This is a genomic window from Janthinobacterium saanense (genome assembly GCF_014200675.1).
Classification (GTDB): Bacteria; Pseudomonadota; Gammaproteobacteria; order Burkholderiales; family Burkholderiaceae_D; genus Janthinobacterium.
Genome location: NZ_JACHCI010000002.1, coordinates 229,895 through 456,070, shown reverse-complemented (window position 1 = coordinate 456,070; position 226,176 = coordinate 229,895). Strand labels below are relative to the sequence as shown.

General features: G+C 61.2%; 213 protein-coding genes and 4 pseudogenes (2 of these 217 only partly in view). 94 read left to right on the top strand and 123 right to left on the bottom strand.

Annotation, left to right across the window (positions count from 1 at the left end; genetic code table 11):
• The 12 genes in view from HDE72_RS04905 to HDE72_RS04850 are tightly spaced (at most 21 nt apart) and all read right to left on the bottom strand, a layout consistent with a single transcriptional unit that may run on beyond the window.
• Window positions 1-331, bottom strand: partial view of a glycosyltransferase gene (locus tag HDE72_RS04905; protein ID WP_183737593.1) — the 5' portion only. The gene continues 2,099 nt to the left of window position 1, outside the view; the window shows 331 of its 2,430 coding nt (coding positions 1-331); its start codon is at window positions 329-331; the stop codon falls past the left edge of the window.
• Window positions 328-1,542, bottom strand: a complete 1,215-nt coding sequence (locus tag HDE72_RS04900; RefSeq protein ID WP_183737592.1) for a TIGR04063 family PEP-CTERM/XrtA system glycosyltransferase — start codon at window positions 1,540-1,542, stop codon at window positions 328-330. Before HDE72_RS04900 ends, HDE72_RS04905 begins: the two co-directional genes overlap by 4 nt.
• Window positions 1,543-1,545: 3 nt before the next feature.
• Window positions 1,546-3,498, bottom strand: coding sequence for an XrtA/PEP-CTERM system amidotransferase (locus tag HDE72_RS04895; protein ID WP_183737591.1), 1,953 nt, complete (start codon window positions 3,496-3,498; stop codon window positions 1,546-1,548).
• A gap of 10 nt (window positions 3,499-3,508) precedes the next feature.
• Window positions 3,509-4,693 carry a TIGR03088 family PEP-CTERM/XrtA system glycosyltransferase gene (locus HDE72_RS04890; RefSeq protein ID WP_183737590.1) on the bottom strand — a complete coding sequence of 395 codons (1,185 nt, stop codon included), beginning with the start codon at window positions 4,691-4,693 and terminating at the stop codon, window positions 3,509-3,511.
• Entirely contained in the window at window positions 4,683-6,233 is a 1,551-nt protein-coding gene (gene xrtA, locus HDE72_RS04885) for an exosortase A (protein ID WP_311735187.1), read from the bottom strand. Before xrtA ends, HDE72_RS04890 begins: the two co-directional genes overlap by 11 nt.
• A complete protein-coding gene (locus HDE72_RS04880) occupies window positions 6,230-7,501 on the bottom strand; it encodes a TIGR03087 family PEP-CTERM/XrtA system glycosyltransferase (RefSeq protein ID WP_183737589.1) in 1,272 nt (423 codons plus the stop codon). Before HDE72_RS04880 ends, xrtA begins: the two co-directional genes overlap by 4 nt.
• Before the next feature lie 2 nt (window positions 7,502-7,503).
• Window positions 7,504-8,595, bottom strand: coding sequence for a FemAB family XrtA/PEP-CTERM system-associated protein (locus HDE72_RS04875; RefSeq protein WP_183737588.1), 1,092 nt, complete (start codon window positions 8,593-8,595; stop codon window positions 7,504-7,506).
• A gap of 4 nt (window positions 8,596-8,599) precedes the next feature.
• On the bottom strand, window positions 8,600-9,457 hold the full coding sequence (locus tag HDE72_RS04870) for an XrtA system polysaccharide deacetylase (protein ID WP_183737587.1): 858 nt from the start codon (window positions 9,455-9,457) through the stop codon (window positions 8,600-8,602).
• Entirely contained in the window at window positions 9,454-10,608 is a 1,155-nt protein-coding gene (gene wecB, locus HDE72_RS04865; RefSeq protein WP_183737586.1) for a non-hydrolyzing UDP-N-acetylglucosamine 2-epimerase, read from the bottom strand. The genes HDE72_RS04870 and wecB overlap by 4 nt, the downstream gene beginning before the upstream one ends.
• Window positions 10,609-10,620: 12 nt before the next feature.
• Window positions 10,621-12,168, bottom strand: a complete 1,548-nt coding sequence (locus tag HDE72_RS04860; protein WP_183737585.1) for a TIGR03016 family PEP-CTERM system-associated outer membrane protein — start codon at window positions 12,166-12,168, stop codon at window positions 10,621-10,623.
• The gene (locus HDE72_RS04855; protein ID WP_260176495.1) at window positions 12,152-12,961 is read right to left on the bottom strand and encodes an XrtA-associated tyrosine autokinase; all 810 of its coding nucleotides are present in this window, start codon (window positions 12,959-12,961) and stop codon (window positions 12,152-12,154) included. Before HDE72_RS04855 ends, HDE72_RS04860 begins: the two co-directional genes overlap by 17 nt.
• A gap of 21 nt (window positions 12,962-12,982) precedes the next feature.
• A complete protein-coding gene (locus tag HDE72_RS04850; RefSeq protein ID WP_183737584.1) occupies window positions 12,983-14,512 on the bottom strand; it encodes an XrtA system polysaccharide chain length determinant in 1,530 nt (509 codons plus the stop codon).
• A 243-nt stretch (window positions 14,513-14,755) separates the two neighbouring features.
• On the opposite strand from HDE72_RS04850, the gene HDE72_RS04845 reads away from it, so the two are divergent.
• Together HDE72_RS04845 and HDE72_RS04840 are read left to right on the top strand one after the other, a co-directional pair.
• Window positions 14,756-15,376: an XrtA/PEP-CTERM system exopolysaccharide export protein gene (locus tag HDE72_RS04845; RefSeq protein ID WP_183737583.1), complete on the top strand. Its 621-nt coding sequence runs from the start codon at window positions 14,756-14,758 to the stop codon at window positions 15,374-15,376.
• A gap of 205 nt (window positions 15,377-15,581) precedes the next feature.
• Entirely contained in the window at window positions 15,582-16,328 is a 747-nt protein-coding gene (locus HDE72_RS04840; protein WP_183737582.1) for an N-acyl amino acid synthase FeeM domain-containing protein, read from the top strand.
• A 3-nt stretch (window positions 16,329-16,331) separates the two neighbouring features.
• Here the strand turns inward: HDE72_RS04840 and HDE72_RS04835 are convergent, their stop codons facing one another.
• From HDE72_RS04835 to prsT, 3 genes are read right to left on the bottom strand one after another with little or no spacing between them, the layout of a single operon-like run.
• Window positions 16,332-17,087, bottom strand: a complete 756-nt coding sequence (locus HDE72_RS04835) for a S1 family peptidase (RefSeq protein ID WP_183737581.1) — start codon at window positions 17,085-17,087, stop codon at window positions 16,332-16,334.
• Window positions 17,084-19,495 carry a hypothetical protein gene (locus tag HDE72_RS04830; protein WP_183737580.1) on the bottom strand — a complete coding sequence of 804 codons (2,412 nt, stop codon included), beginning with the start codon at window positions 19,493-19,495 and terminating at the stop codon, window positions 17,084-17,086. Before HDE72_RS04830 ends, HDE72_RS04835 begins: the two co-directional genes overlap by 4 nt.
• Window positions 19,496-19,504: 9 nt before the next feature.
• Window positions 19,505-22,285, bottom strand: a complete 2,781-nt coding sequence (gene prsT, locus HDE72_RS04825; RefSeq protein ID WP_183737579.1) for an XrtA/PEP-CTERM system TPR-repeat protein PrsT — start codon at window positions 22,283-22,285, stop codon at window positions 19,505-19,507.
• Window positions 22,286-22,494: 209 nt separating this feature from the next.
• On the opposite strand from prsT, the gene HDE72_RS04820 reads away from it, so the two are divergent.
• Together HDE72_RS04820 and HDE72_RS04815 are read left to right on the top strand one after the other, a co-directional pair.
• On the top strand, window positions 22,495-23,787 hold the full coding sequence (locus HDE72_RS04820; RefSeq protein WP_183737578.1) for a nucleotide sugar dehydrogenase: 1,293 nt from the start codon (window positions 22,495-22,497) through the stop codon (window positions 23,785-23,787).
• Window positions 23,787-24,890 (top strand): SDR family oxidoreductase, encoded by a 1,104-nt coding sequence (locus HDE72_RS04815; RefSeq protein ID WP_183737577.1) that lies wholly within the window; start codon window positions 23,787-23,789, stop codon window positions 24,888-24,890. The genes HDE72_RS04820 and HDE72_RS04815 overlap by 1 nt, the downstream gene beginning before the upstream one ends.
• On the opposite strand, the gene HDE72_RS04810 is transcribed toward HDE72_RS04815, so the two are convergent.
• The 3 genes from HDE72_RS04810 to HDE72_RS04800 are packed head-to-tail and all read right to left on the bottom strand — an operon-like array spanning window position 24,865 to window position 29,539.
• Complete coding sequence (locus HDE72_RS04810) at window positions 24,865-26,262, bottom strand: SpoVR family protein (RefSeq protein ID WP_183737576.1); 1,398 nt, start codon at window positions 26,260-26,262, stop codon at window positions 24,865-24,867. The two genes, HDE72_RS04815 and HDE72_RS04810, sit on opposite strands and share 26 nt — an antisense overlap.
• Window positions 26,259-27,500, bottom strand: coding sequence for a DUF444 family protein (locus tag HDE72_RS04805; RefSeq protein WP_183737575.1), 1,242 nt, complete (start codon window positions 27,498-27,500; stop codon window positions 26,259-26,261). Before HDE72_RS04805 ends, HDE72_RS04810 begins: the two co-directional genes overlap by 4 nt.
• A gap of 2 nt (window positions 27,501-27,502) precedes the next feature.
• On the bottom strand, window positions 27,503-29,539 hold the full coding sequence (locus HDE72_RS04800; RefSeq protein WP_260176494.1) for a serine protein kinase: 2,037 nt from the start codon (window positions 29,537-29,539) through the stop codon (window positions 27,503-27,505).
• Window positions 29,540-29,783: 244 nt separating this feature from the next.
• On the opposite strand from HDE72_RS04800, the gene HDE72_RS04795 reads away from it, so the two are divergent.
• Together HDE72_RS04795 and HDE72_RS04790 are read left to right on the top strand one after the other, a co-directional pair.
• Entirely contained in the window at window positions 29,784-30,965 is a 1,182-nt protein-coding gene (locus HDE72_RS04795; protein ID WP_183737574.1) for a chymotrypsin family serine protease, read from the top strand.
• Between the two features lie 117 nt (window positions 30,966-31,082).
• On the top strand, window positions 31,083-31,400 hold the full coding sequence (locus HDE72_RS04790; protein WP_183737573.1) for a hypothetical protein: 318 nt from the start codon (window positions 31,083-31,085) through the stop codon (window positions 31,398-31,400).
• Between the two features lie 77 nt (window positions 31,401-31,477).
• Here HDE72_RS04790 and HDE72_RS04785 read toward each other — a convergent pair whose 3' ends face one another.
• A complete protein-coding gene (locus HDE72_RS04785) occupies window positions 31,478-32,914 on the bottom strand; it encodes a catalase (RefSeq protein ID WP_183737572.1) in 1,437 nt (478 codons plus the stop codon).
• 295 nt (window positions 32,915-33,209) lie between these two features.
• A pseudogene (locus tag HDE72_RS04780) lies at window positions 33,210-33,911 on the bottom strand (GNAT family N-acetyltransferase); the annotation flags it as partial.
• A gap of 130 nt (window positions 33,912-34,041) precedes the next feature.
• On the opposite strand from HDE72_RS04780, the gene pdxR reads away from it, so the two are divergent.
• Window positions 34,042-35,484, top strand: coding sequence for a MocR-like pyridoxine biosynthesis transcription factor PdxR (pdxR, locus tag HDE72_RS04775; RefSeq protein ID WP_183737570.1), 1,443 nt, complete (start codon window positions 34,042-34,044; stop codon window positions 35,482-35,484).
• Here the strand turns inward: pdxR and HDE72_RS04770 are convergent.
• Window positions 35,481-36,113, bottom strand: coding sequence for a TetR/AcrR family transcriptional regulator (locus HDE72_RS04770; protein ID WP_183737569.1), 633 nt, complete (start codon window positions 36,111-36,113; stop codon window positions 35,481-35,483). The two genes, pdxR and HDE72_RS04770, sit on opposite strands and share 4 nt — an antisense overlap.
• 69 nt (window positions 36,114-36,182) lie before the next feature.
• On the opposite strand from HDE72_RS04770, the gene HDE72_RS04765 reads away from it, so the two are divergent.
• Entirely contained in the window at window positions 36,183-36,914 is a 732-nt protein-coding gene (locus tag HDE72_RS04765) for an SDR family oxidoreductase (protein ID WP_183737568.1), read from the top strand.
• 22 nt (window positions 36,915-36,936) lie between these two features.
• On the opposite strand, the gene HDE72_RS04760 is transcribed toward HDE72_RS04765, so the two are convergent.
• The 8 genes from HDE72_RS04760 to HDE72_RS04730 form a co-directional block, all read right to left on the bottom strand.
• Window positions 36,937-37,629, bottom strand: a complete 693-nt coding sequence (locus HDE72_RS04760) for a tetratricopeptide repeat protein (RefSeq protein WP_183737567.1) — start codon at window positions 37,627-37,629, stop codon at window positions 36,937-36,939.
• A gap of 57 nt (window positions 37,630-37,686) precedes the next feature.
• The gene (locus HDE72_RS04755; protein WP_183737566.1) at window positions 37,687-39,789 is read right to left on the bottom strand and encodes a bifunctional 2',3'-cyclic-nucleotide 2'-phosphodiesterase/3'-nucleotidase; all 2,103 of its coding nucleotides are present in this window, start codon (window positions 39,787-39,789) and stop codon (window positions 37,687-37,689) included.
• A gap of 90 nt (window positions 39,790-39,879) precedes the next feature.
• Complete coding sequence (locus HDE72_RS27690; RefSeq protein WP_260176493.1) at window positions 39,880-40,197, bottom strand: GGDEF domain-containing protein; 318 nt, start codon at window positions 40,195-40,197, stop codon at window positions 39,880-39,882.
• Window positions 40,182-40,829, bottom strand: a complete 648-nt coding sequence (locus HDE72_RS04750) for a hypothetical protein (protein WP_260176492.1) — start codon at window positions 40,827-40,829, stop codon at window positions 40,182-40,184. Before HDE72_RS04750 ends, HDE72_RS27690 begins: the two co-directional genes overlap by 16 nt.
• 131 nt (window positions 40,830-40,960) lie before the next feature.
• The gene (locus HDE72_RS04745) at window positions 40,961-41,419 is read right to left on the bottom strand and encodes a TlpA family protein disulfide reductase (protein ID WP_183737565.1); all 459 of its coding nucleotides are present in this window, start codon (window positions 41,417-41,419) and stop codon (window positions 40,961-40,963) included.
• On the bottom strand, window positions 41,416-41,895 hold the full coding sequence (locus HDE72_RS04740; RefSeq protein WP_183737564.1) for a DUF3299 domain-containing protein: 480 nt from the start codon (window positions 41,893-41,895) through the stop codon (window positions 41,416-41,418). Before HDE72_RS04740 ends, HDE72_RS04745 begins: the two co-directional genes overlap by 4 nt.
• Window positions 41,896-41,905: 10 nt before the next feature.
• Entirely contained in the window at window positions 41,906-43,099 is a 1,194-nt protein-coding gene (locus tag HDE72_RS04735) for an ABC transporter permease (protein ID WP_183737563.1), read from the bottom strand.
• Window positions 43,096-43,752 (bottom strand): ABC transporter ATP-binding protein, encoded by a 657-nt coding sequence (locus HDE72_RS04730; RefSeq protein WP_183737562.1) that lies wholly within the window; start codon window positions 43,750-43,752, stop codon window positions 43,096-43,098. The genes HDE72_RS04735 and HDE72_RS04730 overlap by 4 nt, the downstream gene beginning before the upstream one ends.
• A 160-nt stretch (window positions 43,753-43,912) precedes the next feature.
• Between HDE72_RS04730 and zigA the strand changes: the two genes are divergently transcribed.
• The 3 genes from zigA to HDE72_RS04715 are packed head-to-tail and all read left to right on the top strand — an operon-like array spanning window position 43,913 to window position 46,966.
• Window positions 43,913-45,151 carry a zinc metallochaperone GTPase ZigA gene (gene zigA, locus HDE72_RS04725; protein WP_183737561.1) on the top strand — a complete coding sequence of 413 codons (1,239 nt, stop codon included), beginning with the start codon at window positions 43,913-43,915 and terminating at the stop codon, window positions 45,149-45,151.
• A 19-nt stretch (window positions 45,152-45,170) separates the two neighbouring features.
• Window positions 45,171-46,175, top strand: a complete 1,005-nt coding sequence (locus HDE72_RS04720) for a CobW family GTP-binding protein (RefSeq protein ID WP_183737560.1) — start codon at window positions 45,171-45,173, stop codon at window positions 46,173-46,175.
• Complete coding sequence (locus tag HDE72_RS04715) at window positions 46,172-46,966, top strand: HoxN/HupN/NixA family nickel/cobalt transporter (protein ID WP_183737559.1); 795 nt, start codon at window positions 46,172-46,174, stop codon at window positions 46,964-46,966. The genes HDE72_RS04720 and HDE72_RS04715 overlap by 4 nt, the downstream gene beginning before the upstream one ends.
• 19 nt (window positions 46,967-46,985) lie before the next feature.
• On the opposite strand, the gene HDE72_RS04710 is transcribed toward HDE72_RS04715, so the two are convergent.
• The 8 genes from HDE72_RS04710 to HDE72_RS04675 all read right to left on the bottom strand — a co-directional run bounded on the left by HDE72_RS04710 (window position 46,986) and on the right by HDE72_RS04675 (window position 56,715).
• Window positions 46,986-47,411, bottom strand: coding sequence for a Fur family transcriptional regulator (locus HDE72_RS04710; protein ID WP_183737558.1), 426 nt, complete (start codon window positions 47,409-47,411; stop codon window positions 46,986-46,988).
• An 85-nt stretch (window positions 47,412-47,496) separates the two neighbouring features.
• Entirely contained in the window at window positions 47,497-48,831 is a 1,335-nt protein-coding gene (locus HDE72_RS04705) for an alpha/beta hydrolase (RefSeq protein WP_183737557.1), read from the bottom strand.
• Between the two features lie 102 nt (window positions 48,832-48,933).
• Window positions 48,934-49,812: a proteasome-type protease gene (locus tag HDE72_RS04700; protein ID WP_183737556.1), complete on the bottom strand. Its 879-nt coding sequence runs from the start codon at window positions 49,810-49,812 to the stop codon at window positions 48,934-48,936.
• Window positions 49,813-49,868: 56 nt separating this feature from the next.
• Window positions 49,869-50,678, bottom strand: coding sequence for a transglutaminase family protein (locus HDE72_RS04695; protein WP_183737555.1), 810 nt, complete (start codon window positions 50,676-50,678; stop codon window positions 49,869-49,871).
• A complete protein-coding gene (locus tag HDE72_RS04690; RefSeq protein WP_183737554.1) occupies window positions 50,678-51,634 on the bottom strand; it encodes an alpha-E domain-containing protein in 957 nt (318 codons plus the stop codon). The genes HDE72_RS04695 and HDE72_RS04690 overlap by 1 nt, the downstream gene beginning before the upstream one ends.
• Complete coding sequence (locus HDE72_RS04685; RefSeq protein WP_183737553.1) at window positions 51,634-53,082, bottom strand: circularly permuted type 2 ATP-grasp protein; 1,449 nt, start codon at window positions 53,080-53,082, stop codon at window positions 51,634-51,636. The genes HDE72_RS04690 and HDE72_RS04685 overlap by 1 nt, the downstream gene beginning before the upstream one ends.
• A gap of 142 nt (window positions 53,083-53,224) precedes the next feature.
• Window positions 53,225-54,364 (bottom strand): sensor histidine kinase, encoded by a 1,140-nt coding sequence (locus HDE72_RS27950; RefSeq protein WP_183737552.1) that lies wholly within the window; start codon window positions 54,362-54,364, stop codon window positions 53,225-53,227.
• 149 nt (window positions 54,365-54,513) lie between these two features.
• Window positions 54,514-56,715 carry a TonB-dependent receptor gene (locus tag HDE72_RS04675; RefSeq protein WP_183737551.1) on the bottom strand — a complete coding sequence of 734 codons (2,202 nt, stop codon included), beginning with the start codon at window positions 56,713-56,715 and terminating at the stop codon, window positions 54,514-54,516.
• Window positions 56,716-57,027: 312 nt separating this feature from the next.
• On the opposite strand from HDE72_RS04675, the gene HDE72_RS04670 reads away from it, so the two are divergent.
• The 3 genes from HDE72_RS04670 (at window position 57,028) to HDE72_RS04660 (ending at window position 59,972) form a co-directional block, all read left to right on the top strand.
• The gene (locus HDE72_RS04670; protein ID WP_183737550.1) at window positions 57,028-57,636 is read left to right on the top strand and encodes a hypothetical protein; all 609 of its coding nucleotides are present in this window, start codon (window positions 57,028-57,030) and stop codon (window positions 57,634-57,636) included.
• Between the two features lie 78 nt (window positions 57,637-57,714).
• Window positions 57,715-58,665: a 2-hydroxyacid dehydrogenase gene (locus tag HDE72_RS04665; RefSeq protein ID WP_183737549.1), complete on the top strand. Its 951-nt coding sequence runs from the start codon at window positions 57,715-57,717 to the stop codon at window positions 58,663-58,665.
• A gap of 122 nt (window positions 58,666-58,787) precedes the next feature.
• The gene (locus HDE72_RS04660) at window positions 58,788-59,972 is read left to right on the top strand and encodes a low temperature requirement protein A (RefSeq protein WP_409254949.1); all 1,185 of its coding nucleotides are present in this window, start codon (window positions 58,788-58,790) and stop codon (window positions 59,970-59,972) included.
• Here HDE72_RS04660 and HDE72_RS04655 read toward each other — a convergent pair.
• The 8 genes from HDE72_RS04655 to HDE72_RS04620 all read right to left on the bottom strand — a co-directional run bounded on the left by HDE72_RS04655 (window position 59,893) and on the right by HDE72_RS04620 (window position 69,156).
• Window positions 59,893-60,615, bottom strand: a complete 723-nt coding sequence (locus HDE72_RS04655; RefSeq protein WP_183737547.1) for a glycoside hydrolase family 25 protein — start codon at window positions 60,613-60,615, stop codon at window positions 59,893-59,895. The genes HDE72_RS04660 and HDE72_RS04655 overlap by 80 nt on opposite strands.
• Window positions 60,616-61,032: 417 nt before the next feature.
• Complete coding sequence (locus HDE72_RS04650) at window positions 61,033-62,472, bottom strand: hypothetical protein (protein WP_183737546.1); 1,440 nt, start codon at window positions 62,470-62,472, stop codon at window positions 61,033-61,035.
• Window positions 62,469-63,122 carry a tail fiber protein gene (locus tag HDE72_RS04645; protein ID WP_183737545.1) on the bottom strand — a complete coding sequence of 218 codons (654 nt, stop codon included), beginning with the start codon at window positions 63,120-63,122 and terminating at the stop codon, window positions 62,469-62,471. Before HDE72_RS04645 ends, HDE72_RS04650 begins: the two co-directional genes overlap by 4 nt.
• Window positions 63,119-65,959, bottom strand: coding sequence for a hypothetical protein (locus HDE72_RS04640; RefSeq protein ID WP_183737544.1), 2,841 nt, complete (start codon window positions 65,957-65,959; stop codon window positions 63,119-63,121). Before HDE72_RS04640 ends, HDE72_RS04645 begins: the two co-directional genes overlap by 4 nt.
• Window positions 65,960-66,103: 144 nt before the next feature.
• Window positions 66,104-66,721 (bottom strand): hypothetical protein, encoded by a 618-nt coding sequence (locus HDE72_RS04635; RefSeq protein WP_183737543.1) that lies wholly within the window; start codon window positions 66,719-66,721, stop codon window positions 66,104-66,106.
• 75 nt (window positions 66,722-66,796) lie between these two features.
• Window positions 66,797-67,414 carry a hypothetical protein gene (locus tag HDE72_RS04630; RefSeq protein ID WP_183737542.1) on the bottom strand — a complete coding sequence of 206 codons (618 nt, stop codon included), beginning with the start codon at window positions 67,412-67,414 and terminating at the stop codon, window positions 66,797-66,799.
• Window positions 67,415-67,512: 98 nt separating this feature from the next.
• Entirely contained in the window at window positions 67,513-67,992 is a 480-nt protein-coding gene (locus HDE72_RS04625; protein WP_183737541.1) for a hypothetical protein, read from the bottom strand.
• A 252-nt stretch (window positions 67,993-68,244) separates the two neighbouring features.
• The gene (locus HDE72_RS04620; RefSeq protein ID WP_260176491.1) at window positions 68,245-69,156 is read right to left on the bottom strand and encodes a LysR family transcriptional regulator; all 912 of its coding nucleotides are present in this window, start codon (window positions 69,154-69,156) and stop codon (window positions 68,245-68,247) included.
• Window positions 69,157-69,219: 63 nt separating this feature from the next.
• On the opposite strand from HDE72_RS04620, the gene HDE72_RS04615 reads away from it, so the two are divergent.
• The 3 genes from HDE72_RS04615 (at window position 69,220) to HDE72_RS04605 (ending at window position 73,743) form a co-directional block, all read left to right on the top strand.
• A complete protein-coding gene (locus tag HDE72_RS04615) occupies window positions 69,220-70,728 on the top strand; it encodes an MFS transporter (protein ID WP_183737540.1) in 1,509 nt (502 codons plus the stop codon).
• 104 nt (window positions 70,729-70,832) lie between these two features.
• Window positions 70,833-72,392 carry an EAL domain-containing protein gene (locus tag HDE72_RS04610; RefSeq protein ID WP_183737539.1) on the top strand — a complete coding sequence of 520 codons (1,560 nt, stop codon included), beginning with the start codon at window positions 70,833-70,835 and terminating at the stop codon, window positions 72,390-72,392.
• A 187-nt stretch (window positions 72,393-72,579) separates the two neighbouring features.
• Entirely contained in the window at window positions 72,580-73,743 is a 1,164-nt protein-coding gene (locus HDE72_RS04605) for a zinc-dependent alcohol dehydrogenase (protein WP_183737538.1), read from the top strand.
• Between the two features lie 28 nt (window positions 73,744-73,771).
• Here HDE72_RS04605 and HDE72_RS04600 read toward each other — a convergent pair whose 3' ends face one another.
• Together HDE72_RS04600 and HDE72_RS04595 are read right to left on the bottom strand one after the other, a co-directional pair.
• Window positions 73,772-75,169 carry a serine hydrolase gene (locus HDE72_RS04600; RefSeq protein WP_183737537.1) on the bottom strand — a complete coding sequence of 466 codons (1,398 nt, stop codon included), beginning with the start codon at window positions 75,167-75,169 and terminating at the stop codon, window positions 73,772-73,774.
• 31 nt (window positions 75,170-75,200) lie between these two features.
• Window positions 75,201-76,133: a VirK/YbjX family protein gene (locus HDE72_RS04595; RefSeq protein ID WP_183737536.1), complete on the bottom strand. Its 933-nt coding sequence runs from the start codon at window positions 76,131-76,133 to the stop codon at window positions 75,201-75,203.
• 182 nt (window positions 76,134-76,315) lie between these two features.
• Here HDE72_RS04595 and HDE72_RS04590 point away from each other — a divergent pair, with 182 nt between their 5' ends.
• Window positions 76,316-76,975 carry a hypothetical protein gene (locus tag HDE72_RS04590; RefSeq protein ID WP_183737535.1) on the top strand — a complete coding sequence of 220 codons (660 nt, stop codon included), beginning with the start codon at window positions 76,316-76,318 and terminating at the stop codon, window positions 76,973-76,975.
• Between the two features lie 25 nt (window positions 76,976-77,000).
• Here the strand turns inward: HDE72_RS04590 and HDE72_RS04585 are convergent, their stop codons facing one another.
• Window positions 77,001-78,017, bottom strand: coding sequence for a DNA-binding protein (locus HDE72_RS04585; RefSeq protein ID WP_260176490.1), 1,017 nt, complete (start codon window positions 78,015-78,017; stop codon window positions 77,001-77,003).
• A 242-nt stretch (window positions 78,018-78,259) separates the two neighbouring features.
• On the opposite strand from HDE72_RS04585, the gene HDE72_RS04580 reads away from it, so the two are divergent.
• Together HDE72_RS04580 and HDE72_RS04575 are read left to right on the top strand one after the other, a co-directional pair.
• Window positions 78,260-79,276 (top strand): site-specific integrase, encoded by a 1,017-nt coding sequence (locus tag HDE72_RS04580; protein ID WP_183737533.1) that lies wholly within the window; start codon window positions 78,260-78,262, stop codon window positions 79,274-79,276.
• 85 nt (window positions 79,277-79,361) lie between these two features.
• On the top strand, window positions 79,362-80,522 hold the full coding sequence (locus HDE72_RS04575) for an acyltransferase family protein (RefSeq protein ID WP_260176489.1): 1,161 nt from the start codon (window positions 79,362-79,364) through the stop codon (window positions 80,520-80,522).
• Here the strand turns inward: HDE72_RS04575 and HDE72_RS04570 are convergent.
• From HDE72_RS04570 to HDE72_RS04560, 3 genes are all read right to left on the bottom strand, one after another.
• The gene (locus HDE72_RS04570; RefSeq protein ID WP_183737532.1) at window positions 80,497-80,943 is read right to left on the bottom strand and encodes a PaaI family thioesterase; all 447 of its coding nucleotides are present in this window, start codon (window positions 80,941-80,943) and stop codon (window positions 80,497-80,499) included. The genes HDE72_RS04575 and HDE72_RS04570 overlap by 26 nt on opposite strands.
• Window positions 80,944-81,026: 83 nt before the next feature.
• Complete coding sequence (locus tag HDE72_RS04565; protein WP_183737531.1) at window positions 81,027-81,545, bottom strand: MarR family winged helix-turn-helix transcriptional regulator; 519 nt, start codon at window positions 81,543-81,545, stop codon at window positions 81,027-81,029.
• A 44-nt stretch (window positions 81,546-81,589) separates the two neighbouring features.
• Entirely contained in the window at window positions 81,590-82,483 is an 894-nt protein-coding gene (locus HDE72_RS04560; protein ID WP_183737530.1) for a LysR family transcriptional regulator, read from the bottom strand.
• 97 nt (window positions 82,484-82,580) lie between these two features.
• Between HDE72_RS04560 and HDE72_RS04555 the strand changes: the two genes are divergently transcribed.
• Window positions 82,581-83,120: a GNAT family N-acetyltransferase gene (locus tag HDE72_RS04555; RefSeq protein ID WP_183737529.1), complete on the top strand. Its 540-nt coding sequence runs from the start codon at window positions 82,581-82,583 to the stop codon at window positions 83,118-83,120.
• 119 nt (window positions 83,121-83,239) lie between these two features.
• Complete coding sequence (locus HDE72_RS04550) at window positions 83,240-84,730, top strand: MFS transporter (protein ID WP_183737528.1); 1,491 nt, start codon at window positions 83,240-83,242, stop codon at window positions 84,728-84,730.
• Here the strand turns inward: HDE72_RS04550 and HDE72_RS04545 are convergent.
• Entirely contained in the window at window positions 84,711-85,769 is a 1,059-nt protein-coding gene (locus tag HDE72_RS04545) for an alpha/beta fold hydrolase (RefSeq protein ID WP_183737684.1), read from the bottom strand. The genes HDE72_RS04550 and HDE72_RS04545 overlap by 20 nt on opposite strands.
• A gap of 75 nt (window positions 85,770-85,844) precedes the next feature.
• Window positions 85,845-86,777: a LysR family transcriptional regulator gene (locus HDE72_RS04540; protein WP_183737527.1), complete on the bottom strand. Its 933-nt coding sequence runs from the start codon at window positions 86,775-86,777 to the stop codon at window positions 85,845-85,847.
• A gap of 131 nt (window positions 86,778-86,908) precedes the next feature.
• Here HDE72_RS04540 and HDE72_RS04535 point away from each other — a divergent pair, with 131 nt between their 5' ends.
• A complete protein-coding gene (locus tag HDE72_RS04535; protein WP_183737526.1) occupies window positions 86,909-87,697 on the top strand; it encodes an SDR family NAD(P)-dependent oxidoreductase in 789 nt (262 codons plus the stop codon).
• 20 nt (window positions 87,698-87,717) lie between these two features.
• Here HDE72_RS04535 and HDE72_RS04530 read toward each other — a convergent pair whose 3' ends face one another.
• On the bottom strand, window positions 87,718-88,734 hold the full coding sequence (locus tag HDE72_RS04530; RefSeq protein WP_183737525.1) for a GlxA family transcriptional regulator: 1,017 nt from the start codon (window positions 88,732-88,734) through the stop codon (window positions 87,718-87,720).
• Window positions 88,735-88,903: 169 nt separating this feature from the next.
• Here HDE72_RS04530 and HDE72_RS04525 point away from each other — a divergent pair, with 169 nt between their 5' ends.
• The 3 genes and pseudogenes from HDE72_RS04525 to HDE72_RS04515 all read left to right on the top strand — a co-directional run bounded on the left by HDE72_RS04525 (window position 88,904) and on the right by HDE72_RS04515 (window position 94,763).
• Window positions 88,904-90,091 (top strand): efflux RND transporter periplasmic adaptor subunit, encoded by a 1,188-nt coding sequence (locus tag HDE72_RS04525; RefSeq protein WP_183737524.1) that lies wholly within the window; start codon window positions 88,904-88,906, stop codon window positions 90,089-90,091.
• The gene (locus HDE72_RS04520) at window positions 90,088-93,270 is read left to right on the top strand and encodes an efflux RND transporter permease subunit (protein WP_183737523.1); all 3,183 of its coding nucleotides are present in this window, start codon (window positions 90,088-90,090) and stop codon (window positions 93,268-93,270) included. Before HDE72_RS04525 ends, HDE72_RS04520 begins: the two co-directional genes overlap by 4 nt.
• A pseudogene (locus tag HDE72_RS04515) lies at window positions 93,270-94,763 on the top strand (efflux transporter outer membrane subunit). The gene HDE72_RS04520 and the pseudogene HDE72_RS04515 overlap by 1 nt, the downstream one beginning before the upstream one ends.
• 24 nt (window positions 94,764-94,787) lie before the next feature.
• Here HDE72_RS04515 and cyoE read toward each other — a convergent pair.
• Window positions 94,788-95,639, bottom strand: coding sequence for a heme o synthase (gene cyoE / locus HDE72_RS04510; protein WP_183737522.1), 852 nt, complete (start codon window positions 95,637-95,639; stop codon window positions 94,788-94,790).
• Between the two features lie 306 nt (window positions 95,640-95,945).
• Here cyoE and HDE72_RS04505 point away from each other — a divergent pair, with 306 nt between their 5' ends.
• Window positions 95,946-96,287 (top strand): DUF3817 domain-containing protein, encoded by a 342-nt coding sequence (locus HDE72_RS04505; protein WP_221291154.1) that lies wholly within the window; start codon window positions 95,946-95,948, stop codon window positions 96,285-96,287.
• Between the two features lie 5 nt (window positions 96,288-96,292).
• Entirely contained in the window at window positions 96,293-96,703 is a 411-nt protein-coding gene (locus HDE72_RS04500) for a CopD family protein (RefSeq protein ID WP_183737521.1), read from the top strand.
• 11 nt (window positions 96,704-96,714) lie between these two features.
• Here the strand turns inward: HDE72_RS04500 and HDE72_RS04495 are convergent, their stop codons facing one another.
• The 4 genes from HDE72_RS04495 to HDE72_RS04480 form a co-directional block, all read right to left on the bottom strand.
• Entirely contained in the window at window positions 96,715-97,950 is a 1,236-nt protein-coding gene (locus HDE72_RS04495) for an alpha/beta fold hydrolase (protein WP_183737520.1), read from the bottom strand.
• A gap of 3 nt (window positions 97,951-97,953) precedes the next feature.
• A complete protein-coding gene (locus HDE72_RS04490; protein ID WP_183737519.1) occupies window positions 97,954-98,205 on the bottom strand; it encodes a hypothetical protein in 252 nt (83 codons plus the stop codon).
• Between the two features lie 89 nt (window positions 98,206-98,294).
• A complete protein-coding gene (locus tag HDE72_RS04485) occupies window positions 98,295-100,052 on the bottom strand; it encodes a cholesterol oxidase substrate-binding domain-containing protein (RefSeq protein ID WP_183737518.1) in 1,758 nt (585 codons plus the stop codon).
• Window positions 100,053-100,228: 176 nt separating this feature from the next.
• On the bottom strand, window positions 100,229-102,445 hold the full coding sequence (locus tag HDE72_RS04480) for a heavy metal translocating P-type ATPase (protein ID WP_183737517.1): 2,217 nt from the start codon (window positions 102,443-102,445) through the stop codon (window positions 100,229-100,231).
• Between the two features lie 100 nt (window positions 102,446-102,545).
• On the opposite strand from HDE72_RS04480, the gene cadR reads away from it, so the two are divergent.
• Window positions 102,546-102,989 carry a Cd(II)/Pb(II)-responsive transcriptional regulator gene (gene cadR / locus HDE72_RS04475; protein ID WP_183737516.1) on the top strand — a complete coding sequence of 148 codons (444 nt, stop codon included), beginning with the start codon at window positions 102,546-102,548 and terminating at the stop codon, window positions 102,987-102,989.
• 61 nt (window positions 102,990-103,050) lie between these two features.
• Here cadR and HDE72_RS04470 read toward each other — a convergent pair whose 3' ends face one another.
• The 5 genes from HDE72_RS04470 to HDE72_RS04450 all read right to left on the bottom strand — a co-directional run bounded on the left by HDE72_RS04470 (window position 103,051) and on the right by HDE72_RS04450 (window position 107,379).
• On the bottom strand, window positions 103,051-103,431 hold the full coding sequence (locus HDE72_RS04470) for a hypothetical protein (RefSeq protein ID WP_183737515.1): 381 nt from the start codon (window positions 103,429-103,431) through the stop codon (window positions 103,051-103,053).
• Window positions 103,432-103,543: 112 nt separating this feature from the next.
• On the bottom strand, window positions 103,544-104,101 hold the full coding sequence (locus HDE72_RS04465; RefSeq protein ID WP_183737514.1) for a DUF4142 domain-containing protein: 558 nt from the start codon (window positions 104,099-104,101) through the stop codon (window positions 103,544-103,546).
• Window positions 104,102-104,201: 100 nt separating this feature from the next.
• A complete protein-coding gene (locus tag HDE72_RS04460) occupies window positions 104,202-104,891 on the bottom strand; it encodes an SMI1/KNR4 family protein (protein ID WP_183737513.1) in 690 nt (229 codons plus the stop codon).
• A 49-nt stretch (window positions 104,892-104,940) separates the two neighbouring features.
• Window positions 104,941-106,245 (bottom strand): NRAMP family divalent metal transporter, encoded by a 1,305-nt coding sequence (locus HDE72_RS04455; RefSeq protein WP_183737512.1) that lies wholly within the window; start codon window positions 106,243-106,245, stop codon window positions 104,941-104,943.
• Window positions 106,246-106,248: 3 nt separating this feature from the next.
• Window positions 106,249-107,379 (bottom strand): catalase family protein, encoded by a 1,131-nt coding sequence (locus tag HDE72_RS04450; protein ID WP_183737511.1) that lies wholly within the window; start codon window positions 107,377-107,379, stop codon window positions 106,249-106,251.
• 187 nt (window positions 107,380-107,566) lie between these two features.
• Between HDE72_RS04450 and HDE72_RS04445 the strand changes: the two genes are divergently transcribed.
• Complete coding sequence (locus HDE72_RS04445) at window positions 107,567-108,127, top strand: TetR/AcrR family transcriptional regulator (protein ID WP_183737510.1); 561 nt, start codon at window positions 107,567-107,569, stop codon at window positions 108,125-108,127.
• A gap of 6 nt (window positions 108,128-108,133) precedes the next feature.
• On the opposite strand, the gene HDE72_RS04440 is transcribed toward HDE72_RS04445, so the two are convergent.
• Together HDE72_RS04440 and HDE72_RS04435 are read right to left on the bottom strand one after the other, a co-directional pair.
• Complete coding sequence (locus HDE72_RS04440) at window positions 108,134-108,919, bottom strand: class I SAM-dependent methyltransferase (RefSeq protein ID WP_183737509.1); 786 nt, start codon at window positions 108,917-108,919, stop codon at window positions 108,134-108,136.
• Between the two features lie 33 nt (window positions 108,920-108,952).
• Entirely contained in the window at window positions 108,953-109,849 is an 897-nt protein-coding gene (locus HDE72_RS04435; RefSeq protein ID WP_183737508.1) for a LysR substrate-binding domain-containing protein, read from the bottom strand.
• A gap of 100 nt (window positions 109,850-109,949) precedes the next feature.
• Between HDE72_RS04435 and HDE72_RS04430 the strand changes: the two genes are divergently transcribed.
• Window positions 109,950-111,386, top strand: coding sequence for an amidase (locus tag HDE72_RS04430; RefSeq protein WP_183737507.1), 1,437 nt, complete (start codon window positions 109,950-109,952; stop codon window positions 111,384-111,386).
• Between the two features lie 6 nt (window positions 111,387-111,392).
• Here HDE72_RS04430 and HDE72_RS04425 read toward each other — a convergent pair whose 3' ends face one another.
• The 3 genes from HDE72_RS04425 to HDE72_RS04415 all read right to left on the bottom strand — a co-directional run bounded on the left by HDE72_RS04425 (window position 111,393) and on the right by HDE72_RS04415 (window position 114,681).
• Entirely contained in the window at window positions 111,393-111,809 is a 417-nt protein-coding gene (locus HDE72_RS04425; RefSeq protein WP_183737506.1) for a DUF2061 domain-containing protein, read from the bottom strand.
• A 203-nt stretch (window positions 111,810-112,012) separates the two neighbouring features.
• On the bottom strand, window positions 112,013-113,395 hold the full coding sequence (locus HDE72_RS04420) for a chitinase (protein WP_260176487.1): 1,383 nt from the start codon (window positions 113,393-113,395) through the stop codon (window positions 112,013-112,015).
• A 359-nt stretch (window positions 113,396-113,754) separates the two neighbouring features.
• Complete coding sequence (locus HDE72_RS04415) at window positions 113,755-114,681, bottom strand: LysR substrate-binding domain-containing protein (protein WP_183737505.1); 927 nt, start codon at window positions 114,679-114,681, stop codon at window positions 113,755-113,757.
• Between the two features lie 123 nt (window positions 114,682-114,804).
• Between HDE72_RS04415 and HDE72_RS04410 the strand changes: the two genes are divergently transcribed.
• Window positions 114,805-115,962 (top strand): epoxide hydrolase family protein, encoded by a 1,158-nt coding sequence (locus HDE72_RS04410; protein ID WP_183737504.1) that lies wholly within the window; start codon window positions 114,805-114,807, stop codon window positions 115,960-115,962.
• 829 nt (window positions 115,963-116,791) lie between these two features.
• On the opposite strand, the gene HDE72_RS04405 is transcribed toward HDE72_RS04410, so the two are convergent.
• From HDE72_RS04405 to HDE72_RS04390, 4 genes are read right to left on the bottom strand one after another with little or no spacing between them, the layout of a single operon-like run.
• Complete coding sequence (locus HDE72_RS04405) at window positions 116,792-117,802, bottom strand: Gfo/Idh/MocA family protein (RefSeq protein WP_183737503.1); 1,011 nt, start codon at window positions 117,800-117,802, stop codon at window positions 116,792-116,794.
• A 5-nt stretch (window positions 117,803-117,807) separates the two neighbouring features.
• A complete protein-coding gene (locus HDE72_RS04400) occupies window positions 117,808-118,800 on the bottom strand; it encodes a fatty acid desaturase (RefSeq protein WP_183759308.1) in 993 nt (330 codons plus the stop codon).
• Entirely contained in the window at window positions 118,772-119,593 is an 822-nt protein-coding gene (locus tag HDE72_RS04395; protein WP_183737501.1) for a CDP-alcohol phosphatidyltransferase family protein, read from the bottom strand. Before HDE72_RS04395 ends, HDE72_RS04400 begins: the two co-directional genes overlap by 29 nt.
• Window positions 119,551-120,456, bottom strand: a complete 906-nt coding sequence (locus HDE72_RS04390; RefSeq protein WP_183737500.1) for a hypothetical protein — start codon at window positions 120,454-120,456, stop codon at window positions 119,551-119,553. The genes HDE72_RS04395 and HDE72_RS04390 overlap by 43 nt, the downstream gene beginning before the upstream one ends.
• A gap of 652 nt (window positions 120,457-121,108) precedes the next feature.
• Between HDE72_RS04390 and HDE72_RS04385 the strand changes: the two genes are divergently transcribed.
• Window positions 121,109-121,990, top strand: coding sequence for a lectin OAA family protein (locus tag HDE72_RS04385; protein ID WP_260176486.1), 882 nt, complete (start codon window positions 121,109-121,111; stop codon window positions 121,988-121,990).
• Between the two features lie 149 nt (window positions 121,991-122,139).
• On the opposite strand, the gene HDE72_RS04380 is transcribed toward HDE72_RS04385, so the two are convergent.
• From HDE72_RS04380 to HDE72_RS04360, 5 genes are all read right to left on the bottom strand, one after another.
• On the bottom strand, window positions 122,140-123,333 hold the full coding sequence (locus HDE72_RS04380) for an MFS transporter (RefSeq protein WP_221291153.1): 1,194 nt from the start codon (window positions 123,331-123,333) through the stop codon (window positions 122,140-122,142).
• The gene (locus HDE72_RS04375; protein WP_183737499.1) at window positions 123,330-124,367 is read right to left on the bottom strand and encodes a zinc-dependent alcohol dehydrogenase family protein; all 1,038 of its coding nucleotides are present in this window, start codon (window positions 124,365-124,367) and stop codon (window positions 123,330-123,332) included. Before HDE72_RS04375 ends, HDE72_RS04380 begins: the two co-directional genes overlap by 4 nt.
• A gap of 177 nt (window positions 124,368-124,544) precedes the next feature.
• Window positions 124,545-125,645, bottom strand: a complete 1,101-nt coding sequence (locus HDE72_RS04370) for a porin (RefSeq protein WP_183737498.1) — start codon at window positions 125,643-125,645, stop codon at window positions 124,545-124,547.
• Between the two features lie 9 nt (window positions 125,646-125,654).
• A complete protein-coding gene (locus tag HDE72_RS04365; RefSeq protein WP_183737497.1) occupies window positions 125,655-127,106 on the bottom strand; it encodes an amidohydrolase family protein in 1,452 nt (483 codons plus the stop codon).
• A gap of 158 nt (window positions 127,107-127,264) precedes the next feature.
• Window positions 127,265-128,161, bottom strand: coding sequence for a LysR family transcriptional regulator (locus HDE72_RS04360; protein ID WP_183737496.1), 897 nt, complete (start codon window positions 128,159-128,161; stop codon window positions 127,265-127,267).
• A gap of 142 nt (window positions 128,162-128,303) precedes the next feature.
• On the opposite strand from HDE72_RS04360, the gene HDE72_RS04355 reads away from it, so the two are divergent.
• From HDE72_RS04355 to HDE72_RS27570, 6 genes are all read left to right on the top strand, one after another.
• The gene (locus tag HDE72_RS04355; RefSeq protein ID WP_183737495.1) at window positions 128,304-129,713 is read left to right on the top strand and encodes an amidohydrolase family protein; all 1,410 of its coding nucleotides are present in this window, start codon (window positions 128,304-128,306) and stop codon (window positions 129,711-129,713) included.
• Window positions 129,714-129,756: 43 nt separating this feature from the next.
• Window positions 129,757-130,236, top strand: a complete 480-nt coding sequence (locus tag HDE72_RS04350) for a DMT family transporter (protein WP_183737494.1) — start codon at window positions 129,757-129,759, stop codon at window positions 130,234-130,236.
• A 59-nt stretch (window positions 130,237-130,295) separates the two neighbouring features.
• The gene (locus tag HDE72_RS04345) at window positions 130,296-130,706 is read left to right on the top strand and encodes a carboxymuconolactone decarboxylase family protein (RefSeq protein WP_183737493.1); all 411 of its coding nucleotides are present in this window, start codon (window positions 130,296-130,298) and stop codon (window positions 130,704-130,706) included.
• Window positions 130,707-130,720: 14 nt separating this feature from the next.
• The gene (locus tag HDE72_RS04340; RefSeq protein ID WP_183737679.1) at window positions 130,721-131,497 is read left to right on the top strand and encodes an EAL domain-containing protein; all 777 of its coding nucleotides are present in this window, start codon (window positions 130,721-130,723) and stop codon (window positions 131,495-131,497) included.
• Between the two features lies 1 nt (window position 131,498).
• Entirely contained in the window at window positions 131,499-131,813 is a 315-nt protein-coding gene (locus HDE72_RS27575; RefSeq protein ID WP_221291152.1) for a helix-turn-helix domain-containing protein, read from the top strand.
• Between the two features lie 237 nt (window positions 131,814-132,050).
• Entirely contained in the window at window positions 132,051-132,674 is a 624-nt protein-coding gene (locus HDE72_RS27570) for a fimbrial protein (protein ID WP_221291151.1), read from the top strand.
• Window positions 132,675-132,811: 137 nt separating this feature from the next.
• Here the strand turns inward: HDE72_RS27570 and HDE72_RS04330 are convergent, their stop codons facing one another.
• Window positions 132,812-135,142 (bottom strand): TonB-dependent receptor, encoded by a 2,331-nt coding sequence (locus HDE72_RS04330; protein ID WP_183737492.1) that lies wholly within the window; start codon window positions 135,140-135,142, stop codon window positions 132,812-132,814.
• 274 nt (window positions 135,143-135,416) lie between these two features.
• Here HDE72_RS04330 and HDE72_RS28060 point away from each other — a divergent pair.
• Window positions 135,417-135,599: pseudogene (locus HDE72_RS28060) on the top strand (hypothetical protein); the annotation flags it as partial.
• On the opposite strand, the gene HDE72_RS28125 reads toward HDE72_RS28060, so the two are convergent.
• Window positions 135,554-138,805, bottom strand: coding sequence for a S41 family peptidase (locus tag HDE72_RS28125; RefSeq protein WP_183737491.1), 3,252 nt, complete (start codon window positions 138,803-138,805; stop codon window positions 135,554-135,556). The pseudogene HDE72_RS28060 and the gene HDE72_RS28125 sit on opposite strands and share 46 nt — an antisense overlap.
• A gap of 270 nt (window positions 138,806-139,075) precedes the next feature.
• On the opposite strand from HDE72_RS28125, the gene HDE72_RS04320 reads away from it, so the two are divergent.
• The 3 genes from HDE72_RS04320 to HDE72_RS04310 all read left to right on the top strand — a co-directional run bounded on the left by HDE72_RS04320 (window position 139,076) and on the right by HDE72_RS04310 (window position 142,736).
• Window positions 139,076-140,023: a LysR family transcriptional regulator gene (locus tag HDE72_RS04320; protein WP_183737490.1), complete on the top strand. Its 948-nt coding sequence runs from the start codon at window positions 139,076-139,078 to the stop codon at window positions 140,021-140,023.
• Window positions 140,024-140,130: 107 nt separating this feature from the next.
• The gene (locus HDE72_RS04315) at window positions 140,131-142,074 is read left to right on the top strand and encodes a cytochrome c/FTR1 family iron permease (RefSeq protein WP_183737489.1); all 1,944 of its coding nucleotides are present in this window, start codon (window positions 140,131-140,133) and stop codon (window positions 142,072-142,074) included.
• 89 nt (window positions 142,075-142,163) lie between these two features.
• Window positions 142,164-142,736, top strand: coding sequence for a hypothetical protein (locus HDE72_RS04310; RefSeq protein WP_183737488.1), 573 nt, complete (start codon window positions 142,164-142,166; stop codon window positions 142,734-142,736).
• Between the two features lie 156 nt (window positions 142,737-142,892).
• Here the strand turns inward: HDE72_RS04310 and HDE72_RS04305 are convergent, their stop codons facing one another.
• The 5 genes from HDE72_RS04305 to HDE72_RS04285 form a co-directional block, all read right to left on the bottom strand.
• On the bottom strand, window positions 142,893-143,555 hold the full coding sequence (locus HDE72_RS04305) for a CCXG family PEP-CTERM protein (RefSeq protein WP_183737487.1): 663 nt from the start codon (window positions 143,553-143,555) through the stop codon (window positions 142,893-142,895).
• Between the two features lie 605 nt (window positions 143,556-144,160).
• Window positions 144,161-145,120 (bottom strand): response regulator, encoded by a 960-nt coding sequence (locus tag HDE72_RS04300; protein ID WP_183737486.1) that lies wholly within the window; start codon window positions 145,118-145,120, stop codon window positions 144,161-144,163.
• Between the two features lie 7 nt (window positions 145,121-145,127).
• The gene (locus HDE72_RS28050) at window positions 145,128-145,409 is read right to left on the bottom strand and encodes a BLUF domain-containing protein (protein ID WP_183737485.1); all 282 of its coding nucleotides are present in this window, start codon (window positions 145,407-145,409) and stop codon (window positions 145,128-145,130) included.
• Complete coding sequence (locus HDE72_RS04290; RefSeq protein WP_183737697.1) at window positions 145,321-145,548, bottom strand: hypothetical protein; 228 nt, start codon at window positions 145,546-145,548, stop codon at window positions 145,321-145,323. The genes HDE72_RS28050 and HDE72_RS04290 overlap by 89 nt, the downstream gene beginning before the upstream one ends.
• 589 nt (window positions 145,549-146,137) lie before the next feature.
• Window positions 146,138-147,271, bottom strand: coding sequence for a sensor histidine kinase (locus HDE72_RS04285; protein WP_183737484.1), 1,134 nt, complete (start codon window positions 147,269-147,271; stop codon window positions 146,138-146,140).
• 434 nt (window positions 147,272-147,705) lie between these two features.
• Here HDE72_RS04285 and HDE72_RS04280 point away from each other — a divergent pair, with 434 nt between their 5' ends.
• From HDE72_RS04280 to HDE72_RS04260, 5 genes are all read left to right on the top strand, one after another.
• Window positions 147,706-148,104, top strand: coding sequence for a DUF2946 domain-containing protein (locus HDE72_RS04280; protein WP_260176485.1), 399 nt, complete (start codon window positions 147,706-147,708; stop codon window positions 148,102-148,104).
• 157 nt (window positions 148,105-148,261) lie between these two features.
• Entirely contained in the window at window positions 148,262-150,589 is a 2,328-nt protein-coding gene (locus HDE72_RS04275) for a TonB-dependent receptor (RefSeq protein ID WP_260176484.1), read from the top strand.
• A gap of 188 nt (window positions 150,590-150,777) precedes the next feature.
• Complete coding sequence (locus HDE72_RS04270; RefSeq protein WP_183737482.1) at window positions 150,778-151,119, top strand: hypothetical protein; 342 nt, start codon at window positions 150,778-150,780, stop codon at window positions 151,117-151,119.
• A 215-nt stretch (window positions 151,120-151,334) separates the two neighbouring features.
• Entirely contained in the window at window positions 151,335-151,766 is a 432-nt protein-coding gene (locus HDE72_RS04265; protein WP_183737481.1) for an EamA family transporter, read from the top strand.
• Between the two features lie 91 nt (window positions 151,767-151,857).
• A complete protein-coding gene (locus tag HDE72_RS04260) occupies window positions 151,858-152,490 on the top strand; it encodes an alanyl-tRNA editing protein (protein WP_183737480.1) in 633 nt (210 codons plus the stop codon).
• A 34-nt stretch (window positions 152,491-152,524) separates the two neighbouring features.
• Here HDE72_RS04260 and HDE72_RS04255 read toward each other — a convergent pair whose 3' ends face one another.
• The gene (locus HDE72_RS04255; RefSeq protein ID WP_183737479.1) at window positions 152,525-153,328 is read right to left on the bottom strand and encodes an AraC family transcriptional regulator; all 804 of its coding nucleotides are present in this window, start codon (window positions 153,326-153,328) and stop codon (window positions 152,525-152,527) included.
• A 127-nt stretch (window positions 153,329-153,455) separates the two neighbouring features.
• Here HDE72_RS04255 and HDE72_RS04250 point away from each other — a divergent pair, with 127 nt between their 5' ends.
• From HDE72_RS04250 to HDE72_RS04240, 3 genes are all read left to right on the top strand, one after another.
• Window positions 153,456-153,953 (top strand): GNAT family N-acetyltransferase, encoded by a 498-nt coding sequence (locus HDE72_RS04250; RefSeq protein ID WP_183759309.1) that lies wholly within the window; start codon window positions 153,456-153,458, stop codon window positions 153,951-153,953.
• Window positions 153,954-154,010: 57 nt separating this feature from the next.
• A complete protein-coding gene (locus HDE72_RS04245; RefSeq protein WP_183737477.1) occupies window positions 154,011-154,577 on the top strand; it encodes a TetR/AcrR family transcriptional regulator in 567 nt (188 codons plus the stop codon).
• 90 nt (window positions 154,578-154,667) lie between these two features.
• Window positions 154,668-155,495 carry an oxidoreductase gene (locus HDE72_RS04240; RefSeq protein WP_183737476.1) on the top strand — a complete coding sequence of 276 codons (828 nt, stop codon included), beginning with the start codon at window positions 154,668-154,670 and terminating at the stop codon, window positions 155,493-155,495.
• Window positions 155,496-155,515: 20 nt separating this feature from the next.
• Here HDE72_RS04240 and mdcH read toward each other — a convergent pair whose 3' ends face one another.
• From mdcH to mdcA, 9 genes are all read right to left on the bottom strand, one after another.
• Entirely contained in the window at window positions 155,516-156,448 is a 933-nt protein-coding gene (gene mdcH, locus HDE72_RS04235; RefSeq protein ID WP_183737475.1) for a malonate decarboxylase subunit epsilon, read from the bottom strand.
• A complete protein-coding gene (locus HDE72_RS04230) occupies window positions 156,445-157,053 on the bottom strand; it encodes a malonate decarboxylase holo-ACP synthase (protein WP_183737474.1) in 609 nt (202 codons plus the stop codon). Before HDE72_RS04230 ends, mdcH begins: the two co-directional genes overlap by 4 nt.
• Window positions 157,053-157,817, bottom strand: a complete 765-nt coding sequence (madM, locus tag HDE72_RS04225) for a malonate transporter subunit MadM (protein ID WP_183737473.1) — start codon at window positions 157,815-157,817, stop codon at window positions 157,053-157,055. Before madM ends, HDE72_RS04230 begins: the two co-directional genes overlap by 1 nt.
• Entirely contained in the window at window positions 157,810-158,223 is a 414-nt protein-coding gene (madL, locus tag HDE72_RS04220) for a malonate transporter subunit MadL (protein ID WP_183737472.1), read from the bottom strand. The genes madM and madL overlap by 8 nt, the downstream gene beginning before the upstream one ends.
• A gap of 74 nt (window positions 158,224-158,297) precedes the next feature.
• Complete coding sequence (gene mdcE, locus HDE72_RS04215; RefSeq protein WP_183737471.1) at window positions 158,298-159,134, bottom strand: biotin-independent malonate decarboxylase subunit gamma; 837 nt, start codon at window positions 159,132-159,134, stop codon at window positions 158,298-158,300.
• Window positions 159,131-159,985 (bottom strand): biotin-independent malonate decarboxylase subunit beta, encoded by an 855-nt coding sequence (locus tag HDE72_RS04210; protein ID WP_183737470.1) that lies wholly within the window; start codon window positions 159,983-159,985, stop codon window positions 159,131-159,133. The genes mdcE and HDE72_RS04210 overlap by 4 nt, the downstream gene beginning before the upstream one ends.
• Complete coding sequence (locus HDE72_RS04205; RefSeq protein ID WP_183737469.1) at window positions 159,982-160,290, bottom strand: malonate decarboxylase subunit delta; 309 nt, start codon at window positions 160,288-160,290, stop codon at window positions 159,982-159,984. Before HDE72_RS04205 ends, HDE72_RS04210 begins: the two co-directional genes overlap by 4 nt.
• Complete coding sequence (locus HDE72_RS04200; protein WP_183737468.1) at window positions 160,277-161,176, bottom strand: triphosphoribosyl-dephospho-CoA synthase; 900 nt, start codon at window positions 161,174-161,176, stop codon at window positions 160,277-160,279. Before HDE72_RS04200 ends, HDE72_RS04205 begins: the two co-directional genes overlap by 14 nt.
• Window positions 161,176-162,840 carry a malonate decarboxylase subunit alpha gene (mdcA, locus tag HDE72_RS04195; protein WP_183737467.1) on the bottom strand — a complete coding sequence of 555 codons (1,665 nt, stop codon included), beginning with the start codon at window positions 162,838-162,840 and terminating at the stop codon, window positions 161,176-161,178. The genes HDE72_RS04200 and mdcA overlap by 1 nt, the downstream gene beginning before the upstream one ends.
• 120 nt (window positions 162,841-162,960) lie before the next feature.
• On the opposite strand from mdcA, the gene HDE72_RS04190 reads away from it, so the two are divergent.
• On the top strand, window positions 162,961-163,866 hold the full coding sequence (locus HDE72_RS04190) for a LysR family transcriptional regulator (RefSeq protein ID WP_183737466.1): 906 nt from the start codon (window positions 162,961-162,963) through the stop codon (window positions 163,864-163,866).
• A gap of 109 nt (window positions 163,867-163,975) precedes the next feature.
• Here HDE72_RS04190 and HDE72_RS04185 read toward each other — a convergent pair whose 3' ends face one another.
• The 4 genes from HDE72_RS04185 to HDE72_RS04170 form a co-directional block, all read right to left on the bottom strand.
• Window positions 163,976-164,278, bottom strand: coding sequence for an HNH endonuclease (locus HDE72_RS04185; protein ID WP_183737465.1), 303 nt, complete (start codon window positions 164,276-164,278; stop codon window positions 163,976-163,978).
• A gap of 69 nt (window positions 164,279-164,347) precedes the next feature.
• Window positions 164,348-165,268, bottom strand: coding sequence for a catalase family peroxidase (locus HDE72_RS04180; protein WP_183737464.1), 921 nt, complete (start codon window positions 165,266-165,268; stop codon window positions 164,348-164,350).
• Window positions 165,269-165,299: 31 nt separating this feature from the next.
• Window positions 165,300-165,506, bottom strand: a complete 207-nt coding sequence (locus HDE72_RS04175; RefSeq protein WP_183737463.1) for an anti-sigma factor — start codon at window positions 165,504-165,506, stop codon at window positions 165,300-165,302.
• Window positions 165,503-166,087: a sigma-70 family RNA polymerase sigma factor gene (locus HDE72_RS04170; RefSeq protein WP_183737462.1), complete on the bottom strand. Its 585-nt coding sequence runs from the start codon at window positions 166,085-166,087 to the stop codon at window positions 165,503-165,505. The genes HDE72_RS04175 and HDE72_RS04170 overlap by 4 nt, the downstream gene beginning before the upstream one ends.
• Window positions 166,088-166,312: 225 nt before the next feature.
• Here HDE72_RS04170 and HDE72_RS04165 point away from each other — a divergent pair, with 225 nt between their 5' ends.
• The 3 genes from HDE72_RS04165 (at window position 166,313) to HDE72_RS04155 (ending at window position 168,278) form a co-directional block, all read left to right on the top strand.
• On the top strand, window positions 166,313-166,765 hold the full coding sequence (locus HDE72_RS04165) for an Rrf2 family transcriptional regulator (RefSeq protein WP_183737461.1): 453 nt from the start codon (window positions 166,313-166,315) through the stop codon (window positions 166,763-166,765).
• Window positions 166,766-166,785: 20 nt separating this feature from the next.
• On the top strand, window positions 166,786-167,394 hold the full coding sequence (locus tag HDE72_RS04160) for a class I SAM-dependent methyltransferase (RefSeq protein ID WP_183737460.1): 609 nt from the start codon (window positions 166,786-166,788) through the stop codon (window positions 167,392-167,394).
• 116 nt (window positions 167,395-167,510) lie between these two features.
• Window positions 167,511-168,278: a phosphodiester glycosidase family protein gene (locus HDE72_RS04155; protein WP_260176482.1), complete on the top strand. Its 768-nt coding sequence runs from the start codon at window positions 167,511-167,513 to the stop codon at window positions 168,276-168,278.
• 3 nt (window positions 168,279-168,281) lie between these two features.
• On the opposite strand, the gene HDE72_RS04150 is transcribed toward HDE72_RS04155, so the two are convergent.
• Window positions 168,282-169,562, bottom strand: a complete 1,281-nt coding sequence (locus HDE72_RS04150; RefSeq protein WP_183737458.1) for an arsenic transporter — start codon at window positions 169,560-169,562, stop codon at window positions 168,282-168,284.
• Window positions 169,563-169,737: 175 nt separating this feature from the next.
• On the opposite strand from HDE72_RS04150, the gene HDE72_RS04145 reads away from it, so the two are divergent.
• The 3 genes from HDE72_RS04145 (at window position 169,738) to HDE72_RS04135 (ending at window position 171,623) form a co-directional block, all read left to right on the top strand.
• Window positions 169,738-170,664: a ketopantoate reductase family protein gene (locus HDE72_RS04145; RefSeq protein WP_183737457.1), complete on the top strand. Its 927-nt coding sequence runs from the start codon at window positions 169,738-169,740 to the stop codon at window positions 170,662-170,664.
• Between the two features lie 85 nt (window positions 170,665-170,749).
• Complete coding sequence (locus HDE72_RS04140; protein ID WP_183737456.1) at window positions 170,750-171,226, top strand: helix-turn-helix domain-containing protein; 477 nt, start codon at window positions 170,750-170,752, stop codon at window positions 171,224-171,226.
• 25 nt (window positions 171,227-171,251) lie between these two features.
• Complete coding sequence (locus HDE72_RS04135; RefSeq protein WP_183737455.1) at window positions 171,252-171,623, top strand: nucleotidyl transferase AbiEii/AbiGii toxin family protein; 372 nt, start codon at window positions 171,252-171,254, stop codon at window positions 171,621-171,623.
• Here the strand turns inward: HDE72_RS04135 and HDE72_RS04130 are convergent.
• The gene (locus tag HDE72_RS04130) at window positions 171,620-172,018 is read right to left on the bottom strand and encodes a MerR family transcriptional regulator (RefSeq protein ID WP_183737454.1); all 399 of its coding nucleotides are present in this window, start codon (window positions 172,016-172,018) and stop codon (window positions 171,620-171,622) included. The genes HDE72_RS04135 and HDE72_RS04130 overlap by 4 nt on opposite strands.
• A 140-nt stretch (window positions 172,019-172,158) precedes the next feature.
• On the opposite strand from HDE72_RS04130, the gene HDE72_RS04125 reads away from it, so the two are divergent.
• Window positions 172,159-173,397 carry an NADH:flavin oxidoreductase/NADH oxidase family protein gene (locus HDE72_RS04125; protein ID WP_183737453.1) on the top strand — a complete coding sequence of 413 codons (1,239 nt, stop codon included), beginning with the start codon at window positions 172,159-172,161 and terminating at the stop codon, window positions 173,395-173,397.
• Here HDE72_RS04125 and HDE72_RS04120 read toward each other — a convergent pair whose 3' ends face one another.
• Together HDE72_RS04120 and HDE72_RS04115 are read right to left on the bottom strand one after the other, a co-directional pair.
• Entirely contained in the window at window positions 173,398-174,162 is a 765-nt protein-coding gene (locus tag HDE72_RS04120; RefSeq protein ID WP_183737452.1) for a LytR/AlgR family response regulator transcription factor, read from the bottom strand.
• Window positions 174,159-175,235 carry a sensor histidine kinase gene (locus HDE72_RS04115; RefSeq protein WP_221291150.1) on the bottom strand — a complete coding sequence of 359 codons (1,077 nt, stop codon included), beginning with the start codon at window positions 175,233-175,235 and terminating at the stop codon, window positions 174,159-174,161. The genes HDE72_RS04120 and HDE72_RS04115 overlap by 4 nt, the downstream gene beginning before the upstream one ends.
• Window positions 175,236-175,381: 146 nt before the next feature.
• On the opposite strand from HDE72_RS04115, the gene HDE72_RS04110 reads away from it, so the two are divergent.
• Both HDE72_RS04110 and HDE72_RS04105 read left to right on the top strand, forming a co-directional pair.
• The gene (locus HDE72_RS04110) at window positions 175,382-176,218 is read left to right on the top strand and encodes a DUF2306 domain-containing protein (RefSeq protein ID WP_183737451.1); all 837 of its coding nucleotides are present in this window, start codon (window positions 175,382-175,384) and stop codon (window positions 176,216-176,218) included.
• Between the two features lie 35 nt (window positions 176,219-176,253).
• Entirely contained in the window at window positions 176,254-177,681 is a 1,428-nt protein-coding gene (locus HDE72_RS04105) for a serine hydrolase domain-containing protein (RefSeq protein WP_221291149.1), read from the top strand.
• Here the strand turns inward: HDE72_RS04105 and HDE72_RS04100 are convergent.
• The gene (locus HDE72_RS04100; RefSeq protein ID WP_260176481.1) at window positions 177,666-178,466 is read right to left on the bottom strand and encodes an AraC family transcriptional regulator; all 801 of its coding nucleotides are present in this window, start codon (window positions 178,464-178,466) and stop codon (window positions 177,666-177,668) included. The genes HDE72_RS04105 and HDE72_RS04100 overlap by 16 nt on opposite strands.
• A 95-nt stretch (window positions 178,467-178,561) precedes the next feature.
• Here HDE72_RS04100 and HDE72_RS04095 point away from each other — a divergent pair, with 95 nt between their 5' ends.
• A complete protein-coding gene (locus HDE72_RS04095) occupies window positions 178,562-179,731 on the top strand; it encodes an FAD-dependent oxidoreductase (protein WP_183737450.1) in 1,170 nt (389 codons plus the stop codon).
• A gap of 17 nt (window positions 179,732-179,748) precedes the next feature.
• Here the strand turns inward: HDE72_RS04095 and HDE72_RS04090 are convergent, their stop codons facing one another.
• Entirely contained in the window at window positions 179,749-181,827 is a 2,079-nt protein-coding gene (locus HDE72_RS04090; protein WP_183737449.1) for an ATP-binding protein, read from the bottom strand.
• 49 nt (window positions 181,828-181,876) lie between these two features.
• On the opposite strand from HDE72_RS04090, the gene HDE72_RS04085 reads away from it, so the two are divergent.
• The gene (locus HDE72_RS04085) at window positions 181,877-182,608 is read left to right on the top strand and encodes a response regulator (protein ID WP_183737448.1); all 732 of its coding nucleotides are present in this window, start codon (window positions 181,877-181,879) and stop codon (window positions 182,606-182,608) included.
• A gap of 14 nt (window positions 182,609-182,622) precedes the next feature.
• Here the strand turns inward: HDE72_RS04085 and HDE72_RS04080 are convergent, their stop codons facing one another.
• The 7 genes from HDE72_RS04080 to HDE72_RS04050 all read right to left on the bottom strand — a co-directional run bounded on the left by HDE72_RS04080 (window position 182,623) and on the right by HDE72_RS04050 (window position 193,298).
• Window positions 182,623-183,075 carry a hypothetical protein gene (locus HDE72_RS04080; protein ID WP_183737447.1) on the bottom strand — a complete coding sequence of 151 codons (453 nt, stop codon included), beginning with the start codon at window positions 183,073-183,075 and terminating at the stop codon, window positions 182,623-182,625.
• Window positions 183,076-183,197: 122 nt separating this feature from the next.
• Window positions 183,198-183,404 carry a hypothetical protein gene (locus HDE72_RS04075; protein ID WP_183737446.1) on the bottom strand — a complete coding sequence of 69 codons (207 nt, stop codon included), beginning with the start codon at window positions 183,402-183,404 and terminating at the stop codon, window positions 183,198-183,200.
• Between the two features lie 122 nt (window positions 183,405-183,526).
• Window positions 183,527-184,978 (bottom strand): efflux transporter outer membrane subunit, encoded by a 1,452-nt coding sequence (locus HDE72_RS04070; RefSeq protein WP_183737445.1) that lies wholly within the window; start codon window positions 184,976-184,978, stop codon window positions 183,527-183,529.
• A 4-nt stretch (window positions 184,979-184,982) separates the two neighbouring features.
• A complete protein-coding gene (locus tag HDE72_RS04065) occupies window positions 184,983-188,090 on the bottom strand; it encodes a multidrug efflux RND transporter permease subunit (RefSeq protein WP_183737444.1) in 3,108 nt (1,035 codons plus the stop codon).
• A complete protein-coding gene (locus HDE72_RS04060) occupies window positions 188,087-191,233 on the bottom strand; it encodes an MdtB/MuxB family multidrug efflux RND transporter permease subunit (protein ID WP_183737443.1) in 3,147 nt (1,048 codons plus the stop codon). Before HDE72_RS04060 ends, HDE72_RS04065 begins: the two co-directional genes overlap by 4 nt.
• Window positions 191,234-191,249: 16 nt before the next feature.
• Window positions 191,250-192,497: an MdtA/MuxA family multidrug efflux RND transporter periplasmic adaptor subunit gene (locus HDE72_RS04055; RefSeq protein WP_183737442.1), complete on the bottom strand. Its 1,248-nt coding sequence runs from the start codon at window positions 192,495-192,497 to the stop codon at window positions 191,250-191,252.
• Between the two features lie 120 nt (window positions 192,498-192,617).
• On the bottom strand, window positions 192,618-193,298 hold the full coding sequence (locus tag HDE72_RS04050) for a glycine zipper 2TM domain-containing protein (RefSeq protein ID WP_183737441.1): 681 nt from the start codon (window positions 193,296-193,298) through the stop codon (window positions 192,618-192,620).
• A gap of 173 nt (window positions 193,299-193,471) precedes the next feature.
• Here HDE72_RS04050 and HDE72_RS04045 point away from each other — a divergent pair, with 173 nt between their 5' ends.
• The 12 genes from HDE72_RS04045 (at window position 193,472) to HDE72_RS03990 (ending at window position 198,164) form a co-directional block, all read left to right on the top strand.
• Window positions 193,472-193,762, top strand: coding sequence for a hypothetical protein (locus HDE72_RS04045; protein ID WP_183737440.1), 291 nt, complete (start codon window positions 193,472-193,474; stop codon window positions 193,760-193,762).
• A gap of 544 nt (window positions 193,763-194,306) precedes the next feature.
• The gene (locus HDE72_RS04040) at window positions 194,307-194,609 is read left to right on the top strand and encodes a hypothetical protein (RefSeq protein ID WP_183737439.1); all 303 of its coding nucleotides are present in this window, start codon (window positions 194,307-194,309) and stop codon (window positions 194,607-194,609) included.
• A 20-nt stretch (window positions 194,610-194,629) separates the two neighbouring features.
• A complete protein-coding gene (locus HDE72_RS04035; protein ID WP_183737438.1) occupies window positions 194,630-194,833 on the top strand; it encodes a hypothetical protein in 204 nt (67 codons plus the stop codon).
• 11 nt (window positions 194,834-194,844) lie between these two features.
• Complete coding sequence (locus HDE72_RS04030; RefSeq protein WP_183737437.1) at window positions 194,845-195,009, top strand: hypothetical protein; 165 nt, start codon at window positions 194,845-194,847, stop codon at window positions 195,007-195,009.
• 14 nt (window positions 195,010-195,023) lie between these two features.
• On the top strand, window positions 195,024-195,359 hold the full coding sequence (locus HDE72_RS04025; protein WP_183737436.1) for a helix-turn-helix transcriptional regulator: 336 nt from the start codon (window positions 195,024-195,026) through the stop codon (window positions 195,357-195,359).
• Between the two features lie 8 nt (window positions 195,360-195,367).
• Window positions 195,368-195,760, top strand: coding sequence for a hypothetical protein (locus tag HDE72_RS04020; RefSeq protein ID WP_183737435.1), 393 nt, complete (start codon window positions 195,368-195,370; stop codon window positions 195,758-195,760).
• 90 nt (window positions 195,761-195,850) lie between these two features.
• Window positions 195,851-196,222, top strand: a complete 372-nt coding sequence (locus HDE72_RS04015; protein WP_183737434.1) for a hypothetical protein — start codon at window positions 195,851-195,853, stop codon at window positions 196,220-196,222.
• A gap of 103 nt (window positions 196,223-196,325) precedes the next feature.
• Window positions 196,326-196,547 carry a hypothetical protein gene (locus HDE72_RS04010; protein WP_183737433.1) on the top strand — a complete coding sequence of 74 codons (222 nt, stop codon included), beginning with the start codon at window positions 196,326-196,328 and terminating at the stop codon, window positions 196,545-196,547.
• A 296-nt stretch (window positions 196,548-196,843) separates the two neighbouring features.
• Complete coding sequence (locus tag HDE72_RS04005) at window positions 196,844-197,185, top strand: hypothetical protein (RefSeq protein ID WP_183737432.1); 342 nt, start codon at window positions 196,844-196,846, stop codon at window positions 197,183-197,185.
• A gap of 13 nt (window positions 197,186-197,198) precedes the next feature.
• Complete coding sequence (locus HDE72_RS04000; protein WP_183737431.1) at window positions 197,199-197,372, top strand: hypothetical protein; 174 nt, start codon at window positions 197,199-197,201, stop codon at window positions 197,370-197,372.
• 268 nt (window positions 197,373-197,640) lie between these two features.
• A complete protein-coding gene (locus HDE72_RS03995; protein ID WP_183737430.1) occupies window positions 197,641-197,865 on the top strand; it encodes a hypothetical protein in 225 nt (74 codons plus the stop codon).
• A 56-nt stretch (window positions 197,866-197,921) separates the two neighbouring features.
• Window positions 197,922-198,164, top strand: coding sequence for a hypothetical protein (locus HDE72_RS03990; protein ID WP_183737429.1), 243 nt, complete (start codon window positions 197,922-197,924; stop codon window positions 198,162-198,164).
• A 40-nt stretch (window positions 198,165-198,204) separates the two neighbouring features.
• On the opposite strand, the pseudogene HDE72_RS03985 reads toward HDE72_RS03990, so the two are convergent.
• The 4 genes and pseudogenes from HDE72_RS03985 to HDE72_RS03970 form a co-directional block, all read right to left on the bottom strand.
• A pseudogene (locus HDE72_RS03985) lies at window positions 198,205-198,494 on the bottom strand (response regulator); the annotation flags it as partial.
• A 68-nt stretch (window positions 198,495-198,562) separates the two neighbouring features.
• Window positions 198,563-199,048 (bottom strand): hypothetical protein, encoded by a 486-nt coding sequence (locus HDE72_RS03980; RefSeq protein WP_183737428.1) that lies wholly within the window; start codon window positions 199,046-199,048, stop codon window positions 198,563-198,565.
• A gap of 284 nt (window positions 199,049-199,332) precedes the next feature.
• Window positions 199,333-200,820 (bottom strand): sensor histidine kinase, encoded by a 1,488-nt coding sequence (locus HDE72_RS03975; protein ID WP_183737427.1) that lies wholly within the window; start codon window positions 200,818-200,820, stop codon window positions 199,333-199,335.
• The gene (locus HDE72_RS03970; protein WP_183737426.1) at window positions 200,817-201,536 is read right to left on the bottom strand and encodes a response regulator transcription factor; all 720 of its coding nucleotides are present in this window, start codon (window positions 201,534-201,536) and stop codon (window positions 200,817-200,819) included. The genes HDE72_RS03975 and HDE72_RS03970 overlap by 4 nt, the downstream gene beginning before the upstream one ends.
• Before the next feature lie 178 nt (window positions 201,537-201,714).
• On the opposite strand from HDE72_RS03970, the gene msrB reads away from it, so the two are divergent.
• The 8 genes from msrB to HDE72_RS03930 all read left to right on the top strand — a co-directional run bounded on the left by msrB (window position 201,715) and on the right by HDE72_RS03930 (window position 211,093).
• Window positions 201,715-202,227 (top strand): peptide-methionine (R)-S-oxide reductase MsrB, encoded by a 513-nt coding sequence (gene msrB, locus HDE72_RS03965; RefSeq protein WP_183737425.1) that lies wholly within the window; start codon window positions 201,715-201,717, stop codon window positions 202,225-202,227.
• Between the two features lie 38 nt (window positions 202,228-202,265).
• The gene (locus HDE72_RS03960) at window positions 202,266-204,041 is read left to right on the top strand and encodes a cytochrome c biogenesis protein DipZ (RefSeq protein ID WP_183737424.1); all 1,776 of its coding nucleotides are present in this window, start codon (window positions 202,266-202,268) and stop codon (window positions 204,039-204,041) included.
• A gap of 30 nt (window positions 204,042-204,071) precedes the next feature.
• On the top strand, window positions 204,072-204,794 hold the full coding sequence (msrA, locus tag HDE72_RS03955; RefSeq protein ID WP_183737423.1) for a peptide-methionine (S)-S-oxide reductase MsrA: 723 nt from the start codon (window positions 204,072-204,074) through the stop codon (window positions 204,792-204,794).
• Window positions 204,795-204,910: 116 nt separating this feature from the next.
• The gene (locus HDE72_RS03950; protein WP_183737422.1) at window positions 204,911-205,483 is read left to right on the top strand and encodes a DJ-1/PfpI family protein; all 573 of its coding nucleotides are present in this window, start codon (window positions 204,911-204,913) and stop codon (window positions 205,481-205,483) included.
• Between the two features lie 183 nt (window positions 205,484-205,666).
• On the top strand, window positions 205,667-206,440 hold the full coding sequence (locus HDE72_RS03945) for a ferredoxin--NADP reductase (RefSeq protein ID WP_183677958.1): 774 nt from the start codon (window positions 205,667-205,669) through the stop codon (window positions 206,438-206,440).
• A 424-nt stretch (window positions 206,441-206,864) separates the two neighbouring features.
• The gene (locus tag HDE72_RS03940; RefSeq protein WP_260176480.1) at window positions 206,865-210,047 is read left to right on the top strand and encodes a di-heme oxidoredictase family protein; all 3,183 of its coding nucleotides are present in this window, start codon (window positions 206,865-206,867) and stop codon (window positions 210,045-210,047) included.
• 122 nt (window positions 210,048-210,169) lie between these two features.
• A complete protein-coding gene (locus tag HDE72_RS03935) occupies window positions 210,170-210,577 on the top strand; it encodes a GFA family protein (RefSeq protein ID WP_221291147.1) in 408 nt (135 codons plus the stop codon).
• Between the two features lie 150 nt (window positions 210,578-210,727).
• Window positions 210,728-211,093, top strand: a complete 366-nt coding sequence (locus tag HDE72_RS03930; protein ID WP_260176479.1) for a stress-induced protein — start codon at window positions 210,728-210,730, stop codon at window positions 211,091-211,093.
• A gap of 78 nt (window positions 211,094-211,171) precedes the next feature.
• Here HDE72_RS03930 and HDE72_RS03925 read toward each other — a convergent pair whose 3' ends face one another.
• Window positions 211,172-211,525: a CzcE family metal-binding protein gene (locus HDE72_RS03925; RefSeq protein WP_183737420.1), complete on the bottom strand. Its 354-nt coding sequence runs from the start codon at window positions 211,523-211,525 to the stop codon at window positions 211,172-211,174.
• A 176-nt stretch (window positions 211,526-211,701) separates the two neighbouring features.
• Between HDE72_RS03925 and HDE72_RS03920 the strand changes: the two genes are divergently transcribed.
• A complete protein-coding gene (locus tag HDE72_RS03920; protein ID WP_183737419.1) occupies window positions 211,702-211,950 on the top strand; it encodes a DUF3297 family protein in 249 nt (82 codons plus the stop codon).
• Window positions 211,951-212,016: 66 nt separating this feature from the next.
• Here HDE72_RS03920 and HDE72_RS03915 read toward each other — a convergent pair whose 3' ends face one another.
• The 4 genes from HDE72_RS03915 to HDE72_RS03900 form a co-directional block, all read right to left on the bottom strand.
• Window positions 212,017-212,649 (bottom strand): hypothetical protein, encoded by a 633-nt coding sequence (locus HDE72_RS03915; protein WP_183737418.1) that lies wholly within the window; start codon window positions 212,647-212,649, stop codon window positions 212,017-212,019.
• On the bottom strand, window positions 212,646-213,485 hold the full coding sequence (locus HDE72_RS03910) for a hypothetical protein (RefSeq protein ID WP_221291146.1): 840 nt from the start codon (window positions 213,483-213,485) through the stop codon (window positions 212,646-212,648). Before HDE72_RS03910 ends, HDE72_RS03915 begins: the two co-directional genes overlap by 4 nt.
• A 90-nt stretch (window positions 213,486-213,575) precedes the next feature.
• Entirely contained in the window at window positions 213,576-214,394 is an 819-nt protein-coding gene (locus HDE72_RS03905; RefSeq protein ID WP_183737417.1) for a glutaminyl-peptide cyclotransferase, read from the bottom strand.
• Between the two features lie 27 nt (window positions 214,395-214,421).
• On the bottom strand, window positions 214,422-215,330 hold the full coding sequence (locus tag HDE72_RS03900; RefSeq protein WP_183737416.1) for a LysR family transcriptional regulator: 909 nt from the start codon (window positions 215,328-215,330) through the stop codon (window positions 214,422-214,424).
• A 99-nt stretch (window positions 215,331-215,429) separates the two neighbouring features.
• Between HDE72_RS03900 and HDE72_RS03895 the strand changes: the two genes are divergently transcribed.
• Window positions 215,430-215,888 (top strand): CidA/LrgA family protein, encoded by a 459-nt coding sequence (locus tag HDE72_RS03895; RefSeq protein ID WP_260176478.1) that lies wholly within the window; start codon window positions 215,430-215,432, stop codon window positions 215,886-215,888.
• Window positions 215,885-216,583: an LrgB family protein gene (locus HDE72_RS03890; RefSeq protein ID WP_183737415.1), complete on the top strand. Its 699-nt coding sequence runs from the start codon at window positions 215,885-215,887 to the stop codon at window positions 216,581-216,583. Before HDE72_RS03895 ends, HDE72_RS03890 begins: the two co-directional genes overlap by 4 nt.
• Here HDE72_RS03890 and HDE72_RS03885 read toward each other — a convergent pair.
• Window positions 216,572-217,261: a TetR/AcrR family transcriptional regulator gene (locus tag HDE72_RS03885; RefSeq protein ID WP_183737414.1), complete on the bottom strand. Its 690-nt coding sequence runs from the start codon at window positions 217,259-217,261 to the stop codon at window positions 216,572-216,574. The two genes, HDE72_RS03890 and HDE72_RS03885, sit on opposite strands and share 12 nt — an antisense overlap.
• 91 nt (window positions 217,262-217,352) lie before the next feature.
• Between HDE72_RS03885 and HDE72_RS03880 the strand changes: the two genes are divergently transcribed.
• The 8 genes from HDE72_RS03880 to HDE72_RS03845 all read left to right on the top strand — a co-directional run bounded on the left by HDE72_RS03880 (window position 217,353) and on the right by HDE72_RS03845 (window position 224,907).
• Entirely contained in the window at window positions 217,353-218,483 is a 1,131-nt protein-coding gene (locus HDE72_RS03880) for an FAD-dependent oxidoreductase (protein WP_183737413.1), read from the top strand.
• A 64-nt stretch (window positions 218,484-218,547) separates the two neighbouring features.
• Complete coding sequence (mnmH, locus tag HDE72_RS03875; RefSeq protein WP_183737412.1) at window positions 218,548-219,624, top strand: tRNA 2-selenouridine(34) synthase MnmH; 1,077 nt, start codon at window positions 218,548-218,550, stop codon at window positions 219,622-219,624.
• 108 nt (window positions 219,625-219,732) lie between these two features.
• A complete protein-coding gene (gene selD, locus HDE72_RS03870) occupies window positions 219,733-220,797 on the top strand; it encodes a selenide, water dikinase SelD (RefSeq protein ID WP_183737411.1) in 1,065 nt (354 codons plus the stop codon).
• A 24-nt stretch (window positions 220,798-220,821) separates the two neighbouring features.
• Entirely contained in the window at window positions 220,822-221,688 is an 867-nt protein-coding gene (locus tag HDE72_RS03865; protein ID WP_183737410.1) for a putative selenate ABC transporter substrate-binding protein, read from the top strand.
• Window positions 221,689-221,784: 96 nt separating this feature from the next.
• Complete coding sequence (locus HDE72_RS03860) at window positions 221,785-222,597, top strand: phosphonate ABC transporter ATP-binding protein (RefSeq protein WP_183737409.1); 813 nt, start codon at window positions 221,785-221,787, stop codon at window positions 222,595-222,597.
• Window positions 222,598-222,608: 11 nt separating this feature from the next.
• Window positions 222,609-223,421, top strand: a complete 813-nt coding sequence (locus HDE72_RS03855; RefSeq protein WP_183737408.1) for a PhnE/PtxC family ABC transporter permease — start codon at window positions 222,609-222,611, stop codon at window positions 223,419-223,421.
• Window positions 223,418-224,209: a phosphonate ABC transporter, permease protein PhnE gene (gene phnE, locus HDE72_RS03850; protein ID WP_183737407.1), complete on the top strand. Its 792-nt coding sequence runs from the start codon at window positions 223,418-223,420 to the stop codon at window positions 224,207-224,209. Before HDE72_RS03855 ends, phnE begins: the two co-directional genes overlap by 4 nt.
• Window positions 224,210-224,274: 65 nt before the next feature.
• Window positions 224,275-224,907 carry a carbonic anhydrase gene (locus HDE72_RS03845; protein WP_183737406.1) on the top strand — a complete coding sequence of 211 codons (633 nt, stop codon included), beginning with the start codon at window positions 224,275-224,277 and terminating at the stop codon, window positions 224,905-224,907.
• A gap of 43 nt (window positions 224,908-224,950) precedes the next feature.
• Here the strand turns inward: HDE72_RS03845 and HDE72_RS27945 are convergent, their stop codons facing one another.
• Window positions 224,951-226,176, bottom strand: partial view of a methyl-accepting chemotaxis protein gene (locus HDE72_RS27945; RefSeq protein ID WP_183737405.1) — the 3' portion only. 337 nt of this gene lie beyond the right edge of the window; 1,226 of the gene's 1,563 nt are visible here — the last part of the coding sequence; the start codon falls outside the window, past its right edge; the stop codon is at window positions 224,951-224,953.

The following is a 226,176-nucleotide window of genomic DNA, read 5'->3' as shown; positions in this document are numbered from 1 at the left end:
GGGCAGGTTTGCCCTTGATGCTGGCGATCCACAGGGCGGGCGCCGCCTGCAAATGCCAGGACCAGCCCGAGTTGGCCATGATGTGAAACAGGTCGACCGTATCGGCCGCCCGCCACAGCCGCCACAGGTGCAGCGGCAGGCGCAGTGCGGCGCGCAGATAGCGTATGCGCGCCAGCCACGGTGGCAAGACGGGACCGTTGACGGCCATCAGCGTCACCCTGGCGCCATCGGCCCGCAGCAGGGCGGCCAGTTGCTGCGTTTGATTGGCCATGCCGCCGGCCGGTGGCGGCAGCGGGCCCACCAGCGCGATGCGCAAGCCGCACAGCTTCATGGCGGGCCGCCCGCCGCCAACGCCAGGCGCGCATACACGGCGGAGTAGCGGCGCACGCTGCCGGCCCAGTTGCGTTCCTGTTCCACCCAGGCGCGGGCGTTGCGGCGCAAGGCGGGCCAGCTGTTCGGTGTCAGCAGCAAGCTCAGTACAGTCTGCGCCAGCGCATTGGCGTCGCCGGCGCGAAACAGCATGCCCGTCTGGCCATGCGTGATCAGTTCTCGGTGGCCGCCCACGTCGGAAGCGGCCACCAGGCAGCCTTGCGCCATCGCTTCGAGCGGTTTTAATGGCGTGACCAGTTCCGTCAAGCGCATCGGCAGGCGCGGATACACGAGCACGTCGATCATTTGATAATAGTCGGCCACCTGGCTGTGCGGCACGCGGCCGGCGAAGATCACCTGCCGGGCGATGCCGAGTTCACGCGCCAGCGTGATCAGCGCCTGTTCCTGTGGGCCGCCGCCGGCCAGCAGCAGGCGCAGCGTGGGCTGTGCGGCCAGCATGCGCGGCATGGCGCGCAGCAGCAGGGCCAGGCCTTCATAGGCATAGAAGGAGCCGATGAAACCGATCACGGGATGGCCATCCAGGCCTAGCGCGCGGGTCAGCGTGGAGTCCGCGCTGCCTTGAAAGCTGGCGGCATCGACGGCGTTGGGTATCACGGTGATTTTTTGTGGCGGCACGCCGCGCTGGCACAGGTCGCGCCGCAAGCCTTCGCAAATGGTGGTGATGGCGTCGGCGCGCCGCAGCGCATGGTCTTCCAGCGCCCGCGTCAGCCGGTAGCGCAAGCCGCCTGGCCGGCTGCTGCCATGGTCGGCGGCCGCATCTTCCCAGAAGGCGCGCACTTCATACACCACCGGGATGCCCAGCGCGCGGCCCACGCTCAAGGCGGCGATGGCGTTCAGGGCCGGCGAATGGGCGTGCAGTATGTCGGGCTTGAGCTGCTGCGCCAGCTGGCGCAATCGCTGCGCCAGCCCCAGGATCACGCCGTACTGGCGCAGCACCGGCAGGCGCGTCCACCAGCACCGGCTGGGCGCGGTGCGGTAAAAATGCCAGCCATCGACGTCTTGTTCGTCCGCTTCCGTGCAACCCTGTTTTGCGCTGGTCAGCTGCGCCGTTTCCCAGCCCAGGCGGCGCTGCTGGCCCAGGATGGCGATGGTGCGGAAGGTGTAGCCGCTGTGCAGCGGCAGGGAATGGTCGAGGATGTGCAGGATGCGCATGGCTTAATCCAGTGCCATGGCCGGCGCGACGACGATAGCGGGCGTGGCCGCCGCCGGCAGTACCTGCCGCAAAAACGCCTCGAACATCAGCAGCGACCATAATGGCGCGCTGTAGTCGCGCCGGCTTGAAGCGTGCTGTTCGATCAGATGGCGCACGTAATCCATCTCGAACAGGCCGCATTGCGCCAGGGTGGGACTGAGCAAACGGTCTTGCAGGCGCTGGCGCAGCGGGCCGCGCAGCCAGCTGGCCAGCGGCACGGAAAAGCCCATCTTCTGGCGGTATAGCAGGCTGTCGGGCAGCATTGGGCGCAGGGCCTTCTTGAACAGGTATTTGCCTTCGCCGCAGTGCAGCTTGAAATGCGCCGGCAGGCCGGACATCCAGGCCACCAGTTCATGGTCCAGCAGCGGCGAGCGCACTTCCAGCGCATGCGCCATGCTGGCCCGGTCCACCTTGGTGAGGATGTCGCCGGGCAGATAGGTTTTCAGGTCCAGGTACTGCACTTGCGACAGCGCGTCCGGCGCCGGGCTGGCGGCGGCGTGGCGGCGCAGCACTTCCACCGCACGGTAGCCTTGCAGCTGGTGCCGCAGTGCGGAGCTGAACAAGCGCGCCCGCATGGCGTCGCCCAGGATGCTGACGCTATGAAAATAGGCATCGGTGGTGTCGCGCGCCAGGCCTTCGAAGGTGGTCTTGGCGCGCAGGAAGCGGGGCGCCCAGTCGGCCTTGGGATACAGCCGGCCCAGGGTGCCGAACAGCGACTGGCGCAGGCTGGCCGGCAGCAAGGGGTCCATCACCCGGCGTACTTTTTCTTCGCGCGTGTGCAGCCGGTAGCGCCGGTAGCCGGCCAGGCTTTCATCGCCGCCATCGCCCGACAGCGCCACCGTCACCCGCTGGCGGGCCAGTTGGCAGACGCGGTAGGTGGGCATGGCCGAACTGTCGGCGAACGGTTCGTCATACAGATTGGCCAGCAAGTCGATCAGCTGGAAATCGTCTTGCCCGGCCTGCAGGGTGTGGTGCTGGGTGCCGTAGCGGCGCGCCACCAGCTCTGCATGGCGCGTTTCGTCAAAGGCCGGGTCGCCGAACGCGATCGAGCAGGTGTTCACCGCAGACGCACTGGCGCCCGCCATCATGGCGACGACGGCGCTGGAATCGACGCCGCCCGACAGGAATGCGCCCAGCGGCACTTCGGCTACCATGCGGATGCGCACCGCTTCGCGCAAGCGCGCCAGCAATTCGTCGCCCGCCTGCGCTTCGCTGGCATGGGCGTGCGGCGTGAACGGCACGTCCCAGTACTGGCGCGGCGCGGGCAGCGGCTGGCCGGCGCGTATGCTCAGGGTGTGGCCGGGCGGCAGTTTCAAGGCATGCTGGAAGATGCTGCGCGGCTCGGGCACGTAGCCATACGCAAAATAGTCTTCCACCGCCAGCGGGTCCAGCGTGCGCGGCATGGCCGGGTGGGCCAGCAAGGCTTTCAGCTCGGAGCCGAACAGCAAGGTGCCGTCGCTGGCCTGGCCGTAATACAGGGGCTTGACGCCAAGGCGGTCGCGCGCCAGGAACAGCTGATGGCGGCGCCGGTCCCACAGGGCGAAGGCAAACATGCCGCGCAGGCGCTGCACGCATTGTTCGCCCCATTGCTCCCAGGCGTGGACGATGACTTCCGTGTCGCTATTGGTGCGGAACACGTGGCCGAACTGGCGCAGCTCGGCCATCAGCAGCCGGTAATTATAGATTTCGCCATTGAAGACGATGGCCACGCTGCGGTCGGCGTTGAACAGCGGCTGCTGCCCGCTGGCCAGGTCGATCACGGACAGGCGGCGGTGGCCCAGCCCCAGCCCCGGTTCGCGGTGCAAACCATCTTCGTCCGGCCCCCGGTGGCGCAGGCTGTGGTTCATGCGCAGCAGCAGTAGCGCATCGATGTCGCGCTGGCCCTGCAAATCAAAGATGCCGACGATACCGCACATGGAATGCCTTTCAGGGGAAGGTGGAAAGCGGATCGGGGGCGGGTGCGCCCGTCAGGCGGTCATACACGGCCAGGTAGGCGCCGGCCATGGCCAGCAGGCTGTGCTCGGCCAGCACCCGGCGCCGGCCGCGTGCGCCCTGGCGCGGCCCCAGTTCGGGCATGCTGTAGTAGTCAAGCATGGCGTCGGCCAGCATTTCGGGCGAGCGGGGCGGCACCAGGGTGCCGTTCCAGCCGGACTGCACCAGTTCGGCGTTGCCGCCCACGGCGGTTGCCACCACGGGCAGCCCGCTGGCCATCGCTTCGAGGATGGTGTTGGAACTGCCTTCGGCCAGCGAGGGCAGCACGAACAGGTCCATGGCGCGCATCAGTTGCGCCACGTCGTCGCGCGCGCCGGGCAGCCAGGCCAGTTGCTGCGCGCCTGAGCGCTGCAGCAAGTCCAGGCAGGCCTGGCGGCTGGGGCCATCGCCGATCACCATCAGCCGCAGGCGCGCGCGCGCGCCCGGTTGCGCCAGCAGCAGCAAGAAGGCGCGCACCAGATTGTCGAAATCCTTGACGGCGGCCATGCGGCCCACGCTGCCGATCACGTACGCGCCATTGCACATGAAACCCGGTGGCCCGACGGCGGCGGGCGGGCCCAGGCGTGGGTGGAATTGCACGCTGTCGACGCCATTGCCGATCTGCGTGACGGTGGACGGCGCAGCGCCGATGGTGTCCACCAGCCACGTGCCCAGGTCGGCGCTGACGGCGATGAATTGCTGCACCAGTGGCCGCATCAGCTTGCGCAGCAGCCGGTATTTGTGGCTGGTGCCGTGCAAGTCGTCGATATCGCGCCCGTGTTCGCCATGCACGCGCAGGCGCACGCCGGCCAGGCAGGCCAGCAGTTGCGCTTCAATGCAGCCCAGGTTGCGCGTGTGAACCAAGCTGGGCCGCAGTTGCCGCAAGGTGCGGTACAAACGCAGATAATGGGCCGGGTCCTTGCCTTCGCGCTTGTCCAGGCTGATGATGTCGACGCCGTCGGCCGTCAGGCGCTGGCGAAAAGCGGTGGCGCTTTTCAGGCAGACGATGGCATGCCGGTAGCGCCCCGGCGGCATGTGGTTGATCAGGTTGACCAGGCCGTTTTCGAGTCCGCCCACGTCCAGCTGGTGGATTACGTGCACGATGAGGGGGGCCGCAGGGTCCGGCAGGTCAGTTTCCATGCGGCAACTCCTGCAAGCGCTGTTCGATCAGGGGCAGGGCGGCCTGCAGGAAGGCCTGCAGCTGCGCGCGCGGTGGCGGCGCCAGTTCGTCGTAAGTAGCGGAAATGATCAGGTCGGCGCCATCCTGGCGCGTGCCCAGCAGCTTGCCCCTGGCCAGCAGCAGCTTGACCAGCACCGGGTCGGCCGTGGCGACGCCGCCCTGGCGGTACAGCCGCCATGCCAGCAACCGCTCGCCGCCGTGAGCCAGCAGCGCTTCGCGCACGGCCAGGCTGCGCCCGTTCACCTGGACCTCGCGTTTCTGGTGTTTCAGTAAAGTCCAGAGCTCGCCGTAAGGGTGGGCCTGGTGCGTCAGCAGTTCCGCATCGGGCGCCTGCCGGGCAAACCAGGACAATTGCAGGCTGACCTGCGCCTGGCCTGGCTCCTGGCGATAGCTGGCCAGCCATGACATGGGATGGCCAGCGACGGGGACGCGCCAGGCCGGCGGCGCCGCCAGCTGCTGCCATCCGGGTGGCGCGGGCAAGGTCAGGGTAGCGGCTGGCGTGGCGGCAGCCGCGTCATCCTGATGCAGCAAGGCCAGTCCTGGCCACAGGGCGGCGATGGCCAGGCTGGCCAGCACGGCCTTGATGCTGGCTGCTGGCCGGGATGTGGCAGCTGGTGTTGCGGCCGTCGTGGCAGCAAGAGGCCGCTCGCGCCAGCGCGCGGCTAACCAGAACAGTAGCAGCGCCACCAGGCCGAAAAACAGCCAGCCATAGATCAGGTGGTCGAGACCCACGGCCAGGCGCATATTGCTCAAATGGCCCAGCATGACGATCAGATAGGCGCGCACGCCGTTGGCAACGATGGGCACCACCAGCGCGGCGGCCAAAACGGCCAGGCGGCGGCCCGTGCTGTGGCAGTTGAGGTGGGCAAACAGGGCGCCCAGGGCCAGCGAGGCGATCAGGTAGCGCAAGCCGCTGCATGCTTCGACGACGGACCAGTTACCCGTGGGTAAAAAGAAATTGCTGCCATCACGAAACACGGGTACGCCCGTCAGTTGCAGTGCGGCCACGGTAAAGCTGGCCGTGAAATCGATCAGCGGTTCGATAAAGACTTCGCCAAACGGCACGGCCAGGAACAGATAGCCTAGTGGAAAGGCCAGCAGGCGCACGGCGGGCCAGCCCAGGATCGCCAGCACGCAGGCCGGCAGCATGGCGGTGGCCGCATATTGCTCCACCACTTGCACGTTGGCGGCATTGGCCAGCAGCCAGGCCAGGCCGAGTCCGGCCAGCAGCAGCGGTCCTGCCAGGTTCGGCTGTGGCGGCAGGGCCGCCAGGCGGCGACGCTGGCGCCAGGCCAGCCAGATGCTGATGGGAACGATGAGGTAGCCATGCGCAAAAGTCTGCGAACGCGACCATAGTTCCAGCATGGACCAGAAGGTGCTCTGATACAGCAGTACGATGGCCAGCAGTGCCGGTGCCAGCAAGGCCAGCGGAGCCAGTGTCGTGCCTGCCGCCTTGGCCAGCCTTGCCGGCGCGGTGACACTGCCCGGTTCCACACTCACGATGGTTCCCGCGTGGGATGCAATTGCTCGGCCGGCACAATGTGGCCGGGGTTCGCCTGTGCCTGCAAGCCCAGCATGGCGCCCAGGCCTTGCAGATTGCGTTCCCAATCGTAGTCTTGCAGCACCAGTTGCCGCGCCGCCGCGCCCATGGCGCTTTCCGGCGCCTGCTGCTGCAGCACGCGCGTGGCATGGTGGATGAACTCGATCTCGTCGCGGGCCAGCAGCAGTTCCAGCCCCGGCTGGGCGGCGATGCCTTCCAGCGCCTGCGGTGTAGCCAGCACGATCTTGCCCATCGCCATGGCTTCAAGCACCTTGTTTTGCACGCCGCGCGCGATGCGCAAGGGCGCCACGGCCAGGGTAGCGCCGGCGAGGTAGGGCCGGATATCGGGCACCGTACCCGTGACCACCACGCCGGGCACCCTGGCCAGCTCGCGCACTTGTGCCGCCGGGTGGCTGCCGACGATATAAAACAGCAGTGCCGGGTAGCGGTAGCGCAGGGCGGGCCATATCTGCTGCACGAACCAGCGCGCGGCGTCGATATTGGGCCAGTAATCCATGGCGCCCGTAAATACCAGCACTTGCGCGCCGGCCGGGTACGGTGCCGGGGTCAAGGCAAGGCCGGGCGCAAAATAGGCGGCGTCGACGCCGTTATTGAAATGCCCCGTCTTGCGGCGCGCCAGTGGTGCGCACTGGCGGAACAGGGTGGCTTCCGCTTGCGAGACAAAGCTGGCGGCCGAGAACTGCTGCGCGATATGGCGTTCGTACTGCAACAGCATCTGCGATTCGCGCCGGTACAGCAGCGACACAGGCCAGGGCTTGCTGTCCGCGTACTGGCGCCATTTGTCGGAATCGACATCGACAAAATCGATCAGGCGGTACAAGGCACTGCCGGCGCCACCGTCGAGATACTGGGCCATGGGTCCGGAATAGGCCAGCGCATGGCGCACGCGCCCGCCCGCCAGCAGATCATGGACCCATGCCAGCAGCTGCGGGTCGCGATAATAATGCACGCTCATCGATTGGCGCGCCAGCAGCGCTTGCATGGCGCGCCAGCGGGCCGCATGGCGCCGCAAATCGATGAAGCGGGTACTGGCGCACAGTTCGGCCACCCGGCGCGTATGCTCCCAGTCTTCTTCGTTGTCGATGAAACAACCCAGGTGCACGCGGAAATGCCGGCTCAGGTATTGCAGCATATGCCAGGAACGTATCTTGTCGCCCTTGTTGGGCGGATACGGCAGGCGGTGGGTCAGATAGAGCAGTTCGCGCATGGCTAGCCCAGTTGCCGCACGATATGCGGCCCCAGCAGATTGGCCAGCGGCAGCGGCAGGCACCGCCAGGCACGGATGAACCAGCGGTATTTGGGATTGAGGGGATTGGTGTCCGGCAAGGACTCGGCGGCCACCAGCTTGTAGGCGTAAGGCAAGGGCTGCGCCGTAAAGCCCCAGTTTTTCTTGAAGTCGTAAGCGCCCGTGCCCAGCTTGCTGCGGCCGAAATCGAACAAACGATAGCCGCGCTCGCTGGCGCGCCGCATCAATTCCCAGTACATGAAGTCATTGGCGCCCGTGTCGCGCGCCAGCACGCTGCCGCCGCCATAATAGGGCAGCACTTCATCGCGGAAATAGAAAGTCATCACGCTCGCTTGCGCCTGTGCGCCCTGGCACACGGTCAGTATCTGGCAGTCATCGCCGAACACCGTGCGCAGCAGCGCGAAATGGCGGCGCGCGAAGACCGGCGTGCCCAGCCTGTGCACGCTGGCCGCGTAGAGGGGAAAGAAACGTTTGAGGTCGTCGTCGATCAAGCTATGCAAGCCGGCCGCGATGCCCTTGCGCACCACGGCGCGCTGTTTGCGCGGTATCGCCAGCAGATTATCCTGTTCGTCCGCCAGCAAGGGCCGGCGAAAGGTCGCGTACAGCGGCTTGCTGAGCCAGCCATGCTGGCCGCTATCGTCATGCCGCTCAGGTTGGCTGCGCTGGCGGTATTCCAGGTGGCCCACCTGCAATTGCTGCGCCAGCGCTTGTGCAGCGGCATCGAGTGCCTGGTGGGCGGCGGCATGGCTGCTGGCGATGCCGCCGTAGACGCAAAACGGCAGCGAAATCAGCGTGTTGCCGAACACGCGGCTGCGGATATGGGCTAGCGGCAACACGCCGCAGATGCGTCCATCTTGTTCGGCATACAGGAAGTGCCCGCTGTGGCCGAAGCTTTGTTCCATGATGGTGTGCCAGCCGGCGCGGTGAAAAAAGCTCGCTTCCGGGCAAGCTTGTACGAAGGCATCCCAGCGCGCATGGTCATGCGGCTGCAGCCGGCGTATTTCGATCGCGCTGGCAGGGTGGAGTGGAGCGATAGTGGATGCTGCTTGGTGCATGATGTTAGCCTGTACTGTCAAGAAAAATGCGGTCCATGCGGCCCCAGCGGAAGTCCTTGGCCAGCCGCGCCAGCCGTGGCTCCATCCGCTGCAGATTCACATAATGGCGAAATCGTGTTTTCCAGCCCAGGCCGGCGGGGCGTGGCTGCCCCGGATCCAGTTCCCAGGGATGAAAATAGAATATGCCAGCTTGCCCGTCGAGCGAGTTGATCCTTCGCAAGCACCAGTGCGTGACGCCATAAGGCAGCAGCCGGAAGTAGCCGCCGCCACCGGCCGGGAAGTTGCGCCGGCCCACACGCACGGTACTGATGGGCAGTTCCAGCACCCCGTGCAGGCCGCGTGGGCGCCAGGCGAAACGGGGCGCATCGGGCATGCCGTAATGATCGTGGCGGATCGGGTAGATGCTGGAACTGTAGCGGTAGCCCGCTTCTTGCAAGACTTCGAAAGCCCACAGATTGGCCGGCCCGATGGAAAAACTGGGCGCCCGGTAGCCTTGCACGGCCAGGCCCGTCAATTGTTCGAGGATGCTTTTGCTTAAGCTGATGTCGTGCGCGAAATCGGCCCGCGACTGCTCCGTGGCCCGCAAGTGGGCATAACCGTGGCTGGCCACTTCATGCCCGGCGGCAGCGATGCTGCGCAGCATGGCCGGGTAGCGCTCGGCGATCCAGCCCAGGGTGAAAAACGTGGCGTGGATGTGTTGTGCTTCCAGCAAGAGCAGGATGCGCTCGATATTGGCTTCGACGCGGCAAGGCATGTTGGGCCAGTCGGCGCGGGCGATATGCGGTGCAAACGCGGAAACCTGGAAATAATCCTCGACATCGATGGTCAAGGCATTGGTGATCTGGGCGTTCACGGCGATCATCGCGCACCCCGGCGCAGACGCAGCCATTGCAAGCTGATGGCGGCGATGCGCTCGGCCGCATGGCCATCCCAGTATTCCGGTATGCGGCCCCGCTTGCCGCCCCGCTTGCCATCCGATTGCAGGATGCCGCGCGCCAGCGCCAATATGGTGGCGGGCACCGTGCCGGCCACGGTATTGGTGCCTTCGTCCACCGTCACGGGGCGTTCCGTATTGTCGCGCAGGGTCAGACAGGGCACGCCCAGCGCCGTGGTTTCTTCCTGGATGCCGCCCGAATCGGTCAGCACCAGGCGCGCGCCTTGCATCAGGCCCAGCATTTCCAGGTAGCCCAGCGGCGGCAGCGGCACGATGGCGTGCTGCTCGAACAGCGCTTCCAGGCCGGTTTTCCGCAGCATGGCCAGGGTGCGCGGGTGGATGGGAAACAGCAGCGGCAGTTCCCTGGACAATTCCGCCATGGCCAGCAGCAGCGCGCCCAGGCGCCCGCCGTCATCCACGTTCGAGGGCCGGTGCAAGGTCAGCAGGCCGTAGGCGGGCGGGCAGGCGTGACCGTAATCGAGCAAGGTGGCGCTGGGCGAGGCGGCACGCGGCAATTGCTGCCGCAAGCTGTCTATCATGACATTGCCCACGAAATGGATGCGTTCGGGCGCGATGCCTTCGCGCAGCAGATTGGCGCGCGCGCCCGTTTCGCTGCTGAACAATAGCTCGGATAACTGATCCGTCAGCAGCCGGTTGATTTCTTCAGGCATGCTGCGGTCGCCACTGCGCAGGCCCGCTTCAACGTGGATGACCGGCGTGCCCAGCTTGGCCGCCACCAGTGCGCAGGCCAGGGTGGAATTGACGTCGCCCACCACCATCACGGCGTCCAGTTTCGGTTGCAAGGCCAGGTGCACCGGTTCGTAGCGGCGCATGATCTCGGCCGTTTGCTGCGCATGGCTGGCGGAACCCACGTCCAGGCTGATGTCGGGCGCGCGCATGCCCAGCGCGGTAAACACTAGCCCGCTCATCGCCGGGTCGTAGTGCTGGCCGGTGTGCAACAAGGTGATTCTCAAGCTGGGGGCCTGGCGCTCCAGAGCGGCCAGGATGGGCGCCATCTTCATCAGGTTGGGGCGCGCGGCGACCACGCACAGCAGGTGGAGCGGAGCTTGTGTGGACATGGCGGTCTCTCTTCAGAATTGCATGGTGAGCGTGGCGCTGACGCCGTTTTCGCGGAAAGCGGCACCGCGCGTGCTGGTGTGCGCCGTGTGCCTTAGCTCGATGGAAGCCGTCATTTTTGGCTTGATGATGCGGCTGGCGGCGGCCGTCAGCGTGAAATTGCCGTCGCGCCGCGGCACGCTCAGCGAACGGATGGTGGTGTAGCCCGCATTGGCGCGGAGGCTGTTGCGCGCCGACGCCTGCCAGGTCCAGCCCAGATTGCCAGCCACCTGGCGCGTGCGGTCTTCGCTGCCGAAATCGACGCCCGGCAGCAGCTCGCTGTCGATGCCGCTGGCCGTCAGCGCCGTGCGGTCCACGGCGGTCAGGCTGGCCAGCAAGCTGCCTTTCGGCGTGGCGCGGGCCACGTTCAGGCTCAGCTGCTTTTGCAGGAAATAGCGGTGGCTGAAGTAATTGATGGCGCCTTGCGAGCCCAGGCCGTTGGCATAACGCAAAAAGGCATCGATGCGCAAGCGCCGTTCGCGCGCATCGGGCACCAGGCCAGTCCACAGCTGATCGAGCAGGCTGGCCGCATCCTGGTTGCCCAGGCGCAAAAATTGCGCGGGCATGGTGGTGATGTCTTCGCTGTATTGTGCCGACCAGCTCGTTTGGCGCTGCCGGAACGCGGCGTCCAGGCTGTAGGTCTGGCCAAAGAAGCGCCTGCCGATGCTGACGGCCACGCTGGTGCGCGGCGAGGGCGTCCACACGCCGCCCACCGTCCAGAAGCGGCCTTGCGTGTCCTGGCCGGTGCTCGATGCATAGCCTTCCTGTTCCTGGCCCGCGCTGGCGGTGGCGGACCAGCGGCTGTTGAGCGGGTAGCGCAGGCCGACGCTGGCCCGCTCCATGCGCTGCGGCGCCAGCTTGCTGTCTTGCGTACGGCGCACATCGTAGCTGGCATTCCAGCTCCAGCCCGCGCCACGCGGCGCGCCATTGAACAGCATCTGGACTTCATCGCTGTGCATCGATAACAGGTCGCCGCCGCTGGACACGGTGTTACGCGTGTAGCGCAGCTCGGCCGTGCCCAGGCTGCTGAAACGGTGGCGCAAATAGGGGCTGATGGTGACGGTGCGCACCGTGCTGGCGTTTTGCGTGTTGGGCAGATCGCTGATGACTTGCGGGCCGAACGGCGATACGCTGCGCTGGCTGATGCTGGCCGCGCTGTCGAGGTGTAGCCAGTCCTTCAGCAGTTCGGCGCTGGCCGAGGCCTGCAGCTCCTGGTTCTCGCTGCCGGGCCGGTGCTGGTAGCGAAATTGCCGCCAGGTGGCGTCCAGGTGCACTTGCAGGCGGGGACCGGTGCCGATCAGGCCGATCGAGGGCGCGATTTCGGTGATGAAGTCTGGCTGCGCATGGCCTTGCGGCGCCAGCAGCGCATTGTCGGTATAGCTTTCGCGCAGCCGCAGCGAGGGCACGGCCAGCCAGTCTATTGCGCTGGCCGGCAAGGGCAATGCCATGAACAGCGCCAGCGCCAGGCCAGGCACGCCGGCCGCAGCAGGACAACGCAGGCCATGGCTAGTCGTAATAGCCATAATAATCGTTGCCGGGGAATCCCTTGGTCTTGTTGTAGATCAGGTGGATGTGTTCGCACGATTCGATCTGGCGCAGCGCTTCCTTGACGGCGTGCTGGGTGGTCGTTTCCGCTTCCACCACCATCACCACTTGCCCCATCTGCCCCACCAGCGCGTGGGCTTCGCTGGTAATCAATAGCGGTGGCGAGTCGAACACCACGATGCGGTCCGCATAGCGGCTGGCGATCTCGGCCAGCAGCCGGCTCATGGCGCGGCTGGCCAGCAATTCTGTGGCGTGCTTGTTGCTGCGCCCGGCCGGCAAGATGCTCAGGGTGCTGACATTGGTTTTCAGGATCACGTCGGCCATTTCCAGCTGCTCGTCGAGCAGCACGTCCATCAGGCCCGGTTCTGGCGGCAGGCCCAGTACTTTCAGCACGGACGGGCGCGCCACGTCGGCGTCCACCAGCAGCACCGTGATATCCATTTCCATGGCGATGCTCATCGCCAGGTTGACGGCGCAATAGGTCTTGCCTTCGCCGGGCATGGCGCTGGTGACGACGATCAGGTTGCCATGGCGTATCGCTTCGGCGCCGCTGGCGCGTGCCTTGCGCAAGAGCGGGCGCTTGATGATGCGGAAATCTTCGGCCACCGAGGTGCGCCCGCCATCGTGCGTGACCATGCCCTGCGCCTGCAGGGTGGCCAGGTTCAGCTCGCGGTAATGGGGCGAAGCGGTGTGGTCCGCCCCATAAGCTTGCGGTGCTTCAGCCACCTGGTGCACGGGCTGCTGTTGATCTTGCACGTCCTTGCTGTCCATCGCGTCTCCCGGTGCCGGTCTCTAGAATTTGAACAGCGCGGCCGCCATCACGCCGCCGTACAGCAGGAACAGGCCGCCCAGGCAGGCGCCAAAACCGTAGCGTGCGCGCTGGCGCCGCACCTGCTGCAAGGTGGTCCAGTTCATCGATACGGTACCGAGCACGCTCAAGCCGGTGGCGTCGCGCAATTCGGCCGGGCTGAGGAAGGTGGGGCGAATCTGGCTGATCAGCAATGCCGCCGCCACGCCGGCGCCCAGGGCGGCGCCCAAGGCCGCGCTGAACAGCAGCGGCCGGTTCGGCCCCATCGGCGAAAACGGCACGGTGGGCGGATCGATGATCTTGAAAGCCATCATGTCGGTGGTCGAACTGAGCTCGCCCGACAGTTTGGCCGCTTCGCGCCGGCCGATCAGCTTTTCATAGTTATCCTTGTTGATGATGTAGTCGCGGTTCAGCTGCGCCAGTTGCGATTCCACCTCGGGCACGGCATTACTTTGCGCCAGCAGGCGCTCGTTGCGGGCATTGAATTCCTGCACGCGCGCCTTGATGGCGGCCACCTTGGCGTCGGCTTCGGTCAGGGCCACCTTCATTTGCTGCAGCATGGGGCTGTAATTCTTGCCGGGATCGCCAGCGGCGGCGCGCAGCTTGCTTTCTTCGACCTTGCGTTCTTCCAGCTGCGTCACCAGCCGCCGCGAGGCGATGATGTCAGGGTGCAGCTCCGTATATTGCAGCGCCAGGCTGTCGAGATTCTTGTTGATGGCGGCGATGCGCTCGTCGAGTTCGGGATTGCTGATCGCGGACGCGCTCGGTTCCAGGTCCAGCACCGGTTCGTCGCCTTCGATCTGGCTATGGATGGCCTTGCGCGCCTGTTCCGCTTCCAGCAGTTCCAGCTTGGCATTATTCAGGCTATCGGACGCTATCAGCAGCTGGCTGCCATAATCGATACCCTGGCGCGGCAGCAGCAGGTTGTTGCGGATCTTGAATTCCTTGAGCAGGTTTTCCGCCGAACTCAGTTTCTCTTCATAATTCTTGATCTGCTCATCGATGAATTGCACGGCTTTTTGCGAGTCGCCTTTCTTGCCCTGGAAACTGCCTTCGACAAAAATCGTCAGCAGGCTTTGCACCACGTCGCGCACCACCTTGGGCTGCCTGCCGCTATAGCTGATGGTGTAAATGTCGAAGGCGTTGGTGCCGGTGATCTTGATGCGGCTCATCAAGTCGTCGAGCTGGGCCTCATGTTCGCGCACGGTCTTGGTATCGATATCGAGATCGATCATGCGTATCACGCGTTCCACGTTGGGACGGCTGAGCAGGGTGCGGCTCATGATGGCCACCTGCTGTTCCGTGTTGGGCACGCTGGTCATGCCGGCCATCAGCGGTTTCAGGATGGTTTGCGTATCGACAAACACGCGCGCCGAGGTTTGAAAGTCGTCGGGCAGGCTGATCACCTTGATGAAACCGGCAATCGCCACCAGCCAGGCGACCAGCAGCGCATGCCAGCGGTACTTCCAGATCCCCTTGAGACTGGAAAGTAATTGCTGTATTAATTCCTCCATCTCAATTCCTTCAGGTCAGGGCGATCGGTGCAATGAACGGGTGTCATGGGATGGCGGGGAACTTTTCTCTTGTCGAGTAAGCAAAGTATAGGGCTGCTCCTTAGAAAAATTTCCCCAGATGAAGGCTTCTTGATGCGCCTCAAGGATCACTTGCTGCGATCTCATAATCATAGGAAGTTCGCGGCACAGCCCGGCTAATCTGGGCGACCTCATGGCCGCATCATCGACTTTAAGAGGTCCAGCATGAATCTGTTTCGCCGTGCAGTGATGGAAAGGGGACTGGCCCTGGCGGCGCTGGCTCTGCTGGCGGCTTGCCGCACGCGCTACCCGCTGGCGCCGGCCGAGGACAACGCGCCCTTGCACGACTATCTGATCGGGCCGGGCGACTCCGTCAACATCCTCGTCTGGCGCAATCCGGAAGTGTCGCTGACGGTAGCGGTGCGGCCCGACGGCAAGATCAGCACGCCGCTGGTGGAAGATTTGCCGGCCAGCGGCAAGACTTCGACCCAGCTGGCGCGCGATATCGAACAGGCGCTGGGCAAGTTCATCCAGCAACCGGTGGTGACGGTGATCGTCACCAATTTTTCCGGCCCCTACGCGGAACAGATCAGGGTGATCGGCGAAGCGGCCAAGCCGCAGGCTCTGCCATACCGGCTGGGCATGTCGCTGATGGACGTGCTGATCGCCGTGGGCGGCATTACCGATTTTGCGGCCGGCAACAAGGCCAGCATCATCCGCGTGCGCGAAGGACAGCAACAGCAGTTGCGCGTGCGCATCGATGACCTGTTGAAAGACGGCGATATTTCCGCCAATATCATGATGCGGCCCGGCGACGTCTTATTAATCCCGGAAAGCTTTTTTTAGCCGCGCCTGAACTTGCTGTCAAAAGATACACTTTATTTGTCTTTTTATACTCGCGGGAAAATTTAAGCATGTTTCTTTGATCATTTCCTGCTAATTTCTTTGGTTTTTTTCGCGTATTGCGGGAACTTCTCTACTTTTCCTCTTGTCACAAGGCATTGGCTTCAGTCCGTCTCAAACATGGACAGCCATTGATAGCGAGGACAAGATGAGCTTTGAAGACGAACCTATTATTTCTTTCGATACGCCTGGCGGTTTCAGCGACCTGGTGGTGGGCGAGGGCAGGATCGATCCCGCCATGGAACACGAAATTGATTTGCAGCGCTTTCATATCCGCATGGCCAATTCGCGCGGGCGCCGCGAAGCAGCCAGCCTGTTGATACGCAAGATGTATGGCTGGCGCGGTTATGCCGTCGATCCCGGCATTGCCCATGCACTCAATAAAATCACCCTGTTTGCAGAAACGGCCGGCTCCACCGTCGGCACCATGACCCTTTGCCTGGATAATGACGAGACCGGCTTGCCGGCCGATGAAAATTTCCGCGACAAGCTCGACGAATTGCGTGCGCAGGGACGGCTGCTGTGCGAACCGTCGCGCCTGGCCATCGACAAGGGCGTCAGCAAGCGCGTGTTTGCCGCCTTGATCCATATTTCCTATATCTATGCCCACAACATCCATGGCTTTACGGATTACGTGATTGAAGTCAATCCGCGTCACGTGGTGTTTTACAAGCGCATGCTGGGATTCAGGGACTTCGGCGGCGAGCGCGAATGCACGCGCGTGGGCGCGCCCGCCGTGCTGCTACGGCTAGACCTGGGTTATATGGGAGAGCAGATACGCAAATACGGCGGTTTGATGGAACAACATGGGGGTGAACGATCGTTTTACCCCTTTTTTTTTCCTACATGGGATGAGCCTGGCATTACCGACCGTTTGCGCCAGGGACGTAACTGAACGCTACGGTTTTTTTAATAGTAGCGCCTGCATGTGCACGCCTGGAATGGCATACGTAATGCCGCTTGGTGTGCTGATGGCGCTTTCCTTCAAGCCTTTGACATACACCATGTTGACGATACCGTAGACGAGACCGGTTTCCGGATCATATAAAGGGCTGCCGCTGCTGCCCGGATACGCCGTCGCGTCGAGCTGGAACACGGTGTAGGGGGACTTTTGCAGTTGCGCCAGGCGTTTGACGTCCAGCCGCAGCGCATTTTCGCTGGGCATGACGACGGGCGTCAGCGCAGACACGGTGGCGCGGTGGGTCACGTGATGCAGGCCCAGCAGCATGCCCAGCGGAAAACCCGTGAAGGCCATTGCCTGGCCTTCGCGCACGCTGCCGGCGTCGCCCAGCTGCAAGGCGGGCAGCGGCTCGCCGGCGAGGCGCAGCAAGGCCAGGTCGTGCTCGGCGTCGATGGCGACCACGGTGGCCGAGCGGAATTGCGCCGTGTCGCCGTGCCCCGTGAGGATGCCGACCAGTTCGCTTGGGTTGCTGTCCAGCAGTTTTTGTATGACATGGGAGCAGGTCAGCACGCTCAAGCCGTCGCCCGTGACGAAACCGGTGCCGATAAAACTCAGGGCCGGCGTGCGCGTCTTTTGAAAGCTGCCCACGCCGACGACGGAGGGTTTGACCCTGGCGATCACTTGCTCCAGCGAATCCGCGCAGGCGGGTGGCAGGCAGAAGCAGAGGCACAAGCATGTCAGCATGGTTTTCATGGCGGCGGGCTTTCCTGGGGCAATGTGTGGGAGGATCTGGCCGGCTGCAACAGCGCGCCCAGCAGCAATAGATAAAACAGCAGGGCGATGCGCGGCACGTCGAGCAGGCTGTCGAACAGGCCCACCACCAGGAAGGCCAGGATGGCGGCCAGGGCCGCTATGCTGGCATGGCCCAGGCTGTGCTGCCGCAGCAAACGGGAACTGGCCAGCATCAGCAGGCCGAGCATGGCCAGCACGCTGCACAGGCCGCCCTCGACATAAAGTTGCAGCAACAGGTTCTTGAGATGCCAGGGTAAATGATGGTGGTCGCTGCTGAAAAACCAGTCATCGCTGGCTTGCGTGAATTGCCCGTTGGCGATCTGTTCCAGGCCATCGGCCGCGCGCAGGCTGAGATTGTCGATATCGATCACGGACGAGACAGCCGTGCCGCTGGCCGCCAGCTCCAGTTGCACCGGCAGGCGCTGCAGCCAATGGCCTGAACCCAGCCAGGCGCTGTTGATGGGCAAGGCATAGTGTTGCCACAGACCGTCAGCCGCCCGCAAACGCAGGGGGGCCGAGATGCAATTTTGCGCGTACAGCAGTTGCCGCTGGCACAACCGTACTTGCAGCACGGGCATGGCGGCCGCACGGCGTACATCGAGTGCGAGCACATAAGCGGTGTTGGGCAGCACGGTAAGCCTTTGCAGCAGCCGCAGCAGTTCGCCATATCCCGCGCTATAGCCAGGGCTGGCCAGGCGCACATAGCGCTCGCCTGCTTCATCCAGGTAAGCAATGCGGGCCGGCACCTCGCGCAGCGGGTTGTACCAGTAATAGCTGGCGGGAAACGTGCCCAGGCCCATGCCGAACGCGGCGCTGGCCGCGTCCGCCGGCATCATGTCCAGCGCAGCTTGCCAGTGGCGCAGCCGGCCCTGCAAATCGCCGGCGCTGGTGGCGAAGCGTTCCGTGGCGTAATAGCTGGCCGAGACGGGCACCGCCAGCGCCAGCAGCACGGCCGCCGCACCCGCCAGGCTCAGGCTGGCGCGCTGCAAACGCCACAGCGGCGGACTCAGGCGCCGATTGCACAGCATGCAGGCGGCCAGCAGCACGGCCAGGATAGCGCCAGGCAAGGCCGGCTTGCCGCCCCAATGCCAGCTGATCCAGGCAAGATTGCAGGCCAGCATGGTCCACGCCATCATGGCCACGCACAGCCGGACAGGGCCAGGCGGACGCCTCCCTGGCCATAAGGCGCCAGTCAGCAGCAAGGCCGACAGCAAGAACAGAAAATACGGTGCTTTCAGCCAGCCGGCCACGTCGGCGGGCCACAGCATGGCCAGTACAGCTTCGATGGCCAGCGCGCACAGCACGCCGCCTGGCGCCAGACGCCAGGGTAGCGCCTGCGTCGCCAGCACGAAGGATGCGCTGAACAAGACCACGGCGGCCAGCAAGCCACGGTAGCCGGCGCTGCCGAACATGGCGATGAGGGCAATCGCTGCTGCCGCCGCCAGCAGCAAGCACAGTGCAAGGCGGCCTTTCGGGCTGCCCTGCGTCGCTGGCATGCCAGCCAGCATTTTTTTCACTGCATACACCATGCCCAGCGCTGCGGCAGCCAGCATGGCCGCATACAGTCCGCGCGAAAAAGTGGCCAGCGCAGCATGCAGGACCATGGCCAGCAGCAGCAGGGCGGCCGCGCTGTGCCAGCGCGTGCGTGCGCGCAGCAGCCACAGCACGGCAAATGGCAGGCCCAGCGCCAGATAGCCGTCGAGCGCGGCGCCACCCGTGTGCATGGCGGAAAACGGCGCCGTGATGCGATAGTCGCTGGACAGATTGAGCAAGCCGGGAAACGCCGCGCGTTCCCACAAGGCGCAGCCAGCCACCAGCGCCAGGCCCGTGAGCAGGCCCGGCAAGGCGTAGCGGCGCCAGCCGCCATGGCCCGCGTCGTGCAGCAGCAAGGGCAGCAACAGCATGGCCCAGGCCCAGGCTTTGCCCAGGCGCAGGCTATTGTAGGAACTCAGGTAGTTATTGTAGGCGTTGGCGTCCCAGGGCGGCAGCGGCAGCAAGCCCCGCAGCAGCGCGGCCAGCCAGGCCAGGCAGCACAGCAGCAGCCACAGGCGCGCGGCTGGCGAGAGGCTCAGGGTAGCGGGTCTCTTGTGCAACTGCCAGTAACAGCAAGCCACGGTGAGCAAGAGCAGCAGGTCGATTTCTTCCAGGAAAAACCAACCGGTCCATGGCGCCAGGTCCAGCACGGGCAGCAGCGCAGGGAGACAAAACAGCCAGAGCGCAGGGCGCCAGCACAGCAGCAGGAAATAGACGGGCAGCAAGCCGGCAAATAGCCAGCTGGGCCAGCCGTGGCCCAGCGGATACCAGTGCAGCGCCTGGACGAAGGCCGCGCCGGCCAGCACGGCGAGCAGGCGCGCCGCGAGCTTGGCCATGGTCATGCCCTAGAGTTGGGCCAGCAGGGCTTGCGCGTCGGCCCGTTGCGGAAATTCCTTGTTGGCGGCAAGCAATTGTTCAAGTTGCTTGCGCGCCTCCAGCTTGTCGCCCGATTTCACCAGCGCGGCGCCCAGGTGATACTGGATTTCCGCCGACTTGGGTGCCAGGGTGGCCGCCTTGCGCAGCAGGGTCGTGGCCCGCTTGACGTCGCCTTGTTCCAGGCAGATCCAGCCCAGGGTGTCGAGCACGGCCGGATTTTCGGGCGCCAGCTTGTGCGCCTGTTCGGCCGTGGCCAGCGCGCGGCCATCCTTGTCTTGCTGATAGGCCCAGGCCAGGTCGTTCAGCGCCACCAGGTTGCCGGCGTCGCGGGCAACGATCTGCTGATACTGTTCGATGGCGGCCCGGTATTGCTTGCTGGCCAGCTTGCTGCCGGCCAGGTAGATGCGGGTGGCCGTGTCGTCCGGGTGCGCCGCCAGCCAGGCTGCCATGCGCCGGTCGGCTTCCTTGTCCTGTCCCGCCTGGTGCAGGGCGCGGTATATCTGCACTTGCAAGGGGCCGATACTGCTGATCTGGTAGGCTTGCTCGTACAGCTTGAACGCCTGCTGCGGCTGGTTTTGCGCCATCAGCACATCGCCTTCGAGTTTATAGCCGGCCGCCAGTTTGGGCCGCTGCTGCTGCACCTTGCGGGCCACGGCCAGCGCTTCGCGCGGGCGGTTCAAGGCCAGCTGCATGGTCACTTCGACCACCTGGGCGTCGAGCAGCTCAGGGTCCAGCACCTGTGCCCGCTTCACGGCATGCAGTGCGCTGGCATGGTCGTTCAAGGCCAGGTGCAGGCTGGCAATACGCATTTGCAGGGGCGCGGACGTGGTTTGCACCTTGGCCAGTTGCAGATAACTGTCCAGCGCCGCCTGCGGCTGGCCCGCGCTGTATTCCACCTGGGCGCGCAAGGCCAGCGCATCGGTGTCGCCAGGGTGGCCGCTTTGCAGGGTGCGCGCCAGGTCCAGCGCTTTTTGCGGCGCACCCGTCTGCAGGTAGAAATTACTCAGCAACAGGGCCGGCGGCACGGCGTCCGGGTGGTCTGCATGGGCTTTTTCCAGCCAGCGCTGCGCTTCGGCCAATTTACCTTGCGCTGCCGCCAGCTTGGCCAGGGCGGCGCTGAGATCGGCATTTTTCGGATCTTTCGCCAGCGCCGTCTCGAAACGCTGCCTGGCCCGTCCCGGCTGTTTCTCGGCCAGGTCGATCTGCGCCAGGTTGCTCAATGCCGGCAGGTAAGTGGGAGACAAACGCAGCGCCTGTTCGAAGGCGGCGCGCGCGGCCGGCAAATCGTGCTGGGCGAGATACACGCCGCCTTTCAGGTTCAGCAGCAAAGGGTTGCTGCCTTGCTGCTTTTCCATGGCTTGCACGGCAGCCAGCGCCTTGGCATTTTCTTTGTTGCGCAGCAAGGTCATCACCAGCATGGTGCCCGCTTGCGGGGCTTTGCCATCGAGCATGGTGGCGCGTTCCAGTTCATTGATGGCGCGCCCGTTTTCGCCCATGCCCAGGCGGCTCACGCCCAGCGCCGCATGCAGCCTGGCCGTATCGGGCGCCAGCAGGGCGGCCTTTTCGAAGTAGGCGCTGGCCTTGTCGTAGCGGCGGGCCCGCAAATGCGCCTCGCCGGCCAGCGACAGCAGTTCCACATCGTCGGGATTGCTTTGCAATAGCGGCATCAGCAAGTCGATGGCCCCATCGCTATTGCCGCGCATCAGCTGGATCGAGGCCATCATCTTGTTGGCATACAGATGTTTGGGGTAGACGGCCAGAAATCGTTGCAAATAGCTCTCCGCCAGTTGTGGCGATCCCAGCGCCAATTGCACGGCGCCCGCCAGCAGCAGCGCCGGCATATGCTCGGGCGCCGCCTTGAGCACCAGCTGCAAGGCTTCCAGCGCCGCCTTGTTCTTGCCCTGGCGAAAATCGAGCAGCGCCTGCGCCTGCAGCACGCCCACGCTGTTGGGCGCCGTTTTGCGGGCCGCCGCCAGCTGCGCGCCCGCTTCGCTGTAGCGCGCTTGCTCGATGTCGAGATTGGCCAGGTCGATATGGGCTTGCGTATCGGCAGGCTTGAGCGTGGTGATGTGTGCGTAGGCCTTGCGGGCCTCGTCAGGTTTGCCTTGCAGGCGCAGCAGGTCGCCCGACAGACGCAAGGCTTCCAGATTGGCCGGACTGTGTTTCAAGGCTTGCGCGATCAGCAACTCGGCTTGCGGCAATTGCTGGTCCAGCGCGGCGATGCGCGCCAGGCCCAGCAGGGCATCGGCTTGTGCGGGCTGCGCTTGCAGCATGCGCTGATACAGTGCGCGCGCTTCATCCTGACGCCCCAGCGCCAGCAGGGCGTCGCCGCGCAGGGCCAGGATAGGCTGCGGCTGCGCGGGGTCGTCCGGCAAGTCGCTCAGGACTTTCTCGAATTGCCCCTGCATCAGCCAGGTCTTGCCCAGCAAGGGCATGACTTGCGTGGCCGGCACGCCCAGCGATTTTGCCTTGCGCAGCTCTTTTTCGGCCGACAGCACTTCGCCCGTTTCGATATAGATATCGCCCAGCAACAGGCGCGCCTGGCTGTTTTCCGGGTCTTTCTGTAAAACGTTTTTGAGCTGGATGATGGCGGCCCGCGCCTCGCCTTTCTGGCGGTATTGCTGCGCGTCGGCCAGCAGGCTGTCGCTATTTTGCGTGCCGTGGCAGGCCGTCAACATGCCCGGCAGCAAAATGGCGCACAGGGCCACGGCAGGCAAGACACGGTGCTTGGACGAAAATGCCAGGGCCATGGGAATCTCCGGTGGGGACGGGCGCAGAAAAAGATAGGGGAAACTCTAGAGTAAAAAAGATGGCCGCCCATCTCATTGATTGCGCTCAAGGGCCCGCCAATTGCCAGCCACCATCGCTGCTGGCTCCCGGTGTTCCTTGTGCCCGCTCAAGAATGGCTGGGCCTGCAATCGTAGAATTTCCGAATCAGCAACCATTCGGAGTAAACACTATGGACAGGCAAGCGGGCGTGGTGGGCGTAGTGGGGCTGGGCTACGTGGGCTTGTCGCTGGCGGCGGCCTTCGGCACGCGGCAGCGCACGATAGGTTTCGACTTGTCTGAACGCAAGGTGGAAAGCTACCGGCGCTACATCGATCCGACCGGGGAAATCAGTGAAACCCGGCTGCGCGCCGCGCAATGGCTTAGCGTGAGCTGCGATCCGGCCGAATTGCAGCAGGCCGACTTCATCATCGTGGCCGTGCCCACGCCCGTCGACAGCGCCCATAATCCCGATTTCACGGCACTGGCAGGCGCCAGCGCCGCCGTCGGGCGCCATATGAAACGGGGCGCCATCGTCATCTTCGAATCCACCGTCTACCCGGGCGCCACCGAGGAAATCTGCATTCCCTTGCTGGAAAGCCATTCCGGCCTGCGCTGGCGCGAGGATTTCCACGTGGGTTTTTCGCCTGAACGCATCAATCCGGGCGACAGCGAACACACTTTGTGCAGTATCCGCAAGGTAGTGTCCGGCGACGACGCGGCCACCCTGGAATTGGTGGCGCGGCTGTACGAAGGCGTGGTCGAGGCCGGCGTGCACCGGGCCTCGAGCATCCGCGTGGCCGAGGCGGCCAAGGTGATCGAAAACACGCAGCGCGATTTGAATATTGCGCTGATGAATGAGCTGGCCATCATTTTCGACCGTATCGGCATCGATACGCTGGAAGTGCTGCAGGCGGCGGGAACCAAATGGAATTTTTTACCATTCCGGCCCGGCCTGGTAGGTGGCCACTGCATCGGCGTCGACCCTTATTATCTGACCCACAAGGCGGAAATGCTCGGTTATCACCCGCATGTGATTTTGGCCGGGCGCCGCATCAATGACGGCATGGCCAAGTTCGTGGCGGAAAAAACCATCAAGGAAATGGTGCGCGCCGGCTTCAAGCTGAAAGGCTCGCACGTGAATGTGCTGGGCCTGACCTTCAAGGAAAACTGTCCCGATCTGCGCAACTCCAAGGTGGTCGACATGATCCATGAATTGCAATCGTATGGCGTGCAAGTACATGTGCACGACCCGGTGGCCGATAGCCGCGAGGCGCTGGAAGAATATGGCCTGGTGCTGAAAAGCTGGGAGCAGCTGCCGCAGGCGGAAGCGCTGATCAGCGCCGTGTCGCACCAGGGGCTGCTGGCCCGCCCGCTCAGCGACTACCAGGCCAAGGTGGTGGAAAGCGGTTGCTTCATCGACATCAAGTCGCATTTCGATGTCCGCGTACTCGAGCAGGGTGGCCTGCATGTGTGGCGGCTGTGATGGCGGCCGAGCTCAAACCTGATGTGAAGCTTCACCCTGGCGCGCACGCTTATGGCCGGGCGTGCGCCCAGCTGGCCGACAGGCCACGGCGCTGGCTGGTGACGGGCGTGGCCGGTTTCATCGGCTCGCATCTGCTGGAAACCTTGCTGTCGCTGGGCCAGCAGGTGCGGGGACTCGATAATTTCATGACGGGGCACCGGCACAACCTGGAACAGGTGCGGGCCAGCGTGGGCGAGAACGCGTGGAAACGTTTCGTTTTCCTGGAGGGCGATATCCGCGATGGCGACACTTGCGCCGCCGCCTGCACCGGCATTGATTTCGTGCTGCACCAGGCCGCGCTGGGTTCCGTTTCGCGCTCGCTCGAAGACCCGCTGCTATGCCATGCCGTCAATGTCAGCGGCTTTTTGAATATGCTGGCGGCGTCCCGCGCGGCGCAGGTACAGCGGTTTGTGTATGCAGCCTCGAGCGCCACCTATGGCGACCATCCGGCCTTGCCGAAAGTGGAAGCGCAGATCGGTGCGCCTCTTTCTCCGTATGCCTTGAGCAAATATGTCAACGAGCTGTATGCGCAAATCTATGCGCGCTGTTATGGTGTTGAAACAGTGGGCCTGCGTTACTTCAATGTTTTCGGCCCCCGGCAAGACCCGCTGGGCGCCTACGCCGCCGTAATACCCCGCTGGATTAGCGCCATGCTGGCCGAACAGAGCGTGCACATCTATGGTGATGGCGCCACCAGCCGCGATTTCTGTTTTGTCGACAATGCCGTGCAAGCCAATATCCTCGCCGCCCTCAGCACCGATCCGGCCGCCATCAACCAGGTCTATAACGTGGCCGTCAATGCGCGCACCAGCTTGACGGAGTTGCATACCTCCATGCAAGCCATGCTGCGCCTGAGCTGCCCCGAATTGCTGCCGCAGGCGCCACAGTATGGCGACTTCCGCGACGGCGACGTGCGCCATTCGCAAGCCGATATCGCCAAGGCGGCCCGTTTGCTGGGCTACGCGCCCACGCACGACCTGCGCCAGGGCTTGCGCAAAACCATCGCCTGGTATGCGGCCCCGGAGCGCCTGGAGCCGCTTACTGATCCGCTTTCCCAGGCTTGACGCTGCCCAGCATGCGCGGCGTGCCGCGAAAGTCAGCCGTATGCAGGCTCACGGGCCGGCGCCATACCTTGGCCACATAGGCCAGCACGCGCTCAGCCTGCTCCAGGTCCAGCCCCCGGCCGTCGCGCTGGTGGTCGTGCCGCAGCACCAGGCTGCCATCATCATTGAGCAGGGTAACGGCGATGCAGGGTGCGCCATAGTTGTATTTGGGCGCCAGGATGGCTTCGCGGATTGCCTGCAGGTCGCGGCTGGCCAGGCGCGTTTCGCCATCGTGCCGGCTTTCGTGCACAAACAGACCCAGCGCGTCGGCCAGTTCCGCATCCAGGTAATTGCGGATAAAGCTGAAATCATCGTCATCACGGCAAATCTGGCGCGCTTTTTCCAGGCCCTGGCGTTCGATAATGTGTTCCCACATGCAAAATCCCAGGTGATAGGGATTCAAGGACAGGGCCAGTTGCCGTTCACCGGCATATGGCCGCACCACGTCCGAATGCGACTTGATGGCCGACAGATACAGGGCTGGCGGCAGGAAATCGGCTTCACGCAACAGCCGCGCATGCCAGTACGAGGCCCAGCCTTCATTCATGATCTGGCAGGCATAGACGGGATAGAAATAAAATGACTCTTCGCGCACGGCCAGGAAAATGTCGCGTTCCCAGTCTGCCAGCTCCGGCCCATATTGGGCGATGAACCATAGCAAGTCATTTTCTGCTTGCGGCGGCAGCAAGGGGCGTTCGGCAGGCTGTTCCGTGGCGGCGCGTTCGCCCGGCAAATGCTGGTAGCGTTGGCTAAAGGTGGTCAGGGGCGAGGGGGGCGGCAAGGCGGCGGCGCCGGCCGTGTCGGGATAGCGCACGCGGTGCAGCGGCAGGTTGATGTCGACATGCTGTTCCAGCGCCAATGCCGCGTCGAGTATGGCTTCCACCTTGTCCTGTCCATGGCGCTGCAAGGCTAGCTCGATACGGTGCGCCCGCGCCGCGCTTTGTTCCAGGATATGCATGCCGGCCATGGCGCCAAAACGGGCGAACAACTGATTACGGCGGGCAAAATCGGCGTGGCCCAGCACGTGCGCCGTGACCAGGGTGTTTTCGGCCACGGAATTGCTTTCTGCCATATAAGCGTGGCAGGGGTCGCCGGGGAACATCACTTCAAAGATGTGTGAATTCCCCATTTTCTGCTGCACCAGCTGTTGTATATAGCGCAAGCCGAAAGACCAGTGGCGCATGCGCACAGGCAAGCCATAAATGGCAATCTCGGCCATGAAGCTGTTCGGCACCAGTTCAAAATCGACGCGATGGAAGTCCAGGCCCAGTTCCACGGCCAGCGCCTCGATGCGCGCCGCGTAGCTGGCCAGTGTGGCAGCTTCCTCCTTCATGGCGCAGCCTTCGCTTCGGCGCCTTCGTGTAGAAAGAAGGTACGGATGGCGGCCCAGACATCGTCTGTCTTGGCCAGGATGCTGCTGTGCAGGGGCAAACCGTGGCGTTCCTGCTCGGCGCACAGGCGGTGCATTTCTGTTTCCAGGGTGCGCGGCATGCCCGGCACGGTTTCCACGTAGCCCATGTAATTGAGCAAGGGAAGCAGCTCGCTGAGGGCCAGGCTGGCTGCGCTGCGGTCTTCGCTGAAGTTTTCGCCATCGGAAGCATAAAACAGGTAGGCGTTGTACTGGCCGGGCGCATAGTGTTCGCTCAGCAATTCGCGGCCCAGACGAAAGGCGCCCGAAGCGATGGTGCCGCCCATGCCATTGACTTGAAAGAATTCTTCCTCGGAAAATTCCCAGGCCCGTGTCGTATGGGCGATGAAACGCGCTTCCACCCTGGCATAACTGCGGCGCAAGCCTTGCAGCGCGAAGAAAAAGAAGGATTTGGCCAGCTGGCGTTCAGCTTGCGCCATGCTGGCCGACACGTCGAGGACAAAAAACACCACGGCATTTGCACTGGGACGTGGTTTCAGCAGCAACTGGCGGAAGCGCAAGTCTTCATTGGTGAAGGCGACCGGCTGCGCTTGCGTCTGAACCTGCACTGCGCGCCGCTTGATCGCTTCCTTCATGGTGCGCCGCCGGTCCAGTCGCGAACGCGCGCCGTGCTTGTCCCAGCCAGCCCGCACATAGGCCACATCCTCTATCGTGCTCAGTTGTCTTGGCTTGAGGTTCGGTAGCTTCAACTCTTCCCACAGCCAGTCCATGATGTCGTCGACGGCAAATTCCAGCAGCAGGCCTACCTCGCCTTCGCCATCGCCCCCGTCGCCTTCCCCAGGTTCACCCTCCATGCCCAGCGGCCGCGCAGCGCGCAATATGTCACCCGGTTCGCCCTTGCCCTGGCCCGCACCGTTGCTGCTGCGCGGTGACGCCAGGCGGAAATGGGCGTGCTCCAGCAGGCGCACGGGCACTTGCACCTGGCGCTGCTGCGGTCCGCTGATGACGTCGGCGCCAGTGATCAGCTCGGGCAAGTGCGCCTGCACGGCGTCGCGCACCTTTTGGCTATGCCGCAGCCAGTCGCGCGCACCACGCGAAAACAGGGCGTACCAAGGCTGTGCCCAGCTTTGCGCTGCCTCGGATGCGGACTGGCGTTCTGGCTTGAGGTTCGGATCGGCAGGCACGCTGCTGGCTTCTTGCATCGTCATTCCTGTGCCAGCAAGGTGGTGACATAGTTGAGCGCTTCGCGCGCGCTGTGGGCGTCATAACCATATTCATCGACCAGACGCTGTTCGACGGCGGAAATCTTGTTGCGCACATCGTCATCGGGGCGCTTGGCCGAACTGACCAGGCGCAGCACGTCGCGCCGCTGTTCAAACAGGTATTGCTGGACCGCGTCATGCAATTGCACGTGGCTAGCCAGGCCAAATGGCTCGCCCCGCTTGAAGGCGCCCATGGCCTTGCGCACCACTTCCTGGCGGAATGATTGCTTGCCGGAATCGGTGATATGGATTTTTTCTTCCACGGCGCGCAGGAAACGTTCATCGGGCCGCCGCTCTTCATTGGTGATCGGGTCGCGAATCTGGCGGTTGTCGAGCATGGCTTCCACCTCGTCGAGATACTTGTTCAGCAAATCCTGGGCTTCTTGCTCAAAGGAGACGAACAAGGCCTTGTGCACGTCCGCCTTGACCCAGCGGTTATAAAAATCCTTGCGCGTCAGCACCAGATAATCGATCCACTTGCGCTTGCGCCGGGGCTCGATGCGGGCGTCGTTCTCGATGCTGTCCTTCAGGGCCAGCAGCACATCCATGGTGGACAGGCTGTTGCGCTGCGCGGAAATGATGGCGTGCGACAGTGCATTGATGACGAAGCGGGGCGAGACGCCGGCCAGGCCTTCCTCGGGCGCCTTGTCCCTGTCGCGCAGGCGCCGCACTTCGGCCTGGTTCAAGTCTTCCACTTCTTCATCGGCGTAGATGCGCAGCTTTTTGACCAGTTCGCTTTCCTTGTCGTCGCCTTCCTGCATGCGGCTCAGGATGGCGAACACGGCGGCGGCATGCAGCACGTGCGGGTCCAGGTGCACATCGCGGAAGGCGGGCGCGGCCGACAGGATGAGCTTGCGGTAGATGCGTGCTTCTTCGCGGTAATTGAGCGTGTACGGCACTTGCACGATGACCATGCGGTCGAGCAAGGCTTCGTTCTCGCTTTCTTGCAGGAATTTGCGAAATTCCGCCAGATTCGTGTGTGCGAGTATGCATTCATCGAGGTAAATCAGCGGAAAGCGCGACACCTTGACATTTTTTTCCTGCGTCAGGGTCAGCAGCAGGTACAGAAATTCGCGCTTGACCTTGAGGATTTCTATCATTTCCAGCATGCCACGGCTGGCCGCATACACGGCGCCCGACCACGACCAGGCGCGCGGATCGCCTTCATCGCCATAGTGGGCCACCTTCGACAGGTCGACCGAGCCGACCAGGTCCGCCAGGTCGGCCGTGGTGGGGTCGTGCGGCGCATAGGTGCCCACGCCGCAGCGGCCCGCCTCGGAAATCATGATGCGTTCGACCGGCATGCGCAGGAAGTCGCCATGATGCTGTTCTTCCAGGCGGGCGCGGCAATGCGGGCACAGTTCGCCGTGGATATCGACGTCATAACTGTCGCGGAAAGCGGCGCGCATGGTTTGCGGCACCAGATGCAGCGGCGATTCGTGCACGGGACAGCCGGCGATACCATATACAGCGCCTTCCTGCGTGCGGCTGTATTCTTCCAGCCCGCGCTTGAGCAGGATCACCAGGGTCGACTTGCCGCCCGAAGGCGGGCCCAGCAGCAATAGCATGCGCCGGCCGACCTCGGAACCGGCGGCGGCGGCCTTGAAATAGGCGGCCACGCGGTCGATGGCCTCGTCGATGCCGAACAGTTCTTGGTCGAACAGGCGGCAGCGGAAATGGCCGCCGTTGTCCGTATGGCCGCTCCAGCGCATCATGTCCCACAGATATTGATGCGCGTTGCGGGCCAACTGGGCGGCGCTGCCGGGCAGGATATGGCTGATGAAATCGGCGAAAACGCCATCCCAGCGGTCCACGCGATGTTCCGCCGTGAACGCTTCCATGCGGCGCATCAGGCTGGTGCGCTGCGTAGCGTCATCGTCCCCAGTGTCCGCCGCACTGGCGTCGACGGTGCGGCCACCGGGAGTCTCGCTGCCGCCAGCTGTTGCCGGATATTGTGGCGTCGTGCGAAATATCGTCATCTTTCTTCTATCCCTCCGGTGGCAGGCCGCTGCTTCCAGTGTGCCATCTCAGTATAGGGCGCTGTCGCCGCCGGCCCCGCTCACACTCCTGATGTCGCTCAAGTCAAAAGGTGGAACTATTTGCGTAGTCGTTTTGAAATCATTTCTCATGTGCTGAGGCACCTGGACACTTGGATCCAGATCAATATCGGCCGCCATCAGCGGCCCACACTGCTTGTGGAAGCCCATCCACGAGGAGAACAAAATGATGAACAATGAGCAAGGATTCAGCACGCCGCCAGACGGTGGCGCCGGCAAGGGACAAAGCGCCGACGATGAAGAAGCCGTGGGCCAATTTGCCGCGCCAGGCGAGGGCGATGCTGGCGTGGAAAGCGCCTCGGTGACGGAGGTCCAGGATGCGCTGGCCGGCGTCAGCATGGAATTGCTGGAAATGAAGCGCAGCATCGAGGACGGCATGCGCGCGGCCATTTCGCAGGCGGCCGGCGTGCGCGCCGTCGATGCCTTCAACGATGCGGGCAATATCCAGGGTGTCTCGATAGGCCTGGGCGAGGGCGCCAGCGATCGCTCCTCGGGCGAACCCGGCTTGCCGGCGCTGACCTTGTATGTGGCCGAACCGACCTCGGTTGACCGGGCCAAGGCGGCCATCGTGTCGGCGATGGGCATCCGCGCCATCGCCAGCGACAATGTGCCCATCAACATCGTCGTCACGGGCGTGATCGACGCCCAGCCGCACCGTTTTCGTTTGCGGCCCGCGCCGGGTGGCGTCTCGGTCGGGCATTTCCGCATCACGGCAGGCTCCATCGCCTGCCTGGCGGTGGGCCGCAGCCCGCCGCGCAACAGCCGTTTGATGATCCTTAGTAATAATCACGTGCTGGCCAACTCGAATGGCGGCGCGTTTGGCGATTGCATCGTGCAGCCGGGGCCGATTGACGGCGGGAAATGTCCGCAAGACCAGATTGCCACCCTGGAACGTTTCGTGCCGATCAATTTCAGCGGCGGCGTCAACTTTGTCGATTGCACCACCGGCTGGGCGTGGCCGGACCGCGTGCGGCGCGAACTGGTGTTTCTCAGCGGCGGCGTGCCAGCCTATTTCCGTATCAGCAGTGCCCTGGTCGCACCGGCGCTGGGCATGCTGGTTGGTAAATCCGGACGCACCACGCAGCTGACGCAGGGGCGCATCACGGGCCTGGGCGCGACGATCAATGTCAATTACGGCGGCGGCAGGATCGCGCTATTCCAGGACCAGATCGCCATCCAGGGCTTGAGCGGGGCCTTCAGCGCGGGCGGCGATTCCGGTTCCTCGATCTGGACCTGGAACCAGCAGCGCAACCCGGTCGGCCTGCTGTTTGCTGGCGGCGGCAATATCACGTTCGCCAACCAGATGCGGCGGGTAGTGGTGGCGCTTGATATCAGCCTGTACACCTGATTGATACTTGAGCAAGATTCCCTGGGCTCGGCCGCATGTCTGCTTGCGCAAGCGCCCGTTTTGCACGATGATGATAAGGTAGCCGGCAGCGTTGCGCGCGGCGACAGGAGGAAGATCATGTCAAACAGCAAATTTATGCAAGATCCCTATCTGCTGGCGGAAGATGCCGCCATGCCTTATCTGCCCGATAGCGGCGGCATGGCGGCGCCATCCGTCACGCACGGCAGGCTGGAAGCGGCGAAGCGGCGCAATGAGCGCGCGCTGATGGCCATCGAGGGCGTGGAAGGCGTCAGCCTGGGCCATAACCTGCGCGGCAACGAAACCATCGTGCTGTATGTGCGCGATGCCTCGGTCCGGCAGCGCGTGCCGGCCCAGGTGGAAGGCTACGCGGTGGAAACAAGCATCACGGGCCAGATCGATATCCTGCAACGGTAAACGCGCAAAGAGCCAGCGTCTGGAAGGACGCCGGCTCTTGTCTATGCTGATACTTACTTATTTACTTATTTACTTATTCATTTACTCAGTCTGCCGATCGCTTCAGCCACGCCCGCGCCATAGGCCGGGTCGCACAGGGTACAGTTGCCAATATGGCGTTGCTTGACTTCGGCCGAGGCGCCGGAAATCGCGCGCGCCGTATTGTCGAACAGCACTTGCTGCTGTGGCGGCGTCATCAAATGGAACAGGGCGCGCGGCTGTGAATAATAATCTTCATCGACCCGGTGGTTCCAGTGATCGGCCGCGCCTTCCAGACTCAACGGCGGTTCGCGGAAATCGGGCTGTTCTGCCCATTCCTGCTTGCTGTTCGGTTCGTACGCAAGCGTGCCGCCCATATTGCCGTCGACACGCATCTGGCCATCGCGGTGGTAGCTGTGGAATGGACATTTGGGCGCATTGACGGGGATGTGGGCATGGTTGACGCCCAGGCGGTAGCGCTGCGCATCGCCATAGGAAAACAAGCGTCCCTGCAACATCTTGTCTGGCGAAAAACTGATGCCTGGCACCACATTGGCCGGGTTGAAGGCCGCTTGTTCCACTTCGGCAAAGTGGTTTTCTGCATTGCGGTTCAGTTCCAGCACGCCCACTTCGATCAAAGGATAGTCGCCGTGCGGCCACACTTTCGACAGGTCGAAGGGATTGATGTGGTAGGTGCCCGCTTCTTTTTCGGGCATGATCTGCACGTACAGGGTCCAGCGCGGGAAATCCTTGTTTTCAACGCTTTCATACAGGTCGCGGTGCGAACTCTCGCGGTCTTGCCCCACCAGCGCTTCGGCCTCGGCATCGCTCAGGTTTTGTATGCCTTGCTGGGTCTTGAAGGTGAATTTGACCCAGAAACGTTCATTTTGCGCATTCAGGAAGCTGAAGGTATGGCTGCCGAAACCATGCATGTGGCGGAAACTGCGCGGCAAGCCCCGGTCGCTCATGACCACGGTCACCTGATGCAGCGCTTCGGGCAGCGAGGTCCAGAAATCCCAGTTGCTGTTGGCGCTACGCAAACCGGTGCGTGGGTCGCGCTTGATGGCGTGGTTCAGGTCGGGGAATTTCAAGGGGTCGCGCATGAAAAAGACGGGCGTGTTGTTGCCCACCAGATCCCAGTTGCCTTCCTCCGTATAAAACTTCAGGGCGAAACCGCGGATATCGCGTTCCGCATCGGCCGCTCCCCGTTCGCCGGCCACCGTGGAAAAGCGCGCAAACATCGGCGTACTCTTGCCCACGGCTGAAAAAATCTTTGCGCGCGTGTAGCGCGTGATGTCGTGCGTGACGGTAAACGTGCCATAAGCTCCCGAGCCCTTGGCGTGCATGCGGCGTTCCGGGATCACTTCGCGGTCGAAATGGGCCAGTTTTTCCAGGAACCAGACATCTTGCAGCAGCGCAGGGCCCCGTGGCCCCGCTGTCTGGATGTTTTGATTGTCGACTACAGGCGCGCCGGCGGCGGTGGTGAGCTTTTTCATTGGACTCTTTCTGAGTGAGAAGGGCAAGGGGCCGGCCTGATGTGCATGCACGTTTTTCGCTTATGCCTGCGCCTTTTCCCTACCTTCTTGTAACACTGGCTGGGATGCGTGCAAGCTTACCGGGCTGGTCCAGAATGATTCTAAAAAGCAATATCAGTGTCATCTTTCCGGGACGATAACATCGCGACGCCGCCAGCGAAGGCAGCAAACCCATCATAGCCTGTCGTCCTTGTCACCCCCAACACGATTGACGCAGCGCAATGAAGCTTGCCTAAAATGATAGACGGCAGCGCTCGCGCAAGGCCGCCAGCGACTGGCGCTGCAGCCCATCGGCCAGCATATTGTCTGGCGCCAGCCATTGCAAAAAGGCCGCCCGCAGCGCCGGCCATTCACTGTCGATAATGGAAAACCAGGCGGTATCGCGGCTCCTGCCTTTGTACACGCTGGCCTGGCGGAACACGCCTTCGAACTGAAAACCCAGGCGTAGCGCCGCTTGCCGCGATGGTGCGTTCAGGCTGTCGCATTTCCATTCATAGCGGCGGTAGCCCAGCGTTTCAAAGGCGTGGCGCAGCAGCAGGAATTGCGCATCGGTCGACACGGGCGTGCGCTGCAGGCTGGACGAAAACATCACATGGCCCACTTCGATGGCGCCATGGGCCGGATCGACGCGCATCAGCGCCAAGGTGCCGACGGCACGTCCGCTGCGCAAGTCGATCACGGCGAAATGCAATGGATCCATGCTTTGCGCGGCTTGCTCGGCATACACACGGTAGCTGGCAGCATCCGCGTACGGGCCATGCACCATATAGGTCCAGCCCCGGTAGTCGGGCGCCTGCGCATAGGCGTGATACAGGTCGCCCGCATGGCGGTGCGCATCAAGCGCTTCCAGGCGGCAATAGCGCCCTTGCAAACTGATGCGTTCGGGGCGGGGGCGGGTGGTCCAGGCTGGCAGGGGGGCGCCGATTGGTTGCTGGAGTTCGTTTACAAAGGTAGACATGGCGTGCTTTCGGCAGGAGTGGAGCGGCACCATGCCGGCTCCAGAGGGCACGATACGGTCATCGCGGCACCATCACAAGATCCAGTTCGGGTATATTTGATGGTGCCACAAACCCTATCCTGAGCTGACCATGCACCCGCAAACCTTTTTGGACCTGCCGCTGTCGCGCGATCCCGATGCCGCACCGTTGCAGCGGCAATTGCATGCGCGCCTGAAGACATCCATCCTCGGCGGCGCCCTGCCGGCTGGAAGCAGCCTTCCTGGTTCGCGCGCCTTGGCGGCCACCCTGGGCATAGCCCGCAATACCGTCAGCGCGGTGTACGAGCAACTGGCCGTGGAAGGGTATGTCATTGCGCGCCGACAAGGTACGCAAGTGGCCCCGCGACTGCACGGCGACCAAAAGCCGGCTACCGCACCGGCGCCCATGCTGGCCCGGCGCGTGGCGCAATTTGCAAGGCCTTTGCTGATGCACAAGCCGGCGGCGCTGCGGCCAGGCGAGCCGGCGCTGCCGCAGTTTCCGCTGGCCGCCTGGCGCCGCGCCATGGATGTTGGGTATCAGGGCAACACGGCAGCGCTCGGCTATGGCGATCCGGCCGGCGAGCCGGCCTTGCGGGCGGCGATTGCCCGCTATCTGGCGGTGGCGCGCGGCGTGCGCTGCAGCGCGGAGCAAATCATCATCACGGAAGGCGCGCAAGAGGCGCTGGGCTTGTGCGTGCTGCTGCTGACCAATCCCGGTGATGCGGCTTGGGTGGAAGATCCTGGCTACCGTGGCATCAAGGCCGCCATGCAGGCGGGAGATTTGCGCATGCTGCCGATGCGGGTCGATGGCCACGGCCTGGCGGCCACGCTTGACGATTGGTCCAGGGATATGCCGCGCCTGGTCTACACCACGCCGGCCCATCAGTATCCGCTGGGTCCGGTGTTGCCCGTGGCGCGCCGCTTGCAACTGATCGAGGCGGCGCGCGCGCATGGCGCCTGGTTGATCGAAGATGATTACGATAGCGAATTTCGCCACGCGGGCGAACCCATTGCCGCCATGCAGGGCCTGGCTGGCGATGGCCCCGTGCTGTACGTGGGCACTTTCAGCAAGACCATGTTTCCCGCGCTGCGCCTGGGTTTCCTGGTGTTGCCAGCCGCCTTGCTGGCTGCGGTGCAAGCGCCACTGGCAGCCATGTTGCGTGGCGGCCATCGCCACGAACAGCTGGCGATGGCGCATTTTATCGACAGCGGCCAGTATGCGCGCCACCTTGGCCGCATGCGCCGGCTGTACCGCGCCCGCCAGCAAGCCTTGCGCGAGGCGCTGGCCAGCCATTTCGACGTGCCGCACACGGTAGACGGTGGCCATTGCGGCATGCACCTCACCGTGCGTCTGCCGCCAGCCTTTCCCGACCAGATGATTGCCGCCGCTGCCCATGCTTATGGCATGGCAGTTTCTCCCTTGTCCGGTTTTTCGCTGGCGCCCACTGAGGAAGACAATGGCCTGGTGATCGGCTACGGCAACACCGCGCCCGAGCTGTATGGTTCCTTGCTGGGACGGCTGGCCAAGCTGGCCCGCCAGGCGAAACCTGGCTAAGCGCTTGCCGACAGCTTCAGATACGCAATGCACATCAATATCAGCTGCTTGTGGACGGCTTCGGCCTCGGGGCCGGAAAGGTTGCGCTCGAAAACATTGCGGACCGTGCCGAAGACGGTCGCGAGCAGCGTCAGGTTGACCGTGGGCAGGTCATGGAACGGGAGGTCGGAGGTGCTTGCCAGCATGGCGGCGCTTGCCATATCGACGCGGCGGCTGAAGGCCGCAATCAAGGACTCATTATCGAGTTCCACGACGGAACGGTAGAGGGCGCGCGTGACTTCGGGCCGCGCTGTCTTGGCGTTCCAATAGCTCGTCACCAGCGCCTCCACCATTTGCCCGATCGGCGCGCCATGCTGCGCCTGGCAAGCGGTTTCCACCTCATGCGCCAATGCCTCCAGATAACGCTCATTGAGCGCGTAGAACAGCGACTGCTTGTGCGGGAAATACTGGTACATGGTGCCGACCGAGACGCCAGCCCGCCCGGCGACCCGGGTAGTGGTCAGCCGGCGCGGCCCATCGCTCACCAGAACCTGAATGGTTGCCTCGAAAATAGCGTCCAAAGTCGCCTTCGAACGGGCCTGGCGCGGCATTTTCCGGGCTGTCAGGTGGGGTGGCGGGCTCAAGGTCATATGCGAATTCTCAAACTGAATGATCCTTCATATACTAGCTGCAACAAACCCATATTGAAAGGAACATTCATGATCAGCAGTCACCGTATTGCCCTCGTCACCGGCGCCAACAAAGGTATCGGGCTGGAAATTGCGCGCCAGCTTGCGCAAGCCGGCGTTGTCGTCATCCTTGGCGCCCGTGATGCCGGGCGCGCCAAAGCGGCGCTCGACGATCTCTTGTCTCAGGGGCTGAAAGCGCAAGCCGTTCCGCTCGACCTCGACGACCATGCCAGCATCGCGGCGGCAGCCGAAACGATCCGTGCCGAACATGGCAGGCTCGACATCCTGGTCAACAATGCCGGTATCGTCGATGCGGCGGATGGCCCGCCGGGCACGGCCTCGCTTGACGCCGTGCGCCGCATCATGGAGACCAATTTCATCGGTGCCCTGGCGGTAACGCAAGCAATGCTGCCGCTGCTGCGCAAGGCGCCGGCAGCGCGCATCGTCAACCTGTCCAGCTCGCTGGGCTCGTTGACGCTCAACGGCGACCCGGCGTCACCCTATTATGCGGCGCGGCTGATTGGCTATAACGCCTCGAAGGCGGCGCTCAATATGCTGACGGTGCAGCTGGCCGAAGCGCTGCGCGGCACATCCATCGTCATCAACTCGGTCAGCCCGGGCTACGTGAAGACCGACCTGACCGGCCAGCAAGGTTTCATGAGCGCCGAGGAGGGCGCAAGGCTGCCAGTAGCCTATGCCCTGCTCGGGGAGGGGGCCGTGTCTGGCCGCTTCGTCGAGGCCAGCGGCCAGACACCCTGGTAGGCTCTGCTGTATTTGGACAAAGCTAGAACTTGTTCCAATTGTTATGCCGGTGCTCCGTGGCTTCCTTGAGCAAATGGCTGGCCTGCAAGGCATCGTCCGCCTGCACGGTCATCGCCAGTTCCTGCAGCGCGGGTGGGTATTCGTGGTGGGCCGATTCTTGCAGCAGCGCGCGGCTTTTGGCCAGATCGGGGACCACGCCGCGGCCCTCGCGGTAGGCGTTGTACAGTAAAAACATGGCGTGGGCATTGCCCAGCTCGCTGGAAACGGCCAGCCAGCGGGCGGCCTCTGTCTGGTCTTTGGTCACGCCTTCGCCATTGGCCGCCAGCAGGCCCAGCATCAGCGCCGCTTTTGCATGCTGCTGTTCGGCCGCCTGGCGGTACCACAGCCAGGCTTGTCCGGGTTGTGATTGCCGCAGCATCTGGCCCAGTTCGAAGGCCGCTTCCGTGTCGCCGGCACGCGCTGCCTGCTCAAACAGCTGTAAAGCTTCGTCGCGGCGTTCGGCGCGAGGCTGGTAGACCAGCGCCAGTTCACGTTCGGCCACCGGCAAGCCTGACTCTGCCCAGCGGCGCACGCGGCGCTCGGCCGTGGCGTCATGGGCCTGGCGCGCCTGCATGGCGGCCGCCTCGATTTCCGCCGAGCTGGGCGGTGTTGATGACTGGCAAGCGGCAAGCGCGGCTGCCAGTGCCAGCGAGGTGAGGGACAGATAATGTTTCATCGTGGTCTGCTTCCTGGAATGAATGGACCGTAACTGGCGCGTTACGGTCCGTCCTGCTTATTTACTTAAATCAATCGCATACTTGGCAAAACCGCTGGCGTCGAGTCCGCCTTCGGCCACCACGTTGGCAATCCCGCTGCTTTTCGCCAGCGCCAGGTGGCCGGGGGCCGAGCGCAGGATCACGGGGCCGCTGGTGGCCGTCTTGACGAAACTCCAGCTGCGCGCGCTGCCATTGGCCGCCAGGGTCACCTTGCCGCCCTTGCCGCTGAGGGCTGCCAGGTAATTGCTGACGATGGCCTGGTTGGCGTCCGGCGACTTGATGATGGTCTTGCTGCCGTCGATGCCAGGCACGGCGCCGCCGCCACCGGCGCGGTAGTCATTGGTGGCGACGATAAAATCATCGCCGTCCAGCACCGCCGCGCCCTTGTACATGAGGTTGACGATGCGGCTACCAAGCGGTTTCGTCACGTCGATCTGGTACGTCAAGGCATTGTTTTCGGCGTAGAACACGTCATAGTTATAGATCGTGCCATACGACGGCACCAGGTCTTGCTCGGCGGCCTTCGCTGGGTCGATCTGGGCAAACTGTTTGGCCGAGGTTTCCAGCCAGGCACGCAAGTCCGAGCCTTTGATCTTCACGGCTTGCAGATTGTTGTTGCTGTACAAATACAAGTCGCCCGGATTGCGCACTTGCAAGCCGATTGGCGCGGCTGGCGTGGCGCCGGACGCCACGTCCGTGAAGTCGGACGGCCCGTTGCGGCCCGCCTTGAAGGGCGCGCTGCAGGAAATCACGGGAATGTTTTTGTAGCTGGCCAAGGTGGCGTCGGTGCTGCTGGCGATGAAGTTTTTTACATAGTCCAGCTGTGCCTGGTTGACCAGCTGGATGGCGCTGACGTCGCCCACCAGCGCAAAATAGGCCGACATTTCAAAATCCGTGCTGATGCCCAGCGGCTGTTTGGCGTAGGCGATGGTGGCGGCATGTTCGGTGGCGACCAGCGGGGCGATGGCCGGGTCGGCCTTGACCAGGGTAGCGCCATCGGTGTACTTGAAGCCGCGCGATTCCACTGTCGTTTTGGCTGGCTGCACCACCCATTTTCCGCTTTGGTAGGCGAGGGTCATCTTGATGATGCCCAAACGGCGGCCCCAGCTTTGCGCCATCACCGTCGGCACGCCGTTGACGAAACCGTTGACAGGGTCGATCCTGGCGCTGGCCGGGAAGGAGGCGAACGAGGCGTCCAGCGCGGCTGCGCCCACTTCCTTGCCTTTTGGGAAGATCAAGTGCGAGTGGCCTATCATCAGCGCATCGATGCCGGTGCTGGTCAAATGATAACTGCCGTTTTCCATTTTCGGGCTGTAGGGGCTGGTGTCCAGGCCGCCGTGCGACAGCGCCACCACCAGGTCGGCGCCCTTGCTGCGCAATTCAGGCACATATTGCTTGGCCGCTTCCTGCACGCCCGTTACGCTGACTTTGCCTGCCAGTACTTTTTGATCCCATTCCAGGATTTGCGGCGGCACAAAGCTCATCACACCCACATTGATCTTGACGTTGAGCTTGCTGCCATCGGGCGCGACGGCGGCGAAATCGCGCGGCAACAGTACATACGGCTGGAAGATCGGCTTGCCGCTGGCCACGCCCACCACATTGCTGAGCACGGATGGGTAGGCTGGCGCGCCACAGGTGCCGGCCGGTTTCACCACGCCAGGGATGCCGAAATCGGTATTGGTGATTTGCGACAGGAAAGGCAAGCCGTAGTTGAATTCGTGGTTGCCCATGCCGCCCGCGTCGTACTTGAGCGCATTCATGGCCTTGTGCACGGCCAGGGTGCCCGAGCAAGGCACGGGCGCAGCGACGGCTTGCCAGTCGGCAAGCAAGGTACCCTGGATCACGTCGCCATCGTCGAGCAGGATATTGTTCGGACTTTCCGCGCGCGCGCCCTGTATCAGGGTAGAGGTGCGGTCCAGGCCCAGGCTGGTATCTTCGGCCAGCGCATAATAGTTGTAGCCGAGCACATTCGAATGGATGTCCGTGGTTTCCAGCAAGGCCAGGGTCACCGTCGTGCCTTCGGGAATGGCTGGCGTATTCGAGCTGCCGTTACAGCCGGCCAAGCCTGCGCTGGCCAGCGCCGCGACCATGGCGGTCACCATCGAATTTGTTTTCATTGCTATCCTCACAAATATTCAAAGGACGCGACTGTAACGCTGTGATATGACGGCACGATGACAGTCTGGCAAGGCGCATGGATGCTGCTTTTATGCGGGAGACCAGGCGAGCGTGCAGCCGCGCCCCTGTGACTTGGCTGCGTACAGGGCGATGTCGGCGCGCTGCAGCAGGGTTTCGACAGTATCTGTATCGTGCATCCGCATGGCGATGCCCGCGCTGTAGGATAGCGCGAAGCCCAGCTCCCCGGCCGAATGCTGTTGCAGCCATAGGCGCAGGCGCTCGTCATACGCGATTACCGCAGCGAGGTCGGCACAGTTGAGCAGCACGCAGAATTCCTCGCCGCCATAACGGCAGGACTGGTCGCCGGCGCGGCTGACGGCCCGCAAGCCGTTCACGAAAAGCTGCAAGGCATGGTCGCCAACGGCATGGCCATGCGTATCGTTGATTTGCTTGAAATAACCACGGACAACACCATCATCGCGTTGGACGACAAGGCAAACAACTGGTTGACCAGGTGGGGTGCATAGAAATTCGGAAACTCAGCGGTATAGAACGCGCCCAGCACGCCGCGCAAGGCCAGCACCACCATCTGGATCGACAGCGATATGACCAACAGCCAGCGCCAGCGTCCAACTGGCACCTGCGGCGCGCGGCACAGGCTCAGCACCACGGTGGCGATCTGCAAGGCCAGCAGGCCGTTGGCCCAGCCGACCCGAAACGCATAGTTGGAAAAACCGATGCCATAGCCGGCAGTCATGAGTATGGCAATCACGGCCGCAGCGCGCGCGCCCGGCTTGCGGCCACACCATAGTTCGAAGGCCATCGCATTGAACACCATGCCGGAAGAGACGCTGGCCATCGCGAGCGTCGACAGCAGCTGGTCGGCCCAGCTGCCCCGCTGGCAGGTGCTCGATAACAGCAGGAAAATCCAGCCCGCCGTTTGCAGCGCGATGCCGGTTTGCGCGTAGCGCGCGGCCCGGTTCACCCGCCCCATGAAATACGGCAAGGCCACGGCCATGATCAACAGATTGACTGTCATGGCAATCACCAGGGAAGATACGTCGATTCTCAGCACTAATGACACTTTCAGAAATAATTACGGAGACCGTATTATCATAATGAAAGCGGTACAAGGGTAGCCTTTTCGCAACTGTTCGCCTCATGCAAGGCTTATGTGCAGGCGGCCACCGCTTTGGCCAGCCAGCTGGCATCGATGCGGCCCAGGCGCCGGGTGCAGACCTCATGCTCAGCATTCAGTATCACTGTGTACGGCAAGCCACTGATTTGATTGCCAAATCTGCCCATCAGCATGTTTGCTGGCGGGGCCGCATGCGCTTGCTCATAGCTGGCGGGATGCTGTTGCAGAAAGCGCCGCGCCGCTTGCCGCTCATCGATGGCGATGCCGATCACGGCCGTGCGCCTTTGCCTGGCCGCTTGCGCGTTCAGCAGCGGCAATTCCGCCACGCAGGGCACGCAGTTGCTGGCCCAGAAATTGAGGACCACGGGCCGGTGCTTGACACTGTTCAGGCTAACCTGGCCGTCGCCTGTGAGCCTGGGCAAGTCCAGCTGCAGCGGCGCCGCGCTGGCGGTGTTGATGCCCAGCAGCAGTATCAGCAAGCCGTGTTTCATTCCGATCCCACCGCCGCATCGGTGATGCGGTAGTACAAGCCCATGCTGTCATTGGCCAGCACCTTGAATTTACCTTGCATGACGATGGGGGCGTAGGTGAATTTCACAGGCGTCCTGCTTTTGATCTCGACCACGCCCTCGGGGCCGGCCGGCAGACAGAACGGGCAACTGGCGGAGGTCACGGTCAGCAAAAAATGTTTTTGCTTCTGGCCCGGCTCCAGCGGCATCATGAAACCCTGGACTTTTACATCGGTATTGTCGAGGGCGCTGATTTCCGGCGTGTACTGCGGCACCATGCGGCCTTTTTTCGCTTTCACCGTGGTGGCCTTGCCCAGCAAGCTCCACGATACGACACCCGGAATATCGGTCAAGGGGGCAAAAAACGAGGGCGGCTGCTCGACGGCGCCGGCCATGGCCCATGTGCTGGCCGAGGCGGACAAGAGGGCGCAAGCCGATAAAACGATGATTTTCAACATGGGTAGTCCTTTAGTGGGATCTGGCCAGGGTGGCGGCGATATCGGTGCGGTAGGCGCGCGCGGCGGGCAGGGCGGCGGCCAGCAGCCCCACCACCACGGCGATCAATGGAAGCCAGGCTTCGCCATCGACGATGCGCCAGGTGTGCAGATGTAATTGCTGCGCACTGCCCAGGCTTGCCGCCAGCACGCCCACGCCCAGGTGGCCCAGCAGCCAGCCGGCCAGCGCGCCGGCCAGCGACAGCAGCAAGCCTTGCGCCAGCAGCAGCCGCAGCAGTTTGGCCGGGCTGGCGCCCAGGGTGCGCAAAATCGCCATATCGGTCTTGCGCTCTTCCAGCGCGCCATACAGCGCCACGAACATTGACAAGGCGGCCACCAGCAGCACGCCGCCGGCGATCGCCCGCAGCACGTCCATGCCTATGCCCAGCAAATCGAACAGCCGCGCCGCCTCGAATGCCGGTTGCGCCGCCTGCAGCCGGGGCTGGCTATTGACCCAGCGCGGCATGCTGACGGCCGCCAGCGGCGAGGCATATTCGACCAGCACCGCCGTCAGCTCGCGCTCGGCCGCCGGTTTTTGCGCTTCGTCGGGATCGGTTTCATGCACGCGCCAGACCGAATCGACGGGCGTCAATATCAGGCGGTCCAGCACGCTACCGGTCGGCTGCAAGATGCCCACCACCGTGTACGGCGCATGGTCGTGCAGTTCGCCACCGGCCGTCAAACCGTGCGAACCGGCAAATTTGGCGCCGATGGTGGCGTGCGTTTCACGCGCGGCCAGGGCGCCAAACACGGCTTGCATGGGGCGTTCGAACAGTTTGCCCTGCGCCAGGTGCGCGTCGTAATGCCCGGCATAACTGGCATTCGTGCCGACGATGCGAAAACCGTGGAAATTGTCGCCCAGGGCCAGCGGAATGGCCGTCTTGACCAGCGGATGCGTGGCCAGCGCCTGCAAGATGGGGTAGGGCACGTTGCCGGTTGGAATATCGACGTGGTAGACGGAAGACAAGATCAGTTGCAGCGGCGAACCCTTGGCGCCCACCACCAGGTCGATGCCCTCGGCGTCGCGCAGCGCGCCTTCTTCCAGCTGGGTGGAAACGGCCAGGATAAAGGTCATCATGGCGATGCCGATCGCCATCAATAATAAATTCAGGGCCGTGCCCAAGGGCTTGTGGCGCAAGGCTTTCCAGGCCAGGGACAGCGCATTCATGCGGCCTCCCGCAGTGCAGATAAACGCAAAACGCTGGCGCCCGGCAAGGCGGCCAGCACGCGCGCGTCGTGGCTGGCGATCAATAGCGAGGCGCCGGCCTGTTCCGCCTGGCTGGCCAGCAATTGCACCACGGCCGCGCAAGCCTGGTCGTCGAGATTGGCGGTCGGCTCATCAGCCAGGATGAGCTTGGGCCGCATCACCACGGCGCGTGCGATGGCGGCCCGTTGCCGCTGGCCGCCGCTCAGCTGATGCGGGTAGGCGCCCAGCTTGTCGCCCAGGCCCAGGGTGTCGAGCAAGTCTGCCGCACGGCCAGGATCGGGCCGCTGCCCGCTGGCGTAGGCGGGCAGCAGCACGTTTTCCAGCACCGACAGGCTGGCCACCAGCGCAAGTTGCTGCGGCAGCAAGCCGACGGCCCGGCCGCGCCAGCCGTCGCGCTGGCGCGGCGTCAGTTGCGACAACTCCATGCCCGCCACTTCCAGCTTGCCCGCTTGCGGCGTGAGTATGCCTGCCAGCAAATGCAACAGGGTGGACTTGCCCGAGCCCGATGGGCCCAGCAGCAAACCATGGCGGCCTGCGGGCAAGTGAAAGGCATCGACCGATAACACGGGTCGACCATGGCCATAGCCATAGCTGAGGGAAGCGAGGTGGAGCATGAAGCCTCTGGTCTGGTCAAAAAAATACTGTGTGAAGAATGCTGCACAAATGCAAGTGAGCTGCATTATAATTTAAAAACGCAATCAACTTGCATTACTGAATGTATCACCAGCCCTGTATCGCTTATCCGCTGTTTCCACTTCATCTCTAGGATTTTCCATGACGCAACATCGCAAACTTCCCGTGACCGTCCTGTCCGGTTTTCTCGGTGCGGGCAAGACCACCTTGCTCAATCACATACTGCGCAACCGCGAAGGCAAGCGCGTGGCCGTCATCGTCAACGACATGAGCGAAGTCAATATCGACGCCTCGCTGGTCAAGGAAAGCGCGGACGCGTCCGGCGCGGCTCTGTCGCGCACCGAGGAAAAACTGGTCGAGATGTCGAATGGTTGCATCTGCTGCACCCTGCGCGACGATTTATTGCTGGAAGTGCGCCGCCTGGCCCAGGAAGACCGCTTCGATTACCTCTTGATCGAATCGACGGGCGTGGGCGAACCGATGCCGGTGGCCGCCACCTTTGATTTTGAAGATGAAAACGGCGATAGCCTGAACGACGTGGCCCGCATCGACTGCATGGTCACCGTGGTCGACTGCGCCAACCTGCTCAATGACTTCGGCAGCGAAGACACCCTGGAGCAACGCGGCGAAATCGCCGGCGAGGGCGATGACCGCCAGCTGGCCAATTTGCTGACGGAACAGATCGAATTTGCCAATGTGATCGTGCTCAACAAGGTGGACATGGTCGATGCGGCCGAGCGCCTGCGCGTGCTGGGCGTGATCAAGGCCTTGAACCCTGGCGCGCGCGTGATTGAAACCAATCAATCCGTGGTGCCGCTGGACGCCATCATGGGCACCGGCCTGTTTGATCTGGAAGAGGCGGCCAGCATGCCGGGCTGGGCCCAGGAGCTGGCGGGCGTACATAAGCCGGAGACAGAAGAGTACGGCATCAGCAGCTTTGTGTACCGCGCCAGGGAACCGTTCCATGCGCAGCGCCTGCATGACTATATTTCGCAGCCGATTGCCGGCGTGGTGCGCAGCAAGGGGTATTTCTGGCTGGCCAGCCGCCCGGAATGGGTGGCCAGCCTGTCCGGCGCGGGCAAGCTGATCAATATTGAACCGGTCGGCCTGTGGTGGGCTTCCGTGCCGAAAGAGCGCTGGCCGACCGACGCCGAAACCCTGGCCGAACTGAAGGCAAGCTGGACCGAACCCCATGGCGACCGCTACCAGGAAATCGTCTTTATCGGCCAGGACATGGACCAGGCGGCCATCGAAGCGGACTTGAAAAAATGCCAGCTGAACTTTACCGAAACGCGCAAGGGCATGGCTGCCTGGCGCACCTTGCCCGATCCTTTCCCGCAATGGCAGCGTATGGAAGAGCTGGAAGAAGAGGAAAACTAACCATGAACAGGAAGCGAGCATGACAGAATTGATACCGGTCACCATCATCACCGGTTTTCTCGGCAGCGGGAAAACCACTTTATTGAAACGCATCTTGCAAGCGGACCACGGTTACCGCATTGCCGTGATCGAAAACGAGTTTGCCGCCGAAAGCATCGACCATGCGCTGCTGGTGCAAGAGCGCGACGAGCAGATCGTGGAAATGAACAATGGCTGCATTTGCTGCAGCGTGCGCGGCGACTTGATACGCATCCTCGGCGAGCTGCATGCCAAACGCGAGGCGGGCACGATAGCGTTTGACCATGTGATTATCGAGACGACGGGCCTGGCCGCGCCGGGGCCGGTGGCGCAAACCTTTTTTGCCGAACCATCCGTCAGCGAGTTTTACATGCTCGACGCCATTTTGACGGTGATCGATGCGCGCCATGCGCAACAGCAATTGACATTGCACAAGGAAGCGCAGGAGCAAGTGGGCTTTGCCGACCGCATCCTGCTGTCGAAAACGGATCTGGTCAGCAAGGACGAACTGGCTGCCTTGCGCCAGCGCCTGGTGGCCATCAATTGCCGCGCCAGCATACAAAAAGTGAGCTTCGGCAATGTGCCGCTGCGCGATATCCTCAATATCCGTGGCTTTAACCTGAACGCCATCGTCGAACTGGAGCCGGATTTCCTCGGCGAACTGGGCCATCGCCATGGCGACGGCGTGCAATCGTTTGTGTACCACCAGCCGCAGGCGATGGACCTGATGCAGGTGGAAAACTTCCTCGATGCCGTGGTGCAAATCTTTGGCACGCAGTTGATGCGCTACAAGGGCATCTTGCACATTGCCGGCACGCCATGCCGCGCCGTCTTCCAGGGCGTGCACATGCTGATGGGTTCGGAACTGGGCGCACCGTGGCGCGACGGTGAAACGCGGGCCAGCAAGATGATCTTTATCGGCCGCGACTTGCCGCAGGATATGCTGATCCGTGGCCTGGACAAGTGCGTGGCCGGCGTCAGTCCCGCCATCATGGAGGCGGCGTGAGCGTGGAAGCGGGCTTGCCCGCCCTGGCGCTGATCTTTATCCTCGGCATGCGGCACGGACTGGAACCCGACCACCTGGCCGCCGTCGATGGTCTGACCATGCGCAGCATGCCGACTCACCCACGCTGGATGCCATGGATGGGCGGCATGTTTGCCCTGGGCCATGGCATCACCGTGCTGGCCATCATCGCTGCGGCGGCCATGGCGTCGAGCGAACTGGCCTTGTCGCCGGAAGTGTTTGACGCGCTGGAGTGGCTGCCGATTGCCTTGCTGTTGATCATCGCCGTGATGAATGGCCGCTCCTTGCTCAGCAAGCAAGGTCCGGTCCTGGCCAGCGTGCGCAGCCGCATCTTGCCGCCGTGGCTGCGCGGCGCATCCGGCCCGGTGGCAGGCGTGCTGGTCGGCATGCTGTTTGCGCTGGTGGTCGACACCGCCGTGCAGGCGGCGGCCTGGGGTTATGCCGCCGTGGCCCTGGGCGGCATGGGCCCGGCGTTGATGACGGGCCTGGTATTTACCTTGGGCATGGGTGTGACGGATTTGTTCGACGGCTGGGTCACGGCCAGGGTCATGCGCACCGGCAAGGAAGACGTGATGCGCGCCTTCCGTCGCCGCCTGGGCTGGCCCATCGTCGCCATCTGCCTGCTGATGGCGCTCTACCTGGCAGCCAGCAAGCTGCAGCCCGAACTTGCCTTGTCCGACGCCTGGTATGCGGCCGTGGGCGCAGCGATGGTGCTGCTGATGGCAGGCTTATATGGCTGGACCTTGTATGGCTTGCGCCAGGCACGGCCCTGAGTCTGCTTATTTGCCTGGCTTATTTGCAGCGCGGGCACAGTCCCTTGATCAGGTAATCGACTTCGCCGCCGCTGAAACCTTCTGGCAAGGCAACGGGGGCGGGCAGCTTGACTTCATTGAAGCAGGTCACGTCGGCGCAGCGCGTGCACTGGAAATGCGCGTGTTCGTGCGCCTGGTGGCCGGCGCCTGCGCTGAAGCGCCATACCTGGTCGGCGCCCGCGATGCGGTGCACCAGCTCATTTTCAGTCAGCCATTCCAGCACGCGGTACAAGGTGACGGAATCGATATCGCTGTCTTGCGACAAGGCTTGCTGGATTTCATGGTGGGTTTGCGAGCGATTGTGCGACAGCAGATAGTCGAGCACTTTCACGCGTGTCTTGGTGACGCGGGCGTTGGTGCTGCGTATCAGTGTTTCGGCTTGCGGGGTAGAAGAAGATGTCAACATAATATGGCCTGCTTATGGTGGCCGGGCGCGCGGCATGATCGCCGTGTCCTTGCCACACTCTAAGGCCGTATCTTAGCATGCGTGCTCAGGGCCTGAACATCCAATAGCGCCCGGCAGGGGTATCGACGGGGTCGAGGAAGCGCTGGTCGGCCCGCGCCTGCTTGTGTATCAGGTAAAACATGTCGGACAGGGCCGAGCGTTTTTCAGCAAAATACATGTGTTTGACAAAGCCCGTATCCACCGCGGTTGCGTCGATGGTTTCCACGCCGGCCACGATCTGCATGCCCGGCCCGCTGTCTCCCGCGCGCGCATAGCCGTGCACGGCTTTCGAGGCGGCCAGCGCCAGGTCGTCCGACGATGCATACAGGGTGAGGGGATTGCGGGCCTGGGCCAGTTGCGGGGCGATATCGTTTTTGAACACGGCGGCATCGATATCGGGCGCGGCAAGGATGATCTCGCTGATCTTTTGCGCCAGCAGCGGCTGGGTCGCCATCAAGGCCGCGATGGCGCGCGTCAAGCCCCGGCTGCCCATGCTGTGGGCGATCAGGAAGACATTCTGCGCGGCCGTCCTGGCGAGAAAATCGCTTAAAAAACCCAGGATGTGGGGCGTGCTCCATTCGATATTGTTTTCATCGACGGTGTAGCCGGACAAGTCCCCCTGCGATGGCCAGCTGTAAAACACGGGCGCGCCATCAAAACCCAGGTCATAGGCCATCTGCCCCGTGCGCCGCGCCGCATCTTCAAACGTGACGTTGTAGCCATGGATAAACAAAAAAGCGTTCTTGCCGGCCGAGGCGGCGATCTGTGCGCTCAAAGCGGCATAAAAACCATCCGCATCCTGCACATCGGCGGTCAGCAGCACCACATGCTTGGCCGGGTCGTCGCGAAATTCCAGCCGCCACAGCGAAGGTGATTCCAGCTGGCCCATGCGGTGGTCGCGCGGGATGCTGATGTCGCAACTGCCATAGCTGAGCGTGTCCTGCTCGGCGCTGGGGGCATTGCGCGCACCGCTGAAACGCTGGGCCGGCGGCTTGCCCAGGTCGCGCTGGCGGTCGGTGGCGAAATAGGTCTTGATGACGGCATAGTTCGACACCACGCCGCCGCTTTTCTCGTTTGCTTCCATTATTTCGGCGGTGGCGGAGGGCAGGCGTAGCTGGGCCAGCAAGCCTTGCGCGGCAAACAGGCTGGCCATATCATCCGCCACCCTGGCGGTAGACAAGGCTTGCGCCAGCACCAGGCGCAAGGGTTCGGATGCAGCATCGGTTTCCAGCGCCGTGATGGCTGCCAGGATGGCCGCCGCGCTGTCGAACTTGCCGATGGCCGTTTTCAGCTGCTGGTAATAGCGGGTAACAGGCTCGGGAGCATGGCCGGGCGCGCCTTGTTCGATGGCGGCCACGACGGCGGAAGTGATCAGGTCCATCTGCGCCACCTTATGCATGTTGTCTATATTGCCATAAGATCACGCTACAGGCGGCTTGTCCAGCGCAGCGCGCATGCCGCGCATATCTGTGTCAAACCTGTATCAATATTGCCGCTCGTCGCCAGCCTGCTGGGCCAGCGATTGCAGCGGCGCCACATCCTGGCTGCCACGGCTGATATGGCCGGGGATGGCCACGCGCACGGGTTTGCTGTGCATATTGTTGGATGACAAGACGTTTGTCGTGATGTCCGGTGCGGCGTTCCACACGGGGTCGTCCATGCCTTCGAACACGCGTTTCAGCTGCTCGCCCCAGGTATCGCGGATCATGCGGAAATACTGGTTCTTTTCATCGATGGTCACAAAACGCGTGACAGCCAGCTTATCTGTTTCATACACCAGCAGGTCGAGCGGCAAGCCCACCGAGATATTCGAGCGCAGGGTGGAATCCATGGAGATCAGCGCGCACTTGGCCGCTTCATCCAGGCGGGTTGCCGGATTGATCACCCGATCGAGGATAGGCTTGCCATACTTGGCTTCGCCGATCTGGAAATAGGTGTTTTCATCATGGGACTCGATGAAATTGCCTGCGGAATACACCTGGAACAAGCGGCAGCGCTCGGTCCCGATCTGGCCGCCCAGGATGATGCTGACGTTAAAGTCGATGCCGGAATCGGCCAGCGCCTTGGCTTCGCGCTGGTGCACGGCGCGCACGGCGTCGCCGACGATGCGGGCCGCCTCGTACATGCTGGACACGTTCCAGATGCTGCGTCCGTCGGCATCGACGTGTTCAGCCACGATCTGGCGTATCGCCTGCGAAATCGACAGGTTGCCGGCCGTCATCATGACCAGCATGCGGTCGCCGGGATTTTCAAATACGCTCATCTTGCGGAAGGTGCCCACCTGGTCCACGCCCGCATTGGTGCGGGAGTCGGACAGGAAAACCAGGCCTTCATTGATACGTATGGCAACACAATAAGTCATCGTAGCGCTTGTAAAGGGAGCAAAGGGAAAGGATTCTACACCAGACGCGCTGGTCGCTAACGGGTCAGGATCTGCACCTCCACCGACATGCTTTCCTGGCCGCCACCCTGGCGCACGCCGCGCACGGGGGCGGCGGAGTCGTAGTCGCGGCCGATGGCCAGGCGGCAATAGGCGTCCGTCATCAGGCGCGCATGGGTCACGTCGATGCTGACCCAGCCCTGAAAATCGCTGTCCACGGCCCAGGCGTCGACCCAGGCGTGGCTAGCGGCGTGGCCGGTGGTTTCCGGATCGATATAGCCGGAAACGTAACGGGCCGGGATGCCCCAGGCGTGGCAGCAAGCCAGGAAAAGATGGGCGTGGTCCTGGCAGACGCCGCGCCCCAGCGCCAGCGCGTCTGCGGCAGTAGTGCTGACCATGGTGGCGCCGCTTTCATAGGCAACTTTAGCGGCGATGTTTTCCGCCAGGCGCAGCAAGTGCTGCGTGTTGGCGGCCGTGCTGCGCTCTGGCAGGCTGCTGGCCGCCAGGTCCACGATGGCTGGCCCCGCGTCTGTCAGCCGGGTCGGCATGGTAAACAACAGCGGCGACAGGGACTCAATCAGGTTCAGCCGGCCTTGGTACGGATAAATGGTTTCCACCACGCCATGCGCCACCAGGCTCAGGGCTTGATGATGGCCATTGATGGTCAGCATATGCGACAGATTGCCATAGGCATCCGTGTAGGCGTGGCACTGGCCCGGCGTGGACAGCTGCCATGACAGCGCGCGCTGCTGCGGCTCGATACGCGGCGTCAGGTGCAGTTGCTGGATGGTATGGGCCAGCGGCGCGCTGTAGGCGTACTGTGTTTCGTGGCGGATAGTGATCTGCATCAGGCCGCCAGGGGAACGAGGAAGTCGCGGCTGACACGGTTGCCCAGTTCATAGATGCTTTCCAGGAACTCGGTCAGGGTCTGGTGCAAGCCTGCTTTCATGATGTCGTCGATATGGCCGAACTTCAGCTGTGCGTGCAGCTTGCCGGCAAAGCGTTCTGTATCGGCCGATACATCGTTGCGGAGCTGGCGCAGATTGTCGACCACGTCATCCATGCAAGCGAGCAGGGAGCGAGGCATGTCGCCGCGCAGCATCAGCAATTCGGCCACGCGCTCGGGCGTGATGACGTCGCGATACACCTTGCGGTAGATTTCAAAACCGGACACGGAGCGCAGCAGGGCCGCCCAGTAATAAAAATCGCGCTGCTGCACGTCTTTTGCGGCTTCTTTGGCGCCATGGAATTTCACGTCGAGGATGCGCGCCGTATTGTCGGCCCGCTCCAGAAAGGTGCCCAGGCGAATGAAATGGATGGCTTCATCTTTCAGCATGGTGCCTAAAGTAACGCCGCGCGACAGATGCGAGCGGTATTTCACCCATTCGAAAAACTGGCTGGGATCGGTTTCCAGCAGCTTGCTGTTCAAGCGCTTTTGCATGTCGAGCCAGGTGGCGTTCTGGATTTCCCACACTTCCGTGGTCAGCGTGCCGCGCACGGCGCGCGCGTTTTCGCGGGCAGCCGTCAGGCAGGCCATGATGGAAGAGGAGTTATCGGGATCGCGCACCATGAAGTCGAGCATGTCCTGGGTCTGGAATTTGCCACCGGATTGGCCATATTTCTCGTCATACGCACTTTGCAGCTCGGAAATGCCCAGGGTGGCGCGCCAGCCTCGCTCGGCGTCCGCCTCGGATTGGGGCAGCATGGCCGTTTGCATATTCACGTCCAGCATGCGGGCCGTGTTTTCGGCGCGCTCGGTGTAGCGCGCCATCCAGAATAAGTGATCGGCGGTTCTGCTCAGCATTATTGTTCACCTCCCAAAGCCATCGCTTGTTCCAGTATCCAGGTGTCCTTGGTGCCGCCGCCCTGCGAAGAGTTGACCACCAGCGAGCCTTCGCCCAGCGCCACCCGCGTCAGGCCGCCCGGCACCATGGAAATCGTCTTGCCGGACAGCACAAACGGCCGCAGATCGATGTGGCGTGGCGCAATGCCATTCTCAACGTAAGTGGGGCAGGCCGACAGGGCCAGGGTAGGCTGGGCGATATAGCCGGACGGATTGGCCAGCAGGCGCTGGCGGAAGTCATCGATCTGCGCCTTGCTGGAAGCAGGCCCGACCAGCATGCCGTAACCACCCGCGCCATGCACTTCCTTGACCACCAGCTGCGATAAATTGGCCAGCACATACGACAGGTCGGCCGGTTTGCGGCACTGGTAGGTGGGTACATTGTTCAATATCGGCTCTTCCGACAGGTAAAACTTGATCATGTCGGGCACGTAGGGGTAAATCGACTTGTCGTCGGCCACGCCGGTGCCGATGGCGTTGGCCAGGGTGACCCGGCCGGCACGGTAGACCGACAGCAGGCCCGGTACGCCCAAGGATGAGTCTGCGCGGAAGGCCAGCGGGTCGAGGAAATCATCATCGACCCTGCGGTAAATCACGTCCACGCGTTTCGGCCCGCGCGTGGTGCGCATGTAGACGGCATTGTCGTTGACAAACAAATCCTTGCCTTCCACTAATTCCACGCCCATTTGCTGGGCCAAAAAAGCGTGTTCGAAATAGGCCGAGTTATACATGCCCGGCGTCATGACGACCACCGTCGGATCATTGACGCCCATGGGCGCGACCGAGCGCAAGTTGTCGAGCAGCATGTCGGGATAATGGTCGACGGGGGCGATCCTGTTGCGGGCAAACAGGTCGGGAAACAGCCGCATCATCATCTTGCGGTCTTCCAGCATGTAGGACACGCCGGACGGCACGCGCAGATTGTCTTCCAGTACATAAAATTCGCCCTGGCCGGCGCGCACGATATCGACACCGGCAATATGCGCATAGATGTCGGACGCCACGTCTATGCCCTGCATTTCAGGCCGGTACTGGGCATTGCGGTAAATCTGCTCGGCCGGGATGATGCCCGCCTTGATGATGTTTTGCTCGTGATAAATATCATGCAAAAACATGTTCAGCGCTTGCACGCGCTGCACCAGGCCACGCTGCATCTGCGCCCATTCGGTGGCGGGAATGATGCGTGGAATGGTGTCGAAAGGAATCAGCCGTTCCGTGCCGGCATCATCGCCATACACCGCGAAGGTGATGCCGACGCGGCGAAACAGCAAGTCGGCTTCGGCCCGCTTGCGGGCGATGGTGTCAGGGGATTGCTGTTGCAGCCACTGGCTGAATTCACGGTAGTGTTCGCGTACCTTGCCATCCCTACCCACTTCATCCGCAGTCATTTCATTGAAAAAATTTGCCATGTTGTGATTTCCCTTGAGCCGTGGACATGCTTAGCTCAGCAGGAAGCGTGCCAGCAGAATAGCTGTGGGAAATATTAAAAATGATCATTTTTGTGGCACGGGGCAATCTCGCGCACCGGTCTGGTGCACAGCTAGCCGCGATTCAGGGCGGTGGCGTCACGAAGGGGCGGCAATCGACGGGAATATCGAAGATGAAAGTGGTGCCGGTCTCCGGCGCACTATCGACGGCAACGCTGCCGCCATGGCTTTCGGCCACGTTTTGCACATACGGCAGGCCGATGCCCCAGCCTGGAGTGGGGCCATGGTTTTCGCGGCGCAGGTATTCGAAGATGCGCGGTGTTTTATCGGGGGTGATCGGGCTGCCCGTATTGTGCACCGTGATGATCATGCGCCCGTGGGTTGCTTCCACATGCACGGTGATGGGATCGTCATCGCCATATTTGACTGCATTGTTGAGCAGGTTTTCCAGCGCGCGCCGCACCGAATTCTCGCACCACCAGCCGGTCACGGAAACACCGGACACGCGGCACTTGTCGCCATGCGGAAGGGACACCAGTTCGTTGACCTGGGCGCAGATAGCTTGCACCAGCGGCAAGATGTCGAATTGGCTGAGCGCCAGTGGCAGGCGCTGGCCTTGCTGGTAGCTGAGTGTGTCGAGCAATTCCTCTATCATGGTGTCGAGCCGGTGGCCATGCTCCAGTATTTTTTGCCCCAGGCCGCTGACGTTGGCGCGTTCCGGGAAACGTTGCAGCATCTGCGCCGCCGTGATGATGACGGACAGCGGGTTACGCATATCGTGCGACAGGCCGGCAGCGATGCGGCGCTGGAAACCTTCATGCATGGCGGTAAATTCGCGTATCGATTCGCGGATGCCCGTGTCGATCGAGGCGTTGATGATGCGCCAGTCATTGCGGCGCAAGGCGATCCCCGCTTCGCGCGCAGCGTCGGCAAAACAGTCGCGGAAGATCTGGTATTCCTGGATCACCTGTTCCGGCCCGTAATTGGTCATGCGGGCCCGTTCATTGCCATGCACGGCCGGCACATTGCTGTTGCTGGCCGCATTCTGGCGCGGATAGCCTGGCGTCAAGGCTTCGGCCAGGTTGTCGAAGAAAGCGGGCAGGGTATTGATCAATATGGGCGTTAGCAACTGGTCGGCGCCCTGCACGCTGGCACGCACGCGGTGTTCCCAGTCGGTCAGCACGGCTTCACGCAAGGCCAACAGGCGCTGTCCCCGTGCCGGCTGGCGGCGTTGGACGTGATGATGACTCGTTGCAATATTCACGCGACCTCCATGACGGAATGGGCAATGGGTCTTGCAGTATGCGCTGATTTAAGGGCTGGCGGGAATAATGCTTTTTTAAGAAAAAAGTATACGTATGATATGTATCAAGGCCCGCAGCCGCCTGGAGAGGGCAGCTGCGGGTGGCGGCTTTAGAAACCGACGGTAGCGGAGACCACGAAAGTGCGTGGCGATGCCAGCACCAGGCTGCCGGCGCCAAACGAAGACACGGCAGACGCCCAATAATTACGGTTAGCAACGTTGTCGACGCGGGCACGGAGGGTCACATCGTGCTCGGCGAGGCGGGTCAGGTAGCGCGCGCCCAGGTCGATACGGGTCCAGGATGGCAATTGCTTGCTGTTGGCCAGGTCTGCGTACTGGGTCGACGTGTAGATGGTGCGCGCGTTCAAGGAGAGGCCAGGCGCGCCCGGCACATCCCATTCGGCGCCCGCGCTCAGCTGCGTTTGCGGTGCGCCGATGACTTTCTTGCCGTCATCGCCGGCCACGCCCGTGTCGCTTTGTTTGGTATCGAGCCAGGTCAGGCCGCCCAGCAGGCGCACGCCGCTGGCGGGCATGCCGAACACCGACAATTCCACACCCTGGTTGCGTTGCTGGCCAAACAGGCCCGCTTCGGTGCCGCGCACCGCTTGCAGGGGCACGCTGGTGCTGAACAGGGCGGCGCTCGCGCCCAGCTTGCCGCCGTCATACTTCACGCCGATTTCCTTCTGCCGGGCCTTGTACGGGGCAAATACCTGGCCCAGATTGGAAACGACATTGCCGTTGGCATCGGTGCCGCTGGCTGTCGGGCCCTTGACCAGTGCTTCTATATAGTTGGCGTACAGCGAAACGCTTTTATCGAGTTTATAGACGATGCCTGCCACAGGCGTGTTGGCGCTCTGGTCATAGTACGAGGTGGGCGCCGCCGTGCCATAGGCATAGCCGGCGTCGCGGATTTGCTGGTGGCGCAAGCCCACCGTCAGCAGCACGCTATCGTCGAGGAAAGCCATGGTATCGGCCACGGCAAAGCTGGACAGGATGGTTTTTTGCGTGATGCGCGGATCGCTCATGTCGCCACCCGAGTTTTGTGGCAGGGTAGGCGGCATGGCGGCGTCGACGGGATTGTAGATATTGGTCGGCAAGCCAGCGAAACTGCTGATGGCGTAGGCATTCTTGGCTTCGTTCCAGTGGCCCGACCAGCTGGCTACCAGCGTATGCTTGATGGCGCCCGTATTGAGCTTGGCCCGCACGCCCAGTTCGCCCGTGCGGATTTGCTGCTTGCGGGCATTGTCGAAACGGTAGACGCTGGCGTCGCCATTGAGGGAAGTCACGGTGGGCTGGGCCAAGCTGTTCGATTCGCGGGTGGAGCGGGAACCGAAGGCGGCCCAGGCCGTGACATTGCTGGCCAGATCGTATTCGCCGCGCACGGTGCCAAATACATCGTGTTCCTTGGAAAAACTCCAGGGCTGGGCAAAGTTGCTGGACGCATCGGGCGCGGCAGGAATGGCCCCCGCCACCAGGCTATTGACGCTGGGGCGCGGCGCCGTCAGGTCAAAGTTTTGATAACCGGCATCGGCCGACACGCGGTAGTCACGGCCACGGTAATCGAGGCCCACGGAAAACATGCCCACATCGTGGTCTTCGCGCTTGATGCTGGTCTCGCCCTGGCGCTTGGCGGCGTTGATGCGTACGCCAAACTCCTGGTTGTCACCGAAGCGGCGCGCTATGTCGGTGGCGACATAGGTATGGCCGCCGCTTTCCACGCCTACGGTGACTTCCGTCAGCGGCGTATTGCCGGCGCGCTTGGGCATCAGATTGATGGCGCCGCCCAGGCCGCTCCCGCCAGGGGCTGCACCGTTCAGGAAAGCGCTGGCGCCGCGGAACACTTCCACGCGTTCCAGCAATTCCGGCGACACATACTGGCGTGGCAGCACGCCATACAAGCCGTTGTAGGCAATGTCGTCCGACTCCAGCGCAAAGCCGCGTATCACGTACACTTCCTGGAAATTGCCATAACCACGCGACAGGCGCACGGCCGGATCGCTTTGCAACAAATCGCCCACGCTGCGTGCTTGCTGGTCAGAAATGAATTGCTGCGTATAACTGGTGCCCCCAAACGGCGAGTCCATCATGTCCACGCTACCCAAGATGCCCACGCGGCCACCGCGCGCCACCTGGCCACCGGCATAGGCGCGCGACAAGCCTTCGGCCGACGCATCGGCCGAAGCGTTGACGACGACCGTGGGCAGTGCCTGCGCTGTATCTGCGGCGGGCGCGGTTTGCGCCTGGGCGGCAGCGCTGGCCAGCAAGAAGGCGGCCAGGGCGAAGGGGGTAGGGGTGCAGTGGAATTGGCGCATAGCAATATTGGTTGAATATAAATGAGAATGATTATCATTATATAGTCAGGATATGACTTGCGTGGCGCCCGCACGGTTTTTTTTCGAATAAAACGGCAGGCCACGCAACAGTGTTGCAGGCCAGGCAAGGTGCAAGTACTGGAATGCGCGAAAAAAAGTGGCGCCAGGCGATACCTTGTGGATTTAATTATTCTTTTGAGAAAGTTTGCCTACAATGGTGTACCGCGCATGAGCGCCTATAGGACAAGCATGGATCTGCCGGGGCAAAACAGGGAATTGAGCAGGCGGCTATTGAGCCTGAGGGGCGCTGCCGTGGCGCTGATATTGGCCATGCATGGACTGGGCCTGTATTTCCTGAGCTTGCCGGCGCGGCAATTGAAGCACTATACCGAAGTGGCTTTCATGACCTTGATGCCGTCCCGGCCGGCAACACCGATTGCAGCCGCGCAATTGCCGCTGCCGATGACCATGCCACGTCCCTCATCGCGCACACCTGCCTCCAGGGCCTTGCCGCCAGCCAGCGTGCCTGCGCCCGCCTTGGTCGAAACGATTATCTTGCCTCCCGTCGATGAACTGGCCACCTCAGCCACTTCCTCCACCGAAGACTTGCGCACGCGGGCGCGCCTGTCCGTGGCGGCCATCGACAAGGCCATGCGCAAAGAAGTAGGCAAGGAAACGCCGTGGCTGGCGCCAGCGCCGCTGGAAAGCCAGACAAAATTCCAGAAGCTGGTCGCCCGCGCCTACCGTGGCGGTCCCGTGCTGACGGTGGAAGATTATCTTACCGCCGATGGCCGGCCAGCTTCGCGCGTACGGACTGCAGCCGGTTCGGCCTGTTATGCCCTGGCAGAAAATCCCGGTTCGGGCGCCGATCCCTTCAAGACGGGCGGCAAGGTCAAACAAGTTCCTTGCCCCAGTAGCTAAGTAGTTGCACGGGCAGGCTAGCCGGCCAGCCGCCAACTATGCTAAGTTGAGTCTGCCCATCACTCTGACTCTATCCCCATGCTACCCGACCTGTTAATCCTCGCCGCCAGCCCATCGGCCTCCGTCAACGCCCAACTGGAACAAGCCTACACCTGCCACCATGCCTGGAAGGTCGCGCCCGAGCAGCGCCACGCCTGGCTGGCCGAACTGGCGCCGCGCATCCGCGCTGTCGTCACCACGGGCGCGCTGGGCTTGAACGCCACCGACATGGGCTTGCTGCCCGTGCTGGAAATCATCGCCATCAATGGCGTGGGTCTCGATGGTCTGGCGCTGGACGTGGCCCGCCAGCGCGGCATTGCGGTCACCACCACGCCGAATGTGCTGACAGACGACGTGGCCGACGTGGCGCTGGGCTTGCTGCTGGCCAGCGTGCGCCAGATTCCCGCGCTGGACCGCTATGTGCGCGACGGCGCCTGGGAGCAGCGCGTACCGTTGAAGCCCGCGTCCAGCCTGCGCGGCAAGACGGCCGGCATCTTCGGTTTTGGGCAGATCGGGCAAGCGATTGCGCTGCGCCTGGCCGCCTTTGGCGTGCACGTGCGCTATTACCAGCCGCGTCCGGTGGCCAATACCACCGTGCTGCGCACCGATTCCCTGCTGGCCCTGGCCGAACAAAGCGATTGCCTGATCGTCAGCGCGCCAGGCACGCCGGCCACCCACAAGGCGGTCGACCGGGCCGTGCTGGAAGCGTTGGGCCCGCAAGGCACCCTGATCAATATCGCACGCGGCGCGCTGGTCGATGAAGAGGCGCTGATTTCCGCTTTGCAAGATGGCCGCCTGGGCGCGGCCGGGCTTGATGTCTTCAGCGACGAGCCGCGGGTGCCGGCCGCCTTGCGCGCCTTGCCCAATGTGGTGCTGACGCCGCACGTGGGTAGCCTGACCGTTGAGACGCGCCACGCCATGGGCCAGCTGGTGGTCGATAATCTGCAGGCGCATTTCGCCGGACTGCCCTTGCCGACACCCGTCAAGTAAGTCCGAAAACTTTGGCGCCGGGGCGGTTTGCCGTAAGATGCCGTCACCGCGCATGATGCGCCTGGCCGGCCCGCTTGTTGCCAGCACGGTCAGCGATGAATAAAGAAAGAGGTTGTATGGAATTGACAAAATCCCTGCTGCGCAAGCGCGGCGGGCATGAGAGCGGCAAGGTCGGCATGGTCGAGCTGTTCTTCGACCTGGTGTTCGTGTTTGCTGTGACGCAACTATCGCACGGCTTGCTGGCCCATTTGAGCGCCATGGGCTGGCTGCAGACGGCATTTTTGCTGATGGCCGTATGGTGGGTCTGGATCTATACCTCCTGGATCACCAACTGGCTGGACCCCGAGCGCATACCCGTACGCGTGGTGCTATTCGTGATGATGCTGGGCGGCCTGGTCATGTCCGCCTCGATTCCCGAAGCATTCGGCACGCGCGGCCTGGCCTTTGCCGCCGCCTATGTGGCCATGCAGCTGGGCCGCCCGCTGTTTGCCTGCTGGGCCGTGCGCGCCGAATCGCTGGAGCGCCGCCGCAACTTCCAGCGGCTCGCCGCGTGGGCCGCGTTTGCCGGTATTTTCTGGATCGCCGGCGGCCTGGCCGCGCCGGAACTGCGCATCTGCTGGTGGGCCGTGGCGCTGCTGATCGACCTGGCCGGTCCGTGGATGATGTTCCGCGTGCCTGGCCTTGGCCGTTCCTCGACGGCCGACTGGGATGTCGACGGCAACCATATGGCCGAGCGCTGCGGCCTGTTCGTCATCATCGCCCTCGGTGAATCGCTGCTGGTCACGGGCGCCACGTTTTCCGGCATGGAATGGAGCAGCGGTGCCTGGCTGGGCTTCTTGTCGGCGCTGGTCGGCAGCATCGCCATGTGGTGGATTTATTTCGACACGGGCGCCGAAGCCGGCCATCAGCGTATTTCTCACTCAAAAGATCCGGGCCGCATCGCCCGCGTGGCCTACACCTATATCCACGTGCTGATCATCGGCGGCGTGATCGTCAGCGCCGTGGCCGACGAACTGGCCCTGATGCATGGCGATGAAACCAGTTTTGCCGGCATCAGCGCCATGCTGGCCGGTCCGATCATGTATCTGCTGGGCAATGCGCTGTTCAAATGGGTCAGCAACGACCGGCCCACGCCGCCGCTGTCGCATCTGCTGGGCCTGCTGATCATCCTGGCCCTGATCCCGATGGCCTATGGCCGGCTGTACTCGCCGCTGATCCTGACCTGCATCACCACTTGCGTGCTGGTATTGGTGGCCGTGTGGGAACATATGGCCTTGCGCCGTCCGCCGCCAGAGATTGATCCGTGATCAATGTGCGCTGCTGGCCGCATAGCAGCGTTTTCAACTGGGCTAGCGAGCCGGCATAGCGGTCCATGTCGACCTTCCCGGCGATGCCGTCGATTTTCGTCGAGTCGGTGTATTGCCAGAACGTGTAGCTGGTGGCGCCCGACATGAGCAAGGGGTGGGACGCCTGGGTGAAGTTGGAGATCCATAGTGGCGAGGCCAGGAACGGTGTGAACGAGCCTACGTTGCTATTCCAGAAGTACGGGCCGGCGTAGATGCCGGGCACACACTTCAGCCGATCGCCTGCCTGCTGCAGCCACTGCATGAGGGCGGCGGCGTAGGCATGCTTGGCCAGCCCCGAATGTTCTACATCGAGCATGGGCGGCAGTTCGCCCTCGACGCTGCCCACCACTTTGCAAAAGTGCTCGACCTGCTCCTGCACCGGAACCTCAGGTACGAAGAAGTGGTAGGCGCCACACAATAGTCCATGTTCCTTGGCGCGCTTGCGGTTGTCTTGGTACTTTGCATCGACAATGCTGCGGCCCTCGGTGGCTTTCATATAGACAAATTTCGGTTTGTTCTTATCCGCAGCGACCTTGGCCCAGTCGATGTCGCCGTTGTAATGCGATACGTCTATGCCCAACTGAGCGTCTGTCAAGTATTTCATATTACTTTCCTGGTGAGTGAAAAAATACATCAGGCCGCGAGCGCCGCTTGGCCGTATCCTTGGGGCTGGTGTTGCCAGCATGGTTGATGGCGACGTAGCCCATGCGATTGTCATTGATCCTGGCGTAAAAAGTAGACGATGGAGCGGGCGACAAATGCCGGACGCCCGCGCGTGGGCATGATGCACGATACCAGCGGCGTTTCTGCCACGGCGGCTCTTGCACTTGCCGGCAACGGCGCCGGCAGGCGCTACCATTGGCCTTGCTTCAGCGTTTCGGCGGCCTCATCGTCCGTAGCGCGGGCAGCCGGCGTCAGCGCCTGTCCGTTCCATGCGCGGTTGGTCGACGGTCCTGCCAGTCCATGCGAAATCGACGGCTGGGTAGATACCGATGACGGTGGCGAGGGGCATGGCGCACTCCTACCAGGCAACTTGGTAAAGGGGGCTGGTTCCGTTATCGCGGTCGTTGAACAGCAGGAAGATGCCGTCGCAGCTGAAGTCACGCGTAACGACCTGGCAGCGTATCGAATTGCTGAAATTGCCAGCTGGACCATCAAGATGGATGTTGAAGCTGATATCCTGATTGTTGATATCCTTGGTTTTCATGCTCAAGGGCAGGAAATAGCTGCGGTCGCCAAAGTTCTTGAGGGGGCTGCGAATTTTGCACAAGGCCGCCACGAAGACATTCTCTTCATCGTAGACCAGCTGGAAATCGAATTGATAGGCCTCGCTGGCGGGCCAGGTCAGTGGCTGGGGTGGCACATGGCCGCGTACGGTGGCTGGTGCTGGCGTGGCGACCGGTGCAAACAGGATGACCTTGCCCGCGCCACCTGCAAACAGCTCTTCGCTGGCGACCGAGGCAGGCACCGGAGGCGGCGAGCTGTCGGGCAAGGCGATGGGGCCGTTGTCAACCGGACAGGTGTTTGCGGCCGGGATATTGGAAAGTGAAAATGCGGGTGGCCTGCCAGCGGGGTTGACTTGGGCCAGCGTGGCGCTACCACCGGCAGCACCGTCGCAATTGAAGATATAGCCGCCTGGCATGGCCATGGTTTGTAATTGCTGGATGGACATACCACCGGATGGCACTAATTGCACCTGGATCTGCCGGTCGCCGGGCAGTTGTGGCGAGCGCTGCAGACGTCCGGTGGCGCCGATATTGGTGTAGTGGTCGAGGCAGATTTCCACGCCCCAGGTAATGTCCTGCTGCGTGAAGATAGCGGCGCCGTTATAGTCCAGCTGCTGCTGTTCACGGCCGGGGCCATAGGCGCTTGCTGCAATGTAATTGACGTTGCCGATCAGCTGGGACCCCTGGCCTTGGACTCCAGCGATAAAGTCGCAGCCGGACTGCAGCTCCTTCACCACCACGTTGGCGCCGATGCCGTCGGCGTTGCCGGGTCCGCCCAGCTGGGTCAGCGTAAAATTGTAGACTTCCTTCGGCTTGGATGGATCGATGGCGTAGGGCGGCGTGTCAAAAGTGGGCGACGAAAAACCCAGAATGCTGCCGAACACGAACAACCAGTCGCTCCAATCGGGGGTGGCCGTGATGGTTTGCAGACGCGTGATCACCAGCTGGACCTCTTCCATCGAGTAGGCGCCTAGCGGACCACGAAAAAAGAACTCGGGCGCCATGAAGACATTGAGCACGCTGCCCGGCGGTAGCGGCGGCGAACTGGTGGGCAGCCGGGCAGCCGCGGTTTGCATGGCGCGCAGCATCAGGCCGCAGCGGGCGTCAATGTCTGCTGTATGCAAGGCGTCGGCGGGCACGGCGGGGACGCCAAGGTAGCTTTGTTTGCCATCACTATCTTTTGGCGGCATGGTGTCAAGGGCATAGGCGATAAAACGGATGTTCGGGTAAGTCATGGCAGTTTCTCCTGATGAGCAAAATGGAAGTGGTGGCGGTGCTGGTGCAGGCCGTAGGTGCATTTGATGAGATAGCTGACGTAGATGTTTTTCGGCCGGGTCTCCGTAGTGCTGACCCGCACGCCGCCAGGCGGCGTCAGGCCGTTGGTGGGGCCGCCCTCGGTCAGGGCCGGACTGCTGGCAGGCGCACCGGCCACGCTGCCGGGTCCTGATGGCGCGGCCGGCGTTGGCGCCGATTTATAGAGATGCTCATGCGTTTGCAGGGCATCCTCCTGGCGTGAGCCGACGCCCTGGTTGAGGGTAGTGGCGCCGGCCGGATCGGTGCGCTGGTCCGCATCGCCGTCGTTGCCTTTGCCGCTATCCATTCCGCGCAGGAAGTAGCCCCGGTAGTCGGGCAGCCGGAACTGCTGGCCCAGGCCACCATACAGATGGCCGAGCACTACGTACAACTGCGGATAATCGTTGCTGTCCAGCATGCGGCCGTCGCAGACCAACCAGCCCAGCGCTTCGACGCTGGCGCCGGCGACGGGCGCAGAAGCCTTCCGTGGGCTGGCGATGGGGCCGGCAAAGGCGATCACCGAGCCGACCGGCATATCGCCAAAACCTGGCTGGATAAAGAACGGCGGCAGAGGCGGAAAGCTGATGCTCATGAGGCTTGCTCCCCGCTGCCCGGCGGCAGTGTTTCCGGCTGGCTGACACCATGCCGGGGCAGCGGACAGCCGTCCAGCACCTGCATGGCGGTCGGCACGATGACTTGCCATGGCTGGCCGACCCGTACGCCGTGGCGCCGCGCCAGCATGCCGGCCCGCTTCATCTCGTCGACGATGCCAACGTCGCGGGCGTTCAACGGCGCCAGGCGGTTGTCGCCATCCCACAATTGTCCAGATGATAAGTAATACAGCAGCGCCATCATGCGCGGCGGGTGCACCGGCAGCAGCACGCGGGTGCTGTCGGCCTGCAGGAAGCTGCTGAACAGCTCGTCGCCATCGGCCAGGCCAGCGCCGCTTGCGGGCCGCGCCGCATCGACGCCCGCGTAGCAGCGGTAGCTCATTTCATCCCATTCGAAGGCATCGTCAAAGAATTGCAGGTAGCGCGGCTGGCCGGGCTGATTGGCGCCGGGCGCCAGTTGCAGCAGCAGGCGCAGACAGGCGCGCTTGAGTTCGCGGCGTTCGATCTGGCGCAGCATTTGCGGTGAGCGGCCCGCATTGCGCTCTCCCGGCGTGGCGCCGGCATGGTTGTAGTACTGCGTACATAGCCGCTGGTAGGCGTTGATGATGGCGTGGTAGATCTTGATCCGCCAGGCGTCGTACATGGTCGGCATCGGCAGGCAGACGATCTCAACGTTGACCAGCGTCTCGTCCCCGGACGGTGGCGACAATTGCTGCACGCCGCCGCCCACGGCGATGGCGATCATCTGGTCTTCCCCGAAGTGGCGGCTGGCTGGCGCAGGCTCGGTCGCGCTGAACAACTCGCGACCCACCAGCACTGGTGGCGCGGCAGCATCTGCCGGCGTCGTGATGAATTGCACGTAGGCTTGCGCCACCATATAGCCGTCTGGCACGGCCAGCAGTTTTTCCCCGCCACCACGCAGCGTGGCCGAGGCATATTTGCGTGGCGCCGGTGGCGGTTCCAGCTCGGTGACGCAATAGGCGGCGGCCAACTCGGCGTAATTGTCGGTGGTGATGGCACGGAAGGAGCTCAGTCCCAGGCTATCGGGCGGGCGCGGCCGACGGAAATCCAAGCCATCCAGTCTTTGCTCGTCCGCAATGAAACCGGCCGCCGGGTGCGGCAGCATGAATTCGATCATCAGGCGGTTGCCATAGTTGACCACGCACGCCTCGTAGACCTGGTTCAGCCAGCGAAATACGGCCGACATATGGCTGTCCCGGCTGCTGTTGTCGATCACGCTCAGTACAGTCTCTTCGTTCTCGCTCAAGGTGCTGCTGCCGCGCACCTGGCCCACCTGCCGGGTGATGCTGTTGACGGTTTTATTCAGCACCTCGCGTGCAAAGCGGGTGATGTCGTCGGTACCTGGCAGTTTGCCCTGGGTGACGCTTTCATCCCAGGCGCCGTTCAGTGTCGCCTGGGTTGGCGGGCCGTAGCTGGTCTGGAAGTCGGTGTACTTGTGGCCGACGGTTTTCTCCGCCACCGCGCGCCGCGCCTCTTCCAGCAGGCTATTGCGTTCGTCGGCGGCCTGGTTTTCCAGTAGCGCCTCGCTGCCGCTGTGCTGCCGCTGGTAGTCCAGCTGACGGTGGGTGCGCTTGCGGCCCACCTCCTTGCGCTCGCCGCGCATGACGTTTTCTATGTAAGCGAGCTCGCCTGCCTCGTAGCGCAGCAGGCGCTGGCGCACCATTTGCAAGTCGCCGATCGCATAGGGGGCGATCCAGCCGTCCGTAGCCGGGGGCGAGGCGGCAGGTGCTGGTAGCGGGAAAATGGCGGCCGGCAGCATGATGGAGGCGTTGGCCAGTGCCGCCAAGGTGGCGGTGGTCGGCGGCACTGGCGCTGGCAAGGCCGGGGTGTACAGGTAATTGAGCAGGTGGACAGCGCCCAGGAAACGGATTAGCGTGGTCAGCAGTGCGTAGTCGTAGCCAAGGATGAGGATCAGCGCAAAATAGCTTTGCCAGGCTGCGGCGCTTGCCTCAAGACAGGCCGGGCTGGCCAGCAGCTCGGCGATTTGCTCGTCCGTTGTGGTGTGCAGCAGCTCGTGGATGCGCTGCCGCAGCGCTTGCGGCTGCCCGCATAATTGTTGCGCGGCCAGCGCCACGTCGGCGAAGCGGTGCAATGGTGCAGGCAGATCGCCGGGCAGTCCAAGAAACGGCGGTTCGCAGCCGGCGTCGCCCTCGATATAGCGCAGCGCCAGGTCTTCCATGGCTTCGCGGCCGGCGGGGCGTGCAGCCAGCAGGGCTTCGTACAGGGTATTGCCTGCTGGGCTGGCCATGGGCGGCACATAGCAGATAAAGCGCAGACGCAGCTCCGCCGCGCTGACGGTCGGCCATTTGCGCACATAAATATAGGGGAACAGATCGCCGTGCACCGGTTCGATAACGGGTTGCGGGGAGGGCTCGGGATAGTCGGGATCGGGATCGGGTATGGGATCTGGGATAGGATCGGGCTTCGGCGGCCTGTCATGGGCGTCGACGGAGATCATGAAGCCTTCGAAATGCTGCTCGTCATGTTGGCCCTGATGGCCATGGACGATGTCGGCAAAGACGCCGATGCGAACGGTGCCGCCGCCATGATGGTTCGATTCGCGGCGCAGCATGCCTTTGACGTAGACTTCACCTTCGGCGCTACGATTGAACTGGAAACTGAAATGGCGCGGGCAGTCGGACGGCAGCGAAATTTCATGCACGCGGTGTTCCTGGTTTCCCTTGAAATAGACCTTGACGGTGCTGACGCCATGCTTATCGCTACGATACATCGTGAAGTCGAATACCAGCTTGCCGCGGAAGGCGGTCCAGGTTTCATTGATCACAATCGCGGTCATGGCGGGAGCATTTCCAGTGTAGAGGGGCAGTCAGGCTTAGCCGGTGGCAAAGACCAGGCTGGCGCGCGTGAAAAATTTCACAGAGGGGAAGTACGAGCCACGCGCGCCGCCAACGGCGGCGCGCTGAAATGCTGCTCAGGCCAATCAGGCCCTCTGGATGTTTTCCAGCTTGAACGAGAACGGCGTTGAGTTCTTGCCGGGGCCGCCGCCGGTCAGGACGATGTCGGCGCTGATGATGCCCAGCAGCGATAGTTCGGTATTAACGTCGGAGATGATGGCCGAGTTCATGACAGTGCCTTGCGTGACCTGCGACACCACACCGATCCAGATGGTCGGCTTGAACTGGAACACTGCCTTCTGGCCCGGCGCGACATTGGTCTTCTGGGCCAGCAGGCGGCCATCCTTGTAGATGCCGGCGTTGATGGCGCCCTTGGCCAGGTCGTTACGCAGCTGCACTTCGCTGCTGCTGGTGGCCGGGCCGCAATGGGACAGGGTATCGCCGGAGCCGGTCAGCTCGACGTGGTACATGTCGCCGTTTTCCGCAGGAATTTGCGGCGTGAAGTTACCCCAGCTATCGCTGGCGCCGACCGCCATCGACATCGGGAAGGTGAACGGATGGTTGTCCGACACGCCGCAATTCTGGATCACGCGCCAGGCGACGGCCAGTTCGTCGAAGTCGGTCGCTATGTTTTTCTGGAAGATAACGATCTGCGAATTGTTGGAATCGTTGGAGCGGTTGATGAAGTTAAGCTGAATAGACATGACAAGAATTTCCTGTAGTGGTGGTAAAACAAACCGGTGTGCTGACCGGCGGACGTTGCAGGCCCAGCATGCTCCCTAAGCCATGGCAATATTTTCTAGCGTGAACTGCAGCGGCAGGGCGTTCCGGCCCGGCCCTCCGCCTGACATCACAATGTCGGCGCTGGCGATACCCTGCAGCGAAAATTCGGTATTGACGTCGTTGAGAATTGCCGAACTCAGCGCTCGCCCTTCGACGACCTGCGCCGCCGCGCCTATCCATAAGGTAGGCTGGAACTGGAATATGGCTTTTTGTCCCGGCGCCACATTGGTCTTGGTCGCCAGCAGCCGGTCCTGGCTATACACGCAGACATTGATGGCGCCCCGCAGCAAATCGTTGCGCACAACAGTATCCAGCGAATTGCTATTGGCGCCGGCATACGCAAAGCGGCGGCCAGATGGCAGCGCCGAGACGGTGAGCAGCTCGCCCGCCCGCACAGCCTTGCGCGGCGAGTAGTTGCCATATTCATCACTGATGCATGCTTGCAGGTCGGTCGAATACACCAGTGGATGGTGGCTGTTCTGGCCGCAGTTGCGGATGACCTTCCAGGCGGTGGCCAGCTCATCGTGCCGGCTCGCGGCGTTTTTCTGAAACAGAAATACCGAGCTGTTATTCTGGTCGTACGAGCGATTGATGAAGTTGAGCTGGATGTCCATATTGCTTCCGTTTCGGTGGGGCGCCGTGTACTGCAGTGCCGATGAGTTAATCTTAAGGTAGTCAGGCAAGGCCCGCGATTACGGGTGCTTACCGTTGATTACACCGGATTGCACGGCAAGAGATATTCCCCTTCGATACTGGAGCCGCGTACGATGCAAAACGGCAGCGCGCCGAAGCGCAGCTCGCCACGACGTCGTTCAACCACTTCGTCGAGTTGCATGCCGGACGGTAAGGCCTCGGCGATTTGCTGGCGCAGGCGGTGGATCTGGATATTCAGGTGGCTGGGATCGAGTCCGAGCATGTGCGCCAGTTCCTTGCGGTTCAACCAGCCCTGGCCGCTGACATCGATGCCGCGCCGGGCATCGCTGAGCCGTTGGCGGGCTAGTGTCAGCAGGCAATAGTGATGGCTACGTTCACCCAGATCAAGCTCTTGCTCTCCACTAAGGCTTATATTCAGATAAACGTGCTCTTCATTTAAGCTCACTTGCAGTCGTAACTGTTGCAAGCTGGCTTGCGTCTGTTTAAGCACCACAGGCTGGGTGTTCCATTTGAAATCAAGCTTACTATTGAGGCTCATGCAGTTTCCCATTGATGAAGTTAGTAAGCTGGAGTAATCAAATTTCATGCCAGCTGTTGAGCACCGAAAAATGCGGCTTGGCGTGTCAAAGAGGCTGTCAACGAGATGGTAATGACATGTCAACGCGATCTCGTTGACACCTTGGAAGGTTTGATGTGCACCGGATGGCCCAGGTGATCGAGCGCATCTGTCTGGCGCTCGGGTCGCCAGAAGGCTGTTGGAAGGGCGCGCGCAGGCGAACGCTGTCTTCGGTTACGGTAAGCCCGCCGCGCGCAATTGCGTAATAAAAAGCCGCGCGGCGGGCGCCTGTTCGTGGCGGCGGAAGGCCGCCGCGATTTCCGAGCTGATCAAGGGGCCGGCCAGTTCGCGGTAAGTCACGCCCGGCATATTGACGGTGGCCATCAGGGAGTGGGGCACGATGGCGCAGCCGGCGCCCAGCGACACTTCCGTCAATACCGCCACCAGGCTGCCCGGCCGCGACACTACCTGCGCGGTAAAGCCGCCGCGCCGGCTCACTTCCACGGTTCCCCATTCCTGTTCCGGCACGATAAAGGCCGATTGCGCCAGCACGGTCGGTGCGATGCTGGCGCCTGGCAATTGCGCCAGCACGCTGTCGGCATGCACGGCCAGCACGAAGCGGTCGCGCAGCAGCACCACGCTATCGAGTCCTTCCGGCAAGTGCAGGGGCGGGCGCACGAAGGCCAGGTCCAGCCGTCCCTGGTCCAGCAAGTCGGGCAGCAATTCCATCGCATATTCGCGCGCGCTGATATGGATGCCCGGGTGGGCCGCACGGAAACGCGAAAACTGCGTTTGCAGCACACCGGAATAGGCAGCCGAGGCTATGTAGCCGATTTCCAGCCGCCCCAGTTCGCCACGGCCCGCGCGCCGGGCCACCTCCTGCGCCTGTTCCAGCTGCGCCAGGGCGCGCCGCGCTTCGAGCACAAACAGGTCGCCTGCGGCCGTCAGCGCTACCGAACGTTTGCTGCGCTGAAACAAGCGCGTGCCCAGCAGGGCTTCTGCTTCCTGCACCTGCTTGGTCAGCGCGGGCGGCGAAATGCCCAGTTCGGTGGCGGCCCGCGCGAAATGCAGGCTGTTGGCCACCGCCAGCACGCAGCGGAAATGCCGCAGCTCCATCTGTTTTTCAGTATGTTCTGTATTCACCATGGGGAAATTATAAGCCGCTTGTCTTATAACAGGAAATAACATACTACTGCCTAAAATACAGGCATGAAAAATCTCAACTGGACCTTATATACCTGCTCGGGGGTGTGCGCGCTGATCATGCTCGACACCAATGTCGTGGCCGTCTCGCTGCCATCGATCGCCCGCTCCCTCAACGCCAGCTTTGTCGATGTGGAATGGGTGGTCAGCGCCTATATGCTGGCCTTCGCCTCCTTCCTCTTGCCGGCTGGCAGTATCGCCGACCGTCTGGGCCGGCGCAAAGTCATGCTGTTCGGCCTGGCCGTGTTCGCCCTGGCTTCCTTGCTGTGCGGCATGGCCTGGACTACCACCGTCTTGAATGTCGCGCGCGCCGTCAAGGGCTTGGGCGCCGCCTTGCTGCTGACGTCCGCGCTGGCCGTGATCGGCCATACTTTCCACGGCGAGCGTGAACGCACGCGGGCCTGGTCGATCTGGGGCGCGGCCATGGGCGTGGCGATGACGGTGGCGCCCTTGCTGGGCGGCCTGATCACCAGCGTCATCAACTGGCGCTGGATCTTCTACCTGAATTTGCCGGTGGTAGCCATTCTGATCATGCTGGTGCGCCGTCATGTGGATGAATCGAAGAACGCCGGCAACGCCAGCTTCGATCCGCTGGGTGCGGCGCTATTCTCGGCTGGCCTGTTCTGCATCATCTGGGGCCTGATCGAGGCGAGCGTGGCGGGCTGGACCAGCAGCATCACCGTGCTGCGCTTTGCCGGCGGCGCGCTGCTGCTGGCCGCTTTCATCGTCTTTGAACGGCGCCAGCGCGCGCCCATGGTCGATTTGTCGCTGTTTGGCCAGCGCTTGTTCGTGGGCGCCGTGCTGGGCATGTTTGGCTACGCCATCGCCGCGCAGGTGCTGATGACCTTTCTGCCGCTGTATCTGCAAAATGCGTTTGGCTATTCGGCGGTGGTGGCCGGCTGCGCCATGCTGCCGTTCGCGGTGGCGATGGTGGTGTTTTCCCGTTTGGCGCCGCTGGCCGGGCGGCGTTTGTCTGACCGGGGCATCCTCGTTACCGGTTTGCTGATCGTGGCCGTTGGCAATGTGGCCACCGCGCTGGCCGCCGTCAGCGTGTCGTACTGGCTGGTGGCGCAGGGCATGCTGATCACGGGTGCCGGCGCGGGCCTCTTGAATGGCACCACGCAAAAAGCCATCCTGGCCTGCATCCCCCGCGAACGCTCGGGCATGGGTTCCGGCATCAGCACGACTACCCGCTTTGTCGGCATCGTACTGGCCGTGGGTGGCCTGGGCGCCGTGCTGGCCTTGCGCACGGCATCGTCTTTCGAGCGCCTGGCTTTATTGCACGGATGGACATCTTCACCCGAAATGGTAGGGCGCATCGTGGCCGGCAATGCGGCCGAAGCGTTTGGCCACTTGCCGCCAGCCATGCAGGTCGTGGCGCAAGCGGCCGGACGGCAAGCGTTCATTGATGGCTTTTCCAGCGTGCTGTATCTCGCGGGCGCCTTGGCGGCCGTGGTGGCGGTGCTGGTGTTGATACTGGCCAGGCCAGTGCCTCAATCGGGCATTGAAATGTAACCAATCAACAAGTTTCACATGCGCAAGCCTTGGCTGTAATATGATTCCACCTAGAAATACATATCAATCATCTAACAAAAACAGTCCAAGGGCAGGAGGCGCGCATGCGCAGGAATCGCATCATCATACTCGGCGTGCTGGCCGCAATCGCTGGCGTGGCCGTGCCGATCACCGTTGCATGGCAATGGTCGCAGGAACGCGCGGTGGCGGCCGAACAGCAACGTTTGCATTTGCTGGCCCGCCACGCGCTGATGCGCTCCGAACGCACTTTTCGCGACGCCAGCGCCGCCTTGCGCAGCTTTGAACCGCTGATAGAAATGCCGTGCTCCGAAGCGCATATCCAGCGCATGCGCCGCACCACGATACGCACGCGCAGCGTCGATGACATCGGCTACGTGGAAAATGGCTTGCTCAAATGTACCTCGAGCGGCATCGAGCGCGATGTGGTCAAGGTCAGTCCGCCGCAATTCCTGCTGGACAATGGCATCGGCGTGGATATCGATCTGCACCCCAGCGTCAGCGCCGGCAAGAAAATGGTGGGTGTGGCCTATCTGTCGCACAAGGTGCTGATCGACCCTGTGCGCTTTGCCGATGTGATCACCGACGATGAAATCCAGCTGGCCATGGCCACCAGCAGCGGCGCCGTGCTGGGCACTTTGCATGATCCCGACCCGGCCCTGGTCAAAAGCCTGATGGAGCGGGAAAAAACGGGCGGCGCTGGCAGCGATGCAAAGACCATCTATGCCGTGGTGCCCGGCGACGGCTTGACCGCCATCGTCACCGAACCGCGCAGCAAGCTTGAAGCGCGGCTGCGCAACGAGCAAATCGTCTTGCTGCCGCTGGGCCTGCTATTTGCCGCGCTGATCGTGGCTGGTATCGTGTGGGTATCGCGCCGGCGCCTGTCCCTGCTTGGCGAACTGAAACTGGCCGTCGAGCAGCGCGAATTCTTTGTGCATTATCAACCCATCATTGCGCTCGACACGGGCGTGTGCGTGGGCGCCGAGGCGCTGATACGCTGGCGCCGTCCGGACGGCAGCATGATACGGCCCGACCTGTTTATCCCGGTGGCCGAGGAAGATGGTTTGATCCTGCCGATCACCGACCAGCTGATCGACAACGTGATCGCCGACATGCGCGCCGCGCTGGTGGCCGACCGCGCATTGCACATCGCGATCAACCTGTGCGCCAGCGATATCGAGACGGGCAGGGTGCTCGACGTGCTGGAGCAATCTCTGGCCGGCACCGGCATCGAGGCGCAGCAGATCTGGCTGGAAGCGACCGAACGGGGCTTCATCAACGTCGAAGCGGCGCGGACCACCATCGAAAAAGCCCGCGCGCGTGGCCATGCGGTGGCCATCGACGATTTCGGCACCGGCTATTCCAGCCTGTCCAGCCTGCAAAACCTGCCGCTGGACGCCCTGAAAATCGACAAGTCCTTTGTCGACACCATCGCCACCGACGCCGCCACCAGCAGCGTCACGCCGCACATCATAGACATGGCGCGCACCCTGAACATGCTGGTCGTCGCCGAAGGCATAGAAACCCAGGCGCAAGCGGACTATTTGCTGGAGCGCAAGGTGGAATTCGGCCAGGGCTGGTTGTTTGCCAAAGCACTGCCAGCGGCCGAATTCCTGGCCTTTTATGAAAGCCGCCGGCCACGATGAGCATATTTCCAGCTACGTCATGGCGAACGCAGGGATAAGTGCGGAAATTTTTCTCTTGGCGCAGTTGCCTGCATACATATTTAGCGACAAGTGGCGGTATTGTTCCTACAAGACTGCGGCGCGCGTGCTGATACGAACTTTGCCATGATCATCATATGGTCTAGCCTCACTGACCAAGGAGGCATTCATGCGCGCATTAGTCTATCACTCGGCCCACGAAGTTAAAGTCGACACGGTTCCCGACCCTGTTTTGCAGCAGCCGGACGATATCATCCTGAAAATTACTGCCACCGCCATTTGCGGTTCGGACTTGCATTTGTATCGTGGCAAGGTGCCGGGCATGAAGGAGGGCGACATCATGGGCCATGAATTCATGGGCGTGGTGGTCGATGCCGGTCCGGCGGTCACCAAAGTCAAGCTCGGCGACCGGGTGGTGGTGCCGTTTGTGATAGCTTGCGGCAGTTGTTTTTTCTGTGAAATGGATCTGTTTTCTGCCTGTGAAACAACGAATCCCGATCGCGGCACCATCATCAACAAGAAAAGCCTGCGGCCAGGCGCCGCGCTGTTTGGATTCAGCCATCTGTATGGCGGGGTTCCTGGCGGCCAGGCTGAATATGTGCGCGTACCCAATGCGAATGTTGGCCCGATCAAGATACCCGATACGCTCGATAATGAACAAGTACTATTCCTCAGCGATATCCTGCCGACCGGCTATCAAGCAGTATTGAATGCCGGCGTGGGCCCGGGCTCCAGTCTTGCCATCTTCGGCGCGGGACCGGTAGGGCAAATGGCCGCTGCTTCGGCGCGCATGCTGGGCGCCGAAAAAATCTTTATGGTAGATCATCACCCTTATCGCCTGGAGTTTGCACGCGCCACCTATGGCGTGATCCCGATTAATTTTGATGAAACAGATGCTGCTGAATATATTATCGAAAATACCAATTTCCGAGGCGTTGACGGCGTGATTGATGCGGTTGGTTTTGAAGCTAAAGGCAGCGGCCTGGAAACGACCTTGACTGCCCTCAAGCTGGAAGGCAGCAGCGGTAAGGCGCTGCGCCAGTGCATCGCCGCCGTCCGGCGTGGCGGCATGATCAGCGTACCTGGCGTGTATGCCGGTTTTATCCATGGCTTTTTATTTGGTGATATTTTTGAGAAAGGCATCGGCGTGAAAGCCGGGCAAACGCATGTGCAGAAATACATGCCTGAACTATTGCAGTTCATCGAGCAAGGCAAGCTGAAGCCGGAAGTGATTATTTCACATCGCTTGCCGCTCGATAAGGCGGTGGAAGGGTATAAGATCTTCGATAAGAAAGAAGATAATTGCCGGAAAATAGTCTTGCTTCCGGGATAAGGTTAGAAACCTAAGCTTTACTACAAAATTAAGCTTGGGGCTTGCGCTGGGCCGGCATCGTCTGCCCATCCTGCTTCAGTACCAAACCCGTAATAACTCCCTTGCCATCGCGCTTGAATTCCAGCTGCGCATCGACGGCCTTGTAGAAAAAGCGGTCTTTGGCGCTGGCGTAGACCGGTGCTTCGCCCTGGCCGGTGGCGCCCACCAGCAAGCCGTCGGGACCCTGGCGCACGGTCAGAATGAAGTTGGGCGCCAGCGTATAGTCACCTGCGTATTGCGCCAGCTCGGATGGCGCGATGGCGATTTCCTTCGGCAGCGGCGTCGGTTTTTTCAGGGCCGGCAAGGTGCCCGGCACCAGGCTGGCCAGGCCCAGTCCATCGACGTCGTTGGCGGTACTGCTGAGGATGATCACGCCCCGTTTGCCGTTCAGCGTATAGCCGGCAAAGCTGGCGTAGCCGCCGGTCTGGCCGTTATGCCAGGCGTATGGCTGGCCTTTGGCCTGATCGATGATCCAGGCCAGGCCGATCCTCGTGCCATTTCCTTTTTCAATGGACTTTTGCGGCTGCACGGCCAATTGCTGGGCTGCGCTGGATTTGTTCATATAGGATTGCAGATAAATCAGCATGTCGCGCGCATCGGAGTAGACGGCGCCGGCCGGGGCGATGGCCTGGAAATCCCAATTATGGGCTAGTTTTCCATCGCTCAAATGGCCTTGTGCCAGGCGGATACGCATGGCGGGCGTGGCGGTGGTCGAGGTAGAGCGCAAACCCAGTGGACGCGCAATTTTCTCCTGCAGCAGGTTTTCATAGCTGGTGCCCGCCTGGGTTGCCAGGGCCGTGCCTAGCAAGCCATAGCCCAGGTTGGAGTATTCAAAGACCGTGCCCGGCCGGTGTGCCAGCGCATGGCTGGCCAGGAAAGTGCGCAGTTGCGCGTCGCCATACTCGGCATAGGGATTGCTCATGTCGGCTGGCGCCAGGTTGGCGGGCAAGCGCGGCAAGCCGGAAAAATGGGTCGCCAGGTCCAGCAAGGTAATTTGTTGCCCCTCGAAGGTGGGGATGGTGTAACCGGGCAGCAAGTCGACCACCGGTTGATCAAGCCTGGCCTTGCCGGTCACCACGGCGTCGGCCAGCAGCAGCCCCGTCATGGTTTTCGTGACGGAGCCAATTTCGTAGACGGTATCGGCATCGGGCACGGTGTTGCTGTCGGCTTGCGCCCGGCCAAAACCATACACGGCACTGTTCTTGCCATCGGTCACAGCGATGACGATGCTGGCGTTGCCGCCGTTGCGCACCAGCAGTTCGGCGCGCTGGCGCACGGCGGCATCGAGTGCAGGACCGCTGGCTGCGGTGGCGGCAGTGGCCGCAGAGAGGGGCACGATGGACAGGGCCAACAGTTGTAAAGGCAGGGTGCGCAGTTTTAATAACATGGAGATATCCCTTATGATTGATTTGATAATGTCAATACGGTAGCATCGCTGCATCTGGTGGCGGCGTTTGCAACAGGGCCGCCAGTTGTGCGCGCATGTCCAGCGCCATCGCTTGCAGCAGCTCGCCACGGCGGCGGGTTTCGGCACGTTTTTTTGATGGCAGCTCAGACAGGTCTGGCGTCCGATAAGGGGCGCAGGGCAAGTGATAATTGCCATCACGCATGGGCAAGGCATGCAGTTCGCGCCAGGCCAGGTCGTAATCGGCGGCGATATGGCGCCGCCGCCTGGCATTGAGCGCGATGCGGTTGTCGTTGCTGACCAAAAAGAGGTTGCTGCAGCCGAAAAAATCGCCCAGATCGCGCAGGGCGGTGATCATCAGGTTTTTCGGCCTGCACCCATGCAGTGCGCGGGTGGCAGACCTGACCATGTCGGCCGCCGCCTCGGATCGCAAGCCTTGCAGCGCGCCCAGTTGCAGGGCCACGCCGTCGGCGCGCGGCACGAACAGAAAGCTGGCCAGGTAGAGCGGCAAGCCATTGCGCGTCAGCCGCAAACACAGTTCGCCTTCGCGGTAGCTATCGTGAACGGCGTTCAGCTGCAAGCGGTACAGTGCGCCATCCTTGCCGTCGAAACAGGCCAGCAGCAGCGGGCGGCGTGCGGCCAGTTCCACCAGCGGGCGGGCGCCAGCTTGCCACAGGAAACGGTAATGGCCTTCCAGCAAGGCTACCCGCGCCGTACAGCCCAGCTGGCGTGTAGCGTAAGGACGGTATATCTTGTAGCGCAGGCAGGGGTGAACGCGGGCCAGCGCCGCCAGGCCTGGCATGTCGTCCAGGAAAGCTTGCCAGCGGGCCCGCTGGCGCGGATACACGAGCGCGCCCAAGGCTGCCTTGAGCAGGTGGCGCTTGCCATCGTCCGGCCGCAAGAGCAGGGCTGGCGTCGGCGACGTAATATGCGTGGCGAAACTCATGGCCGCTCCCGTGTAGCGGCGTGCAAGCCGGGCAGGTCTTGTATGTGCATGAAAGTGTCGTCCAGTGATGTTTCATATTGGAAGGCGCTACCCGATGAGCACCTTGCCGATTTCTATCGTACGCAAGCAAGGTGAATTTCTTATTAAGATGGCGTACGCCTACCTCTTCAAGGAACCACATCATGTCGAACCGCGTTTATCTCTGCTGCACGGATTTCTCCACGCCGCCGGCAGAGGGTGATTGGCATGTGTTCGGCGAGCGTTCCGGCACGGAATATGAGGCGGCGTATTGCATCCCGCTGTACTGGCTATGCCTGTTTGGAGCTGAAGATATTCGCATGGCGCGCACGCAGGACGAGGAAGATGAGGAGGCGCGCGACTATGCTTATCTGGTATGCGAGCGTCAGGCTGGCCTGGCGCGCTTGCAGGCGCGCGCGGCGGCGCTGCAGGGGCCGCTGGGTCCGGAACGCCATGCGCTGTATCTGGAGTGGATGGCGCGTATCGCCCAGGAATCGTTCAGCCATGTGCTGGTGCGCACGGAAGAACTGGACGCGATGGATGAAGAGGGCCAGTTCCAGCAGGAATTGCGCACGGCGCTGAACGACCTCGATGCGGCGTGCAGCGCAGCGCTTGAAACAGGAGAGTTTGCCATCAGTCCGGCGCTGGCCAACCTGGCCGGCTTTCCGAATCCGCCCGAACTGCAGCACTACGAGGCTTTCGTGCTGGCTGGCGCAGCCAATAGCAATCTGCGCTGGCCGACGCCGTTTGCGCTGCTGGAACAGAAGCCGGCCGCAGCGGATGCAGGTGAGCGGCCGTCATCGCCGTGGTGGAAATTCTGGTAACTTGATCTGATAACGTCGCCCAAGGCTAGCGGTCGGTCTTCCTGGCCGCCCGCACTTCAGCTTGCGCCTGCAGCATGGCGTGTTCGCGCAGCAAGGTGTCACGCTCCTGGGCCAGTTCCTGTTCGCGCTGTAGCGACAGCTTGGCCTGCTCAGCCTGCATGTCGAGCTGCCGGTCTTGCGTGGCCAGCGCTATTTTGGCGTCGCCCAGCGCTTGCATGGCCGTTTCCAGCTTGGCCAGCAAGGCGTCGGCCGATGCAGCCGCCTGCAGATACTGATATTCGAACTGGTCGCGCTCGGGGCGCAAGGCCGCCAGCGCTACACGGTCGGCGTTGGCGGCGATAACCATGCGCGCATGCTCATCCTGTAATTGCGCCAAACGCACATCCTGCTGCACCAGAGCCGCTTGCTGGCTCTGCAGACGTTGCTGCAACTGGGCGTTTTCCTGTTCCAATCGGCTTTCACGCTGCTGCGCCGCCTGGCGCTCTTCGCTGCGCTGGGTGGCGGCTGCCTCCTGGTAATGGTCGAATTGTGAACGCACTTGGGCCAGCTGGCGGTTCAGGGCGGCAATTTCTTCGCCCCGGTCGCTTAGCCGCTGGCTCAAGCCTGCATTATCGCTATGCAGGGTGGCCAGGGTCACGGCGCGAAAATGGTGTTCTTCCTTCAGTTGTTCCAGCGCATGCTGGGTGGCCCGCAACTCCTGGGTGAGGGCGGTGCGCACTTCCGTCAGCTTCAGCCGTTCCGTTTCCGTCTTCTTCAGTTTCTCCAGCGCCGCAGTCAGCTCGGTCCGGTTTTCCTGCATCGATTGTTCCAGCTGCTGCGCCACATCGCGTTGCTGCTTGTGATACACGCCGCGCATCGCCTCCATCAATTCGGCCGGCAAGCCTGATTCCGTCTTTGGCGCGCCGGCACTTTGAAACTCTTCCTTCCAGCGTTTCAGCAGGGGCGCGATGGTGCTTTTGCTGCCCGTGCTGCCCAGCGCCTCACGCACATTGTCGACCGTGGGATTACGCCCATCGGCAGCGACGATTTGGGCTGCTTTCATAACGTCAGAGTACAAAATGCCGGCGCGAGCCATAAAACCACCTATGAGCGAAATTTAGTAACGTATTACATGATACGTAATATCGAATAATATTACGATATAAATTTTATTCGATTTTCAAAAATATAAGTCACGATAAGGTTGTTTATCGCGTGTTATGAAGTGGTTTTCAGTGGTATGCTGCGTATCTGACGGTACATAACCCCGTTTTTCCCGATTTGCCCCACGTTTTTGCTCATCTCATGCCTGACTTCCCTCTGAAAAAAGCCCGCTCCAGCACGGTCACCGTCGTCGCCCCATTGCGTACTACGGGCGAGGGCGCCCTGATCACGGGAGAATTGGCGGCCCGCCACCAGGCTTTTCTGGCGGCAGCCACCTCGGACAACACGCGCCGCACCTACCGTTCGGCGATCCGCCACTTTCAAACATGGGGCGGCGCATTGCCTGCGGATGAGTCGACCGTGATCCGTTATCTGCTGGCCTATGCGGAAAGCCTGAACGTGCGCACTCTGGCGCTGCGCCTGACGGCTTTGTCGCAATGGCATGTGGTGCAGGGCTTTGTGGATCCGGCATCCACGCCCACCGTGCGCAAGACACTGGCCGGTATCGCCCGCTTGCGCGGCAAGCCGAAAAAAAAGGCCAAGGCCCTGCCTTTGGAAGACCTGGAAAGCATCGTGGTGCAGTTGCATGCCCTGGGTAGTTTGAAAGCGTTACGTGACAGCGCCTTGCTGCAACTGGGATTTTTTGGCGGCTTTCGCCGCAGCGAACTGGTGGCCCTGACGGTGGCCGACGTGGCATGGGAAGCGCAAGGCCTGGTGATCACCTTGCCCCGCTCAAAGACCGATCAGCTGGGGCAGGGCATCGTCAAGGCGATACCGTATGGGGAAGGCGTGTGTTGCCCGGCCACCGCGCTGCGCAGCTGGCTGGCCGCGGCTGCAATTACTGCCGGACCGCTGCTGCGCACGGTGAACCAGTGGGGACAAGTCAGTGCAAAAGGGCTGCACGCGGGCAGCATCAACACCATACTGGAAGGCTGCGCCAGACTGGCCAGCCTCGATTACGTGCCGGAACTGTCGAGCCACAGCCTGCGCCGCGGCATGGCCACCAGCGCCCACCGGGCCGGCGCCGACTTCCAGGCCATCAAGCGTCAGGGCGGCTGGCGCCATGATGGCACGGTCCATGGCTATATCGAGGAAGCGGGCCGCTTTGACGAAAATGCGGCCGGTAGTTTGCTGAAGGCGAAGCGCAAACCGGCGTGAAAGAGTGGGTTGATTGACATTGTGCGACGTATGTCACATACTCATATCCCTTGTCGCATGCGGCGCCGCCACCGCACTTATACCCATGACTGTTACAACACTGCGCAATGCGCGCATCGATTTTTTGCGCGGGGTAGCCATCGCCTGCGTGCTGGTCCTGCATTTCACCCTGGCTTTTGGCCTGTTGAAGAGCCCCTTGGGTGATGTGCTGGGGCCGGCTGCCATCAAGGCCATCGCCTTCAACGGCAATTATGGCGTGACGATCTTTTTCGTGATTTCGGGTTTCCTGATTACCAGCGGCATCTTGACACGCTGGGGCAGCTTGCGCGGCATTGATGTTTTCAGCTTTTACTGGATGCGTGCCGCCCGCATCCTGCCCAGCCTGCTGCTCGCGCTGACTATCATCGTGGTGCTGGGGGTATTGAATGTGCCATTTTTCAATAACGGCGACGCCAAGCCGCCGCTGCCGGCCAGCTATTTCGGCATCGCGGTGTTCTCCATTTTGACCTTCTGGCATAACGTGCTGATGCAATCGGCCGGTTATTTCAATTATTGCCTGAATGTCTACTGGTCGCTATCGGTCGAGGAAATGTTTTACCTGGCCTTGCCGCTGCTGTGCCTGGCATTGCGCCGCACCTGGCTGGTGGCCGCTGTCTGCGTGGCCGCCATCGTGGTGGGACCGTATTATCGGAGCTTGCACGCCGACAATGAAATCTATTTCATGTATGGTTATTTCGCCTGTTTCGACGCGATTGCCATCGGCTGTCTGGCGGCCTTGCTGGCGCCGAAGCTTGCTTTATCACCTCATGCAAAGCTGGCTTTGCGCCTGTTGGCGGGCATGGCACTACCAATTATCTATCTGCGCGGTATAGGCGGCCATGAAATATTCGGTTTTACAGCGATCGCGCTGGCCGCTGCCGGCATCCTGCTCGGCTCGCACGGCGAAAAGGCGGCTGGCTGGACGACAGCTTGGCTAACTGCGCCGCTGCGCTGGGCCGGGCGCCACAGCTATGAACTGTATCTGTTCCACATCATCGTGCTGGCGGCCATGCGCAACCTCATGACGAAAGCGGAACTGAGCTACGCCATGCGCTTGCCATGGCTGTGCCTGTTTGTTGCGCTCTCGGCCATCGCCGCCATGCTGGTCAGCCGCTACGTATCGGAACCGGCCAATGCCGCCTTGCGCGGCTGGTATGGCCGGGGCAGGGCTGTCAGTGCAACTAGGCAGCAGCAGCCGGGCGAATAATCATGCAAGTTGCCGTTGCATGCGCATACACCTTGCCCGCTTCGTCGCGGATATAACCCTCGGAAATGACCAGGTTGCGGCCCGCATTGATGACTTTGCCTTCGGAAAACACGGCCTTGTTGAAGGGCAGCGGGCGGCACATCTTGATGCTCAGGTCGGTGGTGGCATAGGTTTCACCGGGCCCCAGCACCGTGTGCGTAGCGCAACCCGTGACTGAGTCGAGGATGGTGGCGGCAAAGCCGCCATGTACGCCGCCCATGGCGTTGGTGTGGCTTTCATTGGCCGTGGCTGTGAACAATACGCGGCCGTGTTCGGCTTCCACACAATCCATCGGCATGGTGGTGGTGATCGCTGGTCCGGGCAGCTTGCCTTGGGCAAAGGCCTGCATCAATTGCAAGCCGGTCATGTCTTTCAAATGCATTGCTACTCCTGTCAAGTGTGAAAAAACATCGCGATGATGGAATGAATGTGTATACCCCAAGAGCAAATACTGGGGTCGGACCCTCAGGGTCCGACCCCGGCCGTGGTACTTGGGTTGGATTGATCTTGCGCAAACTTTAATTTCCCAGCGTGGATCAGGAAACGGGCGACAATGGCCAGTTCCTCCTCGCTAAAACCTTCTTTCAACTGGGTATTCAAGCTGTCGAGCAGCGGCAGGGCGACGGCCAGCACTTCGCGGCCCTTGCTTGATAAGCGCAGCGAACCGGCGCGCGCATCGTGCCGGGACTGGCCGCGCACGATGAGCTCGTTTTCTTCCATGCGCGCCACCAGGCCCGTGACGGCCGAGTTTTTCAGTTGCAGCGCCCGTCCCAGGTCTTTCAGCTGGCAGCCTTCCTCGCCCTTCAGGGCAAACAGGGCGACGATTTGCGTGCCGGAATAACCGAGTTCATTGCTGAACACGGCATCGGCCGAACGGAACAGATTCTGGCGTGCCAGGGTCAGCAGGTTGAACAGGCGCGGCGAGCGCTCGCCCAGCGGGCAGGCGTCGACGGGACTGGAAAGGGAATCAGTATTATTACGCATGCGGAGTATATTACTACGCTTGCGTAATAAATGCATGTATCAAATCAAGCGTTTTTATCGTGCCGTGGTCCGTCTTGCAGCAACTCGGCCAGCCGGCTGGTCAGCCAAAGACTGGTTTCGCTGAGTTTTTTGCCATGAATGGACAAACGCCGCACGGGCAGGCGCGACAGGGCCAGGGCGGGGCAGGGTACTTCCTGCAGATAGCCCTTGTAATTGTCGTAGTTGGCTATGTTCAGGGGCAAGATGGCCCAGCCCAGTTCGTCTGCCACCATTTCCGCGATCGAATAAAAGCTGTCGGAATACCAGACGGCGGGGCTGTAGGCGTTTTCACGGTTCAGTTCGGAATCCATGATCAGCTGGCGATAGCGCGTCAACTCATTGCGTGACACTTCCTGCCCGTGCGCCATGGCATGGCCCCTGGCCACGAACACGCCTTGCGCCACGCTGCCGATATGCTGCTGTTCCAGCACGGGTGAAATCGGCCCCCGGTCGAAGTGAAACGCCACATCGGCTTGCTGCTGTTCCACGTACAGGGCCACTTCGGAGGCGGTGGCGTTGAGCATCACCAGTTCCAGCGCCGGGTAGCGGGCGGCCAATTCTTTCATCAGGGTGCCCACCGCCAGATAAGGCAGGGCTTCATCGAGCGCCAGGGTCAGCCGCGCTTCAGGCGCCACGCTCAGCAGTTGGGCGCGCAGCTGCAGGCGTTCAGCCTGGCGCAGCAGTTCGCACGCTTCCAGATGCATCACCTTGCCCGCTTCCGTCAGCACGGCGCTGCGCCGCGAACGGTCGAACAGTTCCACGCCGAATTCCGCTTCCAGCAAGCCGATGGCCGTGCTGACCACCGATTGCGCACGGCCCAAACGCCGCGCCGCGCCCGAAAATGAACCGGCCTCGACAGCCGCTTCAAAGTAGCGCATTTGTTCCAGAGTCCATTGCATGGCATGCTCCCATCTGATTTACAGATGGATTTTAACTTGAAGCACAGTCCTGCACGACATAAACTGTGAGTCATTATTCAACAACAGGAGATCTGCCATGAAAAACACGCAAGCCATCACCTTCAACTGGTGCCACGACGCCACCCAGGAAGACGCCCTGTGCGCGCTGTACCTGGACAACGTCAGCCCCGACTATATTTCCCATTCCGAATTGCAAGGCCCGCGTGCCGATGCGCCGGGCAACTGGCGCGCCGACTTGCCGGACGTCATACGCAGCGAAATCCGCGCCGCGCTGTCGCACGACTGGGAACACGGCGATTCGACCCTGCTGGCCGTGGCGCAGGATGGCGAACGCATCATTGGCATGGCGCTGGTCTCCATCGATACACGCCAGCGCGCTTCGAAATCGTTTGCCGCACTCGACGATATCGTGCTGCACCCGGACGCGCGTGGCAGCGGCGCCGGCACGGCATTGGTGGAATGGGTGGCAGCAGAATTGCGCAGCCATGGCATCGCCCGTTTGTTCCTCGAATGCGGCGCACACAATTTGAAAGCGCAACAATTTTTCCAGGGCCGCGGCTTCCAGCAAGTGTCCGTCGTCATGCTGCGCGAACTCGATGGAGGCGTGCATGCTTGACGACCTGCCGCGACGTACGCCGCACGCGCTGTATCCTCATACCAAGAACTTGCGTGGCAAAAACCTGCGCAACAAGGCTTTTACGCACACCGATAGTTGTAAATAGAAATGAGTTGCCTATGCATACCCTCCAAAAGTGGCTGACCCTGGCCATCGTCTCCAGCGCCCTGTTCCTCATCGTGGTCGACATGACCGTGCTGTACACAGCGCTGCCCGGGCTGACCCGCGAATTGCAGGCCACCGCCTCGCAAAAGCTGTGGATCATCAATATCTATTCCCTGGTCGTCTGCGGCTTGCTGCCCGGCTTCGGCACGCTGGGTGACCGCCTCGGCCATAAACCCGTCTTCCTCGCCGGCCTGGCCGTATTTGGCGCCGCTTCGCTGTGCGCCGCGTTCTCGCCCACGCCCGCCTGGCTGATCGTGGCCCGCGTGCTGCTGGCCGTCGGCGCCGCGCTGATGATGCCGGCCACCTTGTCCATCATCCGCCTGACCTTCAGCGACCGCCGCGAGCGCTCGTTCGCCATCGGCGTGTGGGCCGCCATCGCTTCGGGCGGCGCCGCTTTCGGCCCCGTGCTGGGCGGTTTCTTGCTGGAACACTACTGGTGGGGTTCAGTCTTCCTGATCAACGTGCCTATCGTGTTGCTGACCGTGGTGCTGGCCTTGCTGATTCTACCCAAGCGGGCAGGCAACCGCGATAAACCCTGGGATCTGGCGGGTTCGCTGCAAATCATGATGGGCTTGCTCGGTGGCGTGTACGCCATCAAGGAACTGGGCAAATCCTCGCCGTCCTACCTGATCGCCGCCATCGCGCTGGCCGTGGGCGCCATCTTTACCATCGCTTTCGTGCGCAGGCAGAACCGCCAGGCCAAGCCGCTGATCGACTTCGAACTGTTCCGCGCGCTGCCGTTTTCCAGCGCGGTGGCCGCCGCCATGGTCGCTTCGGCAGCCCTGATCGGCATGGAACTGGCGCTGAGCCAGCATCTGCAACTGGTGCGTGAACTGTCGCCGCTGGAAGCGGGCTTACTGCTGTTGCCGCTGCCGCTGGCGTCCGTGTTTGCCGGCCCCATCACCGGCTTCATGCTGCCGCGGGCCGACAAGGCGATGGTCTTGTGGGGCTCGCTGCTGTTGTCCGGCATCGGCATGGCCGCCTATTTGCTGCTGCACAATGCCGCCGTGCCGGCGCAAATCGCCAGCCTGGTAGTGCTGGGCTTGGGATTGGGCGCCGTGATGACGGCTGCATCGAACGCCGTGATGCTGAACGTGGCGCCGCAACAGGCGGGCATGGCGGCCTCGATCGAGGAAGTGTCGTATGAACTGGGTGCCGTGATCGGCGTGACGGTATTGGGCACGATCTTGTCGGCCGTCTACAGCGCCACCCTGGTGATCCCGGAAAGCGCCGGCCTGCTGCCGAACGCCCACGATACGCTGGACGCCGCCCTGATGGCTGCCGAACAATTGCCGGCCGAACTGGGCTTGCAAGTGTCGGAACTGGCCCGCTCGGCTTTCGACCAGGCATTTATCGTGGTGCTGGCCACCGCCTCGGGCATCCTGATGCTGGCGGCGATGGCGATCCGTTACTTGAATATCCGGGCTAATGTAGCAAGGGCGTAACTTGCTCTCGCAACAGGCGCCACTGCGCATCGAGCACGGCCTGGTTCGGGTCGTGCCCGGCGCGCGGCACCACTACAAAACTTTTCTGCGGCGCCTGGATGCTGTCGAAGTAGCTGCGCGCGATAGCCGCCGAGCTGAGAAAATCTTCCTCGCCCATCAGCAGATACACAGGCACGTCAAAGTGACTGCCCAGGGCCGGCAAGTTCACCCTGGCAAACATGCCATCGCCTTGCCAGCCCATGAATTGAAGGTAGGAATAATCGTCGCCCGCTTCGGCATCGCTCAGCGCTTGCGGCGTGGCATACAAAGCTGCCGGCCGCCACCAGGCTTTCGGCGGCGCATCCGTCACCAGCGCTTCATACTTGCGGTCAAACCGGCGCAAGATGCCGAAATTGCGCGGATCGCGCCATGGCGGGGCACCCAGCGCCGTCAGCTTTTCTACTGTCACAGTGTCTTTGGCCGCTTGCGCCAGCGCCATTATCTGGCGGTACATGGAGCTTAGATTGGCTTGCGCATTGACCACCTGCGCCGTGCCGATATAGGCGTGGAACAGATCAGGGCGCGCCTTGGCCATGTACACGCCCAGGATGGAACCCCAGGAACTGCCCATCAAAATCACTTTTTGCTGACCCAGATGCTGCTGCAGATACGTGGCAACGGCGATCCCGTCGTCGCGCATCTGTTCCAAGGTCAAGGGCACATCGTCCGCCGGGCGATTCTTGCCATACGTCATGCCCGCACCGCGCTGGTCCCATTGCACCAGCGTGTAGTACTGTTCCCAGCCGGCATAAATGTTGTCGGCAAAGGGACTCAACGGATTGCCGGGACCGCCATGCAAAAACAGAATCACGGGATTGCCGCAACGCGTACCCTTGATCGTGATCCATTGCTCGATGCCATTGATGGGCACATAGCCTTGCTCATGGATGGTTTGTTCTGGCGTGGCACACACTGGCTGAGGGGAAGCCGCTTGCGCCAGGCCGAAGCAGGACAGGACGATTAAGGCCAGCAATATCAAGACAGGACCGAGTTTGCGCATGGGGGCTTTCATGGTGATGTGGCTGCCGGCTAAGCCGGCAAGATCCATGAAGATAGCGTGTCAGATTGAAATTGTCTAGATTGAAATGTTTTGGCTTTCATTCCCAGGCAGGGCCGCCTCATCGAAGCGGAGGAAGTCGATCAAAGCGCGCAGGGCGGCTGGCATCTGGCGACGGCTGGGGTAGTACAGATGAAAGCCGGCAAATGGCGGGCACCAGTCGTCGAGTACGCGCACCAGCCGGCCTGCGGCAAGATGCCCGGTGACGGTACTTTCCAGTGCGCAAGCCAGGCCCACGCCTGCCAATGCCGCATCGAGCATCAAGCCGGGCGTACCTAGCACCATGGGGCCGCCAACCTGTATTTCCAGCGCGTGGCCATCCCTGGCGAATTGCCAGCGGCACAAGGCGCCCCCTGTCACCAGGCGGTAGCCGATGCAACTGTGTGCCTGCAAGTCATGCGGTGTCCGTGGTGCGGCATGTTGCGCAAAATAAGCCGGTACGCCGACGATGGCCAGGCGCTGCGTGCCGCTGACGGGCACAGCCGCCATGTCCAGTTCCACGCTTTCGCCCAAACGTATGCCCGCATCGTAGCCCTCGCGCACGATATCGACAAAACCGTCATTGATGGCCACTTCCAGCACGATATCGGGATAGGCAGCATGGAATTGCCCCAGCCGTGGCGCCAATATCATTTGCGCCGCCAGCAAAGGCACGTTCAGGCGCACGGTGCCGCGCGGCCGCTCGCGAAACGCATTCACGCCATCGATGGCGGCGGCGATGCTGCTGAATGCCGGGGCGATTTGCGCCAGCAAGGCGGTGCCCGCGTCGGTCAACGATACGGAGCGCGTTGTGCGTTGAAGCAGGCGTACATCCAGCCTCTGCTCGAGTGCGCGCAAGGAGTGGCTGAGAGTAGACGAGCTCAGATTCAGGCGGGCCGCTGCACGGCGGAAACTGCCTTCTTCAGCAATAGCGATAAAGGCAGATAGTTCGGCAAATTCATGAGGGCGCATACAGTGATTCTACTGCAAATGGCAAGCTTGATTGATGAATCAGGGCCAGCAAGGTCATGGGGGAAATGTGGCTTATCACCATGAATGTACGGCGCTAGACTGGCATTCTCTGACCACTGAAAGCACATACCATGGGAAACACTAGCCAAACATCTATCGATCAACGTTTTACGGGGAAAGTTGCCCTTGTCACGGGCGGCGGCAGCGGCATCGGCCGTGCCGCAGCATTAGCCTATGCCCGTCAGGGTGCGAAGGTGGCAGTGGCCGGCCGAACGTTGGAAAAGTTGCAGGAAACAGTCAATTTGATACGCGATACGGGTGGCATGGCGATTGCCGTGGTAGCCGATGTGTCTGTTGCCGCCGAAGCCGAAGCGATGGTGAAGCGCACATCAAGCGCTTTTGACGGCCTCGACATCGTTTTTAACAATGCGGGTACGGAAGGCGCTTTCGCACCGATCACCGAATTGACAGAAAATGACTTCGATCATGTGATCGGCATCAACCTGAAAGGTGTATGGCTTTGCATTAAATATGCCGCGCAAGCCATGACCAGGAATGGCGGCGGCGTCATCGTCAACACCAGTTCGTGGCTGGCGGACACGGCGGTCAGTGGCTCTTCCGCCTACGCCGCCAGCAAGGGTGGTTTGCTGGCCATGACACGCGCGCTGGCGGTGGAACTGGGACCGCTGGGCATACGTGTCAACACCATCTTGCCCGGGATTATCGCTACGCCCATGTTCGAGCGCCTGGGTGGCAACGATGCGCTGGCCGATACCTTCGCCGCCACCACGCCACTGCGCAGGGTAGGCCAGCCAGCCGACGTGGGCGACGTGGCTGTCTGGTTATCGAGCGATGAGGCACGCTTTGTAACAGGACAAAACCTGCTGGTCGATGGCGGTTATACGGTTGTGGGTATCTAAAGTTAGACGGCTGCGCAGGTTCAGGCTTGACCGACATGGCCCGCCATGCGGCGTATGCTTTGCGGCGGATGGCCGGTCACGCGGATGAAGGCGCGCCGCATCCGTTCAGGATCGGCAAAGCCGGAGGTGCGGGCAATGATTTCAATCGGTTCGGCGCTGCGTTCTACCTTCAGCCGCGCCACTTCCACGCGCAGCCGCTCGACCGCCTTCGCCGGCGTTTCGCCCGTCTCCGTCAGGAAGGAACGGCCGAATTGACGCGGGCTCAGGCAGGCGACGGCAGCAAGATGCTCCGTCGACAGCTCTTGCCGCAGATGTTCCCGCATATAAATCAGCACTTGCCGGATGCGGTCCGACTCGGGCTCCATGGCAGCCATGGCTGAGAACTGCGATTGATTGCCCGGCCGCCGGTGATATACCACCAGCATCTGCGCGGTGTCGCGCGCGACGTCGCTGCCCAGGTCTTCCTCGATCATGGCCAGCGCCAGGTCGATGCCGGAGGTCACGCCGGCCGAAGTCCAGATTCCCTGGTCCTTGGTAAATATACGGTCTCCTTCCACCTTGATCTTTGGATATTGGCGTTGCAGACGCGCCGCATATTTCCAATGGGTGGTCGCGCGCCGGCCATCGAGCAGGCCGGCTGCAGCCAGCAGGAAGGCGCCGGTGCAGACGCTGGCGATGCGCCGACTGCCGCGCATGGCGGCGATATTGAGCTGGTCGGAGATCGCAGGAAGAATGGCCGGATCGGCCGACATCGAGCCACCCACCACCAGCAGCGTGTCATAGGGCCGGGCGCGGATCTGGCGGGTCACGACTTCCAGCCCCGACGAACTGCAGATGGCGCCGCCCGCGAGCGACACCACCTCGCACAGGTAGCGGCAGCCGCCGTGGATCGTTGCCGCCACCTCGAACGCCGCCAATGGCCCGCTCAGGTCCTGTATCTGGAAGCCGGGGTACACCAGGAATGCAATGTCGCGTGCGTTGCCGGCGGCGCTATCCTGGGGCAGGGGAGGTTCCTTGAGATCGTCTATGGTATGCATGGGGCCATGATGCAACAAAATGGCAGTGGCGACAATGACATATTTCCCTCAAAAACCGTCATGACAGGAGCACGCCAGTCGATGACTAGAAACGAGGGAACTGCGTCCTTTGCGTTGCCGTAGCCATCACTGAGAATTGCGGCACCGCAACTATCTTGTGAAATCCCTTATGTCTCTTTTTTCTTTTTCCCGCTCCAGGATGGCCTCGGCCTCGCTGGTCGCCATCGCCGTGGCCGGCTTGGGCACGTATGGCGCGCTGCGGGCCGGTACGCCGCCACCGTCATCCCAGGCCGCCTCGCCGGAAGTGGACGTGGCCGTCGTGCTGCAACAAACCATTACTGAGCTGCACACCTATTCCGGCCGCCTGGCGGCGGTGGAACAGGTTGAAATACGGCCGCAAGTGTCCGGCGCCATCGTTGCAGTCCACATCCGCGACGGTGCGCTGGTGCAAAAAGGCGATCTGCTGTTCGTCATCGATCCCCGCCCGTACCAGGCGGAAGTGGACCGTGCCACGGGCTTGCTGGCGGCGGCGCAGGCGCGTGCCGATTATCTGCAGGCCGACGGCGAACGCGCACAACGCCTGATCGGCGACAACGCGATTGCCCGCCGCGATTACGACGAAAAACGCAATGCCGCGCGCGAAGCGGCGGCCAATCTGCAATCGGCGCGCGCCGCACTGGCGGCGGCGAAAATCAATCTGGACCATACGCGCATCGCCGCGCCGATTGCCGGCCGGGTGTCCCGCGCTGAAATGACGTTGGGCAATGTTGTTGGCACGGGCGCAGGCGCCGCGCCGCTGACGACGATCGTGTCGGTGTCGCCGATGTATGCGGAATTCGATGCGGACGAACAAAGCTATCTGCAATACAGCAGCCGCACCCGCCAGGGCGGCAAGGTTGCCGCCGAGCTGGGACTGGTCGGTGAAATGGGTTATCCCCGCCAGGGCGAAATGCAGTCGGTGGACAACCGCCTGAATCCGTCGTCGGGCACGATACGCATGCGGGCCCGCTTCGACAACCGCGACGGCGTGCTGGTGCCCGGCCTGTATGCGCGCATCCGCATGGGCGGCGGCGCGCCGCACGCGGCGCTGCTGGTCGACGACGCCGTCATCGGCACGGACCAGTCCAGGAAGTTTGTTTATGTGATCGATCAGCAAGACCGCGCCATTTACCGGGAAGTGCAGGTGGGCGCCTTGCGCGGCAATCTGCGCGTCATTAATGACGGCTTGCAGGCCGGGGAACGGGTGGTGGTCAACGGCGCGCAACGCATCCAGGCCGACGCCAGGGTGCGCGCGCATCTGGTGGCGATGGGCGGCACGCCAGGCGCCGGCCAGCTGGCGGAGAGCACGATCCGATGAATATCTCCAGATTCTTTATCGACCGGCCGATCTTTGCCGGCGTGCTGTCCGTCATCATTCTGCTCGCTGGCCTGGTCGCCGTGTTCCAGCTACCGATATCGGAGTATCCGGAGGTGGTGCCACCGTCCGTGATCGTGCATGCCCAGTATCCGGGGGCCAATCCGAAGGTCATCGCCGAGGCAGTCGCGGCGCCGCTGGAAGAGCAAGTCAATGGCGTGGAAAACATGCTGTACATGCAGTCGCAATCGACCAATGATGGCAATCTGACACTCACGGTGACCTTTCAGCTCGGCACCAATCCCGACCTGGCGGCGCAGCTGGTACAGAACCGCGTGAACCAGGCGCTGCCGCGCTTGCCGGAAGATGTGCAGCGTCTCGGCGTGACCACCACCAAAAGTTCGCCGACGGTGACCATGTTCCTGCATCTGCTGTCGCCGCATGGCCGCTACGACATCACTTACCTGCGCAACTACGCGCTGCTGAACGTGCGCGACCGGTTGGCGCGCATAAATGGCGTAGCCGAGGTGCAACTTTGGGGCGCCGGTGACTATGCCATGCGGGTCTGGCTCGATCCCGCCCGTATCGCCCAGCGCAAGCTGACCGCGATGGATGTGGTGAGCGCGATCCGCGAGCAGAACGTACAGGTTGCCGCCGGCGTGGTGGGCGCTTCGCCGTCGGTGCCGGGCGCGCCGCTGGAACTGTCGGTGAATGCGCGCGGCCGGCTGTCGACCGAGGAGGAATTCGGCGCCATCGTGGTAAAGACTGCCGATGGCGCCGTGACTTACCTGCGCGACATTGCCAGGATAGAACTGGGCGCCGCCGAATATGGGCGGCGTTCGATGCTGGACAACAAGCCCGCCATTGCGCTGTCCATCAACCAGAGTCCGGGCGCCAATTCGCTGCAGATCGCCGACGATGTGCGCGCCGCCTTGAAGGAATTGAGCGCCGATTTTCCGCAGGACGTGGAATACAGCATCGTGTATGACCCGACGCGCTTCGTTAAATCGAGCATCGAGGCGGTCATCCACACAGTGCTGGAAGCCATTGCGCTGGTGGTCGTGGTGGTGATTGTGTTCCTGCAAACCTGGCGCACCTCGATTATCCCCCTGATTGCGGTGCCGGTATCGATCGTCGGCACTTTTGCGCTGTTGCTGGCCTTCGGTTTCTCCATCAATGCGCTATCCCTGTTTGGCATGGTGCTGGCGATAGGCATCGTGGTCGACGATGCGATCGTGGTGGTGGAAAATGTGGAGCGCAATATCGCATCGGGCCTCAATGCGCGCGACGCGACCTATAAAGCCATGCAGGAAGTGAGCGGCCCCATCATCGCGATTGCCCTGACGCTGGTGGCCGTCTTCGTTCCGCTGGCGTTCATGAGCGGACTGACTGGCCAGTTTTACAAGCAGTTTGCCATGACGATCGCCATTTCGACGGTCATTTCCGCCTTCAATTCGCTCACCCTGTCGCCCGCCCTGGCGGCCTTATTATTGCGTGGGCATGGTGCCAGGGAAGATGCGGTGACGCGCGCCATCAATCGCGTGCTGGGCCCCTTCTTCGATTGGTTCAACCGGCTATTCCGGCGCGGCTCGGATAGCTATGGACGCGGCGTGAAGGGCGCGTTGCGGCACAAGGGCATGATGCTGGTGGTGTATGCGGCGCTGCTGGGCGTAACCGTGCTGGTGACGCGCATCGTGCCGGGCGGTTTCGTGCCTGCGCAAGACAAGGAATACCTGATTTCCTTTGCCCGCCTGCCCAATGGCGCCTCGCTGGAGCGCAGCGAGCAGGTCACCCGCGCCATGGGCGACATCATCATGAAGCAGCCTGGCGCTGCGCATGCGGTCGCGTTTCCCGGCCTGTCGGTGGATGGCTTTACCAATAGCTCGAACGCTGCGGTAGTGTTCGTGCCGCTCAAGCCGTTCCGCGAGCGCCAGGGCAAGGATCTGTCCGCCGCCGCCATCGCCGCTTCCCTGAACCAGCAATTTGCCGGCATCAAAGGGGCTTTTATCGCCGTGTTTCCGCCACCGCCAGTGCTGGGCATAGGCACGCTGGGCGGCTTCAAGATGCAGCTGGAAGACCATGGCGCGGTCGGCTACGAGGCGCTCAACCGGGCCAAGGCGGCATTTATCAAGCGCGCCGCCAGCGCGCCCGAGCTTGGGTCCATGTTCTCGAATTACGAGATCAACGTGCCCCAGCTGAATGTAGACCTGGACCGTGTCAAGGCCAAACAGCTGGGCGTGCCCGTGACCGACGTCTTCAACACCATGCAGACCTACCTCGGTTCGCTGTACGTGAACGATTTCAACCGCTTTGGCCGTGTCTATCAGGTGCGGGTACAGGCGGATGCGCCTTACCGCCAGAACGCCGACGACATCCTGCAGCTGCAGACCCGCAATGCCGCGGGCGACATGGTGCCGCTGGCGTCGCTCGCAACGGTCACGCCGACCTATGGCCCGATCTCGGTGGTCCTCTACAACGGCCATACCGCCGCCGACCTCAACGGCGGGCCGGCGCCGGGCTATTCCTCCGGGGAAGCACAGGCGGCGGCCGAACGTATCGCGGCCGAGGTATTGCCGAAAGGCGTCAAGTTCGAATGGACCGACCTGACGTACCAGCAAGTGCTGGCGGGTAACGCCGGCATGTGGATCTTCCCCATCAGCGTGCTGCTGGTGTTCCTGGTGCTGGCGGCACTGTATGAAAGCCTGACATTGCCGCTGGCGGTGATCCTCATCGTGCCCATGAGCGTGCTGTCGGCGCTGGCGGGGGTGTGGCTGACCGGTGGCGACAACAATATCTTCACGCAGATCGGCATGATGGTGCTGGTCGGCCTGGCGTCAAAAAACGCCATCCTGATCGTCGAATTTGCACGCGAGCTCGAACATGACGGCCGTACGCCGATGGCCGCGGCGATTGAAGCGAGCCGGCTGCGCCTGCGGCCCATCCTGATGACCTCGATCGCCTTCATCATGGGCGTGATACCGCTGGTGCTATCCGGAGGGGCCGGCGCCGAGATGCGCCAGGCGATGGGCGTGGCGGTGTTCTTCGGCATGCTGGGCGTGACGCTGTTTGGCCTGATGCTCACCCCCGTATTCTACGTGGTGCTGCGCACGATTGCTGGCGGAAAAATACATGTGGCGCAAAAAGACGCACCGCACCCGACCGACTATAACAAGGTAGCCTGATGAAGAAACGTGAAATGATGAAACGCCTGCCGTTGCCACGGCTGGCGATAGGTGGCGCGCTGCTGTCGCTGATAGCGGCGTGCTCGGTAGAACAGCCATGGCAGCGGCCCGAGGCAAGTATCCCGGCCACCTTCAAGGAAGCGCCGGCGGAAGACGGCGCCGGCTGGAAGCTGGCCGAGCCGGCCGAAGAGGCGCAGCGTGGCCAGTGGTGGGCCATCTTCGGCGATCCGCTACTGGACGAGCTCGAACACCAGGCCATCGCCGCCAACCAGGATGTGCAGGCCGCCGCCGCCCGCTTGCGGCAGGCGCGGGCGCTGGCGCAAGCGCAGGAGGCGGCACGTTTGCCGGCACTGGACGCCGGGTTCGGTGCTACGCGGCAACGCGCTTCGCCGGCGTCGCAGTCGCTGGCAGACGGCGCGCAAGTGCCGGGCCAAACCTTGTGGCGCGCCCAGGCGGCGGCTTCATATGAAGTGGACCTGTTCGGCCGGGTCGGCAGCGGCATCCACGCCGCGCAGGCAGATGCCGGCCGCAGCGTGGCACTATTCCACTCGGTGCTGCTCGCGCTGCAGGCCGAGGTGGCGCAACACTATTTCCAGCTGCGCGAGTTTGATGCGCAACTGCGTGTGTATCAGCAAACCGTGGCGCTGCGGGAAGATGCGCTGAAGCTAGTCGAGCGTCGCTTCAAGGAGGGCGATGTCGGCGAACTGGACGTGGCGCGCGCACGCAATGTGCTGGAAAGCGCGCGCGCCGACGCAACAGGCGTGGCGCGCCAGCGCGCCGCTGCCGAGCACAGTCTGGCCGTGTAGCTGGGCAAGGCTCCGGCGCAATTTGCCTTTGCCGCCATGCCGCTGGCGCCGGTGCAAGTGCCGGTGCAGGTGCCCGCTGGCTTGCCCTCGGCCTTGCTGGAGCGTCGTCCCGATATTGCCGCGGCAGAACGCGCCATGGCGGCGGCCTATGCGCGCGTTGGCCTGGCCCAGTCGGCCTTCTTTCCCAGGCTGGACTTGACCGCCATGCTGGGTGTCGAGTCTGCCACGCTGGGCAACTTGTTCCACTGGTCCAGCCGGACTTTCCTGCTCGGGCCGCTGGCCGGCACGGCGCTGTCCGTCCCCCTGTTCGATGGCGGACGGCGCAGCGCCATGCTGGGCGCGGCGCAAGCCCGCCTGGACGAAGACGTGGCCCTGTACCGGCAACAGGTGCTGGTGGCGTTTCGCGAGGTGGAAGACAGCCTGGCCGAATTACGCCTGCTCAAGGTACAGCATGCCGCGCAGGTGGCGGCGGTCGCGGCCGCCCGGCGTGCCGGGCAATTGTCGCAAAACCAGTATGAAGCAGGGCAGGTCAGCTATCTGGAAGTGATCGACGCGCAGCGGCAAATCCTGCAGGCGCGTCTGCAGCTGAACCGGCTGGCCGGGGCGCAGGCTGTGGCCACCGTCAGCCTGATACGCGCACTGGGTGGCGGCTGGGATGCGGCGGACGGGCAGGTGGCCGCCCGCTGAACATGGCCGCCAGGGTACGCCAGTTCACACTGCATGCAGCGCCATGGCCGCGCTGAGCACGGTGACTACCGCGATCGATGCAAGGAAGACCTGGCGTGCCCACCGGGCATCGTCGCGGGCGCGCAGGCCGGCGATGCCGACCGCCAGCCAGCAGGCGCCGGCGGCCAGCATGGACAGCATATACAAACGTCCCGCACCGAAGGCGCCCAGCGACAGCGAGGCCGCCATGAAGGCAATGATATACAGCAGGATGTGGCGCTTGGCCGTGGCATGGCCGCGCACCAGCGGCAAGACCGGAATGGCGGCGGCCCGATAGTCAGCGGCGCGGAAGATGGCGATGGCGTAGGAATGCGGCATTTGCCACAAGCTGAACATCACGAGCAGCAACAGCGCCGTGGCGTCAAAACGGCCCTGTGCCGCGCAGTAGCCAGCCACCGGCGGCATGGCGCCGGAAATACTGCCGACCAGCGTGCCGTGCACCGACCTGCGCTTCAGGTGTAGCGTGTACAGGCCGGCGTAGACGGCATAGCCCAGCAATACCAGCATCAGTGGCAGCCAGCGCTGGGTTGCCGCGTACAGCAAGCCCAGCCCCGCCAGCAACAGTAGGGTGGCATAGGCGCACGCTGCGCGTATGCCGATGGCGCCATTCGCCATCGGCCGCCTGCACGTGCGCAGCATCAGCTGGTCGATGTCGCGGTCGATGATGTTGTTGACGGTGCAGCCGGAAGCGACCACCAGCGACACGCCGGTGGCCACCAGCGCACCTTGCCGCCAGTCAACCTGTCCGTGCGTTGCCAGCAGGAAGCCGCCTGTGACGGAAACAAGATTGCCCAGCACGATGCCGGGCTTGGTCAGGGCGAGATAAGCTTTGTACATCAGTATCGCCTTGCGCATGCAAGCGCGAAGCGCGGCGCTGGCGCGTGCTTGCCTTCTGCGGCAAGGCAGGTGGGCTGGTGTTGCCGGGAATCGTACATATCATCCTTTCAAAGTAGGCAAATGGTTGGGCAACTGTTTGTCGCGCGAATATTGTATTGGCGTGCCCGCCTGGAAAGAGGACGTAGTTCCCTCGTTTGCCGCCATTTAAGGGGCATGCCGCCTGATGTCTGGAATGGTGGGAAATATGGCGCTTGCGGTCTGCTTGAGCGAACTAAGATGCCTGCAGTATCGACTAAAGGAAACCAGATGGATTTGGAAACGACCTACCAGGAAGCGCGCGCACAGCTACGCAAGATGCGCTACATATCGTTGTTCGAAGGGGGCACGCTGCTGCTGTTGCTCGGTATTGCCATGCCGCTCAAGCATCTGGGCGGATACCCAGGCATGGTGTCGGTCATCGGGCCGGTGCACGGCCTGGCCTTCCTGCTGTATTGCCGGATGCTGGTGCAGACGCTTTCCCTTGGCAGCTGGACACGTGCAGAGCGCCTGCGCATGGCGTTGGCGCCCATCATTCCGTTCGGTGCTTTCCTCAACGAGCGGTTGCTGGCGCGCCGCGTAGCGTCGCTGGCGGCGCCGGCAAAGGAATAGCCAGCATGGATTATCTTTTGCTGAGAACGCTGCACATTGCGGCAGTCGCCACCTGGATCGGCGGCATGCTGGCCGTCGCGTGTACCCTGGCCTGCCGTAGCGAGCCCATGGCTCCCTTGCTTGGCCGTTTGCGCGTGTGGGACCGGCGAGTCACCACACCAGCGATGTTACTGGCATGGATACTGGGCCTGGTGCTGGCGTCGACTGGCGGCTGGTTTCCGCAAGCCTGGCTGATCGCCAAATTGTTTCTTGTGCTGTGTTTGTCCGGGCTGCATGGCATGCTGGTGGCTCGCTTGCGCAACAGGTCGCCGAACCCGGCGGGGCAGACCTGGCTAAGCCGCTTCGGCTTTCCTGCCGCCATCCTCAGCGTGACAGTCATCATTACCGTGCTTGTGATTGTCAAGCCGCAGGTATAGGGTATCGGTCGCTACGGAAGGGCAGCGGTGGGCCGGTTCGCGTCAGGTGTGCAATCCTGCACCGGTTTGCCGGCAATAAAACGCTTGCTCGCCTGTTCAAAGCAGGCTGGCGCCGTCCACAGAATAAAATGCGGTGCGTGTTCCATGGTGGCCAGCGCTACCTTGCCCGCCTTGGCTTGGGTTAAGGCTGTGACTTGCGCCTGCGCACCTGCATACGGCGTTTTTGGGTCCAGCGTGCCTTGCAGCACCAGGGTGGGCGGCACTTTTGCCGGCAACTGGCCGAAATTGCGGTCGTGTGGGTAGGTGGGCAGGCCCCTGCCCAGCAGGATGCGGGGCAGGGGGCTGGTGAATAGCAGGTCGGCGTCTTCGCGGTCGATGTCGATTGGCTTCCAGTTGGGCCGCAGCGACGGTTGCAGATTGTTTTCGGAATTGCTGATGATGTTGACCAAGGGCATCGACAGCGGCGATTGCGGGTAGCTGCCCAGGCTGGCAGCTGCGGCCTTCAGGGTCTCGCGCACGGCGGCCAGTTCCGTATCTCCGCCTTTATCGAGGTCTTGCAGCAGGTAGGGGATGCGGGCGCGGGCGCGGGCGGCGGGGATGTCGAGCAAACCACCCAGGAAGTTTTTCAGGCTCTTGCCGGGAATTTTCGCCAGCAGGGCAGGGTCGGCCTGGGCCTTGTCCAGTACCCTGCGGTACAGCGTTTCGGCCGGTTCGCCCAGCGCGCCATGGCAAGCGGCATCCGCATCGCACTGGGCCAGCACTTGCAGGCCGACCTGGTTGACCACTTGCGAACGCTGGCTCAAGTCCCAGCGCGGGTCGGTTTGCGGCGGCACCAGCGAGTCGAGGATCACGCCTTTGACTGGCAGCGGTCCCAGCTGCAGGGTGCGCAAGACCAGTTGCGTGCCATACGACACGCCATATAAATACACGGGCGGCTGGCCACGGTTGTTCTTACCATCGCGCTCGCCTTCGATCAGGGATTTCAAGTCGCGCGCGGCGCTGGTGATGCTGAAGTGGCTGGCAACTTCCGGTACCAGGTTCAGGCCGGCAAAGCAGCTGCCCCATTCCGCGCCGACCAAGGCCCGGCCACCGGGGCTTTGTTCCGATTCTTCCACCCTGCACAAACGCGAGGAATTGCCCGTGCCGCGATGGTCGGGGATCAGGAATTCAAAGCCGGGAAAGCTGCGGCGCAAGGTCGGCAGCAGATTGTAGAACGAGGCGCCCGATTCGCCGGGGCCGCCCGCCACCAGTCACAAAGTTCCTTTGGGCCGCTTGCCGGCAGGCACGTCGGCGGCAATCTTGCGGACAAACACGTGGGCTCTATCTTCTTCGCCAGCCAGCGCGTGGCCCTGCTCATCGTAGCCGCCCGGCACGTTCAAGCCTGAACACAGGCTGCCTGGCACTGCCGTGTCGGCGCAGGGAGTAAACAACATGGGTTCGGCATGCAGGCCGGCACTGGCCAGCATGGCAGTCAGGAAGGTCAAGCGGGGCAAGAATGTCATGAAACTACCTTGGTGGCGATTGCAGTGGGCCAACAAGGTAGCGTTTTTTACATCAGTTGTCTACTTTAAAATATTTCTTCTTAACTATTTTACAGGCCCAGGCTATCTTGCAGCGCCGAGGAATACAGCCGCTGCGGATCGTATTTATTCAGCACGGCCACGGCGCTATCCCAGTTGCTGCCGGCAGGCTGGCCCGTGCGGAAAGCGTTGGGCACCGTCGTTTGCAAGGCGATGGGATCGGCCCAGGCCGCCTGATTGCTGTAGCCCCAGCCTTTCGACCATTCCGGCCGCACGGCTGCATAACTGCCGTTGTAGGTCGCTTCCAGCCATTGCTCCACCTCCCGGTAAAAATCGTTCGCATACGGCGTGCCGGGGAAGGTCAGTATGTCGAGCCAGACGGCCACGTCCCAGTCTGCATGGTCGGGGCGTGGGCGTATTGCGGACAAGATGGGCGAGACACCGTTCGCGCCCGCCACGTCGCCTGGCTGGTCCAGGCCCGTGACGCGAATTTCCACCGGGCCATTCATCGGATAACGGTTCAGGGCCTGGTAGGCAGCCACCCGCGCGCGGTAAAAGGTGGCGAATTCATTGAGTACGCGCTGCACATTGTCGCGCCGGGTCAGTACGGCATAACCATTGGCGGTGATGCGCAGGGTGCTTGGTTTTACGTACAGCAACAGGTTCTTCGACCAGCCCCACAAGTCCCAGCCACCGGTGAACGTCAGGCCGCCGCCGACCACCGTGAATTGCGTCTGGCCAAACAGCGGCGTCAGGCCGCCCTGGCCCAGGGTGGCGATTTTATAGGCCAGGTCGTTGAGGCTGGCCGGCAAGTTATCTGAAAATGTGTAATTGAAAGGCACCGTCGTTTCGCGCGCGAAAGCCGGTTTGACCGGGGCTACGCTCCATACCTTGAGCCAGGGATGGTCGGTAAACGGAAACCAGATCGCTTCCGCCCGGCCCGCGCTATCGAGGAAACTGGAGAAGGTACGCCCGCCCGCTCCCTTGGGCGCGAACATCTCGGTATAGGCAATATTGGTCCAGCTCTGGCAACGCAGGCGCTGGTTGGGGGACACCTGCAAGGTCGCCTCGACGATCAGGGCGCGCCCTACGTGGGCCAGCAGGGCGCCGGTTTCCGGGTCGCTGCGCAAAAATGTTTTCAAAACGTAAGCACGGCTGACGCTGTCATACACCACCGCCTTGAGCGACAGCACCAGGTTCGACACGGAACCGTAGGTGGCGCCCACGGGGCGCTGTTCATTCTTGGCAGGCACGGCCGTGCCGTGGCCATTGATCGCCAGCACGCCGCCCAAGGTCAGGTCGCCCGGCGCGGGCGTGGCCGTCAAACCCAGGCCCGCGTTTTCCAGCACCGTCAACAGCGCTTCCATGCTGATGCCGGCCTGCGCCGTCACTTGCGGAACGGCGCCGGAAGTATCGATGCTGACGGCAGTTAAATGCGTGGTGGTGTCGAGCAACACGACGCTGGGGCACACGGCGCCGGCCGGCACGGTCAGGGGCGACCAATTGTGCATCATGCCGCGTGGGCGCACCTTGTAGCCATTGTCCCTGGCCCAATTGACTACCTTGATGACTTGCTGCGCATTGGCGGGCGCGCAAGTCCAGACATCGTCGACCTTGATGTCGCCAGCCCAATTTTGAAAAGTCTGCTTATACAGCGCGATATCGAGCAGGAAGTTGCCTGGCGTGGCGCAATTGCTAGCCTGGGCGGCGCTGATGCGCGCCAGCGGCAGCCAGCCGGCCAGGGCGCCGGCGGCGGTGAGTTTCGCTGTTTTCTTCAGAAAATTGCGACGCCGGGAAACTGCCTGCTGCTGATCGTTTCTTGCATTCATTGCGCCATCCTCCAGTGTGTTGTGCATCGATGGTAGTGGCGCTAAACCCGCATATTCAGCGGGCTCAACGCCGTATGTACCATAACGAACATAGAAGAATATTGCAAAAAATGATAATTATTTATGTCAATGGTGAATAATTGACATCATTCGTGAGAATCTCTGCGGTCGTGCCGTCATGCATTTTTTGATCGCAGCAAACGCAAGCCATTGGCCACCACCAGCAGGCTGGCGCCCACGTCGGCAAACACCGCCATCCACAAGGTTGCCAGGCCTGCCAGCGCCAAGCCGAAGAAGACGGCCTTGATGCCGATGGCAAAGCTGATGTTTTGCACCAGGATGCTGCGGGTGCGCTGGCTCAGGCTGATGAATTCGGGCAGCTTGCCCAGCTCATCATCCATCAGGGCCACGTCGGCCGTTTCGATGGCGGTGTCGCTGCCGGCGGCGCCCATGGCGAAGCCGATGTCCGCCTGGGCCAGGGCAGGCGCATCGTTGACGCCGTCGCCCAGCATGGCGACCAGACCAAACTGTTGCTGCAAGGCCTTGATTTCATCGAGTTTATTTTCCGGCAGCAACTCTGCCTTGACCAGGCTGACACCGACTTCGGAGGCGATCCGCTGCGCCGTCAACAAGTTGTCACCGGTCAGCATCACGGTGGTCACGCCCAGAGCATTCAGACGGGCAATGGCGGCTTTTGCCGTCGGGCGCAGCACATCGGCCACGGCGATCACTCCCAGCGCACGGCCGCTTGTTGCCAATATCATGGCCGTGTAGGCTTGCTGTTCCAGCCGGGCCAGGGTCGCTTGCAATGCCGGATGTAAAACCTTCAGCTCCGTCATCAAACGGGCATTGCCCAGGTAATAGGTCTGGCCAGCGATATTGCCTTGCACGCCGCGGCCATGCAGGGCGGCAAACTCGCTCACCGGCAAGTGGCTGGCGGCGGGCGGGCCAGCCTTGACGATGGCAGCGGCCAGCGGATGGGCCGAATTGGCGTCCAGGCTGGCAGCCAGCAGCAAGACTTCATCGCGGCTGCTGCCTTCAAAGGCGACCACTTCCGTGGCAGCAGGTTTACCCATGGTCAAGGTGCCCGTCTTGTCGACCGCGATGGCTTTCAGGCGGTAACCGGTTTCCAGGAATTGGCCGCCTTTCACCAAAATGCCGCGCCGGGCCGCCGCCGTCAGGCCGCTGACGACGGTGACGGGGGTGGAAATGACCAGCGCGCAAGGGCAGGCGATCACCAGCATCACCAGCGCCTTGTAGACCCAGGCCATGAAGGGCGCGCCCGTCAGCAGCGGTGGCAACACGGCCACCAGGATGGCGAACACCACCACGGCTGGCGTGTAATAGCGGGCGAAACTGTCGACGAAACGCTGGGTCGGCGCCTGCTTGCCTTGCGTTTCTTCGATCACCTTGACGATTTTCGCCAGGGTGGAGTTGCCGCTATTGGCCGTGACGCTAATGTCGAGCAGACCACGCTCATTGATGGTGCCTGCATACACAACGTCGCCTGTGCTCTTGTCCACTGGCATGCTTTCACCGGTGATCGGCGCCTGGTTGACGGACGATGTACCGTTCTTCACCACGCCATCGAGGGCGATGCGCTCGCCCGGTTTCACGCGCAAGGTAGCGCCCACGGCCACAGTTGCCACGGGCACTTGCTGCCAGCTACCCTCGCCATTGTCCACGGTGGCCACGTCCGGCGCCAGTTGCAGCAAGCTTTGCACGGCATTGCGGGCGCGGTTCAGGGACAGGCCTTCGATCAGCTCGGCAATGGCGAACAAAAAGATTACCATCGCCGCTTCCGGCCACTGGCCGATGGCGATGGCGCCAAACACAGCCAGGGACATCAGGAAATTGATGTTCAAGGTAAAGCTTTTCAGTGCGATCCAGCCTTTTTTCAAGGTAGGCCAGCCACCCGTGGCGATCGACAGCAGGGCCAGCGCGATCACAGTAGGGGAATGATCGTTTTGCGTGCTCCAGGCCAGCGCTTCGGCGCTGGCGGCGGCCAGGCCGGATACCACCAGCAAGCTTTTTTGCAGGCCGGACAAGCCGCCTTGCGTGGCGGCGCGCGTTTCGCCTTCCTGCATGGGGACAGCCTGCATGCCGATGCTGTGCAGCGCAGACTCGACTGTAGCGAGCGCCGGCAAGGTGTGATGCACGTCCAGCACGCGGTTCATCAGGTTGAAATCGAGGCCCACCACACCGGCCATGCCACCCAGCTTGTTGCGGATCAAGCGTTCTTCCGTGGGGCAATCCATGTTCTCGATGCGGTATTTCGCCGTTTGCGCGCCGGCAATCGGGGCGCTGGGCAAGGCGGCTGCGGCTGGCGTTGCGGATGGTGCCGCATGTTTATGGGAGCAGCAGTTGTCGTGGGAATGAGTGTCATGCGGCATCGCATCGTCCTTCAAGGATTCGTGTATGCTTGCATTAGAAACCCTGTAGTGGCTACAGGGTCAAGCAGAATTTGCACGAAAGCATAAAGAAGGGAAGACCATGCGTATCGGAGAACTGGCCAAACGCACAGATTGCGATGTAGAAACTGTGCGCTACTATGAAAAAGCAGGCTTGCTGCAAGAGCCCGGCCGCAACAGTGCCGGCTATCGTGAATACCAGGACGAGCACCAGGAACGGCTGCAATTCATCCGCCATTGCCGTTCCCTGCAAATCGGCTTGACCGATATCCGCGCCTTGCTGGAATTCAAGAACAATCCGGCCGATGGCTGCCAGAGCGTCAATTTGTTACTCGATCACCACATCGAGCGTATCGCCGAACAAATGGCGAATTTGCAAACGCTGCAACAACAACTGGTAACCCTGCGCCACCAATGCGACCAGCCGCAAGCCTCGCAAGACTGCGCCATCCTGCAAAACCTGTCGGAAGCGGCCAGCGGACATGACTGCGCTTGCCATACAGAACCTGTCGACGTAAGGCACTAAGCACAACAGTAACAACGCCTCACAAAACCGACGCGCGGCAGGTTTGGTGAGGCTTCCCCAGTCAGGCGCATTGCGGCAGGGTCCAGCCTTCATACCCCATATCGGTCGGATAAATCGCCCGGTGATTACCCCAGCGAGCGTAGTCCTGGATGCCGTCTTCGTGCATGTCCAGCACCCATTCCGTGCTTTCCAGCAATTTACCTGCTTTGTCATACACGCGGAAGAAGGATGCCGTGCTGAGGGCGCGCACGACGTTGTTCGGCAGGCCGTTGCCGTAGTGCGGGATATAGGTCTTGATCACGCAATTGCCGTTATCGCTCCATTTTTGTGCATAAACGGTGGCGTTGCGCGCCGCGCTCAGCTTGATGAATACCCAGCCGGTCAGCATGATGGTGAGCAGGATGAGGGCCGCGATCAGGCCGGTCTTCTTGAGTAGCTGCATGAGGTCATGGCGTTGCTAAAAACAAAGGTGCCGCATTGTATGCCAGGAGTGGAAATACTTGCCGTACGGCACGAACAGGCGCCTACAGCAGCTATTTCCACGCTTACTTTGCTTATTTAGCTAAGGACTCGTGCAAGGTATTGGCCATGTCCAGATGATGTTGCAGGGCAGGCAGTGTTTTGGCAGCAAAGGCCTTGATCTCCGGGTCCGTCGCTTTCTGGCTGGCGTCCGTGAACAGTTTCACGGCATCCTTGTGCGCCGCCACGCCGATCTTGTCCACATATTCCTGATCAAACTGTTTGCCGGCTAGCGTATTGAGCTTGGTCAGCTCGGATTTGTGCCGCGCGCCGGGCTGGTCGCTGACGTCGATCTGCTTGCTGCTGGCCAGCTGTTTCAGTTCGTCAGCCACCTTGCTGTGGTCAGTCACCATGGAATCGGCGAATTTCTTGACGTCCGCATTGGCGCTTTTGCCTTGCGCAATCTTGCTCGCGGCAATTTCCGTGCTGCCCGCATCGGCCGCCTTGCTGAGGAAAGTGCGGTCATAAGCGCCAGGCGCGGCAGCAGCGATGCTGTTGATGGCCATGCCGCTCAGCAAGGCCACGGCTGCGCCGAGGGCGACGTTTTTCAGGGAAAGAGCGCGGGTACTGCTGCTGGTGGTGATAATAGCCATGGGATATCCTTTCTGGGGTGGTTTTTTATGCAATCTGATGCCTATGTTAAGCCAGCAGATTGCGCACACCCATAGGACGTCTACGGTCTTTTGCGTAGGACTAGTCTTGTTCGTCAGCGCACAATTGAACCTGCTTGAGTGCCAGCAAGGCGCAGATACCCGCATCCTGGCGCCAGTTGGGCAAGCCGATGTCCAGCCATTCCCTGGTCGCTTCCAGGTGCGACGGTTCGGATGCATTGTGTTCCAGTTCGTCGAGCACGGTTTCGCGGTCGATATACAGGCTGTCGAGCCAGGCGTCGAAGGAGGGCGCCAGTGGGATAAAGCCGTGGGCGCGCCGCCCGGTCCAGTCTGGTAACTCTTGCACATAGGCCAGCACGCGGCCGCCGCCTTCCGGCGTCAAGTCCAGGTACACCATGGAATTGCCGCCATCGCGGGCAAACGGCAGGATTTTTACCGGCATGGCCGTGTGCTTGCGCGCTGCGCGGATTTCGCCCACGAAAGTTTCATCGCAAAAATCGCCTTCGTCAGCATTGAAAAAAGTGTTGAAGGCCATGTGTTCCACGCCGCCCTCGCCATCGGGCACATCGCAGGTGTAATCGATGTAAGCGCCATTGGCCACTTGCAAAAATGCCAGGAAGGCGGGCGGCAACGGTGCTTCCAGCAAGCTTTCGATGGCTGCAATCTGCTCTGCCGTCGGTGCGGCTTGCGCTTCGGCGATCGCCAGGTGACGATACGCGGTGTAATAGTGATAGACCTTCTTGTTGACGATCTTATGAATTAAGTTGCTCATTGATTATTTTATGAGCTGGCCGCCTGCATGGCGCGCTCGTTTTCTGCAGTCAAAACGCCATGGTAGCAAACATTGCAAGCACTGCGGCAGCCATTACCAGGGTGCATAGCCAGCCCAGCCAGCGCAAACGGCGTGAAATGACCAGGCTGCCCATCACGGCGCGGCGCGTGGCCATGGCCATCATGATGCCCATGATGGGCACGGAAATCACGCCATTGATGACGGCGCTCCAGTACAGGGCCTTGATCGGGTCGAGCGGCGTGAAGCACAGGGCCGCGCCCAGCAAGGTGGCCGTGACGATGATGGCATAGAATTTCTTGGCCGCCCTGGGCGCCAGTTCCAGGCTGTTTTTCCAATGAAAGGCGCCCGCCATGGCGTAGGCAGCCGAGCCGGCCAGCACGGGAATGGCCAGCAACCCCGTGCCGATGATGCCCAGGCTGAACAGGGCAAAGGCAAAGTTGCCGGCGATGGGGCGCAGCGCCTCGGCCGCCTGGGCCGAGGTGTCGATATGCGTGATGCCGTGCGCGCCCAGGGTCACGGCGGTGGTCAGCATGATGAAAAAAGCCACCAGATTGGAAAAGCCCATGCCGATGGCGGTGTCCATCTTGATGCGCCGAAATTGCCGCGGCGCCTGTTCAGGCTTGCGCCGCAAGGCCTGGGCCTGCGCATCGGCATGCAAGTCTTCCACCTCTTGCGATGCCTGCCAGAAAAACAGATAGGGACTGATGGTGGTGCCGAAGATGGCTACCACCATGGTGATGGCCGCTGTGGACCAGCTCAGATGGGGCCAGACGGTGCGCAGCAGCACTTCGCCCCAGGGAATATGCACGGTAAAGACGGTGGCGACATAGGCCAGCAAGCCCAGGGTCAGCCATTTCAGGATGCGTACGTACTTGCGGTACGGTATGAAAACCTGCAAGAGCAGCGACAACAAGCCGAAGGCCAGAGCATATAAATGTGTGGGGCCGCCCGCGATCAGGGCCATGGCGTCGCCCATGGCAGCCACGTCGGCAGCGATATTGATGACATTGGCCAACAACAGCAAGCCGACGATGGCATACAGCAGGGCAGGGGAGTATTGGCGGCGGATATTTGTCGCCAGGCCATGGCCGCTGACCCGGCCGATCTTGGCGCTGATCAGCTGTATGCCCAGCATCAGGGGAAAGGTCAGGAACAAGGTCCACAACATGCCGTAACCAAACTGGGCGCCGGCCTGGGAATAGGTGGCGATGCCGCTGGGGTCATCGTCGGCCGCGCCCGTAATCAGGCCCGGTCCCAGCTTGGCCAGCCAGGTTTCCGTCGGCTCGTCCTGCGTGTCGGCAACGATCGTGGTGATTTTATCCAGGCTGGACATGGCTTAGCTCGCCGGCCAGTCGTCCAGATGCGCCGGTTCCTGCACCAGATGCCCGGTGCGCTCGAAGCGGAAACGCGACGACATCCGGTAAGCGGCCTTGCGCACGCGCATGATGGAGCCCAGCGGCCGGTGCGCCAGCACGCCGTGCCAGGGGCTGAAAGCCATGCCGTCATCGACCAGGCGCGACAGCGCTTCGCTCCAGCCCGTTTGCGGCAAGGCCGTGATGCGCGCTACCGCAAAATACGGGCTGTCTTCCTCGGGCCAGACGACGGAAGCGTCTTCCAGCGGCATGGTGTCAATATTGCGGCACAGCTGCACGCGTACTTCCCAGGTGGCCGAGTGGCGCGCAAAAAAGTCCATCACGGCCAGGCGCAAGCCGTTAGGTTTGTCATGCAGGTCGACCAGCGCGCCTTTTAAGGCGGCCAGTTCGGGCGAGACGGGCGCGACCGACACCTTGGCCATGTACTGGCCATACAGGATGGGCGCCTGGCTATAGTAGGTATCGCCCAGGACATGGGTTTCGGGATGGCCGCCCAGGCTTTTCAAGGTGCCGCTTTCGCCGCCGGCTGCTTCCAGCGCTTTTTCCGCTCCTTGCAGCACGCTCGACAAGGCCTGTTTCAGGCGCGGTACCTTGTCAGTGGTGCTGGCCAGCAATTTGAGGCTGCCGAGAAATTTCTTGGCGGTCGGCGCCAGGAAGGCGGGGCCGTTGACGAGCACAAAATCTTGCGTGGTGGCATCGCGGTCAGTAGCATCAGTGTCCAGGCTGGACAGCTGCACGCCCGGCACGCCGATCAGCTTGATCGCCAGCCCGCGCGGGGTGGACACCTTGTCGTCGAGAATGTCGCCAGGAATGGTCGAGTAGCGCATGACCACCTCAAAGCGGCCGGGCTGGCCAAAAATGCCTTGCGCCAGCTCGGGCGCCAGGCCATCGAGCACATTGAGATGGCCGCGCAGCAAGCCATGGCTCTTGGCATGCACGCTGCGCGTGGCGTGGCCCGAGTCTTGATAGGTCGTGGCGGAAATGCCGTGCAGGGTCTGCAGCAGCTGCGCCTTGGTGTCTTGTTCGCCTTCCTCTTCGACCTCATAGCGGCTATCGTACGGTAGGGGCAATGCGAGCTTTGGAATGGCGGTCATGGCTTTTCCTGTGCGGTGGGAAGGTAGGCCATGATTGCCGCTAGCGCCATCGGCATCTGTTTGCCAGCGTACGCTGGCTAGAAATAAGTGAAACGATGTCGCAGGGATACTTAAGCCTGCGCTGCTCTTGAATAGCTGGGTAATCAAGGCTATGCTGCCTGTCCTCCATGTTGTTCTTATGAAGCTTATGCCCAGACTGACCAAAACTGAAATAGACGCCGAGATTATCGACCGTGCCGCGGGCCTGTTCGCCAAGCATGGTTTCGAGCATACGTCGCTACAACAGATTGCCGATGCCGTGAAGTACTCGAAAGCGGGCTTGCTGCACCATTATCCCAGCAAGAAGGCCATTTACGATCAAGTCCTGGTCACCTGCCTGGACCAGATGCGCGCGCTGCTGGTCAAGGTCGATGGCATTGCCGTTGGCCGCGAACGCGACCTGGCGGTGGTGGAAACGTCTGTACAGCTCAGCTTTGACTGGCCCGGCATCTCGGCCTTCACCAACCGGCTGGCGGACAATGGCGAAGGCACGACGCCGGAAATGACGCAGATGGGCATGATGATGTACGAAGCGCTGGGGATAGACCTGGCGGCGCTCAAGCTGGAACGCCTGATCCGCGTCACCAGCGCCTTTTCAGGCCTGGGCGTCTCAGCGATGATTGCCGCCCGGCTCGATTTCAAGCGCGAATGGCGGCCATCCATCGTCCAGGCGGCGATGGATGCACTGGGGCATGCCAAGGCCAGCTAATCACTTTCAGGTAATTTTCTCTGCTACGAAAGCAGCCGTCTGATAGGGAACAGTGACGACGTCGCCTTTTAAATCTTCCTCGGACTCGATCAGCGTACGTATCTGTTCCTCGATCACGTGGCGTTCATGCTCGGGCAAGGCGGCGATAAAGCTGGTCGAGCGCACGCGGTTGAGCAGCACGTCTTCGGCCGAACCCGAGTGGCCCAGCGCAAAATGCGTTTCCTGCAGCGGCCCGTAACCGGCATGGGGGAAGGCCTTGCGCCAGGCGCCCGTGTAGTAGCGCGGCGTATCGCCTTCGACCTGGTTGACGATGGCGTCCAGCCTGGCCACCCAGTCGACTCTGGGATCGCGCAAATTCCATATCAGGCCCAGCTTGCCGCCAGGTTTCAGCACGCGCAGGATTTCGTCCAGCGCCTCGGAAGTGGCAAACCAGTGGAAAGCCTGCGCGCATATCACGGCGTCGAGCGTAGCGTCGGCCAAGGGTATCGCGGTCGCCGTGCCCGCCAGCGCCTGTACTTGTGGATGAGCATCGGCCAGCTTGGCCAGCATTTGCGGCACCGGTTCGACCGCGATGACCGTGGCGCCCGTTTCCAGCAGGCGCGGCGTAAATTTGCCCGTGCCGGCGCCCAGGTCCAGCACAATCACGCCGGGCGCCAGGCCCAATGCAGTGCGCAGCCAGCCGGCCACTTCAGGCGGATAATCGGGCCGGCCCCGCACATAAGGGTCAGCCCCGGTGATATAGCCTTCGGCCGCTGCGTGGTGGACGTCCTTGTTGCCGGTGCTATCAGTCATGCCGCCTCCTGTTTGATGATCAGCATCAGCCTATCACAGGCGGGCCGCGATCTGCTCGCGCAGCCAGCGGTGCGCCGGGTCCAGGTGCATGCGCTCGTGCCACACCATGGCCATGTCGTAATCAGGGATGCTCACGGGCGGCTCCCAGGTGCGCAGGCCGCCCAGGGCATTTTTCAGCAGGCGCGAGGGCAGCATGGCCACCATGTCGGATGCGGCCAGCAAATGCGGCACGATCAGAAAGTGCGGCACGGACAGCACGACCTTGCGCTGCCGGCCCAGCTGTTCCAGCGTGGTGTCCACCGCCGTGCGATAGCCGCCGCCATTGGTCGATACCACGATGAATTCCAGCGCGCAGAATTGATCGAGGCTGGGTGGCGACTGCAGCAGCGGGTGATCGTGGCGGCCCGCCAGCACATAATGTTCGCGGAATAGCGGCCGATGGCGCAAGCCGGCAGGCGCTTCTTCCTGCGCCACAAAGCCCAGATCGATCTGACCATTTTCCAGCTGCTGCGCCATGCGCGCCGGCACCGCTTCATGCACGGCCATGCGCGACAACGGCGCTTGGGCTCGCAAGGCGGGCAGCATCGGCAGCAGGATTGCATACTCGGCGGCATCGGCGGCCGCCAGCTTCCATTCCACTTGCGCCTGTGCCGGGTCAAAGGCGGCCACCGGCAACAGCACTTGTTCCAGCTGGGCCAGCACGGCTTGCAGCGGCGCCAGCAATGCCAGCGCCCGCGCCGTGGGCAGCATGCCGCGCGGCCCTGGCAGCAGCAACGGATCCTCAAAGGCTACGCGTAACTTGCCCAGTTGCACGCTGACGGAGGGCTGGCTCAGGTGCAAGCGGGCGGCTGCCCGCGTCACATTACGCTCGATCAAGAGCGCATTGAGGGTCAGCAGCAAGTTCAAATCCAGCTTACGCAAATTGTCCATGGCTATACCGCGTATTTCAATTATTCATTTCTACTATGATAGCGCAAGGTCTACAGTAGTTCCTGTCGCGACACTTTCTTCATCTCACAGGAACAATCTGATGCAACTCCATGAATATACGCAATATGATGGGCTGGGACTGGCGCAACTGGTGCGCGACGGTGAAGTATGCCCAGGCGAATTGCAAGCTTTGGCGCTGCGCGCAGTGGCTGCCGTGAATCCCCAGATCAATGCCGTGGTTGAGCATTGGCCGGCAGAAACTTCCTTGCTCGACAAGAGCGCGCCGTTTGCCGGCGTGCCTTTTTTGATCAAGGATATTGCCGTCACCATGGCCGGAAAACGGGTGGAATATGGCAGCCGCCTGGCGGCAGGCCATGTCGCGCAGGCCGATTCTTGTCTGATGACGCAATTTCGCCAGGCTGGGCTAGTGACACTTGGGCGCACCAGCACGCCGGAAATGGCCTTTGCTACCACCACCGAACCCGTGTGGACCGGCGCCACGCGCAACCCGTGGAACCTGGCGCGCAGTGCGGGCGGCTCCAGCGGTGGTGCAGCAGCGGCCGTGGCGGCTGGCATCGTGCTGCTGGCCCATGCGACGGACGCGGCCGGTTCCATCCGCGTGCCAGCCGCGTCCACGGGCCTGTTCGGCTTGAAACCGAGCCGAGGGCGGGTTTCCAACGGGCCGGACATGGATGAGATTTTCAGTGGACTGGGCGTGCAACTGGGCTTGAGCCGCAGCGTGCGCGACAGTGCGGCCCTGCTCGACGCCGTGCAGGGCGCCATGCCGGGCGAGCCGTATGTGACGGCAGCGCCCGGCCACAGCTGGCTGTCGCAGGTGCGTCTGGAACCGGGCAAGCTGCGCATAGGCGTAATGACGGACGCCTGGAATGGCGCGCGCCCCGTGCCGGAAATCAGCGCCGCGCTGGACGGCACGGTGCAGCTGCTGGAAGGCTTGGGCCACCATGTGGCAGCAGCCAAGCCCGTGCTGGGCGTATCGTGGGAAGCGTTCGTGCTGGCCAATGCGCGCATCTGGTGCGCCAACCTGGTCGGCTGGATCGATGCCTTGGCGCAGCAGCATGGCCGCGCCGTGTCGCTCGACACGCTGGAAGCGGCGACGCTGGCATGCTATCGCTACGGCAGGACGGTCTCCGCCGTCGAATTCGTGGCCGCGCTGGACGTGCGCAACACGGTGACGCGCCACAGCGGCGCCTTTTTTGCTCAGTACGATGTATTGCTGACACCGACCATGCCGGAGTTACCGTGGCAACTGGGCCGTTATGCAGAAAACGAGGACAAGCTGGACGGCTTCGGCTGGACGGCGCGCCTGTTCGAACACTCGCCCTACACGCCGCTGGCCAATGTGGCCGGGTTGCCTGCCATGTCGGTCCCGCTGGCCATGTCATCGGATGGTTTGCCGATCGGCACGCAATTCATGGCGGGATATGGCGCCGATGGTCTGCTGCTGCGCCTGGCAAGACAACTGGAACGGGCGGCGCCGTGGAACGGACGCCGGCCGCAGGTGTGGGCCGGCAACTAATCAGGATCAGGCGGCGAGGGCGGCGCCACGGCTTTCCAGCCGGGTACGCAGCCTTTCCCACATGCGGTCGTGTATCGGCAGCGCAATCACATTGCAGATCGGCTCGACAATCGCCAGAAAACCGCCGAAGGCCATCGAACCTGTCGCCCAGTACAGCACGCCAAATGCGACGCTGATATGCAGCAAGGTCTGACTGATTTTTTCACCGGCCACGGCAGCCAGGCCAAAGCGTGTGCCGGCGTAGCGGTGGCGGATCGCGTGCCAGGCTTTTTCATGTTTGGGCAGCAGGGCGACGTTCAGGACAGGCTCGATAATGGCAGCCAGGCCACCGAGCGCCAAGGAACCCGTCAGCAAGTAGGCGAGGCCGAAGGCGATCGACATATGCGTAACAACCTGGCTAACTGTTTTGATGGCGGTGATCAAGGCTGACTCCTTTGTAAAACGTTGTAATCCTTGATTTAGATAGTAACGATTCGCATTTACAAAAGATAGTAAAATATTCCAAACGAATCAATAGGCACAGTCTATTAGTTGATTTACTTCAATAGACTTGTATTTCCAGGGCAGAAATAACAACGCCTGCATCTCCAACACAGAGATGCAGGCGTTATTACAGTATCAGCTGATTACGGCAGGGTCTTCAGCACGTTCTTGGCAGGAACGGAGAAGTTATAGCCGTCGTGGCGGTCCCAGTTGATCGACCACGTCATCACGCCGCGGAAGTCTGGACGCGCCTGGCTAGGGCTGATGGTGCCGCAGTTCAGCAGGCGCGTCAGGCAATTGAGGGCATTGGCGACGTCGGCATTGGTGGTGAAACCCGAGCCGGCCGAGCTGGGGCCTGACGGTACGCCAAAGGCGACCTGGTCCGGACGCAAGCCGGCGAAGGTATTGCCGCCATAGTTGAAGCCTTCGGTCAGCATGCGCGCCGTGGCCACCAGCTGGTTGGCCGAACCGGCCTTCAGGGCGCCCGATGCGTATGGCGTGTAGACATCGCCATTGTTGTAATACTGCGGGTGCAGCACGGTCAGCTCATTGCGCAAGGCATTGATGATGGGAATGTAAGCGCCCCAGATGCCGCCGTAGCTGGTATAGCCGCCTTCCACATACACCCATTCCGGCGCCATCGACAGGTAGAAATTGCTACCCACTTTGGCTTTCAGGTTTTTCACGGCGATCGGCAGATAGGTCTGGATAGGCGCGCCTTGCGTCACGCCGTTTTCCAGATCCAGGTCGATACCGTCAAAACCATATTTGCTGATGATGGCGTACAGGCTATTGGTGAAGTTGGTGGCTTCCGCCGTCGAACCGACGGACACGGAACCGTTTTGCCCGCCCAGCGACAGGATCACTTTCTTGCCCTTGGCCCGCTTGGCCGCCACGTCAGCAATGAATTGCGCTTCCGAGCCGGCCGATGGATCGATGGTCAGGCTGACATTGCCGTTACCGGCATTGTCGGCGAACGACACCACGATCACATCCCAGTCGTCGCTGACCTGGCTGATCGGGTAGGTATTGCCGCTAGGGTTGGAGAAATTATGCCAGTAGCCGATCAGCGCATGCTTGGCCAGGCCGCCAATCGGCGTTGGTGTCGGGGTCGGCGTCGGCGTTGGTGTTGGTGTAGGAGTCGGGGTCGGTGTTGGGGTAGGCGTTGGGGTCGGTGTTGGGGTGGGCGTCGGTGTCGGTGTCGGAGTAGGCGTTGGTGTTCCAGTGCCGCACTCGCCCGCCGAGGTCCAGGGTTGTCCCGTGCCCGTACCGCCGTTGCTGCTCGCTGGGTTATTACCTTGCGTCCACCAATTGGCGGTGTAATTGACGTTGTTGTAGCTGGCCTGGCCGCCGGCCGTATAAGCGGTGCCGCTGTTCCACGGTGTGAAGCAGGCGACCGCCGCATTGGTCACCGTGTCCGCCAGCAACTTGCTGGAAGCTGGCGCGTCCCCGTTGCCGCCACCGCAGGCGGTCAAACCGCCGCCCAGCAAGCCAACGATCAACGTGTTCATCACTGTTCTATTCATGTACTGCTCCTGGTTAGTTTTATTGTGCCGATCCGGATGAAATCCAGTGGAATTTCCAGATTGCAAGTGTTGCAGGTGGTAGTCAACTGGTTTTAAATTCTATTCAATATGAGAATACCAATTTTATAAAGCGTGGGGATAATAGCGTGAAAGATCAATACCAGTTCGTTCTGTAGAACATAGTGGTATTGCCCCAAAATAGGGCAGAGAAGGGCAGCGGATGCGGAGAAAATGCGCACCGAAAAAGAGCGGGAATGAAATTATCTTGCCTATAACAAAACACTGTTTCCCATATTGCCTTGCCGCTGCCCTGCCGCCCCATGGCCAGGCCGGGCAGGGCGGGGCAGACAAAGCGGATGTTATGGCGGGAGCAAGCCCCGTTCTGCAAGTTCAACTCTGGATAGCCGGACTTCTTCCAGCAGCCATGCGCGCAAGGCGGTCAATGGCGGCCAATCCTGTAGCGATGGCGGAAAGACAAGGAAGAAGCGCTGCGGGGATGGAATCGGCAGGACCACGCTGGTAAGTTGCACCAGCCGCCCATCGCGCAGCGCGTCGACCGTGTACAGACCTCGGGCCAGCACCAGTCCAATATCCTGTTCGGCCGCTTGCAGCATCAATCCACTGTCGGCGAATGTCGCCGCTGGCTGAGCTTCGCTGGCAATCCCGGCCAGTTGGAACCAGCTGGCCCATAGCTCTGGATCGCCAAGCAGGGACTCGCTGGCGATAGCCGCCGGCAAGTTGCCAGCCACCCGCTGCGCTGCCTCGCGGCAAGCCAGCACGCACAGGGGCAGATCAAGGTCGCATAGCGCTTCCGCACTCAGCCCGGCCCATGTGCCACTACCGGCGCGTATGCCCACATGCAAGCCTGTACGCTGCAAGTCCACGGTTTGCTGGGTAGTGTCGATTTGCAGCCGGATATCAGGGTGCAGCGATCGCCATCGCGCCAGACGCGGCAACAGCCAACGCTGCGCAAAAGAAGGCACCACGGTGATCCGCACCACCGTCCTGGCCTGGGCGTTAGCAATCGCCGCCGCCGCTTGCACCCCCTGTTCAATTTCGTTCAGCGCTGCCTCCACGCTACGCAGTAATAACTTGCCCGCATCGTTCAGCAGCACCCGGCGGCCCTGCCTGGCAAACACGGCAAAACCTAGCCGCTCCTCCAGCTTGTTGATTTGCTGGCTGATTGCGCTCGGCGTCAGATGGAGCAGGGCGGCTGCAGCGCGCATATTCTCCAACTCGGCGACAGCCTTGAAGGCGGGTAAGGATTGCAGAGGGATACGTGACATTGTTTAGTTTTTCTAATGAGCAGCACAGAATTTCTCGCTTCCATCCCACTAGTCGTGAAGCTATGCTTACCAGTGTACGCCAGACCGGCCAATGGCCGTTATGAATATGCTGAATTGGACATTATGAGCAAAGTGAAAGTTACGCCATGGCAATCGCCATTTGATCCATCATTTGCTGCCGAATTGCTGCAGCGTCTGCGGCGCACGCGCTGGTGCGATGCAGTGGCCGCAGACTGGAGTTATGGCATGTCAGCCAAGCCGCTGCGGGCCTTGGTCGATTATTGGAAGACGGGCTACGACTGGCAGAGGGCGGCGGCACGCATCAATTCGCTGCCGCACTTCCGTGCCACGATAGACGGCTTTGACGTGCATTTCCTGCATTTCAAGGGAAAAGGCCCATCGCCGCAAGCTTTGCTGCTGACCAATGGCTGGCCATCCAGCTTTGTCGAGTATGGCAAGCTCGCTTCCATGCTGGCCGATCCCGCCGCTTTTGGCGGCAGTGCCGAACTTGCGTTTGATGTCGTTATTCCTGCCCACCCAGGATTCGGTTATTCCAGCCGGCCATCGTCGCCCAATCAGATCCAGACGGTGGCGCTATTTCACCGCCTGATGAGCGAGGGACTGGGCTACAGCGACTATATGGTCTCCGGAACCGACCTCGGCGCCGGCGTCGGTACCCGCATGGCCCTGGCATATCCGGACGCGGTGCGCGGCCTGCATATTTCCGCCGTTGTCGATCCGCCGCTGGACGCAACAACGGCGCCGTTGACGGCCGAGGAAATCGCCTACCAGGCCAAGGTGCAACAATGGAGCGCGGATGAAGGCGCTTATCTGCACCTGCAAGCCACCCGGCCGCAAACCGTCGCTTACGCGCTGAACGACACACCGGTCGGTCTGGCCAGCTGGATCCTGGAGAAATTTCACTTCTGGAGCGATGCCGGCAGCGATCTATTCGAGGTTTTCCCGCCAGATATGCTGCTCGATAACCTGAATATTTACTGGGCTACCGAGACCATCGCGTCCTCCATGCGTTACTACTACGAAGCACGCCACCATCGCGCGCCGCTGCGTGCTGGCGATTACGTGAAGGTGCCAACGGCAGTTTGCATGTGGCCCAAGGATCTCGTAATCGCTCCAAAAACCTGGGCGCAGCGGTTTTACAAGGTGCAGCAATACACAGTACAGCCCCACGGCGGCCATTTTCCGGCATGGGAGCAGCCGCAGCTTTACGCGGAGGATTTGCGTTCGTTCCTGACTGGCTTGCGGGCGGCAGAGGGTTGACGCTCAGGTCGTGCGCTTATCATCACGGTGCAGAACGCGGGATAAGTCGGCCGATGGAATGCCCATAGCACAGCATGCAAGCTCTGTGAAGTTGCCGTGCCGTAGGGTAGGAAATCGCATATGCGACTTAGGAATCAAAGCAAGCAAGGATTTTTCATCCTATGGACAAAACTTCGCATAATTTATATTATGTAAAACCACGACCTAAGTTAGGGATGTTCATCAACACTGTCATCCCATCCGTAGTACGCCGACATCATTCTGGGGTGTTTTGCGACTACACCGTGGGGTTTTTGCGAAAACTGCAGAAAAGGTACCACTAGATGTCGCGCGGTTTCTCCGCTCTGCTCTGAGCTGCAGGACATTATGGTAGGGTCCGACTCAATCAGTACGAAGTGGTCCCATTCAAGATCACTTCGAAGCACCCAGTCACATTGGCCGCGTGGGCTGTAGACGTACCATAGACTGTTCGGGCCGACGCCCCGCTGTCCATAGGCCGCAGCAAGTTTGCCTCGAAATTGCGTACCGAGCCGTGGGCCGCGTGCGTTCCTAGATGTCGTCGCCATAACCTTGCCATAATGAAGTGGCGCGGCATGGGTCGACGCGCAGACTATCCCTAAGCATAGGCAACGATAGTGTTATTGCAAGGGTAAGCCTGCAGTATTTTTGCCTGTCTTCCCGTGAAGTTTCATATTGATGTCGCCAAACCGAAAAGGCGCAAAATCATGTCGCAGTTGAACGACATTAACACGGTGCGAATTTGAACACACTAGAGAGAACGATGGATGCGAGAGTAACCCCTCATTTATGTCGGCGTACTGAAAGAACCTCAAGAAAACGGCCGGAAATCTTGAAAAAGTTCTATGGAGCGCCCTTCCCGCGCCGACACGCTGATGGCTATAGCCACCTGCAAATCACGCAAGCAGTCCTCGGGCCCATTGCGGCAATGCGCATTCGTCCAAGCCGAATCGATGAATGCATGTGCTTGAGCAATAAACGCATCCTGTGCCTGGGAAAATTCAAATGTTTCGGCTTTTTCGCCACAAGCAATACGCAGCGAACCATTCTCCATTTCCGTTGGCTGCAGCTCCATCGTGCCTTCCGTGCCGACTATCGTAAGACCCCAAGCATCGCCGCTGCCGGATTTGACATAACCGGCCAGCATTGAACACATTACCTGCTGAGGAAACAGCAGATTGGCAACGCAAGTTTCCTCGCGAACATAATCGGCGGCTGTTTGCTTGATCCGATTGGCAAAGGCAGAGACACGCAGAGGTTCGCCAAATATCCACCGCAGCGGATTAATGAAGGCGTAGCTCATATGTGTCAACGGCATGCCACCGCTTGCCGCCTGGTCGTAGTACCAGCTTTCCGATTTGCCATTCCATAACGCAATGGATTGCACGGCAATAGGCTGGCCAATGCGTCCCGCGTGCAGCAATTCTTTCGCGGTTTCCCACACAGCCTTGTAACGAGCTTCGAAGCCGCACTCGAGCAGCACTCCGGCATGCCGTGCCGCGCCCAGTATCTTTTCGCCGCCCTGCACGGACACCGATAATGGGCCGCCGATCAAGGTAGGCAAACCCTGTCCGAGCGCCCACAACACCAGTTCGTCCTGCACCAGGTGCGGCACTTCAATCAAGACGGCGTCCGGCTTACAGTCCAGCAGGCGCCGATAATCGTCAAAGCAATGCGGGCAACCCAGTTCCGCCCCTATGGTTTTCGCGCTGGAAAGGCGGCGCGCGGCGATGCCCACGATGTGCGCGCGTCCGGTGGCGACAAACGCCCTAGCCCGGCGACGTGCCATAAAGCCTGCACCGATGATCGCCAGACGCAGCATGCCGCTCATGATGCCGACGGGGGCGTGGATGGCGATTGCGTTTGCAGCCGGACGGTATTGTGGAAGACCGACCATCGCGGGTCGAATATGAATTGGAACATCAATTGCAGGCGCGAAGGAAAACTGGCCTGACCGGCATAAAACTCGGGGGCGATACACCGCAGGCGCGGCAGACGGTTCCAGGGAATACTGGGGAAATCATGATGTTCGACGTGATAACCGAAATTGCATTCGAAAAGATTGGCCCAGCCCATAAAATTATTCGTCTCCTGTCCTTCGGCGATGACAAAATGCTCTTGCACTACGCGCGTTCCCAAGGGATGGAAGCCGAGCGAAAAATAGATCGATAGTCCAAGATATATCAATGCCTGCCAGCCCAGCAGCTGCAGGATCAGGAAATTCGCCGCGAACTGTATGGCGGCGTTGACCAGCATCCAGCCGCTCCAATAGGCTTTGCTAACCGGGAACTTATGCGTGCGCAGAGCCTGGAACACGGGAAAGAACGCCAACCAAACGGCCTTGCGCCAGGCGCTGTTGCCGACCCAAACTGCCTCAGCCTCGGTTGGCACGCCAACGTCGCGTTCATAATCGCCCAAAGCCCGATGGTGCCAGAGGTGATAACGGAAGAATGGCACGGCATTCCACATGAGCAGCGGTAGATTCGCGCAGCATGCAGCCAAATAGTTTCCGATACGCGCGCGCACTATCAGGAAATGGCCGGCATCGTGAATCATGGCAAACAAGGATGCGGCAACATAAGCGCCGACTACCCAGGCCAGAAGAAGAGCCTGCCACCATGCCGCTCGTTGTGCCAGCGACGCCAAACCCAGCTGAAAGCCTACGAGAGCGACAATCAACGGCAATGACCAGGGGTTGGGGCCAAACAGGCTGCGAATCTGCGGATAGCGGCGCAACATGTCCCTGCGCCGTTGTATATGCGGATCGCGCTGCTGTGTAAAGAAGAAAAGATCACGCATGTGGAGGATCGGCTTCCACATATTTCACCGCTAGGGAGTCCGGGCCTGCAAGGGTGCGGCGCAGGCTGATCAAGGTGAAATAAGCCAGCGGCAGCAAGTTAGCCGCCAGCAACCAATTCTCTTGCAGTTCCGGTTGCAGCAGCGCAATGCTGGCTGCGATCAATCCCAGCGCAACAAAAGCAAAAGAGAGCGACCGAAATTTTTTGACGCGAAAAGGATGCACGACTTTTATCGGCACGCAGGTTAATAAGCAGAACGTGAAAACAATCACTGCAGCTACCCAGGGCGATGGAGGAAAGCGATATATGATGAATACGGCAATATTCCAGAAAGCGGGAAAACCGACGAAGTAGCCGTCCTGGGTCTTGATGTCCAGGTTGCAGTAATGATGCAACGCAGTAACCATGATCGCGCTGGCTCCGACAAAGCGCAAGGATTCCGGCAAAATCAACGAGTGATACAGCACCAACGCCGGCACGATCACAAAGGTAAGGTAATCCACCAGTAGATCGAGCGTGCCGCCGTCGAAACGGGGCAGCACCGCTTTAATGTGTATCATGCGGGCAATCGGACCATCGATCGCATCCACCACCAGGGCCACCAACAGCCATCCAAACGCCGCCCGCCAATCGGCTTGCTCGACGGCCAGCAAGGCCAGCAGGCCGAACACGACGCCGCTGGCGGTGAAGGCATGTACTGACCAGGCGCACAGACGCATGCTCAGAGAAGCATGCGTCTCCTGCTGCGTATCCAAATTTGCAGGCGATTTATTCAACGCTGGGCCGATGTCAATTGCACTGTTTCCTCTATCCATGGCCGTGCATGTTCGGGCCAGAACTCGGCCGGCGCATATATTCTCTGCGTGGGATCAAAGATCCAGCCCAGTTGGGAATGGAAGTTACTGTCGGCGGAGAAAATGTCCGCGGTATCGAGCGGATCGCCAGGGTAGTTCTGCACAAACAGCTTTTTGCACTCGACAGGGTCGACTTCCTTGGGCCAGTGATGCTGGGTCGGATGCTGGATGATGGTATGTCGGTTGCTCCACAAACCGCGCGCGAGTTCCGCATCGGTATCGCGATTGACATATTCAAGGCGTGGCGTCTGCACGCGCACGCCAAAGGCGGCCAAGGCCGCGGCCAGCCCCAGTTCATCGCACAGGTCACCCGGCCAATGCACGTGATCTTCACGTGCCAGTTCGCCCAGTTTCCATTCGTCGATGATGCGTATCCAGGCATCGAGCCATGGAATACAGCTCTCGTCGGCCATGACGGTGCCTGAGTTGTACCAGATCCAGAATTTTTGCTCCGGCCAGCGTATTGACACCAGCGGCGCTTGCCATGAAGACGGAATCGGCGCGACGATACGGCACTCGACATCCATATATAGAACCGTTCCAAAATCTTCCACTCCTTGGCGGATGATGCGCGGATGGTTGCACCAGGCCTGCAGCAAGCTGGAATATTCCTGGTCTATTTCGTACAGGTGGCTGGGGTAGCCAAACCGTTCGCAATCGGACTGCAAATTTTTGAACATCGCTTTATAGGGACCGGAAGCCCAGGCGATACAGGTAAATTTGTGGGGGTGTTTTATACTCACGATTTTTATAGGCTCCCTAAATTCACAAAGCGCTTGCATTAAACCACGCAGATAGATCACCACATCAGGAAATTTCGCCAAGCATCTGATTCAGCACGGGCTGCTGCCGCTATAAGACGTGCATGCACCTGACTGACCTTAATATACACAGTATTCAGGAACGGGACTTGCGTGGAAAATTTATCTTGAATATTTCGTTGTTTTTTTACACTCGCTACAATTGGTTATATTCTCTGTTTTATTATTATGATTAAATCGCGTGCGAATAGTATCGCAGGGTTATGCGTTTCAAGTCGTGTAATTATGCACCCTCACGTAGCTATAGACGTGCCAGTATTGTCCAGGTCTCGTCCGTGCACGGAGCCGGCTCGGGAGAATAAATCAGCGTTTCCCTATCCAATGCAAAATCATGCCTATCATTAAAGTACCCAGAGTGTTGAGGTGCTTTATTAAGCTATACCTTCAAACACCATTTGGTAGCAAATATAGATCGCATTGTCCAATTGAATTTTCAATCATGGCCCACTACGCCTCTACTTCGCACTGCCGATTCCCCATTGAAAAATTATTTTTTAAATCATCCGATAGTTAATTTTTATTGTGACATTTCAATAGACTCAGCCGCAAAAAAAGGCAGACAATTGCGGCACTTCTAGCGTTGAGTGAGAAGAATTGTTCGGGACAGCGCCGCTCCGCTGTGTTGCGCGCAGAATTAATTGGCAAGGAATTGTGTATGCAGTTCGACAAACAATTCTTCGCGCTGAAAATTACTTTGGAGGCAATAATGTCAAAAACCAACAAATCCGTAAATAATCTCCATCATGTTAAAAATCAATGGGGCGGCAGCTCCGCGCCATGGAATGAAGGCGGCGTTTGGGTGATCGGCTGTCGCAACAACCAGAACGTCAGTGCCATTAACATCAACTCCGCCGATGGTGGCAAATCCTTTACTGGCGCGATGAAATACGCAGGTGAAGGCCAGATTGGCTTCCGCGCCACGCTGACGCAAAATAATACCTATCTCGTTGAAAACCAGTGGGGCGGCAACTCAGCTCCCTGGCACCCAGGCGGAACATGGATCATCGGTTGCCGTACCGGCCAGAATGTGGTTGCCATCAACGTTGAGTCTAGCGATGGCGGAAATAGCTTGGAAGGTACCATGACATACAGCGGCGAAGGTCCTATCGGATTCAAAAGCGAATTGGTCGACGGCGGTGTGTTTTCCGTTGAGAATCAATGGGGCGGCTCCTCCGCACCATGGCATCAAGGCGGCGAATGGGTAATTGGCGGCCGCGACCAAGGTGTGGCGGCTCTTGATATCATCTCAGATGACAATGGCAAGACTTTCAACGGCACCATGACCTATGTCGGCGAAGGCCCTATCGGCTTCCGCGCCGAGGCAGTGGCCGGCAACAATTATCAAGTGCAAAACCAATGGGGCGGCAATTCCGCCCCCTGGCATCAGGGCGGCGTCTGGCTCCTCGGCTGTCGTAGCGGCCAGAATGTCGTGGAAGTGCATATCACCTCTGGCGACGGTGGAAATAGCCTTAACGGCAGCATGACGTATAGCGGTGAGGGGGCAATTGGCTTCCGTGCAATCATCGAACCACAATAGGATCCACGGCGACCATCGCTCGTAAGCTATCGGACTGACTTGTTTTCAAATAAGTCAGTCCTTTCGTTCAACGTATGACGTCATGACTGAAGGCCGGGCGCCGCAGGCTTAAACGAAAACCCGTTTACAGACAATCCAGTCCACACTACTTAATGTACATGAACTGCACCTTCTGGCAATAATGGCGCCGGGTAGAGCAAAACTTTCGCGCCGATGGCAAGTACCGACAGCACGCAGAAAATCAGGCCGCACCAGACGATGCCCTGCAAGCCGAACGCATTGATGAAGATGCCGCCAATGGCGGAACCCAGCACCACGCCGCCGTTACCCGCCGAGACGAACAGGCTGGTCGCGAACTCGGGTGCTTCGCGTGCTTCAGAAGTCAGCCAGACCTGGCTTATCAACATGCCACTGGTGTGGGTCGCTCCCCACAGTACGGCGATGACGGCCATGCTGCCCAGGTTGGCGCTACCGCACGCCAGCAGCACCAGATACGCCAATCCCAGCGCGACGGGATGGAGCAGCGTGGTGGCTACCATATTGCGGCCGAGCAGCCGCCCTGCCAGCAAATTACCGGAAACACCGCCAATGCCGAAGATCAGCAGAACCAGGCTGGTCGTGGTGGCGTCCATGCCCGTGGCGCTCTTGAGATATTGCGCCGCATAGCTGTACACGCAGAACATGGCAGTAAACACCAGCACCGTGGCGACAATGTTGAGCCAGAGCGCAGGTTTGCGCAGCACCGCCAGTTGACGCCCGAAACTCAGCGCCACCGGACGTCCCTGCCCTGGCAGCATCAGCATCAGGCCTATGCCAGCGATCACCGTGGCTGCAGAGCAAAACAGGAACGACGCCTCATACGAGATATGCGCCGCCACCCAGGTCGTGGCCGGCACGCCAAGCACCAGGCCGAAGCTTGTGCCGACAAAAGCTTGCGCCATGGCATGCGCCGCCCGCTCCTTCGGATAAAGCGAGGCCGCCGCCGTGAACGCTGCCGAGAAGAACACCGGGTGCAACAGCGCTGGCACGATGCGCAGCGCCATCAGGCTGGAGAAGTTCGGAGCATAGGCCGACAGCGCACTGCAGACGGCAAAGCCGAACAGTGCGCCCACCAGCACCTTCTTGCGGTCATAGCGAGACGATATCAATACCAGGAATGGTCCCAGGATAGCGATGATGAGCGCAAATACGCCCATCAGCATGCCCGCTTCCGATATTGTGACACCGTACCGTTCTACAATGACAGGAAGGATGCCGACTACGCCAAACTCCAGCGTATACAAGCCGAATAGCCCAAGCATGATGGCCGGCATCGCTGCGGCGGAAGGAATTTTGCTGGTCATTTTTCGGAGACTTGCACCACGATCTTGCCAAACGCGCCGCGTTGCAGATGCGCGAATGCCGCCGGCACTTGCGAGAATGCATAGGAGGCGTCGATCACCGGACGAATACCCAGCAGATCGACCGCGCGCACCAGGTCTTCCAGCGCGCGGCGCGGACCGACGGCGATGCCGACGATCGAGGCGCGGCTGCCCAGTACCGGCAGGATCGGCAGCGTGAAGGTATCGGCGTCGAGCAGGCCGATGATGGAAATGCGGCCACCCTGCCTTACCGCCTGCAGCGAGCGTGCAACGTTTTCTCCGCCCGTCATTTCCAGGATGTGGTCAGCGCCGCGCCCGCCAGTCAAGGCCAGCACTTCCTGGTGCCAGTCCGGCGTGGCGTTGCGGTTAATGCCGTGATGGGCGCCCAGGGCGATGGCGCGCGCGATCTTCTCATCGCTGCCGCTGGTGATGATCACGCGGGCGCCGTGGGCTGCGGCCAGCTGGACGGCAAACAGGGAAACGCCGCCAGTGCCCTGCACCACCACCGTCTGGCCGGCGTGCAGCTTGCCCAGTTCAAGCAGCGCCATCCATGCGGTCAGCGCCGCCACCGGCAGCGTGCTGGCCTCGGCGGCGCTCAATGTACGCGGCGCATGCACATACCATTCGGCCGAATCGGCCACATACTGCGACATCACGCCTGACAGCGGACCGCCGCGGGTGGGCGCCTCCGACCATGACAGCGGCACGCCATCGATCCAGCCCGGCATATACGCAGACAGCACGCGGTCGCCAACGGCGAAGCGGGTCACGCCGGCGCCCACCGCCACGACGCGGCCAGCCATGTCGGAAGCCGGCGTGAACGGGAACACCAGGGGATTGCCCATGCCGTTGTCGACCACTTCGGCGTCGCGATAGTTGAGCGACACGGCTTCGGTCGCGATAATAATTTCGCCAGCCTTGGGCTGCGGCAGAGGCTGTTCGCGCAGTGCGAGCTGGTCCAGGCCCAGCGAAGGAATTTCCCAGCGTTGATACATGGTTGGAAGCGTGACGTTCATGATTTGCCTGTTCAGTTGGTTAAAGAGGGTTATATCGTAGGAGTTAAGCGGATCCGGAGTAAGTGGGGTGCGATGCCGTTATTTGCGGAGCCGGTTCTCCGCAATGCAGCGAAGGGAAAACATCTTGCACCCGGGTTTGGGGGGTATCGACTTTCTGCATGCATCGCTCAACTGTTCTTAAAAGTTATGCCGCAGGCCGAGATTGAAGGCGCTGTTGCCCGAGCCTGCTTCATTGCCGTTGCCCACCGTGTAGGCGGCGCCATTGCGGTTGTGGATCTTCGCCCAGGCCAGGTAGGCGGTAGTGCGCGGCGACAGGCCATGGGCGTAGCCGAATGCCCACTGGCTGGCGTCTTGCTGGAAACGCGTCTTGTCGTTCTTGCGGATGAACGAAGCCATCACCCTGCCCTGTTGACCGACTGGGATGGCGGCGCCGAGCAGCAAGTCGGTGCTGTCCGTGGACGGCACGACTGCACTGGCCACGCCGTAGGCGCCCGGATTGGGCACGGGTGAACTATTGCCCCCCTTGTCCACGCCATACGCCAGGTAGGCGGTGAACAATGCGTAGCGGTAGTTCATGGCCAGCACGCTGTTGCGGGCGTTGTCCTGTGATACGGGCGCCGCGAGGGACACTGCGCCGGCGGCCACGTCCTGGTTCAAGGTGCTGTGGGCAAAGCGCACAGTGAGCGGACCGTCCGCATAGCCGATGACCAGGCCCAGCTGGCGCCCCGCATGCGCGTCTCCCGGCTGTTCGCCCAGGCTGTACGAAGCCTCGGCCGTCCAGCCCCGGCGCGTTGGCGAGGTGTAACTGACGGTGTTGCTGGAGCGGACCGTATTTTTTACGGGAAAAAGATTCTTCGCCGTTCCCGCATAACCGAGGCTGAACGGATCAGCCACCTGCACCAGGGTGTAATACAGGAAGGTATGCTGGCGGCCCAGGCGGACGGCGCCCCAGTCCCGGCTTTCCAGGCCGATATAGGCCTGGCGGTTGAAAAGCTGGCCGGTCGTGTTGTCCAGGCTGCCATCGTCGATACGCATGCCCATTTCCAGCAAGAAAATCGCGGACCAGCCATCGCCCAGGTCTTCCTTGCCGCGAAAACCGAGACGGGAATACGCGCTGGCGCCGCTGGTGAGCTTGTTCACATTGCCAGCGGCGCCGCCGCGTTCGCTGACCAGCACCGCGTCGACGATGCCGTACACGCTGACCTCGGACTGCGCCTGCGCGCTGGCGCCAAGCACGCAGCCGGCCAGCAGCGTGCTGTAAAGACAGGCCGTTTTCATGTGAGCGCCCTAGCCGCGCACCTGAAACTGCGTGGCAAAGGCGTCCGGCGTGAAGCCGGCAGCCTTGAACAGGTAGGCTTGCGATTCTTCCGTGGCGGCATGCAGGGCCGCCATGTCGAGGTCCAGCAGCTTGCCGTGCTGCTTGCGGATGCGCCCGCCGATGATGACGGTTTCCACATTGCTGCGTTCGGCGGCGCCGACGACGGTACCCAGCGCGTTATTCGACGGATACAGATTGATATCGTTGGTGTTGATCAGCACGATATCGGCCTGCTTGCCTTCGCGCAGGCTGCCCGTCTGCTGGCCCAGCCTGGCGACGGCGGAACCGTCGATGGTGGCCGCCGACAGCAGCGCACGCATGTCCACCGGAGCGCTGGCATGCTCGCCGGTCTTGCGCGCCAGGGCCGAGCTGCGCTGCAGGTACAGCGCGGCGCGCATCTCGGCAAACATGTCGCCGCTGTAGGCGCTTTCGTTGTCCACGCTGAAGCCGGGACGGATGCCGTGGTCGATGGCGGCCTGGTAGCCGAAGATGCCGGTGCCCAGCCCCCAGTGCGTATCGGAACGGGGGCAGACGTTGACCTGCACGCCGGTAGCCTTCAGGATTTGCCAGGCTTCCTCGCTCAGGTCGGTGCAGTGATTGAAGATATTGTCGGGGCCCAGCAAGCCTTCGCGGTGCAGCGCCGGCAGTTGCGCCGACATTTCCTGGCCGAAGAATTCCGTCACCAGCGGGATGCCCAGGCGGCGGCCGACGGCCCATTGCCCACGGTCGACCGAGGTCATCATGGCCAGCGTCAGCAGGCCGTCACTCTTGCCGAAGCGCTCTTGTTGCAAGGTGGCAAGGTCGGCATACCAGCTGGCGCTATCCCATTTGCCCACCAGCGGCGCGCCCGGCGCGTGCACGGCGCGGATGCCGGCATCGTGCAGCGCATCGACCGCCGACAGCGCATGCCGCAGCGAGCGGCTGTTGTGCGAGTTGTCGATGATGGTCGTGATGCCTGCATCGATCGCGCCCAGCGCCGTCAGCAGGTTGCCGACATACATGTCGCGTGGACGGTAATGCGGCGCGAACGCCTGGTGGGTGCCGGCGATGTAGTTGCCCAGATCGGCGGAATTGGGATTGATGCGGCGCAGCTGTCCTTCCCATGCGTGGCGGTGGGCGTCGACGAAGCCGGGAATGACGATGCGTCCACGCGCATCGATGACCTGGGCGTTGCCGGCCTCGATCTGCGCGGCGATACGGGTAATAGTGCTGCCGTGTATCAAAATATCGCCGCGCAGCAGGTCGGGCTGGTCCGGGTCCATCGTCAGGATGGTGCCGCCCTTGAGCAGCAGCGGACGGGTCCGGGCGGCGGCCTTGCCTGTCACGCGCGGGGCCGTGGCGGCCAGGGCCGATGGGCCTGCCGCCAGCGCGGCGGCGGTGGAAACAACGCTGGCCAGGAACTGGCGGCGGTTCGATTGCATGGTGTTTCTCCCTCTTCAATGTGTCGCACTGCGTGTGATGCAACAGATCACCCTCGTCGCAATGACTATGCGGCGATGATGTCAGAAGGGAGAAAGGGGAAAAAGAGGCGCGCAGCGTTTTCACTATTCGCTGCGGGCGAAGAATCGCCGGCGCGGCCTCAGGCCAGGTCGGTGCAGATGTCCAGCAACCAGTCGGTAAACACCCGTACGGCTGGCGACAGGTGGCGGTTGTGCGGATACACCAGCGAGATGGGCACCGGCGCGCGCCGCCCGCCGGCCAGCACTTCGCGCAGCTTGCCCGACGCCAGGTCCTCGCGCACCAGGTGGGCTGCCAGCTGGATCAGGCCATAGCCGTGCAGGCAGCAATCGATGTAGGAATCGGTGTCGTTGACGGCGACCTGCCCCGCCATCGGCACGGCGATTTCCTTGCCGTCCTGCAGGAAATGGAATTCAGAGATGCGTCCTGTGCTACCAGAAAAATACTGCACCGCCTGGTGCTCGCGCAACTGATCGACGCTTTGCGGCTCGCCATGCGCCTCGAAATACGCGGGCGCGCCGCAGGTGATCCATTGAAATGCACCCAGGCGCCGCGCCACCAGGCTCGAATCGCGCAGTTCTCCCGTGCGCAGGACGCAGTCTATGCCCTCCTGCACCAGGTCCATGGGCCGGTCGTTCATGCCCAGCATCAGATGGATATCCGGATACAGCGCAAAGAATTCCTTCAGGCGCGGCAGCACCAGCGCACGCGCAACGGTGCCCGGCATGTCCACCCGCAGCCGCCCCCTGGGCCGGCTGGCGCGGTGCTGCAAGTCCGACTCCGTGTCGTCGATCGCTTGCAGTATGTCGCGGCTGCGCTGGTAATAGCGCTCGCCCTCGGGCGTCAGGCTCAGGCTGCGCGTGGTGCGGTGCAACAGGCGCACCTGCAGGTGGCTCTCCAGGCTCTTGATGATGCTGGTGACGGACGACGGCGCCATCGACAGCGTTTCAGCCGCCTTGTTGAAACTGTTGGTTTCCACGACGCGCAGAAACACTTGCATTGCTTGAATTCGATCCATGGCCGCCTGCAAACAAGGTCGATGGGTGCTGCGCTGCGGAACTATTCGGTTTTACCGAAGAATGAAACCGCCAGCGGACTCTTTTTCTCATTCTAACCGATGCCTACACTAGCTTCATTCCCACATCAACCGAAAGCATCACATGCACCACGCTAGCCACACCAGCCCAAAGCCAATTCCACGCGGCATCGTCGCCCCGCTCGCTGCCGTCGCACCGGCGCGCCGCATCCTGATCCAGGGCGGCACCGTGATCAGCATGGACGCCGCCGTCGGCGACTTCGACGGCGGAGACGTGCTGATCGAGGGCGCACGCATCCTGGCCGTCGGCCATGGCCTGTCCGCACACGGCGCCGAAGTCATCGATGCGCGCGGCATGATCGTTATCCCCGGCCTGGTCGACGCCCACCGCCACGCCTGGGAAGGCCAGCTGCGCCGCATCGCCCCCAATTCGCCGACCCTGCTCGACTACCTGCAGTCGACGCACTTTTCCTTCGCCACCCACTACCGTCCCGGAGACATGTATGTCGGCAACCTGCTGAGTGCGCTGGGCGCCCTCGACGCGGGCATCACCACCATGGTGGACAACTCGCACAATGCGCGCAGCGCAGCGCATTCCGACGCCTCCATCGACGCACTGCAGGACGCCGGCATCCGCGCCGTGTATGCGCCTGGCGCGCCGCTGGCGGGCGACTGGGCCCAGCACTGGCCGGCCGACCTGGCCCGCCTGCAGCAGCAGCGCTTCGGCTCCAGCGAGCAACTGGTCAGCCTGGCGATGATGTCGCAATGGGACCGCGAAAACTGGGCCGTCGGCCGCCAGCTGGGCCTGCGCATCATCACGGAATTCCTCGGCAAGGAGATGGGCGACCTGCTGCCCGGCCTGCAGGCCGAAGGCTTGCTCGGTCCCGATAATATTTTTAACCACTGCACCGGCCTGAGCGACGAGCACTGGGCGATTTTGCGCGCCACCGGCGTGCAGGTCGACGTCTGTCCCCGTTCCGACGCCCAGTACGGCCTGGAAGAAGGCTTGACGCCTTACCAGCACGCAATCGACCACGGCATTGCGCCGGCCATCAGCGTCGATGCCGAAGCATCCTACGGTGGCGACATGTTCACCGAAATGCGCGTGGTGTATTTCCTGCAGCGCGCCCAGGCGCAGAACCGCCGCTTTCACGGCGACCCCGCCGCCCCGTTACCGGTGAGCGCGCGCGCCGTGCTCGAATCGGCCACCATCAACGGCGCCCGCCTGGCCGGCCTGGCAGACAAGACCGGTTCGCTGACGCCGGGCAAACAGGCCGACGTCGTGCTGATCCGCGCCGACGACCTCAATCTGTATCCGTCGAACAACGCCATCGGCACGGTGGTGCACGCTGCCGACCGCAGCAATGTCGACACCGTCATCGTCGGCGGGCGCATCCGCAAGGCCGGCGGCAAGCTGCTGGGACTGGACATGCCGGCCCTGCGGGCTGCCACCGAAGCGTCGCGCGCCTACCTGTTCCGGCAGGCCGGCTATACGCCCGACCAGTTCGCCGAGCAGTCGCCGAAGTTCGCCTGATCGCCGCCCTGCTTTCCCACCCCCACTACAGGAGCCGACCGCCATGAACATGATACTTTTCCTTGTCGCCTTTTGCGCCGGCTCGGCCATTTCCGTGCAGGCGGCCGTCAACAGCCAGCTCGCTGGCGGGCTGGGCGGCAATACCGTCGCCGCCGCGCTGGTTTCCTTCCTGATCGGCACGGCGGCGCTGGCCACGATCGCGCTCGGCAAAGGCGGCCTGGGCATGGCCGTCGCCAGCCTGCCGTCGCAGCCCCTGTGGCGCTACGGCGGCGGCTTGCTGGGCGCCACCGCCATCTTTTGCACGGTGCTGCTGGCGCCGCGCATTGGCCTGGCCAATATGCTGGCCCTGGTCATCGCGGGCCAGTTGCTGTCATCCTTGCTGATCGACCATTTCGGCCTGATCGGCGTGGCCGTGCGGCCTGTCTCGGGCGTCAAGCTGGCAGGCGCGGCTGTGATGCTGGGCGGCGTATTGCTGACCCTGTTCGGCAACACCTTGATGGAACTGCTGGCCAGGCGCGCCTGAACCCGCATGTTTCGATGCAATCACCTTGTCCCTATCCACCCATTACCAGGAGTATCATCATGAATGCAATGAACAATCCCGCCGCCAGCCGCTTCGAACAGGGCCAGGCGCGCTTTGAAAGCGTCACCGGCATTCCCGCAGAGCTGTTTGCGGCCAGCCTCGAGGACGTGGCGCCGCGCTTCGCGCGCTATGTAATGGAATGGGAATTCGGCGACATGCTGGGCGAATCGATACTCGGCAGCCGCAGCCGGGAAATCGTCGCCATCACCTCGATGGCCATGCTGGGCGCCAGCGCCGCGCCAATATTGAAGCTGCGCATCGGCACGGCGCTGAAGGCCGGCGTGAGCCGCCAGGAAATCATCGACATCTTCATCCAGCTGGCCATCTCGGCCGGCTTCCCGCTGGCCCTGGCGGCCATCCACGTGGCCAAGGAAAAGTTCACGGAGCTCGACGCAGGTGCAGGGGAATAAGCCCATGTTAAGAACTGTACTTCGTCCACGCGATACACACCGGCAAAGGCATACGTGTCGTCTATCAGCCTCAGTATGACCTGCTCAGTCGGCGCGTAGTCAGCGCCGAAGCACTGTTGCGCTGGCGGCATCCACGTTATGGTGATGTACCGCCGTCCGTGCTGATTCCCATGGTCAACCGGCTCGGCCTGCATTTGCCGCTTTTCGACCTGGTCGTCAAGGAAGTCATTGAGGTGCTGCTCGAGCTGCGCCGTCAAGGCGCGGACGTGCCCATTGCCGTGAATGCCTCGATCGATACCGTGTGCGAGCCTGGTATGGCCGATCTGCTTGCTGCAAAAATGTGGGATGCCTGCCTGCCGACACGGCTACTGAAGGTCGAAGTCACCGAAGACTTGCCGGTACTCGATGAACTGTGCCTCTCCGGATGCCTCAACACGCTGCGGGCAAAAGGCTTCCCCCTGTCGCTCGACGATTTCGGCGCCGGTTCCGCCACCTTCAACGTCTTGTTCAAGATGCCCTTCGATGAAGTCAAGATTGACGGTGCCTTTATTCGTAACATGGAAACCAGTAGCCATTCGCACGCCATCGTCACCACCCTCATTTCCCTGGCAAAAGGGCTCAACCTCAAACTGGTGGCCGAAGGTATCGAAAACGAATCGCTACTGGCGGCCTTGCTGGGCATCGGCTGCCATATCGGCCAGGGCTACGCGCTGGCCCGCCCGATGGAGCGCGAGGACTTTATTCAACATCAGCTTGCAAGACTGCCTGCAATGGCAATGAAGGCAACGTGACATGACTGATATGACCGAATTATCAGCGCATGCCTTGATCGCCGAGACCAGGGGTGGCGAGTCAGCCGTCCACACGCGCGATGGCGCGGCGCTGGTCGAGCGCCTGCTCACGTACATGGGGCTGCGCAACGACGCCTGCCTGGCGCGCGAGCTGGGCGTGCCGCCCTTCGCGATCAGCAAGCTGAGAAAAGGAAGCATCGCAGTCGATACCGACATGCTGATACGCATGCACGAGGCATCGGGTCTGTCCATCGGTGAACTACGGGCACTCTCGCGTCCCCGGCAGTATGCCCCGTATCAACAGTTTACCGAGTAGAAGCTGGATGCAGCTTATGGCCTGGCCAACTGGACCAGTGGGACGTATGCGAATAAAGTCTACCAAACCGGCATTGCGGGGCTGGGGGTGGTCCTTAACAGTACAGGTGGTCCGTCACCAAGACAGACGGCGAAGGTCGCAACCCCATGCACGACGAGCTACCGCTGCCTTATTCCTCTTGATGGGCCGTCCAATTTTGAATTGATATTGATCAAGATAGGCGATGTCGTACAGGGAGTGCTGAGTGACAACTCCCTGCCGGTCGTCAGCCTGCTCGGCAATTTCGGCGATGCAAATATGCTGGGCTTCAAGATGGGCATCGCCGGCAGTATCCAGATAGTCTCGCGCACCTGCAGCACGCCGGATGTAGCGGTGCCCATGGGCACGCATTTACCCAAAGAATTTGCCGCGTCCAACAGTAGCAGCGCCTGGGTGGATTTCTCTATTTCCTTGAACAATTGCCCGGCGTTCCATGGAGCAGTGACCAAGACCCCTGTATCCTGGGTATCGCAAAGCGGCAATTCGCCCAGCGGCACGGCCGGCAGCGTGTCCGTTGACAATAACAGCCTGCAATTCAGGATCGACCCGACTCGCACGGCCGTCAACGCAGGCAATGGCGTGCTGAGTATCGAACCCAGTGCCGCGGGACGTCCTCCCGCCGCCAGCGGCATAGGTCTGCAGATAGCGACTCAGGCCGCTACCCCGGTGCCGTTGGCCACCAAGCGAAGCAGCGGCCTGACCCTGAGCGCGTTCGACCGCAGTTATGCCATTCCCCTGCGCGCGCGCTACCTGAAGACCGGGGCCAGCGTGACGCCTGGGCCGGCAAATGCGTCGGCGACGTTCACGATTAGTTATGAGTAAGCTGCCGCCTCTTTGCTTTCCTCCCTTCGTCTGCATTTGCCTTCAGCTGATCAAAGGGCCGCTTCTTCGGTAAGTGACTTCCCGGTCACGGCTGTACGATCTGATCGTCAGCGTGACCTCTCTCACGTTACGGCCCGTTAAAGCCTGACGTTCAAACCAAGCTGGAACGCCCGGCCGGGCAACGGCGCAATGTATTTCAGTGGAGAATTGTGCGGCCGCGCATCTTCATCGAGCAGGTTGCTGCCGCTGACGAACACCTCGATGCCGGCAAATGGCGAATCAGGCAGCAAAATCTCGCGGCTCAACTGGAAGTTCACCATGGTATAGCCATCGAGCGGCACTTCCTCGCTGACGCTCTTGCCCAGGTACTTCTGCTTGTCATACCAGGTGCTGGAAAGCCTGGCTTTCCAGCCCTTGTTTTCCCATAGCACATTCGCGCCGTAGCGGTTGGTCGGCATGTTGGGCAGGTAGGCGCCATCGTTGTGCGCGCGCAGCTTGTCCGGATTGTCCGCCTTGTTCTTGACCAGGTCGGCAAATGCGGAGAGGTCCAGCCTGCCATAACTGCCAAGTTGAATCACCTGGGAAGCGTCGACCTCGAATCCCCTGACCGTCGTATCGGTCTGTTTCCAGTACTTCAAGGGCAGGCGGTTCGCCATCTGCGCTCCCGAGTGGCCAAGATAGAGATAGTTCTGGTACTTCATGGCGTAGCCGGTGGCCGACAGCGTGAAGCCGCCATTGCCAAACAAGCCAGTAAGTTCCGTGTTCCTGGCGCGTTCGGCCTTCAATTTCTGGTTTCCTTCTTCCTGCGTCATGATCGAATAGTGTGGATTGCTGGCATACAGTTCATTGACATCGGGCGCTCTTTGCGACGATGAATAGCGCATCTTCGCGCCGAAAAGCTGGCCCAGTCTGGCCGAGGCCCCCAGGCTATAGCTGTTCAGGCTGAACGCCTTGTCCTCGAGTGTGGCATTGCTTGCATTCCTCGACGTCTTGAATGTACTCTGATGTATCTCGTGCTCCACTTTTTCATGGCGCAAACCGGCATCGACAGTGGCCCAGTCGAAGTCGAGGCTTTCCTTGACGAATAGCGCGCGGCTGAGCGTGCTCGCATCGGGAAGGTAAAGTTGCGGCCCGGCCCCGGTAATCTCGCGCGCTTTATAGCTCAAGCCAAGCAAACCGCTCAATGGACCGGCGCGCCGATGCGCAAGCAGGAACTCGGCCTGATTGGTGTCGAACTGGTAATCATTCGCCTTGGCAGCACCGAGACGTTCCCCCGACGTATTGTTCAAACGTGACACGCGCAATTGCGCGCTTTCAATGTAAGGGACAGGCTCAGGCAGATTGGCTTCCAGCGCATATCTATCCTGCTTGATGACGACGCCGACCGGTAGGCCTTCGTCATAATTCGAGCCGAACGGCTTGTTTTCCATGGAAAATCCGGGGACGCCATACTCGCTTTCTTTGCTATCGAGACTGACGGCCACGTAGCCACGATCGAAAAAGTAAGTGCTGCCGACGGCAAAGTGCGCATTGCTGGCGTAGCTGTTGCCCAGCTTCTTGTGGTAGTCGGGGGTCACGTCACGATTGATCTTGTTCTGCGTCATCGATGGCGTGCCCGGCACGTAAGCGGGGTTGGCCGGATTGACGTAGGTCTTGCGCTGCCAGACGGATGTCGGGTTATTGGTGTAGAAGGAAAAATCACCCTCCGCCCAGTCCGGATTTTCCGTCATGAACTGGTCGATAAAGGGCTGCGACGCCTTGTTGTAGACCTGCTGGATGCGTGCTTCTTTCTGGCAACTGTCGGCCAGAAAGGTATTCACGCCGCCATTCGCCGGGAACAGCTGGCTGTTGCACGCGCTGGCCTTGCTGTTGCCGGGAATATCGTAATGCCCGATCTTCTGGAATGACATCTGCAGATTGGTCGAAAAGCGCTTCCCATCGTTGAAGTTCATGCGCAAACCCTGGGCGTCGGCATCGTTGAAACCCTTGCGCAGCACCAGTTCCAGGTCTTTTTCTTTACTTTCCATCGTTCTGGAAATGATGCCGGAATCGACGTCGACGCTGCCGCCTATGGCATTGCCGCCGAAACGCACGCTATCCGATGATTTGTTTACAGTAACGCTGCGCGCAAAGAGCGGATCGAAAGGAATATTGATGTCGCCACTAAGCGCATTCATGCCGAGAATGGATTGGCCGTCCTCCAGAATTTGTACGCGGCTGCCGCTCAGGCTGCGTATCACTGGTGCGCCGGAATTCGGCCCGAAGGCGCTGCTTTGCACGCCTGATACCTGCTCGAGCATGCCGCCTAGCGTCCTGTTTTGGGCCAGCACATTCTCGACAATAACGACGCTGTCGATCGTTGATGGCCTGTCTGCCCGGACTTTAATTGTCTGCAGAGTGACGTCGCCTTCTGCGTAAGCGGTCTGGATACTGGACAAAATTGCAGCTGCAAGTGCGTGATGGCGCATAGGTTTTCCTAAAAAGAGGCGCAATGCATAGCATTCGCCAAGATGTGGTTCAGTAGCGAAGTTTTCTCTGTATCGGGAAATCGTGAAAGAACGGTGAGCGGCAAATGTGGATCAGTACTATTGGGCATTGAGATCGCTTTAGACAGATGGTTGATGCGGTCGCGGTCAGGGGTGTCGGCGTTGGGAATAGTTGCAGCACTACCAAGCCTTAATGCAAACAAGTTGCAATAATAGCCAGCTCGCGCCATTTATGCAAGTCAATTGCGTTTGAGGGGTGTTGCCCTACGGCGCGCAGCAGGGCGATGAAGCCCCGTCGCAAACCTGGGAAGAGTTGATTGAATACCACTGGACACTGCCGGGCGCCGCGCTGATGGCCGCGCCGGAGGTCCTGCCCGAGTATTCCTGCGGCGGTTACATTGCGATGGAAATTGCTGCGCGCGCGCGCAGCGCTAGCGCCAACCAGGCCACAGTCATGCTGCTGGATGTGCCGCATTCGTCCGTCATCCCGGCGCAGCACGCCACGCCCACGCGCGCCGTGCTGTTGTCGTCCATTGATGCCTCGTTCGTCTTGCCGGCGATTGCCTTGAGCATCAGGCTGAGCGCGGTTTCAAGCTGGGCATCGTGTCCGTCCAGCAAGTCGGCCGGCATGTTTTCGACTTCCATGTCCGGATCCACGCCATGGTTTTCCACCACCGCTTTTCCGTTCAGATCCAGCACGGCCCTGACTGGTATGGTGATATAGCCGCCATCAAGCAAGGGGGTGTCGCCGTTATAGCCCCGCAGCCCGCCCCAGGTACGGGTGCCGACGACCTGGCCCAAGCCATATTGCTGGAACAAATACGGGAAAAGCTCGCCGTTTGAACCTGTCCAGTGATTGACCAGTACCACCTTGGGGCCGCGCAGCAGTTCTTCCGGCTGGGTGTCCATGGCGCCGCTGCGGTTGGTGGTAAAGGCCACCTGTGTCCTGCGCAGGCGTTCCAGCAGGTACTCCGCGACCGAACCGCCGCCGTTCCAGCGGTCATCAATGATCAGCGCCTGACGGTTCAGCTGGGCGTAAAACTGTTGCGTGAACTGCTCGAGGCCGCGTTGCCCCATGTTCGATAGATAGACATACCCTACCCGTCCATCCGACCGGCAATCGATCAGTTGGCGGTTCTTCCCGATCCAGTCTAGCTCGCGTAAATTCAGCTCGCTGCCGACCGGCTTGACGCGTATGCGCCGGCGCGGTCCGTCCGGCCTGCCGGCGATGGTCAGTTCGACAGGCTTGGCCGCTCCCGACGTCTGCAACAAGGCATCTGGAACGGTGGGCGCCCGTAGCTCTTCCCCATTGATCGCCAACACATAGTCGCCGGCGCTGACCTGCAGGCCCGGCTGCCTCAGCGGGCTGCGGTAGGCCGGACGCGTATTGTCGCCTGCATAAATCCGGTTAATCCGGTAGCGTCCGCTCGGCTGGTCGAGTTCCCAATCGACGCCCAGGCGCGCCGGGCTGGCTATCGGCCCCGTGTCGCCGTTATCGCCCCCGCCCACGTAAACATGCGAGTTGCCCAATTCACCCAGCATTTCGGACAGCAGCCAATTCAAATCGCTGCGCGAACCGAGTTGCGGCAGCAGTGCCGCGTACCGCTCGCGGACCTGTTCCCAATTCTGGCCATTCATGGTCGAAGAGATGAATAAATCACGTTCGAGCCGCCACGCGTCGTTGAACATTTGCGCCCATTCGGCCGGCGGGTCGATCTCGATACGCAACTGGTCGAGATCAAGCTGCTGCATAGTGCCTGCTACTGCATCGAGCACGCTGTAGTCCCTGGCATTTTTTAGCAGTACCTTTTTGCCATCATACGACAGGGAATAACTGTCCAGGTCCTTGGCTATCACGCTGTCCTGCCCGGTCTTCACGTCATAACGGTGCAGCAGCCATTGCTCGCCTTTCAGCACGCCGTCGAACAGCGCTATCGGCTTCGTCAGATAATACAGGTAGCCCTGGCGGGCATCGAGCTGCACGATATTCGCCGGCTCGACAGGCAAGGCAAGGGCTTGCGCCATCAGATCGTTGCTGTCGATCCCACCGACCAGGGCGCTGAAGTGGATCGCATAAATGCCGGTCGACTTCACCATGGCAAAATCGTTTTCCTGGTCTGACGGTACCGCTTGCACATAACGGGCCGAGGTGAAATACAGGTAATCGCCATCGGGAGACCAAGCCGGCAGCGCATCCGTACTTTCGCCCCGCCCCAGGCGATGGGTACGTCCGCTGCTTATCTCATACAGGTACAGGTCGCGCTGCTTCCCCGTTGCCGCCATGCTGAAGGCCAGCCAGCGGCCATCGGGTGAAAAGGATTGGTCATGAATGCCTTGCCGCTTGTCGAGCGCCACCTGGCGCGGCGCGCTGCCGTCCAGCCCGATCAGCCATAAGCGGTGATCGCCATCGCTCAGGGCCAAGCTGCGTCCATCCGGTGCGAACACCGGCGCAAAGAAATACCCGGCCCGGAACTGCGTCAGCACCCTCTCCTTGCCACCGTCTGCCGGGCGTATGGCTAGCTGCTGATTACCGTCGACCTCGGTGATGTAGGCGACAAGCCGGCCATCCGGCGACCAGGCCGGACGGTCGGCGGCCGTGCCGGACGTGCCGGCCACATGTCGCGCCGCACCAGGCTGTGCCGGCAGGCTGAACAATTGGCCGCGCGCTGAAAACAGACCGTACTGCCCGTCAGGGGAAATCGCATAATTGATACGGTCAGGCAAATCACTGTTGTGGACGATTTCGCTGTCGCGCACCGCATCCTTCAGGGCGACAATGCGCTTCCTGCTGTACCGGTGATCGTCGACGATGGACACCGCGACTGCATGCAGGCGCTCGTCCGGCAAGTCCATCCGGTACAGTGTGCCGCCTTGCTGGAAGGTGATGGCGTCGTCGCCAAGCGCCGGACTGTCGATATCGTACTGTGTAAAGTGCGTGATTTGCCGCGCCCGCCCCGTCTCAAGATCATGCACCCAGAGATTGGCGCGGCGCTTGCTATCCTGGTCCGACAGGTAATAGATCTTGCGGCCATACCACATGGGCGCGGCGTTGGTGCCTGACCAATGTGTAATTTGCTGGAGCTGGCGCGACTTGAAATCATAGGTGAAGATCTGGCGCGCCATGCCGCCGTCATAGCGCTTCCAGTTGCCGTATTGCGAAAAAATACGGTTATAGGCGATGGTATGGCCATCCGGCGCAAAAGTTGCCAGCCCCACCGCGCTGTCGATCGGCATCGCCTGCGGCAGGCCGCCCGATACCGGCACTTCGTAAAGTTGCTGGACACTGGGATTCCACTGCGCGTGCTTGCTCAGGTAAATCACTTTCGAAGAATCGGGCGACCACGTGACGACGATGTTGTCGAGCCCGCGGCCCTGGTGGTAAGTCAGTCTTCGGGCGACGCCGCCCTCGCTGGGCATCACCAGGACGTCGCTACCTGAACGGCTGATCTTCGTGTAGGCGATCCATCGGCCATCCGGCGATACGCGGGGATAGATATCCTGGCCCTCCCCGCTCGTCAACTGCACGGCCACGCCGCCCGCGCGCGGCACGCGCCACAGCTTCTCATTGGCGCTGAAGACGATCTTTCCGCCATATGCCTGCGGATAGCGCGGTATGGCGGCGTTGGCCAGATGCTGGACCAGCATCAGCGTCAGGCATAGCAGGCAGAGCGCGGCGGACCTGGCCGGCCATGAAAGGGGAGTAGCGGGGGAAGTAGCCGTAGCCATTTTCGAAAATGTCATTGATGTATGGCCTGCAAAGTAATGAACAACGCCCCCTGGAGTGGCGGCAACAAGTTCATAAAATGATACGCGCAGGCTCATCATTCAACAAATCAATCCAAGACATGAATATCATCGATAATTTCGATGGGTCGCCCCATGGTAGGCTAGCGAAAAAACTAAGCGGCATTGCACATGGAACCCATCGATCACTTCAACTTACGCAATTTCGACCTGAATCTGCTGGTCGCCTTTGACGTCCTGATGCTGGAATTAAGCGTGACCCGCGCGGCGGCGCGGCTCAAACTGCAGCAACCGGCCATGAGCCATGCGCTGGCCACCTTGCGCACCCTGTTCGACGATGTACTGTTCATTCGTACCGGCCATACCATGGAGGCAACACCGCGCGCAAAAGCGCTGTACCAGGCGATCCATCCGATATTGCTGCAAACGCAGCAGGCGCTGAGCGCCGACGTACAGTTTGACCCGGCAACGGAAGAACGCACTTTTCGCCTGGGCATCAATGGACAACTGGAAGCGATGCTGTCGCCGGCCCTGATGGCACATATCAGCGCACATGCGCCGGGCATACGAATCCAGTCGGTTCCCATCGGCGAGTTGTCGATCGTAGCCCTGCTGAATGACAATCATGTCGATCTGGCAATCGCCCACAGCACAGAAGGCTTGTCCTGGCATCGCCGCGAACAACTGTATCGCGAACAATACGCCTGCTGTTTCAATCCCGCCTTGTTCGAGTTCTCGGCACCGATCACGGCGGCCGACTATTTCAACGCCAGGCATGGCGTGGTATCGGCCAGCATCAACTTGCACGGATTTATTGCCTACCTGCTGCAGCACGCCGCATCGGCCCATCGCTTCCAGCTTGCCATGTCATCGCATAATGTGATGACATTACTTGCAACGGCGGCAAAGGCGCCCGTCATCGCGACCCTGCACCGGCGCGTGGCGGCTCACTACGCGCCCCTGTTCGGACTGGCCACCAGTGCCATACCGTTCAAGGTAGACGATCTTGAGATCGACATGATCTGGCACCCGCGCAGCGACAACGATCCGGCGCTTGATTGGCTGCGCGGCCTGATACGGTCAAGCGCGCCGCGCTGCCCTGAAAAGGACGCTGCATAGATCATCGCCATCGTAGCGCTTTCCCTGGATGTTTCCCCATACGCCGTTGACACCCTGCAGTGCCTGTCCTATAGTGGCCCGGTTGTTAACAAATGAGAATGAGAATCATGTTCGTGAAAATGAAGAATTGGCTCATCTGCTATCCGCTGGTGGCCGCAGCGATGCTGCTGGCGGCCGGCGCGCAGGCGCAAGGGGCGGACCAGGGCGCTGAAGCCAGGCAGTTGTGGCAACTGATAGATTATGTGGCCGTCGATTACAGCGGCGCCGTCGAACACGGCAAAGTGGTCAGCGAGTCGGAATATGCCGAGATGCTCGACTTCACGGAGAACGCGGCCACGCAGATCACCGCCCTGCCCGCCCATGCTGCCAAGGCGGGTGTTGCCGCCGCCATCGCGCAATTGCGCACGGCCGTGGTGGCCAAGGCGGATGCCGCCGAGGTCAAGCGCCTGGCGCACCACGCGAACGCCTTGTTGATTAGCGCGTATCCGATACCCGTGGCGCCCAAAATCCTGCCCAACCTGGCGCGCGGCGCGGCCCTGTATGCGGCCCAGTGCGCTTCTTGCCATGGCGCGGCCGGCGCTGGCGACGGTCCGCTGGCGGCCAGCCTGGAACCGAAGCCGATTGCCTTTACTGACCCGGAGCGGGCGCAGTCGCGCAGCCTGATGGCGCTGTACCAGGTGATTTCGCAAGGCGTGGGCGGCACCTCGATGGCCAGTTTCGGCCATCTGTCCGAGAATGAGCGCTGGGATTTGGCCTTCTTCGTGGGCGGCATGTCGCATGACGCTGCGGCACGCGCGCAAGGCGAAAAATTGTGGAAGGAAGACGCCCGCGCCAAGAGCCTGTACACCGACCTGGCTGCCGTGACGACCCTGACGCAGGAAGCGGCGGCGGCCAAGCTGGGCGAAGAAGAAGCCCAGGCTTTGAGCGCTTATCTGCGCAGCAATCCGGGCCAGGCCGAGGCGCACAAGCCGGCTGGGCTGGCTTTGTCGCGCCTGCGCCTGGCCGAAAGCCTGGAGGCCATGCATGCGGGCGACCGCGCGGCAGCCACGCGCCTGGGCCTGTCGGCCTATCTGGACGGCTTCGAGCCGATCGAGCCGATGGTCGGCGCACGCAATAAATCCCTGCTGCTGGCGGTGGAAAGCGCCATGCTGGCTTACCGTTCAGCCGTTGCCAAGGGCACCGTGGCCGACGCCGATGCGGCCGGCGACAAATTGCATCAATTATTTACCCACGTGGAAGCGGAACTGGGCGACGCCAAGGCAGACCCGATGACCACCTTTGTCGGCGCCCTGACGATTTTGCTGCGCGAAGGCGTGGAAGCGCTGCTGATCGTGATCGGCATCATTGCCTTCTTGCGCAAGGCCAAGCGCAATGACGTGCTGCCTTATGTGCATGCGGGCTGGATCAGCGCCCTGGCCGCAGGCGGCCTGACCTGGGTGGCGGCCACGTATCTGGTGACCATCAGCGGCGCCAGCCGGGAAGTAAGCGAAGGGCTCGGCTCCGTGTTCGCGGCACTGGTATTGCTGAGCGTGGGTTTGTGGATGCACCAGAAGAGCAGCGCCGGACGCTGGCAGGAATTTTTGCACGCCAAGCTCTCTGCGGCCATGTCGCGCCGCTCCGCCTGGGGCCTGTTCGCGCTGGCCTTCATCGCCGTCTACCGCGAAGTGTTTGAAACGGTGCTGTTCTACTCGGCGCTGGCGGCCGATGGCAATGGCGGCGCCCTGCTGGGCGGCTTCCTGGTGGCAATCGTGCTGCTGGCCGTGATCGCCTGGGTCTTGTTGCGCAGCAGCGCCCGCATGCCGATCGGCAAATTCTTCTCGCTGACCTCCGCTTTCGTGGCCGTGCTGGCCGTGATACTGATGGGCAAAGGCGTGGCCGCGCTGCAGGAAGCTGGCTGGGTGGGCGTGAATCCCGTCGACTTCATCCGCGTCGACATCCTGGGCATCCTGCCTACCTTGGAAACCCTGGCAGCGCAGGCAGCCATCCTGGCCATCGTCATCATCGGTTATGGCTGGAACCGCATGGCCGCTGGCAAAAACAATCCAGCCTGATCCTGCTAGATGGCGGCACGGGTACTTGCCCGTGCCGCTGTTGGCGCTTCCTTGCAAGTCGGTATGTCAACTTGAAGAAACGAAGCCCCATGAATGATTTTGAACACTTCTCTTACTGCCACATTAGCACTGCGTTGGCGAACATCGATACCTCGACCATCCCGGATATCTACGCCTTGTCATTCTTCATTGAAGATAACGACGACGATCCGCGTTATCCGGTTCTGCAACTTGGCTACAACACCCTGAGGCATTGGACGCAATGCACGCCCTCAGCGTCCAGTGCCGAAGAAGCGAAATGGAACTTCGCTTTCTGGCTCCAGAACGAATTGAAATACATAGCCGAGCCCGGGACGGAAGGCGGGCAAATGCTGGAAGAGCTACTGAAGGCACGCGGGCTTTGGTACTCAGATGAAGATGAGAAAGCTGACTTTGACCGGTGTATGCGCATAGCAAGCGACATTACAGCCTACTTTGTAGACGCATGTGTTCGGATCGCACAGGCACTGCATGAAAACGGCGTTGTCGAACAGTGCTTTTCACGCCCGATCCCGATTGTCGTGCATGAACTCGAATACTATGACGAGATTGCTGCACAAACCCGATTGGCCAATCCGCCAGGTTTGGCGAAGGAATTTGAAGACTGGATCGCCAGCATGTAACAGTTTGTGGCCGCTATGGGCGGTGGCGATACTTTTAATATTTGATTTGGCAGTGCTATGTCCTGCGCCGACGCTAGCCCGGGCCTAGTGCAGCCTTTGTAGAAATTCCTGGCAAAAAGCCCGCTGATGTATCACTACATCAGCGGGCTTCTTCAATCAGGCTTTGAACTGGGCGGAACGTGTGCGGCGCGCAGTAAAACCCAGCAAGCCCAAGCCGATGAGCAGCATGGCATAGGTCGATGGTTCCGGCACGGCTGACACCAGGCCATCGGTGGCAGCGAAGCTGGTGAAACTATTGCTTCCAACCTTGAATTGCGCTTGCTGGCCGCCATCGCAGCAATTTTCCAGGCCATAGATGGTCAAGGTATGGTTACCGGCCGATAAATTACCAGAGCCGCTCAAGAACTGGCTCGAGTTATTGTAATTGTCGGCCCACCACATATCATTCGTTTTGTAATCCAGCGCCACGCCGTCGAGGAAAACCGCACCCCCGTTGCCAAAATCCACGCCGGCACGGAAGCTCCAAGCACCTGCATCGGCCGCGCTGACGCCAAAATTGATGGTCGATTTGAATGCGATGTTCTTGCCACTGCCGAACAGGCTACTATTGGTGACGTTATCGTAGTTAGCAATCGTCGTCGTACCATAGCCTGCGCCCGGCGTGGCGACGGCCGCATCGACGACGGATTGGTAAGCTGCCGCGCTAGCTTGAGCCCCGGCATCCGAAAAGCCGGTAGAGAACGTGATGGTGCTGGCGTTAGCCTGCGCGAGCGTGGCGAAAGCAATCAGTGACAGGGCTATTTTAGGAAAATTTTTCATTGTGTATCCAGTGAGGGCATGGGAGCGCTTCAACTGAAGCCACGCAATTTTAAGGCGTGTCAGCGGTGCGCTGGCAATAACGAGGGAATGAGCGGCCGGTGGGATGATCTCCCGCAAAGAAGAGCGGGGGCACAACGACAATGTGTATGCGTTGCAAGTGTTCTGGCAAGGGTTCGGGTTACCAAGACTAGATCAAACGGTTGACGGATCAGGTGAGGCTATGCTTGTATTCTAGCCTAATTATTAAGAAAAGTATTTTTTATTACCAAAAATTCTTTAACGCAACTTTATAAGGCTCTGTTGACAGGCCAAGACCATTCTGTTTTAAGACGTACATTGTTTTTTGCACTACGGGAAAGGTCAATGCTGTCTCATTGTGTATCGTTCTTCTCACACCAAGGCCCGCCACGCAATGTAACAGCAGGGCATATCTGATGTAAAAACACCCCATAGTATGAGTTCAATTCATTTTCTAGTGAGAGTTTTGTGTAGTCGTATCTGTGGCATCATGAATGATGTGCCGTAAAATGGCTACTACAGGCTAAAGTTCTGGGATCTTGATGAAGTTAAAGACTACTTTCAGGGTACTGCAAGCAATCAGTATTTTAATTGCGTTGCAAGGCACTTCTCACTTTATTTAAAAAACCTGTGCGCTCTACAGGTTTGATAATAAAGTCGACCACTCCGATTTTCAAGCATTCGTTGACTATATTGTGATCACTATTCCCGGTCACGATGATGAGTGGAATTAAGGCCCATCTAGGCACGGCCTTCAAGTGCTGTGCAATCTCTATACCATTTACGCCTGGCATTAAAATATCCATGATAATCAGATCTGGCAGCTGCTTGCGTATCGTTGACAACACTTCGCTTGCTCCGTGCGCCACTAATATTTGATAGCCAGCCTCCTCCAGAATGTCACTCAATAGTTTACACATGAATTCATCGTCGTCAACTACCATAACAATAGGCAATGTCTTGACTGAGTCAAACGTGATTTTTCGTTCGGCAACAGCAAGTCCTCCTACCATAGGCTGATTTTGAAGTTCCTGAGTATCAGGCGCTCCTATAGTCCGCTTGATAGACACGCACAGTTCTTTAAATATTTCATCAGGTTTCTGCCAGGTGGAATCGGGCTGGGTTATCACGCCACGCTCAGCCAGATGGCCAAGTGCTAGATGAATGGACATCGCCAAACGATGACGGTCATAGTACATCGGCCAAAACAAAACATAATCGTCAAACAACTTTTTTCGGCAAGCCTGGTAGCTCGCTGCCACGTTGTCCTTGCTACTCAAGATGATAGTCCGATGCGGATGGAGAGGCAATTTCGCGCTTTGTCGGTAGAGTGACAAATAATTACGCTCCGATTTTTCGAGAGTGTCAAATGCCAGGATCAAAACATCGGCTGGCCTTGCATCGAATTCGGCAGCCATCTTTTCTGGATCGCTAGACAAGCTGATATTATCGAATTCTCCATCCAGTACGTCACGTACCTGTCCAGTATCGCGCATGGTGTCACTAAGGATCAAGATCGGTGAGTGAAATGTTTGCCGAATTTTCATATGGTTTTCAGATTGTCCGATAACAAAGAACGCGCTTGCTCATTGTGTATCGATACGGTGAAATGGTGATCGTGAAGTTTCGCTGATCCGCTGCAATCTTTACATATAGACGAAGTACCGCTAATTCCGGCCCCTCCAGAATCTGAGCAAACATATCTCCCGTATAAACGAGAACACCAGTCACACCAGTCTGCCCTTTGTTATGATGAGAAGTTGCCAGAATATCTTGTACCTGAGCCTCCGATATCGTAACGGCGGCAGTGTGAGCAAGGTAAAAAATACGTATCATCAGGAATCACTTCTTTCATACGCCATAACGTAGTAATGTCTCTGATCGGCATAAATTTTGGCGTTTTAAAAAACTGCCGCAGGTAAATTTCTCCATGGTAAAGCACCTTCCATTCTGCCGTATCTTTACCGGTTTTCACTATTTCATGATAGCTTAATAGGTAATGTTTCCGCTTGAAAATTATTGATGTAATAATTCAATTCATAGAAACAATTTATGAGAACTCGATAAAATCATCTTAGCCAATTTAATTCTACTTTACTTATGGAAGTAGCCGAATGAATCATAGTACTCTCATTTCACATAAGTACTACCTGATTCTTAAAAAATATCCATCTCCAGGATACGATTTATAGGTTAATGTAATTTTAGTCAATCTGTTAAAAATGATAAAATTATTATTTAAATAGCGCACTCTGATACCTGGATACACTATCCATAATCATAGTTCCGCGTCGCTCTTCGGTAGCGCGTCTCCTGCCAAAAAGTCAAGGATAATTATGCTGCTAACGTGGCTCAAGGGGAGACTGGTACGCATGAACTGTTCGGGATGAAAGGTTGCTATTGGCTGTAGACCGCATGTATTGCTTGGGAATAGGAGTAGCTGCTTATGTTGGGCAGAATTTACAGCTTTCACTATGCTGATTACAGGATCGCTATACGCATGGCGCATCGGCACTCATGTCAATTTTATATGAGGAAAATTAATTCCAAAGACAGTATTTTATTCAGTTAACAACTGGTCTGCGGGGAATGGAAATTTTCACAACCCAACCGATCTCGGACTGATTTTGAATACTAAGTGATCCTCCATATGAAACGACACTTTGTTTAGCTATTGCCAGAATTAAGCTAGAACCGATTCTATCTCTGTCAATTTGAGTCGATTGTGAATGCGTGGAATCGACCTCTTGTGTGTCAACGTCACTGCAATTATCTTTTACATCGATCTGAATTTGATCACCAGATGCGTAAACAGCAAGAACAACATGATTATTCGGTTGTGTGAACTTAACCGCATTTTGTAAAATTCGCACCAAGGCAATTAGTAGCAGTGAACGATTTCCAGAAGTTGCCAAATCAGGATCGACAGGCATCAACCTTAATTCACATTTTATATTTTCATAACTCAGCTCGGCAGAAGATAAAACTTCGGCAATAAATGATGAAATTGGAAATGTATTTAGAACGATTTTTTGCCTGACAATCTCATTGATATCATCAACAGAGCTATCGATAAGCCTTCCCAAATTAAGTATACTCTTTTCAAGTATAACTCCTGTTGATCCGGATAGATTTAATCTGCTAGATTTTGCTGCAGTAAATGCTAACGACGTTGTGCCCAGAAGATTGCGTAATTCATGCACGAAGTGCCTTAACCGATCGTTATTTTCTTTCGTTACTTTATTCGCCTCGATCAAGTCACGCTGATAGCTGAATTCAGTAACCGCATCCGCGGTTGCATTCTCTAAACATCGACTCAAAGTCCGAAATTCGTGTATGGTAAAAGTAATTTTCCGCTCAATTGCTAGATCTGTTATTGACTGGCAAAGGTCACCATAATCATGAACAACCTGCTTAACTGAAAAGCCAAGAACCAGCAACTCTCGTGCATGCTCCACGGCTGAGATAGCTATTTCAGAAAAAGCCAAATCTCCATTTTCTGGTCCCGAAATCCCAAATGCAACGATCGATTGCGATGTATTTTCAGCCGCTAATGTTCGAATCAATTGATCCAGGAGCATTGGCACCCCATTCTGCAGTTGAAGCTTGGAGGCCATTCGTCCAGGCCGAAGCGCAACTTTCTCACGGCATCGAGCAGCAAGATTTGTTCGATTATTAATGAGGAACTCATACATCATTGTATGCTCCTATGGGCTTAATTTTCTGCAAGCAACTTGATACCCAAAAAAGCATCACAGCACCAAATCATATTAGCATAAATTGCAAAAAAAACATTTAAAAATTAAATCTTTTTAATTTGGTATGGAAATTGCCAAGCGTGACTAATTCTTTGCCGCTATGAATTCACTTTTTCAGTAAAGGGTTAAGCGGCGAACGTTCGAACGATATCCCTAACGATGGCATTGCAACTGAGTTGAAATGATGCTGTTCGTTTTTTCGCAAAATTTCGAACTCTGTTTACCTGCTTTCCACTGCCCGTATCACAGGCCGCCCACATCGACGCGCAGCAGGTTTTGTTAGGTGTTAAAGGCAACGAATAGGCTGATGCAGTAAGCGACCTGATGCGGATACTTATGCAAGTAAGGCATGAATTCTTGCTATACTCGCGGGCATGGGAAAACGGACAAGAAGGCAGCGCCTGCATATCTGGATCGCGTGTTTCGCGATACTGATGAATACGCTCGTGCCGTCGATTTCCCATGCCCTCAATGCGAGGCAGCCACACGGACCGCAGATCACACAGATCGAGATCTGTACCATCGATGGAGTCAAGTACCTCAATGCCGATGGCTCGATCGCGGTCAAGTCGCCGCTCGATTCGGTGCTGCATCACGTTGAGCATTGCCCCTACTGCGTCAGCGACGCTGCCACGCCGCCGCTGCCCACGACTTTTGCCACGCCCTTGCCCGTGAAAGCTGGCATGGCGCTGTACCCTGCCCTGTTTTACCTCGCTCCTGAGCCCTTGTTTACCTGGTCTCAGCCGCATTCCCGCGCCCCTCCCACCGCCTGACTAAAGCTGGCCCTGCTGCATCGCCAGTGAACTGCCGGCTGCAACGCCACTCCATACTTTACCTTGCCTGCGCCCGCATGCGCTTGGCCGCCGTCGATACGCGACGGTGGCCATGCCTGCCCGCCGCTATGGCCGCTTTCTTGTTCCAGGAATACCTATGAAATTTGCTTCCCCTAATTCCAGCTTGCTGCTGGCAACGTGCATGGCCTTGTCGGTACAACAGGCGTGGGCCGACGACCAGATACCGGTCGTGCAAGTTACCGGCAGCACGCCGGACCCGACGGATATCCGCTCGCCGGCGACGATCGCCACCGTCACCGCGCGCCAGCTGGCAGAGACCAACAATGTAATGAATGTCGAGGATGGCCTGAAATACCTGCCCAGCATCCTGGTGCGCAAGCGCTTTGACGGCGATACGCAAGCGCCGCTGGCCACGCGCACCACCGGCATCAACGCCAGCGCGCGTAGCCTGGTCATGGCCGACGGCGTGATGCTGTCCGCGCTGGTCAATAACAACAACGGCAACGGTTCGCCGCGCTGGTTCATGGTGGCGCCGGAAGAAATCGAGAGCATAGCTGTGATGTACGGCCCCTATTCGGCGGCCTACGCGGGCAATTCCTACGGCGCCGTGGTCAAGCTCAACACGCGCATGCCAACGCAGTTCGAGGCCAGCGTCAAGCTCAACGCCGCATCGCAAAAGTTCGGCCTGTACGGCACCAATGACCGCTACGGCACGCAAGACATCAGCACCACCCTCGGCAACCGCGACGGCGCGCTGTCGTGGTTCGTCAGCGCAACTCACCTCGACAGCCACAGCCAGCCGATCACTTTTGCTACGCTGAACCAATCGGCCAAGCCGGCCGTGCCCGGCGATCCGACGATCAATGGCGCCTATCCCGACCTGAGCCGCACCAACGGCGCGATCCAGGTGCTGGGCGCCGGCAATATCACCCACACGGTGCAGGACAGTGCCAAGCTCAAGCTGGCCTACGACTTTTCGCGCAACGTCAGCGCCGTCTACACCTTGGGCTACTGGCATAACGACGCCGACGCCGGCACGAATTCCTACCTGAGCACGGCCAGCGGCGCACCCTATTATGGCGGCGCCAGCGGCAACGTCAATATCGGCGGCAAATCCTATAGTGCGAGCAGCGTGGCGGGCCAGTTCTCGGCCAATAGCAGCACCCAGCAGCACTGGATGCAGAGTCTGGACGTCAAAAGCCGCCATGGCGCGGACTGGGACTGGGACGTGGTGGCCAGCAATTACCACTACGCCACCGACCTGACGCGCACTTCGTCCGGCTTGTTGCCGGCTGGCCAGAACGGTGGTGCCGGCCGCACCGCCGACGCCGGCGGCACCGGCTGGTCGACGCTGGACCTGAGCGCCAGCTGGCATCCGGATGGCCTTGCCGGCCCGCATGTACTCAGCTTCGGCCTGCATGGCGACCAGTTCAAGCTGGTCAGCCCGACCTACAACAGCGTCAACTGGACCCAAGGGGACGAAACCAGCCTGTATAGCAACTCGCTCGGCAAGACCCGCACCGAGGCGCTGTGGCTGCAGGACCAGTGGCGCATCGCACCCACGCTGACGGCCACCCTGGGCGCGCGCTATGAACAATGGCGGGCGTTTGACGGCTACAACTATGCGACGGCCAACAACGGCAAGGGCTATGCCGTCAGCCAGCCGGCAGTCGAACGCAAAGGCCTGTCGCCGAAGGCCAGCTTGAACTGGAAGATAGCACCCTTGTGGCAAGCCACTGCCTCGTTCGGCAAGGCGCTGCGCTTTCCGACGGTCGGTGAGCTGTACCAGAACGTCCAGACCGGCACCACGTATACCCAGGCCAACCCTTTCCTGAGGCCAGAAAACGTCAAGTCGGGCGAACTGGCTTTTGAGCGCAACGGCGATGGCAGCAAGCTGCGCTTGTCGCTGTTCGAGGAACATGTGAGCGATGCGCTGATCTCGCAAACCAGCTTTATCAGCGGCTACGCCACGCCGGTGTCCTTCACGCAAAACGTCGACAAGACGCGCCAGCGTGGCATCGAGCTGGTCGGCGAACGCCAGAACGCCCTGCTCCCTGGCCTGGACCTGAGCGGTTCGATCACCTATGTCGACGCGCGCATCCTGGCCAACAGCAGCTACGTGCCCACCAGCGCCGGCGCCACCTCGGTCGGCGCGCACACGCCCTATGTGCCGGAATGGCGCGCCACGGCCATGGCGACTTACCGGCCAGCCGAAAAATGGGCCATCACCCTGGCGGCCCGCTACAGCGGCAAGCAATATGGCACGGTCGACAACACGGATGTCAACGGCCACAGCTACACCGGTTTCGAAGGCTACCTGGTGGCCGACCTGCGCGTGCACTATCAGCTCAGCCGCCAATGGAGCCTGGCCGGCGGCGTCGACAACCTCAATAACCGCGATTACTACCTGTATCACCCGTTCCCGCAGCGCACTTTGTTTACGGAGCTGAAGTTTAATTATTAAGCGAACAAGTCATGCCGCGCCGGCAGCAATGGCGCGGCAGACGATTTTCAGGGTAATGGCACGCTTACTTTGCAAGTCGTGCATCAACATTTGCTTACACTTTACACATGCCATTTGTCATCCAAGGTACTCAACCATGCGTTAATTGCTTGTCATAGTTGACAACGTTATTTCCTTGGAGAACTAAAATGAATAGCACTATGAAGATTTTTTCCATCACGGCCGTGGTTCTGCTCACTTTGGCCTCCTCCGCAGGCAGCGCATTCGCAGGCGAGACAGCGTGGCAAAAGCAGCATCCACGACGTGAACAAGTCAATCATCGCCTGGCAAATCAAGACCGCCGCATTCACAAGGAGGTGAAGGAAGGCGAAATCAGCAAGACCCAGGCTAGCGCTCTTCATAGTGAAGATCGCAGTATTCGAGGTGAGGAAAAGACCATGGCAGGTCTTGATGGCAGCCACATCACGAAGGCTGATCAACATTCGCTCAATCAACAAGAAAACGCCGTGAGCAAACAAATTGGAAAATAGCAGCTTAAAGTACAAGGTGGGAGCCAGCTAATGTTTCCACCTTGTGATTGCTTGCCGTTCGCGCTAGCAGCGTCCGCACTATTCGTAAAACATACCCGGCTGCAACACTTCAATCTCTACCATTTCGACGCTGCATCCCTTATGATCGACTGCGTCGCTGGCTGCCATGCACCGGCGCCCGCCTCTGATTTCTCTGCGCCGAAAAGGATGTCCATATGTCCCTGCAATCAAACTGGATCACTTTCGCCCTCGCCTCCGCCGTCTTCGCTGCACTGACCGCGCTGTTTGGCAAGCTGGGCGTGGTTGGGCTGAACTCCAATCTTGCTACTTTTATCCGTACTGTGGTGATCCTGGCCGTGATCGGCGGCATCGTGTCCTTGCGCGGCGAATGGCAGAGTCCATCTAGCATCAGCGCGCGCAGCTGGCTGTTCCTGGTGCTGTCGGCAATCGCCACGGGGCTGTCCTGGCTATGTTATTACCGCGCTCTGCAACTGGGGCCGGTCAGCAAGGTGGCGCCGCTCGACAAGCTCAGCGTGGCGTTGGCCATCGTGTTCGGTATCGTCTTTCTCGGCGAAACCCTGACCTGGCCGGTGGCGCTGGGCGGTGCGCTGATTGTCGCCGGGTCTATCATCATGGTGGTTTTCTAGATATTTACCCAACTCTCCGTCAATTTTTTACAAGCGCTACCCTCGCCGCTTTCCCTAGAATCCGGATTCACGATTCCATGAGGGCATAAAGATGACGCAGCGTACTTACTTCAATAGCGACCAGTTATCCATGCACACGCAGGTGCTGAACTGCACGCCCGCCGATGATGGCCAGTTCCACGTGGTGCTGGCTGCCACCTTGTTTCATCCGCAAGGCGGTGGCCAGCCTTCCGACGTGGGGACGATCAATGGCGTGGCTGTCAGCCGGGTGGTGCAGCAGGACGAGCTGCTCATCCATGTGACGCAGGCGGCGATCACGCCTGGCGAAGTGGACATAACCGTGCTGGCAGAGCCGCGCCAGTTGCATGCCCGTTTGCATTCCGCCGGCCATCTGCTGGCGAACGTGATCGAGCCGCTGGGCTGGCGCGCCGTCAAGGGTCATCACTGGCCAGGCGAAGCGCGCGTGGTGTTCGAGCGCACGGCTGCGGCGCAGGAGTTGGACGCCGATACGGTGCAGGCGGCGGTCAATGCGCTGATACATTGCGATGCGCCCAGGAAGATCGATATGGGTAGCGACAAGCGCATGCTGGGCTTTGGCGCCCTGCCTATGACGGCCTGCGGCGGCACGCATGTGGCTTCGGCCGGCCAGATCAAACAGGTCGTTTTACTCAAGATGAAAGAGAAAAAGGGACAGCTTTCGGTGCAGTACGATGTGGCCGCATAGGTGGCCGCATAGGTGGCCGCATAAGTAGCGAAAACTAATACTGTGACGGCGCAACGCCATAAGCGCTGCGAAAAGCCCGGTTAAAATGGCTCTGGTCGTAGAAACCCACTGCATGGGCGACCTGGGTCAGATCCTGGCGGGCGCTGGTCATCAGGCTGCAGGCGCGCTCCAGGCGCAGCCGTACCAGCCAGGCGTGCGGCGTCATGCCGGTGGTGCGCTTGAACAGTTTCAGGAATTTGAAACGCTCGATGCCGCACAGGGCGGCCAGTTCGTCCAGTGATAGCTTGTCGGCCAGCCTGGCTTCGCAATACTCGCGCACTCTTGCACGCTGGCTTGCCGACAGCTCACCATCGACCGCTGCCGGCGTCCTCAGGCGGGTACGCGACAGCAAATGTTCCAGCAGGGTCAGCCACTCGGCTTGCAGTTGCAGCGGCGAAGCCGCGTCACCGTCCTGAAAAGCCGCATGCAGCATGGACAGCCGGCGCGCAGCAGCCGGATCGAGCAGGATGGCGTCGCCCAGCTGTCCGCCGGACCCCGAGATTTCCTCAGCCAGGCCGTCCAGCATCCCGGGTGCGACCCGGAATGTCTTCAAGGTATAAAAACCATCGTCGGCATTGAAGCCGTCATGCATTTCGCCGGGTGGCATCAGCTGGATGGTGCCTGGCGTGAGTACCATGTTTTCGCCATGCAAGACCTGGCGTTGCACGCCCTCGGTAATCACGCCGATGTGATAATCGAGGTGAAAGTGCCGCTTGAAGCGAAATGTCGCCAAGCGCGCCTCACCCAGCACCAGGCCTGGGTGTTGATGGCTGCGGCTGTATTGGACGATATCTTTCATGCTGGGCGGGCGTTATTTCTCTGACAGGGAGCAGCGGATTTTACGCGTCTCGCCCAGCCGGGTCCAGCGCTTGACAGCATGCCCGCCAGACGCCTAAGCTGGCACTCTTGCCATTTTCATCACCGCCATGAACGCCATGCTGCGCCTGCCCGGGCACTCCGATTACGAAACCATCGCCACATGGATAGCCGACGCCGCATCATGCGCCCGCTGGGCTGGACCGAAACTACGCTACCCCTTTTCTCCGGTGGAACTGCAAACCATGCTCTCTTCGGTGAACGGCCTTGCCGGCGGGGCGAGTTACTGCCTGGCCGATGCAAGCGACGCTTGCGCCAGTCCGTTGGGGTTCGGCCAGCATTGGGTGGCCACGCCGGGCGCGGTCCATCTGGGCCGCATCATCATTTCTCCCTTGGCGCGCGGCAAGGGCCTGGGCCGAACATTTTGTACCTTGCTGATGGCGCAAGCCATCCAGGCCACAAACGCCGCCACAGTGAGCTTGCGCGTTTACCGTGACAACGCCCCTGCCCTGGCGCTGTACGCCAGTCTTGGATTTGTGGCCGAGGAGGCGGACTCCAGCGACGAAATCCTGTTCATGCGCGCCGATGCAGCGCCCCCGATTGACTGACTGGGCACTCTCTTATAATATGCAGGCTTTCAAGAACCAGTATTCCTGTCAGCAACCATGGCCAGACCAAAAAGTGAAGAACGACGCGCGGCCATCCTGGCGGCGGCAAGCCGGGTGATCGCCAGCCAGGGGCTCAGTGCGCCCACGGCCATGATTGCCAAGGAAGCCGGTGTGTCGAACGGATCGCTGTTCACCTACTTTGAAACCAAGGCAGTGCTGCTCAATGCGCTGTATCTTGAACTCAAGGCCGATCTGAGCTCGGCTGCGCTGAAGGGCTTGCCTATCGACAGCGATATTCGCAGCCAGATGCTGCAATTGTGGCGCAACTGGCTGCGCTGGACAGCGGCCGCCCCGGAAAAACATAAGGCGATGACACAGCTGCTGGTGTCTGACGATATTACCTCCGACACACGGCAGGCTGGCATGGAGGCGACAGCGGGCATGGCGGCTTTCATCGAACGCAGCCGCCAGCATGGCCCGCTGCGCGATGCGCCCCTGATTTTTGTTGGCACTTTGCTCAGTTCCATCGCAAACGCTACCGTCGACATGATGATCGCCGACCCGGCAAATGGGGAGCAACATGGCATGACGGGATTTGACGCCATCTGGCGTGTGCTCGCTTGAGCAGGAAGGCTGACACTTTCAGTCAGCGTTTTCATCTTTAAATGACTGACTAGTCAAACATTGCACTATTTCAACATTGGAGTCAAGAGCATGAAAACAAACACCAGCAGCAAACCAGTGGCCTTGATTACAGGCGCCTCCTCCGGCATGGGCAAGGACTTTGCCCTGCGCCTGATCAGCGAAGGCTACGAAGTCTATGGCGCTGCGCGCCGGACAGACAAAATGAACGACATCAAGGCAGCGGGCGGCCGGGTGCTGGCGCTGGACGTGAGCGACGATAACGCCATGTTGGCGGCGGTGCAGCAAATCATCGAAGAGCAAGGCCGTATCGATGTGCTGATCAATAACGCCGGTTATGGCCAGTATGGCGCGCTGGAAGACGTGCCGCTAGCCGAAGGTCGCCGCCAGATGGAAACCAATCTGTTCGGCGCGGCCCGCCTGGTCCAGCTGTGCCTGCCGCATATGCGCGAGCAACGCTATGGCCGCATCATCAATATTTCCTCGATAGGCGGCAAGCTGGCCACGCCGCTGGGTGGCTGGTACCACACCTCCAAATACGCCCTGGAAGGTTATTCCGATGCCTTGCGCAACGAGGTGCGCCCCTTCGGCATCGCCGTGGTGGTGATCGAACCGGGCGGCGTCGAATCCGAATGGGCAGGCATTGCGTCGGAACAAGCTGGCCGCTACTCCGCCGATGGCGCGTATGCGGGCCTGGTACAAAGTTTTGGCAAGCTGCAGGCGACCGCCAGACAGGCCCCTGCCAAGGTCATCAGCGACCTGATCGTCAAGGCCCTGAAAGCCAAACACCCGAAGGCGCGCTACCACGGTGGTTTCATGGCGGCACCGCTGCTTTTCCTGCGCTGGATATTGTCTGACCGCATGTTTGACCGCCTGATTAGCAAGGCCATGCAGGGCTAGGCGGGCACTGGGCAGCCGGCTTAGCGTGTACGCCTCGCCTCTGCCAGCATGGCCAGCAGGCTGTCGCTGCGCTGGCCTTCGCAACTGATGGCCAGGCCATCGGCCAGTTCGGGCGCCGTCAGCCGGGTCAGCACGGCGCCGCTGGGCATTTCCAGTGCCAGCCGCGCGCCGCGCTCCCAGGCCAGGCGCACGGTATCGGCCCAGTTCACCTGCCGCGCCATATTGCTGGCCAGGCTGTCGCGGATACGGGCCGGCTCAAACAGGGTGCGCGCCGCGCTGCTACTGAGGTAAGTTAATACTGGCCGGCGCAAGCTCACTTGCGCAAAGGCCGCCGCCATCTCTTGTGCTTGCGCGTCAAACAGCGGGCAATGGGAAGGAACATTGACGGCCAGGCGCTGAACCTTGCTGGCGCCGTGCTCCAGTGCCAGGGCCATCACCTGCTGCAGCGCAGTCTCGCTGCCGGCAATGACGATCTGGCGCCTGGCGTTCAGGTTGGCGATATGAACGGGAGACGCCACACTGTGGATCTGCGCCACCAGCGCTGCCAGCGGCGCTTGTTCCAGGCCCACGATGGCGGCCATGCCGTAGCCGCTGGGGTACGCCTCTTCCATCAACCGCCCGCGCAGCGCGACCAGCCGCAAGGCATCGGCGTAATCGAGTGCCCCGGCCACCACGGCGGCCGGATACTCGCCGATGGAAAAACCGGCCACCATGTCGGGTCCACCGCCCTGCGCTGCCAGGGAGCGCGCCATCGCCACGCCAGCAATCAACAGGCATAGCTGCACGGCGCGGGTCGAGGCCAGCGCCGCTTCTGTATCCAATGTCAAAGGATCCAGTCCCAGTACGGCTGCGGCTTCATGCAGGGTTGCGGCCACCGCCGAGTCGTCTGGCAAGGCATGCAGCATGCCGGTGCGCTGCGAACCCTGGCCGGGAAAGGTGAACAAAATACTCATGGCTGCTCCCACGGCGACGCCGTCAGCACAGGTCCCAGCGCCGTTTTCAGCAGCACGCGGGGTCGCCCGGCCGCCCACTCGGCATAGGCAAAGCCACCAGCACCCGTGTCGATCTGCAGGTCGAGCCGGCAGTTGCTCACGCTCGCAGCGATGCTGCGCAAGGCGGCTGCCTGCGCCGCATTGGGTGGACAGTCCAAACGCAGCAGCAGATCGAGGTCACTATCGATGCGCAGCACCGGCAAGCCGCTGGCCAGTGCAAAACCCACGCCACCCGTTGGTCCCCACGGCAAGCCGGTGGCATCCAGCAGCGGCTTGAGTTGATGCAGCGCTTCGATGGCGTGGCAGTCGGGCCAGGCTGGTACGCTGGTCGCCAGCATTTCTGGCGTCACGCAGCGCAGCACGGCGCTGGCGTCGATTTCGGTAGCGTGGCGCTGGCTGCGGGCCATGCCGCGCAGCCCTACTGCTATGCGCCCGCTGGCGGCTGGCGCGCGCCGTACTACCAGCGGCGCCATCGCCAGCCATTGCGGGCACACCCAATCGGGTAAGGCTGCGTCCTGCGGCCAGGCGCGCGCCCATAGCAAGTCATGCGGGCGGTAGGCCACCATCAGCCCATTACCGCTTTCACGGCAAAAAACAGCAGCGACGGCCCCAGCAGACAGCCCAGGCCAGTATGAAAAGTCGCCACCAGTGCACCATACGGCACCAGCTTGCGGTCAGTGGCCGCCAGGCCGGCCGACACGCCGCTGACCGTGCCCGCCAGGCCGCCAAAGACCATCGCCGAGCGCGGCGTTTTCAGGCGCAAAAAGCGCGCCGCCACCGGCGTGCCCACCATCACCATGATGGCCTTGATCAAGCCGGCCGCGATACTGAGCGCCATCACGTCGGAACTGGCGCCGATGGCCGCGCCCGTGACGGGGCCGACGATATAGGTCACGGCGCCGGCGCCTATGGTGGTCATGCTGACGGCGTCCGAATAACCAAACAGATACGCCACGCTGGCGCCCACGATGAAGGGCAGCACGATGCCCAGCAACAGCGCGATGACGCCGATCAATCCAGCCTTGCGCGCTTCTACCGCCTGCACTTCGAAGGCGGTGGCAACGATGGCGAAGTCGCGCAACATGGCGCCGCCCATTAATCCTATGCCGCCAAACAGCGATAAATCGGCCAGGCCTTTATGGCCGCCGCTATGGATACCGCCCCAGTAAGCCAGGCCAAGCCCGATCACGATGGCGATCGCCGAGCCGTGCACGCGGCCCAGGGTCAGGTAGCGTGACAGCGCGCCGGACAGCAGCACGATCAGGCCGACAAAGGCAAACGCCGTCACCAGGCCATTGTTCAGGGCGGCTTTTTCAAAGATTTCAAGCATGGTGCACCTCCTTGGCCAGGTTCAAGGTATCGTCAGCAGCGGCAATCGCCTCCGGTTTTTCCATGCGGTTGATCAGCGAGATGGCGCAGGCGCAGATCAATACCGCGCCCAAGGCGGCCAGCACCGCTACCGGCCCGCCGCGCAATGCTGCCACCACATCCTGCTGGGCAGCCATCGCCACCACCACCGGGATATACATGGCGCCCCAGTATTCGACGCCGCGTTCGGTCAAGGCCGGCATCCACTGCTTGTGCTGCAGGTACAGGCGGGCGAAAATGAGCAGCAGCATGGCGATGCCGACCCCGCCCACATTGGTTTTCACGCCCATCAACTGGCCGAGCAGGTCGCCCAGGAAGATGCCGAGCAAATGGCAAAGCGCCAGTAATGCGGTTCCGTAGATAATCATGGTGTTGTCTCCGTTAGCATGGAATGACTTTCAAGTCTTCTCTGTCTTCTCGTATTGTGATTTTTTATACACTGCTAGCTGCCCTGCCCCTCCTCCTTCTCCACCCATTGCTGGCGCAGTAATTCACGCACGCGCAGCGACGCTTGCCGGTTGGCCGCGCCCAGACGGCTGGCCAGGCCGCGTTCGGCATCGACGCGGATATCTGCCAGCGCTGCCTGCAAGCTCTGTTCGACCAGTGCGATATCGTCTGGCGAGGGCTGGTCTGGCTGGGTGACTTCCAGGGTTTGCCACAGCAGGCCCAGGCTCGCGTAGTTCTTGATGTCGTACGCCATCGGCGCAACGGTGACAGCCAGCGCTTCCAGCGCTTCCACCGAACGCAAGGTGATGCGCGCGGCCGAGGCCTTGCCCATGGCGTGCACCATCACTTGCGGATCGTCCAGCGCGATCAGCCGGTTGGCCTGGTAACCATGGGCGAGAAAAGCGCCCGACATGGCTTTGCCGACGATCAGGCCGATCACCGGGTGGCCCGCCAGCCGCGCTTCGGCATACGCGCCTGCCGCACCAGCCAGCGCCTGGTGTATGCCATACGCTTCTTCCAGCCGGCCATAAGCCTGGCTGGCCACATCGATGATGGCGACAATCGGGCGTTTGACGGCCAGATCGCGGTCGAGCAGCACCACCTCCTGCACCGCCCGCGCCAGCTGCCAGCCTTCGGCCAGGCCGACTTCACCAGTGCGTGCGCGGGCAAAACGGTTCGAGGAATCGGGCACGACGACGATATAGCGCGCATGGTGTCCGGCCAGCGGCGCATCGATGACGCGCACCGAGGCAGGATAAGACGGTGCTGCTGCCGCGTTGGCAGTCAGTGCCGCCAGCCAGACGGCGCCACGGCTGTATTCGATGGTGCTCATGCTGCATATCCTTTGCTGTAAATGCGGCGCACGGTGTCTGGCGTCACCTGCACGCTGGCATCGACTTCCGCCAGCCGCGCCAGGAAGCCATCCACCTGTGCGCTGCGGTGCTGTGCCGGCAGGCCGCGCTGGAACAGGCTTGCTACGGTGCTGCGGATCTGCAGCGTATCGTCTGCCACATAGGCGTCCACCAGGCCGCTGTGATAACGCTGCTCGCCACCGGTCAGACTCCAGATAAAGGGTTTGTCGCGCGAGTTGAATTCGGCTACACCTGCTTCCTGCTCAATCACGGCCGGGCCATTGAGGCCAAGGCGCGCTTCGCGGGTGACGACAAGATAGCTGCACAAGCCCGCCGCAATCGACATGCCGCCGTAGCAGCCCACGGTGCCCGCACTGATGCCGATCACCGGCTGATAGCGGCGCAAGTCCACGATGGCAGCCTGGATATCGGCGATGGCGGCCAGCCCAAGGTTCGCCTCCTGCAGGCGCACGCCGCCCGTCTCGAACAGGATCACGGCGCGGGTCGGTATGCCACGCCGGTTGTCTTCGGCCGCCAGTTCCAGCGCGCCGGCGATCTTGGCGCCGCCCACTTCACCCATGCTGCCGCCCTGGTAAGCGCCTTCAATCGCCAGTACCACGGTGCTCTGGCCGTTGAACAGGCCCTTGGCTACCACCACGCCATCGTCCGCCTGGGCGGTGACGCCCTGCTGCGGCAGCCAGGGCGAAGCCACGCCGCAAAACGGATCGAGCAGTTCGCGCATGCTGCCAGCATCCAGTAGCGCCCGGGCGCGGCTGCGCGCGCTGCGCTCGATAAAGCTGTCGCGTTCCAGCAGTTGTTCCTGTGTGCTCATGCCTGCCCCTGTGATGTCAGTTCTTCATATGCCTGTTCTATGCGCATGCGCACCACGCCGGGCGTGGCGCCGCAGTCGTTGATGATGATGCTGGCCGCCGGCAGCGGTTCGCCGCCAAACACGCGAGCAAGCAAGGCATCCCAGACGGCGCCCTTGCCATCGACCGAGGTGTTGACCACAATAAGGATCAGACCCTCCGCGTGCGGCTGCAGCAGCACTTCCAGATCGCCCGAGCCCACCACGCCGGCCAGGGCCCGTCCGGCAGCGGGCAAGCCCGCCGCAAAGGTATATTCACGCTGTTCCATGCTGTGCTCCATCTGTGTTATCGAGGCTGTCGAGGAATAAGGTCGCCGCCAGCAGGTCGGCCGCGCCGCCCGGCGACACGCCCCGCTCCAGCATCTGCGCTTCCAGCGCGAGCAAGGCAGCGCTGCCCTCCTTGCTGGCCGCGCCGCCAGCGGCCAGCACCTGCGCCGCGCCAGCCTGCATGTCCAGCAAGGTCGCCTTGCCGCCGCGCGACAGCACGCAGGTATCGTCCAGCTGCGCGATGATGGCCAGCAGCGCATTGAGGCGCGCCGTGGTTTCAGTGTCGCCGCGTGCCCGCGAAGCGCGCAAACAGGGCAAGCCGATATCGATCACATGCGGAAAGCCCGCCATGGCCTGGCCACGCGCGCCGTCCACCTGGTACTGGCGGCAAGCCAGTTCGCCCTTGTTGCCCGTCTCTGGCGGCGCGCCACGGTCAGGCAAACGCGCCAGCGCGGCGGCACGGGCGGCAACCGCAGCGGGCGTCAGCATGGCGCCGCGCACGGACAGCTGCGCGGCGGCCGTGACCAGCAGGCCCAGCGCCCAGATGGCGCCGCGATGGGTGTTGACGCCGCCCGTCGCCGCCATCATCAGCGCCTCGCCATGCCGGCCGATGCGCCCTATCTGCTGGCGCAGGCTGTCGTCATCTTGATACGCATGCCAACCGGCGTCGGCCAGCGCGGCAAACACCGGTTGCAGCACGCAAGCCGAATGGCACATCAGCGCCCAGTTCAAGTCCGTGTGTGCGCCACGGCTGCGCAGGTCGACCAGGCCAGGTTTCGGCGTCAGGGTGACTTCATCGAGCAAGGCTTGCACCACCTGCGTGGCCAGCGCCGCAGGTGTCAGGCTGCTTGGGCGCTGCCGTACTTGTAGAGTTGTCATGATCGTCATTACCAGCTCCTGAATTTGGCCGGTGGCTGATACAGTCCGCCAGACCAGTCCACCAGGTCGGCGATGCTTTTGGCCGCCAGCAGCGAGCGGCTGGCTTCGCCGCGCTGCACGCCGATGTCTTCCGGCAGCGCGATCAGGCCGCTGGCACGCAGGCTGGCCGTGGTTTTCGGGTCGTGCCGCAGGCCGATGGGCGTCACGCCCGCCACCGCCGCCAGCATGGCCTTGCGCTCTTCGAGCGAGCGCGCTTTGTATAAATACGCGATGCCTTCCTCGGTCAGCACGTGGGTCACATCGTCGCCATAAATCATCACGGGCGCCAGCGGCATGCCGCTGGCTTTCCCTACCGCCACCGCATCGAGCGATTCGACGATGGTAGGCTGGCCGCCGTCCTGGAAGGTTTCCACCATTTGCACCACCAGCTTTTTGCCACGCGCCAGCGGATCGTCGGTTTCGATCAAGTCCAGCCAGGCCGGCGTCGGGTGGCGCCTGCCATGCGGGTCGTGGCCCATATTGGGCGCGCCACCGAAGCCGGCCAGGCGGCCATTGGTCACTGTCGATGAATTGCCGGCGCCATCCATCTGCAAGGTGGCGCCGATGAACAGGTCGACCGCATACTGGCCGGCCAGCTGGCACAGCGCGCGGTTCGAGCGCATGGAACCGTCGCGGCCCGTGAAAAATACGTCGGGCCGGGCCGCCGCATACTGCTCCATGCCCAGTTCGGCGCCGAAGCAATGCACGCTCTCGACCCAGCCCGTTTCTATCGCCGGTATCAGGGTTGGATGCGGATTGAGCACCCAGTTGCGGCAAATCTTGCCCTTCAAACCCAGACGCTCGCCATAGGTGGGCAAAATCAGCTCGATGGCCGCCGTATTGAAACCGATGCCGTGATTGAGCGACTGCACCTGGTGTTTTTCATACACGCCGCGTATCGCCATCATCGCCATCAGCACGTGCACCGGCTTGATCACGCGTGGATCGCGGGTAAACAGGGGTTCGATAAAAAACGGTTTGTCGGACTGCACCACGAAATCGACCCAGGAACCAGGTATATCGACCCGTGGCAGATCGCTCACGTCGTCGACGATCTGGTTGACCTGGGCGATCACGATGCCATCGCGGAAAGCGGCCGATTCGACCAGGGTGGGCGTATCTTCGGTGCTGGGCCCCGTGTACAGATTGCCCTGGCGGTCGGCCATATAGCCGGCCACCATCACCACATTGGGCGTCAGGTCAACGAACAATCGCGCATACAGTTCGATATACGTGTGGATGGCGCCCACTTCGAGCAAGCCATCTTGCAAAAATTGGGCGATGCGCAGGCTTTGCGTGCCGGCGAACGAGAAATCGAGCTTGCGGGCGATGCCGCGCTCGAACAAATCCAGGTGTTCGGGCAGGCTGACGCTGGGCATGATCAGGTGCAGATGGTTGATCTTGTCGGGATTGACCCTGGCCAGCATGCGCGCCAGGAAGTCGGCCTGCTTCTGGTTATTGCCCTCCAAAACAACCCGGTCGCCCGGAGCCAGCAAGGTTTCCAGTACGGCGACCATATCGGCCTGCTGCAGCACGGGGCCGCTGGCGTAATGGCGCACGGCATCGAGGCGGCGCCGCTTTTCAGTACGTCTCTTGTCCCATTGTTTGGGCTGAGGTGGCGTTGCGGTGGACATCCTGTCTCCGTATGAGCTCTATCGAAACCATACGATAGAAAGAAAACGCTGCGGTTTCAATCAAGCTGCTACCATGTTCATTACTGTCAGGTTAATGAACTGCGTGAAAACTGGGACCTCATGGCCATTAACGAAGAAATTACGCTGAAAAAGCTGGAAGTGTTCCTCAGCTTTATGGAGCTGAACAACCTGGCGCGGGTGGGCGAAACCCTGGGACAGAGCACGGTCAGCGTACACCGTGCGCTGCACTCGCTGGAAGAAGGCTTGCGCTGCCCGCTGTTCAAGCGCGAAGGACGCAGCCTGATTCCGCTGCATACGGCCTACACTTTCGCTGAATCAGCCCGGCGCGCGCTGGCCGAATGCGAGGAAGGCGTGCGCAAGGTGCGCGAAATGTCGGGCATCAACCCGGTGCGGCTCAAAATTGGTTCGCTGTATTCGCTGACCCTGCATTGCATACCGCAACTGGTGATCGCCTTGAAATTGCGCCGTCCGGGCCTCGATATCGACCTGACCCTGGGTTCGAACCGCGAATTGCTGCAAAGCCTGGCCGATGGCCGGCTCGACGCCATCATCATCGGCGAACAGGGGGAAGAGCACCACGCCAACCTGGTGTCGGTGCCGCTGTTCCAGGACGAGGTATTCCTGGCCGCCCCGCCGGGTTCGCCCTATGCGGGCAGCCAGCCAGTGGATTTGCAGGCGCTGCGCGATGAAAAATTCGTCACATTGAACGATGGCTTTGTGACGGCGCAAAGCTTCAACCACGCCTTTGCACTGGCCGGTTTCGTGCCGCATACGGCGATGCGGGTGGGCGATATTTTTTCACTGATTAATATGGTTAGCGGCGGCCTCGGTTACAGCCTGCTGCCAGGCCGGGTCAGCGCCTTCAGCGCGCGCCTGGAACTGCTGCCGCTGCAGGCAAAATATGCCTCGCACCAGCTAATTACCCTGCTGATGCTGAAAAGCCGCGAACGCGACCCGAACTTGCTGGCCTTGGCGGCGGAATGCCGCATGTACCGGCGCGCTTGAGTCGCCGGCCAATTTCAAGTGCGTGATGACGCGCAGCGCATAAACGTATCGCTGCGACTGCATCGTCTGCACTCGGCCAGGTGATAAACTGGCGCCAAGAGCGCGATTTTCAGCGCGGGAATTTATACCGCACCAGCAGCGTAGGTCCCTTGCCGCCGGGTGGCGTCAGCAGTATCTCATCTCCCGGCTTCATCTCTTCATACATCACGGTGCAACAGGTGGGCATCGAGTGGCCGCGCGCCGGATAAACGCCAACGTCGGTGTGCAGGGTTGCAGCGCGTACGTCCACGCTGGTCTTGCCGGCCTTTTCTTCTTCTTGCAGCAGCTTGCGCAATACGGTGACGAAGTCCCCTTTGCTGAGCCTGGCAGGTGCCTGGCTTGCCTGGCGGTGAGCGGTAACGTCGTTTTTCATGGCAGTTTCTTTCAGTGTATACATTCCCGCCACTATATCATTCGCCCTTGGCGCAACGTGGCCAGAATGTCAGGCCGCTGCCTTGCGCCGCGCCAGCGACACCGCATACGCAGCTGCGCGCGACACCAGAATCGGGTCGTCCGAGGGCGCGATGCCGCGTGGCAAGATGATGGGCACGAATTCCAGGCCATCGCACAGTTCGGCGCCGGCCAGCCCGGTTATGTGCAAATCGCCTAGCGCGACCTGCCCTGCTCCTTGCCATGGCTGGCTGGAGTCAGTCAGCGTATCGCCGGCGGCCGGCAATTGCGCGTACACGGTGAACGATGCGGAGCCGTTCGCCAGGCGCGCCGCCAATTCTTCTTCCAGGAAGTTGTCGGAAAAGTCGCGCTCCTGATCGGCGCTCAGGTAGTGGGTGCCGGCAGCCGGCGCCACGATCAGGCGGGTGGTGGTCTGCCGGCCATCGGCGTTGCTGAACACAAAGGCGTTATTGGAAAAATAAGGGGTGGTAGCGTAAGACGCAGGCGCCGCGTGGCTGGCCAGCAAGGCTGGTTGGCGCAAACCGTCAGGGAAAGCCGCATTGTGCGCCGCGACTTTTGCGGGATCGGGCTTTTTCGTGGCCGGATCGGCTACGCGCGCGGCCAGGAAGCTGACGAACGATTCCGGCGTGGCGGCGAAAAATACCGGTTCCGATACCAGCACCAGGTCGTATTTCTCCGTGGCGCCCTGCAAGCGCACCGCCAGGCCGCGCACCGAGCGGCTCTTGTCGGACACGCCAGGGTTGCCGCCGCCGATGGAAAAGCGCACGATCGCAGTCAAAGGGCCAGCCTTGAACAGCGGGCTGTCGAGCAATGCTGCTGCGCCCTGTGCCGGAATGAATTCGCCGCTGGCGCAAAAGCCCTTGGCGTGCGAAGCGCGTTTGCCCGGATGTTTGCCGAAAGTATTGTTGAGGGCGTCGACCATGTCTGCCGGACTTGGGGTGGATGGGTGCATATTAAGCTCCTTCTTTATACTATGTGATTGTTCAGGGCTGGCTGCGGGCCAGTAACTCGTCCAGCTGTGAAAATAACTGGCTGAACTGTCTTGCGGCGACCTGGCAATAGGGGCAGGTTTGTATATGGCCAGCCAGCAAGGCCTGTTCGTCTGCGCTCAGGCTGCGGTCGCGCGCTTCGCACACCAGGTAAGTAGTGTCGCGGCAAGTGATGGATGACGTTGCTGCTCCCTGGCTCATGCAAATTCTCCCCAGCCGCGTACGGCGCAGTCGCGCAAGCGCATGCGCGCGCGGTACAAGATGACGCGCAGATTGCCGGCACTGAGCTGACAACCGGCTTCGATTTCGCATAAATCCATGCCCAGGTATTCGCGCATCAAAAATAGCCGCGCGCTTTGTTCGGGCAAACGCGCCATGCATAACTCTATGATGCCCAATAGCTGGCTTCGTTCCGCGATTTTTTCGCCGCACAGGTGATCGACAAAGGTCGCTGGATGCCAGGCGTCGTCGCCGGTGAACCAGCTATCGATGATGGCGTCGCTATCGTCATGCAAGACCGGCGCCATGCTGACACCCCGCACGCGGATCGCATCGACGATCTTGTGGCGCAAAATGCCGCACAGCCAGCTGCGCACGCTCGATTTCTGTGCGAAAGCGGACCAGTTGCGCAGCGCGGCGAACAGGGTTTCCTGCACCGCGTCTTCGGCATCGGCGCTGGAGGCCAGTTGCAGCTGCGCCAGACGCAGCAAAAAGCTGCGCTCGCGCGTGATCTGGTCCCAGGAGCCAGGTGTAGCCCCTGGCGTGGATAGGCATGTGGACATCGGTGGTGACTTCCTTACTTCTTTATACAGTTTTTTTGTTCTATTAAGTCGGCTTGAATCGGCACTTGTTACAACTATTTTCGGGAATATTTGAAAGATAAGCACATTATCACCGCGATTTTCACAGCAGCGCCCCGTGCAATTGAATGTCTGGTAGCAGGCGAGCACAATTTGTAACTTATAAAGTATCGTGATATTCTCGCTATCTGAATTTGAGGAGAACCCATGAGAAATGACAGCCGCCTGTCGCGCATGCTGCATGTGCTCTTGCACATGGCCCGGCACGACGGGCCTTTTACGTCCGAACAGATCGGCAAGATGCTCGACACCAATCCGGCCGTGGTGCGCCGGACCATGGCAGGCCTGCGCGAAGCCGGCTATGCCAGGTCGGTCAAAGGCCATGGCGGCGGCTGGACCATCGCCTGCGATTTGGCCACCACCAGCCTGCTCGATATCCACCGCGCCGTGGGCGGCCCGCGCCTGTTTTATATCGGCGGCGATGAGCCCAACCCTGCCTGCGCGGTGGCGCGCGCGGTCGACAAGGCGCTCGATGGCGCCTTGAAAGAAGCCGAGGCGCTGCTCAATGCCCGATTGCAAAGCGTGACTCTGGCCGACCTGCTGGTCGATTTCGATGCCTCGTGCCGCGCCGGCAACTGGACGATCGATGGTCACGAGTAAGCCTGTTTGAAAGGATCACCATGTCAAAACCCGAATTCTGGGAAGCAAACTTCCAGGACAAGCAGGAAATGTGGGGCATGGCGCCGGCCCATTCGGCCGTGCTGGCCAGCGACTTGTTTGCCGAACAATCCATCGACCATGTGCTGATACCCGGCATCGGCTATGGCCGCAATGCACAAGTGTTCAGGGACAAAGGCATGCAGGTCACGGGCATCGAAATCTCGCAGACGGCCATCGCCCTGGCCAGCAAGCATGTTGGCCAGGACATGCCCATCCATCATGGCTCCGTCACGGACATGCCGTTTGACAACGCCAGCTACGACGGCATCTTTTGCTACGCGCTCATCCATTTGCTCGACAGCAGCGAACGGGCAAAGCTGGTGCAGGACTGCTACCGGCAACTGGCGCCTAGCGGGCTGATGGTATTTACGGCCATCTCGAAAGAAGCCCATACCTATGGACAAGGCAGGCTGCTGGGCAAGGACCGCTATGAAATCCATGATGGCGTGAACATGTTTTTCTATGACGCAGCCGCGATACAGGCCGAGTTTGGCCAGGCCGGCTTGCTGGAAAGCCGCAAGATCCATGAAAACTTTCCCTTCTTCTTCATCATCTGCAAAAAAGCGTGAGGCCGCGTTCCGGCGCATGCCGATCAGCGCCCGGACTGGTATCATGTGGGCCGCGTCTGGCACAGCATCGTTGGCCTGGCGCTTACGCCCCATGATGACGAAAGAAGATGCCGCTGTTGAAGATATATCGAACCTTGCTTGCGCCACGGCGCCTCCTGGCCTGCGCCGCGCTGGCCCTGCCCCTGCTTGGCCAGGCGGCGGAGCTGAACCGCTATGTTTTCCAGGACACAGGCTATAGCGTTTGCAAGATCGATCTCGACAAAGACGACGTGCGCATGTACTGGAAAGATGACCGGGGCCAGGAGTTCCGGCGCCTGAACCAGCTGAAGCAATGGGTGCGCCAGCGCGGCGAAGAGCTGGTGTGCGCGACCAATGCCGGCATTTATGACACCGATTTGCGCCCGCGCGGCCTGTATATCGAGGATGGCCTGGTCAAACGCCAGCTCAACGAGCGCAAGAATGCCTACGGCAATTTCTATATCCAGCCCAACGGCGCGCTATTGTTGAGCGAGCGGCGCGCCGCCATCATCGATACAGACCAGCTATCCAAACATCGCGACACCCTGCTGACCGGCGTAAACTTCGCCACACAATCGGGCCCCATCCTGATTTACCACGGCCAGATCAATGCCCTGTTCATGCCCGATTCCGAAAACCGTGTGATACGCAACGCGGCCTGCACCGGCCCCGGCAATACCTTGACCCTGGTGGTGTCGCGCGACGTGGTGAGCTTTTATATGTTCGCCCGTTTCCTGCGCGAAAAACTGGCCTGCAATGACGCGCTATATCTGGACGGCAGCGTCTCGCGCATGTATCCGGGCGATGTGTTTGAAGTGGGGCCGGATTTTGGCGCGATGATAGGCGTGACGAAAAAGTCACCTTGACGATCAGCTGAGCCTCACGGCCAGCGCCGCCAGGGTCAGCAGCAGCACCGGCAAGGTCAGCACGATGCCAACGCGGAAGTAATAGCCCCAGGAAATGTGGATATTCTTGCTGTCGAGCACGTGCAACCACAGCAAGGTGGCCAGGCTGCCGATCGGCGTGATTTTTGGTCCCAGGTCGCTGCCGATCACATTGGCGTAGATCATCGCTTCGCGCACCGCGCCATGCGCCGTGGCCGGCTCTATCGATAAAGCCCCCACCAGCACGGTCGGCAGGTTATTCATGATCGACGACAACACGGCCGTCAGCACGCCCGTGCCCATGGCCGCGCCCCACACGCCATACTGTGCAAAGTGGTTCAATACTCCCGTCAGATAACTGGTCAGGCCCGCATTGCGCAAGCCATACACGACCAGATACATGCCCAGCGAAAAGACCACGATTTGCCACGGCGCATTCAAAAGCACGGCGCGCGTGGAAATAACATGGCCTCTGGCGGCCACCACCAGCAAGACAAGGGCGCCCACTGCAGCCACGGCGCTGATCGGCACGCCCAGGTCTTCCAGCCAGAAGAAGCCGATCAGCAACACGGCGAGCACCAGCCAGCCAGCCTTGAAAGTGGCCAGGTCGCGGATGGCGGCGCCGGGGCGCTTGAGCTGCGACAGGTCGTAATCGCGGGGGATATCCTTGCGGAAGAAGCACATCAGCACGCCCAGGGTGGCGAGCACGGCCACCACATTGACGGGCGCCATCACGCTGGCGTAGCGGGCAAAGCTGATCTTGAAAAAGTCGGCCGAGACGATATTGACCAGGTTCGACACCACCAGCGGCAGGCTGGCCGTGTCCGCGATGAAACCGGCCGCCATCACAAAAGCCAGGGTCGCTTTGGGCGAAAACTTGAGTTCCAGCAGCATCGCAATGACGATGGGCGTCAATATCAGCGCCGCCCCATCATTGGCGAACAGAGCGGCCACCGCAGCGCCGAGCAAGACCAGCAGCACAAACAGGCGCCGCCCGCTACCACCGCCCCAGCGCGCCACGTGCAGCGCCGCCCATTCAAAGAAGCCGGCCTTGTCGAGCAGCAGGCTGATGATGATGACGGCAACAAAGGTGCCAGTGGCGTTCCAGACGATATGCCAGACGACAGGGATGTCGGACCATTGAATCACGCCGGCAAGCAAGGCGACGCCAGCGCCTATGGCCGCGCTCCAGCCTATGCCCAGGCCGCGGGGCTGCCAGATGACCAGCACCAGGGTGGCAAGAAAAATCAGGAAAGCGGTCAGCATGAAACATCTCCATCAGCTAGGTAGTCAGGTAATAATTCGATGATAGTTGAATTATCGAATTTATGAAAGCGAGATCGATAAATCTTGCCATAAATGATGATTGACATATATATTGACTCGCGGGTAAATTAGCGTACATCTGCACAGTGTTGCAATCCATCACGAGGAAAACACCATGAAAATACTGATACTGGGAGCCGGCGCCATCGGCGGCTATTACGGAGCGCGTCTGATACAGGCCGGCGCCGATGTGACCTTTTTGGTCCGCCCGCAGCGCGCCGCCCTGCTCGCCACGCATGGACTGATGGTACACAGCGAACTGGGGGATTTCCATGCACCGGTGCAGACCGTGACGCAAGATGCCGTCCACGCCGAATACGATGCGATCATCGTGACCTGCAAGGGCTATGACCTGGGCCAGGCAATGGACGCCATCGCACCGGCCGTGGGTCAGAGCACCGCCATCCTGCCCTTTTTGAACGGGCTGGGCGCTTACGACAGGCTGGACCACCGCTTCGGCAAGGATCACGTGCTGGGTGGCATCGCCTACATCGCCACCATGCTTGGCGAAAACGGCGCCATCCGGCACATGGGCGCGAACGACGTCGTCATCACGGGCGCCCGAACGCCGTTGCTGCAAGACCAGGCGGAGGCCTTGCACGCCCTCTTCGCCGCCAGCCCCGGCGCACGCACGCTATCGGGCAATATTACCCAGGCGCTATGGGATAAATGGGTGATGATCGCGGCGGGCGCCCTGATGACGTGTCTGATGCGTGGCACGGTGGCTGACATCATGGCGGCGCCGGGCGGACGCAGCCTGATGCAAAGAGCGATCACGGAATGCCGCAGCGTGGCAACGGCGGAAGGATTTGATCTTTCCCCCGAGACAGTACAGCGCATGGAAAAGCTCTTGCTTGACGAACAATCGAGCTGGGCAGCCTCGATGATGCGCGATATCACGCAAGATATCACGCGCCTGGAATCGGACGACATACTCGGCAACATGGCCGAACGCGCAGAAAAATACAGCCTGGACGTGCCGCTGCTGCGCGCCGCCTATTGTCAGTTGAAAGTGTACGAGTCGCAAAAACAGCGCGCCTGAATGGATGGTTCAGGCAAGAAAAGCTTGGCACCCAGCAGAGGGGCGCTACAATGTTAAATATACTTAACATTAAATGGTGGGTGCAATGAATCTGGCGCAGATCGGCGATGCAGTTCACAGCAAGCGCATCCAGGTGGGCTTGCTGCAGGAACACGTGGCCAGATTTGCCGGGCTGTCGCGCGTGACCATCAATCAGCTGGAAAACGGCACGCTGAAAGACCTTGGCTATACCAAGCTGAAGGCCGTGATGGATATCCTGGGCCTTAGCATGGAGACAGTCCAGCCAGCCGGCCTGAAAAACGCATTGACAGTGGCGGCGCGCAGCGTCAGCACCAGCTACCGCGACGTGATCACGCCCGACATGCTGGCGACAATGCTGCGTTCCGGCGTCGCACCGGAGCAATTTCAAGCACACTTGATGGCCTTGCTCGACGAAACACCCTTGCCGGTGGTGGTGCAAGCGGTCGCCGAAGCGGCTACGCCCGAGGTACCCGCCAAGAAAATCATGAAACACCTCAGCCTGTGGGCGAAACAATGGAAAACATGCAGAGCCGTCTGGTGATGGTGGGAGCGGCGGGGATGACTTCGTGGCCGCGCCCAACCTGACCACGCCAGGATTTACCATCGAAACGGTCCTGGGACATCAGGTACGGGTGGAAACGTCGGTTGAAATCATCGCCAAGAAAATGTGGCACCGGGGCGATCACATCACGGGGCGCGACATCTTCGACTTTGCCTTGATCGCCGAGCGCGAACCCGACGCGCTGACGTCGGCGCGTACATTCATGACCAGGCATGCGGCAGCGGTCTTCCAGCAACTGGAAGAGCGCTATGTCCCATTGAAACAGCAATTTGATGCGATCGACGTCCTCAATTTCCACCCTACTTTTGACCAGGCTTGCCATACCCTGAAAATTACGCTGGCCGCCATGCTCGCAGCACCGGCTGAAGGCGCTTAGCGGACCTCGCTCAGCACCCGTCTGGCATTGTCGTTACAGGTCATATCGGGCGGTCTTGCCGCAATGACTACCAGCAGGCGCTCGATCTCTGCACGGCTCTGCCGCAGTTGCTCTTCCATTGCAGCGATGTCGGTCACCTTGCGGCGCAAAGCCTGCAGCAGTTCTTCCTGATCCCAGTTGCTCAGGTCGGCCGGTATCAGCTTGCGGATTTCCTCCAGGGAAAACCCCGCTCTTTGCGCGCCCGTGATGATGCGCAAGACCTGCAGCGCTTCGGGCGGGTAGCTGCGGTAGCCATTTTCGCCGCGCACCACGGCATGCAGCAAGCCGCGCGCTTCGTAAAAGCGGATGCGCGATGCGTTCAAGCCGCTCTGTCTGGCCAATTCGCCGATTTTCATGCCTGTCTTCCCTTGAAGTTCAACGTTAAAGCTTGCCTTAAGCTTTAATCATAGCAAAAGCCAGCAAACCCGCTTGACCTTCAACCATGGTTTAATCTTATAGTGGCCTGCATGAGCTCCTCTTTCAGGAAAATATCACCATGAGTCCTTTATTTACAGCACTGACCTTGCCCAACGGCCAAATCATTCCCAACCGCCTGGCCAAGGCGGCCATGGAAGAAAACATGGCCGACGCCGACCAGGCACCGTCGGAGCAGCTGTTGCGCCTGTACCGGCAGTGGGCCGACGGGGAAGCCGGCCTGATACTGACCGGCAACGTCATGATCGATGGCCGCGCCATGACGGGGCCAGGCGGCGTGGTGCTGGAAAATGATGCTCATCTGCAGCGCTTCAGGGACTGGGCCCAGGCGGGCCGTTCGCGTGGCGCGCAATTCTGGATGCAGATCAACCATCCGGGACGGCAAACGCCCGCCGCCATGCAGCAAGCCACTGTGGCGCCATCGGCCATCGCAGTGGACCTGGGCAAGCATTCCAAAATCTTCCCCATGCCCAGGGAAATGACAGAAGCCGATATTGCGGAGGTGATACAGCGCTTTGTGACAGCCGCCCGGCTGGCCCAGCAAAGCGGTTTTACGGGCGTGGAAATCCATGCCGCGCACGGTTATCTGCTCAGCCAGTTCCTCTCGCCGCTCAGCAACAAGCGCCAGGACCGCTGGGGCGGCTCCATCGACAACCGGGCGCGGCTGTTGACGGATACCGTCAAGGCCGTGCGGGCTGCGGTCGCGCCCACGTTTGCGGTGGCCGTAAAATTGAATTCAGCCGATTTCCAGCGCGGCGGTTTCAGCCTGGAAGACGCCCGCCACGTGGTGACCATGCTCAATGGCTTGCAGGTGGACCTGGTTGAATTGTCGGGTGGCAGCTACGAAGCGCCCGCCATGCAGGGCGAGGCGCGCGATGGACGCACCCTGGCGCGCGAAGCGTATTTCCTGGAGTTTGCCAAGGAAGTGGCCAACATCGCCCGCATGCCGCTGATGGTCACGGGCGGCATCCGGCGCCGCGCCGTGGCGGAAAACGTCATCAACAGCGGCATCGCCATGGCCGGCATCGCCACGGCGCTGGCCCTGCAGCCATCGCTGCCGCGCAACTGGCGTGCAGGCGCCGATAACGCGCTCGTGCTGAAACCGATTACGTGGAAAAACAGGCTGTATGCGGCCGCTGCCAGCATGGCGGTCGTCAAGTTCCAGCTCCAGCGTTTGAGCCATGGCCGCTCACCGCAGCCTGGCGTCAGCCCCCTGCGCGCGCTGATTTTCCAGCAAATCGGGAATGCTTTGCGCACCCGCCAATATCGGCGCTGGGCGGCAAAACGGCAGGCTGCATAATCACATTTGCCGGAAGTGATACAGATAGTTGCGGCTGACCGGCAGGGTTTCTCCGCTGCCCCGCAGATGCAGCTCGGCAGTTTCATTGATGCCCCGCACCACCTCGCTGACATAGCCCAGGTTGACGATGATGGAGCGGTGCGTCTGCACGAAACGGCTGGGATCGAGCTGTTCGGCCAGTTCGCGTATGCTCTTGCGTATCAGCGCCACACCTTCATCCCACACGACCTGCGTGTATTTGTCATCGGCGCGCAGGAAACGCACTTGCTCGACGGGAATCAGCCGCACGCTGTTTCCCACTGAGGCTTTGATCCATTGCAGCCAAGGCCGGGGCTGTGCCACCAATCGCCCTGCCAATTGCTCCAGCACGGCATCGAGAGAGGCGCTGCCTTGGACGGGACCGGTGATCTGGCGTTGCAAGCGCTGTACCGTATCGGCCAGGCGCGCCGGATCGATGGGCTTGACCAGGTAATCGATGGCGCCGTGCTCGAAGGCCTGCACGGCATATTGCTCATAGGCCGTAATAAAAACCAGGTGAGCGCGGCGGGCAAGGGTGCGCGCCACTTCGATGCCGTTCAAGCCTGGCATATGGATGTCAAGAAACACGATCTGCGGCTGGTGCAGCTCGAACAGTTCGACCGCTTCCGGGCCGTTGCGGGCGTCGTCCAGCAATTGCAGCCCCGGCCACAAGGTGGCCAGATGGGTGCGCAGGCGCTCGCGCAGCAGCGGTTCGTCGTCGGCGATCAGTGCGCTGGTGCGTGTCATGCGGTCTCTCCAGGAATAAAATGCAGTTCAACCCGCACGCCGTGGGGCGCTGCTTCGTGCAGTTCGATGCGGGCGCCGGCGCCGTAATATGCTTGCAGGCGGCTGCGCACATTGGCCAGGCCCACCCCGGGCTGCGCCGTTTCCGCCATGCCCACGCCCGTGTCGCTGACCCATAAGGTGACTTTGCCCGTACTTTCGTCACGCAGGCCGCCGACCTCGATGGAGCCGCCCTCCATGCCGGGGTCGATACCGTGGCGCACGGCGTTTTCCACCAGGGTCAGCAAGGACATGGCGGGAAAACGCAGGGTCGCCGCCTGCGCGACATCAGATACGGAAAATTGCAGCCGGTCAGGCATGCGCAAATGCATCAGTTCCAGATAAGCGCGCACCAGCTGCAATTCCGTTTCCAGGGTGGCTTCGGCATCGTTCAGGCGCGGCATGGCGGCGCGCAGATAAGCGATCAAATGGCGCAGCACCGGCCCGGCATTGCCGGAGCCCGAGGCAACCAGCGCTTCCACATTGGCCAGGGTATTGAACAGGAAGTGCGGCTCGATCTGCGCTTGCAGCAGGCGCAGGCGCGCGTCCAGCAATTCGCGCTCCAGCCGGTTCTTTTCCAGCTCGGCCTGCAGCCGGTCGGTCCGCTCGCGCACATGGCGTTCGCGGCGCATGGCCAGCAGGGAAAACAAAATGCCGAACAGCAGCGCCAGAAACACCATCAGGAAGTGGCCGATCAGGTTTTCCATCTGGCTCAGGTGGGCGATAAACTGGCCGCGCTGGGCAACGATGGCCGTGATCAGGGCTGCAATCGGCGCCGTCACCACCACGGCCGCGATGCGCGCAAGGGAAGGCGACAGCCAGCGTGGATGCATTACTCCCGCCACCGAATACGCCAGCAGCAAAGCCGCGCCGATAAAACCGATGCGCCCGAACACGGCCGGATAGGGCGTGCCGCTAAACAGACTCAGCCCCCACGACAGCACCAGCGTAAACACCAGCACGATCAGCGCGTGCCTGGCGCTCGGCAACAGCGCGGTCAAGCCGCGCCTGGTGAAGATGATTGAGCTGAGTGGCATATTTGGCATCCCGTCACAATAACCGCTCTGCCACCGTCATTCAAGTCCTGAAAACCGCCGCTCATCGCAAGTTTGCCCTTGCACCGTTGTCTGCGTGGCGGCAGCTGCCTATCGTAAGGATCGAACAACTCACAGGGAATAACAGAATGACTTCAGCAACTTTGACCTTGTCAGCGCGTCCCCGCCTGCAAGCCTGGTCCGCCACCGCCCTGGCGTCGGCCACCATCTTCTGGTTCGTCGCGACCGTCATCGGGCAATCCATCTTTGCCGTCTACATCCTGGCCCTGTATGGCGGCAGTGGCGTGCGCGGCAATTTCAAGGGCTGGAACCAGGTCATGACGCACGGCCATGTGGTCGGCGACATGGCGGGCAATCTGGTCACGGGCGCCCATCTGCTGCTGGCCATGCTCATCATGCTGGGCGGCGCACTGCAGCTGGTACCGCAAGTGCGGCGCCGGGCGCCTGCATTTCACCGCTGGAATGGACGCGTGTACCTGGCTGGCGCGGCGGTGGCCGCCCTGTCCGGCCTGTATATGGTCTGGCTGCGCGGCGCCGTGGGCGACATGGTCCAGCATGTGGGCACCAGCCTGAACGCCGTGCTGGTGCTTTTCTTTGCTGGCCTGGCCTTGCGGCGCGCCCTGCAGCGCGATGTCGCGGCCCACAGCCGCTGGGCGCTGCGGCTGTTCCTGGCGGTCAGCGGCGTATGGTTTTTCCGCGTCGGCCTGATGTTCTGGATCGTCATCCATGGCGGCCCCTCGGGTTTCAATCCCGATACTTTTACGGGGCCATTCCTGGGTTTCCTGTCCTACGCCCAATATCTGCTGCCGCTGACCGTACTGCAACTGTATCTGCTGTGCCGCGACCATGGCGGTACGGCCGCCCGCTTCGGCATGGCCGCCTTGCTGGTCTTGTGCACCGTGGCCATGAGTATCGGCATCGTTGTCGCCACCATGGGAATGTGGCTGCCGAACATCAAATGGTGATACTCTTTCACCAACAAATTCAATGAGGAACTTCCTTGATACTGCGCCCCTTCTTCCGCGTCGTCTTGCCACTGGCTTTGCTGACCCCGCCCGCAGCTTATGCGGCAGAGCCGCTGGCGCAGGCCGTCAGTCAGCAAATGCACCTCAATGCCCAGCGCTACGGCATCGCCGGCCAGGCTGTGTTCATCGCCCACGACGGCAAGCTGCTATTCCGGGGTGCCGATGGCGACGCCAATCTTGCCACCAGGGAACACATCACGGCCGACACCCTGTTTCCCGTGTATTCGCTGAGCAAGCTGTTTGCCAGCACCCTGCTCATGCAGCTGGTGGAGCAAGGGAGAATCGAGCTGGACAAGCCGGCCAGCCTGTATGTGCACGGCTTGCCGGCAGCCTGGCATCACATCACCGTACGCCAGTTTCTCAATCACACATCGGGTGTGCCCGAGTATTTTGGCGCGGCCCAAACCAGGGACGATGGGCCGCGCGCCCCCTTTCCCGCCAGCCTGCAGGCGGCGCTTGACGGCCTGGCGGAGCAGCCGCTGCAATTTGCTGCGGGCAGCAATACGCGCTACACGCAGACCAATTACCTGGTGCTGTCGGCCCTGCTCGAAGCCCATTATGGCAAGCCGTACGAGCGCATCGCCGATGAACGCATCCTGCAAAAGCTGGGCTTGAAACACACGTATCTGGGAGCGGCCGCCTTGCCCAAGGCTGGCGTGGCGACGAGTTATATGGGCAAGGACGGCGCCTTGCAGCAAAGTAAGGAAGTGGCGTGGCCGGCGTATGCCCATGGCCATAGCGATCTGTATATATCGCTGGACGACCTGAGCCGCTTCCTGCAGGCGCTGGCTGACGGCAAACTGGTCGGCAAGACTGCATTGCAGCAGTTCTGGCAAACGCCTGTGCTGGCCAACGGCCAGCGCGGAGGCTTTGCCACCGGCTGGGAAACGGGTGAAATGGGGCCTTATCATGAAGTCGGCCATGATGGCGGCACGAAAGTGCGCGCCCGCATTCTTTACCAGACGTCACTCGATCATCCTTACACCTTCATCTATCTGACCAATGGCAGCGCCAGAAACGTCTGGTCGCGCACCCTGGTCAATAGCGTCATGGCGGCCGCTGCACCGGACCAGTTCCCGGCGGAAGTCGTTTCCGAACGATTGATCCATGCTGCGCTGGCCCCAGCCTTTGACAGTGCCGCGCAAGCCAAGTCCTTGCAAATGCAAGGTACCGTACAGGGCGCGGCGCTGGAACGTACCGTCAACAGCACCGGCTACATGCTGCGCGAGAATCTGAGGCTAGACGCCGCCATCCGCGTGTTCGAGCTCAATACTGTCCTGTTCCCTGCCTCGGCCAATGTCTGGGATAGCCTGGCCGAAACATACCAGGCCAAGGGCGATCAGGCGAAAGCCAAGCTGCTGTATGAGAAATCGCGGCAATTGTTGCCTCACGGCTTGAAATAGCGACCTGGCGAGGCGCCCAGGCTGCGGCGGAACATGGCGATAAAGTTGCTCGGCGTGGCGTAACCGAGGCTATGGGCAATATCGGCCACGGCGTCGCCATGGGCCAGCCTTTCCAGCGCATGCAGCAAGCCGGCCTGCGTGCGCCATTGCGCAAAACTCATGCCCGTCTCGGCAGGAAACAGCCGGCTCAGGGTGCGCGCCGACATCGCGCCCCACTGCGCCCACTGCTGCAAGGTGCGCTGGCTGTCGAGCTGGGCCAGCACGGCGTTGGCCACGGCCAGCAGGCGGCGGTCCGTCGGCATGGGCAAATGCAAGGCTTCCTTCGGTGCCTCAGCCAATTCGTCGAGCAGGACGGCCATCATTCGCTGCTGTGCAACCGTCAAAGGCGCTTGTTGCGGCCACCTGGCGGCGCGCCGCACCATGGCGACCAGCACCTCGCTACTGCCGATCACGCAGGCTTGGCCAGGCAAGCCGGCGCAGGCCTCGGGAGCCAGCAACACATTCCAGCCGCTCATCGCGCCGGAAATAGCCACCTTGTGCTCCTGCCCAGGTGGCAACCAGCCGGCCCGATGCGGCGGCAGGATCCACGAACCTTGCCGCGTGCGCACATGCACCAGGCCGCTCTCGACACACATTAGCTGCCCGCGCACGTGGCTGTGCCAATCGACTTCGCGTGTGCCCAGCCGGAACTGGCTCTCGGGACCGTCATCGCTCCACTGTACGATCAGGGGCGGGCCATCGGCCTGTTCGCTGAAATCCGGCATGGGCTGTTGTTGCTCTGGCATGGCTCAAATTCATTGGTTTATGTCTTGATGACGTTATCACGCCAGAGGCTTGCTGTCGAATAATGCTGTATCCAAACTCTTCAGCAAGGACCAGCATGACAACTCACTCTCCCCACGTCACCATCATCGGCGCCGGCATCGGCGGTCTGTGTCTGGCGCAAGGCTTGCAACAAACGGGTATCGCCTTCGATGTTTATGAAAAGGATGCGGCCACCGACAGCCGTCGGCAAGGCTACCGGCTGCGGCTGGACCAGACTGGCCTGGCCGCCCTCGCCGCCTGCCTGCCGCCGCAGCTGTACTCGCTATTGAAACGGTGCGGCGCCCCGCCCTCGCCCGGTGTGCGCACGATAGATGCGCAGCTATCCACCTTGAACGACAAATGGGTGGAAGACTGGCAGGAGGAGGAAGAACCCGACCTGCGCATCAATCGCCTTACCCTGCGTGAAATCCTGCTGGCCGGCATCAGCGAACATGTGCATTTTGGCAAGGCACTCGACCGCTACACGGAGCGCTCCGATGGCATGGTCGATGTCCATTTCACGGATGGCAGCAGCGTGCTGAGCGACGTTCTGGTCGGCGCGGACGGCGCGCATTCGGCTGTCATGGGTTGGCGCTTTCCTGGTGTGCGGCCGACAGAATCGGGCGATATTTGCATCTATGGCACGACGGCCATGGCGGCAGCACAGCGGGTCGCGCCGGAGTTGCAATCTGGTACGTCCGTGCTGTTCGCGCCTGGCCTGGCGGTAGTCATCGACGCCATGCCATCGCAGCCCGACATACCGCCTGGCTTGGCTTTGACGGCCATTCCAGACTATCTGTACTGGGCCATGATAGGCAGGCGCGAGCGCTTCGCGGGTATGGAGCAGGATCTGCAGGGCTGTCTTGCGGACATCACGGCCAGTTGGTCGCCTGCCTTGAAAGCGCTGTTCGAGCTGGCCGATCCCGCCGCCATCACGGTGACATCCATCCGCCACGCCACATCTGTACCGCCTTGTAACAGCAGCGCCGTTACCGTGCTGGGCGACGCCATCCACGCCATGAGTCCGGCCAGCGGCCTGGGCGCCAATACGGCGCTGGCCGATGCGGCAGCGTTGTCACTGGCGCTGGCAAGCGTCGCCCATGGCGAATCAGGACTGCTGCCGGCAATTGCCAGCTATGAACAGGCGCTGCGTGTACGCGGTGAAGCTGCCGTCGCTGCGTCGCGCAGGGGAAGCGCGCAATTGTTTGGGGCGGAGGAAAGCGCCATGCACGCACGGGACTCTTAATTTTAGAGACTGATGAATCAAGCGCGCGGCAGTAACTCCTCCATCACCTGCACCAGTTCTTCGCGCCGCAGTGGTTTGAGCATCAACTGCGATACGCCGGCCGCCGTGGCCTTGGCCGCCATCAAGGGGCCGCCATAGCCGCTCAGCAATACCAGTGGCAGGTCGGGCAGCTGTGCATGCACCACCTGGGCCAGCGCCGTGCCGCTCAGGCTGGGCATCACTTCGTCGGTAATGACCAATGCATAACGCTGCGGTTCGGCCAGCAAGGCTTGCAGGGCTGAGGGAGATTCCGTGTAGCCCACCGTGCTGTAGCCCATGTCCGTGAGCATTTCCTCGACCATCGCCACCAGGTCGGGATCGTCGTCGATCACCATGACGGTCTGCGGCGCGCCGGCGGCAGGCGTGGCGGCCAGCTGGCCGTCATCGTCCGTATCGGTCGATTCGGGCAGGAAGATGGTGAATACCGAACCGCGCCCCAGCTTGCTGCGCACATCGATCGCGCCGTTGAACTCCGACACCACGCCATGCACCACGGCCAGGCCCAGGCCCGTGCCCGCTTCCTTGGCGCGGGTGGTGAAGAACGGTTCGAACAGATGCTCCATCACTTCCGGCGAAATGCCCCGGCCTTCGTCAGCCACGCTCAGTTCCAGATATGCACCCGCTTCGAGCCGGCTGTGCGACAGGATGCGCGCCTGGGCTACCTGCACGCGGCGCAGGCTTACCGTCAGGGCGCCGCCGGACGGCATCGCCTGCATGGCATTCGTGCACAGATTCATGATCGCTTCAAAAGCCTGGGTGGGGTCGCCGCTGGCCCTGCCCTGGCCGATTTCCAGCTGCCGCTGCAACCGGATGCCGGCAGGCAGCGAGCCTTCCAGCATGGCCAGCACTTCTTCGACGATGGGTTTTAACTCAAACGAGGTGGATGCGCGGGCGCCGCCGCCGCTGAAGGTGAGGATGCGCGCCACCAGCGTCTTGCCGCGCAGGGCCGCCTTGATCACCATGTCCAGGTGGCGGCGCTGGGCGCTGCCCTCGACGGCTGCATCCTGCGCCATTTCGCCATAACCGACGATGGCCGCCAGCACATTGTTGAAGTCATGCGCCACGGCGCCGGCCAGCGCGCCCAGCGAACTGAATTTGCTGCTGCGCGCCTGCTGCGCCTGCAATGCCTGCTGTGCGCGGGCGCGGCGCGTATCGGCGCGCACGATGTAATACACGGATACGGCCAGTACCAGCAACAGGAAAGCCACCACGGCCAGGGTCAGGCGCACGGCCTGGCGCCAGCTGACCAGCATCACGCCCAGGTCGCGCGTGAGCACCACGTCGATGCCGAATTGCTGCAGGCTGTGCATGGCGACCAGGCGTTCGCTGTCATCGTGGAAATGGCGCACGGCGCTATCCTGCATGGCGGCCAGGCGGCGCGCCAATTGCTCTTCGCTGATCTTGGCGCCTGCCACGATGGCGCCGGCCAGGCGCACGCCATCGGTGCGGAACACGGCCATGCGGGCGTCCGGCGCGGGCGAGGCGATGGAAAACGCCCCCAGCAGCGATTCGGCCGGCAAGGCAGCCACGATCCAGCCGCCGGGACGGCCAGCGTCGGCAGGGAAATGCGCCGCCATCGCCACCTTGGCCGGCGCGCCAGAGATGGCGGAATATGGCCGGCTGATGGCCACGCGGTCGCCTTGCAGGCTGTCCAGCGATGGCGCAAACGAGGCCAGGGACGGCGGCGCGCTGGCGTCGGCCGCGGCCAGCACCTGGCCCTGTTCATCAAATAACCATAAATTCTGCACCATCGGCATCAAGTCCACATGGGTTTTGAGCACGCGTCCAGCCAGCGGGCCGCTGGTGGGCAAGCGCCCTTCGCGCAATTCCGTCTGCATGGCGCGAAATCCCTCATCCACGCCCTGCAAGCCGCGCCCCACTTCGGCTGTCAGGGCCAGCGACAGCAAACGCAATTCGCGGCCCTGGGTATCGATGGCTTCGCGCCGCAAGTGCAGCAGCGACAAGCTTGCCACCAATATCATGACGGCAGAAATAATCAGGGCCAGCAGCGTCGACCGGCGCAGCAAGGGCTTTGCTTCTGATACGATATCATCCATGCCCGACCTTGCTCCTGCCCTGGCTCCTACCGACGATTGATGACTGAACATGACTAACTCCGTTGCGCCGCATATCCTGATGCTGGACGATGATGCCGCCATTTGCGAACTGGTGGCTGAATACCTGGGGAATAACGAGATGCGCGTCACTTGCGTGCACACGGGCAGCGCCATGTTTGCCGCGCTTGAAGCGCATGCCGTCGACCTGGTGCTGCTGGATTTGAAACTGCCCGGCGAAGACGGCTTGCAGCTGGCGCGCCAGGTGCGCGAGCGCGCCACCGTTCCCATCATACTGCTGACGGGGCGTAATGAAGAAGCGGACCGGGTGATGGGGCTGGAACTGGGCGCCGACGATTATGTGACGAAACCGTTCAGCCCCCGTGAATTGCTGGCGCGCGTGCGCGCCGTGCTGCGCCGCTACCAGGTGCAGGCAACCTTGCCCGAGCGCGATGGCAGCCGCCGCGCGTTTCGTTTTTCGGGCTGGGAGCTGAACTTGCGCACGCGCCGCCTGACGGCGCCCGATGGCGCGGTGGTCGATTTGTCGAATGGCGAATTCAGCCTGCTCAATGCCCTGTGCCGCTCGCCCCAGCGCGTGCTGAGCCGCGACCAGTTGCTGTCGCTGTCGCGCCTGCACGAGGCGGAAGTCTACGACCGCTCGATCGATGTGCAGATCCGCCGCCTGCGCGTCAAACTGGAACAAGACGCTACCGCGCCCAAACTGATCGTCACCGAACGCGGCGCCGGCTACCGCCTGGCCAGCGACGTCGATACCCTGTTCTGATGGTGTAAAAGTGTTCAATGGGCGCCAGCCGGCCGCAGGCCGCGGCGTTCCCGGCGCGCCTGTATCCGCCGCATCAGCACCCGCAGCAGCGCGGCGGCGGCTGCCGACCCCACCAGGGTGGGCGAGGTGCACAGGGTGCTGGCCAGCCCCTCGATGGTTTCAGCGCTCACCTGCTGCACGAAATGCACCAGGGTGACGATATCGCCGGGCGGCAGGTTGTGCGCATCGTCCAGGCGCAGATGTTCGTGCTGGCTGTCGCCGCGCAGCCACAGCCTGGCAAACACGCCATTGGCCACGGCCGCCAGGGACAATAATCCCAGGGGCTTGAGTATCTGCGACAGCAGATGGCGCTGTTCCACGGGCGGTATTTCTGTATACACAACGCCCACCAGCTCGGCGACTTCCAGTTTTTGATACTGGCCCGGTGCCAGCGGCGTGGCTTTCTGCGTGATCTGCTGAATCGGCATAGCGTTCTCCTGTCGGCCGCGCCGGCAGTGGCGCGCTGAATGTATTCTCGCGCGTCTTGAGCGCATCGCCATGTCGGTCCGGGCCATCGAATATGTCATCTGTAACATAAGCCCGTGCGCCGCTATGGATGGACGTGGACGATGCTGGAGGCGGGAATATCCTGTAGCGCCACGGTTTGGGTGGCAATAGCGGCGGCCTGTGCATCGGCCACGTAATAATCGCCGGCCACCGTGAAGACCAGCCACATCAGGACGGCCGTGGCGGCCAGGGCGATTACGGCACAGACGGCGTGGGAGCTCCTGCTGCTGATTTGATAATCGACGTTCATGATCATTCTCCTTGAAGGTGGAAGCGATGCACCGTAGCGCTGCATCTGATTCCATCTTGCTCCCCTGCCATGTCGATCATGTTTCTGTTGGCAAAAATATGATGACATCTGACATAAAGCTGCTAACCCTTGCTGCCTGGAGTAATAGTATCCCAGCGCCCTGCTATATTTTTCAGCAGGATCGCCGTGGCCGCCAATTGCCGGTTCTGCACCGACAGCAAGCTGCTTTCGCTGGTAAAAGCCGCCGTCTGCGCGGTGACCACATTCAGATAGCTGACGGTGCCGCCCGCGTACTGGTCGTTCGTGATCGTCAGGTTGCGCTGCGCCGCCGCCACGGCGTCGGCCTGGTAAGCCACTTCTTCCTGCAGGCGGCTGGCCAGCACCAGGTTGTCCTCGACTTCCTGCAAGGCCGTCAAGACCGACTGACGATAGGTGCTGGTGGCCTGGTCGGCCGCCGCCCTCGCCTGCGCGCTGGCCAGCTTGCGCTGTCCGCCATCGAATATGGCTTCGGTCAGGCTCGATCCCAGCGACCAGAGGAAATTCGGTGCGCTGACCAAATTCGATAGCGAGGTATTGCGGTAGCCTGCGCTGGCCGACAGCGACAGGGCCGGGAAATAACTGGCGTCGGCCACGCCGATCTGTGCGTAGGCGGCCGCCACGCGGCGCTGCGCGGCGGCGATATCGGGCCGCCGCTCCAGCAAGGTGGACGGCAGCAATGCCGGCACCGGCGGCACGGCGGGCAAACCCGCCACGCCCGCCACTTCCAAGGCGCTCGGTGGAATGCCCAGCAGGACGGCGATTGCGTGTTCCAGGGTTGCCCGCTGCGCGGCCATATCGGCTTGCTGGGCCTGGGCGCTCTTGAGCTGGGTCTGCGCCTGCAGCACATCGCTGCGCGCCGCCACGCCGCCATCGTAGCGCGCTTGCGTCAAATCGAGCGAACGCTGATAGGCGGCCACGCTGCGCGTCAGCAAGTCAAGCTGGGCGTCGCTGGTGCGCAGCGAAAAATAGGTTTGCGCCAGGGTGGACTGGGCCGACAAACGGGCCGCCGCCAGATCATCAAAGCTCGCTTGCGCGCTTGCCTGCGCTCCCTCGCTGGCTTGCGACAGCCGGCCCCACAGGTCGACTTCCCAGGCCGCGCTGGCCCCCAGGGTCATGCTGTTGGCGGTATTGCTGATGCTGCCGCCATTGCCGCCATTGCCAGTCGTCTGCGCGGGATTGCCATCGCGGGTGGCGCCGGCCGACACCGACAGCGTCGGATACAGGGCGCTGCGGCTCGCTTCGACCGCGGCGCGGGCGCTGGCCAGCTGGGCCGCCAGCGATTTCAGATTTTCATTGCCGACGATCAGGCGCGCTTCGAGTGCATTGAGTTGCGGGTCGCCGAACAAGGTCCACCAGTCGTCGGGGACGGCAACTGCAGCGGCGGCGCCTGTGCCGCGCTGCCACGGCGTGTCTTCCTTGAATGCGGCGGGTGCGGTAACGGGCGGTGGCGGCGCCACGCGCGTCACGGCGCAGGCGCTCAGCAACAAGGGCAGGCAAAAGACAAAACGGGGGAGATGAAGAACACGGTTGTGCATGGCGCTACCTGGCGATAAGGGTGGAAGGGGAAAGCCCGGCGTCCGGTGCAGGTACAGCTTGACTGCCCTGGCGGCGCAAACGGTCCATCAGCACATACACGACAGGCGTGGTGTACAAGGTCAGCAACTGGCTCAAAATCAGGCCGCCGACGATGGCGATACCCAGCGGCTGGCGCAGTTCCGCACCGTCGCCGCTGCCCACGGCCAGCGGGATGGCGCCGAAGATGGCCGCCACCGTCGTCATCAGGATGGGACGCAAGCGCAGGTTGGCGGCACGGAAAATGGCGGCTCCCGCCCCCATATGGCCGGCACGCTGGCGTGTGATGGCGAAGTCGATCATCATGATGGCGTTCTTCTTGACGATGCCGATCAACAGGATCACGCCGATCAGGGCGATGATGGAAAACTGCGTCTTAAATAGCATCAGGGCCAGCAAGGCGCCCACGCCGGCCGATGGCAGGGTAGACAAAATGGTGATCGGGTGGACCAGGCTTTCATACAGCATGCCCAATACCAGATACACCGTGACGATGGCCGCCGCGATCAGTATCGGCTGCGAGGACAACGATTGCTGGAAGGCGTTTGCCGTGCCCTGGAAGCTGCCGCGCACGGAAGCCGGCAAGCCCAGGCCCTGCATGGCCTTGTCGATGGCACCGGTCGCCTCTGACAGCGACATATTCAGCGGCAGGTTGAAACTGACGGTGGACGCCGGGCTGCCGCCCTGGTGGTTGACAGACAGCGGCGTATTGCGCGGCGCTATCGTGGTAAACGCGGACAGCGGCACTTGCGCGCCCGAAGCGCTGCTCACATACAGCTTTTTCAGCGTCTCCGGGCCTTGCAGATACGGGCTGGCCAGCTCCATCACCACGCGGTACTGGTTCAGCGGGTTGTAGATCACCCCCACCTGGCGCTGGCCGAAGGCGTCGTTCAAGGTGTTATCGAGGGTGCTCATGCTGATGCCCAGGCGGGCCGCCGCATCGCGGTCCACCTGCAGCGCCGTTTGCGCGCCCTTGTCCTGCTGGTCGCTATTGACGTCGGTCAGTTCCGGCAGTTTGACCAGCGCGTTGCGGATACGCGGCTCCCAGGTGCGCAAGGTGTCGATATCGTCGCCCTGCAAAGTGTATTGATACTGCGCGTTGGCTTGCCGTCCGCCGATGCGGATATCCTGCACCGGCACCAGGAACAGATTGGCGCCCGGTTCATGCGACAGCCGGCCGCGCAGGCGCGCCACCACCGCGTCGACGGCCAGCTTGCGCTGGGCCAGGGGTTTTAACGTGATATAGAAGTTGGCCGTATTGATCTGGTTACCGCCGGTGGAACCGCTGACATTGGCCACCGCCGGATCGGCGCGCAGGATCGCCACGAAGCGGTCCACGCGCTGCTGCATGATCTGGAAGGAACTGCCCTGATCGGCCTGCACGCTGCCGACGATCACGCCCGTATCCTGCTGCGGAAAGAAGGTCTTGGGGATGGCCGTGTACAGGAACACGTTCAGGCCGATGACCGCCAGCAAGGCGATAATGGCCACCGGCTGGTGGCGCAAGGTCCAGGCCAGCGAGCGCCGGTAGCCGCGCATCACGCGCCGGCTGGCCCGTGCCAGCGCCGCCCCCACCTTGCCTGGCCGCTTGTGCGTGGGTGGCTTGAGCAGCACCGACGCCATCATCGGCGTGGTGCTCAGCGAAACGAACATGGAAATCAGGATCGCCGTCGACAGGACCACGGCAAACTCGCGGAACAGCCGCCCCACCACGCCACCCATCAGCAGCAGCGGAATGAACACGGCGATCAGGCTGATACTGATGGAGACCACCGTGAAGCCGATTTCACGCGCTCCTTTCAAGGCCGCTTCGCGCGGTCCCATGCCCTGTTCCATATGGCGCGAGATATTTTCCAGCACCACGATGGCGTCATCGACCACAAAACCGGTGGCCACCGTCAGCGCCATCGCCGACAGGTTATCCAGGCTGTAGCCGCACAAATACATCACGCCCAAAGTCCCCGCCAGCGAGACTGGCACGGCCACGGCAGGCAGCAAGGCGGCGCGCCAGTTGCGCAAGAAGGCCAGCACCACCAGCACCACCAGGCCGATGGCGATCGCCAGCGAGCGCTCCACTTCACGCAGCGAGGCGCGGATGGTCGGTGTGCGGTCGCTGATGACATTCATGTCGATGGCGGCCGGGATCGAGGCTTGCAGGCGCGGCAGCAAGGCGCGCACGCGTTCCACCGTCTCGATGATGTTGGCGCCCGGCTGCTTGAGCAGGAATAGCGCAATGGCCGGCTTGCCATTGGCCACGCCGTAATTGCGCACATCCTGCACCGAATCGCTCAAGGTGGCCACGTCGCGCAGGCGCACGGCGGCGCCATCGCGGTAGCTGAGCAGCACTGGCGCATAGTCGGCCGCCGTGCGCGCCTGGTCGTTGGCGCCGATTTGCCAGCTGCGTCCATCCTGCTCCACCGATCCCTTGGGCCGGTTGGCATTGGTGGACGTAATGGCCGTGCGCACGGTGTCGATGCCGATGCCCTTGGCGGCCAGCTTGTCCGGGTCCAGTTCCACGCGCACGGCCGGCAAGGCGCCGCCGCCCACGTTCACCTGGCCTATGCCCTCGACTTGCGACAAACGCTGCGCCAGCACGGTGGACGCCGCGTCATACATCTGGCCGCGCGTCAGGGTCGATGAAGTGAGCGCCAGAATCATGATGGGCGCATCGGCCGGGTTCACTTTGCGGTAAGTCGGGTTGCTGGGCAAGCCGGTCGGCAGCAAGGTGCGGGCCGCGTTGATGGCCGCCTGCACGTCGCGCGCCGCGCCGTCGATGTCGCGGTCCAGTTCAAACTGCATGGTGATGCTGGTCGAGCCCAGGGATGAGCGCGAAGTGATTTCATTGACGCCGGCGATGCTGCCCAGCGACCGTTCCAGCGGCGTGGCCACGGTGGCCGCCATGGTGTCGGGGCTGGCGCCAGGCAGGCTGGCGCTGACCGAAATGGTGGGGAAATCCACTTGCGGCAAGGGTGCAATGGGCAGCAGCATGAAGCCCAGCACCCCGGCCAGCGCCACTGCCAGGGTCAGCAAGGTGGTGGCGACGGGCCGCGCGATAAACGGCGCAGAGATATTCATGCAGCGCTCCCTGCATCATGGGCTTCACGGACAGCGGCGCGGCGTGCACGCCAGTCGGCAAACGATTTTGCCCAGGCGGCAAAGCCCAGATAGATCACCGGGGTGGAAAACAGGGTCAGCAACTGGCTCACCAGCAGGCCGCCCACCATGGTCACGCCCAGCGGATGGCGCAGCTCATGGCCCACACCCGTGCCCAGCATCAGCGGCAAGGCGCCCAGCAAGGCTGCCATGGTGGTCATCAAAATGGGCCGGAAACGCAGCAAACACGCCTGGTGGATGGCCTGGCGCGGCGCCATGCCTTCCTCGCGCTCGGCATACAGGGCGAAGTCGATCATCATGATGGCGTTCTTCTTGACGATACCGATCAGCAGCACGATGCCAATGATGGCGACGATACCCAGGTCTTCGCCCGCCACCAGCAAGGCCAAAAGCGCGCCCAGGCCGGCCGACGGCAGGGTCGAGAGGATGGTCAGCGGGTGGATATAACTTTCATACAGCACGCCCAGCACGATATACATGGTGACCACGGCGGCCAGGATCAGCATCACGGTGCTGCTCAATGACGCCTGGAAGGCGGCCGCCGCACCCTGGAAGCTGGTTTCCACGCTGGCCGGGAAATGCAGCGACGCTTCCTGCGCCTTGATGGCGTCCACGGCATGGCCCAGCGCCGCGCCAGGAGCCAGGTTGAACGATATCGTCACGGCCGGGAACTGGCCCACATGATTGACGGCCAGCGGCGCAAGCCGGTTGACGATGTGCGCCACCGAAGCGAGCGGCACCTGCACCACTGTGGTCACGCCGGCGGCGTTGACGCTGGAACCGGGCACGTACAGGCCGGCGATGGCGTCCGGCCCGCCATTGGCGCCACCGGCCGCTTCCAGCACCACGCGGTATTGCGACGTTTGCGTGTAAATGGTCGAAATCAAACGCTGGCCGAAGGCGTTATACAGCGCCGTATCGATGGCCGCCACCGTCACGCCCAGGCGGCCGGCCGCTTCGCGGTCGATCTGCACATAGGCTTGCTGGCCCTGCTGCTGCAAGTCGCTGGCCACGTCGGCCAGGTCCGGCAGGGTTTTCAGTTTCGCCAGCAGGCTGGTGGCGGCAGCGCTCAGCTGGGCCTGGTCCGGTGAACTGAGCAGGAACTGGTACTGGGTCTTTGAAATGCGGTCTTCGATGGTCAGGTCCTGCACGGCCTGGAAATAGGCGGTGATGCCCGGCACATGCGAGGTGCTGGCCGTCAGGCGGCGGATGATCTCGGGCGCGGCCGAACTACGCTCGGCAAACGGCTTGAGCGTGACTTGCATGCGGCCCGTGTTGAGCGTGGGATTGTCGCCATCGACGCCGATAAACGACGCCAAGTGGTCCACATCGGGATCGCGCAAGATAACATCGGCGATCGCCTGCTGGCGCTTGCCCATGGCGTCAAACGAGGTCGTTTGCGTCGCTTCCGTGATCACTTGCAGCAAACCCGTATCCTGCACGGGGAAAAATCCCTTCGGCACCACCACGTACAGCAAGCCGGTCAGGACCAGCGTCGCCGCAAACACCAGCATGGCCATGCGCGGACGGTCCAGCACCCAGTCCAGCGCCACACCGTAGCGGCTGACCAGCGCATTGAAGCTGCGTTCACTCCAGGCGCCCAGGCGACTCTGGCGCCGCTCGTGCTCGGGGCGCAGCAGGCGCGCGCTCATCATCGGCGTCAGGGTCAGCGACACGAAGGCGGAAATCAGGATGGCCACGGCCAGGGTGATGGCAAATTCATGGAACAGACGTCCCACCACGTCGCCCATGAACAGCAGCGGTATCAGCACGGCCAGCAGCGAAATCGTCAGCGAAATGATGGTAAAGCCGATCTGTTTACTCCCCTTCAGCGCGGCCGCCATCGGCGTTTCGCCCTCTTCCACGTAGCGGGCGATATTTTCGATCATGACGATGGCGTCATCGACCACGAAACCGGTGGAAATCGTCAGCGCCATCAGGGTCAGGTTGTTGATGGAAAAACCGGCCAGGTAAATCACGCCGAAAGTGCCCACCAGCGACAGCGGCACGGCCACGCTGGGGATCACGGTGGCGCTGGCGCTGCGCAGGAACAAAAAGATCACCATGATCACTAGCGCAATCGACAGCATCAGCTCGAACTGGGTATCGTCGACCGAGGCGCGGATAGTGGTCGTGCGGTCGGCGATCACCTGCACCTGCATCGCCTCGGGCAGCGAAGCTTGCAGCTTGGGCAGCAGCGCGCGCACGCGCTCTACCGTCTGGATCACATTGGCGCCCGGCTGGCGCTGCACATTGAGGATCACGCCCGGCGTGCGGTCGGACCAGGCGGCCAGGTGCAGGTTTTCCGCGTCATCGACCACGCTGGCTACATCTTTCAGGCGCAGGGGATTGCCATTTTTCCAGGCGATGATCACGTCCTGGTATTCGGCCGCCGATTTCAGCTGGTCGTTGGCGTCGATGGTGGAGGCGCGCTGGGCACCGTCAAAACTGCCCTTGGCCTGGTTGACGTTGGCCGCCACGATGGCGGTGCGCACATCGTCGAGCGCCAGGCCCAGATTGGTCAGCGCCTGCGGATTGGCGCGGATGCGCACGGCGGGCCGGCGTCCACCGGCAATGCTGACCAGCCCCACGCCATCGACTTGCGACAGCTTGGGCGCCAGCCGGTTTTCCACCAGATCGTGCAGCGCCGTCACCGCCATGGTGGGCGAAGTGATGGCGATCGTCAGCACCGGCGCGTCGGCCGGGTTGACCTTGCTGTACACGGGCGGCATGGGCAAATCGGTCGGCAGCAGATTGCTGCCGGCATTGATGGCGGCCTGCACTTCCTGTTCGGCCACGTCCAGCGACAGGCCCAGCGAAAAGCGCAGGGTGATCACGGAAGCGCCGCCGGAACTGGTCGAGGTCATCTGGCTCAAGCCCGGCATCTGGCCGAACTGGCGCTCCAGCGGCGCCGTCACGGTGGTTGACATCACGTCCGGACTGGCGCCCGGATACAGGGTGGTCACTTCTATCGTGGGGTAATCGACTTCCGGCAAGGCCGACAGCGGCAGCAAGCGGTAGGCCAGCATGCCGGCCAGCAAAATCGCCACCATCAGCAGCGCCGTGGCCACCGGCCGTTCAATAAAAATCTTCGAGGGATTCATGCGTGGTTCCCGCTACTCAGTGTGCAACTGCCGGGGCGGCATGCTGCTGCGCCTGCGCTGTAATCACCTCCACCGTGGCCCCGGGCCGCAAGCGGTCGCCGCCATCGATCACTACCCGGTCACCGGCCTGCAAGTCGCCCTGCACAGCCACCCAGCTGGCATCGGACGCGCCCGGCTGCACCACATGCACACTGACTTTGTTATCCGCCCCCACCACATACACATACGCGCCCTGCGCGCCGCGCAGCACGGCCGCCTGCGGCACGGCCAGCACATCGTGCAGGGTGTCGAGCTGCAGGCTGACGTTGACGGCCTGGTTCGGGAACAGGCTGTCATCAAGATTCGGGAACAGCGCCTTGACCTTGATGGTGTCGGTGGTCACGTCGATGCTATTGTCCACGGTGGCCACCGTGCCCACGGCCAGGGGCTGCTTGCCGCCACGGTCAAACGCTTGCACGGGCATGGCCACGCCGCCGTGCAGGCGCTTTGAGATCACGGGGATATTGCTGGCCGGCACGGCAAACGTCAAAGCGATGGGCCGGGTTTGCGTAATGATCACCACGCCATTCGCATCCGTAGGCTGGATCACATTGCCCAGGTCAACCTGCTTGAGACCCACCCTGCCCGCTATCGGCGCCGTCACGCGGGTGTAGGACAATTGCAGCTGGGCACTGGCGACGGCGGCCTGATCCAGTTTCACCGTGCCTTCCAGCTGATGCACCAGCGCTACCTGGGTATCGAGCTGTTGTTTCGGAATCGCATCCTTGGCCAGCAAACCCTGGTAGCGGACCAGGTCGATCCTGGCGTTTTCCAGCTGCGCCTGGTCGCGCAGCAGCGCGCCTTGCGACTGGTCCAGGCTGGCCTGGAACGAGCGCGGATCGATTTGTGCCAGCAACTGGCCGGCTTTCACCTGCTGGCCTTCGACAAAATCGAGGCGCTGCAGCACGCCGCTGACCTGGGCATGCACGATGGCCGTATTCGAGGCGGCAATATTGCCGATGGCGGTGACCAGCACGCGGATGTCTTGCTTGCGCGCCACTTGTACGGAAACCGGCGATGGCGGCGCAGCCCTGCCCCCCGGCCCTCCATGCGCGCGGCCACCACCACCGTCATGCGACTGGCCTGCAGCCTGGCCCTGGGCCTGTTGATGCGAGTGCCACCACCAGCCGCCAACGCCGGCTACGGCCAACAGGCCCACCAGCAACCACGGCAGAATGCGCCCCGCAGCGCGCACAGGAAAAACGGTCTGGGCAGAACGCGTCATCTATTACCCCTAATAATTTCTTATTTACAATGTCAAAGTCTACACGCGGCACATAATTTTTATGGCCGCGTCCGTAACAGCGGCGCCGCTGCCGCCCGATGGCGGCAACGGCGCCCCGGATCAGAAGCGACGCCCGTGGTGGAAGCCGCCGCCAAAGTGTGCGCCTATGCCGATTACCGGCCCGCCGAAACTTCCATAACCGTAGTAACCATAGGGTGGATACCAGCCCACGTTCGGGTTATCGACGTAGACGGTGGTGCTGGCCATCGCGGGCACCACTTGTTGCTGCATCACGGCTGGCGAGGAAGTGTCGCCGGTGGCCGACACGGACACGTTCACGGCAATGCGGTCTCCCGGGTCTTGCGGCACACGGGCCTGGTAGCGCTGGCCCTGGTAATCGTAGGTGACGTCATAGCCGATCACGCGGTTGACGTAGCTGGCCCCGTTCTGGCACACAAGGGTATTGACTTGCTGCGGCGGCGTATTGGCCGCTTCAATGTTGTTGCCGGTAATCGCGCCCGCCACCACACCGAGGCCAGTCGCCAGCGCGCGGCCAGCACCGCCGCCGATGGCATTGCCGGCCAGGCCACCGATCAGCGCGCCCGCCACCGCGCCGCCGCCCGAAGTTTCGGGGGCGCGCACTTGCGTGACGTTCTGGCAGCTTTGCTGTGGTACGGCCACTTGCGCCGTCACAGGCGTGCTGGAGACGACGTTGCCGTACTCGGTCGCCAGCGCTGCGCTGCAGACGCTGGCAAGGCCGACGGTAAGCAGTGGAATAAGTAAAGGAATCCTGGTTTTCATGATAAGCCTCGCTTTCTGGACTTGAATGGCCGATGCCATGAGTACAGAATAAGACCCCAGGACGACAGCCATGTTTCGGGCTATCGAAAGATTGTTTCAGTTGAAATCTGGCGGACAGGGGGAAGTGGTGGGGGATGGATGGGATGCGGTTGCCTGTAGCGGGGCAAGCTGGGATGCGCATTTCTACTGTCACGGCCCAGGCAGTCACGTTGCGGGAGTTGACGTATTTTTCGTCCAACTATCGTTCTAAAGCCGGGCCAGTACTGGCATCTAATCCGCGCCACCAGTTAGCCCCAGAGCGCGACGTGCTGATGATGGATATCCCAATGGGCGTGCGCATGTCCGAGATAGGGCAGGTTGAAGTGGGCGATTTTATGTTCGTCGGCGGCAAGCTACGGCAGGAAGTGTCGCTTCGGTCATTACAAAGGTTGTCGCCAGCGGTGCGTGTATACGACCAACCGTGATCTTGTTGCTGCACTTGAGGACTATCTAACCCTTCGGGTCGAGCGGCGCTGGCGAGCAAATCGATTACGCGGCCTGTTACGCGCTGCAAAGTCACGTTACAAAGCTGTATCGGGACGCGGAAATTAAGGGCGGAAGCAGTCATTCTGGCCTACGCTCAATAGCATCTAGGCTCTCCGCACAAGGCCACGATCTGGACACCATTCAACTCATGCTTGGGTATGGTGAGCTGGACCATATTAATCCTATCTTGAAGTTTCGAATGAAAGGCATCGTCAAGCTTTTGCTGATGTATTATGATAAGGCAAGATTGCATATTATTTATCTTTCGCACTTGAAAGTTGTTCGCCGACAACCCACATACTCGTTTTAAGCAGAGGGAAAATTACTATGCTCACCTTAGACCATCTTTACGAACGTGTTAAAGCGGCTTAACTTCCAGCGGAAAATCGCACGATAGCAGGACCATCGCCAGCCACGAGCTGACTTTTAGGTTGAGAGGAACCGGTGTGGTGCCGGTTCAAATGAGATTTGAAGGAGTACATCATGGGCTACGGATCAACAGTGGCGGTTGAGGAAGCGGAAGAAGAATATCGCGAAGCATGTGCCGAACGCATCGAAAATGACGCAGCGGAATTGGTCGCGGCTGGCGACATGACTCGTGAGCAAGCGATTGAGGCGGCAACCGAATCATTGCGCCAGGAAATCGAGGCTGATAACGATGACACCGGTACGCTCGCCACGATGCTGAATCCTCCAGTGCCCAGCAGGCAGATCCCTGCGGCGCAGGCAAGAGCAATTGGGCGAGAATTGCGTGATGCAGCAGGCGATGCTGCGGAAACCTTCTAAAGCAGTCGGGGAAACAAACTATGAATTTGAGAGACGAATTGAAGATCGCACCGGTCAATGAATTGCGTCACGTTGGCTCGCGCACGAAAGGGTCGATGGGACAGACCGAGATCGACGAGTATGAGGAAATTACTCCCGATGGCAAAGTGATCGCCAGGTACACCGTCACCGAGCATACAAACCTGCGCGGCCTCAATACGACACGCTCCATTCAACAGCACTGACCTCAGGAAATATGGATATCGTAAAAGACCTGAAAGTTGCCTTAAAGGCTGTGGAGGCGGCACGGAACGCGCTCGGCGGAGAACTGGACAAGGGCGGTAATGTGCCGTGGGCATATAGCCAATTGCAGACAGCCGAACAGAAGTTGAAACGCGCAATCCAGGCGCAGCCAAAGTAGGCCGGAAAATAGGAATGTCGTTACTCAAGGACAGGCTGAAGGAAGCACGAACTGAAGCGAAGCTGACACAACAGGCGTTGGGGGATCGCGTGGGCGTTCCGCAATCCACAATCGGTGCGCTGGAGACCGGGGAGCACAAGACAGCTCGAAACATCACCGAGATAGCCGCTGTTCTTGGCGACGACGCGTTGTGGCTGTCATCAGGGATGGGCTCTAAGCGAACAGACGGGACGACGAACTACATCGACCACGGAATCGATCCCCACTTCCTGGCACTGGCCCAGAAATTGAGCCTTTTACCAGACGAAAAATTAAAGGCAGTTTCTATCCTCCTTGGTATTAAGCTCTAGGGAAAATTATGGAAAAAAGTAAATCCGGACATTGGATGAAAATTGAATGGAAGATGGTGCTTCCAGAGTCTGGAGATGTTCCAGTTTGGGTGTCTGTCGTCAAGCTAGAGCATGAATGGCAGCGCAGTACGAATGAATATATTGGAGCTGGCGGCGATAATGGAATGCCTGGCAAGTACGAAAATTTTGCAAAATGGATAATGTCAGCGAGGCCTGTGGAGATGCCGGAAGTTTGTATTGTCGACGGCTTTGTGCGGTTTAATAACGGTCGACATCGCTTTGCTTGGCTGCGCGATCACGGTATGGCTGCATTGCAGGTCAATGTTCAACCCATCGATGTGACTACTTTTGAAACGAAGTTCGGCTCCCAAGACCAAACGTCTCAATGGCTCAAAAGCTAGGAAGGCACCGCAGCAGCACCCACGGCCCGCTTGACGGGCCTGGTGCATTGAGAAGGTCGGTACGTTGCCGGCTAGCGAGGAAAATAAAGCATGGCGATCGACGACAAAAAGCACTACAAGACTTGCCTCAAATTGCTGTCCACTAAGGCCACCGGCACCAACTTGGCCAACAAGCTGTCGGACCTGTCCATCGACACCGACGACCCCAAGCTGCAACACATGGCCAAAGGTCTTGCCGACCTGGTGCGGCCGAAGATCGGCGAGAAGGACGCCAAGGTCAACATCCTAGAACTGGCCCACCGCTTCAAGTGCAGCACGGGCCCCGGCCACAAGCAGCGCGGCCTTGCCATTGAACAGGTCAAGCACTATTGCGACAACGCGATCATGTCGGTCCAGCCCGAATGGCAAATCATCGCCCTCGGGCAAGGCTGGACGCCGCCTGCGGCGCGTAGGGCGGCATAAGCAAGGCCTGGGCTCGTTAGCTGAAGCGAAAACTGGAATAGGAAAAATGGCATGTTAATCGCCCCCACAAACGGCCGGTTGCCGAATAATTAAAAGGTTCACTATGATCGACTACAGCAAGGGACGATACATCGTTAAAACGCTAGATGGCGGATACATCGGTCAGATTGATGAGGACGAGTTCGTTCGGAATGGCGTGAGCCTTTTTTATCGTATTGATGGCGATGAGTTTTACGAAGCAGGGGGACGACTTATTGGACACATCAAAGATGCTGTCGTCCGAACATCGAGCGGTGAAGCGAAGTTCACTATCGAAGCAGAGTGAATCGGAAATCGTGCGCTATCTTTCTACAATCATATTGATGATTCTGGTCGGCTGTGACCAGCCCGGACGATATCAGATCGCGGCAAGCAAAGCCTCAACGCCAGAAGATGACCGCGCGTGGGTCTTGGATACCAAAACTGGCCGCGTGGCTCTTTGCTATGAACACGCAGCTGCTGTTAAATGTTTGCATGCCAGTGCAATGCCTCCGCAGAAGGATGAATAGGAAAATCGATGCCATCAGGCGTGTTCGTAGCGGCCGGATGCTGCGAAAAATTTAAAATTTGAAAGCCCGTTAAATGAACCTTTTGAAAATCGAGTTAGAAATACCTTATGTTGGTGAAATACTGTCGAAGGCGAACATGGACCATTTGCAGGACAAGGTGCTTCAGGCAGTAGTATCTGCCATGGTGCAGTCTCAAAAGCTGGCTGATGTGGAAACGGTGAAGATGAGAATTGAACACGCTGAAGATGAATTGTCAGAAGCTAAACGGTTTGGGAATCGATTGACTTATCTCGGATTGCCTTTGAAGCGAGCGGATGCGCTAGCAAAGCTATATGTCCCTGAAGACCCGTACAAAGGTGAGCCTGAGAAGGCTGCGGATTCATTCTTTTCAATTCACGGTCATAAGTACCAATAACACCGGAAAACGTATGGCAAAGCCGCCGAAGAAGAGGCCTAGAGGATTGGCCGGTAAGCTGCTGGCGGTGGAGCCCGAATATCGGCATGCGCTATATAAAAAAATCATGACGAAGCGGCGTGGCAAGACAGTGAGTAAAGGCTCGCCAATGCTTCCTGGTTCGTTTGAAAACGGCAAACGCCGGTAAAGGAAATTCACTCACAGCAGCGCCCACGGCCCGCATTACGGGCTTAGTGTATTGAGAACGTCGGCAACGAAGCCGGGGTCAGTTCTGCCATTCAGACACGAGCTCGGCTGTATTTTTTTCCTATTAATTGGAAATTGCTAATTGCATCGCCTACTTAAATAAGCATCGAGCGCTATATTGGAGTCTTTATGAACTGTTAATAAATATAGATTATTAATTTGCACAATATTGTATTTGGTATGTCGCAGATACATGAGGTCGTGTCTGAATGGCAGAACTGACCCCGTCTTCGGACCCCGTCTTCGTGCGAGGCATCAAGCGTGGTATGGCGAAAGCAACTGATTTAATGGCAGAGGGGAGGATCTATGTTCAAGAAGACGGCACCGTCCGAGCCCCCGCCAAAATGGAAGTTAAGGTCCGCACCAAGATCGGTGGTGGCAACTGGGACCGGCACGCCATAAAGGTCAGCGCTACCGAAATCGGTTTCGAATAGATCCATAGGAAAACGTATTATTCTCCCGATTCTTAATCAATCTACCAAAGGCGTCAATGTCAACCTACAAAGGCACTATCGAGATCGAAGCGGTAGACATACCTACCATGGCACGAATGTCAGATGACGAGTATCAGAAATTCCTCGAAACTCCTGGGCTGTTCTGGATTGATCATCATGATATTTTGAGATCTACTGTAGCGGAGCATCCCCTTGCTACGCGCCAGTCTCAACTCGACATGCTCATCAGGGCTTTACAACAGTGTCGTGAACGCATGCGTGAAGACAACCCGTACTAAGGTGGCTGTGCACTGGCTAGCTCGTGGACAGCGCAATGAATAAGGAAAACGGCTTGGCCAGGTAATCGTCGGCGCCCAGTTCCAGGCCCAGGATGCGGTGCACTTCACTGGCGCGGGCCGCTGGTGATGGGCGTGTAAGTGGGCATGGCGGCAAATTTCCAGGCCATCCACGCCGGGCAGCATCAAGTCGAGGATCAGCGCATCCCAGCCGCCCTGGCGCAGCTGCTGCAAACCCAGGTCGCCATCGGCGCAATGGCATACCTCATAGCCTTCGTCGCGCAGGTGCAGCCGCAGCAGGTCGGCGCTGGCATGGCCAGCACGGCCGGCCAGGACATGGACGCGGTGATCCCCGCCATCGGCCGGGACGCCGCAAACGCGCAGCGGCTTCGGCGGCTATTCTAGTATCTGCGCGCCGGTAGCAATTCGGTCGCCGCCGTGCCGACCACAAACTTGTTGTTCGGCGAGTTGACGCACTGGCGAGCATAAAAATGCCATCCATCCGCGCGGCGCCAGCCGATGACGGTGACGACGGAGTTGGGCCCATCCACCGCCGACAGACCTGCGCGGTACTGGCTCGGCCCATGAATGATTTCAATCGGAAAACGATGCGAGCGGATGCCCGCCGCCGCCCGTTCGTAGGCGGGGGCCCCTTCGTCCAGCGCGTTGATGTGGCAAACCGTGAGGTTATGCCGATTGTTACCATAAGCCATGAACTGGCAGCCAGTGATCAGGTCGGTGAAGAAGAAATTGCTGCTGTTGCCCAAGTTCATGGACATGGTCTGGTTGACCTGGGACGGCAAATAATAAGCCCTGATCGGCGTCTCGCTGAAGAAGCGACCGTCGGCCTGCTTGACCATCACCTGCGACGGCGAATAAGCGACCATGTCGAGACTGGCGATGCCGTTCGCGTCGATGGCATAGCCGGAGCCGTGCTGCGTCTTCGCCGTGTCGATGCTCTTGCAACCAGAAAGAAATCTCTCCGGATCGTTTATAAATTGCTGGTTTAATCAATTTGCCATGCGATGTCCTCTCTGTTACGTTCAGACACTTACGTACACATGGCTGGATTGGATGCGGATGCATGAAAATATCGAGGGAGATGGTATGGCTGGCAGGGATCGAACCCACCCGCGGTCTTAACGAATTGCACGTACACTCCCCTGCTGATTCAAGCGCGCCCAGCCGCCTGCAGCGCAAAACAGAACACAGCGCCCTTGCCTGGCTCGCTGCGCAATTCAATAGCGCTACCATGTAATTGCAGGATGCGCTGGACGATCAGCAGGCCCAGGCCGCCGTTGCGGCCGTCGGTGCCGGGGCTGAAGGGGCGGCGGAACAGTTTTTCCAGCAACTGGGGCGGGATGCCCTGCCCTGTATCGCTGACTGTCACCAGCACTTGCCGCCCTTCCCTTCGCAGCGCCACGGTTACTTTGCCGCCGGCTGGCGTGTGGCGGATGGCGTTATCGAGCAGGTTGGTCAGCACGCGCTCGATCAGGCCCAGGTCGGCGTGCACCAGGTTAGCGTCGCGCGGCATGCTGGCCTCCAGGCTGACCTGGCCGGCCTGCGCCTTCAGTTCGCATTTCTGGTACACGTCCTGTATCAGGTCGCTGAGCAGGAAATCTTCGGCCACCGGTTCGACCGAGCCATGTTCCAGCCGCGCCAGTTCGAACAGCGACTGCGCCAGCTTGCCTACTTTGCTGCTTTGCGCCAGCGCAATGCCCAGGTAGCGCTGGCGCTCGGCCGGCGCCAGGGTGGCGTCTTTCAGCAGCAGGGTTTCCAGGTAGCCATGCAAGGAACCCAGGGGCGTGCGCAGATCGTGCGAGATATTGGCCACCAGCTCGCGCCGTTCCTGGTCTTGCCGCGACAGGGTGCGCCATTGTTCGCCGATGCGCCCGGACATTTGCGCGAACGCCGTTTCAAGCACGGCGATTTCATCGCGCTGGCCGGCACTGGCTGGCGTGGTCGTCAAGGGCAATTCCACCGGCTCCGCGTGAGTGTCGAAGTCGCGCATGGTTTCCGTCAAGCGGTGCAGCGGCCGCGTGATCAGGCGCAAGGCCACCAGGCCGGCCACCAGGACCAGCAAGCCAACCAGGGCCATCGACCACAAGGTATTGCGCAGCACGGAGCTGGCCGCCACGCGCGCGGCCAGTCGGTCATGTTCTTCGCCCTGCAGCACCACATAGATATAGCCGGAAACAGGGCCATCCTGATGCGCGCCCGAACGCAAGGCAGCCACGCTGAAGACCTTCTTGCCATCGATACTGCGCGGATCGTCGCCCAGGATCGGCAACATGCCGCCAATCAGGAAGCGGTGGATGGGCGCCAGGTTCACTACGGGGCGCAGCAAGTGGCCGGCCGGCGCCGCATGGCCGATAATCACGCCATGCGGGTCCAGCAGATAGACTTCGACGCTGGGGTTGACCGTCATCAACTGGTCGAACATGCGCCGCACGGCGTCGGGCATCAAGCCATGCTCGCCCATCACCGGGGTATCGTGGGCGATGCTTTCCGCCACGCCGCGCGACAAGCCCTGCACTACTTCCTTTTCATGCATGCTGTTCGAGCGTATCTGCAGCCAGGCCGAGGCGCCGCAGCAGGCCAGCAGCAAAATGGCGAACACCAGCGACAAGCGCTGGGTCAGGGTGAGATTCAGTTTCACGCCGCGCCCTCGTCAGCGGCGGCAAAGCGATAACCACGGCCCCATACGGTCAGGATGCGGCGCGGTTCGGCAGGATCGAGCTCGATCTTGGCGCGCAGGCGGTTGATATGCGTGTTGACCGTGTGTTCATAACCGTCGTGCTGGTAGCCCCAGACCTGGTTCAGCAGGTCCAGCCGCGAAAATACTTTACCTGGCTGTTTCACGAAAAAGTACAGCAAATCGAATTCGCGCGGCGTCAGGTCCAGGCGCTTGCCATCGACGCTGGCGATGCGGGTGATCGGGTCGAGCGCCACGCCGTGCAGCGACAGGCTGCCCTCTTCTCCCTTGCGCTGTTTCAGCATGGCGTCGGTGCGGCGCAGCAAGGCTTTGACGCGCGCCACCAGTTCCAGCACGGAAAATGGCTTGGCCAAGTAGTCGTCGGCGCCCAGTTCCAGGCCCAGGATGCGGTGGACTTCGCTGGCGCGCGCGCTGGTGATGATGATGGGCGTATAAGTGGGCATGGCGCGTGCCTGACGGCAAATTTCCAGGCCATCGACGCCGGGCAGCATCAGGTCGAGGATCAGCGCATCCCAGCCGCCCTGGCGCAGCTGCTGCAAACCCAGGTCGCCATCGGCGCAATGGCATACCTCGTAACCCTCGTCGCGCAGATGCAAACGCAGCAGGTCGGCGATGGGCTGGTCGTCTTCGACGATCAAGATGCGCTTGTTTTTATCCACGTGGTCAACTCTTCCGTATTCAGTATGGCCGCATTGTGCCTGAGGATGCCCTTTGAAAGTATCACAAATCATTTAACTTTACGTGAGGACTTCGTCACCAGGGCGGGAACACAATGGCTACATCGAATCAACGATTCTTCAAGTAACTCAAGTTCAAGTAACCACGCCAGGAGGCCATATGTTATCGCGCCGCACATTCTTGCTCACCAGCGCCGCCGGCGGCGCTGCCCTGATCGCCGGCTCGCTGAGCTGGCGCAACGCTACCGGCGCTACCCCAGTCGCCCCGGCGAGCACCGTGTATGAAGTCATGCATTCTGACGCAGAGTGGAAAAAGTTACTCACAGATCAACAGTTCGACGTACTGCGCCGGGCCGGTACCGAGCGCCCCTACAGCAGCGCCTTGAATTCGGAACACCGGCGCGGCACGTTCAGCTGCGCCGGCTGCCAGCTGCCCCTGTTTTCGTCCAGCACCAAGTTCGATAGCCACACGGGCTGGCCCAGCTTCTGGAAGCCCTTGCCGCGCGCCGTCAACGACAAGACCGACAGCACCTTGGGCATGGAACGCACGGAAGTGCAGTGCCGGCGCTGCGGCGGCCACCTGGGCCATGTATTCGACGATGGCCCGGCGCCCACCGGCCTGCGCTATTGCATGAACGGCGTCGCCATGAATTTTGCGCCCGGCGCCGCCTGAGCGGTTCACCTCTTATCTACCCATAAAAAGAAGACACCATGTTATTACTCCTCCTCTCCTACCTGGGCGGCGCCCTGACCATCGTCAGCCCCTGCATTTTGCCTGTACTGCCCTTCGTGTTCGCCCGCAGCAGCGAACCGTTCCGCCGCAGCGGCTTGCCGCTGCTGGCCGGCATGGCCCTGACCTTTGCCGCTGTGGCTACTTTAGCCGCCGTCGGTGGCGGCTGGGTGGTGCAGGCGAATCAATATGGCCGCTGGCTGGCCATGGCGCTGATGGCGTTTTTTGGCGTGACCCTGCTGCTGCCGCATCTGGCGGAAAAACTGACGGCGCCGCTGGTGACGCTGGGCAGCCGTTTATCGAACGCGGCGCAGCAGCCTGCCGCTGACAGCAAACAGGGCAGCGTCAAAGCATCGTTCCTGCTGGGGATTGCCACCGGCCTGCTGTGGGCGCCTTGCGCCGGCCCCATCCTGGGCCTGGTATTGACGGGCGCTGCATTGAATGGCGCCAGCGTGGGCACTACTTTCCTGCTGCTCGCTTATGCGGCCGGCGCCGCCACCTCGCTGGCAGTGGCCCTGCTGATCGGCGGCAAGGTATTTACCGCCATGAAGCGCTCGCTGGGCGCCGGCGAATGGATACGCCGTGGCCTGGGTCTGGCCATGCTGGCCGGCGTGGTCGCCATCGCCCTGGGCCTCGATACGGGCTTGCTGACCAAGGTGTCGAACAGCGGCACGACCTCGCTGGAACAATCGCTGCTCGATAAATTCAAGCCCAAGCCAGCCCCGGCGCCGGCCATGGCCGCCTCGAACGCCATGATGGCCGCAGCCTCGCACACGACTGCCCTGCCGTCCGAAGGCCCGCTGCCACCGCTCGATGGCGCCGTGCAATGGCTCAATTCGCCACCACTGACAGCCGCCAGCCTGAAAGGCAAAGTGGTACTGGTCGATTTCTGGACCTATTCCTGCATCAACTGCCTGCGCAGCCTGCCTTACGTCAAAGCCTGGGCCGCGAAATACCACGACCAGGGCCTGGTGGTGATCGGCGTGCATGCACCGGAATTCGCCTTCGAACGCGACATCGGCAACGTGCGCAAGGCTGTGAAAGACCTGGGCATCGATTACCCGGTCGCCATCGACAACGATTACGCCATCTGGCGCGCTTTCGGCAATGAATACTGGCCTGCCCACTACTTCATCGACGCCAAGGGACAGATCCGTGGCCACCATTTCGGCGAAGGCGAATATGCCGAGTCCGAAAAAATCATCCAGCAACTGCTGGCCGAAGCAGGCAACAAGAACGTGGCAGGCGGCGTCGTCAGCGGCATGCCGGACGCCACCGGCGTCGAACAAGCCAGCAATGGCGCCGATGTCGGTTCGCCTGAAACCTATCTGGGCACCGACCGCGCCAGCAATTTCGCTTCGCCAGGCGGCGAAAAGAAAGACCGCACGCAGCGCTACACGGCGCCAGCGCAACTGGCGCTGAACCAGTGGGCGCTGGAAGGCAGCTGGCACGCCAGCGCTGAAAACGTGACCCTGACGAAAGGAACTGGCCGCATCGTCTACCGCTTCCATGCCCGTGACGTGCATCTGGTGCTGGGCCCGGGCAAGGATGGCAAGCCGGTGCGCTTCAAGGTCACGCTGGACGGCGCTGCGCCAAACGCCAGCCACGGTAGCGACATCCAGGCCGATGGCAGCGGCACGGTCACGGGCCAGCGCCTGTACCAGCTGCTGCGCCTGGACGGCCCGGTCATGGACCACACTTTCAGCATCGAATTCCTCGACCCTGGCGTGCAGGCTTATGCCTTCACCTTTGGCTGATCTCTCAATTTTTTGAAAGGAATACACATCATGAACAAGCAATCAAAACCTCGTGCATCAACGCTGTTGAAACTGGCCGGTGGCGCCGCCCTGGCAGCCGTCTTGCTGCTGCCGCAATTGCCTGCCCTGTCGGCCGAAGACGCCGTCGTCATCGCCGCGCCGACGGTCGATGAAGCGGTGACGGGCCATGAAGAGACGGCCGTATTTGCCGGCGGCTGCTTCTGGGGCGTGCAAGGCGTGTTCCAGCATGTGAAGGGCGTGAAAAACGCCGTATCGGGCTACACGGGCGGCGCGGCGGGCAGCGCGCATTATGATGATGTCGGCTATGGCAATACGGGCCACGCCGAATCGGTGCAAGTGACGTTCGACCCGTCGCAGGTCAGCTACGGCAAGCTGCTGCAGGTGTTCTTTTCTGTCGCCCACAACCCCACCATGCTGAACCGCCAGGGCCCGGACAGCGGCACGCAATACCGTTCGGCAATCTTCCCTGCCACGCCGGCCCAGCGCAAGGTGGCCGAAGCTTACATTGCCCAGCTCGACGCTTCGCACGCCTTCAAGGCGCCCATCGTGACGAAGATCGAAGATGGCAAGCGCTTTTATATGGCCGAAGCCTATCACCAGAACTTCCTGGCCATGTACCCGGACAATGGCTATATCGCCGTCAACGATCTGCCGAAAGTGGCAAATCTGAAGCGTTTCATGCCGGCCGTGTACCGTAACGATCCGGTGCTGGTGAAAGTGGCCATGAAATAGAGCGAGCTTGACGGCCACTGACAGAAACTGACAGTGGCAAACGCTAAAGTCCTTTCTTTCCGCGCGCGCACCAGAGTCTCTCCGGTGCGCGCGCCCTTGCTTTGAAAGGACTCTCCATGCCACGCGCCATCACCATCCTGACCGACAATTTCTCTGACTGGGAAACCGCCCTGCTCAATTCTACCGCCCGCCAGTACTATGGTTTCTACACCAGCTTTGCCACGCCAGGCGGCAGGCAGGTGGCCTCGTCCGGCGGCATGCTGGTCACGCCGCAACTGGCGCTGGAAGACATTTCGCTCGATGGACTGGACGTCTTGATCGTTTGCGGCGGCAGCATCTGGCAAACGCCGCAGGCGCCCGGCATCACCGCCCTGCTGGCGGCAGCCCATGCGCGCGGCATCGTGGTGGCCGGTATTTGCGACGGCACGCGTGCGCTGGCGCAAGCCGGCCTGCTCGACCATGTGCGCCATACGTCGAACTCGGCGGCCAACCTGGTCCAACTATCTTATGCAGGCGCCGCCCTTTACCAGGAGGTGCCGTACGCCGTCGCCGATGGCCGGGTAATAACCGCGCCAGGCTCGGCCCCGGTCAGCTTCATGCGTGAAATCTTGCAGTCCCTGGGCATTTGCGATGACAATCTATTAAATTATTGCGGCCGGCATGCGGCCGAACACGGGCAAATATGGTGAAATTGCGCCGCATCTTGTCATCGGCACTATAATGTCAGTATCGTGTGCGGCAGCATTGGTGGCGATAGACGGTAACAATTTCAGGCAGAGCTGCGTACAATAGCAGCTGGGCCGACACAGGGTTTCACTTTTGCCAGCACTTGCCAGCACATAACCATCTTTTTGACTAGTAAAACACACATTATGAGTTCGATGAATGAAGAGCGCGTATTAAGCGTGCACCACTGGACGGATACCCTGTTCTCCTTTACCACTACGCGCGATACGTCGCTGCGTTTCTCGAATGGCCATTTCACGATGATAGGCTTGCGCGTGGACGGCAAGCCGCTGCTGCGCGCCTACAGCATCGCCAGCGCCAATTACGAAGAACACCTGGAATTTTTCAGCATCAAAGTGCCAGGCGGTCCGCTGACCTCGCGCCTGCAGCACTTGCAAGTGGGCGACACCGTGATCGTTGGCCGCAAACCTACCGGTACCCTGGTCTCCGATTATTTGCTGCCAGGCAAGCGCCTGTACATGCTGTCGACCGGCACCGGCCTGGCGCCTTTCCTCAGCATCGTGCGCGATCCGGACATCTACGAGCGCTTTGACCAGCTGATTCTGGTGCACGGCGTGCGCCAGGTCGATGAACTGGCTTACCACGATCTGCTGGTCGATCATTTGCCGAACCATGAATTCCTCGGCGAAATGGTGACCGACAAGCTGCGCTACTATCCGACCGTGACGCGCGAAGACTTCCGCAACACGGGCCGTATCACCGAGCTGATCGAAAACGGCAAGCTGTTCGAAGACCTGGGCGTGCCTGCGCTGGACCCGGCCGTCGACCGCGTGATGATCTGCGGCAGCTCCGACATGCTGCGCGACCTGAAGGAAATGCTGGAAGAGCGCGGCTTCAAGGAAGGCAATACTTCCACGCCTGGCGACTTCGTGGTCGAGCGCGCCTTCGCCGAAAAGTAATTTTTTTCACCTTAGCAGAGGCCCGGCCTTGTCGCATGCAGCGGCAAGGCCGGGCCTCTGGCGTTAACGGGCTGAATAATAAGCTAAATCTAGCCAAATCTCACCGTCATCTGCCTTCAAAACCTTACCTTTTGTCAATACGCATTAATCTTTTGTCGTTTTCAATCAAGCAATGCGATGTACGCTTGACATGCCTTTCTGCCTGCGATAACTTAGGCGCACTATTTCCATACGGCAATAGTTGCCGTATGAAATAAATTCACGCACACCCCATCCCCATCAAGAAAAACGTTGTCGGCGCCGGCCCCACCGGGCCGATAAAACAGCAGCACGGGAGCATCCGCACGGGTCGGAGAAGGTGGCGTATTTTACGCAGCGATAAAAAAGGAAGCATATGCATAATAAAGCGGTACACAGGCGGAGCATGACGATGCCCACTCTGCGCCATCTTTCAACACGGGGAGCGCCGCTGGCATTGGCGCTATTGCTGGCAGCGTGCGGCGGCGGCGGTAGCGACGCCAACAGCCCGCAGTCGCAGCGTTTGCTGGGCTCTTCCGTTTCGTCGGTCGAAACGGTGCTGACACCGGTCAGCGCAGCGGCCAGCTCGTCCGAACGGGGCGACCTGAGTGCTGCCGCGGCCATCGACCACAACCCGAATACGCGCTGGGGCAGCGGGTTTAGCGACAATGAATACCTGACGCTCGATTTCGGCAGCACGCAAACGATTACGCGCGTGCATATCGAATGGGAAAATGCCCACGCCAGCCAATACCTGCTGCAAGTGTCGGATGACAATAAAATCTGGACCACGGTCAAGGAAGTCAACGACAGCCAGGGTGGCATCGAAGATATCACGGGCTTTTCGGGCCAGGGCCGCTACCTGCGCATGCAGGGCGTAAAACGCTCGGGCCAGTACGGCTATTCCATCTTTGAAATCCAGGCTTTTACCGGCACCCCCGCCGAACAACCGCCGACCACGGAACCGCAACCACCGGTGGTATTCGATCCGACCTTGCCTGGCGTGACCATCAAACCGGTAACCGCTACAGCGTCGCGCCTGGAAAATCCGGGCCTGTCAGCCGCCATGGCGATCGACGGCAAACTCGATACCCGCTGGGGCAGCGCGTTTGAAGATGGCGCCTGGATCCAGTTCGACTTTGGCGCCAAGACCCAGGTCGGCTACATGAAGCTGCAGTGGCAAGCAGCCTACGGCAAGCAGTATGCGCTGCAAGTGTCCGATGACGGCCAGACCTGGACGCAAGTGCGCTATGTGGCCAATGGCCAGGGCGGCACCGAGGAATTCTATAATCTGGGCATCAACTCGCGCTACATCCGCCTGCAAGGCATCGCGCGCTCCTCGCAATACGGTTATTCCTTGCTGGAAGTGGGCTTCAAATCGCCAGGCAGCGATAACAGCTTGCCTGCCAACACCACTTCGGCACTGAAATACCCGGCCAATGGCACCGCCATGCAGCCGCTGCCTGCGGTAGCTGAACCATTGGAAACCTTGCAATTCACCTTGCCAGACGGCACCCTGGTCACCCGCTTCGGCGCGCGCGGCCTGGCCCGCCATGGCCGCGAGCGCGGTGAAGAGTGGAACGAGATCGGTTATGGCCCGAACGAAACGGTGGACCCGATCACCGGCTTGCCGGTCGACAAAGGCCCGGGCAATTACCTGACCTTCGTGCCGCAATACTTCCAGAACCGTACCTGGGGCGTCGAAATCATCGACAACAGCCGTGTTGCCGGCGTGACCAAGCCGACCCTGATCGTCAACCAGTACACCACCGTCGACTTCCTGAACGGCGGCGTAGCCTTCTTCCGTGGCTACGACCGTCCAGGCGTGACCGGCTACGGCTGGATGTCGCCAGGCGAACTGGTGGACCGCAACGTACCGGTCTGCAAACCGGTTCCCTACCCTGCCAACAACAAGCTGAGCTCGCCTAACGGCATCAATGGCGCTTGTACCTTGCTGGTCAAGGAATATCCAGGCCACGGCGGCCTCGACGCGAACGGCTTCCCGAATGGCCAGGACATCAAGGCGCGCAACCTGGTGGCCGGCGACATCATCGAAGTGTCGCCATCGATGTTTACCACCACCCAGTCGATGGGCGCGATTGGCGACAATGGCGGCATCCGCTACTACTCCTACGAGTGGAGCTATGTGGTCGGCGCCGGCCTGCGCCCATGGTATGGCGTGCAACCGCGTTTGAACTCGGTACCACTGCCAGAGGAAACCCTGTCGGGCGGCCTGGGCTCGGTGTCCTATAACTACTCGGACAATGCCTTGTTCATGTTCCAGCAGCCGCACAACAATATCGGCATGCAAAACATGCAGCGCTTTGTTGAGGGCCGCCGCCTGGTGCACACCAACTTCACCACCGGTGACCATAACGAGAATGGCAACGACCGCTACCAGCCGGCTGTCGGCAAGCAAGGCCCGCGCTTCACGCAATCGGTCTGTATCGCCTGCCACATCGACAATGGCCGCAGCCCGGCGCCAAACTCGATCAACCAGCGCCTCGACACCATGGGCGTGCGCGTTGCTGTGACGGGCCCGGATGGCAAGCAAGTGCCGCATCCGCAATACGGCACCGCGATCCAGATGAACTCCGTCTCGTCGACCGGCGCACCGCAGAACTGGGGCACCACCGTCAGCGTGGGCAGCTTCGACACGCGCAACGTCAGCCTGGCTGACGGCACCAAGGTCGAACTGCGCAAACCCGTGCTGGCCTTCGAAGGCCCGGTACCCGAGATCTATTCGCTGCGCTCTGCCCAGCCGATGATCGGTACCGGCCTGCTGGAAGCCATACCGGAAGCGGACATCATCGCCCGTGCCCGCACCACACCGGACGCCGATGGCGTCAAGGGCCAGGCTAACTATGTCTACGATCCTGAATCGGGCGCCGTACGCCTGGGCCGTTTCGGCTGGAAAGCCGGCAAGTCCACCTTGCGCCATCAGGCAGCCGAAGCGCTGATGCTGGACATGGCAGTCACCTCGCCGGTGTATCCGAACCGTGCCTGCATGAACGGTCCGGTCGCTTGCGCCTCGGGCGGCTCGCAGCCTGGCGTGTCGGAAGCGGATCTGCAAAAGATCTCCAACTATCTGGCACTGGTGGCGGTACCGGCCCAGCGCAGCATCCCGAGCGGCTTCCCGAAAGGCGTGGCCCCGATCGAAGAGCTCGACGTTGATCCTGCGAAAGTTGCTGCCGGCTCCAAGCTGTTCCAGGGCATGCGTTGCGCTGCCTGCCATACGGTAGAGATGAAAACCGGCAACGGCCACCTGTTTGCAGAGCTGCGCAACCAGACCATCCGTCCGTACAGCGACCTGTTGCTGCACGATATGGGTCCTGATCTGGCCGACAAGTTCACCGAAGGCCAGGCAGCAGGCAGCATGTGGCGTACCTCCCCGCTGTGGGGTATCGGCTACTCGGATAAAGTCATGGGCACCAGCGGCAAGGCTGGCTACCTGCATGACGGCCGCGCCCGCAACCTCACCGAAGCCATCATGTGGCACGGTGGCGAAGGCACGGCAGCCCGTCAACGTTTCGCCAACCTGTCCAAGACAGACCGCGATTCGCTGCTGGCTTTCCTGAAGTCGCTGTAACTGTCAGGTAAGAGCGTCACTCCCCGGTGACGAACGAGACGTCGCAGGCCGCAAGGTCTGCGGCGTCTTGCATTTCAGCGCTGCATTCCAGTACAGTCAGGCATCGCCCACGCTGAACGAGGATGGCAGTGAAAAAAACCTACCATGGCAGTTGCCACTGCGGCGCCGTACGCTTTGCGGCCGAGATCGACCTGGCCGCCCCCACCCTGCGCTGCAATTGTTCCTACTGCCTGAAAGTGCGCTGCTGGGCCAGCCTGGTGCCGCCTGCAGACTTCCGTCTGCTGGCCGGCGAGCAAGACCTGGGCATTTACCGCTTCGGCGCTGGCAGGGAAAGCCATTACTTTTGCCGCCATTGCGGCGTGCGGCCCTTCGGCCAGGGCGATTCGCCCCGTAGCGGCCCCTTTTACGGCATCAGCGTGCACTGCCTCGACGACGCCTCGGTGGCGGAACTGGCCGCCGCCCCCATCACCTTTGTCGATGGCTGGCACGATGCCTGGGACACGCCGCCGCAAGAGACGCGCCACCTGTAATGCTGTCGTAGTTGATGCAACCAAGAAATGGTTGCCGCCCCCTCAAGAGTTTTCCTACATACCGGCAGGCGGTGCCCCTATAGCAAGCGCCGGGTCAGGCATGGAGAATGGGTCAGGCAGGATCATCCATTTACTCAAAGAGGAATCATCATGACTACGAACAGCAACGATAAAACCGGCACGACCGGCAAACCATCGACCACGCAAGATCAGCAAAATCAACAATCGGGAAAACAGTCAGGCAGCCAGCAATCCACAGGTACCCAGGGCGGCACGCAGGGTGGAACACACGAGCAGCATGTCGAGGCTGGCCGTCAAAGCCACAAGAACGATATGGACAAAGGGGACAAAGGTTCGGCTTCGCAGCAATCGGGCCAGAAAGGCGGCAGCCAGCAATCGGGTTCGGGCGGCAGTGCCAGCGGCGGTTCCGGCTCAGGTTCTGGCACGCGCGGCGGCACGCCGGAACAGCATGCGGAAGCAGGCCGTCAAAGCCACAAGAATGATGACAAGTCGTAATTGATCGTCATCGCGACGCCGGACTGCGTTTGGCCGTTGCCGAGTAAAGCCGGCAACGGCCAGTTTTGCCAGCTGCGCTTAACCAAGATACAGCGGATTGCCGTCGATATACACGGTAACGCCCTTGCTATCGACGCCAGCCGGCGCGATGCGTGACAGTTTGACGCTGAAGGTCTCGGGATAGGTGTCGAAATGCCACACAAAGATTTTGCCCCTGACATTGAATTTGACGGTTTCGCCATCTTCGACGTTGACGTAGGTGGTTTTCGCGTCGATGTTTACGACACGCGCCGGCGTGTCTTGCGCTACCTGCGTACCGTAATCGGCGGGGCTGCCGCCAGGGGCTTGCGCTTGTGCGGCTGGCGCCAGCATGATGGAAGACAGCGCGGCGATGGAGGCTGAGGCGACGAGTTTTTTCAATGTGGACATCATACTATTTCTTTCAATGAGAGCGATTTGTATCGGTATCGATGGTTTCCAGTATGAGCATCGGTTGCGGCACATTTATTAAGCTTTCATGAAATTTTGATTAAAGCTCGGGAAGGTCAGGCAGGCTGGCAAGCACGTCCCGGTTGTCTGGATCGGCATTCTGGGCGATAATTCTGCCCATGAACGATACCACCACCTTACCCCCATTGCCCGATCGCCTGTCGATCGATCCCAGCAGCCCTTTCCACGTCGCCGCCGTATTCGAGCACGATGTCGGCATCAAGTTCAACGACAAGGAACGCCTTGACGTGGAAGAGTATTGCATCAGCGAACGCTGGATCAAGGTCGCTTCCGCCAAGTCGCTGGACCGCCGCGGCCGTCCTCTGCAAATCAAGCTGAAGGGCACGGTCGAAGCGTTTTACCGCTAAGACCGCTTTTGCCGGCTAGCCTGGGCTGGGTTCTGTATTGCACAGAACCCAGCCCTTTTCACATGCTCAGGCGGCCGGTGGCTGGAAGGCGCAAAAGCCCGGATACTGTTCGCGGCGGTCGCATACTTTCAGGCAGCCTTTATTGCCGTTGAAGCTGGCTTTGATGGCCAGCGGGAAACCGTATTTGGGCGTGATCGCATTGAAAGTAGAGGGACAACTCTTTTCAAGGCTGAAGCGGAAGCTGAGGTCGTCGCGCAAGCCCTTGCGCTCAAAGCTGAGCATAAAGGTTTCATTGCTATTCCATTGCGCCTTGCCCGGCACGCGGAAGCGGTAGCGCTGCTGGTCGAGCTGCTGGCCAAACACCCTGCTGCTGGCGGTGGCCGTCTCGACCTTGGCGACCGGATACGGTACGGCAAACATATACGTCCCCGCGAATCCCTGGTCGAAACCCAGCCCCTTCTGGTAAAACGGCACCACGATATGCGGTCCGCCCGCATATTGCACGCTGCCATCGGCGCGGGCCGAGCTGCGCGAACTGAGCTTGTAGTCGGGCGCCTGCGCGAAGACGACCTCCAGTTCCAGCAAGGCTTGCTGCTGGGCTATGTCCTGGACCAGATAATCCCTGGGGAACATCTCGCCATGCACGCAGCCGGCCAGCACAGCCGCACTCGCACAGGCGGCGACAACATGCAGCTTCATGGCTGTACTCCTTTGCCGGCAACCGGCGTGGACGTGAGGCCCAGGCCTGTCACTTGCCAGCCGTACTTGCCTTCTTTCCATTGAAATTGCTGGCCAAACCAGGCCAGTTTCAGCTCACGCTCTATGCGCACATTGTCCGTGCGGCCCTGGCCAGCCTGGATGGCGGCACGCGCCTGCGCGCTGGCAGTATCCGACAGCGGCTTGAACCAGCGCTGAGCGCTGTCTGGCGGCAAGCTCAAGGCGGCAACGACGCCCTCGTCGCGGGTGGCCACGATAATCTGCGTTTTCGTCAGGTAGGCGCCACGCGTATTGTCGGGCGAGACGGACAGCAGCATGGCACTCGGATATGCACCGGTCGCCACGCCCGGCACGTCAAACCACAGCAAGTCGCCGGTGCCGGTATCGAGCGCACGCGCGTCGCGGGCAAACAGCAGCACCTCGCTGCGGCCCGGCTGCGGCACGCCCCATTCCGGGTCGCGCTCGGTTTGCACCAGACGGTTTTCCAGCAAGGGGCTGATGGGGCGCATCAATGGCACGCCATTCTGCACGCCGATGAGGATGGTGCCCAGGCCCGTAAAACCCTTGGTAAAGGCCAGCAGCATGGGCTGGCCTTCACGTTTGGCCGGCAAGGGCCGCACTTCCACCACCTCGCGCGCACCGCCGGGCCAATAACCCTGCTTGCGGAAAGACAAGGTTACCTGGGTCAGGAAGCGGTCATTGCTGACGAGGAAGTCGCCGTATTGCCTGGTTACCGGCACATACGGCGCTTGGGCCTGCGCCGCTGACAAGCAGGTGGTCAGCAGCACGGCAAGGGAAAGATGGGGCAGAGACAGCATGGTTACCTGTAAAGATCGCGTCGGCGTGAAAAAAACGCCATCATAGACCATTACTCGTTAGCAACACTGTCCGCTACGACACCTCGGATATCAATGACGCTGAATCTCGATCAGCTCGATTTCGAACAGCTTGGGCCACAGCTTGCCGGTGACAAACAAGCGTTTTCCACGGGCGTCCCAGGCGATGCCATTGAGCACGGCGTCGGGATTATCGGTGCCCCGCTGACCGGCTGGCAGCAAGCCCGTCAGGTCGATCCAGCCCACCACATTGCCGCTGGCCGGGTCGATGCGGGCGATCACGTCGGCGCCCCAGACGTTGGCGAACAATTGTCCATCGACCATTTCCAGCTCATTCAGGCGCGTGATCGGCTTGCCCTCGGCCTTGACTTCGACCCGGCGCACTTCGGCCAGGGTTTTCGGGTCCAGCACGCGGATGAAGGCGCTGCCATCGCTCATGTAGACATATTTCCGGTCGCTGGCCAGGCCCCAGCCTTCGCCCGTGTAACTGAACTTGCGCTTGAGCTTGAAGGTCTTCTGATCGAATACATAACCGACTTGCGAGGTCCAGGTCAGGCCGATGATCTCATCGCCCACATCGGTGATGCCTTCGCCGAACACATCCTTGTCCATCATGGCGCGCTGCAACACCTTGCCGGTGGTCAGTTCCACCTTGCGCAAGGACGATTGCCCGTTCTGGCCCGTGCTTTCATACAGATGGCCATCTTTGAACAGCAAACCCTGCGTGAACGCCTGGGGATCGTGCGGATAGGTATTCTTGACGAAGTAACCATACACGGGGATGGCGGCCTGGGCGTAGCCCATCTCGCTCATCAGGCCCACGGTGCATAACAAGCCCAGCAGCAAAGATCCCGCGTGGCGCTTCCAATTGGCTTTCCCGGTGGTGTTCATCTGTAGTGGCAAAAAGTGGAGAAGCGCCTATTGTAAGCGGGCGGCGTGCGCCATGTGCGATTGCAGTAGTTCAACCCAGGCGCGGGCCGCAAACGACAGCCGGCCGCCACGGCGCCAGGCCAGCATCAAGTTCCATTCCAGCACCGGTTCGGCCAGGGGCACGATGGCAAACTGGCGCGCATCGAGGGTGTCGCAAAAGGTTTTCGGCAGCAGACAGACACCCACGCCCAGGCGCACCAGCGAGGCAATAAAATCCCACTGGCCGCTGCGGCCGGCAATGCGTGGCGTAAAACCTGCTTGCTGGCAAGCGGCCAGCACCACATCATTGAGGGCGTAGGAATCGCCATAAAATACAAAGGGACTGTCAGCCAGTTCGGCCATGGCAACTGTCTGCCGGCCGCGCCAGGGAGACTCCAGCGGTGCCAGCAGGCACAAGGGCGAGCGCACCAGCGGCAGCGCTTCGAAATCTTGCCAGATGCCGGCATTGCCCGCGTAATCGAGCATGGTGCCCAGCTCGATGACGCCCTTGCGCAATTCACGCTCGATCGCCTGCGAGCCGCTTTCATACATTTTGAGCTCGATGCGTGGATAACGCCGGTGATATTCAGCCAGCCAGGGCGCCATCACCGAATGCGTCTGCGGTGATACGCCTATGCACAACTCACCGCGTTCCATCTGTTGCAGGTCGCGCAATTCCACGCCCAGTTCCGCATGCAGGGCCAGCAGGGCATGGGCGCGCGACAGCACCACCCTGCCCGCATCCGTCAAGGTAAAACGCTTGCCCTGGCGGTCCAGCAAGTCCAGGCCCAGCGACTGTTCCAGCTGCGCAATCATCTTGCTGACAGTCGGTTGCGTGACGTGCAGCCTGGCCGCGGCGCGCGTAAAACTGGCTTGTTCGACCACTTCAACGAAGTAGCGCAAGGAGCGTATATCCATGATGCATTCCAATATCGAATGATATGCATGATTTTAAGTCATTTTATCTTTCGATGCGTGGCCCCTACAATGCCATTTTCGCCCTCCTGAAAGCCTGTCTTGAAAGCCCCTGTGTCTTCCCTGCCGTATTCCGCCCGCGCCTTCCACGCATGGGCGCCCTTGCAAACGCTATGGCAAGTGGGGCTGCTGAGCGTGGTCTGGTGGCTGGCGGACCGTGCCGTCAATGCTGTGCATTTACCCTTGTCCGGCGGCGTGGTGGGCCTGTTCGTACTGGTGGCCTTGCTACTGTCGGGCAAGGTGCGCCCGGCCAGCGTGGAACGGGGCGCCAACTGGCTGCTGGCGAACATGCTGCTGTTTTTTATCCCTTTGGTGGTGTCGGTAGTGCAATTTACCCAGTTGCTGAAAGACCAGGGCTTGAGCTTGCTGCTCGATATCGGCCTCGGTTTCATCTGCGTCTTGCTGGCCACGGCCTGGACTGTGGAGCACGTGTGCCGCTATGAACGGCAGCGGAGGCTGACCATGCTGCGCCGCCAGCGCGCCGCGCGGAGGGCTGCATGAGCGCTGTGCTGCCACTGATATTTTTGCTGCTGACCCTGGTCCTGTTTTACGCCAACCAGTCCTTGCACCGGCGTCATCCGCACTTTCTGCTGACGCCAGCCATTTGTACTTCGGCCATCCTGATCGCCATCCTGGCCCTGACGTCGACCCCGTTTACCACCTATTTTGGCGAAACGCAGTGGCTGTCGTGGCTGCTCGGTCCGGCTACGGTGGCGTTTGCCCTGCCCCTGTATCAGGAACGCAAGCTGATCCGCAAGCACTGGCTGGCCCTGTCGCTGGGCAGCCTGGCGGGCATCGCTGCCTCGCTGCTTGCCACCGTGCTGCTGGACCATCTGCTGGGCTTGCACGGCAGCATGGCGCGCAGCTTGCTGGCCCGCTCCGTGTCGACCCCATTCGCGCTGGAAGCGTCGCGCCATATGGGCGGCTCCAGCCAGTTGACGGGCGTCTTCGTGATCATCACGGGACTGTTCGGCTTGCTGCTCGGCAGGCCGCTGCTGCAACTGCTGCCCTTGCGCATGCGCATTGCCCGTGGTGCGCCATACGGGGCGGCCGCGCATGGTTTCGGTTTATCGGTAGCAAACAAGGTGGGTGGCGAAGAAGGCGCGGTGGCCAGCCTGACGATGATTTTTTCCGGCATCGTCACGGTGCTGCTGTCGCCGCTGCTGGGGCCCTTGCTGGGACGGCTATTGGGCTGACGCCGTTATGCCCCGCACGATCAGATCGATCCCTGCCAGAAAGTCTGCCCGGTCGTCATGCTCGCGTAATTTGCCGGCCATGCTGCGGGTAAACGGATACTCTTGCGCATCGAGCTGCGACCAGGTGCTCGCCATGGTTTGCAGGAAATGCTCTCGTTCCAGGTCCTGGACCTGGGCTATCGAGGCATTTGCCGCATTCTGGCCACCGACGCCCAGCAGATAATTCAACAAGGTACAGGCCGCCCCCCATTGCTGGCCACCCGGCACGCCCAGCGCCGCCACTTGCTGGCCCAGCCGTTCCAGGATACGGATCGTGGGCAGTTGGCCCGGCGCGCGTGACAAGGCCGAGCCCAGCCACGGATGCGCATCCATGGCCTCGAACATGGCCAACGCCAGGGTCTGGATATGTTGCTGCGGCGTGGCATCAGGCAAGGAAACGCCCATAGTACGGGCCACGATCACATCGGAGGCAGCCGTAAACAAGGCATCCTTGTCGGCCACATGCCAGTAAATCGCCCCGGCGCCCGTGGCCAGTTTCGCTGCCAGCGCGCGGAAGGTCAGGCCGTTCTCGCCACTGCTATCGAGCAATGCGATGGCCGCATCGATGATGGTGTCGCGCGATAAGGCTGCTTCCCCTCTTGAGGCGCGTCTTGAATTTTTCGTTACATTTTCAGTCATGACTTATCTTGACACAGATGACGGCCAGGCGCAAAATCTGAATGGAACAATGTTCCATTACATTTTTATGACTTTCCTCAAAGGAAACACCATGCATACTTCTATCGCCATCATCGGCGCGGGCCTGGGCGGCTTGATGCTGGCCCGCGTCCTCCACGTACACGGCATCGCCGCCACGGTCTACGAGGCAGAAGCCTCGGCCAAGGCGCGCAGCCAGGGCGGCATGCTCGATATTCACGATTACAACGGGCAACTGGCGCTCAAGGCCGCTGGCCTGTACGACACCTTCCGCGCCCTCATCCATGAAGGTGGACAAGCCACCCGCATGCTGGGCAGCCAGGGCGAAGTCCTGTTCGAGCAGGCAGACGATGGCACCGGTGGCCGGCCTGAAGTGCAACGAGGCGAGCTGCGCCGCATCCTGCTCGAGTCCTTGCCTGAAGGCACGGTACGCTGGGGCCATAAGCTGACGGCCGTCAACACGCTCGATGGCGGACAACATAGCTTGCACTTTGCCGATGGCACGACAGTCACCACCGGCTTGCTGGTCGGCGCGGACGGCGCCTGGTCCAAAGTCCGTCCATTAGTTTCCGAGGCGAAACCGGTGTACACCGGCACCTCGTTTGTTGAAACCTATCTGTACGACAGCGACAACCATCACCCGGCCAGCGCCGTGGCCGTGGGCGGCGGCGCCCTGTTTGCATTGGCGCCCGGTAAAGGCATACTGGCCCACCGCGAACCCGATGGCTTGCTGCACACCTATGTGGCCTTGAGCAAACCGCAAGAGTGGTTCACCGGCAGCGATTTCAGCGATGCGGCGGCCCTGGCCCGCGTGGCGGCAGAGTTTGACGGCTGGGCGCCAGCGCTGACCGCCCTGATCACCGATGGCGGCACCACGCCCGTGCTGCGCGCCCTGCATACCCTGCCCGTCGAGCACCGCTGGCAGCGCGTGGCTGGCGTCACCCTGCTGGGCGATGCGGCGCATTTGATGGCGCCATCCGGCGAAGGCGCCAACCTGGCCATGTATGACGGCGCCGAGCTGGCACTAGCGATTGCCGCCCACCCCGGCGACGTGGAAGCGGCGCTGCTGGTCTATGAAACCGCGCTGTTCCTGCGCAGCGCGCAAGCATCCGAAGAGTCCGCACGACTGTTCGCCATGTGCTTCGGCGACGAAGCGCCGCATAGCCTGCTGCGATTCTTCAACAGTTTTCAGGAAGCAAAGTGACAGGCGCACGCCAGCGACGTTTATCGGGGATAATAGGCGCCCACGTCCTGTCAACTTTGCCACAATGAAATATCCAGCCATCTTGCCGTTTGGCGAGATCCTGCCGCGCCTGGGCGCCTTCGATGCCATCATCGATGTGCGCAGCCCTTCCGAATTTGCCGAAGACCATCTTCCGGGCGCCATCAACTTGCCCGTGCTCAATGACGAAGAACGCGTGCGCGTGGGCACCCTGTACAAGCAGACCAGCGCCTTCGAGGCAAAGAAACTGGGCGCGGCGCTGATCGCCGCCAATATCGCGCGCCATATCGAAGAGCATTTCCTGGGCCACGCACACGACTGGACGCCGCTCGTGTATTGCTGGCGCGGCGGCAACCGCAGTGGCGCCATGGTGCATATCCTGGCGCGCATAGGCTGGCCCGTGACCCAGCTCGATGGCGGCTACAAGCAATACCGGCGCCATGTGAACGCCGAACTGGCCGAACTGCCCGCGAAGTTTGACTTCATCAACGTGCTGTGCGGCCCCACCGGCAGCGGCAAGAGCCGTTTGCTGCAAGTGCTGGACCGGCAAGGCGCGCAAGTGATCGACCTGGAACACCTGGCCGCTCACCGCGGCTCGGTACTGGGCGGCTTGCCCGAAGCGGACCAGCCATCGCAAAAAGCGTTTGAAAGCAGCTTGTGGCAGCAATTGCGCCATTTCGACCCGGCGCAACCCGTATTCGTGGAATCGGAAAGCAAAAAAGTGGGCCGCTTGCGCGTGCCCGACGCGCTGATGGAGAAAATGCGCGCCGCCGACTGTACTGCCGTGCAACTCGATACCCGCCACCGCGTGCAATTGCTGATCGATGATTACAGCCATTTCGTGGCCGATCCGGAGCAGCTGAACCTGCAATTGGGCCATTTGACGCAGCTGCATGGGCGCGAAAAAATCGCTCATTGGCAAACCTTGGCCCTGGCTGGCCGCATGGCCGAACTGGTGGAAGAACTGCTGCTCCAGCATTACGATCCGGCTTACCAACAATCGATCAAGCGCAATTTCAGCCGCTACGAACAGGCCGCGCCGCTGGTCTTGAACGATATTTCAGAGCAAGCTTTTGAACTTGCCGCGACGGCATTATGTGCTATCGTCGGCAACAGGCTGTGAACTTGATTACCCCCAACTGCGAAATGCCGGGGTCGGACCCTCAGGGTCCGACCCCAGTCCTTGCTCTTGGGTTAATAATTTTAGAATACCTTATCCGCAGGAATTCCCATGTCAGATAGCGCCACAACCCAACACACCCCTATCCGCCTGACCGAGTTCGCCCATGGCGGCGGCTGCGGCTGCAAGATTGCGCCCGGCGTGCTGGCCGACATATTAAAAGGCAGCGGCGGCTTTCCCCTGCCGAAAGAATTGCTGGTCGGCATAGAAACGTCCGATGACGCGGCCGTCTACCAGCTCAACGACGAGCAGGCGCTGATCGCCACTACCGATTTCTTCATGCCCATCGTTGACGACCCGTTCGATTTTGGCCGCATCGCCGCCACCAACGCCATTTCCGACGTGTACGCCATGGGTGGCACGCCCATCATGGCGCTGGCCCTGGTCGGCATGCCGATCAACAAGTTGCCCGTGGAAACCATCGGCCTGATACTGAAAGGCGGCGAAACCGTCTGCGCCCAGGCCGGTATCCCGATTGCGGGCGGCCACACCATCGATTCCGTCGAACCGATCTATGGCCTGGTCGTGCTGGGCCTGGTGCACCCTTCGCAAGTGAAACGCAATGCAGGCGCGCGCGCCGGTGACAAGCTGGTGCTGGGCAAACCTATCGGCGTGGGCATCTTGTCGGCCGCGCTGAAAAAGAATGCGCTCGACGCCGGCGGTTATGCCTCGCTGATCGACAACACCACCAAATTGAATACCCCGGGCAAGAAACTGGCCCTGCTGGACGGCGTGCATGCGCTGACGGACGTGACCGGCTTTGGCTTGCTGGGCCACACGCTGGAACTGGCGCGCGGCGCCAAGTTGCAGGCGCGCATCAATCTGGCGGAGGTGCCGCTGCTGCCGCAAGTGCGGCAACTGGCAGACAGCGGCAATATCACGGGCGCATCCAACCGTAACTGGCAAGGTTACGGCGCGCAAGTGCAGCTGGACGACAGCTTGAACGCTATCGACAAGGCGATATTGACCGATCCGCAAACGGCCGGCCCGCTGCTGGTGGCCTGCGCGCCGGACGCCGTCGAGCAAGTGCTGGCGATCTTCCACGCCGAAGGGTTTGCCGAGGCGACCGTGATTGGCGAGATGGCTGAAGGCAGTACCGGGGTTTCCGTATTTTAATTAGCTAATAAAGAGACACACACCATGAGTGCTTTTACCAAATTTACCGCCATCCTGGTCACCGTGGCCACCACCTTGACCATCCATTGCGGCCTGGCGCAGGCGCAGCAAGTGCTGCGCGTGTCGGCCATCCCCGATGAAGCGCCGACGGAATTGCAGCGCAAGTTCAAGCCGCTGGGCAATTACCTGGAAAAAAAGCTGAACATGAAGGTGGAATTTACGCCCGTGACCGACTACGCGGCATCGGTGGAAGGCTTGATCAACCATAAGCTGGACATGGTCTGGTTTGGCGGCTTTACCTTCGTGCAAGCCAATGAGCGCAGCGGCGGCAAGATCGTGCCGCTGGTGCAGCGCGAGGAAGACACCAAATTCCAGTCCGTCTTCATTACCACCAGCAAGGACATCAACAAGCTGGCTGACTTGAAGGGCAAGAATTTCACGTTCGGTTCTGAATCGTCGACTTCCGGCCACTTGATGCCGCGCTACTACTTGCTGTCCGCCAAGATCAACCCGGACACCGATTTGAAACGCATCGCGTTTTCCGGCGCGCATGACGCCACCGTGGCCGCTGTCGCCGGTGGCAAGGTCGATGCGGGTGCACTGAATATCTCCGTGTGGGAAAAACTGGTGTCGTCCAACAAGGTTGACCCTAGCAAAGTGCGCGTGTTCTACACCACGCCCGGCTACTTCGATTACAACTGGAGCGTGCGCGCCGACATGAATCCCGCCGTGCGCCAGAAGCTGACGGACGCATTCCTGGCACTGAACCCATCCACGCCTGAAGGCAAGGAAATCCTCGACCTGCAGCGCGCCAGCAAATTCATCCCGACCAAGGCCGAGAACTACAAGGATATCGAAGCAGCCGCGCGCAATGCGGGCTTGTTGAAGTAAGAAAGCCAGAGGTGCAATTCTGGGGTCAGTCCCGACGGGACTGCCCCCGGCTCTTTGTCGCTGGCTTAATCAATGTAAATGGCCCCCACCCACCGCATGACATTCCAACTTAACAAACTCAGCGTCCACCACGCAGGCGCCGCCACCAATGCGCTAGCCTTGCGCGAGCTGGACCTGACGGTCGCGCCCGGCGAGCAGATCGCGCTGATCGGCCCGTCGGGCGCGGGCAAGACCAGCTTGCTGCATACGCTGGCTGCCGCACTGCGCCCAGCTTCAGGCAGTCTGGAAATTCTTGGCGTGCAACCGTGGCAAGTAAGCAGCGCCGAACGCCACGCCTTGCGTACCCGTCTGTTCCTGGCGCCGCAAACGCCGCCGTTGCCGCCGCGCCAGCGGGTGGTCAATGCCGTGCTGGCCGGCCGCTTGCCGCAATGGGGCTTGTGGACGGCCATCCGCTCGCTGTTCGTGCCGCTGGATCCGCGCGCCGCGTGGGAGGCGCTCGGCAAATTCAATCTGCAGGACAAACTGTATGCGCGCGTGGACCGCTTGTCGGGCGGCGAACGCCAGCGCTGCGGCATGGCGCGCGCGCTGGTGTCGAACGCCGAAGTGTTCCTGGTCGACGAGCCGCTGTCTGCACTCGACCCCACCCTGGCGCTACAAACCATCGCCGTGCTGCAAGACGAAGCCAGGGCGCGCAATGCAACATTGATCTGCAGCCTGCACCAGGTCGATATCGCCCGCAGCTGCTTTCCCCGCATTATCGGTTTGCGCGATGGCAAAATCGTCTTCGACGCGGCCCGGCTTGACGTCAGCGATGGCATGATTGCCGCTTTGTACCAAAACAAGGACGATGTTCCTTCCCCCTTTACAACAATCGATGCCGATGGCGCTGCCGTGAGGCTGCATTGTTAATAGCAAAGACCATGCCGCGTGACCCGGCCTGGCGCGGCCGCCTGATCACGACCGCAGTGGTCCTGATCGTGCTGTGGCCGATGCTGGTGCAAGCCGAATTCAAGCCCTGGATTCTATGGGATGCACAAAGCCTGTCGGCTACCTGGCAATTTTTATCCAGCTTTGCGCCGCCCGCCCACAGCGCCGAATTCCTGGCCATCGTCGCCACGTCCACCTGGGAAACCATCGCCATGGCCACGGCCGGCATGGCCCTGGCCATGCTGGGTGCGATTCCTTTGACCCTGCTGGTGACGGAGCGTTTGTCGATTTCACGCCTGGGCAGCGGCAAGGTGGCGCCCTGGTCCGCTGCCTTGCGCCATGCCGTGCGCACCCTGCTGGTGGTGCTGCGCAGCGTGCCGGAACTGGTCTGGGCCTTGTTGCTGGTGCGCATAGTGGGCCTGGGGCCGACGGCTGGCGTGATCGCCATCGCCCTCACTTATTGCGGCATGCTGGGCAAGGTCTACGCAGAAATCCTGGAATCATCAGACGCCTCCGCCTGCAACGCCTTGCTGAACAATGGCAGCAGCCGCCTGGCCGCCCTGCTGTATGGCGCGCTGCCCGACGCGGCGGCCGAACTGGTGTCCTACACGATCTACCGCTGGGAATGCGCGATCCGTGGCTCTGTCGTGATGGGTTTCGTCGGCGCAGGCGGCCTGGGCCAGCGCATGGATGAATCGATGAAGATGATGGCGGGCGACGAACTGGCCACCATGCTGATGGTGTTCGTGGTGCTGGTGGCGGGCGCCGATGCGGTCTCGGCCATGCTGCGCAGGAGGCTCTCATGAACCCTCTGTTGCCCGTCCCGCCCCGCACGCACTGGTCCACCTGGGCCTTGCTGGCCGGCTTGCTGCTGCTGGTCATCGCCAGCTTTGCCACCCTGCCCCTGAAATGGGGCGACTTCTTCAGCGCCGACGCCGTCCGCACCACCGCCGACTTCCTGCATGGCTTCGCGCCGCCCGAACTGTCACCCAATTTCCTGCTCAAGGTCGGCACTGCCACCTTTGAAACCCTGGCCATGTCGGCCATCGGCACGATGATCGCCGCCATCCTGGGCGCCTTGCTGGCTTTACCGGCCAGCGGGCGTTTCGGCAAGCTGGCCCGCAATGCCACGCGGGGCATATTGAATGTGCTGCGTTCGATACCGGAACTGGTATGGGCGTCCATCCTGCTGATCGCGGCCGGCCTGGGTCCGTTCGCCGGCACCCTGGCGCTGGCGCTGCATACGGTGGGCGTGCTGGGGCGGCTGTTTGCCGATGCCTTTGAAAACTGCCCGCCCCTGCCCGCCGCCAGCCTGCGCATCAATGGCGCCGGCCCGGCTGCAACCTTTTTGTACGCCACCTTGCCCCAGTGCAGCCCGCAAATGCTGTCCTACACCCTGTACCGCTGGGAAAACAATATCCGCGCCGCCGCCATCCTGGGCGTGGTGGGCGCCGGTGGCCTGGGGCAGATGTTGAAATACCATTTATCGCTGTTCCAGATGCAGCCGGCCGCTACCGTCATTGTTGCCATGCTGCTCATGGTGGCTGCCGTCGATGGCCTCAGCTACGTGCTGCGGCGCGCCATGACACGCTGATCAAAGCAACATGGACACTAGAAAATCAGCGACAATACCGCGTCAGATAACTATTCTTTTGATTTATGCGCGATATTATTGCTGGATTTCTACGTTTCCAGAAAGACGTTTTCCCTGAACGCCGGGAGCTGTTCAAGACCCTGGCCACAGGCCAAACACCCAAGGCCCTGTTCATTTCCTGCTCCGACAGCCGCATGGTGCCGGAACTGGTGACGCAACGCGAACCTGGCGAGCTCTTCGTGATCCGCAACGCCGGCAACATCGTGCCCTCGTTCGGCCCGGAGCCGGGCGGCGTGAGCGCGACCGTGGAATATGCAGTCGCCGCCCTGCAGGTGACCGACATCGTGATCTGCGGCCATTCCGATTGCGGCGCCATGAAGGCGATCGCCACCTGCGCCTGCATGGATCATATGCCGGCGGTCAAGCATTGGCTGCACTACGCCGATGCGGCGCGCATGATCAATGAATCGGTCGACCATCCGACCGAACAGCATCGTATCGATGGCATGGTGCGCGCCAACGTGATCGCGCAACTGAACAACCTGCGCACCCATCCCTCGGTGGCGCTGGGCATCGCGCAAAAACGCTTGAACCTGCATGGCTGGGTATATGACATCGAGAACGGCTCCCTCGATGCCCTCGACGAAGCCACCGGCCAGTTTGTGCCGCTGGCGGAACATCCCGCGTCGCAGCCATAAAAAAAGGCCGGAAATTCCGGCCTTTTTTTATAATGTCATGTTATCAAGCGTAGCTTCCCAAACGCTGCAGCTTGAACGCACTCACCACCTGCGCCAGATTGCCCGCTTCGCTGCGCAAGGCTTGCGAGGCGGCTGCCGCCTGTTCGACCAGGGCGGCGTTTTGCTGGGTGGCTTCATCCATTTGCGTGATCGCCTGATTCACTTGCTGGATGCCGACCGTCTGCTCGCGGCTGGCGGCGCTGATGTCGGCAATGATTTCGGCTACTTGCCGCACGCTGTGCACGATCTCGTCCATGGTGCTGCCAGCCTTCTCCACCAGACGGGTGCCCGAACCGACTTTTTCCACGGAATCGTCGATCAGCCCCTTGATTTCACGCGCGGCGGCGGCCGAGCGCTGGGCCAGGCTGCGCACTTCGGTGGCGACCACCGCAAATCCCCTGCCCGCCTCGCCTGCGCGCGCCGCTTCCACGGCGGCGTTCAAGGCCAGGATATTGGTCTGGAAAGCGATGCTGTCGATCACGCCGATGATGTCGACGATCTTGCGCGATGACTCATTGATGGACGACATGGTCTTGACCACTTCGCCCACCACCTGGCCACCTGCAGCGGCCACCTTGGAGGCGCTGGCCGCCTTGCTGTTGGCCAGGTCGGCGTTGTCGGCATTCTGCTGTACGGTGGTGGTCAATTCTTCCATCGCCGCCGCCGTTTCTTGCAGCGAACTGGCTTGCTGTTCCGTACGGCTGGACAAATCGGCATTGCCGTCCGCGATCTCGCCCGCGGCAGTGGCAATCGCACCCGTGCCGTCGCGCACCTGGCTGACGATATTCAGCAAGCCCTGGTTCATATCCTTCAGGGAATGCAGCAATTGGCCCGTTTCATCGCGGGTATCGGACACGATGACGCTGGTCAGGTCGCCATCGGCCACCTTGCGGGCCACGGCGACGGCGTTGGCCAGTGGTTCGGTAATCGAACGCGTGGCATACCAGGCCACCACAGCGCTGATGGCCAGGGCAGCGAAGGTCAGTGCCAGCACCAGATGCTTGGTGCTGGCGGCGTTATCGATGGCCTGTTTGCCGGACTGCTGCATCAGCTTGTCTTCATGCGCGACCAGCTGGTCGAGCACGCCGTAATAAGCCATCTGCGTCGGTCCCACTTCATCGAACAGGGCCGCGTAGGCTTCGTCGACCTTCTGCTCGCGCACCAGTCCTGCAAAACGGGTGCGCGCCGTCACGAATTTGCCGCGTACCTGGGCCAGATTGGTGATGAACT

Excerpts from the sequence above, each read along its gene's own strand:
- HDE72_RS04320 (WP_183737490.1), top strand. The coding sequence starts at position 139,076 with ATGGAACCCATCGATCACTTCAACTTACGCAATTTCGACCTGAATCTG.
- HDE72_RS04795 (WP_183737574.1), top strand. The coding sequence starts at position 29,784 with ATGATGAACAATGAGCAAGGATTCAGCACGCCGCCAGACGGTGGCGCC.
- HDE72_RS04240 (WP_183737476.1), top strand. The coding sequence starts at position 154,668 with ATGAAAACAAACACCAGCAGCAAACCAGTGGCCTTGATTACAGGCGCC.
- madL (WP_183737472.1), bottom strand. The coding sequence starts at position 158,223 with ATGATTATCTACGGAACCGCATTACTGGCGCTTTGCCATTTGCTCGGC.
- HDE72_RS04635 (WP_183737543.1), bottom strand. The coding sequence starts at position 66,721 with ATGTCTATTCAGCTTAACTTCATCAACCGCTCCAACGATTCCAACAAT.
- HDE72_RS04470 (WP_183737515.1), bottom strand. The coding sequence starts at position 103,431 with ATGCAGCTACTCAAGAAGACCGGCCTGATCGCGGCCCTCATCCTGCTC.
- HDE72_RS04705 (WP_183737557.1), bottom strand. The coding sequence starts at position 48,831 with ATGGACCTGATCACTTCCGCCGTCGTGGCCGCCATCGAACAAGGCGCG.
- HDE72_RS04190 (WP_183737466.1), top strand. The coding sequence starts at position 162,961 with ATGGCCATTAACGAAGAAATTACGCTGAAAAAGCTGGAAGTGTTCCTC.
- HDE72_RS03930 (WP_260176479.1), top strand. The coding sequence starts at position 210,728 with ATGACTACGAACAGCAACGATAAAACCGGCACGACCGGCAAACCATCG.
- zigA (WP_183737561.1), top strand. The coding sequence starts at position 43,913 with ATGACGCAACATCGCAAACTTCCCGTGACCGTCCTGTCCGGTTTTCTC.
- HDE72_RS04555 (WP_183737529.1), top strand. The coding sequence starts at position 82,581 with ATGAAAAACACGCAAGCCATCACCTTCAACTGGTGCCACGACGCCACC.
- HDE72_RS04140 (WP_183737456.1), top strand. The coding sequence starts at position 170,750 with ATGAATCTGGCGCAGATCGGCGATGCAGTTCACAGCAAGCGCATCCAG.
- HDE72_RS04675 (WP_183737551.1), bottom strand. The coding sequence starts at position 56,715 with ATGCGCCAATTCCACTGCACCCCTACCCCCTTCGCCCTGGCCGCCTTC.
- HDE72_RS04045 (WP_183737440.1), top strand. The coding sequence starts at position 193,472 with ATGCGCATTTCTACTGTCACGGCCCAGGCAGTCACGTTGCGGGAGTTG.
- HDE72_RS04125 (WP_183737453.1), top strand. The coding sequence starts at position 172,159 with ATGAGTCCTTTATTTACAGCACTGACCTTGCCCAACGGCCAAATCATT.
- HDE72_RS04525 (WP_183737524.1), top strand. The coding sequence starts at position 88,904 with ATGTCTCTTTTTTCTTTTTCCCGCTCCAGGATGGCCTCGGCCTCGCTG.
- HDE72_RS04900 (WP_183737592.1), bottom strand. The coding sequence starts at position 1,542 with ATGCGCATCCTGCACATCCTCGACCATTCCCTGCCGCTGCACAGCGGC.
- HDE72_RS03940 (WP_260176480.1), top strand. The coding sequence starts at position 206,865 with ATGACGATGCCCACTCTGCGCCATCTTTCAACACGGGGAGCGCCGCTG.
- HDE72_RS04730 (WP_183737562.1), bottom strand. The coding sequence starts at position 43,752 with ATGCTCCACCTCGCTTCCCTCAGCTATGGCTATGGCCATGGTCGACCC.
- HDE72_RS04345 (WP_183737493.1), top strand. The coding sequence starts at position 130,296 with ATGAATGCAATGAACAATCCCGCCGCCAGCCGCTTCGAACAGGGCCAG.
- HDE72_RS04260 (WP_183737480.1), top strand. The coding sequence starts at position 151,858 with ATGACGCAGCGTACTTACTTCAATAGCGACCAGTTATCCATGCACACG.
- HDE72_RS04400 (WP_183759308.1), bottom strand. The coding sequence starts at position 118,800 with ATGTGGAAGCCGATCCTCCACATGCGTGATCTTTTCTTCTTTACACAG.
- cadR (WP_183737516.1), top strand. The coding sequence starts at position 102,546 with ATGCGTATCGGAGAACTGGCCAAACGCACAGATTGCGATGTAGAAACT.
- HDE72_RS04880 (WP_183737589.1), bottom strand. The coding sequence starts at position 7,501 with ATGCGCGAACTGCTCTATCTGACCCACCGCCTGCCGTATCCGCCCAAC.
- HDE72_RS04850 (WP_183737584.1), bottom strand. The coding sequence starts at position 14,512 with ATGGAGGAATTAATACAGCAATTACTTTCCAGTCTCAAGGGGATCTGG.
- HDE72_RS03990 (WP_183737429.1), top strand. The coding sequence starts at position 197,922 with ATGTCAACCTACAAAGGCACTATCGAGATCGAAGCGGTAGACATACCT.
- mdcA (WP_183737467.1), bottom strand. The coding sequence starts at position 162,840 with ATGTCCACCGCAACGCCACCTCAGCCCAAACAATGGGACAAGAGACGT.
- HDE72_RS04405 (WP_183737503.1), bottom strand. The coding sequence starts at position 117,802 with ATGCTGCGTCTGGCGATCATCGGTGCAGGCTTTATGGCACGTCGCCGG.
- HDE72_RS03885 (WP_183737414.1), bottom strand. The coding sequence starts at position 217,261 with ATGACTGAAAATGTAACGAAAAATTCAAGACGCGCCTCAAGAGGGGAA.
- HDE72_RS04755 (WP_183737566.1), bottom strand. The coding sequence starts at position 39,789 with ATGAAAACAAATTCGATGGTGACCGCCATGGTCGCGGCGCTGGCCAGC.
- HDE72_RS04820 (WP_183737578.1), top strand. The coding sequence starts at position 22,495 with ATGGACAGGCAAGCGGGCGTGGTGGGCGTAGTGGGGCTGGGCTACGTG.
- HDE72_RS04065 (WP_183737444.1), bottom strand. The coding sequence starts at position 188,090 with ATGAATATCTCTGCGCCGTTTATCGCGCGGCCCGTCGCCACCACCTTG.
- HDE72_RS04810 (WP_183737576.1), bottom strand. The coding sequence starts at position 26,262 with ATGAAGGAGGAAGCTGCCACACTGGCCAGCTACGCGGCGCGCATCGAG.
- HDE72_RS04800 (WP_260176494.1), bottom strand. The coding sequence starts at position 29,539 with ATGACGATATTTCGCACGACGCCACAATATCCGGCAACAGCTGGCGGC.
- HDE72_RS04550 (WP_183737528.1), top strand. The coding sequence starts at position 83,240 with ATGCATACCCTCCAAAAGTGGCTGACCCTGGCCATCGTCTCCAGCGCC.
- HDE72_RS03905 (WP_183737417.1), bottom strand. The coding sequence starts at position 214,394 with ATGAACACCACCGGGAAAGCCAATTGGAAGCGCCACGCGGGATCTTTG.
- HDE72_RS04530 (WP_183737525.1), bottom strand. The coding sequence starts at position 88,734 with ATGCATACCATAGACGATCTCAAGGAACCTCCCCTGCCCCAGGATAGC.
- HDE72_RS04815 (WP_183737577.1), top strand. The coding sequence starts at position 23,787 with ATGGCGGCCGAGCTCAAACCTGATGTGAAGCTTCACCCTGGCGCGCAC.
- HDE72_RS04620 (WP_260176491.1), bottom strand. The coding sequence starts at position 69,156 with ATGGTGAATACAGAACATACTGAAAAACAGATGGAGCTGCGGCATTTC.
- HDE72_RS04010 (WP_183737433.1), top strand. The coding sequence starts at position 196,326 with ATGATCGACTACAGCAAGGGACGATACATCGTTAAAACGCTAGATGGC.
- HDE72_RS04300 (WP_183737486.1), bottom strand. The coding sequence starts at position 145,120 with ATGAAAATTCGGCAAACATTTCACTCACCGATCTTGATCCTTAGTGAC.
- HDE72_RS04170 (WP_183737462.1), bottom strand. The coding sequence starts at position 166,087 with ATGTCCACATGCCTATCCACGCCAGGGGCTACACCTGGCTCCTGGGAC.
- HDE72_RS04860 (WP_183737585.1), bottom strand. The coding sequence starts at position 12,168 with ATGGCTATTACGACTAGCCATGGCCTGCGTTGTCCTGCTGCGGCCGGC.
- HDE72_RS04760 (WP_183737567.1), bottom strand. The coding sequence starts at position 37,629 with ATGAAACATTATCTGTCCCTCACCTCGCTGGCACTGGCAGCCGCGCTT.
- HDE72_RS04735 (WP_183737563.1), bottom strand. The coding sequence starts at position 43,099 with ATGAATGCGCTGTCCCTGGCCTGGAAAGCCTTGCGCCACAAGCCCTTG.
- HDE72_RS04590 (WP_183737535.1), top strand. The coding sequence starts at position 76,316 with ATGTCGAACCGCGTTTATCTCTGCTGCACGGATTTCTCCACGCCGCCG.
- HDE72_RS03865 (WP_183737410.1), top strand. The coding sequence starts at position 220,822 with ATGAGTGCTTTTACCAAATTTACCGCCATCCTGGTCACCGTGGCCACC.
- HDE72_RS04015 (WP_183737434.1), top strand. The coding sequence starts at position 195,851 with ATGGCGATCGACGACAAAAAGCACTACAAGACTTGCCTCAAATTGCTG.
- HDE72_RS28050 (WP_183737485.1), bottom strand. The coding sequence starts at position 145,409 with ATGATACGTATTTTTTACCTTGCTCACACTGCCGCCGTTACGATATCG.
- HDE72_RS04360 (WP_183737496.1), bottom strand. The coding sequence starts at position 128,161 with ATGGATCGAATTCAAGCAATGCAAGTGTTTCTGCGCGTCGTGGAAACC.
- mdcH (WP_183737475.1), bottom strand. The coding sequence starts at position 156,448 with ATGAGTATTTTGTTCACCTTTCCCGGCCAGGGTTCGCAGCGCACCGGC.
- HDE72_RS03960 (WP_183737424.1), top strand. The coding sequence starts at position 202,266 with ATGTTATTACTCCTCCTCTCCTACCTGGGCGGCGCCCTGACCATCGTC.
- HDE72_RS04005 (WP_183737432.1), top strand. The coding sequence starts at position 196,844 with ATGAACCTTTTGAAAATCGAGTTAGAAATACCTTATGTTGGTGAAATA.
- HDE72_RS04695 (WP_183737555.1), bottom strand. The coding sequence starts at position 50,678 with ATGCAGATCACTATCCGCCACGAAACACAGTACGCCTACAGCGCGCCG.
- HDE72_RS04460 (WP_183737513.1), bottom strand. The coding sequence starts at position 104,891 with ATGAGCAACTTAATTCATAAGATCGTCAACAAGAAGGTCTATCACTAT.
- HDE72_RS04330 (WP_183737492.1), bottom strand. The coding sequence starts at position 135,142 with ATGCGCCATCACGCACTTGCAGCTGCAATTTTGTCCAGTATCCAGACC.
- HDE72_RS04890 (WP_183737590.1), bottom strand. The coding sequence starts at position 4,693 with ATGGAAACTGACCTGCCGGACCCTGCGGCCCCCCTCATCGTGCACGTA.
- selD (WP_183737411.1), top strand. The coding sequence starts at position 219,733 with ATGTCAGATAGCGCCACAACCCAACACACCCCTATCCGCCTGACCGAG.
- HDE72_RS04570 (WP_183737532.1), bottom strand. The coding sequence starts at position 80,943 with ATGCATTTGAAAGACATGACCGGCTTGCAATTGATGCAGGCCTTTGCC.
- HDE72_RS04285 (WP_183737484.1), bottom strand. The coding sequence starts at position 147,271 with ATGATGTATGAGTTCCTCATTAATAATCGAACAAATCTTGCTGCTCGA.
- HDE72_RS04785 (WP_183737572.1), bottom strand. The coding sequence starts at position 32,914 with ATGAAAAAGCTCACCACCGCCGCCGGCGCGCCTGTAGTCGACAATCAA.
- HDE72_RS04265 (WP_183737481.1), top strand. The coding sequence starts at position 151,335 with ATGTCCCTGCAATCAAACTGGATCACTTTCGCCCTCGCCTCCGCCGTC.
- HDE72_RS04505 (WP_221291154.1), top strand. The coding sequence starts at position 95,946 with ATGGATTTGGAAACGACCTACCAGGAAGCGCGCGCACAGCTACGCAAG.
- HDE72_RS04050 (WP_183737441.1), bottom strand. The coding sequence starts at position 193,298 with ATGAAAACCAGGATTCCTTTACTTATTCCACTGCTTACCGTCGGCCTT.
- HDE72_RS03910 (WP_221291146.1), bottom strand. The coding sequence starts at position 213,485 with ATGCTGTCTCTGCCCCATCTTTCCCTTGCCGTGCTGCTGACCACCTGC.
- HDE72_RS04310 (WP_183737488.1), top strand. The coding sequence starts at position 142,164 with ATGAATGATTTTGAACACTTCTCTTACTGCCACATTAGCACTGCGTTG.
- HDE72_RS04805 (WP_183737575.1), bottom strand. The coding sequence starts at position 27,500 with ATGCAAGAAGCCAGCAGCGTGCCTGCCGATCCGAACCTCAAGCCAGAA.
- HDE72_RS04720 (WP_183737560.1), top strand. The coding sequence starts at position 45,171 with ATGACAGAATTGATACCGGTCACCATCATCACCGGTTTTCTCGGCAGC.
- HDE72_RS04605 (WP_183737538.1), top strand. The coding sequence starts at position 72,580 with ATGCGCGCATTAGTCTATCACTCGGCCCACGAAGTTAAAGTCGACACG.
- HDE72_RS04085 (WP_183737448.1), top strand. The coding sequence starts at position 181,877 with ATGACTAACTCCGTTGCGCCGCATATCCTGATGCTGGACGATGATGCC.
- HDE72_RS04700 (WP_183737556.1), bottom strand. The coding sequence starts at position 49,812 with ATGACTTATTGTGTTGCCATACGTATCAATGAAGGCCTGGTTTTCCTG.
- HDE72_RS04180 (WP_183737464.1), bottom strand. The coding sequence starts at position 165,268 with ATGCACCCATCCACCCCAAGTCCGGCAGACATGGTCGACGCCCTCAAC.
- HDE72_RS04480 (WP_183737517.1), bottom strand. The coding sequence starts at position 102,445 with ATGCCGCATGACACTCATTCCCACGACAACTGCTGCTCCCATAAACAT.
- HDE72_RS04020 (WP_183737435.1), top strand. The coding sequence starts at position 195,368 with ATGGAAAAAAGTAAATCCGGACATTGGATGAAAATTGAATGGAAGATG.
- HDE72_RS04385 (WP_260176486.1), top strand. The coding sequence starts at position 121,109 with ATGCAGTTCGACAAACAATTCTTCGCGCTGAAAATTACTTTGGAGGCA.
- HDE72_RS04895 (WP_183737591.1), bottom strand. The coding sequence starts at position 3,498 with ATGTGCGGTATCGTCGGCATCTTTGATTTGCAGGGCCAGCGCGACATC.
- HDE72_RS04280 (WP_260176485.1), top strand. The coding sequence starts at position 147,706 with ATGGGAAAACGGACAAGAAGGCAGCGCCTGCATATCTGGATCGCGTGT.
- madM (WP_183737473.1), bottom strand. The coding sequence starts at position 157,817 with ATGCTTGAAATCTTTGAAAAAGCCGCCCTGAACAATGGCCTGGTGACG.
- HDE72_RS04415 (WP_183737505.1), bottom strand. The coding sequence starts at position 114,681 with ATGTCACGTATCCCTCTGCAATCCTTACCCGCCTTCAAGGCTGTCGCC.
- HDE72_RS04410 (WP_183737504.1), top strand. The coding sequence starts at position 114,805 with ATGAGCAAAGTGAAAGTTACGCCATGGCAATCGCCATTTGATCCATCA.
- HDE72_RS04355 (WP_183737495.1), top strand. The coding sequence starts at position 128,304 with ATGCACCACGCTAGCCACACCAGCCCAAAGCCAATTCCACGCGGCATC.
- HDE72_RS03995 (WP_183737430.1), top strand. The coding sequence starts at position 197,641 with ATGGCAGAACTGACCCCGTCTTCGGACCCCGTCTTCGTGCGAGGCATC.
- HDE72_RS04440 (WP_183737509.1), bottom strand. The coding sequence starts at position 108,919 with ATGACTGATAGCACCGGCAACAAGGACGTCCACCACGCAGCGGCCGAA.
- HDE72_RS04830 (WP_183737580.1), bottom strand. The coding sequence starts at position 19,495 with ATGGCCAAGCTCGCGGCGCGCCTGCTCGCCGTGCTGGCCGGCGCGGCC.
- HDE72_RS04435 (WP_183737508.1), bottom strand. The coding sequence starts at position 109,849 with ATGGACAATTTGCGTAAGCTGGATTTGAACTTGCTGCTGACCCTCAAT.
- HDE72_RS04380 (WP_221291153.1), bottom strand. The coding sequence starts at position 123,333 with ATGACCAGCAAAATTCCTTCCGCCGCAGCGATGCCGGCCATCATGCTT.
- HDE72_RS03890 (WP_183737415.1), top strand. The coding sequence starts at position 215,885 with ATGAGCGCTGTGCTGCCACTGATATTTTTGCTGCTGACCCTGGTCCTG.
- HDE72_RS03845 (WP_183737406.1), top strand. The coding sequence starts at position 224,275 with ATGCGCGATATTATTGCTGGATTTCTACGTTTCCAGAAAGACGTTTTC.
- HDE72_RS04205 (WP_183737469.1), bottom strand. The coding sequence starts at position 160,290 with ATGGAACAGCGTGAATATACCTTTGCGGCGGGCTTGCCCGCTGCCGGA.
- HDE72_RS04560 (WP_183737530.1), bottom strand. The coding sequence starts at position 82,483 with ATGCAATGGACTCTGGAACAAATGCGCTACTTTGAAGCGGCTGTCGAG.
- HDE72_RS04230 (WP_183737474.1), bottom strand. The coding sequence starts at position 157,053 with ATGGTGGCCTACCGCCCGCATGACTTGCTATGGGCGCGCGCCTGGCCG.
- HDE72_RS04160 (WP_183737460.1), top strand. The coding sequence starts at position 166,786 with ATGTCAAAACCCGAATTCTGGGAAGCAAACTTCCAGGACAAGCAGGAA.
- HDE72_RS04450 (WP_183737511.1), bottom strand. The coding sequence starts at position 107,379 with ATGACCGCCATTCCAAAGCTCGCATTGCCCCTACCGTACGATAGCCGC.
- HDE72_RS04540 (WP_183737527.1), bottom strand. The coding sequence starts at position 86,777 with ATGCGCCCTCATGAATTTGCCGAACTATCTGCCTTTATCGCTATTGCT.
- HDE72_RS04430 (WP_183737507.1), top strand. The coding sequence starts at position 109,950 with ATGCAACTCCATGAATATACGCAATATGATGGGCTGGGACTGGCGCAA.
- HDE72_RS04120 (WP_183737452.1), bottom strand. The coding sequence starts at position 174,162 with ATGACACGCACCAGCGCACTGATCGCCGACGACGAACCGCTGCTGCGC.
- prsT (WP_183737579.1), bottom strand. The coding sequence starts at position 22,285 with ATGGCCCTGGCATTTTCGTCCAAGCACCGTGTCTTGCCTGCCGTGGCC.
- HDE72_RS03860 (WP_183737409.1), top strand. The coding sequence starts at position 221,785 with ATGACATTCCAACTTAACAAACTCAGCGTCCACCACGCAGGCGCCGCC.
- HDE72_RS04840 (WP_183737582.1), top strand. The coding sequence starts at position 15,582 with ATGAGCTTTGAAGACGAACCTATTATTTCTTTCGATACGCCTGGCGGT.
- HDE72_RS03935 (WP_221291147.1), top strand. The coding sequence starts at position 210,170 with ATGGCAGTGAAAAAAACCTACCATGGCAGTTGCCACTGCGGCGCCGTA.
- HDE72_RS04465 (WP_183737514.1), bottom strand. The coding sequence starts at position 104,101 with ATGGCTATTATCACCACCAGCAGCAGTACCCGCGCTCTTTCCCTGAAA.
- HDE72_RS04090 (WP_183737449.1), bottom strand. The coding sequence starts at position 181,827 with ATGGATGATATCGTATCAGAAGCAAAGCCCTTGCTGCGCCGGTCGACG.
- HDE72_RS27575 (WP_221291152.1), top strand. The coding sequence starts at position 131,499 with ATGACTGATATGACCGAATTATCAGCGCATGCCTTGATCGCCGAGACC.
- HDE72_RS04350 (WP_183737494.1), top strand. The coding sequence starts at position 129,757 with ATGAACATGATACTTTTCCTTGTCGCCTTTTGCGCCGGCTCGGCCATT.
- HDE72_RS04765 (WP_183737568.1), top strand. The coding sequence starts at position 36,183 with ATGATCAGCAGTCACCGTATTGCCCTCGTCACCGGCGCCAACAAAGGT.
- HDE72_RS04545 (WP_183737684.1), bottom strand. The coding sequence starts at position 85,769 with ATGCGCAAACTCGGTCCTGTCTTGATATTGCTGGCCTTAATCGTCCTG.
- phnE (WP_183737407.1), top strand. The coding sequence starts at position 223,418 with ATGAACCCTCTGTTGCCCGTCCCGCCCCGCACGCACTGGTCCACCTGG.
- HDE72_RS04575 (WP_260176489.1), top strand. The coding sequence starts at position 79,362 with ATGACTGTTACAACACTGCGCAATGCGCGCATCGATTTTTTGCGCGGG.
- HDE72_RS04740 (WP_183737564.1), bottom strand. The coding sequence starts at position 41,895 with ATGTTGAAAATCATCGTTTTATCGGCTTGCGCCCTCTTGTCCGCCTCG.
- HDE72_RS04145 (WP_183737457.1), top strand. The coding sequence starts at position 169,738 with ATGAAAATACTGATACTGGGAGCCGGCGCCATCGGCGGCTATTACGGA.
- HDE72_RS04835 (WP_183737581.1), bottom strand. The coding sequence starts at position 17,087 with ATGAAAACCATGCTGACATGCTTGTGCCTCTGCTTCTGCCTGCCACCC.
- HDE72_RS04420 (WP_260176487.1), bottom strand. The coding sequence starts at position 113,395 with ATGAATAGAACAGTGATGAACACGTTGATCGTTGGCTTGCTGGGCGGC.
- HDE72_RS04080 (WP_183737447.1), bottom strand. The coding sequence starts at position 183,075 with ATGCCGATTCAGCAGATCACGCAGAAAGCCACGCCGCTGGCACCGGGC.
- HDE72_RS04305 (WP_183737487.1), bottom strand. The coding sequence starts at position 143,555 with ATGAAAAATTTTCCTAAAATAGCCCTGTCACTGATTGCTTTCGCCACG.
- HDE72_RS04580 (WP_183737533.1), top strand. The coding sequence starts at position 78,260 with ATGCCTGACTTCCCTCTGAAAAAAGCCCGCTCCAGCACGGTCACCGTC.
- HDE72_RS04245 (WP_183737477.1), top strand. The coding sequence starts at position 154,011 with ATGGCCAGACCAAAAAGTGAAGAACGACGCGCGGCCATCCTGGCGGCG.
- HDE72_RS04165 (WP_183737461.1), top strand. The coding sequence starts at position 166,313 with ATGAGAAATGACAGCCGCCTGTCGCGCATGCTGCATGTGCTCTTGCAC.
- HDE72_RS04585 (WP_260176490.1), bottom strand. The coding sequence starts at position 78,017 with ATGAAAGCAGCCCAAATCGTCGCTGCCGATGGGCGTAATCCCACGGTC.
- HDE72_RS03980 (WP_183737428.1), bottom strand. The coding sequence starts at position 199,048 with ATGGTCGCTTATTCGCCGTCGCAGGTGATGGTCAAGCAGGCCGACGGT.
- HDE72_RS04035 (WP_183737438.1), top strand. The coding sequence starts at position 194,630 with ATGAATTTGAGAGACGAATTGAAGATCGCACCGGTCAATGAATTGCGT.
- wecB (WP_183737586.1), bottom strand. The coding sequence starts at position 10,608 with ATGTCCACACAAGCTCCGCTCCACCTGCTGTGCGTGGTCGCCGCGCGC.
- HDE72_RS04055 (WP_183737442.1), bottom strand. The coding sequence starts at position 192,497 with ATGACGCGTTCTGCCCAGACCGTTTTTCCTGTGCGCGCTGCGGGGCGC.
- HDE72_RS04520 (WP_183737523.1), top strand. The coding sequence starts at position 90,088 with ATGAATATCTCCAGATTCTTTATCGACCGGCCGATCTTTGCCGGCGTG.
- HDE72_RS04500 (WP_183737521.1), top strand. The coding sequence starts at position 96,293 with ATGGATTATCTTTTGCTGAGAACGCTGCACATTGCGGCAGTCGCCACC.
- HDE72_RS04625 (WP_183737541.1), bottom strand. The coding sequence starts at position 67,992 with ATGAGCCTCAATAGTAAGCTTGATTTCAAATGGAACACCCAGCCTGTG.
- HDE72_RS04060 (WP_183737443.1), bottom strand. The coding sequence starts at position 191,233 with ATGAATCCCTCGAAGATTTTTATTGAACGGCCGGTGGCCACGGCGCTG.
- HDE72_RS04685 (WP_183737553.1), bottom strand. The coding sequence starts at position 53,082 with ATGGCAAATTTTTTCAATGAAATGACTGCGGATGAAGTGGGTAGGGAT.
- HDE72_RS04750 (WP_260176492.1), bottom strand. The coding sequence starts at position 40,829 with ATGACAGTCAATCTGTTGATCATGGCCGTGGCCTTGCCGTATTTCATG.
- HDE72_RS04640 (WP_183737544.1), bottom strand. The coding sequence starts at position 65,959 with ATGACCGCGATTGTGATCAATGAAACCTGGACCGCCTTCCGCGGCAAG.
- HDE72_RS04710 (WP_183737558.1), bottom strand. The coding sequence starts at position 47,411 with ATGTTGACATCTTCTTCTACCCCGCAAGCCGAAACACTGATACGCAGC.
- HDE72_RS04745 (WP_183737565.1), bottom strand. The coding sequence starts at position 41,419 with ATGAAACACGGCTTGCTGATACTGCTGCTGGGCATCAACACCGCCAGC.
- HDE72_RS04445 (WP_183737510.1), top strand. The coding sequence starts at position 107,567 with ATGCCCAGACTGACCAAAACTGAAATAGACGCCGAGATTATCGACCGT.
- HDE72_RS04770 (WP_183737569.1), bottom strand. The coding sequence starts at position 36,113 with ATGACCTTGAGCCCGCCACCCCACCTGACAGCCCGGAAAATGCCGCGC.
- HDE72_RS04210 (WP_183737470.1), bottom strand. The coding sequence starts at position 159,985 with ATGAGCACACAGGAACAACTGCTGGAACGCGACAGCTTTATCGAGCGC.
- HDE72_RS04365 (WP_183737497.1), bottom strand. The coding sequence starts at position 127,106 with ATGCAATCGAACCGCCGCCAGTTCCTGGCCAGCGTTGTTTCCACCGCC.
- HDE72_RS04100 (WP_260176481.1), bottom strand. The coding sequence starts at position 178,466 with ATGCCAGAGCAACAACAGCCCATGCCGGATTTCAGCGAACAGGCCGAT.
- HDE72_RS04315 (WP_183737489.1), top strand. The coding sequence starts at position 140,131 with ATGTTCGTGAAAATGAAGAATTGGCTCATCTGCTATCCGCTGGTGGCC.
- HDE72_RS04185 (WP_183737465.1), bottom strand. The coding sequence starts at position 164,278 with ATGAAAAACGACGTTACCGCTCACCGCCAGGCAAGCCAGGCACCTGCC.
- HDE72_RS03855 (WP_183737408.1), top strand. The coding sequence starts at position 222,609 with ATGCCGCGTGACCCGGCCTGGCGCGGCCGCCTGATCACGACCGCAGTG.
- HDE72_RS04370 (WP_183737498.1), bottom strand. The coding sequence starts at position 125,645 with ATGAAAACGGCCTGTCTTTACAGCACGCTGCTGGCCGGCTGCGTGCTT.
- HDE72_RS04200 (WP_183737468.1), bottom strand. The coding sequence starts at position 161,176 with ATGACGATCATGACAACTCTACAAGTACGGCAGCGCCCAAGCAGCCTG.
- HDE72_RS04485 (WP_183737518.1), bottom strand. The coding sequence starts at position 100,052 with ATGAATGCAAGAAACGATCAGCAGCAGGCAGTTTCCCGGCGTCGCAAT.
- HDE72_RS04000 (WP_183737431.1), top strand. The coding sequence starts at position 197,199 with ATGGCAAAGCCGCCGAAGAAGAGGCCTAGAGGATTGGCCGGTAAGCTG.
- HDE72_RS04255 (WP_183737479.1), bottom strand. The coding sequence starts at position 153,328 with ATGAAAGATATCGTCCAATACAGCCGCAGCCATCAACACCCAGGCCTG.
- HDE72_RS04595 (WP_183737536.1), bottom strand. The coding sequence starts at position 76,133 with ATGAGTTTCGCCACGCATATTACGTCGCCGACGCCAGCCCTGCTCTTG.
- HDE72_RS04690 (WP_183737554.1), bottom strand. The coding sequence starts at position 51,634 with ATGCTGAGCAGAACCGCCGATCACTTATTCTGGATGGCGCGCTACACC.
- HDE72_RS04270 (WP_183737482.1), top strand. The coding sequence starts at position 150,778 with ATGAATAGCACTATGAAGATTTTTTCCATCACGGCCGTGGTTCTGCTC.
- HDE72_RS28125 (WP_183737491.1), bottom strand. The coding sequence starts at position 138,805 with ATGCTGGTCCAGCATCTGGCCAACGCCGCCATACCGCGCTATCCGCAG.
- HDE72_RS04175 (WP_183737463.1), bottom strand. The coding sequence starts at position 165,506 with ATGAGCCAGGGAGCAGCAACGTCATCCATCACTTGCCGCGACACTACT.
- HDE72_RS03920 (WP_183737419.1), top strand. The coding sequence starts at position 211,702 with ATGAACGATACCACCACCTTACCCCCATTGCCCGATCGCCTGTCGATC.
- HDE72_RS03925 (WP_183737420.1), bottom strand. The coding sequence starts at position 211,525 with ATGATGTCCACATTGAAAAAACTCGTCGCCTCAGCCTCCATCGCCGCG.
- HDE72_RS04535 (WP_183737526.1), top strand. The coding sequence starts at position 86,909 with ATGGGAAACACTAGCCAAACATCTATCGATCAACGTTTTACGGGGAAA.
- HDE72_RS03900 (WP_183737416.1), bottom strand. The coding sequence starts at position 215,330 with ATGGATATACGCTCCTTGCGCTACTTCGTTGAAGTGGTCGAACAAGCC.
- HDE72_RS04650 (WP_183737546.1), bottom strand. The coding sequence starts at position 62,472 with ATGACTTACCCGAACATCCGTTTTATCGCCTATGCCCTTGACACCATG.
- HDE72_RS03950 (WP_183737422.1), top strand. The coding sequence starts at position 204,911 with ATGCCACGCGCCATCACCATCCTGACCGACAATTTCTCTGACTGGGAA.
- cyoE (WP_183737522.1), bottom strand. The coding sequence starts at position 95,639 with ATGTACAAAGCTTATCTCGCCCTGACCAAGCCCGGCATCGTGCTGGGC.
- HDE72_RS03915 (WP_183737418.1), bottom strand. The coding sequence starts at position 212,649 with ATGAAGCTGCATGTTGTCGCCGCCTGTGCGAGTGCGGCTGTGCTGGCC.
- HDE72_RS04070 (WP_183737445.1), bottom strand. The coding sequence starts at position 184,978 with ATGCACAACCGTGTTCTTCATCTCCCCCGTTTTGTCTTTTGCCTGCCC.
- HDE72_RS04115 (WP_221291150.1), bottom strand. The coding sequence starts at position 175,235 with ATGCCACTCAGCTCAATCATCTTCACCAGGCGCGGCTTGACCGCGCTG.
- HDE72_RS04030 (WP_183737437.1), top strand. The coding sequence starts at position 194,845 with ATGGATATCGTAAAAGACCTGAAAGTTGCCTTAAAGGCTGTGGAGGCG.
- pdxR (WP_183737570.1), top strand. The coding sequence starts at position 34,042 with ATGCACCCGCAAACCTTTTTGGACCTGCCGCTGTCGCGCGATCCCGAT.
- HDE72_RS04130 (WP_183737454.1), bottom strand. The coding sequence starts at position 172,018 with ATGAAAATCGGCGAATTGGCCAGACAGAGCGGCTTGAACGCATCGCGC.
- HDE72_RS04275 (WP_260176484.1), top strand. The coding sequence starts at position 148,262 with ATGAAATTTGCTTCCCCTAATTCCAGCTTGCTGCTGGCAACGTGCATG.
- HDE72_RS04025 (WP_183737436.1), top strand. The coding sequence starts at position 195,024 with ATGTCGTTACTCAAGGACAGGCTGAAGGAAGCACGAACTGAAGCGAAG.
- HDE72_RS04615 (WP_183737540.1), top strand. The coding sequence starts at position 69,220 with ATGAAAAATCTCAACTGGACCTTATATACCTGCTCGGGGGTGTGCGCG.
- HDE72_RS04875 (WP_183737588.1), bottom strand. The coding sequence starts at position 8,595 with ATGCACCAAGCAGCATCCACTATCGCTCCACTCCACCCTGCCAGCGCG.
- HDE72_RS04855 (WP_260176495.1), bottom strand. The coding sequence starts at position 12,961 with ATGGACAGCAAGGACGTGCAAGATCAACAGCAGCCCGTGCACCAGGTG.
- HDE72_RS04110 (WP_183737451.1), top strand. The coding sequence starts at position 175,382 with ATGACTTCAGCAACTTTGACCTTGTCAGCGCGTCCCCGCCTGCAAGCC.
- HDE72_RS04645 (WP_183737545.1), bottom strand. The coding sequence starts at position 63,122 with ATGAGCATCAGCTTTCCGCCTCTGCCGCCGTTCTTTATCCAGCCAGGT.
- HDE72_RS04790 (WP_183737573.1), top strand. The coding sequence starts at position 31,083 with ATGTCAAACAGCAAATTTATGCAAGATCCCTATCTGCTGGCGGAAGAT.
- HDE72_RS04490 (WP_183737519.1), bottom strand. The coding sequence starts at position 98,205 with ATGACATTCTTGCCCCGCTTGACCTTCCTGACTGCCATGCTGGCCAGT.
- HDE72_RS03880 (WP_183737413.1), top strand. The coding sequence starts at position 217,353 with ATGCATACTTCTATCGCCATCATCGGCGCGGGCCTGGGCGGCTTGATG.
- HDE72_RS04095 (WP_183737450.1), top strand. The coding sequence starts at position 178,562 with ATGACAACTCACTCTCCCCACGTCACCATCATCGGCGCCGGCATCGGC.
- HDE72_RS04395 (WP_183737501.1), bottom strand. The coding sequence starts at position 119,593 with ATGGATAGAGGAAACAGTGCAATTGACATCGGCCCAGCGTTGAATAAA.
- HDE72_RS04375 (WP_183737499.1), bottom strand. The coding sequence starts at position 124,367 with ATGAACGTCACGCTTCCAACCATGTATCAACGCTGGGAAATTCCTTCG.
- mdcE (WP_183737471.1), bottom strand. The coding sequence starts at position 159,134 with ATGAGCACCATCGAATACAGCCGTGGCGCCGTCTGGCTGGCGGCACTG.
- HDE72_RS04250 (WP_183759309.1), top strand. The coding sequence starts at position 153,456 with ATGAACGCCATGCTGCGCCTGCCCGGGCACTCCGATTACGAAACCATC.
- HDE72_RS03945 (WP_183677958.1), top strand. The coding sequence starts at position 205,667 with ATGAGTTCGATGAATGAAGAGCGCGTATTAAGCGTGCACCACTGGACG.
- HDE72_RS04845 (WP_183737583.1), top strand. The coding sequence starts at position 14,756 with ATGAATCTGTTTCGCCGTGCAGTGATGGAAAGGGGACTGGCCCTGGCG.
- msrA (WP_183737423.1), top strand. The coding sequence starts at position 204,072 with ATGAACAAGCAATCAAAACCTCGTGCATCAACGCTGTTGAAACTGGCC.
- HDE72_RS04040 (WP_183737439.1), top strand. The coding sequence starts at position 194,307 with ATGGGCTACGGATCAACAGTGGCGGTTGAGGAAGCGGAAGAAGAATAT.
- msrB (WP_183737425.1), top strand. The coding sequence starts at position 201,715 with ATGTTATCGCGCCGCACATTCTTGCTCACCAGCGCCGCCGGCGGCGCT.
- HDE72_RS04565 (WP_183737531.1), bottom strand. The coding sequence starts at position 81,545 with ATGCGTAATAATACTGATTCCCTTTCCAGTCCCGTCGACGCCTGCCCG.
- HDE72_RS04075 (WP_183737446.1), bottom strand. The coding sequence starts at position 183,404 with ATGAACGTCGATTATCAAATCAGCAGCAGGAGCTCCCACGCCGTCTGT.
- HDE72_RS04665 (WP_183737549.1), top strand. The coding sequence starts at position 57,715 with ATGCTACCCGACCTGTTAATCCTCGCCGCCAGCCCATCGGCCTCCGTC.
- HDE72_RS04455 (WP_183737512.1), bottom strand. The coding sequence starts at position 106,245 with ATGTCCAGCCTGGATAAAATCACCACGATCGTTGCCGACACGCAGGAC.
- HDE72_RS04610 (WP_183737539.1), top strand. The coding sequence starts at position 70,833 with ATGCGCAGGAATCGCATCATCATACTCGGCGTGCTGGCCGCAATCGCT.
- HDE72_RS04630 (WP_183737542.1), bottom strand. The coding sequence starts at position 67,414 with ATGGACATCCAGCTCAACTTCATCAATCGCTCGTACGACCAGAATAAC.
- HDE72_RS04600 (WP_183737537.1), bottom strand. The coding sequence starts at position 75,169 with ATGTTATTAAAACTGCGCACCCTGCCTTTACAACTGTTGGCCCTGTCC.
- HDE72_RS04150 (WP_183737458.1), bottom strand. The coding sequence starts at position 169,562 with ATGCTGACCGCTTTCCTGATTTTTCTTGCCACCCTGGTGCTGGTCATC.
- HDE72_RS04655 (WP_183737547.1), bottom strand. The coding sequence starts at position 60,615 with ATGAAATACTTGACAGACGCTCAGTTGGGCATAGACGTATCGCATTAC.
- HDE72_RS04870 (WP_183737587.1), bottom strand. The coding sequence starts at position 9,457 with ATGATCGCCGTGAACGCCCAGATCACCAATGCCTTGACCATCGATGTC.
- mnmH (WP_183737412.1), top strand. The coding sequence starts at position 218,548 with ATGAAATATCCAGCCATCTTGCCGTTTGGCGAGATCCTGCCGCGCCTG.